Raw genomic sequence first — 206,609 nt, 5'->3', positions numbered from 1 at the left:
AGCTGAACGAGCGGATGTCCCAGTTGTTGCAGGTGCTGCCGGACAAGCAGCGGGAGATCGTGGTGCTGCGCGTGGTCGTCGGCCTGTCGGCGGAGGAGACCGCGGATGCGGTCGGCTCCACCCCCGGGGACGAACCGGGACTCCCGGGCGTGCCAGGCGGTTCACCGGACGATCGTGGCCGTCGACGTCGCCGGGTACGGGGACTGCCGCAGGACCAGCCCCCATCGGCTGGTCTTGCGACAGGCGCTCTACCAGGCCCTGCAGCAGGCTTTCGACGGCGCGCGAGTGCCGTGGCGGGCCTGCGGGCAGATCGGCTGCGGCGACGCGTGCTGGTGCTCGTTCCGCCCGCGATCCCCGAGAGTGCCGTCGCGGACTCACTCCCTCGCGCGCCGGCGGACCGCCTGCGGCGCCACAACGACCTGCACGCGCCCGAGGAGCGGCTCGGTCCGCGGATGGCTCTGCACGCCGGAGAGATCGTCCGCGACGAGTACGGAGTTACGGCACCGTCGATCGATCACGCGTTCCGGCTTCTCGCCGCGCCGCCGGTCAAGGCCGCGCCGGCCTCGAGCGGGCCGCTGGTCGTGGTCACGTCCGCTTGGTTCCACGACGAAGTGGTGCGCCGGTGCCCCACGATCGGCTCCACGGCGTTCCGTCCGGCCGAGGTTGCGGTGAAGGAGACCTACGCGGTCGGCCGGCCGGCTGTCCCGGGGACCGCCGCCAGGCCCCCGGCGACACCCTGCCGCCCCTGACTCGGGACGCACCGGGCGGGCCGCGATCCCCCGGCGGCAGCGCGGGATCGGGCCGGGGGCGGCCCCGGCGACCCGCCGGGACCCCCGCTCCGGCGTGTCGCGCGAAAAGTTCTCCCAACGGGCCTTGGGTCCTATATGGACGACCACTGTGGACGGCTCACCGACCGCATTTTGCCTGTTCAGGGGCATGGCGGGAGTTCGGCCCGCGTTCCGGTCGGCGTGCGAAGGGGGTCGCCGGAGGGCCGGAACCCGCCCCCGTACAAGGAAATATTTCGACCCCCGGTTGGATTTTGTGCGGTATTGGTAATACCGTGTGCAGTGTCGGCCGAGATGGGCCGTGACTAGTAGTTCCACTATGGAGGACTGGAATGACGAACAAGGCCCAGCTGATCGAGGCGCTGTCGGAGCGTCTGGGCGACAAGAAGGTGGCTTCGCAGGCCGTGGACGGTCTGGTGGACATCATCATCCGGACGGTCAACAAGGGCGAAAAGGTCAACATCACCGGCTTCGGGGTGTTCGAGAAGCGCGCCCGCGCCGCTCGCACCGCCCGCAACCCGCGCACCGGTGAGGCCGTCCGCGTCAAGAAGACCAACGTGCCCGCCTTCCGCGCCGGCACCACCTTCAAGGACGTCATCTCCGGCACCAAGAAGCTCCCGAAGGCGACCCCGGTCAAGCGCGCCACCACCGCGGCGACGAGCACGCGGTCGACCGCCACCAAGACGGCGGCGACGGCGGGGTCCTCGTCGTCTTCGGCCCCGGCCAAGGCCACCACCTCGCGCACCACGCGGGCGGCGGCGGCCAAGCCGGCCACGACACGTTCGACCACCACGCGGACCCGCACGGCGGCCGCGAAGCCGGCCGCGAAGGCCACCGCCACCAAGGCGGCCCCGAAGACCACGGCGGCCAAGACCACCGCGGCCAAGGCCACCACGGCGAAGGCGACCACCTCGCGGGCCAAGACCGCCGCCGCCAAGCCGGCCGCGACCAAGACCGCCGCCGCCAAGAAGCCGGCCGCCGCCAAGGCCCCGGCCAAGCGCACCTCCGCCGCCAAGAAGAAGTAACACCGGCGACGATCGGAAGGGCCCCGCACCTGCCTGGTGCGGGGCCCTTCCGGCGTCCGGGGCCAGGGAAGTCACCCGACGCGCCGCCGGCGGCGAGGGGCTGCGGCCCCCGGGCGCCCGCACAGACCGGGCTGAGATCGCCGCTCCCGGCTCCCGGGCCGGAACGGACCTTCCCGGACCCCGACCGGCTCCCAACCCCGCTCCGGGCGCTTGAACGACATCCAGTCGCCCGCTCCGCCCGCTCGGTGCCGGGCGATGGCCCGGCGGCCGCCTCACCCGGCACCGGCAGTCTCGTGCCTCCTCCGGCGCCCACCGTGCGCGCCATCGGTCAAAGCCACAGCCCGACACCGGCAGACCCCGCGCTCCCGCCGCGGCCCGCGGCATCGGCGAAGTTCCCGCCGACCTGCCATCCGCCATCGGCAAAGCCCCGCGCCCGCCATCGACAAATCCCGCGCTCCCGCCGCGGCCGACGACATCGGCAAAGTTCCCGCCCTCCGGCCCGCCGTGCGCGACATCGGCGAAGCCCCGCGCCCACCGGCTGCCATCGGCAAACCCCGCGCCCTCACCGCCGCCTCACGCGACATCGGCGACAGAACCGATCCGCCGCCCTTTCCCGGCGCGGATTACCCGCCTCCCCTCACCCCCGGAACCGGTCCCGGTCACCGCTCACCCGATCGCCCCGCCGAACGTCGAAGAATTCACCGCCGCCACTCGTTGGGGTGACACCCCGGCCTTTCCGCCCGTGGCCCCTGACGGTTGCGTTCGCGGCTTCGCGGGTAGCCGTGGCGGTACGGAACGCAATCCGACCGCAAGGAGTGGCGATGACGGCGAACGAAAACAACCCCGAACCGGACCTCGCGCACAGCCGGCAGCTCATCAAAGAGGCAAAAGAAGCGGCCGAAGAGGCAAAGCTGGCCGATCCCGCCGAAGGGGCCGCCGACGAGGCGCTCGCCACGGATCCGCCCTACCACCACGGCGCGGGCTCCACGCCGTCCGGGACGTAGATTCCCGGCGGCATTTCCGCCGGTATTGCCGCTCCGCCGCGGCCGCCGGGGGAAAGCCGCGTCCCGCCCGCCACGGCGGCGGCCCCGTCCTATCAGGACCACCGGGGGCCGCCGCCGTTCTGCGGAAGAAGGAGGAAATTGCCGTACGTCTCCCCGGGTGGATACACTCCACCGAAGAACGCCGACCATTGTGCAACTTGTCACACGTCGCGTTCCCCCGGACGCACATCCAGCTGAGGAGCATTCACGTGGCCCAGAAAGTCCTCGTCGAGATCCTGGACGACATCGACGGCAGCACCGCCGCCCAGACCGTTCAGTTCGGCCTCGACGGCGTCACCTACGAAATCGACCTTTCGGACGAGAACGCCACCGCCCTGCGCGACGAACTGGCCCGCTACATCGCGGCCGGCCGGCGCATCGGCGGCCGCAAGGTCCGCGTCGCCACCGGGCAGTCGACCACGACCAGCACGACCGACCGCGAGCGCAACCAGCAGATCCGTGCCTGGGCCAACGCGAACGGCTACGAGGTTTCCGAGCGGGGACGCCTGTCCTCCGAGGTGATCGCCGCCTACGAGCAGGCCCAGGTCGAAGAGACCGAAACGCCCGCCGCGCCGCCGCGCAAGCGCGCTCCGCGCAAGAAGGTCGCCGCCGCCAAGAAGTAACGCGGTGGCCGTCGGATCACTGGGGGAGAGATCTCGGCAACGCCCGCGGCGAAGGAAGCCGGCCTTCGCCGCGGGCATTCCCCACCGGACGTGGGAGGCATCACACTTCTCCCGTTGTCAGGAATTGTCATCGCATTCGGCGCCGCGTTTCCCGGAACTCACCCGCGCAGCGCCGGGCCGATCCAGCGGCGGACCAGGACGCGCAGTTCGCCGTCGGTGAGCGGCGGTGTCGACGGGTACTGCAGGAACGACAGGAACAGCCGCATCAGGACTTCGGCGAGACCCCGGAGGTCCTCGTCGGTCGCGACCCCGGCGGCGGCCCAGTCCACCGGCAGGTTGCGGAGGATCCGCGCCCCGTACGAGAAGGCCAGCGGCGAGATGACGCCGTCGGTGAAGAAGTCCGCTTCGCCCGCCTGCAGCAGCAGGCCCATGCGCGGTTCGCCCGGAAGCGTCCGGACGGCGAACACCACCGATTCCACCGCGGCCTCGGCGGCCGTGCCGAACGCGGCCAGGTGCCGCTCCATCCGCCCGGCGAACTCTTCGACGCCGGCCAGCGCGACCGCGCGCAGGATCTCCTTGAGGCCCGGGAAGTACCGGTAGACCGTCTGCCGCGTGACGCCCGCCTCCGCGGCGACGTCGGAGAGGCTCGTCTTGGCCAGGCCGGCCCGGTCGAGGCACGCCGTCGCCGCTTCGACGATCCGGCGCCGTGCCTCGTCTTCCGTGCCGGGCGGGTTGCCCTGCCATCCGTGGTGCCCCATGCCGCCCATCTTCCCCGAGAGGGCGGTCAACCCGGGGCAGGGGCGCGGTCGCGCCGGTACAGCGCCAGCACCAGCAGGCCGGCCGCGGCGAAGCAGGCGAGCGCGTACGGCCCGCTGCCGACCGGGGTGCCGTCCGCGGTGACACCGTCCTTCGCGGCCAGGTAGGACGGCAGGGCGCCGAGCCAGAACACCGCCATCGCACCCAGGTAAACAGCCGGGTAGCTCCGGGTGAAGGCCGACAGTGGCTCCCCGGGCTCCCCCGATCGCAGGTGCACCACGACGATCCAGGCGCCCGCCACCCACAGCAGGCCGAGTTCGACGCCGAGGATCCAGGCCCGCGCGGTGGTGTTCTCCCCCGCGAAGCCCGACGGGATCCCGGCGATGGCCATGGCCGGCGGCGTCAGGACGCCGGCCAGCAGGATGCGCAGGGGCAGCCCGCGCCGCGGCGGACCACCCGCCAGCTTCACGACGAGCCAGGTCATGGCGGCCATCGACACGGAAGCGAAGAGCAGCATGCTGTTCAGCGGGACCGACGCCAGCGCCGGCCGGTCGACGAGCGTGTTGCCCGGGTTCCAGGCCCACCACTTCAGCTGCGGGCCGAGGTGGTCGAAGACTTCGTAGAACACCTGGCAGGCGAAGGCCACCGCGACCGACCCCCGCAGCGCGCCCCGCCGGAAGAGCCCGAGCGTGCGCACGACCTCGTAGGCGAGCTGGCTGATCACCGGGTAGAACGCCACGATGTAGAGCGGCAACCGGTCCGCCATGAACTGCACGGTGAACCGGTTGTGGGCGAAGACGAAGCCGTAGAGCCGGTCGAGGCCGAACCACTCCGGGAAGTACAGCGGCGGCTCGGTGACGAAGAGGTAGACCAGCGAAGCCCACCACAACGCCAGGTTCACCGGATCGCCCTCGCGGCGGCGGCGCAGCGCGTGCACCAAGGCGAACACCGCACCGCCGACGATCAGCACCTCCAGCAGCGGCATCGTCCAGTGGGCGAGTGCCCACGGCGGCCGGACCGAACCCACCGGCGAGACGTCGTGGCAGTCGAAGCCGAGCCCGCGGGTGACGGCTTCGGCGTCCGGCCCGCACGCCGCGGTCATCGCGCGTTCGCCGCGTGCGGGCCGGACGCCGAGTAGTCCGTGGCCGGCGGCTCGGCCCGCGGGTCGAAGCCGGACGGGACCCGGTGCCACCCCAGCGCCGCGCGGACGCGGTAGCGCGCCAAACCCGCGAGCACACGCGGGTTGCGCAGCATCCGCCCGAGCGACTCGTCCAGGTTGAACACCTTGGCGAAGTGCTCGTCGACCACCGGGTCTTCGCGGGCGGCCCCGACCACGAGACTGAACGCCGGAGCCGACACGGCCGCCACGAGACGCCGCCGCCACTCCGGCAGCTGCTCGGTGCCCACCGCGCACGCGTAACCCTGGTCCCGCGCCATCGCCAGGCGCCACGGCACCCGCAGCAGACGGCGTTGCGCGGCGAAGAAGCGTGCGGAGAACTTCGCGTCCAGCCGTCCGGCGCGGGCCAGGTGCTCGCGCAGCAACAGGGCCGAAGCCGACGCGGAACTGATCCCCTGGGCGTAGAAGGGGTTGAAGGCGCAGATCGAGTCGCCGACGAAGACCAGCCGCCGCGGCGGGGTGCGCAGGCGGTCGTAGCGCCGCCACTTGTTGCCGGTCGACCGGGTGAGGTGCACCGGCGAGGCGGGCGCGCAGCGGTCCATGGCTTCGGCGAACAACGGCGTCCGCACCCGGCGCGCCGTCTCGACGAAAGCGGCGGTGGTGCTGGGCATTTCGAGTCCCCACGACCCCATGCACGCGATGACGCGGTTGCCCTCGATCGGGAAGAAGTTGACGAGGAACTCGTGCTCGGCGGGGTGGTCGCCCTTGTCCGGCGTCGGCATGATCACCAGGTGCCGCCACCACCAGGAGGCGGGCCGTTCGGCGGGCAGGTCGTACCAGCGCGAGGTGTAGGTGACCTTGGCGTCGAGCGTCCGCACCGGCGGCTCGGGCCAGCCGGCCGCCGTCAGCCAGCCGGCGACGGGGGAACCGCGGCCCAGCGCGTCGACGACGAAGTCGGCGTCGACGTGCTCCTCGCCGCCGGCCGCGGTGAAGTCCACGCCGGTGATTTCCCCGCCCGCCGTCGTCAGGCCGCGCACCGAGACGCCTTCGCAGACGACTACGTCCGGCAGCTCGCGCACCTTGTCCCGCAGCACGCGCTCGATGAGGATCCGGGAGCCGTAGACCATCGTCATCGCGCTGCGCTTGCGCGCCGACCAGCCCGGCCCGTCGAGGTAGGCGGCGTCCATGGACGGCATCAGCAGCAGCCCGCCCGCCGCGATGAGGTCGTCCTCGAAGCCGGGGAACAGCGCGCCGATCGCGCGCCGCCCCGAGTTGAGGAGGAAGTGCGGGTGCTTGCTCTGCGGCACCCCGCGGCGGTGCTCGGCGCCGTCGGGCAGCTCGTCGCGTTCCAGCACCAGCACGCGGTCGAAGTGCGGGGCCAGCGCGCCGGCCGCGCACAGACCGGCGGCACTGCCGCCGAGGACGACGGCGGTCTTGCCGAGCCGCATGCGGATCACCCTCCTCGTCATTCATACAAAGAGACGTCGAATGTATGAATGACGGGTGCGGGTGTCAAGCCCCCGACCGGTCCACTGTGGACGTTTCCCGCGCCGCCTGCCCGGGTAATCCCGCTGCGACGGGAGGCGGGCCATGACCGACGACGAGCCGTCCACAGCCGCGAACTTGCAGGCGGTGGCCGCGGAGCTGGGGCTGCAGCCGGAGGACACCCGGGCGCACCCCGGCGACTTCACGGGCGGGCAGATCCGCTTCGCCGGCGAGGCGGGCGAGCGCGAGCCGAGCGACTACCTGCTGCGCTGGACACCCGGGGAGGGCTGGGAGCTGGCCGCGGAGGCGGGCGACCCGGCGTTGCGGGTCGTCGCCGGGCTGCCGGGCACGCCGTCCCCCGAGGCGGTGGCCGACTTCGTCCTGACCACGTTGTCCGAACGCGGCGAACGCCCGGTCCGCCGGTCGGACGAGCCGGGCCCGGAAACGCTTCCGCGCGCCGGGAACCCGCCGCTCGGCTGACCCACCGGTGGCGCCGGATCAGCTGCTGAGCCCGGGCAGGCTCCTCACGAACTCGGCAGACTGGTTCACGGACGTTGTCAGGAGGGATGCCGTGGGCGCGATCGCGTCGAGTCCCGTCGCTCTGGTGCTCTACCTCGTGCTGCTGGTGGGCCTGGTGGTGTTCCTGGGGTACGCGTGGTTCACCCGGTACCGGGAGAACTGGGACGAGCTGCTCCGCAGGTGGTCGGCCAAGCGGGACGAGAAGCGCAACGGCGAGGATCCGCCGGAGGAGTGAGCAGCTTCGGCGGCTCGCGCGGAAACCTCACCGCGCCAGGTGTTTGCGGACGTCTTCGGCCACGGCGGCGCGGCCGTTCATCCGGTACTTGGCCAGGATGCTGCGCACGTGGGTCTTGACGGTGTGCAGGCTGACGCCCAGCTCGCGGGCGATCTCGTCGTTCGGCATGTTGCTGCCGAGGAGAACCGCCACGCCCTGTTCGGCGGCCGTGAGGGACATGAAGCGTTCCTCCGGGCCGTTGTCGATGTCGAGGGTCAGTTCCACCAGGTCGGACTGGAGCTGCTGGCAGCCGGTGACGATGCGGTGCAGGGCTTCGCGCATCGAGGCGTCCGGCGTTTCCAGCGCGTCCTGGGCGCGCTGCCGGATGTCGGCCACGCGCGAGGACAGCAGCTCCACGATGTGGTCGGCGGTGATCACCGGCGGCGCGTCGCCGACGCCGGCCGGGAGGCGGCGGAGGGCGTCGACGTCTTCGGCCTCCTTCGTCAGCACCCGGGCGACCAGGTCGGCCAGCCACTCGAAGGCCCGCACCGAGTTGTCGTCGAAGGTGTGCGGCCGGTAGTTCTGCATGGACATCATGCCGAACACAACGGGCTCGCCGTCGCGGCCGCGGCGGAACAGCGGGGTGGTGACGGCGTCGGCGGACGTCCGGCTGGTGTCGCCCGACGCGACGCCGGCGTGGAGCGCGGCCCCGTTGTCGTACTGCATCCGGTAGGTCTGGCGGTGCTTCAGGAGCCACGCGGCCTGCCCGTGCGGCCCGTAGATGTGGGACTCCGGATCGGTGGACATGCCGCTGTCGTAGCCGTAGGGGTAGCGGACGCGGTTGGCGCCGTGGAAGAAGCCGATGTAGAAGTGGTCCAGGGCCACGATCTTGCTCATGACGGCGCGGGCGTAGTCGTACAGGCCGTAGTGGTCGTTGCGGTAGTGGGCGTCGATCTTGTGGAACGCCTCCCGCAGGACCAGCGTCGTCTCCGCGTTCACCCGAAGCCGGGCGTTCCGCCCCGGCTCGCCAGAAGGCACCGTTCCTCCTCCGAAGCTCCCGCACCGGTTCTGACGGACGGCGGGGCCGCCCGGGGATGAGGCCGCGGGCGGATCCGGTCACTCCGCGAGCGATGGAGTCCCGGCCGCGCCACTGCCACGGTGGACGGGCCGGGCTGCGGGGAGAGACGGAGGGGTTCCCATGGAGACGCACTGACGTCGCACAGGCGGTGCCGGGGCCGCCTCCCGGCGGTGTCCTCAGAGGACGGAACTCCGGCACACACGCTGGTCGCCACCACGAAACAAGCCCCGCCGACCGTGGTCGACGAGGCTTGTTCGCTGGTACCCCCGATGGGATTCGAACCCACGCTACCGGCGTGAGAGGCCGGCGTCCTAGGCCGCTAGACGACGGGGGCTTAGGATCTTCCCTGGTTTCCCAGGGGCTTTTCGGTTTTTCTTGCTGGAGAGAACCTACCAGAAGCGATTTCCCGCTCCGCAGGGGGGTCACTCTCCGCAGCTGGGGTACCAGGACTCGAACCTAGACTAACTGGACCAGAACCAGTCGTGCTGCCAATTACACCATACCCCAGTGAGGTACTGCTCCGGCTGGCCGGTTCAGCACCGCACGAGGAGAAATACTAGAGCACGCCGTTCCGGACCGTGAAGGCGGGGGTGCCACTGCGGCGCTGGGCCGGGACGCCGATCGTCGCGTACTCCGAAACGAGCAGCTCAGGCAGCTCCGCGAGGCCCGCCACCGTGTGGACGCCCTCCGGGGCGCGCTCGCCGATGCCGTCGCGGTCGAGCCAGACCGCGCCCAGGCCCGCGTCGCGGGCGCCGATCGCGTCCGTGTCCAGTTTGTCGCCGACGTGGACCGCCTGCGCCGGGGCGCAGCCCAGGCCCAGGCACACCGTGTGGAACATCACCGGATCGGGCTTGGCCACGCCGAGCTCGCCCGCGATGGCGACGTGGTCGAAGAACGGGGCCAGGCCGAGGTCGGCGATCTTCTTCCGCTGGTGGACGCCGGAGGCGTTCGTCACCGCGGCCAGCAGCAGGCCCGCGGCGCGCAGCCACTCCAGGCAGTCGAGGACGTCGTCGAACAGCTGCCAGGAGTGGTCGAGCAGTTCCCGGCGGCGACGCTCGAAGGAGCACACCTGCTCGGCGTCGGCTTGGATGCCGATTTCGGCGAGGAAGCAGTCGGTGCGGCGCTGGTGCATCGTCGCGTAGTCGAGTTCGCCGGCGACGACGAGGGCGACGTGCTCCTCGGTGATCAGGTCCCACAGCGGCCACAGGTCGCCCCGGCCGGTGAGGATGTGGAGGCTGCGGCGGATCGCGGCGGTGCAGTCGATGAGCGTGTCGTCGATGTCCAGGCACACCAGCCGGAGCTCGGGCGGCGCCCAGGGCTCGGACGCCGCCGCGGCGGGCGGGGCGGTTCGCGAAGGGGTCCGGGGTGCCGCGGCGAAATCCACCCAGTGAGGCTAGGGCAACCGCCGCGTTCGCGACGCTGCCAAAGAGGTGATTGCCGCTCCGCTGTTCCGGCGCACCGGCTCTACTCCCAGTTGGCGGACCGTCCCCGTTCGGTTATCCGGGCGCACGCTCCACGTCGGCCGGTCGCGGCCGTGCGGTCGTCGATTCCGCCGCAAACCCTTGTCCGATCAGGGAACCGACTCCGTCCACAAGGGCGGTTCCGCATTCCGCGGCGGGTGCGGCGCCCGGCTCCGGTCAGGTTCGACCAACTGTCGCGTTTGGACGGTTTCCGGTCACCGCGGCCCGGGCGCGTGGCCCGTCGCCCGATCAGCGTATCTCCGGTCATACCCCTTGACGCCGGCGCCGGGCGGGTGCATCCTCAACTTATTCAACAAGTGATGAATAAGGGAGATGGTCGAGATGACCGAGCGCACGACCTGCGTCGTCATCGGAGGCGGCCCGGCCGGGATGGTCACCGGGCTGCTGCTGGCCCGGGCCGGCGTCGAGGTGACGGTGCTGGAGAAGCACGCCGACTTCCTGCGCGACTTCCGCGGGGACACGGTGCACCCGTCGACGCTGACGCTGCTGGACGAACTGGGGCTCGGCGAGAAGTTCCACGCACTGCCGCACAGCGAGCTGAGCTCGGCCGGGTTCCCGCAGGAAAACGGCGAAATGATGAAGCTGGCCGACTTCACCCGGCTCAAGGTGGCGCACCCCTACATCGCGATGGTGCCGCAGTGGGACTTCCTCGATCTGCTCGCCGAAAGCGCGCGCAAGGAGCCGACGTTCGTCCAGCGCATGGAGACCGAGTGCACCGGCCTGGTCCGCGAGCACGGCCGGGTCGGGGGCGTCACCTACCGCACCAGCACGGGCGAGACCGGCGAAATCCGCGCCGACCTGGTCATCGCCGCCGACGGACGCTGGTCAGTGGCCCGCCGGGAAGCCGGCCTGGTGCCGCGGGAGTACGACTGCCCGTTCGACGTCTGGTGGTTCCGGCTGTCGCGCCGCGAGGGCGACGAGGGCGGCATGCTGCTGCCGAAGATGCGGGACCGCCGGTTCGCCGTGCCGCTGCCCCGTCCCGGGTTCTTCCAGATCGCCTACCTCGGCCCGAAGGGTGCCGACCTGCGCGCCGCGGGCATCGAGGCGTTCCGCGACAACGTCACGCGGATCCTGCCCGAGTTCGCCGACCGCGTGCACGAGCTCGAGTCGATGGACGACGTCAAGATGCTCGACGTGCGGCTCAACCTGCTGCGCAAGTGGCACGTCGACGGCCTGCTGTGCCTCGGCGACGCGGCGCACGCGATGTCGCCGATCGGCGGGGTCGGGATCAACCTGGCGGTGCAGGACGCGGTCGCGGCGGCGACGCTGCTGGCCGAGCCGCTGCGGCGAGGCCGCCCGTCGGAAGCGGACCTGGCGAAGGTGCGTGCGCGCCGGCTGGCGCCGACGGTGCTGGTGCAGGGGCTGCAGCGGCTGCTGCACCGGACCGTGATGCGGGCGGTGATGGCCGGCAGGCGCAACGGCCCGCCGGCGCCGATGATCAAGCTGTTCGCGCGGTTCCCGCGGCTGTCCTACGTGCCGGCGCGGCTGCTCGGGCTGGGCCTGCGGCCCGAGCACGCCCCGGCGTTCGCGCGGCGGCCGATGGAGCCGGCGCCGCGCTGAAGCCGGGGCCCGCGGCGTGAGCTCAGACGTCCTCGACCGGGTTGGTCAGGGTGCCGATGCCCTCGATGGTGATCGAGACGCTCTGGCCGCCCTCGATCGGCCCCACGCCCTCGGGGGTGCCGGTGAGGATGACGTCGCCGGGCAGGAGCGTCATGATGCCGGAGACGAACTCGACAAGCTCGGGGATCTTGTGGACGAGGTCCGACGTACGCCCGTCCTGCTTGAGCTCGCCGTCGACCTCGGACTTCAGCGCGAGGTCGGCCGGGTCGATCGCGGTCTCGATCCACGGGCCGATCGGGCAGAACGTGTCGAAACCCTTGGCGCGGCCCCACTGGCCGTCGGCCTTCTGGAGGTCGCGGGCGCTGACGTCGTTGGCGACCGTGTAGCCGAGGATCGCGCTCGCGGCGCGGGCGGCCGGCACGTTCTTCACCGGCTGCCCGATGACGATGGCCAGCTCGCCCTCGAAGTCGACGCGGCCGATGCCCGACGGGCGGCGGATGGCCGCGTTCGGGCCGACGACCGTCGTCGACGGCTTGAGGAACAGCATGGGGGCGCTGGGCACCTCGTTGCCGAACTCGGCCGCGTGCTTGGCGTAGTTGCGGCCGACGGCGATCACCTTCGAGGGCAGGATCGGCGCGAGCAGCCGGACGTCGGCCAGCGGCCACCGCTTGCCGGTGAAGTTCGGCTGGCCGAAGGGGTGTTCGGCGATTTCCAGGACCTGGGCGTCGTCGCCGTCGCCTTCGATCGAGGCGAACGCGACACCACCGGGATGAGCAATTCGGGCTAGGCGCACGCAGCCATTCTACGTGCGCCCGGCCCATCGCTTCCGGGGGTTCCGGGTGGCGGAGCCCCCGGCCCGGGCCGAGGGCCCGGATGTCACTGCCCCTCAGGCCACGGTCGTGCTCTTGTGCACCAGCGCGTCGCACAGCGCCAGCCAGCTGGCCTCGACGATGTTGCCGTGCACCCCGACCGTGGTCCACTCGCGTTCGCCGTCGGTGCTCTCGACCAGCACGCGCGTCACCGCGTCGGTGCCGGGCTTGCCCTGGAGGATGCGCACCTTGTAGTCGGCCAGCTCCACACTGTCCAACCAGGACAGGTGCGGGGACAGCGCCTTCCGCAGGGCGGCGTCGAGGGCGTGCACCGGCCCGATGCCCTCGGCGGTGGCGATGACGCGCTGGCCGCCGACGTGCACCTTGACCGTCGCCTCGGCCACCACCTCGCCGTCGGAGCGGTGGTCGAGCACCACCCGGTAGGACTCCAGCGCGAACGGTGATTCCGCCGGGACGTCGGCCTCCTGGCGCAGCAGGAGCTCCAGGGAGGCGTCGGCGGCTTCGAAGGACCACCCTTCCGCCTCGAGCCGCTTGACCTTCGTGATGGCGCTCGTCAGTGCTTCGGGCCGGCCGGCAAGGTCGACCCCGAGCTCACGTCCCTTGAGCTCGAGGCTGGCCCTGCCGGCCATCTCGGTGACCAGAACCCGCATGTCGTTGCCGACGGAAGCTGGATCGATGTGGTTGTACAGCAACGGATCCACCTTGATCGCGCTCGCGTGCAGTCCCGCCTTGTGGGCGAAGGCCGACGCCCCTACGTAGGCCTGGTGGGTGTAGGGGGCGATGTTCGCGATTTCGGCAAGGGCATGGGAGACCCGGGTGAGCTCGGCGGCGCCTCCGGTCGGGAGGACGTCGAGGCCGAGCTTGGTCACCAGGTTTCCCGTCACGGCGAAGAGGTCGGCGTTGCCGGCCCGCTCCCCGTAACCGTTGGCGGTGCACTGGACGTGCGTCACGCCGGCCTGCACCGCGGCGACGGAGTTCGCCACGGCGCAGGAAGTGTCGTCTTGGCAGTGGATCCCGAGGCGGAACCCGGTCTTGTCCTTGATGGTGCGGACGGTTTCGGCCAGGCCGAGGGGCAGCTGGCCGCCGTTGGTGTCGCAGAGCACGAGGACGTCGGCGCCCGCGTGGGCGGCGGCGTCGAGGATCCGGAGCGAGGTCTCGGGGGAATGCGCGTGGCCGTCGAAGAAGTGCTCGGCGTCGAGGAAGACGCGCCGGCCTTCCCCGGTCAGGAATTCGACGGTGTCCTTCACCATCGCGCAGGCCTCGTCGACGTCGACGCGCAGCGCGCGTTCGATGTGCCGGAGGTCGGACTTGGCGACGAGCGTGACCACCGGTGCTTCGCTGTCGAGCAGGGCCCGGACCTGCGGATCGGCGTCGGCGGTGGTGCCGGCCTTCCGCGTGGCCCCGAAGGCCACGAGGGCGGCGTGCTTCAGCTTCAGCTCGCCCTTCGCGGCGCGGGCGAAGAATTCGGTGTCCTTGGGGAGGGCCCCCGGCCACCCGCCTTCGATGAACCCGACCCCGAGCTCGTCCAGCAGCCGCGCGACGGCGAGCTTGTCCTGGACGGAGTAGGAGATGCCCTCCCGCTGGGCACCGTCCCGCAGGGTGGTGTCGTAGAGGTGGAAGGCGTCGCCCAGCGGCGTATCGGCGGGCTCCTGGCGGGTCACGGGCTTCTCCTAAGCGTTTCAAGGCAACAAAAAAACCTCCCGCAAGGGTGCGAGAGGTTGCGCGCCGGGTGCTCTTGTGGAGCTATCGTCCGGCGCGCTCGTCGATAATGATCGCGAAGCTGGTCACCGTCGCATCATGCCACAGCCGACGCGGGCCGGTCCAGGAACTGGGCGAAGCTCCCACGATCCGGGAACACCGCGGACAGAAAAAGCCCCGCACCCGACCAGGGTGCGGGGCTTCTCCGGAAACCTCAGCCGGCCGCCCGGGCGTTCGACGACACGAGAGCCGCCAGCCGGTCGCCGATGGCCTGCGTGGCCCCCGGCGAAGACTGGTCCCGCGTCGCCAGGTCGAACGCCACCGACGCTTCGATCCGCCGGGCCGATTCCTTCTGGCCCAGGTGGTCCAGCAGCAGCGCCACCGACAGCACCGCCGCCGTCGGGTCGGCCAGGCCCTGGCCCGCGATGTCCGGCGCCGAACCGTGCACCGGCTCGAACATGCTCGGGTTGCGGCGGGTGATGTCCAGGTTGCCGCTCGCCGCCAGGCCGATGCCGCCGGTCACCGCGGCCGCCAGGTCGGTGATGATGTCGCCGAACAGGTTGTCCGTCACGATCACGTCGAACCGGGACGGGTCCGTCACCAGGTGGATCGTCGCCGCGTCGACGTGCGAGTAGGCGACCGTCACCTCCGGGTGCTCCAGCGAGACCTCTTCGACGATCCGCGACCACAGCGAACCCGCGTACTCGAGCACGTTGGTCTTGTGCACCAGCGTCAGGTGCTTGCGCGGGCGGCCCTCGGCGCGGTTGAACGCGTCGGCGACCACGCGGCGGATGCCGAACGCCGTGTTGACGCTGACCTCCGTCGCGATCTCGTGCTCGGTGTCCTTGCGCAGCAGGCCGCCCGTGCCCGCGTACGGGCCTTCGGTGCCTTCGCGCACGACGACCATGTCGACGTCACCCGCGTCGGCCAGCGGTCCCCGGACACCCGGGTACAGCCGCGCCGGGCGCAGGTTGACGTGGTGGTCCATCTCGAACCGCAGGCGCAGCAGCAGGCCGCGCTCCAGGATCCCGCTCGGCACCGTCGGGTCGCCGACCGCGCCCAGCAGGATCGCGTCGTGCTGGCGGAGCTCGCCGAGGACCGACTCCGGGAGCAGCTCCCCCGTCGAGTGCCACCGGGCGGCGCCGAGGTCGTAGTTCGTGATCTCCGCCGTCGGTACTACCTCGCCGAGCACCTTCAGCGCCTCGGAGACCACCTCGGGCCCGATCCCGTCTCCTGGGATCACCGCGAGCCGCATCCACACACCTCCGTCGACCGGGCCACCGGCGCACCGATGGCCCACCGCAACAAAACGCCAGCAGCCGGAAGGTTACCGGCCGTAGACAAACCGCCGTAGCCGCACCACCCTTATGCCGCATCCTCCCACGGGGTGAGACACCCAATCGGGTGAACAACAGAGGGGCGTCCCCGGCGGAAATCCACCGGAGACGCCCCTGGTCCTGCGGAAATCGATCTTGTCCGACCCTAGCGGCGACCAGCCCCGATCGGCTGACGCTCGTTCCCCGGCCGGGCGCCCTGCGCCGCGTCCACCTTGACCACGTTCGCGCGGTTGCCCGCGGCGTTGTGGTGTTCGACGGCCAGCAGCCCGAGGGCGTTGTCGGCCGCGGCCGAGGCCGCGTTCCGGGTGACGACCAGGGCCGTTCCCGGCTTCGCGACGTAGCCCAGCGCGGCGTCGCCGCCGCCCTGCACCGCATAACCCGGCGCGAGCGCGTCGAACGACAGCGGCGTGCCCACGTAGTCGACCAGCCCGTTCGTGGTGCCCGGCGCGACGTAGAAGCCGCTGACGCCGACCGTGTAGGAGATCCGGTGGCTGTCGGCGCTCGCGTCGATGCCCAGCGCGGCCAGCGAAACCGGCAGCGTGAGCACGTTCGTGTCGAACACGTTGGTGTCGACGTCGCCGAGCTGGCCGTTGACCGCCTGGACGTCCACGGTCGGGAAGCCCGGCTTCAGCGCGACCGTGTTCGCCAGCAGCACGTCGGTCGCCGTCGCCTTGGTCACGTAGGTCTCGAAGTCCGGCTGCCCGTCCCCGGTCGTGTCGATGTCGACGAACGGCGAGGTGTTGCTGCCGATGTTCGCCCAGTCGCCCCACGTCGACAGGCCGAACGCGAGGATCGCGTTCTCCGGTTCGCCCTGGGCCTTCGCCAGCGGAGCGGTCGACGCCGCGCCGATGTAGCGGAGGTCGCCGCCCGTGGCCGTCTTGTTCAGCGTGCAGTCGGAGACCACGTCCGCGTCGCACTCGGGCAGCTGCGGGGACTCCGCCTGCAGCTCGAAGACGCTGATCAGCGAGCGGTAGCGCTGCGCGCCCGCCCCCTGGTCGACGCCCTTGCCGCCGAGGTTCAGCACGGCCTGGGTGGCGTCCGGGGCGAACTTCACCGACGGCGGCGTCGAAATCGTCGACACCGGCTTCGGCGCGGAGTAGACCGAGACCCGCAGCGGCACCTTGGCCCCGCTGACCGGCGTGAAGGCGACGCGCCCGGAGGCGTCCGCGACGAACTGCCGGGCCAGGCCGGCCTGGGTGGCCGCCATGGTCGGGTCCATCACCTTGCGCAGCGCCTTCGGGTCGGCGATCCGCAGCGTGACGCGCACCTTCGCGGTGCCGCGCGGGGTGAGCTTCACCGACTGCTTGTCCACTGTGTACTCGACACCCGGCAGCGCGTTGACCGCCTGGTAGGCCACGGTGAACTCGGCGGGCGTGACGCCCTTGTTGACCAGCTTGACCGTCTTCGACAGCGTGACCGGGCCGGACGCCTCGACCGTGCCGAAGCTGACGCTCACCGCGCCCGGGTCGTCCTGCACGTAGGCGAGCACCTGGTTGTCCAGCGCCGCCTTGGCGTCGATCCGGCCGCTGCCGACGCGCTGCGGCGCGTAGGTGTGGCCGGCGCCGTCGGAGACGTCGTGGCCGGCGGTGCCGACGACCGAGGCCTTGACCTCCTCGACCGACCAGTCCGGGTGGGCCTGGCGGACGAGCGCGGTGATGCCCGTGGTGTGCGGGGCGGCCATCGACGTGCCGCTCAGCACGGTGCGGCCGTTGCCGCTGCCGCGGAACGCCGAGGTGATCGTGTCACCGGAGGCGGCGAGGTCCGGCTTGACGGCCGGGCCGCGGGTGCCGCGCGAGGTGAACGAGCTCGGGGTGTCCACGATCGTCCTGTCGTAGGTCTGGATCGAGGCGCGGCCGGCGCCGTAGAGCCGGACCTGCAGCGTGCCCGCGGTCAGCGCCGCGCGCAGCGTCTTCGTGGCGGACCCGGTGAACTGGAACATCGGGATGGCCGCGTTGCCCGCGATGCCGGCGCTGAAGTGCTCCAAAGTGGACGACAGGAGCGCGCCCTTGGCCCCGGCGGCCTGGGCGTTGTTGGCCCGGGCGGCCGACCCGCAGGCGCGGGTCGAGTCGTTGTCGTCCCACTCCAGCCAGACGAACCTGCCGGCGGCCTTCGCCTTGTCCTCGGCGGAGTACGGCGCGCAGCCGGCGCTGTTCGACGCGGACAGCGTGACGACCGGCGCGGTCACGTCCAGGGTGTCGTAGCCGGTGAAGTTCTGGCTGTACTGGCCGGTCTTCTGCCCCGCGGCCGGGGCGGGGGCCTTGACCTCGGCGGCGTCGCGCAGGACGCCCGCGTCGCGCGTGCTGGCGACGGTGAGCGCCTCGGGGGTGTTGCCCGGGGAGCCCGCGATGTCGTTGACGTCGCCGCCGTTGCCGGCGGAGATCACCGGGAGCACGTTGTTCGCGGCGAGCTTGCGCACGAACAGCGAGTCCGGGTCGTCCGGGGCGCCGAAGTCGGAGCCGAGCGAGAGGTTGACGATGTCGAGGTGGTCGGTGAAGTCGCCGTCGCCGTCGGGGTCGAGCGCCCAGTCCAGGGCCTGCGAGGTGACGTTCGTCGAGCCGGTGCAGCCGAACACCTTGATCGCGTACAGCAGCGACTTGGGCGCGGTGCCCGGGCCGATCCGCATCGCGTCGACCTTCTTGGCGTCGAGCTTCTTGTAGTCGCCCTTGAAAGTCTTGCCGTCGGCGGTGACGCCGAAGCCGCCGATGGTGCCGGCGACGTGCGTGCCGTGCTCCCCGCAGGCGAGCGGGTTCGGGTCCGGCTTCGGGGTGGCCTTGGCGGCCGTCGCGGCGTCGTAGTCGTCGCCGACGAGGTCGGTGCCGCCGACGACCTTGGCGCTCGGGAAGAGCGGGGTCGGCTGGGTGCTGTCCACGCTCTTGTAGGCGGCCTGCGTGCCGGGGCCGCCGAAGTCGGCGTGGGTGTAGTCGATGCCGTCGTCGATGACGCCGACGCGCACGCCGTCGCCGAACTTGCCGGTCTGCTGCCAGGCGGCGAGCGTGTTGGTCAGCTGCTCGGCGCTGGCGTTGGTGCGGGTCTTCGGCACGACCGTGCGCACCGCGACGACGTCCGCCCGCTTCGCGACTTCGCGCAGCTTCGCGGCGTCGGCGGTGACGACCACGCCGGGAACGGCGTTGGCCGTCTCGGTGACGACCTGCGGCTTGGCGTCGGCCGCGCGCAGCTGCCCGACGACGGCGTCCACCGCGGCGGCGGTGTCGGCCTTGGCGGCCCTGGCGGCCCGCTTGGCCTGTTCCTTGCCTTGGGGCTGTGCGGCGGTGAACGCGTCGACGGCCGGCTTCTCGGCCAGTTCGACGAACGCGGTGACCCGGCCCTGCGCGGCGCCCAGACGCGGCGACAGCTTCCCCGGCAGCTTCGCGTCGTCGATCTTGGCGGGTGCGACGCCGTCGGCGAGCTGCGAGCCCTGTGCCGGATCAGGACTGGCGTTCGCGACCGGCGCCCCGAGCGCGGCGGCCAGAACGACGGCGAAGGCCGCCGTCGTGGCGCGCGCGGGGAGGCGGGATCTGTTCATGAGTCGGCCCCTTACCCGAGGTCTGGACCCGAACCTGCCTGCCGCTCCGGACACCCCCGACGGTGAAGCGCGGCACAGCGTCGTGCCCTCGACGACGCGTGGTTCGACCTCGCGCAGCGAACCTAATGCCCCAAAACACCTACTTAGGTAGGCAAAGGACTCCGTTACGTGAATGTGATTGCGCACGAAGGCCCCCTGCCGGGTGACAGGGGGCCCTCGAAAGCGTTACGTCAGTTGAAGTCCACCGCACGGATCGTGTGCGCCCCGACGGCGGCGCCGATCGGCTCCAGCAGGTGCGTGTCGATGTGGCGGTCGACGCGCAGCAGCATCACCGCGTCCGAGCCGTCCGTCGTCTGGCTGATCTGGGCGGCCTCGATGTTGATGCCCGCCTCGCCGAGCAGCGTGCCGACCCGGCCCATCACGCCCGGGCGGTCCGGGTACTCGACCAGCAGCACGGTGCCCTCGGCGCGCAGGTCGAAGCCGCGGCCGTTGACCTCGACCAGCTTCTCGACCTCGTCCTTGCCGGTCACCGAACCCGACACGCTCAGCACCGCGCCGTCGGCGTGCACCGCGCGCACGGTGACCAGGCTGCGGAACTTGGGGCTCTCCGCTTCGGTCTCCAGCTCGACCTGCACGCCGAGCTTCTCCGCCAGCTGCGGCGCGTTGACGAACGTGACCTGGTCCTCGACCACGCCGGTGAACACCCCGCGCAGCGCCGCCAGCTGCAGCACGCCGGTGTCCTCGCTGGTGAGCTCGCCCTTGACCTGCACGGTCACCGACGTCGGCGACGTCGGGTTGAGCGCCGTCAGCAGCTGCCCCAGCTTCTGGACCAGGGACAGGTACGGGCGGACGTGCTCGCCGACCGCGCCGCCGCCGGTGACGTTCACCGCGTCCGGCACGAAGTCGCCGCGCAGGGCCAGCAGCACCGACTTCGCGACGTCGGTGCCCGCACGGTCCTGGGCCTCGGCGGTCGAGGCGCCCAGGTGCGGCGTCACGACGACGTTCTCCAGCTCGAACAGCGGGCTGGACGTGGTCGGCTCGGACTCGAACACGTCGATGCCGGCGCCGCCGACGTGGCCCGAGCGCAGCGCGTCGGCCAGGTCCTGCTCGACGATCAGGCCGCCACGGGCCGCGTTCACGATGATGACGCCCGGCTTGGTCTTCTTCAGCGCCTCGGCGTCGATGAGGCCCTTGGTCTCGGGCGTCTTCGGCAGGTGGATGGAGATCGCGTCGGCGCGGCCGAGCAGCTCGTCGAGGGTGACGAGCTCGATGCCCAGCTGTGCGGCGCGGGCGGCCGAGACGTAGGGGTCGTAGGCGATGAGCTTCGTGTCGAACGCGGCGAGGCGCTGGGCGAACAGCTGGCCGATCTTGCCGAGGCCGACCACACCGATCGTCTTGCCCTGCAGCTCGACGCCGGAGAACGAGCTGCGCTTCCACTCGCCGCCGCGCAGGCTCTGGTCGGCGGCCGGCACCCGGCGCGCGACCGACAGCAGCAGGGCGACGGCGTGCTCGGCGGCGGAGACGATGTTCGACGTCGGCGCGTTGACGACCAGGACACCGCGCGCGGTCGCGGCGGGCACCTCGACGTTGTCGAGGCCGACGCCGGCGCGGGCGACGACCTTGAGCTGCGTGGTGGCCGCGAAGACTTCGGCGTTCACCTGGGTGGCGGAGCGGACCAGGAGCGCGTCGGCGCTCTTCACCGCCTCGAGCAGCGCGGACCGGTCCGTGCCGTCGACGTGCCGGACCTCCACCTCGTCACCGAAGACACTCAGCACGGAGGGGGCGAGCTTCTCCGCGATGAGGACGACGGGTTTGCTGGGCTTGCTCACGATGCGGCTCCCACTATCTGGTCATTTCCAGGACGCTCTGTGTCGACAAACGGTCTCAGCACGTCGTTGTGCCCCGGTCAGGGCGGAGTTTAACGCGCGGGCCTGACCCGTGGCGTCTTCTGGTGTTAACTCGCCCGCAATCCCTCGAAAACAAGAGCCAGCAGCCGCTGCATGCCTTCTTCGCCCGGCAGGTGCCGGCCCGCCCAGGATGCCGCGTGCAGCAACAGAAGCAGCTCTTGCGCGGTGACGTCGGCGCGCAGCTGGCCCGCCTGCTTCGCGCGTTCCACCAGCTGGGAACCGACGGCACGCATCGCGTGGCACGACTCGTACAAACGGGATGATTCGTCGTTCAGTGCGTCGGCGGTGAGTTCGACGAGGCCGCGGAAGGTGCCGGTGGCGTCGCCGAGCCCGGCGAGCCACGCCTGCAGGGCGTCCAGCGGCTCGGGGTGGCCGAGCAGCTCGCGCCCCCGCTCGGCCTGCGCGTCGAAGCGGGCCCGCAGCAGCGTCTCGAGCAGCGCGTCCCGGGTCGGGAAGTGCCGGTAGAGCGTGCCGATGCCAACGCCGGCGCGGCGCGCGATGTCCTCCAGGGACGCCTCGACGCCGTGCTCGGCGAAGGCGCGTTGCGCCTCTTCGAGGAGGCGCTCGTAGTTGCGGCGGGCGTCCGCGCGCATCGGTTTCACGTCGGTCATCGCGGTCCCGAGCTTACCGGGTAGCCAATCGGAGGCTACCTCCGTATATTAACCGGAGGCAGCCTCAGCTTACTGGAGGGAACTCGAGGATGACCCTGATCGAAGACACCCGGGCCCGGCTCGGCGCCGTCGGCGCCTGGTTGCCGAGCGCGCCCCTGCAGCCACCCCCGGACGTCGAACGCGCAGCGACGCGGCGGCTCGCCGACGCCGGCTACCGCTCGGTCTGGAGCGGCGAAGGACCCGGCTCACGAGAGGTGTTCGCCCACTTCGGCGACCTCCTCGCCGCGGTGCCGGACGTCGTGCTCGGCACCGGCATCGCCAACGTCTGGGCCCGGCGCGGCGTGACCGCGTACAAGGGCGGGGCGACGCTCGCCCGGGCGCACCCCGGCCGGCTCGTGCTCGGCGTCGGCGTCGGGCACGCGTTCCAGGCGGCGAAGCTCGGCGAGGACTACCGGCCGATCGACCGGATGCGGGCCTATCTGTCCGAAATGGACACGGCCGCGGACGAAAGCCCTTCGCCGGTCGCGTTTACCCGGGTGCTGGCCGCCGTCGGGCCGCGGATGCTCGAACTGGCCCGCGACCACGCCGACGGCGCGCACCCGTTCGCCCAGCCCGTCTCGCACACGCCGTACGCCCGCGGGATCCTCGGGCCGGACATGCTGCTGATCCCCCAGCAGACCGTGCTGCTCGGCAGCCGCGAGGACGCCCGCGAGAGCGTCCGGCGCCGGATCGCGCAGTTGCGGGAGTACGCCGTCACCGCCTACCTCGCGGGCTGGAAGCGGCTCGGCTACACCGACGCCGACATCGCCGGGCCGAGCGACGAGTTCGTCGACGACCTCGTGCTCTGGGGTGACGCCCCGACCATCGCGAAACGCGTCGGCGAGGTCCTGGACGCGGGGGCGGACCACGTGCTGCTGACGCCGTCCGCGACGACGTTCGAGTCTACTGTGGACGAACTGCTCGAGCTGGCCCCGGCGGTGGTCCGATGAGCGTGGGGATCTGGCGGTTCTTCGACGGCACCCCGATCGGCGAGCTCCGCGACACGGGCGCCGAGCTGGAGGAGCTGGGCTTCGACGCGATCTGGTTCGGCGAATACGCCGGCCGGGAGGCGTTCACCCAGGCGGCGCTGCTGCTCGCGGCGACGTCGAAGCTGACCGTCGCCACCGGGGTCGCCCGGTTCGACCAGCGTTCCCCGCTCGCGGCGGAAGGCGCGATCCGCGCCTTGGGCGAGGCGTACCCGGGCCGGTTCGTCGCCGGGCTGGGCGGGCACCGGCCGGGCGCGCGGCCACTGACGGCGTTGCGCGAGTACCTCGACGGCATGGACGCGGCCGACCTGCCGGGTCTGCCCCCGCCGTCGCCCCGGCCGAAGCGGGTGCTCGCCGCGCTGGGCCCGAGGCTGCTCGACCTGGCGGCCGAACGCGCCGACGGCGCCCACCCGTACTTCGTCCCGCCGGAGCACACCGCGATGGCGCGCGAGCGGCTCGGGCCGGGCAAGTACCTCGCGGTCGAGCAGGCGGTGGTGCTGGACGCGGCACCCGAAGCGGCCCGCGAGCACGTGGACCTCTACGTCCGGCGGGCCCCGCACCACCGGGCGAACCTGCGACGGCTCGGCTTCACCGACGCCGACCTGGCCGACGGCGGCAGCGACCGGCTGGTCGACGCCATCGTCGCAAGCGGCGAACAGGCCGTGGCGGACCGGATCCGCGCCCACCTCGACGCGGGCGCCGACCACGTCTGCGTCCAGGTCCTGGCCCGCACGGAGAACTCCTACCGCCGCCTGGCCGACCTCCTCCCGTGACGGAAGGGTCATCACGCGTGTCCCGCGGGGTCATCACCCGTGATGACCCCCCAATCACGCGTGATGACCCTCCAATCACGCGTGATGCCTCGGGGATCACGCGAGAATCCCGGAACGGGGTAGGGTGGCGGGGCGCGGTGCGGGCCGCGTCCCGTCCGCGGAAAGGGCCGAGCCCACCCCCGCTTCACCGCACCACCAGCTCCGCACCTTCTTTCCTGCCCGGTGCCGGCGGACCACGGGCGACGAGGAAAGGAGGCACTGTGCTGCCCGCCCGACCCGACCTGGACCAGCTGCGCAAGCGCGCGAAAGACCTCGCGCGCGCCGAAGGGGTCAAACTCGCCGAAGCGCAGTTCCGCATCGCCCGCGACCACGGGTTCCCGAGCTGGCCGAAGCTGCAGGCCTACGTCCGGCGCGTCACCGGGCACGGCGAAACCCTGCAGCACCCGTACCACCAGGACCTCGGGTACTACGCCGGACGCGCGCTCGGCCTGCTCGCTTCGGCCGAGGACGGCACGCCCGGCGCGACAGAGCCGTTCGACCGCTGGGGACAACCCCGCACGCGCGACGGCGCCCGCGCGGTCGTCGCCCGGGAACACGGTTTCGTTTCCTGGCAGGCACTCCGGCAGCACGTCAAGTCCCTTGTGGACAGCGGTGAGCCGTTCGCCCGTGCGTACCGGGCGATCGAGGCGCGAGACGCCGCCGGGCTCGAGAAGCTGCTCGGCGAGTTCCCGGGACTTGTCACCGCCCGCGGCACCAACGGCAACGACCTGCTCGGCATGGCCGGCGCGACGGGCGACGAGCGGCTCAGCCGGCTCCTCCTCGACCACGGCGCCGACCCCGCGCGCGGCAACGTCCACGGCTGGACGCCGCTGCACCAGGCCGCCTACAGCAACCGGCCGCTGCTGCTCGACATGCTGCTCGAAGCGGGCGCCCCGGCCGACGTGTCCGCGCGCGGCGACGGCGGCACTCCCCTGGTCGTCGCGCTGTTCTGGGGCCACCGCGAAGCCGCCGAGAAGCTGGCGGAACACAGCCGCGCGCCCGCCAACCTGCGTGTCGCGGCCGGGCTCGGGGACATCGACGCCCTCGACGACCTCCTGACGTCGGGCCGCGGCGGCGCCCACCGCGGGTTCTACCGCCCGCACAGCGGTTTCCCCGCCTGGCGACCGACCGACGACCCCGCCGAAGTCGAGAACGAGGCCCTCTCCTGGGCCGCGCGCAACGACCGCACCGACGCGCTCCGGCGCCTCGTCGAGCACGGCGCCGCGGTGGACGCCGACGTCTACCGCGGCACCGCGCTGGCGTGGGCCGCCGCGCAGGGCAGGCTCGCCGCCGTCCGGACGCTGCTCGACCTCGGCGCCGAGGTGAACCACCGCGGCACCTTCGGCGGCCCGGACCACGGCGAAGGCGTCACGGCCCTGCACCTGGCCGCGCAGTCCGGGCACCTCGACGTCATCCGCACCCTCCTCGACCACGGCGCCGACCCCACCGCCCGGGACGATCGCTACGGCGGCACCCCGGAGGCCTGGGCCGAGGTCGGCGACCAGCCGGCCGCACGGGACCTCCTCCGCTCCCGGTAGACAAACGGAGTCTGTAGTCCGTATCTTGCCCCATGCGGACTACGGACTCCGCTTTGCCCACTGGGAGGAACTCATGACCACACCCCGCGACGTCTTCACCGCGTTGTCCGACGGCATCAGCGAAGGCCGCTTCGCCGATCTTTCCACGCTCTACGCCGAAAACACGGTCGTCGAGCACCCGCAGGCCGTCCCCCGGCCCACCCGGCTGATCGGCCGCGACGCGGTCCACGAGCGGTTCGTCGGCGCCCTCGCCGGTGCGCTGCGGCTCAAGCGCAAGAACGTCGTCGTCCACGAAACGACCGACCCCGAGGTGATCGTCGCCGAATACGACTACGACGCCGAGTCGCTCGAAACCGGCAAGACCACGACGACGGCCAACATCCAGGTGCTGCGGGTGCGCGACGGCCTCATCGTGCACTCCCGCGACTACCACGACTACCTGCGGCTCGCCGCGCTCCGCGACGGCGTCGACCAGCTTGTCCAGGCGTACGCGCAGGCGCCGCCGCGGGAACTGTCTCCGGTCGCGCCGGAGAGTGCGGACACGGTGTTCGAGCGGCTCGTGCACGGCGTCGCCGGCGGCCGCTGGGACGAACTGCCGGAGCTGTACGCGGAAGAAACGCACGTCACGCACCCGTTCCTGCCGGGCTCCCCAGTGGTGCGCACCCGAGACGAGCTGCGAGCGCACTTCGCGGCGGGCAAGGCGATGAACCACGGGTTCGCCGTCGCGGACGTGGTCACCCACCGGGGCGCCGATCCGGAAGTGCTGATCGGCGAGTTCGCCTACCAGGGCGAGTACGGCGGCAAGCCGGTCCGGATCGCCAACATCTTCGCGATGCGGGTCTCGGGCGGCCTGGTCGTCGAATCGCGCGACTACGGCGACCACCTGGGCATCGCCGGCGACCTCGGCCGGATCCCCGAGCTGGCCGCGAAGCTCTAAGCCTCGGCGAGGTCCTCGGGCAGGTCGAACTCGCCGTCGCGGACGCCCTTGACGAACGCGTCCCACTCCCCCGGCGTGAAGACGAGGATGACGCCGTCCGGCTTCGCCGACTGCCGCATCGCCGTGTAGGTGACGCCGTCGGTGTGCTCGATGAAGGCGTACTCGACGCAGTCGTCGAGGGTGACGCCTTCGGGCTCGGCCCGGATCCACTCGGCCTTGGTGAAGTCGAGGTGGTGCCGGATGTGCGCCTTGTCGTCGACCGGCTGCTCACTCATGTCACCAGCGTAGCGATCCGGGCACCGAACGCACCGAAGGGGACGCCCGGCACCGGGCGTCCCCTTCGGGGTCAGGCGGAAAACACTCAGGCGGTCTCGGTGATCGGCCGGTCCACCCACGACATCAGGTCGCGCAGCTTCTTGCCGGTCGCCTCGATCGGGTGCTGGTTGCCCTGCTCCTCGAGCTTGGTGAAGTTCGGCCGGCCGGCCTCGTCCTCGGCGACCCATTCGCGGGCGAACGTGCCGTCCTGGATCTCGCCGAGGATCTTCTTCATCTCCTCCTTGACCGCCGGCGAGATGACGCGCGGGCCGCGGGTCAGGTCGCCGTACTCGGCGGTGTCGGAGATCGAGTAGCGCTGGCGCGCGATGCCGCCCTCGTACATGAGGTCGACGATCAGCTTGAGCTCGTGCAGCACCTCGAAGTAGGCGATCTCCGGGGCGTAGCCGGCCTCGGTGAGCACCTCGAACCCGGTCTGCACCAGCGCGGACGCGCCACCGCAGAGCACGGCCTGCTCGCCGAAGAGGTCGGTCTCGGTCTCCTCGGTGAACGTCGTCTTGATGACGCCGGCGCGGGCACCACCGATGGCGGCCGCGTAGGAGAGGGCGAGCGCCTGGGCGTTGCCGGTGGCGTCCTGCTCCACGGCGATGAGCGCCGGGACGCCCTTGCCGTCGACGAACTGGCGGCGGACCAGGTGGCCCGGGCCCTTCGGGGCGACCATCGCGACGTCGACGTTCGCCGGCGGCTTGATCAGGTCGTAGCGGATGTTGAAGCCGTGCCCGAAGAACAGCGCGTCGCCGTCCTTGAGGTTGGGGGCGATGTCCTGCTCGTAGATGAAGCGCTGCTTGGTGTCCGGCGCCAGGATCATGATCAGGTCGGCCTCGGCCGACGCCTCGGCCGGGGTGAGCACGCGCAGGCCCTGCTCCTCGGCCTTCGCCCGCGACTTGGACCCCTCGGGCAGGCCGATGCGGACGTCGACGCCGGAGTCGCGCAGGCTCAGCGAGTGGGCGTGGCCCTGGCTGCCGTAGCCGATGACAGCGACCTTGCGCCCCTGGATGATCGAGAGGTCGGCGTCGTCGTCGTAGAAGATTTCCACTGCCATGGGGGTTACTGCTTCCTTTCCTGACTTACGAAGTTTTATCGCGGCGAAGTTGCGGTGATCGAGCGGGCGCCGCGCCCGACCGCGACCATGCCGGACTGCACGAGCTCGCGGATGCCATAGGGCTCCAGCATCCGCAGCAGCGCACCGATCTTGTCCGACGTCCCGGTCGCCTCGACGGTGAGCGCCTCCGGGGACACGTCCACCACCTTCGCACGGAAGAGCTGGACGGTTTCGAGGACCTGGCTGCGCACGGTGTTGTCGGCGCGCACCTTGACCAGCAGCAGTTCGCGCTGCACGGCGGTCGACTGCTCCAGCTCGACGATCTTGATCACGTTGACCAGCTTGTTGAGCTGCTTGGTCACCTGTTCGAGCGGTAGCTCTTCCACGGCGACCACGATCGTCATGCGGGACACCTCGGGGTTTTCCGTGGGCCCGACGGCGAGGGACTCGATGTTGAACCCGCGGCGGGAGAACAGGCCCGAGACGCGCGCGAGCACACCGGGCTTGTTCTCGACCAGGACACTCAGCGTGTGGACGCTCATCTCAGCGCTCACCCTCCCCAGCGGCTTCCGCGGCAGCTTCGGTCGTCTCCACCGACACCTCGTCGTCGTCGAACAGCGGCCGGATGCCCCGGACCGCCATGATCTCGTCGTTGCCGGTGCCGGCCGCGACCATCGGCCACACCTGGGCATCCTTCCCCACGACGAAGTCGATCACGACGGGACGGTCGTTGATCTCCATCGCGCGGCGGATGGTGGCGTCGACGTCTTCCTTGGTTTCGCACCGCAGCCCGGCGCAGCCGAGCGCCTCGGCCAGCAGCACGAAGTCCGGGATGCGGTGCTTGTGCGTACCGAGGTCGGTGTTGGAGTACCGCTCCGAGTAGAAGAGGTTCTGCCACTGCCGGACCATGCCCAGGTTGCCGTTGTTGATGACGGCGACCTTGATCGGCGCGCCCTCGATGGCGCAGGTGGCCAGCTCCTGGTTGGTCATCTGGAAGCAGCCGTCGCCGTCGATCGCCCACACCTGGGTGCCCGGGACGCCGAACTGCGCGCCCATCGCGGCCGGCACGGCGTACCCCATGGTGCCGAGGCCGCCGGAGTTGATCCAGGTGCGCGGGTTCTCGTACTTGACGAACTGCGCGGCCCACATCTGGTGCTGGCCGACCCCGGCGGCGTAGACGGCGTCCGGGCCGACGATCTGCCCGATCCGCTCGATGACGTACTGCGGCGACAGCGAACCGTCGTCGGGCCACTCGTAGCCGGCCGGGTAGGTCTTGCGCCAGTCGTCGGCCTGGGTCCACCAGTCGGCGAGGTCCGGCTTGCCGCTGTGGTCGAACTCGGTCTGCACGGCGGTGATCAGCTCGCCGATGATCTCCTTGCAGTCGCCCACGATCGGGACGTCGGCCTTGCGGTTCTTGGAGATCTCGGCCGGGTCGATGTCGGCGTGCACGATCGCGGCGTCCGGCGCGAACGACGACAGCTGGCCGGTGACGCGGTCGTCGAACCGGGCGCCGAGCGCGATCAGCAGGTCGGCGCGCTGCATCGCGGCGACCGCGGCGACCGTGCCGTGCATGCCCGGCATGCCCAGGTGCTGCGGGTGCGAGTCGGGGAACGCGCCGCGCGCCATCAGCGTGGTGACGACGGGGATGTTCGTCAGCTCGGCGAGCTGCTTCAGCTGCTCGTGCGCCTCGGCCTTGATGACGCCACCGCCGACGTAGAGCACCGGGCGCCGCGACTTCGCGATCAGCTTCGCGGCTTCGCGGACCTGCTTGCCGTGCGGGCGCAGCGTCGGGCGGTAACCCGGGAGCCGCAGCTCGGTCGGCCAGGAGAACGAGGTCATCTCCTGCAGCACGTCCTTGGGGATGTCCACCAGGACCGGGCCGGGGCGGCCGGTCGCGGCCAGGTGGAACGCCTCGGCGATGGTCCGCGGGATGTCCGCGGGGTCGGTGACGAGGAAGTTGTGCTTGGTGATCGGCATGGTGATGCCGCAGATGTCGGCTTCCTGGAACGCGTCGGTGCCGATCAGCGCGCGCGACTGCTGGCCGGTGATGGCCACGACCGGGACCGAGTCCATGTTCGCGTCGGCGAGCGGGGTGACCAGGTTGGTCGCGCCCGGGCCGGAAGTGGCCATGCAGACGCCGACCTTGCCGGTGGCCTGCGCGTACCCGGTGGCCGCGTGGCCGGCGCCCTGCTCGTGGCGGACGAGGACGTGGCGAACCTTCGTCGAGTCCAGCAGCGGGTCGTAGGCGGGCAGGATGGTGCCGCCCGGAATCCCGAAGACCACCTCGGCGCCGACGGCCTCGAGCGAGCGCACGAGGGACTGGGCGCCGGTGACGCGCACCGGCGTGCCCGCCGGTGGGGCCGGCTTCGGACGTGCTCCGGGCGTTCCGGGCGTCGGCCCGGGCTTCGCGTCGCTGCGCGACGTCGCACTGGTCATCGGTTCTGCCTCGTGGGTCTCGGTGTCACTCGTTCGGGTCTTTTTTGAGCTCGATTGGTGCGGTGGGGCCAGGAATCTCTTCCCTTGGGCAACAAAAAACCCTCGCCGACCGTAAGGTCGCACGAGGGTTCGCGCGTCGACGCAGCGGAAAGTCTTCCCTAAGCGTCGACGCGCTTGGGAAGTACGAGGCCGGTCAGCGGTGTCACGGCGATGACGCTAGACCGAACGCCGGGCAGGTGTCAACTCTGCGGGACGACGTGTCCGCATCGTGGACGTGGGTCACACCGGCCCGACCCGGGTCCGGGCCCGGCGTGCGCGCGGTGCACCATTTCCGGGTGGCCGAAAAACAGCAGGACGAAGGCCGGAAGGCCGTCTTCCGCGTCCCCCGCACGTCCTTCATGGCGATCGCCCTCCTGACCGTCTGCGTGACGCCGATCGCGCTCGGGGAGATCCCGTACCTGCAGTGGCTCTACATCTTCCCGATCGCGCTGGCGGTGTTCGTCATCCGCCACCGCACCGTCGCGACGCGCGCGGGGCTGGCCGTCCGCACGGTGTTCGGCCACCGCGACATCCCGTGGTCGGCGCTGAAGGGGCTCGCGATCACGAAGAAGTCGCGGGTGCAGGCGGTGCTGCAGGACGACACGAAGGTGCCGCTGCCGACCGTGCGGACCCGGCACCTGCCGGTGCTGTCGCTGGTGAGCGAGGGCTTGGTCGCCGACCCGAGCGGGCTGCTCGACGCCGAGGACATCCAGCCCGGGACGTCGGAGACTTCCGCGCCGGAGTAAACCCGGTCCCCGCCCGCCACCACCCTCAACGGACAGGCTGCGCCCGGCAGCGTAAATTGGTCCTACCAGTTTGCCCGGCCACCCTTTGACCTGGGAGTTCCCGTGCCGCCTCTCCGTTCCCGGACCACCACCCACGGCCGCAACGCGGCGGGCGCGCGCTCGCTCTGGCGTGCCACGGGCATGACCGACAGCGACTTCGGCAAGCCGATCGTCGCGATCGCCAACTCCTACACCCAGTTCGTGCCGGGCCACGTGCACCTCAAGGACCTCGGCGAGATCGTCGCCGAAGCGGTGAAGGAAGCGGGCGGCGTCGCGCGCGAGTTCCACACGATCGCCGTCGACGACGGCATCGCGATGGGCCACTCCGGGATGCTCTACTCGCTGCCGTCGCGCGAGATCATCGCCGACTCGGTGGAGTACATGGTGAACGCGCACCAGGCCGACGCGCTGGTGTGCATCTCCAACTGCGACAAGATCACCCCGGGCATGCTCAACGCGGCGATGCGCCTGAACATCCCGGTGGTGTTCGTCTCCGGCGGCCCGATGGAGGCCGGCAAGGCCGTGGTGGTGGGCGGCGTCGCGCAGGCCCCGACCGACCTGATCACGGCGATCGCGGCGTCGGCGAGCCCCGAGGTCGACGAGGACGGCCTGGCCGTCGTCGAGCGCTCGGCCTGCCCGACCTGCGGTTCGTGTTCCGGCATGTTCACCGCGAACTCGATGAACTGCCTCACCGAGGCGCTCGGGCTTTCGTTGCCGGGCAACGGCTCGACGCTGGCCACGCACGCCGCGCGCCGCGCGCTGTTCGAGGAGGCCGGGCGGACCGTCGTCGAGCTGTGCCGCCGCTGGTACGAGCAGGACGACGAGTCCGTGCTGCCGCGGTCGATCGCGTCGAAGGCGGCGTTCGAGAACGCGATGGCCCTCGACATGGCGATGGGCGGTTCGACGAACACGGTGCTGCACATCCTCGCCGCCGCGCAGGAGGGCGAGGTCGACTTCACGATCGCCGACATCGACGCGATCGGCCGCCGCGTGCCGTGCCTGTCCAAGGTCGCGCCGAACTCCGACTACCACATGGAGGACGTCCACCGGGCCGGCGGAATCCCCGCGATCCTGGGTGAGCTGTACCGCGGCGGGCTGCTGAACACCGACGTCTGGTCGGTGCACTCGCGCGACCTCGATTCCTGGCTTTCGACCTGGGACATCCGGGCTTCGTCGCCGTCCGAGGCCGCTCTGGAGCTGTTCCACGCGGCGCCGGGCGGGGTCCGCACCACGCAGGCGTTCTCGACGTCGAACCGCTGGTCGTCCCTGGACACCGACGCGGCCGAGGGCTGCATCCGCGACGTCGGGCACGCGTACACGAAGGACGGCGGCCTGGCGATCCTGCGCGGCAACCTGGCGGAGAACGGCGCGGTCATCAAGTCCGCGGGCATCGACGAAGACCTGTGGCACTTCGAGGGCCCGGCGCGGGTCCTGGAGAGCCAGGAGGAAGCGGTGTCGGCGATCCTGAAGAAGGAGATCCAGCCGGGCGAGGTCCTGGTGATCCGCTACGAGGGCCCGGCGGGCGGCCCGGGCATGCAGGAGATGCTGCACCCGACGGCGTTCCTCAAGGGTTCGGGCCTGGGCAAGAAGTGCGCGCTGATCACGGACGGCCGGTTTTCGGGCGGCTCGTCGGGCATCTCGGTGGGCCACATCTCCCCCGAGGCGGCGGCGGGCGGCCTGATCGGCCTGGTGGAGAACGGCGACCGGATCCTCCTGGACGTCCACGAGCGCCGGCTGGAGCTGCTGGTGGAGGAGTCGGTGCTGGCCGAGCGGCGGGCGAAGATGGAGGCGTCGGAGCGGCCCTGGCAGCCGAAGGACCGCCAGCGCCCGGTGACGGCGGCCCTGCGCGCGTACGCCCGGATGGCGACGTCGGCGGACACTGGTGCGGTGCGGGACGTGAACAAGTAGGCCCCGGGCTTTCGAGGAGGCCGTCCCGGGTTCCCCGGGGCGGCTTTTCCTTGCCCACACAACACCCGGCCGCTCGGGGGACCCCCGGTTTCAACGTTCCTCGCGCCCACCGACAATTCCGGGCCCGCGAACCCCAGTTGTCCACAACCGCGACCGAAGCCGCCGACTTGTCCCCACCCCTACCGCGTCAGAACAATGACCACCACAGCCGCCGCGGCCGCCAGCAGCAGCGACACCAGTCCCAGCGGCAACGGCCGCTTCCGCCAAGGCGTGTTCCGTTCCAGCGAAATCGTCCCGGCCCCGGTGAACAGCAACCCCAACGCCACCGCCCCCAGCAGCAGCTCCAGCTCGAACCCCTGCCCCGCGCCCTCGAAGAATCCCCCGTGGAACTTCGCGTACACCGCATTGGCCGCCACCCCGAGCAGCCCGGCCGCCGCCAGCGGGGTGAACAGCCCGACGATCACCAGCACCCCGCCGCCGACCTCGGTGACGCCCGTGATCCACGACAGCAGCGTCGGCTGCTTGTGGTAGCCGAACGTCTCCAGCACCCGCGCGAACCCGCCGACACCCGGCCCGCCGAACAGGCCGAACAGGTGCTGCAGCCCGTGCGCGCCCATGGTCGCGCCGAGCGCCAGCCGCAGGACCAGCAGGCCCAGCCCGAGCCCGCCCTGGCGCGGCGCGTCGTCCGGCCGATCGTCCTCGACGCCCGACAGGAGGCTGGTGGGCTGCTGCGAAAAGTCGTCTCCACTGCTCACCCGCGCAGGTTAGGGGAATCCCGCGGGCATCGCGAACCCGGTGACGGGTGGTCGGCCGTCCGCCGCCACCCGGCGGCCTGACCGGAACAAGCCTCAGTATTCGCCGTGGACGAGGTTGTCCGGCAGCTCGCCACCGGCGTACCGCGCGATCTCGGCCGCGGCGACGGCGTACGACCGCCCCCGGACCCCGCGCACGGCGCCGCCGACGTGCGGGGTCAGCAGCAGCCCCGGCGCCGTCCACAGCGGGTGCCCGGCGGGCAGCGGCTCGGGATCCGTCACGTCCAGCGCGGCCCGCAGCCGGCCCGTGGTCAATTCGGCGACCAAGGCGTCGGTGTCCACGACGGCGCCGCGCGAGACGTTCACCAGCACGGCGCCGTCGCGCATCCGGGCCAGGAATCCTGCGTCGGCCATTCCGCGCGTGCGGGAGGTCAGCGGCACCATCAGCACGACGACGTCGTGCAGTTCCAAGAGCCCGGGCAGCTCCCGCACGCCGTGCACGCCCTCCCGCGCGGTCATCCCGACCATCGTGCAGCGCGCGTCGAACGGCTCCAGCCGTCGCCGCAGGTGCCGCCCGAGGTCGCCCGCGCCGATGACGAGCACGCGCTTGCCCTGCAGCGTGTCCGCCGTGTGCCGCTCCCACCGGCCTTCGCGCTGGGCCGCGGCGAAGACGTCCAGCCTGCGGTACATCGACAGCAGCGCGGCGACGACCCACTCGGCGGTGCTCCCGCCGTGCGCGCCGCGGCAGGTGGAGAGCAGGACGCCGTCGGGCACCTTGCCGACCCAGTCCTCGGCGCCGGCGGACAGCAGCTGGATCAGCTTCAGGTTCGGCAGCGTGCGCCACAGCTGCTCCCCCGGCGGGTGCTTGCCGGGGATGAGCACCTCGGCCTTCGCGGCCTCGGGCGGCACCGGCTCGCCCCACTGGTAGCGCACGGGCAGGACCCGCGGGACCTCGGCGAGCACGGTCATGCCCTCGTCGTCGGGCACCAGCACGGTCAGCGTCATGATCCCCAACGTAATCGAGGAGTGCTCACCCGTGGTTCACGCACCGGCCCCTAGGCTGGGGGATCATGCGCACCCGCTACCGCTCGGCCCTGCTGGCGATCTTGGCCTGCGGCGTCCTGCTGCCCGCCGGGTGCGCGCGGTTCGACGACACGGCGGCCGGCCAGACGTTCAGCCCCGCGCCCGTGCCGAGCCCCGAGTCGCCGCCCGAGGTCCAGGGCCCCGGCGCGGACTCCGGGAGCGACCCCAAGCAGGCGCGGCCCGGCCAGTCGGCCACGCCGGTGCCGCCGCCGCAGGGCTGCAAGGACTTCGACCCGGCGGTCATCGCGACCTGCCTGGACACCGTCGCCGCGGTGGCCGGCCTCCCCGGCGACGGCTCCACGCCGAGCGCGCTGGCCGGCGAGCGCAAGAGCGGCCGCGTCCTGCTGGCCACCAGCGGCAAGGACGCCACGGACTTCGCGAAGCTCGACGTCCAGGCCGACGGCGACGGAGGCCTGACCGGGCTCGCGCTTTCGCCGTCGTACGTCGAAGACCAGCTGGTGTTCGCCTACGTCACGACGGGGACCGACAACCGCGTCGTGCGCTTCGCCAAGGGCCAGGCGCCGAAGCCGGTGCTCACCGGGATCCCGAAGGGCGCGTCCGGCAACCGCGGCACGATCGGCACCGACAACCGCGGCGCGCTGCTGGTCGCGACCGGCGACGCGGGCAACCCCGGCGCCGCGGCCGACCCGAACTCCCTCGCCGGGAAGCTGCTGCGGATCGACACCTCCGGCAAGGCCGCGGCGGGCAACCCGAACGGCTCGCTCGCCGTGGCGGCCGGCCTGCACGCGCCCGGCGGGGTGTGCGCGTCGGCCGACGGCGGCCGCGTCTGGGTCACCGACCGCCTCGCCGACAAGGACGCCCTGTACCGGATCCAGGCCGGGCAGCCGCTGCCGACGCCGGCGTGGACGTGGCCGGAGAAACCGGGTGTCGCGGGCTGCGCCGACTTCGTCGACGCCAACGGTTCGCTGTCGGTGGGCACCTCGCTGGCCGGCACCCTGCAGAACCTGCCGGTGACCCCGGACGGCGCGATCAGCGGAAGGCCGACGGTGAGCCTCGACGGCAAGAGCGGCAAGCCGCCGGTGACGTACGGGCGGCTGGCCGGCATGAGCATGATCAACCCGCAGCTGGCGGTGGCGGGCACGGTCAACAAGGACGGCGGCGCCCCGGTCTCGAGCGACGACCGCGTAGTGCTGATCACCTCGGCGACGTCCGGCGGCGGCAACGGCAAGGACTGACCCGTCCGGCGCAGCCGGGCGCACTCTTCGTCGCCCTGGGTGACGGCGATCCTCCCCTTCTGGCGCACGATTCGGCGATCTTCGTCCTGTTAAGGTCACGTCCGGGCGGATTCTCACAGTGGTCCGCCGAGGGGGATTTCCGGATGTTCACGTCTTTTCGTGCTGCCCGAACGACGGCTGACGTTCCGTCGCCGGCGGGCTGACGCCTTTTTCCGGTTCTTTCCCACGCCCGAGCACCGGACGGTGTGGCGCCGGTGCGCGTCCACGAAAAGAGAGCCATGAGATCGGTGAAAAGACTCCAGCGGCTCCGGCGCGGCGGCCTGGTCGTCGCGCTCGTCGCCGCATTGACCGCACAAACCGTGCAGCAGGCCACCGCGGCGCCCGCCGCGGCACTCCGCGCGGCCGCCACCACGGCGACCGGTGAACTCTCGCCGCGCGCCAAGGTCCTCACGATCTGGCGCAGCGCGGGCTCGCAGGTCAAGGCCGAGGCCGAGCGGGCCTTGCTCGGCTCGGACGCCGACGTCACGGCGTTCCTGAACGACAAGCTGGACCGGCTCGACGCGCTGGACCAGCGCCTGTCGGTGAACCAGATCCTCAACGCCGGGGGCCCGGCGGTGAAAACCGCGGCGCAGCAAGCCCTCGACGCCGCCGACAGCGACCCGAACGCGCTGCGCACGTTCTTGACCAGCGGGTGGATCCCGGCTTCCGACACGGACCTGCGCGTCCGCGTCAACCAGATCATGGCCGCCGGCGGCCCGCAGGTGCAGAAGGCCGCCCAGGCCGCGCTGGACGCGGGGACTTCGGCCGCGCTGCACGACTTCCTGAACACGACCGCCGCCCGGGCGGAAGCGACCGACCTCCGCCTGCGCGTCAACCAGATCCTGGCGATCAGCGGGCCGGAGGCGAAGGCCGCGGCGCAGGACGCGCTGGACGACGGAACGCCGAACCGGCTGCGGCTGTTCATCGACCGGGACTGGGAAGTCGCCGCGGCCCGTGACCAGGAGACCGCGAGCATCCAGCAGCTGGTCGACGCCGCGAAGATCGCCGGCGCCCAGGCCGCGCAGGAAACGCAGGAGGCGAAGGACGCCGCCGAGCGCGCGAAGAAGGAAGCCGACCTCGCGCGGCAGTCGAGCGAGCTCGCCGCACAGGCTGCCGAAGCGGCGAAGAACAACGCCGCCGGCGCGGCCGAAGCGGCGAACCGCGCCGCCACCGCGGCCGACCGGGCGGCGAGCGCCGCCGTCACGGCGATCGGTGCGGCCAACGCCGCGACGTCCGCCGCGCGGGTCGCCGCCAATGCCGCGGCGCGGGCCGCGGCCGCTGCCTCGAAGGCCGGCAATGCTTCGAGCGCCGCGTGGAGCGCGGCGGCGGCCGCCCGGATCGACCGCGGAAAGGCCGGTGACGCCTCGAAGGCGGCCATCGACGCGGCCGCCGCGTCGACCAGCGCGCAGCAGGCCGTCGACGCCATCGACCAGGCGAAGGTCGCCCTCGGCCACGCTCGCGAAGCGATCGACGCCGCGAACTCGGCCGGCACGAACGCCTCGAATTCGGCCGCCGCCGCCCGCGAAGCCGTCAAGTGGGCGAAGGCGGCCGGTGCGGACGCGCGGCAGGCCGAGGCCGCGGCGGCGACCGCCCAGCGGCAGGCCGACCGGGCGAACCGGGCCGCGGCCTCGGCCCGGACCTACGCGGTCGAAGCGGCCGACGCGGCGGCGCAGGCACGGGAGCTGGCGGCGAAAGCCGCCGTGGACGCCGCCATCGCCGCCGCGGCCGCTCAAGACGCGGCGGATCACGCGGTCAACGCCGACCAAGCGGCCCAGCTCGCCACCGACCACGCGAACGCGGCGAGCACCGCGGCGCAGACCGCGGTCGACTCGGCGAACCAGGCGGGCCGGATCTACACGGCCGCCCGCAAGGTGAACGAGGACCGGCTCGCGCTGCAGGCGGACCAGGCCACCGAAGCCGCCCAGCAGGCGCTCACCGTCCAGGATCAGCTCGGCCTGACCCGCAAGTGGAACGCGGCGCAGGAGGTCCAGCGCGACGCGGAAGCCAACCGGCTGCTGGCGGAGGCGAACGCGCCGGGCGCCGACCCGGCACTGGTCACGCTCGACGGCCGGAAGGTCGCGCTGCGGCTGCTCACCACCGGTGGCCCGTGGACGAAGTCGGCCGCCGAGGGCGCGCTGACCGGGGCGGATCGCGAGGTCCGAGAGTTCGTCCACACCGGCGTCGCCCGCGCCGCCGCGCTGGACGACCGGGAGACGCTGCAGGAGCTGATCGACAACGCGAACCCGGCGAAGAAGGCGGCCGGCCAGCAGGCGCTCGCGGGCAGCGACGCCGACGTCAAGCGGTTCCTCGCCTCGCCGGACTACCCCACCGAGGGCAGCGACCTGCGGCTGCAGGTCAACCAGGTCCAGGCCACCGCGCGGGCGGAAGGCAACGCCGTCGTCGTGGCCGAGGCGCAGAAGGCCCTCGACGCCGGCACCGTGGCCGCGTACCGGCAGTTCCTCGACACGGGACAGAACATCGCCCGGGAGAAGGACGACCGCCTGGCGCTCAACCAGCTGATCGCCAACACGGCCACCGGGCCCGAGGCCCGGATGCTGGCCCAGGCGGCGCTGGCGGGGCCGCCCGACATGGTCCGGATGTACCGGCTCAACGGCCAGTACGTCGCCGCGCGGCACGACCGGGAATCGGCCGCGCACAACGCGGTCGTCGCCGGCTTGGTCGCCGAAGCGACATCGGTGGCGGCGACGGCGTCCCAGAACGCGGCGCTGGCGCAGTCCGTCGCGGCCGACGCCCGGCACGACGCGGCGAAGGCGCACGAATACGCGGACCAGGCCGGCTTCCAGGCCACCGCTGCCGTCAACGCGGCGAAGGACGCGGCGCAGTCCGCGCAGGACGCCCGGACGTCGGCGGAGAAGGCGTATCAATCGGCTGTCACCGCCCAGGAAGCGGCGACGCGCGCCTCGCAGGCCGCTGTCCGGGCTTCGCAGTCGGCGATGTCGGCGGGCTTCCTCGCGGAAGCGGCGGGCGCGGGCATCGAGCTGACGATCGGCGCGGAGTTCGTCACCGGCATCGCCAGCGACTCGTTCCTCGCGTCCAGGCTGAGCGCGCTCAGCACCGAGGAATTCCTGTCCGGCATCGCCGTGCGCAACGGGCTCACCGACATCGCGAAGAACCTCGGCAAGCAGCTCACCGGGATCTGCACCCCCCGTTTCGCGGCGGCGGCGGACCCGTTGCCGTGCTTCACGCCGGTGGGAATCGATTACGGCCGGTGGGGCAACGAGCTCGCCGACGTCTCGTACCGGTTCCGGCAGGCTCGGGAGTTGCTCGGCAAACCGGGGATCAACGTCGGCGTCGGCAAAATGCCGGGTTACCCCGACGAAGGTTTCGGTCCCGGCTACGTCGTCGCTCGCAGCAACAGGGACGCCGACCTCCATTCCGAACAAATCATCATCCAGAAGATCCGGGACGCCGGCCTGGATCCGAAGGATCTCGTCGCGATGTTCACCGAACGGTCGCCGTGCACGAAGAAGTGCATCACCACCCTCAACGAGGCACTGACTCCGGGCACTCCGGTGTATTACGGAGTGACCCACCTCAATGACTGGGATATGGAAACCGAAATGGTCGAACGGCTGCTGCTGGACCGCGCGACGGGCCGGTGAAGCACCGCTGACCGCTACCGGCTCACGGGTGGTGACGACCTTCGGTCGTCACCACCCGTGCTAGTCTTGCGGCGTGACCGATCCATTCCAGTTCCTCGAGAAATCCCGGGCGGAAAACGATCCGGACTACCGCGCACCCGCCGAAGCGGTTGATTCTTGGCTCGAACTCGCCCAGGCGGTCGAAACCGAATTGACCCGAATGGGCTTCGCCGCATCAGTCCTGCGGGAGAGTGCGTTCCACCCCTACCCATCCGGGGCGCACATCCGGGTACACGAGTCGTATCCGTTCGGCGTGGAACTGAGCTGGCGGGCCCCGGTGACGGAAACGGAAAGCTATCGCGGAAAACTGCGCGCCCAGGACGCGAGCAGCCCGCTGCTCAGATACGTTCTCGACGCGCGGAAGGTCATCGTCGAGGCATTGCTCGACGTGCTGACGAAGGCCGGCTTCCGTACGCAGATCGACCACGAGGGCAGTACCTCCTACGTCCACCGCGTTCTCGAGGCCCCGGCGTCGCCGGTGGAATGACCGGCCCTGTGCCCTACGGCTTCAGCTCCACCCGCCGTCCCTCGGCCGACGACGTCAGCCCGGCCTCCGCCACCTGCAGCCCGCGGGCGGCGGAGAAGAAGTCGTACCGGTGCTGGCGTCCGGCGGCGACGTCCCGCACGAATTCCTCCCACTGCGCCTTGAAGCCGTTGTCGAACTCGGCGTTGTCCGGCACCTCCTGCCACTGGTCGCGGAAGCGCTCCGTCGCCGGGAGGTCCGGGTTCCACACCGGCTTCGGCGTCGCCGAGCGGTGCTGGACGCGGCAGCGCCGCAAGCCGGCGACCGCGCTGCCTTCGGTGCCGTCGACCTGGAATTCGACCAGTTCGTCGCGGAAGACCCGCGTCGACCAGGACGAGTTGATCTGCGCGATGACTCCGGACTCCAATTCGAAGATCCCGTACGCGGCGTCGTCCGCCGTCGCCGCGTACGCCTCGCCCTGCTCGTCCCAACGGCGGGGGATGTGCGTCACCGCCTTCGCCGTCACCGCCGAAACGCGGCCGAAGAGGTTCTCGAGCACGTAGTTCCAGTGGCAGAACATGTCGAGCACGATCCCGCCGCCGTCTTCGGCGCGGTAGTTCCAGCTCGGGCGCTGCGCCTCCTGCCAGTCGCCCTCGAAGACCCAGTAGCCGAATTCCCCGCGCACCGACAGAATGCGCCCGAAGAAGCCGCCGTCGACCAGCCGCCGCAGTTTGCGCAGGCCGGGCAGGAACAGCTTGTCGTGCACGACGCCGTGGCAGATCCCGGCGTCCCGCGCGAGCCCGGCCAGCTCCAGCGCCGATGTCAGGTTTTCGGCAAGGGGCTTTTCGGCGTAGACGTGCTTGCCCGCGGTGATTGCCGCCCGCACCGACGGCTCGCGCGCGGACGTCAGCTGCGCGTCGAAGTAGATGTCGACGTCCTGCAGCGCGGAGCCGGCGTCGGTGGTCCACGCGGTCAGGCCGTGCCGGTCGGCGAGGTCCTTGAGCTTCGCGGCGCTGCGGCCAGCGAGGATCGGCTCGAGCTGCACGCGGCTGCCGTCCGGCAGGGCGACGCCACCCTGTTCGCGGATCGCCAGGACCGACCGGAGCAGGTGCTGCCGGTAGCCCATCCGGCCCGTCACCCCGTTGAGCAGCACTCCGATGCTGGACTGGTTCATCACGAGCCTTCCTGGTCGAGCGGGATGTCGTATTCGGTGCGGCGGCCGCACATGCCGTAGCCGTCGGGGTTCGACGGCGTCGCGACCCGCAGGCCGGACCGGTCGAGGTGGCTCCCGTCGCCGTCGGCGAGCGCCTTCAGGTGGGCGCCGGTCAGTTCGGCGGCCCGCAACGCCCCGGCCTGCCAGCGCGGTATCCACTCTGCGACTTTCGGCGCGACGAGCGCGACGGCCGCACGGTGGAACGCCCGCAGTGGTTCCGGATCGCCGTCCCGCAGGGCGTCACGCAGCGGCAGATACCCGCGAATCGCCAGGTCGCGGCGGTGTCGCGCAGTGTGGTCGGTTTTCGGCAACGCCGCGGCCTCGGCGTAGGCGGCCGCGTCGGCGAGCACGTCGGGCGGGAAGGTGAAGACGGCGTCCCCGGCCTCGGGCAGCCCGCTGTTCTGCATGAGGACCGTGACGCGCAGGCCGTCCTCCTGCACCATCCGGTGTACGGTGCCGGGCGAGAACCACGCGATCACCCCGGCTTCCAAGGGCGTCTCCGCGTAGCCGCCGGCACTCAGCGTTTGGACGGCGCCCCGCCCGCCGGTGACGACGTAGGCCTCGGTGCAGGCGAGGTGGACGTGCGGACTGCCGCCGCAGACGCCGTCCTCGGCCGCCCAGTCGTAGGCGCGCAGGTGCGAGACGCCGATGGCGCCCGGGAGCGGAAAACCGGTCATGACCACCCGTGCCCGTCGAGGTAGCGGGTCACCCGGTCGCGGTCCCAGGCCCCGTCGGCGACGACGATCCGGTAGCGGTAGGCGAAGCTCTCGCCCGGCGGCAGGTCGAACTCGTCGAAAAACGCCCACGAGAAGGCGACCATGGGCGCTTCCCGGGCGCGGACGAACCAGTGCGACTCGTGGATCGCCTTGTCGTTCTCGGGTGCGTGGGCGAAGACGAGCGTCGAGTGCGCGTCGACGCCGTCGTGTTCGCCGACGAACGCGAGCCACGGCGCCTGCGTGCCCATCATCGCCTCGCCCTCGAGGTCGCCGGGGCCCAGCACCTGGCCGCCGCCGAAGTCGCGGGGCCCCCGCCAGTGCAGGCCGGTGTACCCGGCGAGCTCGCGGCCGGCGGTGGTCGGGCTGCCGAACACGAGCGGGACGTCCCGGACGTTGGTCAGCTCGATCGCCCAGTCGAGCGCCCAGGCCCCTTCGTCCGGCTCGACCGAGTGGACGACGATGTCCCGCCGCTCCCGCGCCCACTCGTCGCCACCGTTGGCGACCCAGGTGAGGTCTTCGGTCAGGCGCAGCCGATCGCGCTCGACGCCGAAGCCGGCGAATCCGTCGTGCCGCATGGAGCCGATGCGGTCGGGCAGCTCCTGGTACCCGTCGCCGGGGACGTAGGTGTGGCCGCCCCAGAAGTTCTGCCCGGAGAGGTGACTCGCCGTCATCTGCAGGCCCTTGTGCCACCGGTGGTCGGCGGGCCGGTAGCCGCTGACGTGCCGTCCGCCGAGCGTCCGCAGCGGGTGGGCGTAGGGCTTGCGGGACTCGAAGGCCACGGGGTCGGGCTGGTACACGTAGGACATCAGCCGGACACCGCCCGCTTCGACGGCCACGTGCTCGCCGTGCCGGTGCGTGACGGTGATCGTCGCGCTCATCCGCGCTCTCCTGTCCGTTTTCCGGCCATCGAGAGGTGGAAGGGGTCACCCGGCCCGATTTCCCCGCGGCGCACACCGGCCCCGGTGGCGGCGGACTTGTACAGCGCGGCGACGAATTCGAGCACCCGCCGCCCGTCATCCCCGCTGCACGGCGGCCGCCGCCCGGCCCGGTAGGCGGCGAGGAGGGGCGTCAACGCGGCGGCGTGCGAGCTGCCGACGTCGTCGGCCGGGGTGCGCCACCGTTCGACGACGTCCTCGTCGACGTGGGGCGCCGGCGTGTAGCGCCAGTCTTTGGCGCCGTACCCGTAGAGGTGGGTGAGCTCCGCGGTGGCGAGTTCGCAGTCGATCCGGATCCGGCTCACCTCGTCGGGCGAGAGGACGCTGTTGACGACGGTCGCCAGCGCCCCCGACTCGAACCGGACGAGCGCGGTGGAGACGTCTTCGGTCTCGACGTCGTGCACCAGCCGCGCGGTCATCGCCCGCACCTCGGCCCAGTCGCCGAGCAGGTGGAGCAGCAGATCCATCTGGTGGATGCCGTGGCCCATGGCCGGGCCGCCGCCCTCGGTCTCCCAGTGTCCCCGCCACGGCACCGCGTAGTAGGCGGCATCGCGGTACCAGGTGGTCTGGCAGTGCGCGACGAGCGGCCGCCCCAGCTCCCCACCGGCGAGCAGCTCCCGAAAGTGCGCGGCGGCCGAGCCGGACCGCTGCTGGTAGACGAAGGCGGCGTACGGCCCGCCCTCCCGCTCGGCAACGGTCATCTCGTCGTATTCGGCGAGCGACCGGCACGGCGGCTTTTCGCACCAGACCCAGGCGCCGCTCTCGAGCGCCTGCTTCGTCTGCTCGACGTGCAGGCTGGGCGGCGTGCAGATCGAGACGAGGTCGGGTTCCTGCTCGGCGAGGAGAGTGCCCAGGTCGTGGTAGGGCTGGGCGTCCCCGGCCCCGGCACAGAAGGCGGCAACGCGCACCTCGTCGAGGTCCGCGGCGGCCACGATCTCGACGTCCTCGCGGTGGGCCTCGAAGGCGATCCGGTGGCTTTCCGCAATGGCCCCGGTCCCGACGACGGCCACCCGTAAGCGCTTTCCCTCACCCACCCCGGGTCTCCTCCTCCGGCTCCGCGCCCCACAGCGTCGATCTCGCACCGCGCGCCCACTTCCAGGACGGCGACCTCCGTGGCCGGGCTTCGCCACTCCGACCGTTCCAGAAAGCGCTTTCTCATGCAACGGCCGCCTACGATGACAACGTTGTCGACGCCCACGATCCACCGGTCGGACGACTCCGCCAACCCGACGGAAATTCTCCAGCGGCAGGATTCTTACCGAAGTGACTGCCCGGCGCCCGCGAATGTCAGCGGGTCTTGCTACGCGCCTTCCGCGGCTGCCGACTCTCGGCCCGCATGGCCCGCACGTCCAGGAAAGCGACAACGCAGGACACGAGCGCCGCGAACAATCCGAGGAAGCGACCCACCCCCGGCCCGATGGCGACCCCGGCCGCCTCGAAGATGCCTCGCTGGTCGGCGTCGAACTCCCAGTCCAGGGTGAACCAGCCCAGCGCCATCAGCAGCAGCGACGCCGCGGCGACCACCAGCCACAGGTGCGGCAGCCCGCTGATCCGCAGGTTCCGGATTCGCCCGAAAACGACCACGACCAGTCCGGCCAGCAACAGCGGCAACGGCGGGCACCAGGCGAAGAAGCTCGAGTGCCACGCATCGCGCACGACGTCACCGTGGGGCAGCTGCGTCAGGATGTCTTCGATGTCCGGCCGGGTCGCGGTTAGCGTGGTCCACGGCAGGAACGTCGAGCCCAGCGCGAGCAGCCCGGCCGCCAGGCCGAGCCACTCGCGCCAGGTGACGCTTTTGACGAAAACCGGCAACGTCAGGAACCGACGCGTTCGATGATGAGCTCACGCACCCGCTTGGCGTCGGCCTGCCCCTTGGTCGCGTTCATGACCGCACCGACGATGGCCCCCGCGGCGGCGACCTTCCCGCCGCGGATCTTCTCCGCGACGTCCGGCTGCGCCGCCAGCGCCTCGTCGATCGCCGCGAGAAGGGCCGAGTCGTCCGAGACGACCTTCAGCCCTCGCTTCTCGACCACCTCGCGCGGCTCGCCCTCCCCGGCGAGCACGCCCTGGACGACCTTCTTGGCGAGCTTGTTCGTCAGCTCACCGGAAGACACCAGCCCGATGACCTCGGCCACCTGCTTCGGCGTGATCGCCAGGTCGGCGAGCTCGACCTCACGGGTGTTGGCCTCCTGCGCCAGGGTATTGACCCACCAGCCGCGCGCCTCATCCGGCGTGGCGCCGGCCTCGACCGTGGCCGCGACGAGGTCGACGGCACCGACGTTCAGCAGGTCACGCAGGGCTTCGTCGGAAAGCGACCATTCCTGCTGGATCCGCTTCCGCCGCTCCGACGGCATCTCCGGCAGGGTCCCGCGCAGCTCCTCGACCCACTCCCGCGACGGCGCGATCGGGACCAGGTCGGGCTCCGGGAAGTACCGGTAGTCCTCCGCGGTCTCCTTCGTCCGCCCGGACGACGTGGTGCCGTCGGCTTCCTGGAAGTGCCGTGTCTCCTGCTTGATCGAGCCGCCCTCGGCGAGGATCGCCGCCTGCCGCGTCATCTCGTAGCGGACAGCGCGCTCGACGCTGCGCAGCGAGTTCACGTTCTTCGTCTCGGTGCGCGTCCCGAACTCGGTCGCGTCCTTCGCCATCAGCGAGACGTTCGCGTCGCACCGCAACGAGCCCTGATCCATCCGGACATCGGAGACGTCGAGCGCGCGCAGCAGGTCACGCAGCGCGCTCACGTAGGCCCGCGCGACCTCGGGCGCCCGCGCGCCGGTGCCGGTGATCGGCTTTGTCACGATTTCGATCAACGGCACGCCGGCCCGGTTGTAGTCGAGCAGTGAGTGCTCGGCGCCGTGGATCCGCCCGGTCGCGCCGCCGACGTGCAGCGACTTGCCGGTGTCCTCCTCCATGTGCGCGCGCTCGATCTCCACGCGCACGACCTCGCCGTCGTCGAGCGTGACGTCGAGGTAGCCGTTGAAAGCGATCGGCTCGTCGTACTGCGACGTCTGGAAGTTCTTCGGCATGTCCGGGTAGAAGTAGTTCTTCCGCGCGAACCGGCACCACTCGGCGATCTCGCAGTTCAGCGCGAGACCGATCCGGACGGCGCCCTCGACGGCCTTGCCGTTGACGGCCGGCAGCGCCCCGGGCAGGCCGAGGCAGGTCGGGCAGACCTTCGTGTTCGGCTCGCCGCCGAACTCGTTCGGGCACCCGCAGAACATCTTCGTGTTCGTGTTGAGCTCGACATGCACTTCGAGCCCGAGCACCGGGTCGAACCGCTCGACGACGTCGGCGTAGTCCATCAACTCGGCCACGGCAGTCACTTCGTTCCTCCGAGCTCCGGGACCTTGTGGATGAGCGCCCCGCCGGCGGCGGCGTCACGGGCGGCCTCGTAGGCGGCGCCGACCCGGTAGAGCCGGTCGTCGGCGAGCGCCGGGGCCATGATCTGCAGGCCGACGGGCAGCCCGTCCTCGTCGGAAAGCCCGCTGGGCACGCTCATGGCGGCGTTTCCGGCGAGGTTCGACGGGATCGTGCACAAGTCGGCGAGGTACATCGCCATCGGGTCGTCGACGCGCTCGCCGATCTTGAACGCCGTGGTCGGCGTCGTGGGCGAAACGAGGACATCGACCTGCTCGAAGGCGGCCTCGAAGTCCCGCGTGATCAGCGTGCGCACCTTCTGCGCCGAGCCGTAGTAGGCGTCGTAGTAGCCGGACGACAACGCGTAGGTGCCCAGCATGATCCGCCGCTTGACCTCGGCACCGAAGCCCTTTTCCCGCGTCAGCGACATGACCTCTTCGGCGCTGTGCGTGCCGTCGTCGGCGACGCGCATGCCGTAGCGCATGGCGTCGAACCGCGCGAGGTTCGACGAGCACTCGCTCGGTGCGATCAGGTAGTAGGCAGGCAGCGCGTAGACGAAGTTCGGACAAGACACCTCGACGACGTCGGCGCCGAGCGCCCGCAGCTGCTCGACCGCGGCCTGGAACGACCGCAGCACGCCCGCCTGGTAGCCGTCGCCGCCGAACTCCTTGACGACCCCGACCTTGACGCCCTTCAGGTCACCGTTCGCGCCCTGGCGCGCAGCGGCGACGACCGGCGGCACCGGCGCGTCGATGGACGTCGAGTCCCGCGGGTCGTACCCGGCGATGACCTCGTGCAGCAGGGCGGCGTCGAGCACCGTCCGCGCGCAGGGGCCGGCCTGGTCGAGCGAGGACGAAAAAGCGACAAGGCCGTAGCGCGACACCCCGCCGTAGGTCGGCTTGACCCCGACGGTCCCGGTGACGGCCCCCGGCTGCCGGATCGACCCGCCGGTGTCGGTACCGATGGCGATGGCAGCCTCGAACGCCGCGATCGACGCCGACGAGCCACCGCCCGACCCGCCTGGGATGCGGGCGTGGTCCCACGGGTTGTGCGTCGGGCCGTACGCGGAGTTCTCGGTCGACGAGCCCATGGCGAACTCGTCCATGTTCGTCTTGCCGAGAATCACGACACCGGCTTCGCGCAGCTTGCGCGTCACCGTCGCGTCGTACGGCGGGATCCAGCCTTCGAGCGTTTTCGAACCACAGGTGGTCGGCACGCCCTCGGTGGTCAGGACGTCCTTGAGCGCGAGCGGCACGCCGGCCAGCGGCGACGCGGGCGCGTTGCCCTCGGCGATCCCCTCGTCGACCTTCTTGGCCGCGGCGAGCGCACCTTCGGTGTCGACGTGCAGGAACGCGTGGATGTGGTCGTCGACCTCGGCGATCCGGTCCAGGTGGGCCTGCGTGACCTCGACCGCGGACACCTCGCGCGCGTGGATCTTCTCCGCCAGCTCGGCGGCGGTCAGCTTGATGAGCTCGGTCACTGCTCTTCCCCCAGGATCCGCGGCACCCGGAAACGGCCCTCTTCGGCGGCCGGCGCACCGGCCAGTGCCTGCTGCTGCGTGAGCCCGGGGACGACGACGTCCTGTCGGAAGACGTTCGTCAGCGGCACGGCGTGCGACGTGGGCGGCACGTCGGTGGCGGCGACCTCGCTCACCTTGGCCACCGAGTCCAGGATCTGGTCGAGCTGGCCGGCGAAGACGTCGATCTCGTCGTCGGTCACGGCCAGCCTGGCCAGCTTCGCGAGGTGCGCGACCTCGTCTCGGGAAATGTTGGGCACGCGGGTGACTCCCGGGTTGTGCTGTGCGGGTTGTCTCGGAAGCTGCAAGTCTATGGTGACGGCGCGGGCGGACTCGACTGGGTTACGCCCGGCGCAGGCCGGCTGCCGTCCGGCGACGCTCACATCCCGCCCGGCGGACAGCTGGTCCCGCGAGCCGGGTGGGTCTGTCACAATCGGCGACCGGCATCGAGCGTCCCACGGCAAGGCTGGGACGCCAGAGGTGAGAGGGGCGCGTGGTGTCGTTCCTGATCCGGGTCCTCCTTCCGGACAGCCCGGGGACCCTCGGCGCGGTCGCCACGGCGCTCGGCACAGTAGGCGCCGACATCCTCAGCGTGGACGTCGTCGAGCGCGGCAGCGGAGTCGCCGTCGACGACCTGGTGGTCGAGCTCCCGTCGGGCCGCCTGCCCGACGCGCTGATCACGGCGGCGGAGAGCGTCGACGGCGTCGAAGTGGACGCGGTCCGTCCCTATGCGGGCGTCCTGGACACGCACCGTGAGCTCGAGCTCGTCGAAGAAATCGCCGCGCAGCCGAAGTCGGGCCTCGACATCCTCGCCGAGGGTGTCCCCCGCATCGTGCGCGCCGGCTGGGCTATGATCGTCGAGCATTCGGAGACCGGCGCGGTCCGCCTGGCCTCGTCCAGCGCGGCCCCGGAAACCCCAATCACCGACCTGCCGTGGCTGCCGCTCGAACGCGCGACGGTCCTCGACAGCGAAGAAGCCTGGATCCCGGAGACGTGGAAAGAGCTCGGCACCGAGCTCGCCGCGACCCCGCTCGGCAAGCCGGGCAAGGCGCTGCTCGTCGCCCGCCCCGGCGGCCCGAACTTCCGCGCCGCCGAAGTCGCCCGGCTCGCCCACCTCGCCGGCATCGTCGCGGTGGTCCTCGACGGCTAGCGTGAGGACGTCGAAAAGGGACGAGCCCACCCGGGTTCGTCCCTTTTCGGACGACGCCCAGGTCAGACGTCGATCTGATAGGCGATCAACGTGACGTGCGGGAAGGGTCGCCAGTCTCGCTCGGCCAGGCGCGCGAACCCGAGACGCTCGTAGAGCCGGTGCGCGCCGTGCATCCGGTCCACGCTGCTCAGCACGACCTTCCGGAGCCCCAGACTGCGCGCGCGGTCGAACACGGCTCTGGTCAGGGCCTCGCCGACACCGCGGCCACGCGCCGACGGCGCCACCGCCAGCATCCGGAACTCGAGCTCACCCGGCCGCGAGATCTCGGCGTATTCCGACCCCGGCCGCACGATGGTCACGGTCCCGACCACCTCCCCCGCCCCGTCCACGGCGACGAGGACCTCGGCCTCCTCGACTCTCCTCGCGACGTCACGCAGCACGGCGTCGTAGCCGACATCGGCGGCCAGATGGCCGTCGGCTTTGTACGCCTGCACCGTGACTTCGCCCGCCGCGGCGTACTCCTCCGGCCTCGGCGGCCGGATTTCGACATCACCCATCCGTTCCCCCGGTCTCGTCCTCGGCGGTCTCGTCGCCGGCCGGCAGCGCCACCTCCCGCGCCGCATCGGGGCCCTGCTCGAGCAGGACGCGGAAGCCGGCTTCGTCGAGCACCGGCACCTTGAGCTGAACCGCCTTGTCGTATTTCGAACCAGGCGAATCCCCGACGACCACGAAGGCTGTCTTCTTCGAGACCGACCCGGCGGCCTTGCCGCCGCGCGCCATGATGACTTCCTTGGCCTCGTCGCGGGAGAAGCCGTCGAGTGAGCCCGTCACCACGATCGACAGGCCTTCGAGGTTGCGCGGGATCGAGTCGTCGCGTTCCTCTTCCATCCGCACGCCGGCGCGTCGCCACTTTTCGACGATCTCCCGGTGCCAGCCGACCTCGAACCACTCCCGCGTCGCGCGGGCGATGGTCGGGCCGACACCGTCGACGTCCGCGAGCTCTTCCTCGGTCGCCTGCTCGATGCGCTCGACCGAGCCGAACTCACGCGCCAGAGCCTGCGCCGCGGTCGGCCCGACGTGCCGGATCGACAAAGCGACCAGCACCTTCCACAACGGCCGGTCCTTCGCCACCTCGAGGTTGGCGAGCAGCTTTCGCGCGTTCGCCGACAATTCGCCGGCCTTGGTCCGGAACAGCTCGACCTCGGTGAGACTGTCCTCGTCGAGGTCGAAGACGTCGCCCTCGTCGGCGATCACCCGCGCGTCGAGCAGCGCGGCCGCCGCCTCGTACCCGAGGACCTCGATGTCGAAGGCACCGCGCCCGGCCAAGCTGAACAGGCGCTCCCGCAGCTGCGCGGGGCAGAAGCGGCTGTTCGGGCAGCGGATGTCCTTGTCGCCTTCCTTCTGGTAGGCGAGTTCGGTACCGCAGGCCGGGCAGTGGGTAGGCATGACGAACTCGCGCTCGTCACCGGTGCGCGCGTCCACCACCGGCCCGAGGACCTCGGGGATGACGTCGCCGGCCTTCCGGATGACGATCCGGTCGCCGATGAGCACGCCCTTGCGCTTGACCTCTTCCTGGTTGTGGAGGGTGGCCCGCGCGACGGTCGACCCCGCGACCTTGACCGGCTCGGTGACGGCGAACGGAGTCACGCGCCCCGTCCGGCCGACGTTGACCTGGATGTCGAGCAGGGTCGTGATGGCTTCTTCCGGCGGGTACTTGTACGCGATCGCCCACCGCGGCGCGCGCGACGTCGTGCCCAGCCGCCGCTGCAGCGCCACACGATCGACTTTGATCACCACGCCGTCGATCTCGTGCTCGGCGTCGTGCCGGTGTTCACCCCAGTAGGTGATGTGCGTGGTGAGTTCGTCGGCCGACGTCAGGACCTTGCTGTGCGGCGACACCGGAAGCCCCCACGCCGCCAGTGCTTCGTACGCCTCCGACTGACGCTGTGGCTCGAAGCCCTCGCGCTTGCCCAATCCGTGGCAGATCAGCCGCAGCCGCCGCTCGCGGGTGATCTTCGGGTCCTTCTGCCTCAGCGAGCCGGCCGCGGTGTTGCGCGGGTTCGCGTACGGCGGCTTGCCGGCTTCGACCATCTTGGCGTTCAGCTCGAGGAAGTCCTCGACGCGGAAGTAGACCTCTCCCCGCACCTCGACTAGAGCGGGCACGGGGAACTGGTCGTTACCGGTCAGCGCCTCCGGGACCTGATCGAGCGTGCGGACGTTGAGCGTGACGTCCTCGCCGGTCCGGCCGTCGCCGCGGGTGAGCGCCCGGGTGAGGTGGCCGTTTTCGTACAGGAGGTTGATCGCCAGGCCGTCGATCTTCAGCTCGGCCAGGAACTCGGTCTGCCCGACCTCTTTCTCGACGCGCTCCACCCAGGCGAGGAACTCCTCGGTGTCGAACACGTTGTCCAGGCTCAGCATGCGTTCGAGGTGGTCGTACGCGGTGAACTCGGTCGAGAACGTCCCCCCGACCCGTTGAGTCGGCGATTCGGGCGTCACCAAGCCCGGGTACTCGTCCTCGATCTGCTGCAGTTCGCCCAGCAGCTCGTCGAACTGCCCGTCCGAGATGATCGGCGAGTCCAGGACGTAGTACCGGAACTGGTGGTTGCGCAGTTCTTCGGCGAGGGCGCCGTGCCGCTCGCGCACGTCGGCCGGGACGTCGGTCACGTCCTCCGCGGCCGCCGCAACCTGGTCCTGGGGAAGTTCGGTGCTGCTCACGGGTGGTAACCCTAGTCGGCGGTACCGACATTTTCGTCCGGTCCGGCGCCCAGTCCACGGACCAGTTCACGGAACTCCAGAAGGGTGATGGCGCCGGCCGGCTCGGCCTCCGCGGTCTCGACGCGCCGTAACCGTTCGGCGGCGAGCCGTTCACCCAATGTCGCATCGAGCGGCAAGAAGGTCATCGTCCGCCGGGTCGCGTCGTCGAGTTCGCCGAAGTGCGGGTGGAAGACGGCGACGTCGACCACGCGCTCGTCGTCGTCCACCTGAGCTACGACCCGGACATCGGCCAGCGCGATCCGGCGCTCGCCGAGGTTCACCGTCACCTCGGTCGGATCGGGCACCGGCGGCACCGAGTCGTGGTACTCCCAGATCGCGTCGTCGGGCGGCGCGGCAGCACGCCACGCGTCCGTGAACGGGCGCACGTCGGGATCTTCCTGGCCGGTCACGACCAGGGCGTAGATCGCTTGGCGACCACGCTCGAGCGAAAAGTGCAGCCGGGGGTGCAAAGCCTCCACCAGCTGGCAGAGTTCGTGCTCCACCCGATGAGGCTCACCCTCGCCCAATGCCGCGCTGACCATCGGGAGCAGCTCGAACCAGCCTTGCCAGAAAGCGTCCGCAGCAGCCGCCGGATCGTCCGGCACAGTCTGCTCGGGCCACGCCGTGCGCGGATCGGGCGGGTCGGCGGCGGTGCTCTTGCGGCGGAACAGGCGCATGGTCTCGGGTGGTCCTCGTTCGGTCGGCTACCCCGCCAACGCTACTTGCCGGCCGCAGGCAACGTCGGCGAGTCGCCGGATTCCGTCACCAGCCTTCCGGCGGCTCGACGAAGGCTTTGCCGAGGTCCCGCGTCAAGGCCAGGGCCCGGCGCATCCATTCGGGCGTCGCGCCGGCAAGGCCGCAGGCAGGTGTCGGCACCGCCCGTTCGGCGAGGACGCTCCGGTTGAAGCCGAGCCGATCGGCCAACCGGAACGCCGGCTCGCCGACGTCCTTCAAACTCGGCGAAGCGCCGGACGCCGTGGCCGGGACCGCACCCAGGAACAGCGTGGCTCCGCCGTCCCACACTTCCCCGATCTCGTCGAGGAACGCGGCGGAGGCACCGTCGAGCGCTGCAAGGTCGAAGGCCAGGGCGTCCGCACCCGCATCACGCAGCAGGCCCAGGGGCGGTTTCGCCGCGCAGCAGTGCAGGATCACCGGGCGGCCGGTGATCCGCCGGGCACCGTCGATCACGGTGTCGAGCAGCTGGCGGGCCTCGGGTTCGGGCACCGCCGGAACGCTCCCGTAGCCCGACGGCGTCGAGAGATCCCCGGCGAGCACGGCGGGCAACGACGGTTCGTCGAACTGGACCACCACCGGCGCACCGGTCCTGGCCTGCACTTCCGCGACGTGTGTGGTGAGGCCGTCCAGCAGTGACGACGTGAAGTCCCGCAGGGCCCCGCGATCGGTCAGTATCCGGTGTCCGCGGGGTAGTTCGATCCCCGCGCCGAGCGTCCAGGGCCCCGCCAGCTGGACTTTGAAGACCGGCGGGGTGGCTCCCGCCTTCTCCCGCGCCTCCTGCACGGCGTCAAGGTCCCACCGAAGCAGGTCGACGGCGCGGCGGTGCTCGTGCCCGGGCCGAGACGCGACTCGATAGCCGCTCGGCACGACGTCGACGGCCAGGTCGACGAGCAGCGCGGCCGTCCGGCCGAGCATGTCCGCCCCCACGCCGCGGGCCGGCAGTTCGGGCAGGTGCGGGAAGTCGGGCAACTCGCCGAACACGACCGCGGCCGCTTCGGCAGGATCGGTGCCCGGCATCGAGCCGATCGCCGTCGCGGCTCCGTTGGGCCAGATTCGCTCACTCACGAACACCGATTCTGGTGGACATCCCCGTGAAGGCACCGACCGGGGCGCCGGGATGCGGACATTCACCGCATATCCCGTGATCGACGCCATCAGCGGGTCCGGCGGCTATAGGCTGACCGGCCATGACGAGTTCGCCACCGCAGCCGGGCTGGTACCCGGACGCGCGGGATCCCCGTCTGCACCGATGGTGGGACGGCCAGGCCTGGACCGCCGACACCCGGCCGGCGCACCAACCCCCGCCGCCGAGCGATTCCGAGCCGATCGAGCTGGACATCGAACGCCCCCACGACCCGACCCGAGTCCAGGACCAGGTCAATCGCGCGACACGCGGCCGGGGCGGCGCACGTGCCGGGGGCGGCACTCTGTTCACGGAGCCGGTGCTCGTGGTCAACCAGCGCGCCAAGCTGATCGAGATGGCGAACGAGTTCGGCGTGTTCGACCAGCACGGCAACCAGCTCGGCGGCGTCGTCGAGGTGGGCCAGAGCACGCTGAAGAAGGCGATCCGGCTGCTGACCAACTACGACCAGTTCCTCACCCACAAGTTCGAGGTCCGCGACGCCAACCACAGCACCGTGCTCAAGGTGACCCGGCCGGCGAAGGTGTTCAAGTCCCGGTTCCTCGTCACCAGGGCGGACGAGACGCCGATCGGCGAGATCGTCCAGGAGAACGTCTTCGGCAAGATCCGGTTCGGCTTCATCGTCGACGGCCGGTCGGTCGGCGGGATCTTCGCCGAGAACTGGCGCGCCTGGAACTTCTCGATCCGTGATCACGCCGGCACCGAGGTCGCCCGGGTGACCAAGACATGGGGCGGCTTCCTCAAAGCCGCCTTCACCACGGCCGACAACTACGTCGTGGAGATCCCGCACCCACTCCCGGATCCGCTCGCCAGCATGGTCGTCGCCGCGGCCCTGACGATCGACACGGCCCTGAAGCAGGACACCGACTGAGCGAGTGACCGGCGTCTCATCTCCTCCTGGTGGACAGCGGGCCCGGCACCGCTCAGGGTGAAGAAAGGCCGGGACGCCGCAGTCTCGCCGGGACGGAGGTCACCGTGGAACCGTTGCCGGAAAGCAGCGACAGGAACTGGACCGAGCCCGGGATTTACGAGGTCTCGACCGGCGTCTACCGGATCCCGTTGCCGCTGCCCAACGACGCTTTGCGCGCGGTCAACGTCTACGCGGTCACCGACGGCGAGAAGCTGGTTCTGGTCGACGCGGGATGGGCGCTGACCGTGGCCCGGCAACAGCTGGCGGACGCCCTGGGCGGGATCGGCGCCGAACTCGCCGACGTCAGCGAGTTCCTCGTCACCCACGTGCACCGCGACCACTATTCGCAGGCGGTGGTCCTCCGCCGTGACTTCGGTTCGAAGATCGCCCTCGGCCAGGACGAAGAGCCGTCGCTCAAGGCGTCGAACAATCCCGACCGGCTGCCGATGGAGGCCCAGGTCGACCTGTTGTTCCAGGCCGGAGCCGGCGAAGTCGTGGAAGAGCTGGCCCGCCAGTTCGGCACCGACCGGCGGCACACGGAAGCCGACCTCTGGGAAGCGCCCGACGAATGGCTGACGCCGGGACCACGGCCGATCCTGCCCGGGCGCGAATTCGAAGTCGTCGCCACTCCGGGACACACATCCGGGCATGTCGTTTTCGTCGACGACACTGCCGATCTGCTGTTCTCCGGCGACCACGTGCTGCCCCACATCACGCCGTCCATCGGGTTCCAGCCGGTGCCGGCCGAGTTGCCGCTCAACGACTTCATCGACTCACTTTGCCTGGTGCGCGCCATGCCGGACCGCCGCATGCTTCCCGCGCACGGTCCGGTGTCGGAAAGCGTGCACACTCGGATCGACGAACTGCTGGAACACCACCGTCAGCGCCTCGAGACGATCGCCGCGCAAATCGCGGCCGGAGCGACCTGCGCGTACGAGGCCGCACATCGGATCGGGTGGACCCGACGCAACCGCAAACTGTCCGAAATGGACGCGTTCAACCAGATGCTCGCGGTGCTCGAAACCGCGGCGCACCTGGACCTCCTGGTGTCGCAAGGCAAACTGAGCGCTCAAACTGTCGACGGAGTTCGTCGTTACGCGGTGACCTGAGGCCGACGCGGCCGACACTGCCGGTAGCCACCTCGTTGCAGCCAGGTCTGCCGTGCAGCCTGCTGCATACTGGATGAAATGGAGGTCATCAGACGTGCCCGCGCGACGGACATCGAGGCGCTCGTGCGCCTGTTCGGCGCGCCGGGCGAACAGTTGGCAGCCGCCCTCCGGGAACTCACGAACACCCCGCACGTCACACTGGTCGTCGCCGAGGACGACAACGGCGTCGCCGGCACCGCACAGCTGACGGTGCTCCGAGGCCTCGCGTGGGACGGCGCGCCCCGCGGACTGCTCGAGGGCATCCGCGCCGCGCGCCGCGGCGTGACGAGCGCTCTCCTGACCTGGGGCATCGACGAAGCCCGCCGGCGCGGCTGCACGCGCATTCACCTCGATGCGGGCCTCAACCGCGGCGACCTGCGGGACTTCTACGCCCGCTTCGGGTTCGAGTACGGCTACCAGGGGTTCACCCGCATCCTGTGAGACTGACGTCGTGACTGATTACGCGATCCGCCGGGCACAGCGTGAAGACATCGATGCGATCGTGCGCATGCTGGCGGACGACCAACTCGGCGCCACGCGGGACGACCCCGGCGACCTCGAGCCATACCTGCGCGCCTTCGATGAGATCGACGCCGATCCCCACCAGCTTCTGGTGGTCGTCACTGTCGGGGACAAGCCGGTCGGCACCCTGCAGCTGACGATCATTCCGGGACTGGCCAGGCGCGGCGCACTTCGTGGCCAGATCGAGGCCGTGCGGATCCACGCCGACCATCGGGGCGCCGGATTGGGTGCCGATCTCGTGCGCTGGGCGATCGACGAGTCACGGCGGCGCGAGTGCGCCCTCGTGCAACTCACGTCGGACACCTCCAGGACGGAGGCACACCGATTCTACCAACGCCTCGGGTTCATCCCGAGTCACACGGGCTTCAAACTGAAGATTTGAGTGACAAAGCCCTGCAAAAGCACCAGTTCTGAAGTCCATTAAGGACAATCCCTTCCGGGGTCGGTCGCGGATGCACAATGGCACCGTCCCGAAATATTTGCGCCAAGTCAAGCGAGCGTCACGAACGGCCCGTTCGTGACGTTTTTGCTGACTTTCACCGTCAGTCGAAGTACGGTCGGTCTCATGACGCATTCACAACCGGTCCGCCAGCTCGTTCCTGCGACTTCCCGAGGCATCGACGACTTCCCGCCCAGCGTGCGGTCTTTCCGAGCCGATCCGAACTCGTTGCAGTACATGAAAGATGATCAGGTCATCGACCTGATCCGCGATACCGACGGCGAGATTTCGAAGCTGCAAGCGTTGCAGCTTCGGGCGATCGCAGATCTGAGCGTGCGCCGGAGACGGGCGCTCAGCGCGTCCTCGGAAGTCGCGTTGGCTCTGTCCATAACGGAACACCGCGCCAGCGCCATCGTTTCCGCGGCCAACGCGCTGATCGCCCGCCTCCCGCGCATGCTCAACCTGATGGACGCCGGCCGGCTCGACCTGCATCGCGCCATGAAGGTCACCGATGCGACAGCATGGCTGTCGGGAGATGACGTCCGTGTCGTCGATGCGACACTCGAGGACCGGGTTCCGGGGAAGAACGCCACCCAGATCCGCCGGGCCGCCACCTATGCGGCCGCCCAGGTCGATCCGGAGGGCGCAGCGCTCCGCACCGAACGAAAGCTCGTCGAGCGACGCCTCACCCTGCACCACCAAGATACCGGGGTGACTCACCTGTCGGTGAACAACGCAGCCACCGAGAAGGCAGCGGCCGCCTACGCCCGCGTCGACCAGGCCGCCCGGGCGTTGAAGACGCCGGAGGAACCGCGCACGCTCGATCAGCTCCGGGCGGATGTGGCCATCGACCTGCTGCTCAGCGGCACCGGCGGCCCGAGCGAACGCGCCGAAGTGTTCCTGCACATCGACCTGGCCACCTACATCGGCCTCAACCAGACCCCGGTGGCGCTGGCCGGCCGCGGGCCCATCGGGGCCAAGCTGGCTCGTCACATCATCGGCGGGGCCAACACGACGCTGCGCCGGGTTCTCACCGACCCGCGAACGGGTCACGCCGTCGAACTGTCTCCGACACGCTATCCGCTCGATCAGGACGAGTTCGTCCGGGTTCGCGACCAGGAGTGCCGACAGCCCGGCTGCACCCGTCCCGCCCAGAGTTGCCAGGTCAAGGCGATTCGCACGAAAGGTGAAGGTGACACGGACGAGGCTGCCACGTTCTGCTCACGGCACAGCAAGCTCGAGGGGCAGCCTGGCTGGAACTACGAAGTCACGCCGGACGGCACTGTCAACGTCACAACGCCATCAGGACAGGTGCAGTCGACGACGCCACCGTCGGTGCACCCCGGCCGCCGACGGACGAACCGGCTCCGGAAGAAGCCGCGAAAGTGACGGATGATCAGCGGGTGCCCGAGATCTTCGCGCTGCCGAGGACGACGTCCCCGCCTTCGGCATCAGGGCGGTAAAGCACGACGACCTGACCCGGAGCGACTCCGCGCAGCGGCTCGCGCAAGTGCACTGTCATCGTGTCGGAGTCCACGTCGGCAACCGCGTCGACGATGCCTCCGTGGGCCCGGACCTGGACCACGCATTCGGTCGGCTCGGTCAGCGGGCGGCCGCTGGGCCAGATCGCCCGGTCGGCCTCGATGACCTTGACGCCGAGACCGGCCACGGAGCCGACCTTGACGGATCCCGACACCGGTTCGAGCGACAGCACGTACCGAGGACGGCCATCCGGCGCCGGAGCGTCGATCCCCAGCCCCTTGCGCTGGCCGACCGTGAACCCGTGCACCCCGGTGTGACGGCCGAGGACTGCACCCGTTTCCGCGTCGACGAGCTCGCCGGGACGCTGGCCCAGCCGGTTCTCCAGGAACTTCCTGGTGTCGCCGTCGGGGATGAAGCAGATGTCGTGGCTGTCCGGCTTGTTGGCGACGGACAGACCTCGTCGCTCCGCCTCGGCTCGCACGTCGCTCTTCCACGAATCCCCGAGGGGGAACATGGCGTGGCTGAGCTGTTCCGACGTCAGGGACGCGAGCACGTACGACTGGTCCTTGCCCGTGTCCGCGCTACGACGCAACTCGGGCACACCATCTTCCACGGAGAGGCGTGCGTAGTGACCTGTGGCGACCGCATCGAATCCGAGTGCCATCGCCTTCTCGAGAAGTGCTTCGAACTTGATCTTCTCGTTGCAGGTGACACACGGATTGGGGGTACGTCCGGCAGCGTATTCGCCCACGAAGGTCTCAACGACTTCTTCAGTGAAGCGCTCGGCGAAGTCCCAGATGTAGAAGGGAATCCCGAGGATGTCGGCGGCCCGCCGGGCGTCGTGCGAGTCCTCGATCGTGCAGCACCCGCGCGAGCCGGTCCGCAGCGTTCCCGGCTTGGCGGACAGAGCCAGGTGCACGCCGACAACATCGTGCCCGGCGTCGACCGCACGCGCTGCGGCGACCGCCGAGTCCACTCCTCCGCTCATCGCGGCCAGAACCCGCATTGTCCTACACCTCTTGCTTCTGAGTCTGCTTGCGCATTCCGGCGAGGCCGGCCTGCCGGGCGCGCAGGACGACACCACCGATTTCCGCAGCCACGGCCTCGACATCGGCGGCGGTGGACGTGTGGCCGAGGGAGAAACGGAGGGAACCGCGAGCCGCCGCCGGATCGGCCCCCATGGCGAGCAGGACGTGACTCGGTTGAGCGACGCCTGCTGTGCACGCGGACCCAGTCGAGCATTCGATGCCCTTGGCGTCCAGCAGCATCAGAAGACTGTCGCCGGCGCAACCCGGGAAAGTGAAGTGGGCATGGCTGGGGAGCCGCTCGCCAACCCCACCGTTGAGGACAGCGTCGGGTACCTCCCGTCGGACGGCCTCGACCAGTCCGTCCCGGAGTTCCTCCACTCGCTTCGCGTACTCGGGCCGACTCGCGACGCTGCTTCGGACAGCAGTCGCGAAACCAACGATCGCCGGGACGTCCAGGGTGCCAGAGCGGACATTGCGCTCCTGACCTCCGCCGTGCAGCAGGGGCGTGCAAGGAACGTCGCGACCGAGCAGAAGCGCTCCCACTCCGAAGGGGCCACCGAGCTTGTGACCGGTGAGGGTGAGCGCAGCGGCTCCACTGGCCCCGAAATCGACGGGAGTGGCCCCGACCGCCTGGACCGCGTCGGTGTGGAGCGGGATCTCGAACTCGGCGCACACCGCCGCCAGCTCGGCGATCGGATTGATCGTGCCGACCTCATTGTTCGCCCACATCACGGTGGCGAGCGCCACGGTCTTCGGATTCGCGGCGATGGCGGTCCGGAGGACTTCAGGCGACACCCGTCCCTGGCTGTCCACATCCAGCAAGGTGACCTCGGCGTCGCTGTGGGCTTCGAGCCACTCGACCGTGTCCAGGACGGCGTGGTGTTCCGCGGCTCCGCACAGGATGCGACGACGCTGCTCCTGCTCGCCACGGCGGGCCCAGTAGATGCCCTTGATCGCCAGGTTGTCGCTCTCGGTGCCGCCGCCGGTGAAGATGACCTCGGAGGGACGGGCGCCCAGCGCCTCGGCGATGGTTTCGCGGGCTTCCTCGACCATCCGGCGCGCTCGACGGCCGGAAGAGTGCAGCGCCGAGGCGTTGCCCACGGTGGACAGCGCCTCGGTCATCGCCGCTATGGCTTCGGGCAACATCGGAGTGGTCGCCGCGTGGTCGAGATAGGTCATCGCTCGTCCAGGGTAGTCCGCTCCAGCGCGTGACGAAGCCCACCCTGGCCCTCGGAGTGGGCTGTCACACCTTTGACGGCCACCGCCCGGTCAGCCGGACGCCCACCATCGCGAGGGTCACCAAGGCGACGGTGAGCAGGGCCATCGCCGGCGAAGGGTCGAACACCGAGCCGATCGCGCCGAGCAGGACACCACCCAGACCGATGAGCAGGGCGGACCCGACCCAGTCCGCGAGCTGCATCGCGGAGGTGTTGAAGCCGCGCTCGCCTTCTGGCGAGTAGCGCAACAGGAGGACTGAGATAGCGGGTATGGCGATCCCCATGCCCGCCCCGCCGACCGCACAGGCCAGGAACGCGACCCAGCCGGGGACCCACGGCTGCGAAACCAAGCCGAAGCCGACCAAGCCCGCCGCGACCAGCCAGAACCCGGTGCGCAGTGAAGTCTCCCGCGACCAGCCGAGGTACCGCCCTTGCGCTGCCGACGCCGCGGACCAACCCAAGGCGGTGATCGTCAACGGCAGGCCCGCGAGGGCGGGGCTGTAGCCGTGGACCGCACTCATCGTCAGCGGGAGGTACGCCTCCATTCCCGCGTACGCGCCGGCGATCAGGGCGCGAGAAGCGACGACCGTCGGCAGGCCGGGGCGGGAAGTCAACGTGCCGGCCGGCAGCAGCCTGCGCAGCGCATAGCCCAGGGCGATGAGTCCGACCGCGCCGTAAGCGAGCGCGAGGAGCGACTGGTGCTGGGCCGCCCACGTCAACGCCGCGACGCCGAGTGCGGCGATGACCGCTTGGGGCACGCTCGCCTGCCGGGCGTCCGTGGCCGGTTCGTGTGCGGGCAAGCGCTGGACGACCACGACGAGCATCGCGACCCCGGCGGCCACGAACGGGAGCAAGCCGAGGAAGACCCAGCGCCAGCCGACGCTCACCGTCACGACTCCGGCCACCGAAGGCCCGATGACCGCGGGCAAGACCCAGGCGGCGGCGTTCGCGGCGTAGATGACCGGGCGTTCGTGGTCGGTGAACGTCAGCGCGATCAGGAGGGAAATCGAGACCAGGAGCAGCCCCGCGCCGAAGCCCTGCAGCGCTCGACCGAGGAGGAACACCGGCATTCCGGTCGCCGTCCCCGCGACCACAAGGCCCGCCGCGAACAGCAAGGGGCCGGCCAGCAGGGCCGGCGCCGGGCCGCGGCGGTCGCCGATCCGGCCCGAGAGCACCGTCGCGACCACGCTGGAAATGAGGAAGATCGTGAACGGCCACGAATAGAGCGACAACCCGTGCAGGTCGGCGACCAGGGTGGGCATCGCCGTCGCCACGCCCATGCTCTCGAACGCGACCAACGTGACCACCAGCAGCAGCGCAATCGTGGTCAGCCGATGTTCCGCGCTCCAGAGCACACTTCGGCGACGCGGTGCGGAGTCGATCGGGGAGGCCATGATCAGCAGCGTGCACCCTCCAGCACGCTGGAGGTCAAGGCGGTTCAGGCGGAACGATGTGCCACCGGTTCCAGCGGCAGATCGCGAGCCAGCGCGGCCGCCTCGCCCCGGGAGCTCACGCCCAGCTTCTCCAGGATGTTGCGGACGTGGAACTTCACCGTGTGCTCGCTGAGCTGCAGTTGTCCGGCGATCTGCCGGTTGCGCAGGCCTTGGGAGATGCCGGACAGGACCTCCAGTTCGCGCGGGTTGAGGCGGTCGAGCGGACGCAGTTCCGGCGGTTCGGCCACGCCGAGTGGGAGGGCCGCGGTGACCGTCGTGCCCCAGCCCGGTACCGCGTCGACCTCCCAGTGGCCGCCGAGGGCCGTGAGCCGCTCGGTCAGGCCCCGGGGCGGGATCGCGTCGGCGGCTTCCGGACAGTCGTCGCGGACCGTGATCCGCAGCCGCGATCCCTCGACGCGCCAGGACGCCCGCAGGCGCGTGGTCGCCGGGCGGTCCAAAGCGGTGAGCACCAGGCCGCGGGTCAGGGTGCGAGCCGTGTGGGCGATGTCCTGCGGGAGAGACGCGTCGCCGACCGGATCGGCGAGATCGACGTCCACCTCCGTGTGCCGCACCAGGTCGGCCAGCTGGGTCCTGAGGACGGCGAACGCCGCGTCCGTCTGCTCCGCGGACATGACCTGGTCGCGGTCGACGACGCCTTTGAGGTCGAGCAGTGCGTCGGCGGCGAGGTCGACCGCGGTGCGGCGGGCGACGGCGTCGGAGAGCCGGCCGGAGCGGAGCACCGACAAGAGTGTCACCAGGGTTGTCGCGTGCGACTGGCCGAGGTCCGTGATCGCCTGGGCACGTGCGGACGCCGCGGCGAGACTGCTGGCCAGGACGCCCGGGCCCGGGTCCGTCGCCCGCTGGCCCGCGTCGGTGCTGACGATGTGCCACAGCCGGGCCGCCAGCTCCAGTTCCGCGGCCGGCGGCTCCGCGGCCTCCGGCACCACGGCGATCACCGCGCCCTGGCCGACCGCCGGCGTCGAAGCGAGCAGGACCAGACGGCGCTCGACGCCGCCGAGCACGCCGTCGATCACCAGGGCTTTGCCCGGCTCACTGCGGTCGACCAGCCGCTGCAGCTCGACGCTCGTCACGGCGTGGGTGATCGTTTCGTCGCCGATCGTCTTGAGCGGGCTGCGGGGACAGTCGCCCGTTTGCATCGCGGCCGCGCGGAGCGGGATGAGCTTGCCCAGCTCGGCCGCGACTCGGCTGAGGAACTGGGGCCGCGGTGCCGACAGGAGGCGCTCGACGACGTCCAGCACGTGCCGCGGATCCGACCAGGAAGCGTCCATGCGACCAAGGTAAGCGCGTCCAGGGGCAGGCGGCCTGCTCGTCCGGCTAGTGAACACTGCTCGTCCGGGCGGTTCGGCTGCTCCGCCGGGCGAGTTGACTTCCGGAGGAGGACATTCGAATGTCACGAACCAAGGAGTGAGAACCACCATGCGAGCGATCACCTTCTCCGCATACGGCGGACCGGAAGTCCTGCAGCTGTCCGACGTCCCGCTGCCGGAGCCGGGCCCCGGACAGGTGCGGCTCGCCGTGCGGGCTGCCGGGGTCAACCCGATCGACTGGAAGATCCGCAACGGCGCCATGCAGCAGAACTTCCAGGTCTCGTTCCCCCACATCCCGGGCCTGGAGGTCGCCGGAGTCGTCGACGCCGTCGGAGAGGGCGCGGACTTCGCGGTGGGCGACGAGGTTTTCGGCTGGTCGGAAACCGGCGCCTACGCCGAGTACGTCCTGGCGAAGGCGATCGCGCCGAAGCCCGCGAGCCTTTCGTGGGCGGACGCCGCCGCGCTGCCGGTCGCCGGCGAGACCGCGCTCCGCGTCCTCGGGCTGCTCGGGGTCCGTGAGGGCGAGACGCTGCTGCTCCTCGGGGCCAGCGGCACGGTCGGGCGGTTCGCCGCTCAGGTCGCCGTCGCGCAGGGCGTGACCGTCATCGGGACCGGGGGAAGCCGGAGCATCGAAGACCTCAAGTCGCTGGGTGTCGTGCCCGTGCTCTACGGCGACGGCTGGGTGCAGCGGGTCCGCGAGGCCGCGCCCGGACCGGTGGACGCCGTGTTCGACGCCGCCGGGCACGGGGTGCTGCCGGGGGCCGTCGAGCTGCGGGGCACCAAGGACCGGATCGTCACCATCGCCGACGCGGCCGCGTTCGAGCTGGGGATCACGTTCTCCAGCGGGGGCGAGCAGAGCCGTGAGGTCCTCACCGGGATCGCCGGCTGGGTGACCGATCGCGGCGTCGGCATCGCGCAGGGCAAGAGCTACCCGCTGGCCGAGGCGGCCGCGGCGCAGGTCGAGAGCGAGGGCGGGCACCCTGGCGGAAAATTGACCATCACGGTCGGCTGACCGACAGCGGGACCAATCCGGGCCTGTCGCCGGATCGCGGCGACAGGGCCCGGATCACTTCGCGGGAGGCGAAGCCAGTGGGGCCGCCTGGCGGCGCGGGGTCCGGCGGCGCTGCTGGGCCGGGATCTGGACCGTGCCCAGCGCGGAATGGACCGCCGACTCGGCGAGGGCGGCCAGTTCGCGGCGGGTTTCCGCGCGACCAGGGGCGATCTCCGGGCAGACGTGGATCTCGAGCACCAAGCCGCGCAGGGCCGCGACCCGGCGCAGGGACGCGATCAGCGACTCCGGTCCGATGAACGCCGGGCGGCTGGTCTCGCGGCCGTCGGCGAGGCGGTACCGCAGCGCGATCGGGCGCACCGGGACACCGCCGTCGATGGCCGCCTGGAACGTCGCCGTCGTGAACCGGCCCGAGGCCAGGCCGCACCACGTCGTGCCTTCCGGGGTGACGCTCACCAGCGAGCCCGTCCGCAAAGCGTCGGCCAGGGCCGCCATCGTGGCGGGCAACGTCGTCAGCCGCTCGCGGTCGAGGAAGATGCTGCCGCCGCGGCGGACCAGGCCGCCCAGCACCGGCCAGCCCGCGATCTCCTTCTTGGCCAGCGCGCGCATCGGCCGCAGGGCGTTGATCGCGACGATGTCCAGCCACGAGATGTGGTTGTTGACCACCAGCGCGCCACGGCCGGCGGGCGCGGTCAGGAAGTCGGCGCCGCCGCGGATGTCCAGGCGCACGCCGAACGCTCGCAGGACGCCGCGGAAGATCAGCCTGAGCAGGCGCTCGCGGCCCGGGGCGACCAGGAGCAAGGGCGCGGACACCAGCGCCGCGAGGACGACCGAGGCCGCCGCCGCGAAGCGCAGCGCTCGTCGCCAAAAACCGACCACCGGGTCGTCGGCGGTGAGGCAACCGTCGCCGCAGGGCGACGACGGCATCCACGCGTGGCTCATCCCCGGCCCCCGAGGAAGAACTTCAGGTACCGCTCGTCGACGTTCTGCAGGTCCAGGAGGACGAAGAAGTCCGCGACGCCGAAGTCGGCGTCCAGCGCCGGCGGCCCGCAGACCTTCGCGCCGAGCCGGACGTAGCCCTTGATCAGCGGCGGCAGCGTGGGCCGCGCCGGGCGCTCGATGCCCGAGGCGTCCCAGGGGATCAGCGGCGTGACGCGAGTGGCCTCGTCGGAGTAGTGCTTGGTGCGCAGGACGTCCCGCACGCCGGCGGCGAAGGAGCCGTCGTCCACCAGCGGGACGGACGCGCAGCCGGCGAGGTAGCGGTGACCGGAAAGCAGCATGTAGCGGGCGATCCCGGCCCAGACCAGGCTGACGACGGCGCCGCTGCGGTGGTCCGGGTGCACGCACGACCGGCCCGTTTCGACCAGCGACGGGCGCAGGCCCGCGATCGCCGTCAGGTCGAATTCGCTGTCGGCGTAGAGCTTCCCCGCCTGGACGGCGCGCTCGGGCGGCAGCATGCGGTAGCAGCCGACGATGTCGCCCGTGTTGTCGTCGCGGACCACGAGGTGGTCGCAGAACTCGTCGAACTCGTCGACGTCGAGACCGGGCCGCGGGGAGTGGAGGCGCGCACCCATTTCCTCGGCGAAAACCCGGTGCCGCAGTTTCTGGGCCGCGACCACTTCGTCGTTCGCGTGCGCGACGAGAAGCGAGTACCGGGGAGCGTCGGCGGGGAGCTCCGCACCCGCCTGATCAGTGCTGACGAGGAGCTGTGACGTCGTCATGGTCAAGGTTTACCTGCGCGGAGGAAGCCGCGGAGAGTGCCATCCGATGACCGATAAATGCACGTTCAGTTAATGGCGGGTTCTCTGTCCCGAAAACGCGCGAAGGGCCTTCCGGGTCGCCCCCGGAAGGCCCTTCGCGGGCGAAGATCAGCCCTTGCGCTTCTCGACCGCCTCGGTCAGCTGCGGCGCGACGTTGAACAGGTCGCCGACGATGCCGAAGTCGGCGATCTCGAAGATCGGCGCCTCCGGGTCCTTGTTGACGGCGATGATCGTCTTCGACGTCTGCATGCCGGCGCGGTGCTGGATCGCGCCGGAGATGCCGAGCGCGATGTACAGCTGCGGCGACACCGTCTTGCCGGTCTGGCCGACCTGGAACTGCGCCGGGTAGTAGCCGGAGTCGACGGCGGCACGCGACGCGCCGACGGCCGCGCCGAGCGAGTCGGCCAGCTTCTCGACGACGTCGAACTTGTCCGCCGAGCCGACGCCGCGGCCACCGGAGACCACGATCGAGGCCTCGGTCAGCTCCGGCCGGTCGCCGCCCGTGACCGGCTCGACGCCGGTGATCTTGGTGGCCTTGGCCGCGTCGACCGCGGGGACCTCGACGGTCTCCTCGGCCGCGGCACCCTCGGCCGGCTCGGCCTCGACCGCACCCGGGCGGATGGAGACGACCGGCGCGCCCTTCGCGGACTTGGACTTGACCGAGAACGCACCACCGAAGATTGACTGGTCGATGACGCCGTCGCCGTTGACGCCCACGGCGTCGTAGATCAGGCCGGAGCCCAGGCGCACGGCCAGGCGGGCGGCGACCTCCTTGCCCTCACCGCTGGCGGTGACGAGCACGGCGGCCGGGGACGCCTGCTGCGCGAGCGCGGCGAGCACGTCTACCTTGGGCGTGACCAGGTAGTTCGCGGCGTCGTCGCCTTCTGCGACATACACCTTGGCGGCGCCGTGCGACGCCAGCGCCTGCTTCGCCTTCGCGGCGGTCCCCGTCGGGCCGACGACGACGGCCGACGGCTCACCGAGTGCGCGGGCGGCGGTCAGCAGCTCGAGCGTGACCTTCTTGACCTCACCGTCGACGTGGTCGACGAGGACGAGTACTTCAGCCATGGTTCTACTTCCTCCTCGAAGAGCCGTTGTCAGATGAGCTTCTGGCCGACCAGGTACTCGGCGACCTTGGCGCCGCCGTCGCCCTCGTCTTCGACCTTCTCGCCGGCGGTGCGCGGCGGCTTCGGCGCGGATTCGGTCACGGTGGACCACGCGTTGCCGAGGCCGACCTCGCCCGCGTCGACGCCCAGGTCGGCGATGGTGAACGTCTCGACCGGCTTCTTCTTCGCGGCCATGATGCCCTTGAAGGACGGGTAGCGCGGCTCGTTGATCTTCTCGCCGACGCTCACGATCGCGGGCAGGCTCGCCTCGAGGTGGGTCAGGCCGTCTTCGGTCTCGCGGGTGGCCTTGATCGTCGAGCCGTCGACGGTCAGCTCACGCACGTAGGTGACCTGCGGCAGGCCGAGCAGCTCGGCGAGGATCGCCGGGACGGCGCCACCGCGGCCGTCGGACGACTCGTTGCCGGCGATGACCAGGTCGAAGCCCTCGACCTTGCCGATCGCGGCGGCCAGCACCTTCGCGGTGGCGATCGCGTCGGAGCCGTGCAGCGCCTCGTCGGAGACGTGGATGGCCTTGTCGGCGCCCATGGACAGCGCCTTGCGGATGGCGTCGGTCGCGCGGTCCGGGCCCACCGAGATCACGGTGACCTCGCCCTCGCCGGCTTCCTTGATCTTCAGCGCTTCTTCGACGGCCTTCTCGTTGATCTCGTCGAGCACGGCGTCGGCGGATTCGCGGTCAAGGGTGTGGTCGGACCCGTTGAGCTTCCGCTCCGAGTAGGTGTCCGGTACCTGCTTGACCAGGACGACGATGTTGGTCATGGGTCTGCTTCGACCTCCCGGTTCGTGGCCCGCGGTCGACCACGGGACAGTGCTCTACTGGCCGGTAGATTAGGGCCATTCCGCCGCCAGGACCCGTCGAGGTGACGCCATTCACCTGGATGCGCAATCTAGTGGGACGATCGTCCCGGTAGTCGACCGGTTACCTCGCCTGAACTGCCGTTCGTCCGATCGGACCAACCACGGCCTACTCGCAGTGGGTCTCAGGCATTAATCTCCCCCACCATGCCCGCGCGCATCGCCGTCATCACCGACTCGAGCTCCTGCCTTCCCGACCTCGTCGCCTCCCGCTGGTCGATCGGGGTCGTCCAGATCCAGCTGAGCCTCGGCAGCCACTTCGACGACGAAAACCGCTTCGACCGCGGCGAAGTGATCGACGCCATGAGAGCCGGGCACGTGATCACGACCGCGCCCCCGGACCCGGGGGCGTTCTTCTGGGCTTACCAGGAGGCGGCCGCTTCCGGCGCGACCGCCATCGTGAGCATCCATCTCTCCGGCCGCATGTCCGACACCCTCCGCGCGGCTCGGGAGGCCGCCCAGCAGGTCCGCATCCCCGTGCACGTCCTCGACAGCCGGACCACCGGCATGAGCCTCGGCTTCGCCGCCGTGTCCGCCGCCCGGGCGGCCGCGGCCGGCGCGGACGCCACCCGGGTCATCGAAGCGGCCGAACGCCGGTGCAGCACGAGCACGGAGTTCATCTACGTCGACACCCTCGAGTACCTCCGCCGTGGGGGCCGCATCGGCGCCGCGCAGGCCATGCTCGGTAGCGCGTTTTCGATCAAACCGCTGCTCACGGTCAAGGACGGCGAGGTCGCACCGCTCGCCCGCGTCCCCGGCACGCGCCGCGCGCTGGCCAAGATGGTCGACCTCGCGGTGAAGAAGTCCGGCGGGTTCCGCGCCGACATCGCCGTGACGCGCTTCGGCGCCAGCGACCACGAACTGGAGATCGGCAGGCAGATCGAACGCCGGGTGCCGGCGATGGTCGAGAGCATGGTCGTCGAGGCGAGCACGGTCATCGGCGCCCACCTCGGCCCCGGCGCGCTCGGCATCACGGTGTCGCCGGTCGGCTGACCCGCCGCCCGGGGACCAGCAGGACCACGAGCGGGAAAACGACGCCGAGCCCGGTCGTCACGAGGATCAGCACCTGGTCGATCCGCTCGAAGTGCGACACGTGGCCGAGGTGGTAGAGGAAGTGCGGGACGCCGAAGAGCAGGGCGGCGACCGCCGCGAGCCGCGCGACGGCTGTGGTACCGATCACGGCGGCTCCGATCAGCAGCGCGGCGAGCGCGAGGTTGAGGCCGCCGAAGTCGCGCAGGAGGTGCTCGTTGAACGGCCCGTCCATCGCCACCCAGCCGACGCGGAACCCGGGAAAGTCCTGGTAGAAGCCGGCGGGTGAGACCAGTGGCCAGATTCCGACCACGGCTTCGACGAGGCCGAAGACGGCGAGCAGTACGCGGGTGATGGTCCGTTGCATGACCACGGAACGAGACGGCGGCGCCGGACGTGACACCGCTAGGGTCGCGGAGGTGACCACCCCAGCCACCCGGGCCGAGGCGCTGCACCTGACCGGCGAGCGGACCGTCCCCGGCATCGCCGAGGAGAACTACTGGTTCCGGCGCCACGAAGCCGCATACGCCGCCCTGCTCCCCCACTGCGCGGACGCGACGGTGCTCGAAGCCGGCTGCGGCGAGGGCTACGGCGCGAGCCTCCTCGCGACGACGGCCCGCCGGGTGCTCGCGCTCGACTACGACGTCCCGACGACCGAGCACGTCGCCCGCCGCTACCCCGAGGTCGCCGTCGCGCGGGCGAACCTGGCCTTCCTCCCCGTCCGCCACGGCGCGGTCGACGTCGTGGCCAATTTCCAGGTCATCGAGCACCTGTGGGACCAGGCCGGGTTTCTCGCCGAGTGCCGGCGGGTGTTGCCGCGAAACGGCAAACTGCTGGTCACGACCCCGAACCGGCTCACCTTCACCCCGGACAGCGACACGCCGCTGAACCCGTTCCACACCCGCGAGCTGGCGCCGTCCGAGCTGGCCGGGCTGCTCACCGACGCCGGCTTCGAGGTCGAAACCCTGCACGGGCTGCACCACGGCGAGGCCGTGCGCGCGCTCGACGAGCGGTACGGCGGTTCGATCATCGACGCCCAGCTCGACGTGGTCATGGGCAAGCTCCCGGGGCAGGCCGTGTGGCCGGAGGCGCTGCTCGCCGACGTCGCCGCGATCGAGGCCACCGGCTTCGACATCCACGGCGAGGACCTCGACGCGAGCCTCGACCTGATCGCCGTGGCGGTGCGGCGATGAGCGAGGGCACCTTCTGCCTCGTCCTGCACAGCCACCTGCCCTGGCTGCCGCACCACGGGAGCTGGCCGGTCGGCGAGGAGTGGCTCTACCAGGCGTGGGCGCACTCCTACCTGCCGATGGTCGAGCTCCTGGAGCGCTTCGCCGACGAAGGCCGCCGTGACGTGCTGACGCTGGGCGTGACGCCGGTGCTGGCCGCCCAGCTCGACGACCCGTACAGCATCCGCGCCTTCCACGACTGGCTCGGCCACTGGCAGCTGCGTGCCCAGCACGCGGCGACCCTGTGGCGCGGCGATCCACTGCTGCGCGAGCTCGCCGCGGCTGAGTACCGGACCGCCGTCCGCGCGGCGGAAGAGCTCGGGACGCGGTGGCGGCACGGGTTCTCGCCGGTCCTTCGTCCGCTGGTCGACAATTCGACGATCGAGCTCCTCGGCGGGCCGCTGGCCCACCCGTTCCAGCCGCTGCTGGACCCCCGGGTGCGGGAGTTCGCGCTCAACGCCGGCCTCGCCGACACCGCGCTGCGGCTCGGGACGCGACCGGAGGGGATCTGGGCGCCCGAGTGCGGTTACGCCCCTGGTCTGGAAAACGGCTACGCGGCCGCGGGCGTGCGGCGGTTCATGGTCGACGGCCCGTCGCTGCGCGGCGAAACCTGGGCCGCGCGGCCGGTCGGCGACACCGGCGTCCTCGCCTTCGGCCGGGACCTCGAGGTCACCTACCGCGTCTGGTCGCCGAAGGCCGGCTACCCCGGCCACGCCGCCTACCGCGACTTCCACACCTGGCAGCACGAGGTGGGCCTCAAGGCCGCGCGGGTCACCGGCAAGACGGTCGAGCCGCAGGACAAGGCGCCCTACGACCCGGCGCTCGCCGCCGACGTGCTGGGAACGCACGTCAAGGACTTCGTCGAGACCGTCGTGACGCGGCTGCGGTCGTTGAAGCAGCAGCACGGGCGTGAGGCGCTCGTGGTCGCCGCGTACGACACGGAGCTGTTCGGACACTGGTGGCACGAAGGACCGGCGTGGCTGGAGGGCGTGCTGCGCGCGCTGCCCGAGGCCGGAGTGCGGGTGACGACGCTGAAGGGCGCGATGGAGGCCGGCCACGTCGGCGAACCGGTCGACCTGCCGTCGTCGTCGTGGGGGTCGGGCAAGGACTGGCGCGTCTGGGACGGCGAGCAGGTCCAGGACATGGTCGCCGCCAACACCGCGTTGCAGGACCGGCTGCTCACCCTGGTCTGGGGGCTGGACCGGACGGCGCGGGACACCGTCGCCGACCAAGCCGTCGCCGAGGCCATGCTCGCGCTGGAAAGCGACTGGGCGTTCATGGTCACCAAGGACTCGGCCGCGGACTACGCCCGTCGTCGCGCGGCGGTCCACACCGACCGCTTCGACGCGCTGGCCGGCTTGCTCCGGCGCGGCGACCGCGCGCGGGCCGAGGAGCTCGCCGCGGCCTACCGCGCCGACGACGGACCGTTCGGGCACCTCGACGCCCGGGCGCTGAAGCACGACTGAAAGGGACCCACCGGATGGGAATCGACGAAATTCCGCTCAAGACCCTCGACGGCCGGGACAGCTCGCTGGGCGAGTTCGCCGGGAAAGCGCTGCTCGTGGTCAACGTCGCGTCGAAGTGCGGCCTGACCCCGCAGTACTCCGGCCTCGAGCGCCTGCAGGAACGCTTCGGCACGCAGGGCTTCTCCGTCGTCGGGTTCCCGTGCAACCAGTTCGCCGGCCAGGAGCCGGGCAGCGCGGAGGAAATCCAGACGTTCTGCTCGACGACCTACGGCGTCACGTTCCCGCTGTTCGAGAAGATCGACGTCAACGGCGAAAGCCGGCACCCGCTCTACGCCGAGCTGACCGAGACCGCCGACGCCGAGGGCGCGGCCGGCGACGTCCAGTGGAACTTCGAGAAGTTCCTGGTCGGCGCCGACGGCGAGGTCCTGGCGCGGTTCCGGCCGCGCACCGAGCCCGAGGACGAAGCGGTCCTCAAGGCCATCGAAGCGGCGCTGCCGGCCTGAGAATCACGGCGGGGGACGCCGGTCCCCCGCCGTCGACGGCGGTTGCCGGAAATCGACCAGGCCCCCCGACCAGCGGAGATGGACGGTCAGGACGAGCCTGCCTCGATCACCGCTCGCACGCACTTGGCGACCACCGCCGGGTCCACCTTGACCACTTGACGGTCGTACGTCAGCAGCCCGTTGACCTCGTTTTCGACATCCGTGGTCTGGGTATAGACGGCGCCGGACAGGCCGCGCTCCGCCACGATTCGCTCGAGGGCCACGCTCACCTCGGCGTAGCGCTCGGTGAGGCGCTCCGACGTCGGCGTCATCTCGTACGCGTTCGGTGGACCGGGCCAGCAGTGGTCGTCCACCACCAGACCGAGACCGCCGTACTCGCCATCGACGATCGCGCGGTCGTCGTGCACCGAAGGCGACCCCGGACCCACGTAGGTGTGATCGTCGTAGACGTCGCCCGCGCCGCTGTCCGGCCGCGAGAAACAGCAGTTGACGCCGCTGTTCGCGATCACCAGCCGCGTCGGGTCCAGGGCTTTGACCGATTCCGCGACACGCGCCGTGTCGAACTCGCCCCAGCCCTCGTTGAACGGGACCCAGCCGACGATCGACGGGACCGCTCGCAGCTGCGTCACCATTTCGGCGAGCTCCGCCTCGAACCGCTCCCGCGCCCGCGGCACCGGGTCCGGCGCGATCCCGGGCGGGCCGTCGAACGAAACGGTCAGCGACGGCATGTCCTGCCAGACGACCAAGCCCAGCTTGTCGGCCCAGAAGTACCAGCGGGCCGGCTCGACCTTGACGTGCTTGCGGACGAAGTTGAAGCCCAGCTCCTTCGTCTTCTCGAGGTCGAACCGCAGGGCTTCGTCGGTGGGCGCGGTCGAGATGCCGTCCGGCCAGTAGCCCTGGTCGAGCGGTCCGTGCAGAAAAGTGACACGGCCGTTCAGCGCGATCCGCGGGCGTCCTTGCGGGTCCGGGAGCACGCCGATCGTCCGCAGACCGGCGTAGCTGCCGACTTCGTCAGAAACCGAACCACGCTCGTCGAGCAGCTGGACACGGAGCTCGTAGAGGTGCGGGTCGTCGGGACTCCAGAGCCGCGGCGAAGGAACGTCCACGCGCACCGCCGTCCCGGCCTCGCCGGACGCCCGCGCCACCTCGGTGCCGTTTGCCGAAACGACGACAACGACCTCGGCGCCGCCGGTGACGTGCGGGAAGACCGTCACGCCGGTCAGGTCCGGAGTCAGGTCCAGCCGCTCGACCCGGACCTCGGGGACCGGCTCCAGCCACACCGTTTGCCAGATTCCGGACGACGGCGTGTAGCAGATCCCGCCGGGCGCGTTGCGCTGCTTGCCAACCGGGAAGGGCTCGATGTCGGTGCGGTCCTCGGCCCGGACGGTGAGCTCCTGCGGGCCGGAGGCGCGCAGGACGTCGGTGATGTCCGCGCTGAACGCCGTGTAGCCGCCTTCGTGGGTGGCGACGAGCTGGTTGTTGACCCAGACCTTCGCCGTCTGGTCCACCGCGCCGAAGTGCAGGAGCACCCGTGAGCCGCGCCAGTCGTCGGGGACTTCGAAAAGACGCCGGTACCAGAGGACTTCGTCGCGTCGTCGAATTCCCGACAACGCCGATTCGGGCGGGAACGGCACCAGGATGCGCTCGGCGTAGCCCGACGGCCGTGGTTCGTCCGGCGACGACGGCCAGCCCGCGTACTCCCAGACACCGTTGAGGTTCAGCCAGCGAGGCCGGGTCAGCTGGGGCCGCGGGTACTCGGGCAGCGCGTTGTCGGGAGCGACGTCGGCGCTCCACGGGGTCGGCAGGGGCGGGTCGAGCCGGCGCCAGCCGGAGTCCTCGGGAGAAGTCATCCCGGTCGATGGTGGCAGAGATCGTCCGACCAGCCAGTGACCGGGATCACATGTGAACAGTTCGCGAGCACGGCGCGTCGAGGTTTCCCGACTCGCGAGTAACCTCAGCCCATGCGAGTGCTGATGCTGTCCTGGGAGTACCCGCCCGTGGCCATCGGGGGCCTGGCCCGGCACGTCCACGCGCTCGCGACCCACCTCGCCCGCCAGGGCCACGGAGTCGTGGTGCTCTGCCGGCACGCCGCGGGCACCGACGCCGGAACGCATCCGCGGACCGACCGCGTCGTCGAGGGCGTGCGGGTCATCCGGGTCGCCGAAGACCCGATGCACGTGACGTTCGAACGGGACCTCGTCGCCTGGACGCTGGCCATGGGCCACGCCATGATCCGCGCCGCGCAGGACCTGCTGCGGACCTGGCAGCCCGACGTCGTCCACGCGCACGACTGGCTGGTCGCCCACCCGGCCATCGCGATCGCCGAGGCCGCGCGGGTGCCGCTGGTCGGCACGATCCACGCGACCGAGGCCGGTCGGCACTCCGGCTGGCTTTCGCACCCGCTGAACCAGCAGGTCCACTCCGTCGAGTGGTGGCTGGCGAACCGCGCCGACGCGCTGATCACCTGCTCGCAGGCGATGCGCCGTGAGGTCGCGCACCTCTTCGAGGTCGAAGCGGCCGACGTCACGGTGATCCACAACGGCATCGAAGAACGCGGCTGGCAGGTGCCCGCGGACGAGATCGCGCGCGCCCGCGAGGTCTACAGCCCGGCCGGTGCGCCGCTGTTGCTCTTTTTCGGACGACTCGAGTGGGAGAAGGGCGTGCAGGACCTGCTGGCCGCGCTCCCCCGCATCCGGCGCCGCCACCCGGGCACCCGCGTGGTCGTTGCCGGAAAAGGACGACACTTCGACGAACTGGTCGAACAGGCGCGGAAGCTGCGCGTGCGGCGCGCGGTCGACTTCGTCGGGCACCTCTCCGACCGCGACCTCCGCGCGGCGCTCGCCGCCGCCGACGCCGTCGTGCTGCCCAGCCGGTACGAGCCGTTCGGCATCGTCGCGCTGGAGGCCGCGGCCGCGAAGGCGCCTCTGGTGGCGTCGACCGCCGGCGGGCTCGGCGAGGTCGTCGTCCACGGCGAGACCGGGCTGGCGTTCAGCCCCGGGGACGTCACCGCGCTGACCGCGGCCGTGAACGCGGTCCTCTCCGACGCCGAGGCCGCGGCCGAGCGCGCGCAGGCCGCGCAGTCCCGGCTCGCCGCCGACTTCGACTGGGGCCGGATCGCCGAAGCGACCGCCGCGGTCTACCGGCGGGCGAAGCCGGGTGAGCCGGTCGAGCTGCCGCGCCCGAAGATCGCGACCGGCAACGCGTTCGAACCGGTCCCGGCCGAGATCCCCGAAGTCTAGGTCGCCGCCCGGTCAGAACCGGCAGGGCCGGAAGCAGTCCGGAGCGGCCGAGACGGTCGTGGTCACCAATCCGTCCGCGGCGAACGCGAGCGAAAAGACGACGAAGAACGCTGCGACGGCAGCGCTGAACCTGCTCGGCATGGGGACTCCTCGGGAACGGCGGCGCGATCGGCGCCTCGCAGCGAGCATCCGCGCCGCCTCCCGGGAAAACAATCAGCGGAACAGCAGGGGCCGGTACGTATTCGCCTTCCGTGATCGGTTCGTCCGGTTCACCGCGTCCCGGTCAGCAAGCGGACCCGGACGCGTTCCCGCAGCGGGCCGTGCGAGGCGACCGCCGCCCGGATGCGCTCGGTGAACGCCGGGCGCGCGTCGGGGCCGGGCAGCTGCTCGGGGCTCATGGCCGAAAAAACGTCACCGGCCAATTCGTCGACGCTCAGCGGCGCGGAGTACTCGACGTCCGCCGAGCTCACGGTGTACCCGGCGGCCGCGAGAGCCTGCGCGTACCGCTCCTGGCTCGCGTCGTCCGTGCCGCAAGTCCGGTGCACGGGAGTGCCGAGGTAGGCGGACAGGAGCTCCCGCAACGCGCCCGACCATGCCGTGTCCTGGAGCCACAGCGGCTCGCCGTTGGTCACCACCGCGACCCCGCCGCCGGGACGCAGCAGCGGACGGACCGCCGCGAACAGCCGCTCGTGGTCCATCCAGTGCAGTGCCTGCGCCACCGTCACGGCGGCCAGGCGTCCCGCCCCCAGGACGGCGGTCAGCGCGCCGACGTCGGAGTCCGCGCCGAGCAGCCAGCTGACATTCGGCTCCGTCGTCGCCAGCCGCGCCTGCGTGAGCATCGCCGGCTCCGGGTCCATGCCCAGCACCGCCCCGACGCGCGGCGCCAGCGCCCGGGTGAGCTGGCCGGTGCCGCAGCCGAGGTCGAGGACGACGTCCTCTCGGGTCAGCGAGAACGCCGCCGTCAGCCCGTCCGTCGCCTCGGGCGGGTAGCCCCGGCGGAACCGCTGGTAGAACTCGCTCACTTCGCCGCCGAACCCCGAGGTCGTCATGTCGTGAGCATGCCCACGACCCCGGCCGTCCGGGTGTCGTTCCGCGGAGAGCGGACCTCAGAACACCGGCAGCAGGACGCCGTGTTCGGACTGCGGCCGCGGACCGAAGATGCGGCGGTCGGCTTCGGCGATCGGCACGTCGTTGATGCTCGCTTCGCGCCGGCGCATCAGGCCTTCGTCGCTGAACTCCCAGAGCTCGTTGCCGTAGCTGCGGAACCACTGACTCTCGGCGGTCCGGGACTCGTACTGGAAGCGCACGCCGATGCGGTTGCCGCGAAAGCCCCACAGCTCCTTGCGCAGCGCGTAGTCCAGCTCGCGCGCCCATTTGGCGGTGAGGAATTCGACGATCCGGGCGCGCCCGACGAGGTGCTGGTCGCGATTGCGCCAGACCGAGTCCTCCGTGTACGCGAGCGAGACGCGCTCCGGGTCGCGGGTGTTCCACGCGTCTTCGGCGGCCTGGACCTTCTGGCGGGCGGTGTCCTCGTCGAACGGCGGGAACGGCGGGCGCGGGGTCATGACAGCTCCTTCCGAAGCGGAGAACGTGCGTTCTCCACGGCTCCCGCTAGACTAGAGAACGATCATTCTCGGCGCCAGAGGCAGGTGACATGGATTCCGCGGAGGCGACCGACCGGCTGCTCGAGGCCGCCGAGGACCTCTTCTACGCCCACGGCGTGCAGGCCGTCGGGATGGACGCCGTCCGCGAACGCTCCGGCGTCTCGCTCAAGCGGCTCTACCAGTGCTTCCCGGCGAAGAACGACCTCGTGGAGGCGTACCTCCTCCGCCGCGACGAACGCTGGCGCGGCTCGTTGCGCGAATTCGTCCACGCCCGCGGCGACGACCCCTTGGCGGTCTTCGCCTGGCTCAAGAACTGGTTCGCGGAGCCGGGCTTCCGCGGCTGCGCGTTCATCAACTCCTTCGGCGAGTTCGGCGAGCCCGCCCCCGGCATCGCCGCCGCGATCCGCACGCACAAGGACGAGGTGCGCGCCTACCTGCGCGGCCTCGTGCCGGACCAGGGCCTCGCCGACCAGCTGTTCGCGCTCGTGGAGGGCGCGACCGTGCTCGCCGCGATCACCGGCAACCCCGGCGAAGCCGACACGGCGCGCGAAGCCGCAAAAGTCCTGCTCAAAGCACCCGGATGAGGGACGACTCTGCGTAACGAGCTGCCGCCGGCCGCCGACTACCGGCCACCAGCAGCGAAGACGCAGAGGAGCCGGTCCCATGGAGATCTTCGTCGCGGCGGCCACGGACCAGGTCGCCGCCGATTGGCGCGTTTTCGGCCACGGGCTGCTCACCGGGCTCATCGCGGCCGTGGTCGTGACCGCTGCCCTTGCCCTCCTGACGTTCCGGAGGAGGGGTGTCGAGCTGCCCGGCGGCGCCCAGTGGAAGTTCACCGACAGCTGGGCCAGCAACCTGACGGCGTTGACCGCCGCTTTCGCCGCTTTGCTCGCGGCCTTTTCCGGCAAGCTCGACACCGCGATCGCACCCGGAGCGTCGGCGGCCTTCGCGGTCGCGTCGGCGCTCTACGTCGCCATCGCCGCCTGCGCCCCGATCGCCTACACCGTCGGGCAGCGCACCACGCGGGACAAGACCGGAGCGACCGGGCTGACCGGCAGTCCGGGCGGCCTCCTCGCCGCCGCGTTCCTGACGCTGTGGTCGGTGTTTTCGTCGCTCGCGTCGGTCTTCTTCGTCCTGCAGTACGGCGGGATCGGCGGCATCCGGACCCACCGGTGGCTCGCCGCGGTCCTGCTCGGGGCGATGGCGCTGCTGGTCGCGGCCTACGCGGTCCGGACGATCCGGTGGCTGCTCACCGTGCCGGCCACCGCCGCCGCGCTCCCGGGCATCACCGGGTTCACCTGCTGCGAACCACCTGCCGACCTCGTCACGCGGCGGATCTTCCTGCTGTGAAAAGACGTGAACCGGTCCGGTGACGGGGAGCCGCCGTCACCGGACCGGTCCGGACCCACACCATCCCAACAGTGTGGAATCCGGTCGCCCCTCGTCAGGTAGGGGCGACCGGATGCTCGAAGCACTCCCCTACCGCTGAGAGCGCATCGAACAGAGCCCTGCTACCGGGCGTCCGTGAGGTACCGCGCGTAGGCACCCGTGGTGAGGAAGCTCGGCAGCTTCTCGCCCAGCGCGGTTTCGGTGAAGATCTCGCGGGCGTCGTCGAGGCGGTTGCCCTCGCCGAGGTCCGCGCGGACCTTCGTCAGTTCGTCGTCCAGGAATTCGACCGCCAGCTCGCGGGTCAGGGCCGTGCCGTCTTCGAGCTTCGTGCCGTTGCGGATCCACTGCCAGACCTGGCAACGCGCGATCTCCGCGGTGGCCGCGTCCTCCATGAGGTTGTGGATCGCCGCCGCACCGGTGCCGCGCAGCCAAGCGTCGACGTACCGCAGCGCGACGTTGATGTTCGCGCGCACGCCCGCCTCGGTGACTTCGCCGCCGGCGCTGGCCACGTCGAGCAGGTCCTCGGCGGTGACGTGGACGTCCTCACGCAGCTTGCCGAGCTGGTTGGGCCAGCCGCCGAGCACGCCGTCGAAGACCTCGCGGCAGACCGGGACCAGGCCCGGGTGTGCCACCCAGGAGCCGTCGAACCCGTCGCCGGCCTCGCGTTCCTTGTCCGCGCGGACCTTCTCGATCGCCGTCGCGTTGATCTCCGGGTCCTTGCTCGGGATGAACGCGGCCATGCCGCCGATGGCGTGGGCGTGGCGCCGGTGGCAGGTGCGCACGAGCAGTTCGGTGTAGGCACGCATGAACGGCACGGTCATGGTGACCTGCGCGCGGTCCGGCAGCACGAAGTCGGCGCCGTGCGCGGCGAAGTTCTTGATGAGGCTGAAGATGTAGTCCCAGCGGCCGGCGTTGAGACCCGCGGCGTGCTCGCGCAGCTCGTAGAGGATTTCGTCCATCTCGAACGCGGCAGTGATCGTCTCGATCAGCACGGTGGCGCGGATGGTGCCGCGCGGGATGCCGAGCTCGCGCTGCGCCAGGAGGAAGACGTCGTTCCACAGGCGCGCTTCGAGGTGGTTTTCCAGCTTCGGCAGGTAGAAGTACGGGCCGACGCCGCGAGCGAGCAGCTGGCGCGCGTTGTGGAAGAAGTACAGGCCGAAGTCGACCAGGCTCGCCGACACCGGGCGGCCGTCGATGCGGATGTGCTTCTCCACCAGGTGCCAGCCGCGGGGCCGCGCGACGATCGTCGCCGGGTCGTCGCCGATCGAGTACCGCTTGCCCCCTTCTGTCGTGAAGTCGATGTTGCGGCGGATGGCGTCGTAGAGGTTGAGCTGGCCGTCGATGACGTTGTGCCACGTCGGCGACGTCGCGTCCTCGAAGTCCGCCAGCCACACCTTGGCGCCGGAGTTCAGCGCGTTGACCGTCATCTTCCGGTCGGTCGGCCCGGTGATCTCGACGCGGCGGTCCTCCAGACCCGGCGCGGTCGGGGCGACCTGCCACGACTCGTCGTCGCGGACCCAGCGGGTTTCGGGCAGGAAGCCGAGCGGCTTCTCCCCGGACTGCAGTTCCTCGCGCCGCACGCGGCGGGCGTCGAGCAGCTCGCGCCGGCGTCCGGCGAACGTGTTGTCCAGCTTGGCCAGGAAGTCGAGCGCCGCCGGGGTCAGGATCTCCGCGAACCGGCCCTCGACCGGGCCGGTGACCTCGATGCGGTAGTTCAGCCGATCAACCATGGGGTGCCTCCACGAGCTGCGCAGGGAAGAAGGGGAAGGACGCGGCCTGACGACGATGGGGGGTTGCCGTCGTCAGGCCGCGGCCGGGATCAGTGGAACTGGGCTTCTTCGGTGGAGCCCTTGAGCGCGGTGGTCGAGCTCTCCGGGTTCAGCGCGGTGGCGACGTTGTCGAAGTAGCCGGTGCCGACCTCGCGCTGGTGCTTGGTGGCGGTGTAACCGCGGCTCTCCGAAGCGAACTCGCGCTCCTGCAGGTCGACGTAGGCGGTCATGCCCTCGCGGGCGTAGCCGTGCGCCAGGTCGAACATCGAGTAGTTCAGCGCGTGGAAGCCGGCCAGGGTGATGAACTGGAACTTGTAGCCCATGTGGCCGAGCTCGCGCTGGAACTTCGCGATCGTGGCGTCGTCCAGGTGCTTCTTCCAGTTGAACGACGGCGAGCAGTTGTAGGCCAGCATCTGGTCCGGGAACTTCGCCTTGATCGCCTCGGCGTACTTGCGCGCCACCTCGAGGTCCGGCTCGGAGGTCTCCATCCAGAGCAGGTCGGCGTACTGGGCGTAGGCCAGGCCGCGCTCGATGCACGGCTCGATGCCGTTGCGGACCTCGTAGAAGCCCTCGGCGGTGCGGCCGCCGGTGAGGAACTGCTGGTCGCGCTCGTCGACGTCACTGGTCAGCAGCGTCGCGGCCTGGGCGTCGGTGCGGGCGACGATCAGCGACGGCACGTTGAGCACGTCCGCGGCGAGGCGGGCGGCGTTCAGCGTGCGCTCGTGCTGCTTGGTCGGGATGAGGACCTTGCCGCCGAGGTGACCGCACTTCTTCTCGGACGCGAGCTGGTCCTCCCAGTGCACGCCCGCGGCGCCGGCCGCGATCATGCCCTTCATCAGCTCGAACGCGTTGAGCGGGCCACCGAAGCCGGCCTCGGCGTCGGCGACGATCGGCGCGTACCAGTCGATGTCGGTGTTGCCCTCGGCCCAGCTGATCTGGTCGGCGCGGCCCAGCGCGTTGTTGATGCGGCGGACCACGGCCGGCACCGAGTTGGCCGGGTAGAGGCTCTGGTCCGGGTAGGTCTGGCCCGCCAGGTTGGCGTCGGCCGCGACCTGCCAGCCGGACAGGTAGATGGCCTGCAGGCCCGCGCGGACCTGCTGGACCGCCTGGTTGCCGGTGAGCGCGCCGAGCGCGTGGATGTAGTCCTCGGTGTGCAGCAGGTCCCACAGCTTTTCCGCGCCGCGGCGGGCCAGGGTGTGCTCCTCGACGACGCTGCCGCGCAGCTTGATCACGTCTTCGGCCGAGTAGGAGCGCTGCACGCCCGCCCAGCGGGGGTCGTTCGCCCACTGCGCCGCCAGCTCCGCGGCCGCCTGCTTGGCCTGTTCCGTCATCGGTACTCCCGGTGTTGCGAAGTTTGCGATTGCTCGCCTTGCATGCCCTGACCCTGACACGCCAGCGAAAACGAGGTCCAGTCGTCCAATTTGCCAATTTGTGCGAAGGGTACGTAGGCTCTTTGCAAAGCTTGCGAATCGCCGATTCACAAGTGATCGAAAATCCGCGTTCTTGACCGTTCACGTAACCGTTCAGGACCGGAAACCTTCCGGGAAGGAGGGCACGGATGGAGAAGACTTTCGCCGGCGCGCGGTTGCGGCACCTTCGCGAAAGCCGCTCGATGAGCCAGGCCGACCTCGCTCGTGTGCTGGAGATCTCACCGAGTTACCTCAACCAGATCGAGCACAACTCGCGTCCGCTGACCGTGCCGGTGCTGCTGCGGATCACGCAGGCGTTCGGGGTCGACACGGAGTTCTTCGCCAACAACGACACGTCCCGGCTGGTCGCCGACGTCAAGGAAGCCCTGCTCGACGAGGTCCTCGGCATCGACGTCACGACCAGCGAGCTCAACGACCTGGCCACCAACCTCCCGGCGATCGCGCAGGCGCTGGTCAAGCTGCACCGCAGCTACCGCAACGCCGTCGAGAGCACCGCCGCGCTGACCACGGAAAACGGCCTCGGCCTGCACGGCAGCGCCGCCGCCCCGCTGCCGCACGAAGAGGTCCGCGACTTCTTCTACGAGCGCGAGAACTACGTCGCCGAACTGGACGAACGCGCCGAGAAGATGGCCGCGGACATCCCGCTGCTGCGCGGGCAGGTGCTGGGCGCGCTGAAGGAACGCCTTTCCCAGCGCTACGGCGTCGAGGTGACCAGCGAAGGCATCGACGAAGCCGCCGGCCAGCAGCACAGGTACGAGCCGGTGACGCGAGTGCTGCGACTGGCGCCGAGCCTGCGGGTCGGGCAGCAGGCGTTCCGGATGGCTTCGCAGATCGCGCTGCTCGAGTACGACGACCTCATCACCGAGCTCGCCGACTCGTGGGCGTTCTCCGGACCGGCCGCCCGGTCACTCGCCCGCGTCGGCCTGGCGAACTACTTCGCCGGGGCGCTGATCCTCCCGTACGGACCGTTCCTGGCCACGGCCGAGCGGTTCCGCTACGACATCGAGCGGCTGTGCGACCACTACGGCGTCGGCTTCGAGACCGTGTGCCACCGGCTGTCCACTTTGCAACGTCCGAAGCAGCGCGGGGTGCCGTTCTCGTTCGTGCGGGTGGACCGCGCGGGGAACATGTCGAAGCGGCAGTCCGCGGCCGGGTTCCACTTCTCCCGCGTCGGCGGGGCCTGCCCGCTGTGGAACATCTACGAGGCGTTCGCCCAGCCGGGCAAGATCCTCACCCAGATCGCCACGCTGCCCGACGGCAAGAGCTACTTCTGGATCGCGCGCACGGTCTCGCGCAACATCGGCGGCTACGGCAGCCCGGGCAAGACGTTCACGGTCGGGCTGGGGTGCGAACTGCGGCACGCCGGGCGGCTGGTCTACTCGACCGGCCTCGACCTGGACGAGCCGGCCGCCGCGACGCCGATCGGGATGGGCTGCAAAGTCTGCGAACGCCCGAGGTGCTCCCAGCGCGCGTTCCCGACGATCGGCAAGCAGCTCACCGTCGACGAGAACACCAGCACCTTCGTCCCCTACCCGGCGGTGCCGAAGGGCTGATCACCCGATCACGTGCGTGATCCACTTCGTCTCGTCCGGGCCGAGCAGCGTGATCCGGCTGAGCAGTTCCTTCGCCGTGATGCCGCCGATCTCCGGCTGGTTGAACGACACGCAGGCCTGCAGCCCGTTCTTCGTCACGCACTGCGGTTCGCCGAGGCCGTCCGTGGGACCGCCGGGGGGCGAGACGTTGATCGTCGCCAGCCCGCCCTCCGACGTGTACTGCAGCACCAGCCGCCACGGGACACCGTCCTGGTCGGGGCGGCGCCGCAGGTAACCGTCGTTGAGGAAGGACAACTTCGGCAGGCTCGCGATGTGCAGCGGCAGCGGGACCTGCCGGATCCCGAACCTGGCGTCGCCGGCGACCCGCGTCAGCACCTGCTGCAGGTCCGGGCCCGCCAGGTAGTACGCGTGAAGCGCGGCCCAGCGGCCTTCGCGGGTCCGCCAGCGCAGGTAGCTGTCCCCGCGGTTCAGGGGGTCCTTCGCGTCGGTCGTGAGCCAGTAGCCGTCCCGGTCGCCGATCCGGGCCGGGACCCGCGACGGCTGTCCGCCCAGCTCACGGGGTACGGACGGCTCCTGGTCGGAAATCGACAACCAGATAATCGGCGGCAGTTCGCCGCGGCCGACGGCCACGGTGGCGTCGCCGTGGGAACCGATGGTGTACTCGATCCCCTTGATCTGCTCCGGCAGCCAGCCGAAGCTCGCCGTCGCCTCCATCGGGTTGGTGGATGGCACCGTAACGGCCGGGGTCACGGGACCCGCCACGGACCAGGACGGCGGGGCCGCCGGCGCGATCGCCAGGGGCGGGACCGGCCCGAACAGCGAGACCGCCGTCAAGCCGCCCGCTGTCACGGCCGCGGCACAGCCGAGGACCAGGGCGGTGGTCCGCACGCGACGACGGCGTCCCCCTACACGGCGCGCGCGGTCGAGGTCGATCCGCGGCGGCGGGGCGGGTACCTCGGTCAGCTGCTTCAGCTTGGCGGCCAGCTCGTGGTCGGTCATGCTCGTCCCTCCTGGACAGGTTCGCGCAGCAGCTCGCGAAGCGCTTCCACGGCCTTCGCGGTCTGGCTCTTGACGGTGCCTTCGGAGCAGCCCAGCGCCCGCGCGGTCTCCGCGACCGGGAGGTCGCAGAAGTAGCGCAGGACGACGGTCGCGCGCTGGCGGGCCGGCAGCCGCTTCAGCGCCGACCGCAGGTCCAAAGCCGATTCGAGGTCCGCGCGGGGCGTGGGCGGGTCCTGGTCGTTTTCGCGCAAATCCACCCGCCGCCACCACGACGTGCGCTGTTCGGCCAGGAAGGTGTTGACCAGCGTGCGACGCACGTAGCCGTCCACGTTGTCGGCGCGGGAGGCCCGCGGCCAGTTCGTGTAGAGCCGGGTGATCGCCGACTGGACCAGGTCGTCGGCCCGGTGCCAGTCGCCGCAGAGCAAGTACGCGACCTTGCGCAGCCAACCCGCCCGCGTGGTCACGTACTCGGTGAATCCGGCGTCCATCGGCGGCCCCCATCTCGTTCGGCACCCCTTTGATGCGCCCGGAGGCCCGCGCGGTTGCCCGGCACGCGCGAGTCGTAGATTCACCGGGGTGCACGACATCGACACGGTGACCGCGGCGACGATCGAAGAGGCCGCCGAGCGGCTGGCCGGGGTGGTGACCCGGACGCCGCTGGAGCCGAGCGCCCGGCTGTCGTCCCGGGTGGACGCGCAGGTCTGGGTGAAGCGCGAGGACCTCCAGACCGTCCGGTCGTACAAGATCCGCGGCGCCTACAACTTCATCGTCCAGCTCGACGAGGACGTCCGCGCGCGCGGCGTCGTCTGCGCCAGCGCCGGCAACCACGCCCAAGGCGTCGCGTACGCGTGCCGCCGGCTCGGCGCCACCGGCCGCGTGTTCGTTCCCGGGACCACGCCGCGGCAGAAGCGCGAACGGATCGCGGCGCTCGGCGGCGCGCACATCGAGGTCGTCGTGGTCGGTGAAACGTACGAAGACGCCTTCGCCGCGGCCAACGAGGACGCCCACCGGACCGGCGCGACCCTGGTGCCCGCGTTCGACGACGTCCGGACCGTCGCCGGCCAGGGCACGGTCGCGTGCGAGGTGGTCGAGCAGCTCGGCTTCGTGCCCGACGTCGTGGTCGTGCCCGTCGGCGGCGGCGGGCTGCTCGCCGGGGTCGGCAGCTGGCTGCGCGAGCGGCACCCGGACGTCCGGATCGTCGGCGTCGAACCCGCGGGCGCGGCCTGCATGGCCGCGGCCCTCGAGGCCGGACACCCGGTGCGGCTGCCCGCTCTCGACTCGTTCGTCGACGGTGCCGCCGTGCGCGAAGCCGGCGCGGTCACCTACCCGCTGATCCGCGAAAGCGGCGCCGAGCTCACCGCGGTCGCCGAGGGCGCGGTGTGCACCGAGATGCTCGCGATGTACCAGTCCGACGGCATCATCGCCGAACCGGCGGGCGCGCTCGCCGCGGCGTCGCTCGGCACGGTCGTCGACGTCGAACCCGGCCAGACCGTCGTCTGCCTGGTCTCCGGCGGCAACAACGACGTCAGCCGCTACAGCGAGATCCTCGAACGCTCGCTGATGCACGAAGGGCTGAAGCACTACTTCCTGGTCGGATTTCCGCAGGAGCCGGGCGCGCTGCGGCGGTTCCTCGAGCACGTGCTCGGGCCGGAGGACGACATCACCCGCTTCGAGTACGTCAAGCGCACCAACCGCGAGCTGGGGCCGGCGCTGGTCGGCATCGAGATCGCCCGCTCGTCCGACCTGCCGGGGCTCCTGGCCCGGATGGACGCGAGCCCCCTGCAGGTGGAGCGGATCGAGCCGGGCAGCCCCCTGTTCCACTTCCTGCTCTGAGCGCGTGGTCCACTAGGCGGATGGTGAAGGTCGACGGTGTCCGCAGTGTCGAGGCGTTGCGCGAAAAAGTCCACGAGGGTGCGGAGCCCGAGTACCTGCTGTTCTACGGGCACACGCCCTCGAAGTCCGGGCGGGTGACGGCGAGCTGCCTGAGCCAGTGGTGGGTCGACCCGTTCGAGGCCGACGGCCTCGTCTACCCGACCGCCGAGCACTACATGATGGCCGGCAAGGCCGAGCTCTTCGGCGACCACGAGAAGGCCGAGCTGATCCGGACCACGCCCGACCCGAAGACGGCGAAGGTGCTCGGCCGCGAGGTCGCCGGGTTCGACCCCGCCGTCTGGGAGCGGCACCGGTTCGACATCGTCGTCGACGGCAACCTGGCCAAGTTCCGCGCCCACCGCGACCTGCGCCGCTTCCTGCTCGGGACCGGGGACAAGGTGCTCGTCGAGGCGTCCAAGAAGGACCTCGTCTGGGGCACCGGCCTCGCGCGCGAGGAGAAGAACGCGACGAAACCGGACTACTGGCGCGGGCTGAACCTGCTCGGCTTCGCGCTGATGGAGGTCCGCGACCAGCTGCGGCCGCGCGACTGACTCACGGCGCCGGGACCGGTGCTCCCGCGCACGACGCCGACGTCGTCCGGCCCGTGTCGAAGAAAGCGACCACGGCGTCGGCGCAGGGCAATGACGACAGCGAGCCGTGGACGTCGTCCTCGATGGTCAGCAGCGCGCCACCGAGCCGCTGCTGCATCGCGATCGCCCAGCCGATGGGCCAGCCGACGCGTCTGCTGGAAGTGGTTGAACGCGTGCGGCTCGCCGTCTCGAGCCAGGTCGGCCGTCGTCGCGGATGGCGGCGAGCTGCTTGGCCAGGCCGGCCCATTCGCGGCGGGGTTGGCGAGCATGCCGTTGACGGTCGCGCCGTACTTCTCGCGCAGGCCGAGCAGAGCTTTCGCGACCGCGGGCTCTGTGGTCCCGAACCGGTAAATGGCGTCTTACCCGGCGATCCAGGACGCGAAGTTGTGGAAGGTGTTCTCGCCCGCGATCGCCTCGCCGTCGTCCATCGCGGTGACGCTGAGGTCCGGCGGCATGACCGAACCGAGGAGCATCTTGTCGACGTGGTCGTCGAAGAGCGAGCGGTACTGCGCGCCGAGCGCCGTCCCCCACGAGACGCCGTAGTAGCCGATCTTGTCGTCGCCGAGGGCGACGCGGATGCGGTCGAGGTCGCGGGCGATCGTCGGCGGGGTCAGACTCCGGAAGAAGGCCGGATGGGCGTCGACGCACTGGCGGTTCGCCTCGGCGGCGCGTTCGGCGGCTGCCGCCGGCGGACGTGGCCGAGATCGGCCGATCACCCGGTGAGCACCGCCGAACGGCCGGGAAACGACCGTGGCCGATTTTCGATCACAAGGAGAAACCGCAGGTCAATCCCCGGGGCACTCGTTGCCGCCGCCGCTGTGCTCGACGCAGTGCCGCGGTCCCGGCGGAGGCGGCGGCGCGTGCCGGAGGTCGTCCGTCCACTTCAGGCCCGCGACGACGGCCGCCAGGGCGAGGGCGAGCCCGAAGAACCACGTCCAGCCGCGCCGCCGGGTGGTCGCCGAAACGACCACGCCCGCCAGTGGCAGGCCGGCGCCGAGCCAGGCCGCCCAGGTCAGGGCGGCGTCGCCCTCGTGGGTGCTCGTGCCGAAGAACGGCGAGTTCGCGAGGAGGCCCTGCAGCACCAGGAACGGGACGACGACCAGCCACCCCACCGCCATCAGGGCCAGCAGGGCGGACACGGCGACCGCGCGGAACTCCCCCATGCGGCCACTATGTCGCGGAAGACGACCACGCCGCCTGAGTAGTCCTACTGCTCTCCGAGAGTCTTCTGCAGGGCCTTGTTCGCCTTCCTGGCCATGTCCGCGATGGCTTCGCGACGGGCAGCGTCGGCCGCGTAGTCGTCCTTGCGGTTGCGGACGACGCGGGCCGGCGCACCGACCGCGATCGAGTAGTCCGGGATGTCACCACGGACCACCGCGTGCGCGCCCAGCACGCTGCCGCGGCCGATGCGGGTGCCCTTCAGCACGCTGACCTTGGTGCCGAGCCAGGTGTCGGGACCGATCCGGACCGGGGACTTCACGATGCCCTGGTCCTTGATCGGGACGTGGATGTCCGAAATGACGTGATCGAAGTCACAGATGTACACCCAGTCAGCGACCAGCGTCGCCGCGCCGAGCTCGATGTCGAGGTAGCAGTTGATCACGTTCTGGCGGCCGAACACGGACTTGTCGCCGATCCGCAGCGAACCTTCGTGGCAGCGAATGGCGTTGCCGTCGCCGATGTGGACCCAGCGGCCGATCTCCAGGCGCCCGTAGCCGGGGCGGCAGTGGATCTCGACGTCCTTCCCGAGGAAGAGCATCCCCCGCAGGATGATGTGCGGGTTGGCGAGCCGGAACTTCAGCAGCCGGTAGTACCGGACCAGGTACCAGGGCGTGTACGCGCGGTTGCGCAGAACCCAGCGCAGCGAGTCGGCGGTCAGGAACTTCGCCTGCCGCGGGTCGCGGCGGGCGCGGCGCCAGGCCCGCACCCGCGACAGCGCGGGCGCACCCCACATCGACGTCATGCGAGTGACCGTAACCTGTGTGCGGGACGGGTTCGCAGGCAAGGGGAGCTGGATGGGCACGAAGCTGATCATCGACACCGACCCGGGCGTCGACGACGCGCTGGCGATCGCGCTGGCGGCGCTGTCCCCGGACGTCGACCTGCTCGGGGTGACGTCGGTTTTCGGCAACGTCCCGCTCGACCGCACGACGTCGAACGCCCGCCGCCTGCTGGAGCTCTTCGGCCGCACCGACGTGCCGGTGGCCGCCGGGGCGGCGCGGCCGCTGGTCTACTCCAAGCCGCGTGACGCGAAAGAGGTCCACGGCGGCGACGGCCTGTCGGGCCACTCCTACACGCTGCCCGAGGCGAGCCGGCCGCTGGAGGACCGGGACGCCGTCCGGCTGATGCTCGACCTGCTCGAGGCGTCCGACGAGCCGGTGACCATCGCCCCGATCGGCCCGTTGACGAACATCGCGGCACTGCTCGCGGCCCACCCGGGCGCGGCGGCGAAGATCGCGCGGCTGGTGATCATGGGCGGTGGCGTGACGTTCGGCAACAGCACGACCGCCGCCGAATTCAACGTCTGGAGCGACCCGGAGGCGGCCCGGCGGGTGCTGGTCGAGGAGGACGTCCCGGTCGTGCTCGTGCCGCTGGACCTCACGCACCGCTGCGCCGTCGACGCCGAGTGGCTGGCGAAGCTCGCGGCGTCGGGCCCGATCGGCGCCACCCTCGAAGGACTGACGTCGACCTACCGGCAGCACTACACCCGCGTGTTCGGCGAGGACCGGATGGTCATGCACGACGCCGTCGCGGTCGCCGAAGCGATCTCGCCGGGCATCCTGCACACCGAGACCTACCGGGTCGACGTCGACTGCGGCCTCGGCCCGGCGCGCGGCCAGACCCTGGTCGACCGGCGGCGGCTCGGCGAGGACGATCCGCAGTTCACCCCCGGCCGCCCGATCGAGGTCGCGCTCGACACCGACCTCGACGGCCTGCGCGGGTTCGTCCTCGACCGGCTCACCGGAGCCGCCCGGTGAGCGAGGAGCCCGAGGTCGTCCCGACCGAGACGCCCGCACCCCGCCGCCGGAAGCCCGTGGTGGTGATCGCGGCGGTGGTCGTCGTCGCGGGCGCCCTGGTGGCCGGCATCCTGCTCGCGCCGAAGCAGCAGGAGACCCAGAACGCCGCGGCCACGTCGTCGACCACGGTCCAGCCGACGGCGTCCCGGCCGCCGGCCACGACACCGCCGCAGACCTCGGCGCCGCCGAAGCTGCCCGAGGCGAGCGAGTTCGACGCCTGGGCGTCCAAGACCAGCCAGTGGCTCGACGTCCCGCTGCGGGCGATGGTCGGCTACGCGAAGGCGACGACGAAACTGACCAAGGACCTCCCCGGGTGCCACCTTTCCTGGGTCACGCTGGCCGCGGTCGGAAAAGTGACCACGGACCACGGCCGCGCGCGGGGCGGGCAACTCGGCACCACCGGCGTCCTGGACAAGCCGCTCGGCACGATCGAGGTCCGCGACTTCTACAACAAGGTCGTCTCGACGCCGAACGCCGCCGGGCCGATGCAGCTGTCGCCGGCGATCTGGGGCAAGTACCAGGCGAGCGCGTCCGGCGGGAAGCCCGATGTCCAGAACATCGACGACGCCGCGTTGACCACGGGCCGTGCGCTGTGCGCCGACGGCCACGACCTGTCACAGGGCCAGGTCTGGTGGAACGCGGTCGCCACGCTGCAGCCGGCGCCACTGTTCCTGCACCGGACGCTGGCCACGGTCAACGTCTACGGGACGGTCGGCCAGGGCTCCGCGGCGCCGAACCCGGCGGTGCTGAGCGCGGTGAACTTCGCGATCGACAAGATCGGCCTCCCGTACATCTGGGGCGGCAACGGCACCGGCGGCAACGACCCGGGCTTCGACTGCTCGGGCCTGACGACGGCGGCGTACGGAAGCGCGGGGATCAAGCTGATGCGCACGGCCGACACGCAGTTCCGCAGCGTGCCGCACGTGACCGACCCACAGCTGGGCGACCTGATCTTCTACGGAGAGCCGGCGACGAAGATCCACCACGTCGGTCTCTACATCGGCAACCAGCAGATGATCGACGCACCCCAGACCGGCCAGGCGGTCCAGGTCCACTCCTACCGCCGCGAGGGCGACGACTACGCCGGAGCCGGCCGCCCGACCGCCTGAGCGGCTTCGGCCTCGACCGTCCAGGGGCCCGGCGGTCAGCTCTTGCCGGCGGGCTCGCCGATGGTGGGCTCGCCGATGGTGGGCGCCGTCCAGTCCCAGAGCCGGGCGGCCTTGCGCGCGGCCACGCCGCCGCCGGCGAGGTGGGTCAGGCGGGTCATCAGGCCGTACGTGACCGGGCTGGTGGACAGGCTGATCTTCGGGTCCTGCCTGGCCATCCGGGCCACCATCCGGCCGCGGGGCCGCCGGATGTGGTCGTAGCGCGCCAGAGCGGCCGGGACGTCGGTGGCGTCGGCGAGTCCGGCGGCCAGGACGGTCGCGTCTTCGAGGGCCTGGCACGCGCCCTGGGCGAGGAACGGCGTCATCGCGTGGGCGGCGTCGCCGAGCAGCGCCACCCGACCGTCCACGTAGGACGGCAGCGGATCGAGGTCGAAGATGTCGTGGCGCAGCACGGACGCCGCCGGCGTCCCGGCCAGCAGGTCCGGGATCGGGTCGTGCCAGCCACCGACGCGGGCGCGGACCTCGGCGAGGTCGTCGGCGTAGCGCAGGCCGGGCTCGCCCTGGCGGACGGTCAGGAACCAGAACACCCGCTGCCGGGTGAGCGGGTGCGCGCCGAACCGGGCGCCGCGTCCCCAGGTCTGGAACCCGGTGAACCCGTCGGCCGGCCACCCCGCACCCGGTTCGGTGACCCCGCGCCAGCAGAGGATCCGCTGGAAGACCGGAGCGGGAGCGTCCGGCCACACCGCCCGGCGGACCGCGCTGCGGATCCCGTCCGCCCCGACGAGCAGGTCGGCCTGTGCCGTCGCCGGCCCGCCCGGGGTCCGGTAGCCGACGGTCACACCGTGACCGGACTGCTCGACCACGGCCACCTCGGCGGCCGGCTGCACCACGCCGTCCGGCAACTGGGCGGCCAGCACCCGGTGCAGGTCGGCGCGGTGGTTGGCCAGCAGCGGCGTGTCCCGCCCCGGCCGGAACCGCATCAGGTAGCGGCCGTCCGGGGTGCGGAGCGTGGCTCCGGCCTCGGTCGGCACCGAGACCGCGCGGAACTGTTCGCCCACGCCCAGCGCGTCCGCCGCGCGGACCGCGTTCGGGGCGAACGACCAGCCCGCGCCGACCTCGCCGGGTTCGGCCGACCGTTCCAGGACGGTGACGGTCCACCCGGCCCGCCGCAGGCCGATTGCCGCGGCGAGGCCGCCGATCCCGCCACCGGCGATCACCGCTGTCCGGGTCCCCATGGTCATTCCGCCTTCCGCGTCGCAGGTCGTGGTGTGTTCGTCAGGAGTTCGGCCATCCAGGCGTAGACGTCGTGCGCCACGCGCAGCCGCTCGGCGCGGCCGCTGCCGGTCCCGGCCAGGCCGATGCCGTCGGCGGCGAGGTCGCGGAACTCGGTCAGGCCGGCGACGCGTCGCCGGATCACCGTTTCCCACGCGTCGTCGTCCACGCGGTAGTAGCTCGTCCGCGCACCCGGCCGGGTGCGCCGCCGCACGAATCGCGCGTCCGTCAGCACCCGCATGTTCGTGGCCAGCGACGCCTTGCTCGCCCCGATCGCCGCCGCGATCTGCCCCGCCGACTGCTCGGGCGGGTCGCAGATCATCAGCCAGCCGAGGATGCGGCCGGCGATCGGCGGCACCCCGTATTCGTCGGCGCAGAACATCGCCATTCGCTCGACCCAGTCGAGCACCTGCTCACGGTCCGCCACGCGAGCCACCTCCTCGGACTAGTTAGTTCAGTATGTTCTGAACTAACTAGTCGTCGCAACCCCGTGGTCGCGTTCGCGGCAAAAGCGGTGGACGCCGGCCCGGGCGGGCTTGTAGCTTGCGGGGGTCCGTGACACCACCCGAGGAGGTGAGACCCATGACCGCTGGATCGATGTGGGTGCTCCCCCGCCAGTCACGGCCGGGCGATTGACGTAGGTGTCGCCGGGAGCGCCGAGGTACTCCCGAAAGGCACCACCATGGACTCTTCGCCCTACGACGTCATCATCGCCGGGTGCGGCCCGACCGGCGCGACCCTGGCCGCCGAACTGCGGCGGCACGACGTGCGGGTCCTCGTCCTGGAACAGGACACCGAGCCCGCGTCCTTCGTCCGGATAGTCGGGCTGCACATCCGCAGCCTCGAGCTGATGGCCATGCGCGGGCTGCTGGACCGCCTGCTCCGGCACGGACGGCAGCGTCCGGCCGGCGGGTTCTTCGCCGCCATCCCCAAGCCCCCGCCCCCGGGCCTGGATTCCGCGCACGCCTACCTGCTGGGCATCCCGCAGCCGGTCATCGTGCGGCTCCTCGAGGAACACGCGACCGACCTGGGTGCCGAAGTCCGGCACGGGTGCGCCGTGGTCGATTTCGAGCAAGACCACGAGGGCGTGACCGTCGGGCTGGCCGACGGCGAACGACTGCGGACGCGCTATCTCGTCGGCTGCGACGGCGGGCGCAGCGCGGTGCGCAAACTGAGCGGCATCGGCTTCCCCGGCGAGCCCTCGCGAACCGACACGCTGATGGGCGAGATGGAATTCGCGGCGCCGCCCGCGGAGATCGCCGCCCGGGTGGCCGAAGTCGGGGAAACCCCCACGCGGTTCTGGCTGAGGCCCTTCGGCGAGGGCGTCTACAGCGTCGTCGTCCCCGCTGCCAACGTCGGCGATCGTGCGGTAGCGCCGACCCTGGACGATTTCCGGCAACAGCTCCGGGCGATCGCCGGGACCGACTTCGGCGCGCACTCCCCGCGCCGGCTGTCCCGCTTCGGGGACGCCACCCGGCTGGCCGAGCGGTACCGGTCCGGACGGGTGCTGCTGGCCGGCGACGCGGCGCACATCCACCCGCCCACCGGCGGGCAGGGCCTGAACCTCGGCGTCCAGGACGCCTTCAACCTCGGCTGGAAGCTGGCCGCTCAGGTCCGCGGCTGGGCGCCGGAGGGCCTGCTGGACACCTACCAGGCCGAACGCCGTCCGGTCGCCGACGCCGTATTGGACAACACGCGGGCCCAGATGGCGTTGTCGTCGAACGAACCAGGCGCGCAGGCCCTCCGGCGGCTGCTCGCCGAACTGATGGACTTCGACGAGGTCAACCGCCACCTGATCGGCAAGATCACGGCGATCGACCTCCGCTACGACTTCGGCGAGGGCCCCGACCTGCTCGGCCGCCGCCTGCGCGACATCGACGTCGAGCACGGCCGCCTCTACGACCGGCTGCACCGCGGCCGCGGCCTGCTGCTGGACCGCACCGGAAGCCTGACAGCCGGGGGCTGGTCCGACCGGGTCGACGTTCTCGCGGATCCCACCGCGGCCCTCGACGTCCCCGCCCTCTTGCTGCGCCCGGACGGTCACGTCGCCTGGGTCGGCGACGCCCAACGGGACCTCGACGAGCAGCTCGCCCGCTGGTTCGGCTCACCTCTCCGGTGAGGCCTCCGGCACGGCGGGCGTAGGCGATGCCGAGGCGCCGATCACCCCGGCATCGCCCAGCCCGGCCGACACCCCGAAGTACTCGCCGATCGAATCGAGCGCTGCGGCACAGCGTCGGCGGCGAACGTCTGGCCGATTTGCGGCAACCGCATCGCGTCGAAGCCGATGCGGTTGCCGGTCAGGTCTCCAAGCGTCCGATGCACGCGTTGAACGCCGTCGAGCTGTCCGTCACGAACGCCTTCCCGCCGGTTCCCGGACCCGCAGCGACGGCGCGAGAAAGACGATCCCGAAGGTGACCACGACCGCCGACGACAGCGCCCAGTGCAGGCCGACGCGGGTGGCGAGCGCACCCACGAGCACCGGTTCCACCAGGAACCCCAGGTACCCGCAGGCCGCGACGGCGGCGACCGCGCGGCCCGGTGCGTCCGCCTGCTTCCGGCTCGCCACGCTCCACGCGACCGGCACGATCCCGGCCACGCCGAGCCCGACGACCGCGAAGCCGACGACCCCGGCGACCGGCCACGGCGCCACGAGGACCACGGCGAAGCCGAGCACCGCGACCGCGGCCGCCACGCGGACGAACCGGACCGCGCCCGTCCGCGCCACCACGCGGTCGGCGACCAGGCGGACCGCGATCATCGTCCCGGAGAAGGCGAAGTAGCCGAGCGAGGCGAGCGCGGGCGTCGCGCCGGTGACGTCGGCGAGGTACACCGCGCTCCAGCTGTTGACCGCGCCTTCGGCGACGAACCCGCAGAAGGCGAGCACGCCCAGCGGCACCAGCACCCGGCTCGGCCAGGCGAAGGCCGCGTCGCCCTGCCCGCGGTCGGCACCGCCGAGGAACCGGGTGCCGGCCGCCCACATTGCCAGCGCGAGCAGCACCGCGCCGGCCACCGGGAAGTGAACGGACACGGGAACGTGCATGGCCTCCATCAGCGCGTCGACGCCCGAGCCCGCGAGGCCGCCGATGTTCCAGAACGCGTGGAAACCGGCGAAGATCGGGCGCCCGTAGCCGTCCTCGACGCGGGCCGCGTGGGCGTTCATGGCGACGTCGAGCAGACTGTTCCCGACGCCGAGCACGACGAGCGCGGCGAAGAACACCGGCGCGGACCACGCGAGCGCGACCAACGGCAGCCCCGCGCACAGCACGACCGCCCCGAGCACGACGGCTGCGCGGCTGCCGATCCTCGTGAGCAGGGCGCCCGCGGCGAGCAACGCGAGCACCGATCCGGCGGCGAGGCCGAAGAGCCCGGTCGCCAGCTCGCCGGTGCTCAACCCGAGCCGCTCCTGCACCGCGGGGACGCGGGCCAGCCAGGTCGCGAACGCGGCGCCGCACACCGCGAAAACGACGGAAACCCCCAGTCGAGCGCGTTTCAGTTCCCCAGTCATCCCGTCACCTTACGGATCATGGGCTCGGGCGCGGCAACCGTTCGAGTCCAGGCAAATCGTCTTCCGGACAGCCGCACAAGGCCCGCTCGCTCGCCTACGGTGGCCGGTGAGGTCTTCGCGCCACGACCGGTTCGCGGGCGCCGACCAGGACTTGCGTGTCCCGACGTGTCCGAAGTGGACACCGCGAGGCCTGACCTGCCATGTCGACCTCACCTACGTCCAGTGGACGAACGCGACACTGTTCCGCCACTGACGGGAGAACACGCCTCCTATCACCTTTCGGGGCGGATCAGTTGCGTAAGGTTCCTGTCATGAGTTCCGCCCCGACCGGCGATCGGCCCGGCTACCTGATCAAACGCGCCCAGCAGGCCCTGAACCAGGTCTGCACCGAGCGGCTGCGCCCCCTCGGACTGTCGATGTCGCAGTACGCCGTGCTGCGCGCGCTCGACGACCACCCCGGGGCGTCGTCGGCGGAACTCGCGCGGATCACGTTCGTCACGAGGCAGTCGCTGCGGGACGTCCTGGGCGGCCTGCAGTCGGCCGGGCTGGTCGCCGTCGCCGAGCAGGCGCCGTCCGGCCGCGCCCGGCCCGTCACGCTGACGCCGTCCGGCCGTGCCCGGCTGGACGCCGCCGAAGACCTGGTCACGCAGGTCGAAGAGCAGATGCTCGGCACTTTGCCGGCCGACCAGCGGCGCTCCCTGACGGAACTGCTGCGCAACTGTGTCGGCAACTTGGCTTGACGAGTGTCGTATAGTCGCTTCCGACTAATAGGGAGCGACTAGTGCCGCCTCGCAAGATCCGCAACACCCTCGCGCTCGCCCTGCTCGGCCTGCTGCTGGAACGCCCGATGCACCCGTACGAAATGGCGTCCACGCTGCGCGAGCGCCACAAGGGCTCGACGTTCAAGATCAATCCCGGTTCGCTCTACGACACGGTGGAGGCCCTGGCCAAGCACCGCTGGATCGAGCCCGTCGAGACGGTCCGCGAGGGCAACCGGCCGGAGCGGACCGTCTACGCGCACACCGAACTCGGCCGTCAGGAGTTCGTCGCCTGGCTCGACGAACTGGTGCGCGAGCCGGTCGCGGAGTACCCGAAGTTCGTCGCCGCGGTGAGCTACCTCGGCGCGCTCGGCCCGGAACGCGCCGCCGACGCCCTGGAGGAACGCGCGCGCCACCTCGCCGAACGCATCGGCGGCGCGGACACCGCGCTGGCCGAAACCGTCGGTCAGGGCGCGCCGCGGCTGTTCATGATCGAGGTCGAGTTCGTCCGGCACGCCTGGCAGGCGGAGCTCGACTGGGCGCGCCGCACCGTCGCCGAAATCCGCTCCGGGTCGCTGCCGTGGCCCGAAAACTTCTGAGGGGAACCGTGTCCGATCCCGATGTCCTCGTCGCCGGCGCCGGTCCGGCCGGCCTGCTGCTCGCCGCGGAACTCGCGCTGGCCGGCGTCCGCACCACGGTCGTCGAACGCCTGCCGGAGCGCCCGCCGTACTGCCGCGGCTTCAACCTGAACGCGCGGGCGCTGGACCTGCTGGCCCGCCGTGGCCTGGCCGAGGGGCTGGTGGCCGAAGGGCACCGGGTGCCGCACGCGCCGGTGACCGGCCTCCCCGGCCCGCTGCTGCTCGACGGCGCGGCGACGGACCACCCGTTCTCGCTGGGCATCCCGCAGACCCGCGTCGAAGAAGTCCTGGAGGCGCGGGCGCTCGAACTCGGCGCCGAAATCCTGCGCGGTCACGACCTGCGCTCGTTCACCCAGTCCGCGGACGACGTCACCGCGGTGGTCCACAATGGACGCTTCGGCCGGACGATCCGGGCACGCTTCCTCGTCGGCTGCGACGGCGGCCGCAGCACGGTCCGCAAGCAGGCGGGCATCGACTTCCCTGGCGTCGACGCGCGCTGGTACGCGCTGCTCGGCGACGTCGAATGCGACCTGCCGTACGGTCCTTCGGCGGGTCCGGACGGCCGGAGCCTGTTCGTGATCCCGCGGCCGGGGTACGTCCGGATCGTGGTCCGGGAGGACGACCCGCCGAAGGACAAGGACACACCGGTCACGCTCGAACGGTTGCAGGCGCAGGTGGACGCGGTGCTCGGCCGCCACGTCGAGCTGCGCGCGCCCCGCTGGCTGAGCCGCTTCGGCGACGCGGCGCGCTTGGCCTCGCGCTACCGCGAAGGCCGGGTCTTGCTGGCGGGCGACGCGGCCCACATCCACCCGCCGGCGGGGGCGATCGGCGTGAACGTCGCCCTCGACGACGCGTTCAACCTGGGCTGGAAACTCGCGGCAACGGTACGGGGAACGGCCCCGGAAAGCCTCCTGGACACCTACCACGACGAGCGGCACGCGGCGGGTGCGCGCATCCTGGCGAACACGCGGGCCCAGGTGGCCCTGGAGGAGCAAGCGGCGGAGCCATGGGCGGACCTGATGCGGCGCGTGGCGGCCCACCCGGCGGGGAAGCGGGCGCTGGCGGAAATCATCACGGGCTTGGACGCGTGCTACGAGCCGGGCGGTCACCCCTGGCTGGGACGGCTGGTTCCGGATGTGCCGCTGCGGGTTGCGGGGGCGGAGACGCACCTGGCGGCCCTGCTGCACGCCGGTCGGCCGGTGCTGGTGGATCTGACGGGCTCGTTCGCCGCCTGGTCGCCCGGGGTGGCGGTGGTCGCGGCTTCGAGTCCGTCCATTTCGGACGTCGAGGCGGTGTTGCTGCGACCGGACGGGCACGCGGCTTGGGTGGGCACGATGGGCTCGGGCGATGCGGGACTGGCGGAGGCGGTGCATCGGTGGGTGGGCGATGTCCCGGTGCCGGTGTCCGCGTGATCGCCGGGGGCGGGGAGGCCGGGAGCTTCCCCGCCCCGGGCGTGGTTGCGACGAGGTGCTGCGCCGTCGGGCCGACGAGTTCTCCACAGGCCGGGCGCCCTGTGGACAATCCTCAGCGAGGGCGTTCCAGGACCGCCCGTTGCTCCACCCGGCCGTCCAGGATGAACTTGCTGTGCACCGTGAATCCGAGTTTCGCCACCACCCGGGCCGACGGCTTGTTCGCCGGTTCGAACACCGCCAGCAAGCGGTCCGTCCAGCCCGACTCGAATGCCCGGTCGCGGATCGCCGTCGTGGCTTCCGTTGCGTAACCGTGGCCCCAGGACGATGGGGCTATCCACCAGCCCATTTCCACCGCCGGGCGGCCCAGGCCCGACTCCGTTGCGCTGCGGCTGACCAGGGACACCACTCCGTCGAACGAACCCGGCGCCACCGATATCGCGAACCAGCCGAAACCGTGCTCCGCCCAATGGGACAGCGTCGCGCGGTGCTTGGCCAGTGTGTACTCGGGGCTCCACGGCTCCCCCGTTCCCACGTAGCGAACCGTTTGGGGGAGCTGGGCCAACGCGAACAAGCCGTCGTAGCAGTCTTCCGACCACGCGTGCAGCGTGAGCCGTTCCGTGGTGATCAGCACCGGTGCCACTCTAGTGGCGGGCCACCAGGGCGGCGATGCCGTCGAGCTGGCGCTGCAGCCCGAACTCGAACGCCTCGTCGAGGTCGACGTTCTCGACGCCGGTCATCACCTCGGTCAGCGTGGGGAACCGGCCCGATTCGAGGAACCGGGTCAGCAGCGCCATGTCCGCCTGCAGGCGCTGGTCGCCCGTGATGCCCGTGTCCTGCTCCGCCTGGACCTCGAACGCGTTGCTCACCGCGAGGCCGCCGACCCAGCCGTTCAGTGTCATGATCACTTGCAGCTTCGCCCGCCGCTTCAAGCCGGTGCCGGCCAGCGCGCGCAACGACCAGTCGACCAGCCGCAGGCCCGCCGCCACTATCGGCGGGCGGACCAGCGAATTGAGCAGGATCGGCGCCAGCCACGGGTGACGGCGGTACGCCCGCCACTGCGCGCGGGCGGCGAGCTCGAGGCGTCGCCGCCACGGCTCCGGGCCCGGTTCCGGCAGCTCCGCCTCCCCGAGTGCCACGTCGGCCATCAGCCGCAGCAGCTCGTCCTTGTCCGGGACGTGCCGGTACAACGCCATCGGGCCCACGCCGAGCTCCGCCGCCAGCCGCCGCATCGACAGCGCCGCGAGGCCCTCGGCGTCGGCCAGCGCGATGGCCGCGCGTACCAGGGTGTCCCGGCCGAGGGGCGGCTTGGCGGGCGTCCGGTCGGCCACGACCGTGCCGCTGCCCGGCACCGCGCGCACCCAGCCCTGCTCGCCCAGCGCGGACAGGGCCTTCGCCGCGGTCGCCATCGCGACACCCCACTCGCGGACCAGCGCGCGGGTCGACGGGACGCGATCGCCCGGCCGCAGCTCGCCCGCGGTGATCCGGCGACGCAGGTCCGCCGCGATCCGCAAGTAGGGCGCCTCGGCCACGAAATCCCCGATCCGTACTAGAACAGTTGCCGATCAGTGGTAGAACAGTTTCAGGGTACTCCCCTATTAGTTCCCGTCATTGTTGTCGTTCAGCTCCCCCGGTCCATACGGTCCGGATACACCGTATGGAACTAGGGGGCAACATGACGGCAACTGAACAGGCGACTTCGGCAGTCCGCGTCGCGACACCGTGGTGGCGACGCCCGTGGGTCTTACCGCTGGGCCTGCTCGTCACGGCCTTCCTGGTGTTCTCGCTTCCGCCGTACCTCGGGCTCGACCCGGCCCGGTCGCGGATCCCGGCGCCCACCGGCTGGTACTACCCGGTGCTGGTCACGCACATCGGCTTCGCGACCGTCGCCATGGTGACCTGCGCGCTGCAGATCTGGCCGTGGCTGCGGCAGAAGCACCCGGCGGTGCACCGCCGCACCGGCCGGGTGTACGTCTTCGCCGGCGCGATCCCCGCGTCGATCGCCGGCTTCGTCATCGCGCTCGCGGCGCCGTTCGGGCCGGTCGGCGCCGTGTCGAACGTCCTGCTGGCGCTCCTGTGGTTCGGCTGCACCGTGCAGGGCTACCGGATGGCGCGGGCGCGCCGGTTCGGCGACCACCGCCGCTGGATGGTCCGCAGCTTCGCGCTGTGCATGTCGATCATCAGCAACCGGATCTGGGGCGTCGTCTGGGCCATCGTGCTGACACCGCAGCTGGGCACGACGTTCGGCGGCAGCGAAGTCGCGCTGGGCCAGGCGATCGCCGGGATCACGACGTGGACCGGGTGGGTGCTCCCGCTGCTGGTCGCCGAGTGGTGGCTCGGTCGCCGCCCGCGCCGCCGCAACGCACCGTCGCCGGCGTAGCCCGGCCGGCCTGTGGCCGGGCACCGGGCGCGGCCGCACAACGATGAGCGGAACGCCACGGGGGTACGGCTCGGCTACCGCGTCGGACGTGTCACGGAGTGCGCGGCAACGCGAGCCACTCCTGCCAGCTGATGTCGCGACCCAGGAAGCGGGGCTCGCGGAACGGCCAGTCGGCGGCGATCCACTGCGGCACCAGCGCGTCGAGCGCACGCTCCACGTCGCTGCCGACGAGGTCGTCCACCACCCACCAGGACACTTCGCCGTCGGAACCCGTGCGCTCGGGCGGGTCGATGTACACACAGCCCAGGATCGCGGTCTCCGCCTCGTCCAGCAGCGCGTAGTTGAACGACTGGTGCGCGGCTATCTCCTTCTCGTGCCGCAGCAGGTCGAGGCGGTCCTCTTCGTAGGTCATCGTCTCCTTGGGCCAGGACCAGGCCGGACCGAAGATGCTCCACAAGCGCTCCCGGGAACCCATCACGGCGGGGTAATCGAGAGCAGTGTCGGCCTCCCGGATCGGCCGCAGGTGAAGTGCGGTGCCGGGCACGGGCGTGTGGACGGGGTGGACGAAGTCCTCGGGCAGCCAACTCATAGCCGCCGAGGCTACACAGCCGGTCTCCGTGGCCCGCGAAGATCATCGCGGACTGAGTCACCACCGGCCGGCGTCCGCGAGCAGGGCGTCCCGCACCGCCGCGGGCCCCGGGCGGCACGGTTCGGTCCGGCTGACGACGTACAGCGTGTTGATCGGTGGCTCTTCCGGCTCCAGCAGCGCCACCACCTCCCCCGAGGCCAGCTCGGCCGCGCAGAGGTACCGCGGCAGCACGCTCACGCCGAAACCCGCCCGTACGCATGCCAGCACTGCGCGCAGGTCCGGGACGACCACCGCGGGCGCCGCGGGCGGGCGCGTGCCCAGTACCGACCGCCAGTAGCGGCGGATGATCGGCAGGTCCTCCGCGTACGCCACCAGCGGCGCGGTCCGCGGGTCGCCGGAAAACGCGCGCGGACCGACCAGGACGAACTCCTCGTCGGTCAGCGGGGTGGCCGTGAAGCCGCGGCCGCGGGGGCGGATCGTCGAGACCACCAGGTCGAAGCGCCGCTGCGTCAGGCCCGCCAGCAGGTCGTCGGCCAGGCCGAACGTCACCCGCAGGCGGAGTCCGCGGGCCACCAGGCCGGCCAGTGCGGGCAGGACGCGAGCCGTGGTCAGTTCCGTGGGCCCGGCCAGGTGCACCGGTGTCGCGAACGGGTCGGGCCGCCCGGGCGTGACGTCCGCCAGCGCGTCGATGTGCGGGGCGATCCGGGCCGCCAGCTCGTCGGCGGCTGAAGTCGGGGTCACGCCGCGGGCGCGGCGGACGAACAGTTGCCGGCCCAGTTGCTCCTCCAGGGCCCTGACCTGCGCGGTCACCGTCGGCTGGGACAGGCCCAGTGACGGTGCCGCGCCGGTCAGTGAACCGGCCCGGTGGACGGCCAGGAACGTCCGCAGCAGGTCGAGGTCCAGCTCAGTCCTCGACCAGCTCGATCGAGTCCACCACGTTCGGGTAGAACGCGACGTGGTCCTTGATCGGCGCGACCGCGTCGTACGGCTTCTCGTACGTCCAGACCGCGTTCTCGCCCTTCACGTCACCGGCGTTCAGCGTGTAGTAGCCGGCCTCGCCCTTGTACGGGCAGTACGTCTCGTGGTCGGTCCGCTCCAGCACGCTCGCGTCCACGTCCGCCAGCGGGATGTACTGGACCGCCGGGTAGGACGCTTCCTGCAGCGTGAGCGCCTTGCGGCTGTCGGCGACGACGCGCCCGCCCGCCTTGACGACCACACGGGCCTTCGTGGGCTCGACGGTGATCGGGTGGTCCGGGCCCGGCTGAAGAACCTGCTTCGCCATGTCAGCTCCCTAAGAGTCCTGTGTACAGAGAGCAGCACGCCGGGCCCGGCCGATATTCCGCGATCGGGCCAGGTAGTACATCGGGTTCGGCAATTTGACCGGACGCAGGGCGTAGCCGCCTTCGAGGTCGCTGACCTGGTCACCGAGGTTCAGCACGATTTTGGCACCCGTGGCCTCGATGGGCGCCCACGTGCCCGACCGGGAGTTCCACCCCTCGAAGGTTCCCGTTCACTTCTCCGCGCGACACAGGAAAGCCACCGGAGAGCGCCCGATGCGCGTGAGGACCACCGACGCTTCGGCACCACCGCGGGGCTTCAGCCGCCGGCGCAGCGCGTCCGGGTCGACGTCCAGGCCCCGCACCAGGATTTCCAGCCGCCCGACGTCGTGCCGCTTGAGGAGGGCCTTCAGTGCCTTTTCACTGTACGGTCCCCGCTCCAGGACGCGGAAAGCCCGCACGCCGGGCGGCGGAACGTCACCGGTCAGGTACGCGATGCGTTCGTCCAGTTGCCACAGCCCGTGCCGCGCCGCATAGTGCCGGACCAGTCCCGCGCGCACGACGGCGCCGTCGGGGTCGACGATCCACTCCCCCGGCTCCCGCACCGGCAGTTCGTCCGGTTCCGCGTCCGTGACCGTCCACCGTGTTCCGTCCGAGCGCAGCACGGTGGCCCGGCGGGTCACGCCGGTGCCGAGGCCGCGCCAGAGGCACGACTCCCGGACCTGACCGTCCAGGGACACCAGCTCGACCTCCTCGGCCCACGGCGTGAGCGCGAAGTCGAGGCCGGGCGCGCACTTCACGGACAACGCTCGTCCCGGGTACGCCTCGACCAGCCCGTCCAGCGGTGGAGCGAAGTCGGCGGGTTTCCACGCCCGGCGTCCCGCGGAATCACGCCGGGCGGGATCGGCGACGACGACCCCGGACCGGCTCACCGGCCGCAGCGCGTCGGCCCGTGCCAGCCCGAAGCCGACCCCCGCGGCCAGACCGTTGTGCCGCGCCATCTCCAGCCGCACCGGGTCCACATCGGACCCCAGGGCCGACCGCGCCACCCGCGCGATCTCGACCAGGTCGGCGCCCACCGAACACGTGACGTCGTGGACGTCGAGCCCGGCCAGCCGCAGCGCCCGGTGCCGCGCCACGATCGACGCGCTCGCCTGCTGGAGCGCGTCGGAGGTGAACAACCAGTCCACCCCGGACAGCTTGCCGACGGCTTTCCGGCGCAGCAGCACGGTTTCCAGCACCGCGGCCGCGCGCTCCTCGCCCACGAGACGGCGGACGGCCGCGACGGACGTGATCCGGTCGGTCAGCGACAGGGCCGAAACCTCGGCGAGCGCCGCCCCACCCGCGGCGGACCGCAGGTAGGCGACGTCGCCGAGACTGAACGAATAACCCAACTCAGGACGGCCGCTTGGTCCCGGTGATCATGACGTTGTAGAACAGCTCGCGCGGCAGGACCTTCGCCAGCACCTTCTTGTCCACGGCGGACAGCCGCAGCCACAGGTGGTAGGCGAACATCCGCCAGCGCACGGTGAGCTTTTCCGGCGGCACGGCGGCCTCGAACGTCCGGATCGGCCAGCCGGCCAGCGCGGCGGCGAACTCCTCGGTCACCGCGCGGACGTCCTGGGCCCCCGCGCCGCGGGCCCACGACTCCAGCTCGGACGGGTCGAACGTGTGGATGTCGACCACGGCTTCCAGAGCGGCCGCGCGCGACGATTCGTCCAGTTCGGACTGCGGACGCCGCCAGCCGCGCAGCGCGGGCAGCTTCGTCACGCGGGTGGTCAGGAACCAGGTGAACTGGCCGAGCTTGCGGGCGTAGAAGTCGCCGATCTTGGTCGGCTCGCCGGCGAAGACGAACCGGCCGCCCGGCTTGAGCACGCGCAGCACCTCGCGGAACGCCGCCTGGACGTCCGGGATGTGGTGCAGCACCGCGTGCCCGACCACCAGGTCGAACGTGTTGTCGTCGTAGGGGATGCGCTCGGCGTCGGCGACCCGGCCGTCGACGTCGAGGCCGAGCTTCTCGGCGTTGCGCAGCGCGACCTGCACCATGCCGGGCGAAAGGTCGGTGACCGACCCCTTCTTGGCGACGCCGCCCTGCATCAGGTTCAGCAGGAAGAAGCCGGTGCCGCTGCCCAGCTCCATCGCGTGCTGGTAGGGCTGGCCGTCCTCGCCCGCGACGGCGTTGAACACGTCGGTGGCGTAGGAGATGCAGCGCTCGTCGTACGAGATCGACCACTTCTCGTCGTAGGTGCCGGCTTCCCAGTCGTGGTAGAGCACGTTCGCCAGCTTGGGGTCGGCGTAGGCCGCCTGGACCTCTTCGGCGGTGGCGTGCGGGTTCGGCGCCGGGTCGTTCACGTCGGTCAAGGCGTCATTTCCCTTCGAAAGTGGCCTTGCCGGGCCCGTTTTCGATGAACGACTTCATGCCGTTCTGCTGGTCTTGGGTCGCCCAGAGCGCGGCGAACAGGTGCGATTCGAGCTTGAGCGCGTTCGGCAGGTCCATGTCGAGACCGCCGTCGATGGCCGCCTTCGCCGCGCGCAGCGCCACGGCGGGGCCGTTCGCGAACTGCGACGCCCACTTGTGCGCGGCCGCGTAGACGTCGTCCGGGGCGACGACCTCGTCGACGATCCCGAGGGCCAGCGCCTCTTCGGCCTTGACGAACCGTCCGGTGTAGACGATGTCCTTGGTCCTGCTCGGCCCGATCAGCCGGGCCAGGCGCTGGGTGCCGCCCGCGCCGGGGATGACGCCGAGCTGGATCTCGGGCTGGCCGACCTTGACGTTGTCGCCGGCGACCCGGCGGTCCGCGGTCAGCGCCAGCTCGAGACCGCCGCCGAGGGCGTAGCCGGTGATGGCCGCGACGACCGGCTTCGGGATGTTCGCGATGGCGGCCAGGGTGCCGGTGAGGGTCGCGCCGAACTTCGCGATTTCCGGGTAGGTGCGGGTGGCCATCTCCTTGATGTCCGCGCCGCCCGCGAAGGTCTTCTCGCCGCCGTAGAGGATCACCGCGCGGACGTCGTCACGCTCGGTCGCCTCCTTCGCCAGCTCCGCGAGCTCGGCGGTGACCTGGGCGTTCAGGGCGTTGACCGGCGGCCGGTCGAGCCGGATGGTGCCGACCCCGTCCTTGACCTCCAGGGTTACGAACTCTCCCACGCCCATCCTCCTCGTTGACGAGTTGACGATCTGCCAGCACGCTACCGGTCGGTAGGGACAGCCTAGCGACGGCGGGCGAAGAAGCGATCCCCGGAACGCTCGAGCACGAGGTCCTGGTCGAACGTCTTCGACAGGTTTTCGCTGGTGATGACGTCGTCGACCAGCCCGGCGACCACGGCGTGGCCGTCACGGAGAAGCAGCGCGTGGGTGAACCCCGGCGGGATCTCCTCGACGTGGTGGGTGACCAGGACCAGGGCCGGCGCGTCCGGGTCGAGGGCCAGGGCCGACAGCCGCGCGACCAGGTCCTCGCGGCCGCCGAGGTCGAGACCGGCCGCGGGCTCGTCGAGCAGCAGCATCTCCGGGTCGGTCATCAGCGACCGGGCGATCAGGGCCCGCTTGCGCTCGCCCTCGGACAGCGTGCCGAAGGTGCGCTCGGCCAGGTGCCCGATGCCCATCGCGTCGAGCAGCTCGGTCGCGCGGGCGGTGTCGAGGGTGTCGTATTCCTCACGCCAGCGGCCGAGCACCGCGTAGCCGGCGCTGACCACGACGTCCTTGACCAGCTCGTCGCCCGGCACGCGCTGGGCGATGGCCGCCGAGGTGAAGCCGATGCGCGGGCGCAGGTCGAAGATGTTGACCCGGCCGATCCGCTCGCCGAGGAGGTCGACCTCGCCGGTGGTCGGGTGCAGCTCGGCCGCGGCGAGGCGCAGCAGGGTGGTCTTGCCCGCGCCGTTCGGGCCGAGCACCACCCAGCGCTCGTCCAGTTCCACGGTCCAGTCGAGGCCGGCGAGGAGGTCGTTGGTCCCCCGGCGGACGCCGACACCGGCCATCCGGACCACGAGGTCGTCAAGTTCGCTGGGCTGGATCGGCTCGCTCACGAGGCCCATTCTGTCTGCCGTCGCGCGCGCGTGCGCACCCGCCCGGGTGAGAGCGTGAACACGCAGGTCGGGAAGTGTCCACGACGTGGAACACCGCACCGCGGAAGAGCCGCCGGGGCCGTCGTTGTGGCAGGATCGCGGGCATGTCAGCCGACGCGCCCACCACCGGGATCACCCGGGGTTCGTTCTGGCGCCGTCGCACCATCGACCTGCTCCTCGTCGCTTCGGCCGGGTGTACGCGGGCGCGGCTTCGCTGATCCCTCGCGTCTTCTCGACGCGTGCGGTGCCGCGCTGCCCCCGCGTCCCGATCACCCCGCGTCCCGATCACCCCGCGTCCGAGGAGCACCCGCGTTGACCACTTCCCTGGTTCGCCCGCCCGTCGAAATCCACCCGCAGCTGACCGACCCGCTGCTGCCCGAGCTGCTGCACCCGTCGCGGCTGCTCTGGACACCGCGTGAGCTGGCCGACCTGACCGCCACCGTCACGACCGAGCTGGCTGCGGGCCTGCACGGCATCCTCCGGTTCGACGAGGACCGCCGCTGGTGGGCCCGGCTGGCGCTGACCGACGGCGTCGAGCTGTGGCTGCTGTCGTGGCTGCCCGGCCAGCGGACGAAGCCGCACGACCACGGCGGCGCGTCCGGCTCGTTCACCGTCCTGCAGGGTGAACTCGGCGAGGAGTACCGCTACCCCGGCGGGCCGATCCGGCGCCGCACGCACGTCACCGGCCAGGGCCTCGGCTTCGGCGCCGGCCGCGCCCACCAGGTCACGGGCATCGGTGACCGGCCCGCGGCCAGCGTCCACGCGTACTCGCCGCCGCTGGTGCCGACGCGGGAGTACGACACGCTCGCCGACGTCCCCGCAGAAATCCCGCCGCTGCCCGCTATCGTCCGGTCATGAGCGCTGTCGACTCGCTGCTGGCCTCCGCGCGAGCGGGCCTGGACCGGGTGACTCCCGTCCGGGCCCGCGAACTGCAGGAGGCGGGCGCGCTGCTGGTCGACATCCGGCCGCTGGCGAACCGCTCGGCGGAGGGCGAGATCCCGGGCGCGGTGATCGTCGAACGGATCCACCTGGAGTGGCGGCTGGCCCCGGACAGCGAATGGCGGCTGCCCGCGGTGACGCCGGACACGCGGGTGGTCGTGGTGTGCAACGAGGGCTACTCGTCGAGCCTCGCGGCGGCCGACCTGCAGCGGCTGGGGCTGCGCGGCGCGACCGACCTCGAGGGCGGGTTCCGCGCGTGGGCCGCCGCCGGCCTGCCCGTGCAGGACGGCGGCAGCCCGGCGGTGCCTTAGGCCGCTTGAGCCGCAGGGCGCCGACCCGGCTGGGCAGCCCCTGTTTTCCACGCCACCGAAGGGGACCGACGGTTTCCGGGTCGGCGCTGCTCAGCCCGCCAGCGCCGGGGCGACCTGCTGGGTGAACAGGTCGATGCCGGACCGGTCGTACGCGGCTTCCGGGAAGTTCAGGATCGCGTACGACATCCCGCGCTTGCCGAGCGCGGCGAGGTGCTCGGCCACCTGCTCCGGCGTGCCGACCGCCGGGCCGCTCGCGAAGGTGGCGACCGCCCGGGCGGCGTCCTCCGCTGGGACGTACTTCTCGTAGTGCGCCTTCAGCCAGGCCACCTTCTCCTGGACGGCCTGCTCCGTCTCGCCCAGGACGACGCTGAGGTTGCCCGAGCGCACGATCGCGTCGAAGTCGGTGCCGACGTCCTTGCAGTGCGCCGCGAGGATCTCCGACTTGCGCGTGAACGTCTCCGGCTCGGGGTAGAAGTTCGTGTACCGCGCGTACTTCGCCGCGATCCGGAGCGTCTTCTTCTCGCCGCCGCCGGCGATCCACAGCGGGATGCCGCCCTCCTGCGGCGGGAGCGGGCGGAGGATCGCACCGTCGGTCCGGTAGTGCTTCCCGTCCAATGTGGACGTTCCGGTGGTCCAGAGGTCCCGCATGATCTGCACGCCCTCGTCGAGCTGGCCCAGCCGCTCGCCGGCGGACGGGAACCCGTAGCCGTAGGCCCGCCATTCGTGCTCGTACCAGCCCGCGCCGATGCCCATTTCGACCCGGCCGCCCGAGATCAGGTCGGCCGTCGCGGCGACTTTGGCCAGGTAGGCGGGGTTGCGGTAACCCATGCAGGTGCACATCTGCCCGAGCCGGACGGTCTCCGTCGCGGCGGCGAACGCCGAGATCAGCGACCAGGCCTCGTGCGTGGCCTCCTCGGTCGGCACCGGCACGGTGTGGAAGTGGTCGTAGACCCAGATCGATTCGAAGGGGCCCGCCTCCGCGTGTTTCGCGAGGCCGAGCATGGTCTGCCAGTGGTCCGCGGGGTCGATGCCGGCCAGGTCGAGCCGCCAGCCCTGCGGGACGAACATTCCGAAGCGCATGCCACAACCTAACCCGGCCCCCGCGCCGGTGCGGCGTGATTTCTCCCTGGAGCCGCTCCAGGTCAGGCCAGCACGACCCGCGCCAGCTCCGCCGGGGTGGCCAGCAGCCCGTGCCTCGGCAGCACCCGGACCGTGTAGCCGATCGCCCCCGGCCGCGGCAGCTTCACGCGGGCGGCGAACGCGCCGATCCCGTCGCCGGTCATCGGGACCGTCACCGCGTCGTGCAGCTCGTCGTCGTCGCCCACCCGGCCGACCACCGCCTGGATGTCCACTTCGGACGGATCGAGGCCCGCCAGGTCGATGCGGGCCCTGATCGTCACCTCGGTGCCCACCACCAGCGGCTCGGTCGCCTCCACCAGCAGTTCCGAGTCGAAGATCCGCAGCCGCGGCCACGCCACGTCGAGCTTCGTGCGGTAGTCCGCCAGCGACAGGGCGCCGCGGTAGCCGTCGCCGGTCGCCGCCGCCACCATCCTCGACGCCGGGAGGTAGCCGTTGTCGACGTATTCGCGGACCATCCGGGACGCCTGGACCCGCGGCCCGAGCGTCTCCAGCGTGTGCCACACCATCGACAGCCAGCCCGTCGGGACGCCGTCGGGCGAGCGGTCGTAGAACAGCGGCGCGATCTGCTGGCCGAGCAGCTCGTACAGCGCCGCCGCCTCGAGGTCGTCGCGGCGCAGCGGGTCGGCGACGCCGTCGGCGGTCGGGATCGCCCAGCCGTTGCTGCCGTCGTAGCACTCGTCCCACCAGCCGTCGCGGATCGACAGGTTGAGCCCGCCGTTCAGCGCCGACTTCATCCCCGACGTCCCGCACGCCTCCAGCGGCCGCACCGGGTTGTTCAGCCAGACGTCGCAGCCGCGGTACAGGTAGCGCGCCATCGACATGTCGTAGTCGGGCAGGAAGACGATCCGGTGCCGCACGTCCGCGCCGTCGACGAACCGGACGATCTGCTGGATCAGCTGCTTGCCGTTCTCGTCGGCCGGGTGCGACTTGCCCGCGACGACGACCTGGATCGGCCGCTCCTCGTGCAGCAGCAGCGTGCGCAGCCGTTCGGGGTCGCGCAGCATCAACGTCAGCCGCTTGTACGTCGGGACGCGGCGGGCGAACCCGACGGTCAGCACGTCCGGGTCGAAGACCGAGTCGACCCAGCCCAGCTCCAGCGGGGACGCGCCGCGCTGCAGCCACGCGGCACGCACCCGGCGCCGCACCTCGTGCACCAGCTTCTCGCGCAGCTCCCGCCGCAGCTCCCACAGCTGGGCGTCGGACACGCCGTCGCGCAGCGGCCCTTCGCCGGTGTCGAGGCCCCACTCGCGGCCGAGCAGCGTGCTGAGCTCGCGCGCCACCCACGTCGGGCCGTGGACGCCGTTGGTCACCGACGAGATCGGCACCTCGTCGTGGTCGAACCCGGGCCACAGCCGCGAGAACATCTTGCGCGTGACGCGTCCGTGCAGCTGCGAGACGCCGTTCGCGCGCTGCGCCAGCCGCAGGCCCATGTGCGCCATGTTGAACAGGCCGGGGTTGTCCTCGGCGCCGAGCGCGAGGACGCGGCGCGGGTCGATGTCGGGCACCAGGCGTCCGTCGGCGAAGTACCGCTGGACCAGGTCCACCGGGAACCGGTCGATGCCCGCGCTGACCGGCGTGTGCGTGGTGAACACCGTCCCGGCGCGGACCGCCGGCATGGCCTCGTCGAACGCGAGGCCGTCGGCCTGGACGATCTCGCGGGCGCGTTCCAGGCCGAGGAAGCCCGCGTGTCCCTCGTTCGTGTGAAACACCATGGGCTGCGGGTGCCCGGTCAGCTCGCAGTACTTCCGCACCGCGCGGAACCCGCCGATGCCGGCCAGGATCTCCTGCCGCAGCCGGTGGTCGGCGTCGCCGCCGTAGAGCCGGTCGGTGACACCGCGCAGGTCTTCGTCGTTGGCCTCGGTGTCGGTGTCGAGCAGCAGCAGCGGCACGCGGCCGACGCGCGCCTGCCAGATCTGGGCGCACAGCTCGCGCCCGCCCGGCATCGCCACGCCGATCAGCACCGGACGGCCGCCCGCCGTGAGCAGCTCCAGGGGGAAGGCGTTGGGGTCGATCACCGGGTAGTGCTCGACCTGCCAGCCGTCCAGCGACAGCGACTGCCGGAAGTAGCCGTTGCGGTAGAGCAGCCCGACGCCGACCATCGGCACGCCCAGGTCGGACGCGGCCTTGAGGTGGTCGCCGGCCAGCACGCCGAGGCCACCGGAGTAGTTCGGCAGGGCTTCGGTGACGCCGAACTCCATCGAGAAGTAGGCGACCGCGGACGGCAGGCCGTCGGTGCCTTCCGCGTCACGGCGCTGGTACCAGCGCGGCTCGGTCAGGTACCGCTCCAGGTCCGCGGCCGCCGCGCGAGCGCGTTCGAGGAAGTCGTCGTCGACGGCGAGCTCGTCCAGGCGGGCCGGCGGCAGCGCGGTGAGCATGCGCAGCGGGTCGCGCACGGCGTTGAAGAGCTCGGCGTCCATCGACGCGAACAGGTCGCGGGTCGGCGGGTGCCACGTCCAGCGCAGGTTGGTGGCCAGCGCGCCCAGGCCGGACAGGGAATCCGGGAGGCTGGCGCGGACGGTGAACCGGCGGACTGCACGCATGGGAAGCGACGATATCGGGCCGCGGCCCGCGATGCGCAGGAGGAGTTCGGGGATTACGTGCACGCTGCGCGAATGTGCTGGGTAGGGTCCTGCGCATCCGTACCGGGTGGGCACGAGAGCGAGTGGAAAAGATGATCCCAGGGGGAGGACGGCGGGCGCTCGTCGCGCTGGTGGCCGTCGCGGCGGTGGCCGTGAGCGGGTGCACCGGCAAGGGCGGCGGCGGGCCGGTCGCGGACACCGGTGCCGGGTCGGTCGCCGGGCTGCCGGTGACGCACTTCGAGAGCGGCCTCAAGCCGGACGCGCCGACGCCGAGCCTGAACGTCCGCAACGCCGAAGGCGGCGAAGACGACAAGCTCGCCACCGCCGCGATCGACGACGTCCAGACGTACTGGGGCGAGCGGCTGCCTGCCGACTTCGGCCAGCAGTTCGAGCCGGTGAAGTCGCTGCTGTCCTACGACTCGCAGACCGACACCGAGAAGACCGGCTGCGGCAGCGTGAAGAAGCTCGTGAACGCGTTCTACTGCCCGGTCGACGACTCGGTGGCGTGGGACCGCGGCGTGCTGCTGCCGATGCTGCGCCAGCGGTTCGGCCCGATGTCGGTGGTCGTGGTGCTCGCGCACGAGTTCGGCCACGCCGTCCAGTACCGGCTCGGCGACAAGGCCGGCGTCACCAAGAGCACCCCGACCGTGGTCAAGGAGCAGCAGGCCGACTGCTTCGCCGGCGGCTACTTCCGCTGGGTCGCCGAGGAGAAGAGCAAGTACTACCGCGTGTCGACGTCCGAAGGCCTGAACCAGGTCATGGCGGCGATGTTCCTGATCCGCGACCAGGCGGGCACCAGCGCCGCCGACAAGGGCGCGCACGGCACGGCGTTCGACCGCACCTACGCGTTCCAGGCCGGGTTCGAGAAGGGCCCCAAGGAGTGCGCGGGGATGACGGCCGAGAACGTCAAGGCCCGGCTCACCGAGCGGCCGTTCGACCGGGGCGACAAGGGCAAGGGCGACGCGAAGTTCGACGAGCGGACGGTCGCGCTGCTGAAGAAGAGCCTCGACGAGGCCTTCAAGGGCGCCCAGGTGGCCGCGCCGGAGATCACCGACGGCGGCAGCTGCCAGACCACGCCGCCGGCGTCGTACTGCCCGGGCGACAACACCGTCAGCATCGACCTGGCCAAGCTCGCCCGGCTCGCCCAGCCGATCGACCGCGACGCCGAGATGAAGGGCGAGGACCCGGGCGGCATGGGTGACTTCGCGGCGTTCGCGGAGGTCGCGGCGCGGTACGCGCTGGGCATCCAGAAGGGCGCCGGCGCGTCGATCGACAACGCCAACGCGGGCCTGCGCACGGCCTGCCTGGTGGGCGCCTGGGCGGCGTTCACGAACCGGCCGGGTGACCTGCGCCTGTCGGCGGGCGACCTCGACGAGGCCATCGCGGACCTGCTGCAGCCGGAGAGCCTCGTTTCGGCGGACGTCAACGGGAAGCGCCCGGACAGCGGTTTCGACCGGGTCGAGGCGCTGCGGCGCGGGTACCTCGAGGGTTCGTCGGTCTGCTCGAAGCAGTACGCCTAGGTTCGCGAAAGGGCCCCCACCGCGTGGTGGGGGCCCTTTCGGTCAGAAGAGGGCGCTCGCGAGGTCGCGGCGGGCCTTCATGACCCGGTCGTCGGCCGGGTCGAACAGGTCGAACAGCGCCACCAGGTGCTCGCGGACCTTGTTGCGGTCCTCCCCCGCCGTGCGGCGGACCGTGTCGATCAGGCGCTTGAAGCCGGCCTCGACCTCGTTCGCCGCGATCTCCAGGTCGGCCGCGTCGAGCTGGGCCGCCAGGTCGGCCGGGTCGGCGTCCGCCTTGGCGATGGCGTCCGGGTCGGCGCTCTCGGCGCGGGCGGTGAACTTGACCTGGGCCAGGGCGTTCTTGGCCAGCTCGTTCGCCGGTTCGACGTCGAGAATGCGTTCGTAGGCGGCCTGCGCGGCGGCGAAGTCGCCCCGCTCGAAGGCCTCTTCCGCCTCGGTGAAGCGCGGGTCCTCGGGCTCCTCGACCGGGCCGCCGGCCGCCTCGGCGTCGCGGATGCCCGGCAGCTTGTCGCGCAGGGCGTCCAGGAGCGCATTGATCCACTTGCGGATCTCGGCCTCGGGCAGCGCGCCGGAGAAGGCGTCGACCGGCTGGCCGCCGGCGATGGCGACGATCGTCGGGATGGACTGCGCGCCGAACAGCTGCGCGATCCGCGGGTTCGCGTCGACGTCGACCTTCGCGACGACCCACGCGCCACCGGACTCGGCGGCCAGCCGCTCCAGGACCGGGGACAGCTGCTTGCACGGGCCGCACCACTCGGCCCACAGGTCGACGACCACGAGCTGGCGCAGGGACCGCTCCACGACCTCGGCCTGGAAGGTGGCCTCGGTGACATCGATCACGGCGCCGCCCGCGGCGGGCCGCGGCGGGCCATCGCCCCCGGCCGGGCCGGCGGGCGGGGCCGGCTGCCGCTGCGCCGCTTCGGCACGGGCTTTGAGCGCGGACAGGTCGACCGCGCCGGAAAGGGCGGCCGACAGGGCCGCTGACTTCGCTGCAGATCCGCGTGGTTGTGTCACGGTTCCATCCTGGCACGCGCGCCCGGGGAGTTTCACCGGGAGCCCGGCCGGTCCACGCTCTGACACTGTTCCGCGGTCGACGCCCCGCCGCGCGCCACCCCGAACGCCCCCGCGTTCCCTGAGGAGACCGTTCCGGGGGTATCGGCCCGTCCGCTTGGCAGGACGGCACCGCTGGGGCAGGCTCACCCGGGTGCACATCCGGCGTGACGTGAAGGTGGGCCTGTCGATCGCGGCCGCCGCCGTCTGGGTCGGGGCCGTGACGCTGCTCATCGTGCACGAACCCGACCCCGGTGCCGCTTCGCCCGCCGAACTGGACGACCGGCTCACCGCCGCCCTCGCCCGCCACGACGCGGACGCCTTCGCCGACCTGCTCGACTACCCCGGCTCGGGCGGCGGCGACTTCGCGAAGGACTACGTCTCGGTGCTCGCCGACCGCGGGGTCCACGACGTGCGCGTCGAGCTGGGCCCGGACGCCGGCGCGCCGACCCGCGCGACGGTCTCCGGCGTCCTCGGCGACGGCACGCCGTTCAGCTACCCGCTGACGGTGACGAGCGAAGACGGCCGCTGGACGATCGCCTTCACCCCGCCCCTGCCCTGACCGGCCGTCAGGACTCGCGCAACCGCGCTTCCACCCGGTCCACCTTGGCCTCGAGCTGGCCGGAGAAGCCCGGCCGGATGTCCGCCTTCAGCACCAGGCTCACCCGGGACGACCCCTCGCCCGCGGCCTCGACCGCCCGCTTGACGACGTCCATGACCTCGTCCCAGGACTCGCCCTCGACGTTCGTGAACATCGCGTTGGTCGAGTTGGGCAGGCCCGACTCGCGGACCACCTTCACCGCGCGGGCCACGGCCTCGCTCACCCCGCCGTCGGGCTCCCCGCCGGACGGGCTCACGCTGAACGCGACGATCATGCTCGGAAGTCCCTTCTTCGGTGGCCATTTCCGCCAGTCGTGCGACACGCCCCGGTACCCGCTGGTAACTTCGCGTGTCATGAACCGTCCGCTGCCGTTCGACCCGATCGCCCGTGCGGCCCGGATCTGGGAGGACCGGATCGGGCCCTCCGGGACCATGGCCGCGGTGACCGGGGTGATGCGGGTCCAGCAGATCATCCAGTCCGCGGTGGACGGCGCGCTCAAGCCGCACGGCCTGACCTTCGCCCGGTACGAAGCGCTGGTGCTGCTCACCTTCGCCCGCACCGCCAGCCTGCCGATGCGGGTGATGGGCGAGCGGCTCCAGCTGCACCCCACCAGTGTCACCAACATAGTGGACCGCCTGGAGCGCGACGGGCTCGTCAAGCGGGTCCCGCACCCGACCGACCGCCGCACGACGCTGGTGGAGATCACCGACGAGGGCCGGGCGCGCCGCGAGGCCGCGACCGAAGCCGTCACCGCCATCGACTTCGGGCTGAGCGGGCTGACCGAACGGCAGACCGAGCAGCTGACGGACCTGCTGACCAAGGTGCGCCGCGCCGCCGGGGACTTCAGCGAGTAGGCGTTCCGCCGCGCACTGTCCACAAGAGAAAAGGCCCGCGCCGGAAGCGCGGGCCTTTCTCACGTGCTGGGAATCAGGCGGCGACGGGTTCCTTCGCCTGGAACAGGCCGACCCCGCCGTGGGACAGCCGCTGCGGGCCGTCGAGCTTGCCGTTGCGCAGCGCCCACTTCTCGAACAGCCACGTGAACAGCGGCGGGATGCTCGCCAGCAGGGCCAGGACCAGCGTCTTCGGGCGCCAGCCGAGCGGCTTCGCGACGGACAGGGAGACGACCACGTAGAGGACGAAGATCACGCCGTGCACCATGCCGATGACGGGCACGCCGCCCTCGCCGGAAGAGTGGACGACGTACTTGAGGAACATCCCGACCAGCAGCGCGGCCCAGGACAGGGCTTCGGCTACTGCGGCCACGCGGAATACGAGAGCGGCCTTGCTGGACACTGCTTCCTCCTGTGGGGTCTCACCACGTTGGTTCAACACATCAAAAAACGCCCGACACACCGTCCAAGGCGGACTTGCCCCGGACGTCAACGGCGCTGTCGGACGTGCTGATACCCAGTGTGAGGCGTGATGGCCCTCACGGGAACACCGGGTCCCGTGAGCCTGCTCACGACCGTGGTCCACTGTGGTCTGAACCACGGTCGTGAGCGAGCCCCGGCTACTCCGCGCAGGGCGAAACCGGGGCCGACGAGGGTGATGTCCCCCACGTCGTCGCGGCCGCGTCCGCGGTCAGCCGGAAGTCGAGCGTCGCGCCGCGCTCCAGCTGGTCCACGTTGACGTACACGCGGTCACTGGCGCGTGAATCCACCCGCAGGCCCGAGACGTACTGCAGCTTCGAGCCGTCGGCGCCCGGCGCCTGGATCGTGATGGCCCGTCCGTTCTCCAGGTGCAGGACGGACTTCGCGAACCGCGGCGCGTTGAGGACGAAGTTCCCAGTCCCTGGGACGGCGGGGTAGAGGCCGAGCGCGCTGAAGACGTACCAGGCCGACATGGTGCCGAGGTCGTCGTTCCCGGTGACGCCGTTGGGCGCGTCGGTGAACAGCGTGTGCGCCGCCCGCACGACCGTCGACGTCTTCGCCGGCTGCCCGGTGAGCGCGTACATCCACGGCGAGTGCAGGTCGGGCTCGTTGTTCGGGTTGTAGCGGAACTGGTCGTAGTAGTCGTACGGGCCGACGACCCAGTTCTCGCGCACCCCCGTCGCCGGGTTCTTCACCAGCTCGTCGTAGGCGAAGAAGTCGTCGAGGCGCTTCCCGGTGGCCGCCGGGCCGCCCATCCGCTGCACCAGGCCGGGCACGTCCTGCTGGACGAGCCACTGGTACTGCCAGGCCGTGCCCTCGTGGAAGCCGTCCTGGCTCTGCGGGCTGTACGGCTTGTCCGCGGGGCTGAACCACGCGCCGCCGAGGACCTTCGGCCGGAAGAAGCCGGTGAAGCCGCGGTCGGCCTGGGTGGCGTCCCACAGCGTCCGGTAGGTCCGGCCCTTCGCGGCCAGCGCCGCCGCGTCGGCCTTCTTGCCGAGGGCCGCCGCCATGACCGACAGCGAACAGTCACCGAGCGCGTACTCCAGGGTGGCCGACGCGCCGTGGTTCGGGTCGGTGTCCTGGCCCTTCTTCGGGAAGTCCGGGTCGTACTGGACGAACCCGTCGGCCTGGTAGCTCGCGTTGCCCGAGCGGCCCTGGAACGGCGACGCGGCGGGCGGGATCTCGCGCGAGTTCTGCAGCAGCGCCTGGTAGGCGTGCACCTCCTCGCCGGAGAGCGCACCGAAGCGCCAGAGGTCGACCAGGAACGGCGTGACCGGGTCACCGGTCATCGTGTTCGTCTCCTGGCTCGCGTAGGCCCACCGCGGCAGCCAGCCGCCCTGGTCGTGGATGGCCAGGATGCTCTTCGCGATGTCCCTCGCACGGCTCGGCCGCAGCAGCGCCAAGAGCTGGTTCTGGGAGCGGTAGGTGTCCCACAGCGAGAAGAAGTCGTAGTACGTCCAGCCGACCGCGCGGTGGATCTTCTTGTCGAAGCCGTAGTAGCGGCCGTCGGCGTCGTTCGCCGTCAGCGGCTGCAGCAGCGCGTGGTAGAGCGAGGTATAGAAGACCGTGCGGTCGTCGGGTGTGCCGCCCTTGATGTCCACACCGGACAGCTCGCGCCGCCACGTCCTCTGCACCTCGGCCTTGGCCGCGTCGAACGACCGGATGCGCTCCGCCGCCAGGTTCACCCGGGCCCCGGCCGCGTCGACCTGCGAGATCGCGGTGGTCGCGGTGACCTGGCCGCCGCCGAACGTCAGCCACGCGCCACGCAGGCCCGCGCCGCCTTCGGCCGAGCGGGAGCCGGGCGTGCCGCCGGTCGGCGACCAGGTGCCGAACGCCTTGAACGGCTTGTCGAACTTCGTCGTGAAGTACGTCGTGTAGGCCTTGCCGCCGCAGAACGCCTGGGATTCCACGGTTCCTTCGACGGTCCGGTCGTCGACGACCCGGATGCTGCTGCCGGTCACCGGTTCCTTGTCGTTCGCCTGGCCGACGTTGACGAAGACGTTGGCGTCACCGGACTTGGCGAACGTGTACCGCTCGACACCCGCCCGGGTCGCCGCCGTCGTCTCGACGTCGACACCGCCGTAGCCGGTGAGGTGAACCTTGTAGTAGCCGGGCTTCCCCACTTCGCCGTCGTGGGTGAACGGCGAGGCGTACTGCCGCTGGTCGAAAGTGGCCGCTTTCGCCGTGTCGAACGCCTTGCCGGGCCCCACTTCCCCCGTCGTCGGCAGCGTCGAGACCAGGCCGCCCTGCTCCCAGCAGCCCGCGCCGGAGAGGAAGAAGTGCCCGAAGCCGCGGATCGCGGTGTCGGTGTAGCGGTAGCCGGCGTAGTGCGAGGTGATCGGGCTGACCTGCGTCATCCCGAACGGCGCCGAGGCGCCGGGGAAGGTGTTCCCCTCGTCCTGCGTGCCGATGAACGTGTTGACGGCTTCGAGGGCGTCGCCGCTCGAAGCCGAAGCGACGGCGGGGCTCACCCCCGTCGCCACCACGGCGAGCGTCAGCGCGCCCGCCAGGATCCTGCTCTTCACAACAGCCCTCCGGAAACCGGGAAAGGCCGCCCGCGCGGAACGCGGGCGGCCTTTCAGAGGTGGATCATCACGCGCCGACGGCGATCGCGAAGACGTGCAGCGCACCGCCGCTGACGTTGGCCGGCAGCGTCACGCTCGCCACGGTCTTGCCCGCGTCGAGGGTGATCGGGTTGGTGCCGAACACCATCGTGCGGATCTGCTGCGGGTCGCCGCCCGAAGCGTTGCGGTACGGCGTCGACAGCACGATCCGGTTGCCGAACGCCGGCTGCGCACCGCCGCCGCCGAGGGTCCAGTCGGAGAACCCGATGGTGGCGGTGGACGTGCTGCCGTCGGTGTAGGTGACGGTCAGCGTGCCGGACGCGTTGCCGTTGGACGCCGAGCCGAGCAGCGCCAGCCGGCCGGAACCGGTGACGTTCACCGTCTGACCGGCGGCGATCACGTTGTCCGGGTCCCCGGCCGGGAACGACGGCCAGGTGAACTTGAGCCCGTCACTGGTGATCGTCGCCCCCGGAGCGGCACCGGCCGCGGCGAGGGCGTCGGCCGAGTAGCTCCAGCCGCCGCCGTCGAAGTTCGCCGCGCCCGGGTTCGAATCCGGCGAGATGCCGGCGTTGTTCACCGTGGCCAGCCAGCTGTTCGGCTGGGCCACCAGCACCGTCAGGACGGCCTGCGAGGACGCCACGCCCGGCGCGGAGAACGTCACCGGGATGCGGCGGGCGCCGTCGGCCAGGCCGGCCGGGACGCTGACCGTGAGCTCGGCCTGGGCCTTGCCCGCGGCGGGCACCGCGATGCTGCCCGTCGCCGGGGTCAGCGTGATCCCGTCGACGCTGCCCGCGCTGTAGGTCCAGGTCCGGGCCACGCCGGAAAGGTCCTGGACACCGACCGACGCCTTGGACGTCGACCCGGCGGGCGTCACCGCGCGGGCCGGGTCCACGAAGGACAGGCTCGGCTTCTCCTGCTCGCGGAACGACGGCGGCGCGTCGGCCACTGCGCTGCCCCACGAGGTCGCCGTGGCGGAGCGGGTGTAGTCGAGCGTGCCACCGCTGGAGATCAGCCCTTCCGGCAGCCACGCCTTCGAAGCCGCGCCGCCGTTGACCTTCAGGCTGCCCACGTAGTCGCCGGTGCCCGGCGCGTTGATGGTGATCTTCTTGCCCGCGCCCGTGGTGAGCACGGCGTGCTCGAAGCGCGGGGTGACGAGCAGCGTCTCGGCGCGGCCCGGGATCTCCGGGTAGATGCCGAGCGCCGACCAGACGTACCAGGCCGACATCTGGCCGAGGTCGTCGTTGCCGATCAGGCCTTCGGGACGCGGGTTGTACAGCTCGTCCATCGAGCGGTGCACGATCGCCTGGGTCTTGGCCGGCGCGCCCGCGTACGAGTACACGTACGGCGCGTTGGAGTTCGGCTCGTTGCCCATGAAGGCGTACGGCTCCTGCGTGCCCGCGTTGAGCTTGGTGAAGAAGGTGTCCAGCCGGGACTGGGTCGCGGTGTTCCCGCCGAACGCCGTCACGACGCCGCCGAGGTCGTAGGGCACCATCCACTCGTACTGCGCGCCGTTGCCCTCGACCCAGCCCTGCGAGCTGGCGGGGTCGTAGGTACCGGAGAACGAGCCGTCCGCGTTGCGCGGCTGCAGGTGGCCGGTACCCGGGTTGTAGAGGTTCTGCCAGTTCTGCGCGCGCTTCATGAACGTCGTGTACGTCGCGCTGTCGCCGAGCCGCTTCGCGAACTGGGCGATGGAGAAGTCGGCGCTGGTGTACTCGAGCGTGTCCGCGCCGGCGCCGGGCACGTAACCCAGCTTCTGGTAGTCCTCGAGCCCCGGGCGCTCGGTGTAGCCCTGGGTCGGCTGGGTGGCGCCCTTGATCATGAGCAGCAACGCCTTCTGGGCGTCGAAGTCACGCGCGCCGAAGGCGTACGCGCTGGAGACGATGATGTGGTACGGGTCGCCGTTCATGACGCCGGTGTAGTCGTTCGCGACCGTCCAGCGGTCCCACGAGCCGCCCTGCTCGGCGTAGGCCATCATCGACCGGACGATGTCCGAGGTCTCCTTCGGCGCGATCGTCGCCAGCAGCGGCGCCTCGGAGCGGTAGATGTCCCAGCCGGAGAAGTTGGTGTACATGGCGTGGCCGGATTTGGCACCGTCGGCCGTGTGGATCCGGCCGTCGAAGCCGACGTACTGGCCGTTGGCGTCCGAGAACACGTTCGGCTGGATCAGCGAGTGGTACAGCGAGGTGTAGAACGTCGTCAGGTCGGCGTCCGAGCCGCCGGTGACGGCGATCTTGCCCAGCTGCGCGTTCCACGCCTTGCGCGCGCCCGCCGCGACGGTGTCGAAGGACTTGCCGGTGTTCTCGGCCTTGAGGTTGGCTTTCGCGCCGTCGACGGACACGAAGGACAGGCCGACCTGGACGTTCACCTGGGCGCCGTTGAGGTTGGCGAAGGTGACGTACCCGCCGCTGCCCGGGCCGCTGACGGTGGTGTCCTGCGTCTTGGCCTTGGCCGGCCGCGCGATCGAGGCGTTCACGCCGTTGGGCTGCGCGACCTTCGCCTTGGCGCCACCGGTTTCGGCGGCCTTGTTCGGCGTCACGGCGCCGTTCTTCCACGTGCCGATCGACGCGAACGGCGTGTCGAACTTGGCCGAGAAGTAGACGCGGTAGCTGTTGCGCGCGCCGCAGAAGCGGCCGCTGGTGGCCCAGCCGCTGATGGTGTCCTTGCCGATGGTGATCGACGCGTCGTCGGTGCCGTTGACCGAGCCGGAGGTGTTGACCAGCAGCGTCGAGGACGCGCCGGCCGGGTAGGTCAGCCGCGCCGAGCCGGTGCGCTGGGTCGCGCTCAGCTCGACCTTCGCGCCGCTGTCGAGGGTGACGTCGTAGGCGCCCGCGGTCGCGTGTTCGTTGGTGTGCGAGAACTTCGACGTGTAGTGCGCCGGGTCGGTGGCCGGGGAAGTCGTCACTTCGCCGACGTACGGGATGAACGGGATGTCCTGGTAGGTCGAACAACCCGCGCCGGACAGGTGCGTCAGGCTGAACCCGGTCAGGGCGTCGTCGTCGTAGAAGTAGCCGCCGGGCTGGGATTTCACCGTGTCCGGGCTCCACTGGACCATGCCGAACGGCACGACCGCGCCCGGGAACGTGTTGCCGGCCCCGCCCCCGGTGCCGTGGTCGGCCCCGCCGGGCCGGGTGCCCACGAAGGGGTTGACCCACTTCGCGTAATCGGTGCTGGTAGCGGCAGCGGCGGGAACAGCGGGAGCCACCGCTGCGGTCACCGCCAATGTCAGGAAAGCTAAACCGGCTCTGAAGCGCGCTCGCGCCATGGCCATCGCCTCTCCACCTCGTCAGCGCGACCGGAAAACCCGTCATGACAACCTTGTCGCGCAGTCGGTCGAACCGGGCCACCTTGGGCAGCGGCTCACGAGACAGTCAAGGGACACGTCAAGACCTGTCCACTTCCGGACAGGGTGATCAGCCGTCTGTCCTACGCCGTCGGTAGCCGAATCGGCACAATCCCCGCCCGGGGCGTTGACAAGCACCGGGCGGGTGGCGTTCAATCCCCGTCACTATGACAACGTTGTCTCCTCTGGGCCGGGACCGGGACGGCAGCACGCGCACCGCGAGCAGGCGGGCCACGATGAGCGACGTGGCCCGGCTGGCGGGCGTGAGCATCAAAACCGTCTCGCGCGTGGTCAACGACGAACCGGCCGTGCACCCGGACACCGCCGAGCGGGTCATGGCGGCCATCGAGCAGCTGGGGTTCCGGCGCAACCTGGGCGCGCGGAACCTGCGGCGCGGGTCGACCACCGGCACCATCGGGCTGATCGTCGAAGACGTCGGCAACCCTTTCTACTCCGAGCTGAACCGCGCGGTCGAGCGGATCGCGACGTCGTTCGGCCGCCAAGTGCTCACCGGCTCGTCCGAGGAGAACTCCGACCGCGAACGCGAGCTCGTCCTGGAGTTCTGCGCGCGGCGGGTGGACGGCATCCTCGTCGTCCCGGCCGGTCTCCAGCACGGCTACCTGGTGCCGGAGATGCGCGCGGGGACGCCGGTGGTGTTCATCGACCGCCCGGCCGGCGACATCGTGGCCGACACCGTGCTGGTGGACAACCTGGGCGGCACCATCGAGGCCGTCACGCACCTGGCGCAGCACGGGCACCGGCGGATCGCGTTCCTGGGCGACAGCCCGGACATCTTCACCGCGGCCGAGCGCCTGCGCGGCTTCCGGGAAGGCTGCGTGCGCAACGGGATCTCCTACGACGAGTCGCTGGTCTCGATGGGGACACCGACGCCGGATTCGGTCGGCGACGCCGTCAAGCGGCTGCTCGACGGCCCGGACGCGGCCACCGCGGTGATCGCCGGCAACAACCGGGTCGCCGTGCACCTCCTGCGTGCCCTCGCGCACGCCGAGCGCCGCCCGGCGATGGTCGGGTTCGACGACTTCGAGCTGGCGGACCTGCTGAACCCACCGGTCACGGTGGTCGCGCACGACGTCAGCGCGCTGGGCCACGCCGCGGCCGAGCTGCTCTTCGCCCGCGTCCAAGGAGATCAGTCCCCGCCGAGAAAGGTAGTCCTGCCCGTGCATCTCGTCGCCCGTGGTTCCGGTGAGGTCGCCCCGTGACCCTCGAACCGATCCGGCTCCCCGCCAACCAGCCGCCGCAGTTCTACCGCGGGGGCGACGCCATCGCGGCGCTGCGCGGGGCCCCCTCCGAGTCGAAGTTCGGCCCGGAGGACTGGGTCGCCTCGGCGACCACGATGTTCGGCCAGGAGACCACCGGCCTCACCCGGCTCCCGGACGGCGCCTGGCTGCGGGACGCCGTCGTGGCGAACCCGAACGGCTGGCTCGGCGCGAAGCACGTCGAAGCGCTCGGGACGTCGACGGGCCTGCTGGTCAAGCTCCTCGACGCCGGCCAGCGGCTGCCCGTGCACTTCCACCCGGACGACACGTTCGCGAAGCGGCACTTCGACTCCCACTTCGGCAAGACGGAGGCGTGGATCGTCGTCGGCACCTACGGCGACGACCCGCGGGTCTACCCCGGCTTCAAGGAGACGCTGTCGAAGGCGACGGTGTCCGAGTGGACGCGGGAGCAGGACGTGCCGTCGATGCTGGGCGCGCTCAACAGCATCCCGGTGTCCGCGGGCGACACGGTCTACATCCCGGCCGGGCTGCCGCACGCGATCGGCGAGGGCGTGTTCGTCGTCGAACTGCAGCAGCCGACGGACTTCTCGCTCACCATCGAGTGGCGGGACTTCCTCGCGTCGCCGGAGAAGGGCCACCTCGGCCTGGGCTTCGACACCGCCATCGAGGCGCTCGACACCTCCGGCTGGGACACCGAACGGCTCGGCACGATCATCAGGCGCACGGCGGGCGACCACGCGTCCACTGTGGACCTGCTGGCCGGCGGATCGGAGCGGTTCTTCCGAGCCGAGCAGCTTCGCACGAACACTGCGACAACGTTGTCACTCGACCCGTCGTTCGCGGTGCTGGTCGTGCTCGACGGCGAAGGCACCCTGCGCACCGAGCACGGGGGCGAGCACGCGCTGGCGAAGGGCGACACCTACGTCGTCCCGTTCGACGCCGGCCAGACCGAGCTGTCCGGCACGGCGACGGTGATCCGCTGCCGGCCGCCGGCGCCGGAAGAGAGGCACGGATGAGCGAAATCCTCCTGGAGGCGGTCGACCTCACCAAGCGCTACGGGTCGGTCGAAGCCCTGCGCGGTGCGTCGTTCCAGGCGCGCGCGGGTGAGGTGACGGCCCTGATCGGCGACAACGGCGCCGGCAAGTCGACGCTGGTCAAGTGCCTCTCCGGCGCCGAGCAGCCGACGTCGGGGAAGATCCTCCTGGACGGCCGGGACGTCCGCTTCGACTCGCCGACCACCGCCCGGCGGCTGGGCATCGAGACCGTCTACCAGGACCTGGCCGTCGCCCCCGAACTGGACCCGGCGGCCAACCTCTTCCTCGGCCGCGAAATCCACCGCAAGGGCATCCTCGGCAAGCTCGGGATGCTCGACAAGGCGGAGATGCGGCGGCAGGCCGTCGAGGAGTTCCAGCGCCTCGGCGTGACGCTGCAGAGCACCGACGTCCCGATCGGCTCGCTGTCCGGCGGCCAGCGCCAGAGCGTCGCCGTGGCGCGCTCGGTCGTGTGGGCGTCGAAGGTCGTGTTCATGGACGAGCCGACGGCGGCGCTGGGTGTCGTGCAGCGCGAGCGGGTGCTCGACGTCATCAAGAAGGTGCGCGACAAGGGCATCGCCGTCGTGCTCATCAGCCACAACATGCCCGAGGTGCTGTCGGTCGCCGACCGCGTCGAGGTGCTGCGGCTCGGCAAGCGCGTCGCCCGGTTCACCGGCTCGGACACGAAGCTCGAAGACCTCGTCGCCGCGATGACCGGCGCCCTCGTGCAGGAGGAGGCGGCATGAGCGTGTCCAGTCCCCCGAAGGACATCCAGGAGGCCCCGGACGCGGGCTTCGGCAAGCGGCCGCTGGGCAAGCGCCTGGTCGGCGCGAACACGTTCTGGATCGCCCTGGTCCTCGTGGCGCTGATCGCCGTGTTCAGCGCGATCGCCCCCGGCGAGTTCCCGACGCTGTTCACCTTCCAGACGCTGCTCATCGAGACGGCCGTGCTGCTGGTGCTGTCGGTCGGGATGACGTTCGTCATCATCACCTCCGGCATCGACCTGTCGGTCGGCTCGGTGCTGATCTTCGCCGGCATGGTCGCCGGCAAGGTGATGGAGGCGATGTCCGGCGGCAACGCCTCGAACGCCGGCTGGGGCGTCATCACGGTCGGCCTGATCGCCGCGGTCGTCGCCGGGACGGTCTGGGGCCTGGTCAACGGGTTCCTCATCGCGGTGGCCGGGATCCCGCCGCTGATCGTCACCCTCGGCACCATGGGCGCGGCGCTCGGCGCGGCCTACCTGCTCAACAACGGTTCGGACGTGCGCAGCGTGCCGGTGGTGCTCAACCAGACCCTCGGCTACGGCACGTCGTTCGGCGTCGTGCCGAACCTGGTCATCGTCGCCGTGGTGATCACCCTCATCGGCGCGTGGCTGCTGCACACGACGAAGTTCGGCCGGTACACCTTCGCGGTCGGCTCCAACGCCGAGGGCGCGCGGCGCGCGGGCATCGGCGTCACCCGGCACCTGCTCAAGGTGTACACGCTGACGGGTTTCCTGGCGGGGATCGCCGGGTTCCTCTCGCTGGCGTACTACGCGTCGACCACGATTTCGGCGCACACCACCGACAACCTCAACGCCATCGCCGCGGTCGTGATGGGTGGCACGAGCCTCTTCGGCGGCGTCGGCACGGTGCTGGGCACGGTGATCGGCGTGTTCATCCCGGCGGTGCTGAAGAAGGGCTTCAACATCACCCACGTCCAGGACTTCTGGCAGATGATCGCCGTCGGCGCGGTCCTCATCGCCGCCGTCTGGTTCGACCAGCGACGCCGCCGCCGTCGCAACTCCCGCTGAGTTTCCCGAGTACGGTTCCCCAAGTACAACGAGGTGCTTATGAAGCTGACCAAGACTCTCACCGCCATGGGTGCCGTGGTCTCCGCGGCGGCACTGCTGTCCGCCTGTGGGTCCGGCACGGTCGGGCAGACCGGGTCCGGCGGCAGCCAGGCCGATTCGGCCGGCTCGAAGAAGCTCGCGCTCATCCCGGGCGTGCAGGCCGAGCCGTTCTACATCTCGCTGCAGTGCGGCGCGCAGGCCGAGGCGAAGAAGCTCGGCTACGAGCTCACCACGCAGGCGCCGCAGAAGTTCGACGCGGCGATGCAGACCCAGCTGGTAAACGCGCTGGGGTCGAACCCGCCGGCCGCGCTGCTCATCGCCCCGACCGACGACACCGCGATGCTCGCGCCGATCCAGCAGGTCAAGAACCGCGGCGCGAAGATCGTCGAGGTCGACACGTCGCTGAAGGACACGAGCGTCGCCGCGTCGTCCGTGTCCTCCGACAACGCGGAGGGCGGCAAGCTCGCCGCCCAGACGATGGCGAAGCTCGCGAACGGCAAGAGCGGCTCGGTCCTGGTGCTCGACACGATCGCGGGCACGTCGACGACCGCGGCCCGCGCGAAGGGCTTCGAGGACGAACTGAAGAACACCCCGAACCTGAAGTCGATCGGCGTCCAGTTCACCCAGAACGAGCCCGACCAGGCGGCGTCCAAGGTGACGGCGGCGCTGTCGTCGACCCCGGACCTCATCGGCGTCTTCGCGACCAACCTCAACACCGGTGAGGGCGCGGCGACCGGCCTGCGCAACGCCGGCAAGGTCGGCGCGGTCAACCTGATCGGCTTCGACGCGAGCCCGTCCGAGGTCGAGGGCCTGAAGAACGGCCAGTACCAGGCCCTGATCGCCCAGGACCCGGCCTCGATCGGCACCCAGGGCGTCCAGCAGGCGGTCGCGGCCGTCGAGGGCAAGCCGGTGACGCGGAACCTCACCGCGCAGCTGCACTCGATCACCAAGGCCGACATGGACGCCAATTCGCAGTACTTCTACAAGCAGAGCTGCTGAGCCGTCCGTCAGGGTCCTGCGGGGGGCACGTGTCCGTCCGCAGGGCCTTGACCAGCGCGTTCGACGGCAGTGAACAGCTCCTGCCGGTCACCGCGGTGGGATAACCGCTCACCGCACCGCCCGTTTACCCGGACGGGTGGCCTGCGTCACACTCATCTGCACATGCATCTGCACCCGCCGGATGCATGTTCGCAGGGAGGGTGCGATGAAGTACGAGCGGCCGGCTTTGCACCGGACGATCTTCGCCGTGGACGTCGAAGGCTACGGCGACCAGCACAGGACCACCCCACACCGGCTGGCATTGCGCGACGGGCTGTACCGCGCGCTCCGCCGGGCGTTCGACGACGCCGGCGTTCCGTGGGCGGACTGCCGGCGCGAAGACTGCGGCGACGGTGTCTTCGTCCTCGTCCCGCCGGAGGTCCCGAAGGGGCTCTTCGTCGAATTCCTGCCCGCGGCGCTCGCCGTGGCGCTGCACCGGCACAACCGGACGCACGACCCCGGCGCCCGGATCCGGCTGCGGATGGCGCTGCACGCGGGCGAAGTCGCCTACGACGAGCACGGCGTCACCGCGCCGGCGATCAACCAGACGTTCCGGCTGCTGGCGGCCAGGCCGCTGAAGGAGGCGCTCAGGGCCTCCCGCGGCGTGCTGGCGCTGATCACGTCGGCGTGGTTCTTCGACGAGGTCGTCCGGCACAGCGACGGGCTCGACCCGACGACGTTCCGGCCGGTGCCGGTGGCGGTCAAGGAGACCCGCACGACCGGGTGGATCTCGCTGCCGGACCGGCCGTACCCGGCGAACTCGAGCCTGCTGGGCAACGTCACCGCGCTCGACCACTACCGGACCTGGCGCCGCTTCCGCCGCCACGCCCAGGTGCTGGCCGACCGCGACGGGCCCGCGTAGCCGTAGGATCTTTGCCCTGGACACCGCCGCCGAGGGGAGGCCCGATGACCGTGCACCTGCGCCCGGCGTCCCGCGCCGACCCGGTCGCGGTGCTCGCCGCCGCCCGCCGCATCACCGACGACCTGCGCGACGGCCTGTCCGGGATGCCCGCCCGGCGCGCCGCGCACCGCCTGCGCCGGCTCTTCGGCTTCCCGGGCCTCGGCCTCACCGACCTGTCCGGGTCCCTGCTGTGGTCGGGGCGGCCGGGGCCGGACGCGGTCGTCGCGACGGTGCTCGACGGCGTCCTCCACAGCGAAGAACCCGGCTCCGCGCCGGACGTGCTGGTGCTGCCGCTGCACGTCCGCGACGAGCTGGCCGGGGCGCTGCTGGTCGTCGGGGACGTCCGCGACGCGGTCGCGGCCCAGGCCGCCGACCTCGTGGTGCAGGCCCTCGAGCGCGGGCGGCTCGAGGCGTCGGCGGAACAGGCGGCGCAGGCCGAACTGCGGGCGCTGCGGGCGGAGATGTCGCCGCACTTCGTCTACAACGCGCTCACCGTGATCGCGTCGCTGGTGCGTTCGGACCCCGATCGCGCCCGCGACCTGATGCTCGACTTCGCCGACTACACCCGCTACAGCCTCGCCCGCCACGGCGAGTACACCGTCGTCGCCGAGGAGTTCCGCGCGATCGAGACGTACCTGGCGCTGCAGAAGGCGGTGCTCGGCGAACGGCTGCGCGTCCAGGTGCGGGTCGCGCCGGAGATCCTCGCCGTCGCGGTCCCGTACCTCGTGCTGGAACCGCTGGTGGAGAACGCGATCCGGCACGGCATCGAGCCGCGGTCGGGCACCGGGCTGGTCCAGGTGCACGGCCAGGCGGAAGGGAACGACTGCGTGATCTTCGTCGAGGACGACGGGGTCGGCATGGACCCGCACCGGGCCGCGGACATCCTGGCCGGCCGCATCGGCGAGGACGACGCCGCGGGCATGGGATTGGCCAATGTGGACAGACGACTGCGGGACGTCTACGGCGCCTGGTACGGCCTCACCGTGGAAACCGAGGTCGGCGCGGGCACCCGGGTGATCGTGCGGGTGCCGCGGTTCCAGCCGGGGGTGCTGCCGTGACCGGGCTGCGGGTGCTCGCCGTCGACGACCTGCCGCCCGCGCTGGACGAGCTGTGCCGGATGCTTCGCGAAGCGCCCGAAGTAGGCGAAGTCGTCGGGGCCGGTGATGCGCTGAAGGCGTTGAAGCTGCTTCAGGCGGATCGCTTCGACGCGGTGTTCCTCGACATCTCGATGCCGGGCCTCGACGGCCTCGAACTGGCGTCCCTGCTGGCGAAGCTCAGCGAGCCGCCGGTGATCGTGTTCGTCACCGCGCACGACGGGCACGCGGTGACCGCGTACGGCATCGGCGCGGTCGACTACCTGCTCAAGCCGGTGCGCACCGAACGGCTGGCCGCGGCGCTGGCGAAGGTGCTGCGGATGGCGACCCCGGCGTCCCGGCCGACCCCGGACGCGATGGCGGCGCTGCCGGTCGAGTCCGGCGGCCGGACGCGGTACGTCCGCCGCGACGACGTCCTGTTCGCCGAGGCCCACGGCGACTACGTCCGCCTGCACACCCGCGGCGGGGTCCACCTGGTGCGGATGCCGATCTCGCGGCTCGAGGAGTACTGGGAGGGCACGGGGTTCAGCCGGGTGCACCGGGGTTTCCTGCTCGCGGTGAGCGCGGTGCTCGAGCTGCGCAGCGACACGGCGGGCGGGTTGCTGGCCCACACGGAGGCGGGCGACGTCCCGGTGAGCCGCCGGCACGCCCGCGACCTGCGCGACCGGCTGCTGGAAGCCGCCCAGCGCGGCCAGCTGGGCTCGGACCCGCGATGAGCAGGATCCGCCGGGTCGCCGTCACCAGCCCGCAGACCCGGCTCGCCCACGCGCGCCGCCGGTCGCGTGGCCGCTGGCGCCAGCCGCGGCTGCCCGCGGGCGACACCCAGCGCGCCACGGCCCTCTACACCGCCCAACGCCGTCACGGCATCCCCGCGCTGGTCCTCATGTTCGCGCTCCTGCTCGGCCTGCCGGGGATCTTCGCGATCTTCCCGGCGCTGGACACCGTGCGCCTGCTGGGAATTCCGCTGTCCTGGCTGATGCTCGCGGTCCTCCCCTACCCCGCGATGGCCCTGCTGGCCCGCTGGCAGCTCCGCCGCGCCGAGCGCCTCGAGGACGACCAGTGACCCCAGCGCCCCAATGTGGCCTTCGGTGCGTCACACGCACCCAAGGCGGCCTTCGGTGCGTCACACGCACCCAAGGCCGCCTTGGGGCGCTTGAGTGCGGCAGGGGGCGGTAGTGGGCGTCGCGCTCGCCGTCGCGCCGGTCGTGCTCGTGACGCTGCTGATCGGCGTCCGCGGGGTCGCCGCCATGCGCACGACGTCGGACTTCCTCGTCGCCTCACGCCGGATCTCGCCGCTGGTCAACTCCGCGGCGGTCTCCGGCGAGTACCTGAGCGCCGCCTCCTTCCTCGGCATCGCCGGGCTCGTCGTCAAGGACGGCATCGGCGCCCTCTGGTACCCGGTCGGCTTCACCGCCGGCTACATCGCGATGCTCGTGCTCGTCGCCGCCCCCATGCGCCGCTCCGGCGCGCTGACCGTCCCCGACTTCGCCGAAGCCCGGCTCAACTCCCCCGCGCTGCGCCGCCTCGCCGCCGTCGTGGTGCTGGTGATCGGCACGATCTACGTCGTGCCGCAGTTCCGCACCGCCGGGCTGGTGCTCGCCGCGGTCGGCGGCACGCAGTACTGGGTCGGCGTGGTGCTGGCCGGCGCCGCGGTCAGCGTCACCCTCGCCCTCGGGGGCATGCGCGCGGCGACGTACGTGCAGGCGTTCCAGTTCGTGCTGAAGCTGCTGCTGTTCCTCGTCCCGGCGATCTGGCTGGTGCTGCAGGCCGGTGCGGTCAACCGGACCGACGCGCTCAACCCCGTCGAGTTCACCCACTTCGCCCGCGAGACGCCGGTGCGGTTCGAGGTCGACGTCACCATGGAGATCCGCGAACCGACACCGGTGCGGCGCAACGGCGTCGTCGAGACCCTGCCGCCGGGCGAGTTCACCGCGCACAGCCAGGACGAGGTCGTGTTCGGCACGGGTGCGGCCGTCCCGGCGGTCCGCGGGGGTGCCGCCCTGGGCGGCCCCGACTGGCGGCGGCCACTGCTCGACCTCGGCGACCAGGGCCACCCGCTGCTCGGCACCTGGGCGGTGCTCATCGCGACCATGCTGGGCACCATGGGCCTGCCGCACGTCCTGATGCGCTTCCACACCAGCCCGGACGGCCGGGCCGCCCGCCGCACGGCCGCGATCACGGTCGCGCTGCTCGGCGTCTTCTACCTCTTCCCCGGCGTCTACGGCGTGCTCGGCCGGGTGCTGGTCCCCGGGCTCTACCTCTCCGGCGCGACGGACACCGTGGTCGTCGCGCTGCCGTACCAAGTGGACAGTGGCTGGGCGGGCGGCCTGTTCACGGCGTTGCTGACCGCGGGCGCGTTCGCCGCGTTCCTGGCGACGTCGCTCGGCCTGCTCCTGGTCATGTCGGGCGCGCTCGCGCACGACCTCGTCCCCGGCGGGCTGCGGCGGCTGCGGATCGCCGTGTTCGGCGTCGCCGCGATCATGGTGCTGCTGGCGCTGCGCTCGGCCGAGCTCGACGCCGGGGTGCTGGTGACGTGGGGGTTCACCGTGGCGGCGTCGACGTTCTGCCCGCTGCTGGTGCTCGGCATCTGGTGGCCGCGGCTGACCGCGACCGGCGGGATCGCCGGCGTGCTGACCGGGCTGGTGGCCTCGTCCGGCTCGATCCTGTTCGCCCTCGCCGGCCCGCCGCTGCACGGCTGGGTGGCGATCCTGGTCCAGCAACCGGCACCCTGGTCGGTACCGCTGGCGTTCGGCGTAATGGCACTGGTCTCCCTGCGGGGCAGGCCCCCCGGCTGGTCGACGGCGGCCATGTTGCGCCTGCACCTGGACGAACCCCGTTCGACGGGACCCCGCGACCGTTCGTCGACCGTTCGTCGTCTGGCCCGGCTGTTGAACCGCTAGTCCTTCACGCGCGCCTCACGCGTCCCTACGGTGTCGCACGTCACTTTCCGCAGCGTCGCAGGGAGCAGCGATGAGCACGACGGACACCGGCGGGCCCCCGGACACGTCAGACACCATCTGGGAGCGAGCGCACGAGAGCACGGAGTTCCGGGAGCTGCGCAGCCGCCTGCGCCGGTTCGTCTTCCCCATGACGGCGGTGTTCCTCCTCTGGTACCTGCTGTACGTGCTGCTGGCGGACTACGCGCACGGCTTCATGAGCACGAAGGTGTGGGGCAACATCAACGTCGGCCTGATCTTCGGCCTGCTGCAGTTCGTCTCGACGTTCGTGATCACCGGGCTCTACGTCCGGTACGCCAACCGGAAGCTCGACCCGGTCGCGGAGAAGATCCGCGAGGACATCGAGGGTGACTCTGCGAGGGAGCAGGCATGACGAACATCGCCGCGGGTGTGGAAGGCAGCAACCCGCTCCTCAACATCATCATCTTCGCCGCCTTCGTGGTCATCACCCTGGTGATCGTGTTCCGGGCCAGCCGCAACACGAAGACGGCGTCGGACTACTACGCCGCCGGCCGCGCGTTCACCGGCCCGCAGAACGGCATCGCCATCTCGGGTGACTACCTGTCGGCGGCGTCGTTCCTCGGCATCGCCGGCGCGATCGCCATCAACGGCTACGACGGCTTCCTCTACTCCATCGGCTTCCTGGTGGCGTGGCTCGTCGCGCTGCTGCTGGTCGCGGAACTGCTGCGCAACACCGGCAAGTTCACGATGGGCGACGTGCTGGCGTTCCGGATGAAGCAGCGCCCGGTGCGGGCGGCGGCCGCGACGTCGACGCTGATCGTGTCGTTCTTCTACCTGCTGGCGCAGATGGCGGGCGCGGGCGGTCTCGTCGCGCTGCTGCTGGGTGTCGAAGGCAAGGGCGCGCAGGCACTGGTGATCGCCGTGGTCGGCGTCATCATGATCGCCTACGTGCTGATCGGCGGCATGAAGGGCACCACCTGGGTGCAGATCATCAAGGCCGCGCTGCTGATCGTCGGCGCGCTCGTGATCACGCTCTGGGTGCTCGGCAAGTACGGCTTCAACTTCTCCCAGCTGCTGCAGGCCGCGGTCGACAAGGCGGGCAAGGCCGGGCAGACGCTGCTCGGCCCGGGCAAGCAGTACGGCACCAACGGGACCTCGAAGCTGGACTTCCTCTCCCTCGGCATCGCGCTGGTGCTCGGCACGGCGGGCCTGCCGCACGTCCTGATGCGCTTCTACACGGTCCCGACGGCCCGCGACGCGCGTCGCTCGGTGGTCTGGGCGATCGTCCTGATCGGCGTGTTCTACCTGTTCACGCTGGTGCTCGGCTACGGCGCCGGTGCGCTGGTCGGGCCGGACACGATCAAGAAGGCGCCGGGCGGGGTCAACTCCGCGGCTCCGCTGCTCGCCCTCGAACTGGGCGGGCCGGTGCTGCTGGGCCTGATCTCCGCGGTCGCGTTCGCGACGATCCTCGCGGTGGTCGCCGGCCTGACGATCACGGCGTCGGCGTCCTTCGCCCACGACGTCTACGCGAACGTCGTCAAGCGCGGCAAGACGTCGCCGGACTCGGAGGTCAAGGTCGCCCGGATCACCGCGGTGGTCATCGGCGCCCTCGCCATCGGCGGCGGCATCCTGGCCAACGGGCAGAACGTGGCGTTCCTGGTCGCGCTGGCCTTCGCGGTCGCGGCGTCGGCGAACCTGCCGACGATCCTTTACTCGCTGTTCTGGAAGCGGTTCAACACCCAGGGCGCGCTGTGGTCGATCTACGGCGGTCTGGCCATCACCATCGTGCTGATCGTCTTCTCGCCCGCGGTGTCGGGCAAGAGCACGTCGATGATCAAGTCCGCGGACTTCGCCTGGTTCCCGCTGAGCAACCCGGGACTCGTCTCGATCCCGGCGGCGTTCGTCCTGGGCTGGCTGGGCACGATCCTGTCCAAGGAGCACGACGAGAAGAAGTACGCCGAGATGGAGGTCCGCTCCCTCACCGGCGCGGGCGCCGAGAAGGCCGTCGTCCACTGACCCACCGAATCCACTGACTCCACCGACTCCACCGACCCCGGAGGCCGTCGCGAGGGTGTTCCCGATCCCCTCGCGGCGGCCTTCGGCCATCAGTACGGCAGCTTGCCCTCGGCCACGCCCGCGAGCGTTGTTTCCAGGTGCTTGCGGACGTACTGCCACAGCCCGCCGCCCAGCGAAATCCTCGCCACCCCCAGCTCGGCGAGGCCATCGAGGCCCGGGCCGCCCGGCCACACCGGCGCGTTGACCGCCCCGCCGGTCCCCCGCACGAACTCCGCGATCAGCTCCGGCGCCCGCAGGTGGATCGGGTAGACGCAGTCGGCGCCCGCTTCGAGGTACGCCTTCGCCCGCGCGACGCCGTCGGCGAGGGCTTCTTTCGCGTCCACCCCGCGGAAGGAGTCGACCCGGGCGTTGATCACCAGGCCGTCACCCGCCGCCTCGCGCAGCGCGGCGATCCGCTCCGCCTGCTCGGCAACGGGCCGGACGCCACCGGTCGCGTGGTCGGTGTCCTCGAAGTTGCAGCCGACGGCACCCGCGTCGAGCAGCCGGCCCGCCAGTTCGGCGCCGGACAGGCCGTACCCCGACTCGGCGTCGACGCTCACCGGGACGCTGACCGCCTTCGCGATCCGCGCGGCGGCGGCGAACATCTCGTCCGCGGGCGCCTTTTCGCCGTCGGGGAACCCGAGGGCGGCCGCGACGGCGACCGAACTGGTCGCCACGGCGGGGAAGCCGGCGGCCTCGACGAGCTTCGCGGTGTCGGCGTCCCAGACGTTCGCCAGGACCACGGGCTTGCCGGGCACGTGCAGCGCCCGGAGTGCGGCGGCGGTCACGCGTCCCGCTTCGGCAGGGGCGTGTGGCTGGTGATCGTCATCCGGTTCCAGCTGTTGATGGCGATGATCTCCCACGCCACCGCGCGGTACTGGTCTTCGGTGAACACCTTCACGGCCTGCTCGTAGACGTCGTCGGGCACGGTCTGCGTCGCGGAGAGCTTCGTCATCGCTTCGGTGAGGGCGAGGGCGGCCTGCTCCTGCTCGGTGAACAGGTCGGTCTCGCGCCAGCCGTCGAGCACGAACAGCCGCCGCGGCGACTCGCCCAGCTCGAGCGCGTCGCGGGAGTGCATGTCGAGGCAGTACGCGCAGCCGTTGATCTGCGACGCGCGGGTCTTCACCAGTTCCAGCAGCTTGGGGTCGAGCCCCGCGTTGGCGCCGGCCTTGTTCACCTCGGCCTGCAGGTTAGCCATCGCCTGGTAGAGCTCGGGCGCCTGCCCGAGTCCGATTCGCTTCGTCATGCCGTCCACGCTAGTGCGAACTGGTCCACGGGTATGGTCCAGTGACATGACGGATTCGTGGTCCAGTTCCGGGCTCGACGTCCACCTCGGCTGGCAGCCTTCGTCCGGCCGGACCGGGCTCGCGGCGGCGATCCGCGCGGCGATCCGGGACGGCCGGTGGCAGCCGGGCGCGGCGGTGCCCTCGACCCGCGCGCTGGCCCACGACCTCGGGGTCGCCCGCGGCACGGTCACGCGCGTGTACGCCGACCTGGCGGCCGAGGGGTACCTGCGCACGGCCCAGGGCGCGCCGACCCGAGTGGCGACGGCGGGTTCGCTGCCCCAGTCCGCACCCCGGCAGGCGCCCCGCGACCCGGCACCCCGCTGGGACCTGCGGCCGGGCCGGCCGGACCTGACGGCGTTCCCGCGGCAGGCCTGGCTCACCGCCACCCGCCGGGCCCTGCTGCGGACGCCGGCGGCGGCGTTCGGCTACGAGTCGGAGCTGGGCGCGCCGGAGCTGCGGGACACCCTCGCCGGCTACCTGGCCCGGGCCCGCGGGGTGGTCGCCGACCCGGCGCGGATCGTGATCTGCCACGGGTTCTCGCACGCCATCGCGGTGCTGTCCCGGGCGCTGTCCGGGCTGGGGGTCGGCGAAATGGCGTTCGAGAACCCTTCGTTGGACTTGTACCGGTCGATCGCGGCCGCGCAGGGCCCGCGGATCGTCGGCGTGGACGTCGACGCCCACGGCATCGATGTGTCCGCTTTGGACAGTCCGGCGGTGGTCGTCACCCCGGCGCACCAGTACCCCACCGGCGTCACGCTGGCCCCGCCGCGCCGGGCCGCACTGGCCCGCTGGGCGGGTGATTCGGGGGCGTTCGTGCTGGAGGACGACTACGACGGCGAGTTCCGCTTCGACCGCCAGCAGGTCGGCGCACTGCAGGCCCTGGCGCCCGAGCGGGTGGTGTACGCGGGCACGGCGAGCAAGACGCTCGCCCCGGCTCTGCGGCTGGCGTGGCTGGTGCTGCCGCGCTCGCTGGTGGAGCCGGTCCGCGCGGCGATGGCGGACAGCGGCTCGCGCCCGGCGGTGCTGAACCAGCTGGCCCTGGCCGAGCTGATCGACTCGGGCGCGTACGACCGGCACGTCCGCCGCAGCCGCGCGGAGTACCGCTCGCGCCGCACGCGCCTGCTGGCCGCCCTGCCGGATTCGGTGCGCCCGCACGGCATCGCAGCGGGCCTGCACCTCCTGGTGATGCTCCCCCCGGACGGCCCCTCCGAGGCAACGGCCCTGGCCGCCTGCCGCCGCCGGTCGATCGGCATCGAGGGCCTGTCCGGCCACTGGATGACCCCCAACGCCCCCGGCGGCCTCATCGTCGGCTACGCCGCAACCCCCAAGCACGCCTTCACAGGCGCAACCCGAAACCTGGTCGAAGCCCTAGCCGAAATCACCCCTTGACCCCTCCAGCCCGGCCCCCAATCACGCAACTCACGCCCCAATCCCGCAAGTCCCGTCCCGCGTCACGCATTCCGACCCGCCAGCTACGGCGAGTCGACCCTCCAATCACGCGAGTCGACCCTCCAATCACGCGAGTCGACCTCCCAATCACGCGAGTCGGCCCTCCAATCACGCGAGTCGAGCTCCCAATCACGTGTGATGACCCTCCAATCACACGTGATGACACTCCAATCACGCATGAAGTCCGCCCCAACACCCGTGATGCCCCAGAAAGCACGCGAGATGCCCGCGGGCCGCCCCACCGGAGCGGCCCGCGACCACCGTCAGAACCAGCAGTCCGGCCGGACGCGGAGCAGTTCCGTCCGCAGCACCGGCGTGCCGTCGACCGGCGCCGGGTCGTCCGCGGTGGGCTGGATCCCGCCCGCCGCCACCTTGTCGAGGGTCTTCAGCCCTTCCGGACCGACCGTGCCGAACACCGTGTAGTTCGGCCGCAGCGCGGAATCGCCGTACACGACGAAGAACTGCGAGCCGTTCGTGTCCGGCCCCGCGTTGGCCATCGCGAGCAGCCCGCGCGCGTAGACGCGCCGGGCGCCGGTCGGGTCGGTCGGCGCCGGCGGCAGGTCCACGGGCAGCTCGTCCTTGTACTTGTAGCCCGGGCCGCCTTCGCCGGTCGCCGTCGGGTCGCCGCACTGCAGCACCTTCAACGTCGGGTACGCGGTCAGCCGGTGGCACACCGTGTGGTCGTAGAACCGGTGCCGGGCCAGGTGCAGGAAGCTCTGCACGGTGCACGGCGCCTTCGCGCGGTCCAGCCGCAGCGGCAGCGCACCCTGGCTGGTCGGGACCGCGACGTCGACCTTGCCGTGGTTCGGCGTGTGCCGCGGGTCGGGCGGCAGCGGCACCGGCCGCGCGGGCGGCTCGTCCGGGGTTTCGGTGTACTGGCAGGGCCCGTGGGTCGTCTTCGGCGGCGGGGTGTCGGCCGCCGCGGCAACGCCGTTCCCGGCCACGAACAACGCGCCTGCCGCCAGCGCGGTGAGCAGTGTCTTCTTCATCCTGCACGCCCTCCCAGTGATCGCCCGGTTCCGGAGCGCCCCGCAGTCTAGGGCCCGGCACCGACAGCCAGAACCCGCGAAAGTCGCCCCCGTCAGCCGGTCGGGTGAACCTCGGCGCCCGCAGCCCGGAAATTGTCGGACCCCGCGCGCAAGATGATCGGCACGCGGCAAACCCGCCGCCCCGAGGGGAGGATCCATGGATTTCCGACGAAGATCCGTTGCCGTCGCACGGTTCCTGCTCACCCGGCTCGCCGCCGCGCTACCCCCGAAGGTCCGCGATCAGCTCTTCGGCCGCGGCGAACGGATCGAGTTCGCGCGCCACGACGCGCTCGGCGACGCCGGCGAGCCGTCCGCCGCCACGCAGGTCCACCAGCTCGGCCCGCAGCCGCCGGAGCGCGATGGCCTCGACCTCGTCGCGCGCCCGGGCCACCCGGCGCCGGGCCAGCTCGTCGTGCGCCACGAGCCAGTCGTGGTGCGCGGCCAGCGCCCGCACGACCTCGTCGACGCCTTCGCCCTTGGCCGCGACGGTCCGCACGATCGGCTGGCGCCAGCTCGGCCCCCGGACCTCCCGCCGGGCCAGGGAGATCATCTGCTTGATGTCGTGCACCGTGGCGTCGGCGCCGTCGCGGTCCGCCTTGTTGACGACGAAGACGTCGGCGATTTCGAGCACGCCGGCCTTCGCGGCCTGGATGCCGTCGCCCATCCCCGGCGCGAGCAGCACCACCGTCGTGTCGGCCAGCTTCACGACGTCCACTTCGGACTGTCCGACGCCGACGGTCTCGATCAGGACGACGTCGAACCCGGCCGCGTCCAGCACGCGCACCGCCTGCGGGGTCGCCCAGGAAAGGCCGCCGAGGTGCCCGCGGGTGGCCATCGAGCGGATGAAGACACCGGGGTCGGTGGCGTGCTCGGTCATCCGGATCCGGTCGCCGAGCAGCGCCCCGCCCGAAAACGGCGAAGACGGGTCGATGGCGAGCACCCCGACCCGCTTGCCCTCCGCGCGCAACGCGGTGAGCAGCGCCGAGGTCGAGGTCGACTTGCCGACGCCGGGCGGTCCGGTGAGCCCGACGACCCGGGCCCGCCCGGTGTGCGGGGTCAGCGCCCGCGCGATCTCCGCGACGCGGGGGTGGGCGTCCTCGACGAGCGACAGCAGCCGCGCGACGGCACGGGGCTGACCGTCCCGCGCGCGGCCGACGAGGTCGTCGAGGTCGAGTGGTCCGGGCACTTACGCGGACGGCACCCGCAGCAGGAGGGCGTCGCCCTGGCCGCCGCCACCGCACAGCGCGGCCGCGCCGAGCCCGCCACCGCGGCGGCGCAGCTCGTGGATCAGGTGCACGGCCAGCCGGGCCCCGGAGGCGCCGATCGGGTGGCCGAGGGCGATGGCCCCGCCGTTGACGTTGACCTTCTCCGGGTCGAGGCCGAGCTTCTCGGTCGAGACGAGCCCAACCGCGGCGAAGGCCTCGTTGATCTCGACGAGGTCCAGCGCATCGGCGGTCAGGTTCGCCTTCGCCAGCGCGGCGAGGATGGCGTTCGACGGCTGCTCGTGCAGGCTGGCGTCGGGCCCGGCGACGACACCGTGCGCGCCGATCTCGGCGAGCGGCGTGATCCCGAGTTCCTCGGCCTTGGCCTTGCTGGCCACGACCACAGCGGCGGCGCCGTCGGAGATCTGCGAGGCCGAGCCCGCGGTGATGGTGCCGTCGGAAGCGAAGGCGGGGCGCAGCTTGGCGAGGCCTTCGGCGGTGGTGTCGGCCCGGACGCCTTCGTCGGTGTCGAAGACGACGGGGTCGCCCTTGCGCTGCGGGATGGAGACCGGCGCGATCTCGTCGGCGAAGTAGCCGTTCTTGATGGCCTCGGCGGCGCGCTGGTGGGAGCGGGCGGAGAACGCGTCCTGCTGCTCGCGGGTGACGCCGTAGCGGGAGTTGTACTTCTCCGTCGAGGCGCCCATGGCCACCTGGTCGAAGGCGCAGAAGAGACCGTCGTAGGCCATGTGGTCGACGAGGGCGGTGTCGCCGTACTTGAAGCCGGAGCGGGACTTGGGCAGCAGGTGCGGCGCCTGGGTCATCGACTCCTGGCCGCCGGCGACGACGAGGTCGAACTCGCCGGCGCGGATGAGCTGGTCGGCGAGCGCGATGGCGTCGAGGCCGGAGAGGCAGACCTTGTTGATCGTCAGGGCGGGCACACTCATCGGGATACCCGCGGCGACAGCGGCCTGGCGCGCCGGGATCTGGCCGGCGCCGGCGGTCAGCACCTGGCCCATGATCGTGTACTGAACCGCGTCCGGGGAGACCCCGGCGCGTTCGAGGGCCGCCTTGATCGCGACCCCGCCCAGCTGAGCCCCCGTGAAGTCCTTGAGGGAGCCCAGCAGGCGCCCGATCGGCGTACGGGCGGCACCCAGGATCACGGAACCGGACACGGCGTCCTCCAAGCATCGGCGCATGGGCAGTTTTCCCGACCATACCCGGGAGCAGGGCTTCTTGATGGAGCCAGTGTGAGGCGGGGCACGCGACGATTCCGCCTCACCGCGGTGCGCGGGCCCCCTATCCTGCCTCCATGAATGACGCCCTGCGGCCGTTCGTGACGGCCATCGACCACGTCGGCATCGCGGTCCCGGACCTGGACGCGGCCATCGAGTTCCACCGGGCGCACTTCGGCCTGGAGGTCGCGCACGAGGAGGTGAACGAGGAGCAGGGCGTACGCGAGGCGATGCTGCGCGCCCCGGGCACGGCGGGCACGGAGACGCAGATCCAGCTCCTGGCCCCGCTGCGCGACGACTCGGCGATCGGCAAGTTCCTGTCCAAGAGCGGCCCGGGACTCCAGCAGCTGGCGTACCGCGTGTCCGATGTGGACGCGGCGGCGGCAGCCCTGCGCGAAAAGGGCCTGCGCATGCTGTATGAGGAGGCGAAGAGGGGCACGTCGAACAGCAGGGTGAACTTCGTCCACCCGAAGGACGCAGGCGGCGTCCTGGTGGAGCTGGTGGAGCCGGCGAAGGACGCGGCAGCGCACTGAGCCGACCGGTTCGGGCGCAACAACTGCGGCCCGGGCAAGGCACCCGGCGGGCGCGCAACTACCGGCACGCCTTCGCTGCACTCACGCCCCGCCTGCACCCGCGGACAGAAACCCTCGCCCGCACACCGTAGCCGCTCTCACCCACCGGGTAACGCGCCGCCCGGCAGCCGCTCACACGCGCCGGGATGCGCCCGCGCCGAGCCGCGCTCCACAGGCGCGGGCGCGCCCTACGCGGGCGCGGCCTTGGACGCCAGGGCGTCGGCGATGAACGTCAGCTCGCCGTCGAATTCGGCCGGCAGATCGTCCTCCGAATGCCGGGCCGTCGCGTGCCGGTGGCTGACCGCGCGGGCCAGCAACCCCGACGCCCGGTCCACGTCGGCCGCCGGGAGGCCGCCGCCCGTTGCCGCCTGGATCACCGCTCGGACCTGGCGGACCAGGACCTGGAAGCGGTCGTGGAGGGCGTCGCGGACCACGTGGTGCGTGTCGGCCTCGCGCCACAGCAGGTGCGACAACCCCAGCGAGCGGCTGAACCGGTGGTCGAGCTCGCCGACCAGCCGGCGCAGGCTGCCCGCCAGGTCGCCCGGGACCACCACCACCGCCGGCTCGATGCGCTCGTCTGGCAGGCGCGCAACGAGCGCCGTGAGCAGGTCGGACTTGTGGCGGAAGTAGTAGTGCACCAGGCCCTTCGGCACCCCGGCCCGCTCCGCGATGCGCGAGGTCGGGGTGGCGTCGAAGCCGGACTCGGCGAAGAGCGCCTCGGCGGCGCAGAGGATGCGCTCCTTCGCCGAATCCTCGGTCATTCCCGTGCCTCCTGCGTCGTCAGTGCTGGCCTGCCGTGCGGTGCGCGGCGTTCGCGACCGGCATCGCCGCCGCGCCGGCGATGATCGTCAGCACCCCGGCGATCCAGGACGTCCAGGACGCGCCGTTGAACTCCGTGTACGACATCACCCACGGCGCGATGAACAGCAGCACGCCGAGCGCGATCTGGATGCCTTCGCCGTAGACCATGCCCGGCATCGCCAGCGAAACCAGGCCGTCGAGTGCGATCAAGGCGCCCAGGACGACCATCGTCCACATCGCGGTCGTGTCCGTGCTCAGCCAAAGGGGTGAAAGAGCGGCGACCACCCCGATGACGACCTCGGCCCAGTCGTGGGGCCGGGTCCACGCGCGCGTCGAGACTTCACTCATCCGTGCTCACCTCCGTCGAGGAAAAGTGCTGGTCGGGTGGATACCCCGACATCGATCTTCCGCTTGACTGGCCGGCCGGTCAAGGCGAGGCGAGCACAGTTCGGCGGGTAATCGTGCTGTCCGTCTCGTACAGTTGTGGACGCGTGTTACCCGCGAGTAATTTCTGCCGCCAACGCACCCCCATCTCCGCGGAGGAACCGATGATGCAGCTCGGCGAGATCCAGCAGGCCATCCTGACCGGCGAGTCGGCCGCGGTCGGCTCGTTGCCCGTGCCCGAGAGCTACCGCGGGGTGACCGTGCGCGCCGACGAGGTCGACATGTTCGAAGGCCTCGAAAGCCGGGACAAGGACCCCCGCAAGTCGCTGCACGTCGACGACGTGCCCGTCCCCGAGCTGGGCCCGGGCGAGGCGCTGGTCGCGGTGATGGCGAGCGCCATCAACTACAACACCGTGTGGACGTCGATCTTCGAGCCGATCCCCACCTTCAAGTTCCTCAAGAAGTACGGGAAGCTCTCGCCGCTGGCCAAGCGGCACGACCTGCCGTACCACGTCGTCGGCTCGGACCTGTCCGGCGTCGTGCTGCGGACCGGCGTCGGCGTGCACAACTGGAAGCCGGGCGACGAGGTGGTCGCGCACTGCCTGAACGTCGAGCTCGAGGGCCCGGACGGGCACAACGACACGATGCTCGACACCGAGCAGCGGATCTGGGGCTTCGAGACGAACTTCGGCGGCCTCGCCGAGCTCGCCCTGGTCAAGGCCAACCAGCTGATGCCGAAGCCGGACCACCTGACCTGGGAAGAGGCCGCCTCCCCCGGCCTGGTCAACTCGACCGCCTACCGCCAGCTCGTCTCGCGCAACGGCGCCGACATGAAGCAGGGTGACGTCGTCCTGATCTGGGGCGCCTCGGGCGGCCTCGGCTCCTACGCGACGCAGTACGCGCTCAACGGCGGCGCCATCCCCGTCTGCGTCGTGTCCAGCCCCGAGAAGGCGGCGATCTGCCGCAAGCTCGGCGCCGAGCTGATCATCGACCGCAGCGCCGAGGGCTACAAGTTCTGGAAGAACGACGACGAGCAGGACCCGAAGGAGTGGCAGCGCTTCGGGGCGAGGATTCGCGAGCTGACCGGCGGCGAGGACCCGGACATCGTCTTCGAGCACCCCGGCCGGGAGACCTTCGGCGCGTCCGTCTACGCCGCGCGCAAGGGCGGCACGATCGTCACGTGCGCCTCGACGTCGGGGTACATGCACCAGTACGACAACCGCTACCTGTGGATGAACCTCAAGCGGATCATCGGCTCCCACTTCGCCAACTACCGCGAGTCCTGGGAGGCGAACCGGCTGATCGCGAAGGGGCTGATCCACCCGACGCTGTCGAAGACGTACGCGCTCGAGGAGACCGGGCAGGCCGCGCTGGACGTCCACCGCAACGCCCACCAGGGCAAGGTCGGCGTGCTCGCGCTCGCGCCGCAGGAAGGCCTCGGCGTCCGCGACGAGGAGAAGCGCGCGAAGCACCTCGACGCGATCAACGCGTTCCGCGGCGCCTGAGCCGGGCCGCGACGACGCCGGGAGCCCGCGGGATCCCGGCGTCGGGAATGCCCGGAGAACCACCGGTTTCCGGTGGTTCCTTTCGCCGCGGCAGGCGGCGCGTTCGGCGCACGCCCCGGGTGCTCACCCTTCCGTGACCGGACTGCGACTACGGTAGGCCCCATGAGCCTTGGCGATGAACGGGAGCTTGTGCCGCTGGGAGCCGGCTTCGACGTGGCGAAGCGCGGGTACAGCCGAGCGCAGGTCGACGAGCACCTCGAACGGCTGGACGCCGACCTGAAGATGCTCACCGCGGATCGGGACGCCGCCATCGCGCAGGCGGGCGACCTCGCCCGCCAGCTGGAGATCGCGCGCGGCGAGATCGCGGACCTGCGCGGGCAGGTCGATCGGCTCGCGCAGCCGCCGACGAGCGTCGAGGGCCTCTCCGAACGACTGCAGCGGATGCTGCGCCTCGCGCAGGACGAGTCGGCCGACACGCGCGCCCGCGCCGAAGCCGAGGCCGGGCACATCCGCGCCAAGGCCGAGACGGACGCGAGCGCCATGCGCGCCCGCTACGAGCAGCTGCTCACCGAGCTCGACCTGCGGCGCAAGGAGATGGAGGCCGAGCACCGCAAGGTTCTCGAAGACGCCCGCGCGGAGGCCAAGAAGATCACCGACGAGGCCGAGGCGGAGCGCAAGCGGCTCGACACCGAGTCGCAGGAGCGCCGCACCAAGGTCGAAGAGGACTTCGAGATCGCGATGGCCTCGCGCCGCACCGAGGCGATGCGGGTGCTGGCCGAGCAGGAGGCGGCGAGCAAGGCCGAGGCCGCGCGGCGCGTCCAGGAGGCCACGCAGGACGCCGCCGACATCCGCGCGAAGGTCCTTGAAGAGGAGAAGGCCGCGAAGGCCGACATCGACCGCCGTCAGCGGGAGTCGGTCGCGGAGGCGAACAAGCGCCGCCAGGATTCGATCACCGAGGCCAACGCCCGGCTCGCGGAAGCCGCCGACGAGGCGCGGCGCCGCGTGACGGCGGCCACGGAGGAGTCGAACCGGCGGATCACCCAGGCCAACGAGCGCGTCGACGCGCTGCGGAAGGTGCGCGGCGGGCTCGCCGAGCAGGTGCGCGCGGCGCGGGCGGTGCTGGCCGAGGCGCACACCGTCCTCGGCGACGAGGTCAAGGTGCCCGCCGACGTCAAGGCCGACCTGGTGCCGGACGAAAAGCCCGCCGGGACCGAGGAGACGATCCGGGTCCCCGGCGTCGAAGAGACGATCCGGATCCGCGCCTCCGACGTGCCGAAGCCGAAGCCCGGGGTCAAGCCGGCCGCGATCAAGGCCGCCCCCACGGCGTCCCCCGCTGCGTCCCCTAAAGCAGCGCCGAAGCCGGCCCCGCGGGCGAGCGGAGCGCAGAAAGCGACTGGCGAGTAACCTTCCACCCGACAGGGCGCGGACGAGCCTGCGCGGTCGGTACCGACCGGCTATCGTCCCTGCTCACGCGGGATCACCTGGAGGTTTTGCGCATGGGTGCGGCATATCGGACCGTGGTGGTGGGCACGGACGGCTCGGAGTCCTCGTTCGCGGCGGTGGACCGCGCGGCGGCGGTGGCCGGCGACGCGGGCGCCACGCTCGTCATCGCGTGTGCGTTCTACCCGGCGAGCCAGTCCGACGTCGACAAGGCCCAGGACGTCCTCGGGGAAGAGGCGTACCAGGTCGTCGGCTCGGCGCCGGCCGAAGACACCCTGCAGTCGGCGCGGGACCGGGCGGCACGCGCGGGTGCGGAGAAGATCGACACGGTCGCGGTGAAGGGCGACCCGGTCGACTCGCTGCGCAAGGTGGTCAAGGAGCGCGAGGCCGACCTGCTGGTGGTCGGCAACCGCGGGCTGAACACGATCGCCGGCCGGATCCTGGGCTCGGTGCCGTCCGAGGTGGCCCGCAAGTCCGGCGTGGACGTGCTGATCGTCCACACGACCTGACGTGACCGATCCGAGCGAGGAACTGCAGCAGCGGCTCGAACGCGTCCTGCTCGGCGGCCGGCGCAAGTACACCCGGCTCGAAGTGGCGGAGAAGGCCGGCGTGCCCGACGAGCGGTCACGCCGGCTCTGGCGCGCCCTGGGGTTCGCGACCGTGCGCGACGACGAGGTGGTCTTCACCGACGCCGACGTCGAGGCGATGCGGACGGCCGACCAGCTGGTCCAGTCCGGACTGATCGACCCGAGCATCGAGGTGTCGGTGACGCGCGCGCTCGGCCAGCACCTGTCGCGGCTGGCCGAGTGGCAGGTCGACATGCTGTGGCAGCTGATCAAGGAGCAGCCAGAACTCGGCCGCGGCGAGCGCCAGGTGACCCGCCTGGTCGACCGGCTGCTGCCGGAGCTGGAGCGCGTGCAGAACTTCGTCTGGCGCCGTCACCTGGCGGCGTACGCGGGGCGGGCGTTCACGGCCTCGGACGAGCACTTGGAAACCCGCACCGAGGTGGTCGGGTTCGTCGACATGGTCGGCTACACGCGGCTGACGCGCCAGATCGGCGAGGACGAGCTGAGCCGGGTGCTCGACGCGTTCGAGACGCTGGCGACGGAGGTGATCGCCGAGCACCACGGCCGGGTGGTCAAGATGATCGGCGACGAGGTCCTGTTCGTGGCGGACGCCCCGGTCGACGCGGCGGAGATCGCCCTGACGCTGACCGAGCGCACGTCGGCGGACGAGACGCTGCCGGCGGTCCGCGCGGGCATGGCCTCGGGCCGCATCCTGTCCCGGTTCGGCGACGTGTACGGCTCGGTGGTCAACCTGGCGGCCCGCCTGACGTCGGTGGCCCGCCCGGGAACGATCCTGGTCGACCGCGAGCTGGCGGCCGAGCTGGCCGAGGAGAAGGCGTACGAGCTACGCGCCCGCCGACCGGTGACGGTCCGCGGCTACAACCGCCTCCGCCCCTCAGCACTGCGGCGGGCGGCGGAGGCCCCGACGGGCATGTTCGCGAGTTCCCAGCAACTGGCGGCGGAGATGCTGGGCCTCACCCCGGCTACCGAGGCGGAGGAGCCCCGCCGCCGGCGACGCCGAGGCCGCTGACGGCCGGCACAGCCCCCGCCAGCACAGCCCCCGCCAGCACAGCCCCCGCCAGCACAGCCCCCGCCAGCACAGCCCCCGCCAGCACAGCCCCCGCCAGCACAGCCCCCGCCACTCCCAGGGGGGCGTCCCCAGGTCCATTCTATCGGCGGCCACCGACGGGAGCCGTCGAAAAGCCTTCGGCGGGCTTGGTTGTCCACAAGCCGACCGCTCTGTGGACAACCGAACGCCTCAGGCGTCGAAGTCCACTGTCAGCGTCTCCGAGACCGGGTACGACTGGCACGTCAGCACGAATCCCGCCTCGACCTCCGCCTGCTCCAGTGCGAAGTTGCGCCGCAGATCGACCTTTCCCTCCGTCACCTTCGCTCGGCACGTTCCGCACACCCCGCCCTTGCACGCGAACGGCAGGTCCGGCCGGAACTTCTGCGCCCCGTCCAGCACCGACGACGAGCGGGGCAGTGTCATCGGCGTCGATCGGCCGTCCAGGACCACCGAGACCTCCGAGGACTCGCCCGCCACCGCCGGGTCGAGGTGCTCCAGGGGGGCCGGTGGGGTGTCCACGTAGAACAGCTCCTGGTGCACCTTCGAAGAAGGCACGCCCAGTGAGGTCAGCAGCTCCTGCGCGCCCGACACCATCTCGAACGGGCCGCACAGCCACCAATGATCCACCGCTTCCACCGGCACCAACGTGTCGAACAGCGTGCGCAGCTTCGGGACGTCCAAGCGGCCCGTGAACAGCTCCGCCTCGCGCGGCTCGCGCGAGAGCACGTGGATCAGCTCCAGCCGCGACGGGGCGCTGTCCTTGAGATCCGCCAGCTCGTCCGCGAACATCACCGTGTCCGTGCGGCGGTTGCCGTACAGCACCGTCACCGTCGCCGTGGACGACTTCAGCAGCGATGACACGATCGACAGCACCGGTGTGATGCCCGAGCCCGCCGCGATCAGGACGTGGTGGCCGCCTTCGGTGAGGTCCGGGGTGAACGAACCCGTGGGCGGGGCCACCTCGATCGTGTCGCCCGGGCGCACCTCGTTCACCAGCCAGGACGAGAAGAACCCGTCCGGGACCAGGCGGACGCCCACTCGCGGGGCCGCGCCCGCCGGGGCGCAGATCGAGTACGACCGGCGCTCGTCGCGGCCGTCGATCGAGCGCCGCAGCGTCAGCGACTGGCCCGGTTTGAACGCGTACTCCGAAGCCAGCGACGCCGGCACGTCGAACGTCACCGCGACCGCGTCGTCGCACAGCCGCTCGACCCCGGACACCGTCAGCGAGTTGAACCGCGCCACCTAGATCTCCTTGACGTGTTCGAACGGCTCCAGACACGATCGGCAGCGCCGCAGCGCCTTGCACGCCGTCGCGCCGAACCGGGACTGCTCCTCGGTGTCCGCGGAACCGCAGTGCGGGCAGAGCACCCGCGAAACCGGCGCCGACAGCGTCAGCGGGATCGGGCCCGAGCGCCGCGGTGCCGCGCCCGGCGGGGCGATCCCGGCCTCCGCGAGCTTGCGGCGCCCCGACGGCGAAATCCAGTCCGACGTCCACGCCGGCGACAGCTGCGTCCGGATTTCGACGTCCGCGAAACCCGCCGAAACCAGAGCGTGCTCCAGGTCGTCGCGCATGGTGTCCATCGCCGGGCAGCCCGTGTACGTCGGCGTGATCGCGACGACCACGCGTCCCTCGGACTCGGACACCGAGCGCAGGACGCCGAGGTCCGCCAAGGTCAGCATCGGCAGCTCGGGGTCGGTGACCGTGGCCGCCACGGCCTCGGCGGTCACCATTTCGCGTCCGGCATCGCCCGGGCCACGCTCTGCAGCTCCGCCAGCAGGAACCCCATCTGCTCGGTGTGGACGCCGTCGCGGCCCGTCCGGCCCGAGACACCGGCCAGTTCCCCCGAAGCAGGACGGGAAAGCGTGGCCGCGGCCAGCACCGGGTCCAGCACCGCATCGAACTCCGGCCGCAGCGAAGCCGCGTCCACGAGCTCCACCGGGTGCGTGCGGAACAGCTCCCCCACGTACGGCCAGACCTCGTCGAGGCCCTCCTGCATCCGCTCGTGCGACAACGGCGTCCCGTCGCCGAGGCGGACCAGCCACTGCGCCGCGTAGTCGCGGTGGTAGGTCAGTTCCTTGACGCCCTTGTCCGCGATGGCCGCCAGCACCGGGTCCACGACCGACGTACCATTCCCCGCGGAGGCGGCACCGGACTCGAGCCGCTGGAACAGCGCCAGCCGCCACGTCGAGAACACGAACAGGCGCGCGATCAGGTGCCCGAAGTGACCGCCGCCCAGCTCCGCGAGCCGGACGTTGCGGAACTCGTTCTCCCCGCGGAGAAACGCGAAGGAGTCCTCCGTGCGCGAAGAGCCGTCCGCCTTGCCGGCGCGGGCGAGCAGCAGCCGCGCCTGCCCCAGCAGGTCCAGGGCGATGTTCGCGATCGCGACCTCGTCCTCCAGCTCGGGCGCGTTCGTGCACCACTCCTGCAGCCGGTGGGAGAAGATCAGCGCGTCGTCGCCCAGCATCAGGCAGTACGCCGCGAGCCGGGAACCGTCCACACCGGACGGTACCGAAGTGTCCACTCCGGACAGCGGGTCCTCGAAGCCGGTGCCGAACGCCCAGCGCGCGTCGTTCTCTTCGGTCAGCGACTCGTACACGTTGTCGAAACTCATATGTGCGGCACCTCCTCGGGGATGTCGTAGAACGTCGGGTGCCGGTAGACCTTGTCGCCGCTGGGCGCGAAGAACGGGTCCTTCTCGTCCGGCGACGACGCCGTGATGTCCGCCGCGCGCACGACCCAGATCGACACGCCTTCGTTGCGGCGCGTGTAGAGGTCACGGGCGTGGTGCAGGGCCATCCGGTCGTCCGCCGCGTGCAGCGAGCCGACGTGCACGTGGTTCAGCCCGCGCTTGCCGCGGACGAACACCTCGTACAGCGGCCAGTCGTGCTTGACCGGTCCCGGGGCGGCGGGAACGCCCTCCAGCGGGACGGCGCCGTGGCCACCTTCGGCCGTCAGGTCGGTCACTTGCGCTCCTTCTTCCCGGCGTGCGCGACGGCGGCTTCCCGCACCCACGCGCCGTCTTCGTGCGCCCGGCGCCGGTGGGCGATCCGCTGCGCGTTGCACGGTCCGTTGCCCTTCAGCACGTTCTTGAACTCGTCCCAGTCGACCGGGCCGAAGTCGTAGTGCCCGCGTTCGGCGTTCCACTTCAGCAACGGGTCCGGGAACGTGACGCCGAGGGCCTCGGCCTGCGGCACCGACATGTCCACGAACCGCTGCCGCAGTTCGTCGTTGGTGTGGCGCTTGATCTTCCACGCCATCGACTGCGCGGTGTTCGGCGAGTCGGCGTCCGGCGGGCCGAACATCATCAGCGACGGCCACCACCAGCGGTTCACGGCCTCCTGGACCATCTCGCGCTGCTGCGGCGTCCCGCGCATCATCGTCATCAGCAGTTCGTAGCCCTGCCGCTGGTGGAAGGACTCCTCCTTGCAGATCCGGATCATCGCCCGCGCGTACGGCCCGTACGACGAGCGGCACAGCGGCACCTGGTTGCAGATCGCCGCGCCGTCGACCAGCCAGCCGATCACGCCGACGTCGGCGAAGGTCAGCGTCGGGTAGTTGAAGATCGACGAGTACTTCTGCTTGCCGGTGACCAGCTTGTCGGTCAGGTCCGCCCGGTCCGCGCCCAGCGTCGCCGCCGCGGAGTAGAGGTAGAGGCCGTGGCCGGCCTCGTCCTGGACCTTGGCCAGCAGGATCGCCTTGCGCCGCAGCGACGGCGCCCGCGTGATCCAGTTGCCTTCCGGCTGCATGCCGATGATCTCCGAATGCGCGTGCTGCGCGATCTGCCGGATCATCGTCTTGCGGTAGCCCTCGGGCACCCAGTCGCGCGGCTCGATCCGCTGGTCGCGCTCGATGGTGTGCTCGAAGTGCTCCTCCAGGGAGACGGTGGCGGTCACGGCTGCTCCTTCGCGACGAGCGTCAGGACGTCGTACTTGGCCACGGACTCGCCCTCGGCGTTGGTGACGTCGGCGTCCCAGCGGACCTCGCCGTAGTCCTGGTCGATCCGCGGGGTGATCTGCTTCGCGGTCAGCGTCACCGTCAGCGAGTCGCCGACCTTGACCGGGGTCAGGAAGCGCAGGTTCTCCAGGCCGTAGTTGGCCAGCACCGGGCCCGGCTCGGGCGAGACGAACAACCCGGCCGCGAACGAGACGACCAGGTAGCCGTGCGCGACGATCCCGCCGAACAGCGGGTTGGCGGCCGCCGCCTCGGGGTCGGTGTGCGCGTAGAACGTGTCGCCGGTGAATTCGGCGAAGTGGTCGACGTCTTCCTGCGTGACCGTCCGCGGCCCGGCGACGACCGAGTCACCGATGCGCAGCTCGGCCAGGGACTTGCGGAACGGGTGGACGTCGCCTTCGGCACGCGGTGCGCCGGTGACCCAGCGGCCGGTGACCGCGGAGAGGACCGCGGGCGAGCCCTGCACGGCGGTGCGCTGCATGTGGTGCAGGACGCCCCGGATGCCGCCCATCTCCTCGCCGCCGCCCGCCCGGCCGGGGCCGCCGTGGACCAGCTGCGGCATCGGCGAACCGTGCCCGGTGGACTCCTTCGCGTCCTCGGCGTCGAGCACCAGCAGGCGGCCGTGGTACGGCGCCGCGCCGAGGACGACCTCGCGCACGAACTCCTGGTCCGCCGACACCACGGACCCGGCCAGGCTGCCGCCGCCGCGCGCGGCGAAGTCGACGACCTGCTCGGTGGACGTGTACGGCATCAGCGTCGAAACCGGGCCGAACGCCTCGACCTCGTGCGGCTCGGTGCGCTCGGGGTCGGCCTTGAGCAGCACCGGCGAGATGAAGGCGCCGCGCTCGGCGTCGGCGTCGACGACGTCGACCCGCTCCGGGTCGCCGAACACGACGCTCCCGGCGTCCAGCAGCGCCTTCAGCGACCGCCGGACCTCCTCGCGCTGCTCCAGGCTGGCCAGCGCGCCCATCCGGACGCCTTCGGACGCCGGGTGGCCGACGGTCACCTTCGCCAGCCGTGCCGAAGCCGCCTCGGCGACGTCGTCCAGCAGCTCCGCCGGCACGAACGCGCGGCGGATCGCGGTGCACTTCTGGCCCGCCTTGACCGTCATCTCCGTGGTCAGCTGCTTGACGAACAGGTCGAACTCGGTCGTGCCCTTGACCGCGTCCGGGCCGAGGATCGAGCAGTTCAGCGAGTCGGCTTCGGCGTTGAAGCGGACGGCGTGGCGCACGACGGCCGGGTGGGTCCGCAGCTTCTGCGCGGTCGACGCCGAACCGGTGAACGACACCAGGTCCTGCGCGGTGACGTGGTCGAGCAGGTCGCCGACGCTGCCGGCGACGAACTGCAGCGAGCCTTCCGGGAGGATCCCCGACTCGATGATCAGCTCGACCAGCCGCGCGGTCAGGTACGCCGTCGAGCTGGCCGGCTTGACCAGGCTCGGCACCCCGGCGAGGAACGCGGGCGCGAACTTCTCCAGCGGACCCCACACCGGGAAGTTGAACGCGTTGATCTGGACGGCGACCCCGCGCAGCGGCGTCGCGATGTGCTGCGCGACGAACGTGCCTCCGCGCGAGAGCGGCTCGACGTTGCCCTCGACGTAGACGGTGTCGTTCGGCAGCTCGCGCTTGCCCTTGGAGCCGTAGCTGAACAGGACGCCGATGCCGCCGTCGATGTCGAACTTCGAGTCACCGAGGGTGGCGCCCGTGCGAGCCGAGAGGGCGTAGAGCTCCTCACGGTGCTCGCGCAGGTGGGAGGCCAGCGCCTTGAGCAGGGCCGCACGCTGGTGGAACGTCAGCTCGCGCAGCGCCGGGCCGCCCACGGTCCGGCCGTACGCCAGCGCGGCCCCGAAGTCGACACCCGCCGACGAAATCCGGGCGACCTCCTCGCCGGTGGCCGCGTCGTGCAGCGGGACGCCCTCGTCCGCCGCCGTGTGCCAGCTCCCGGAGACGTAGCTGCGCAGCAGTGCCATCAGGTCCCTCTCGCCGAATTACCTACCGGACGTTCAGTTAATCGCATGGTAGCCGCCGGACCCGAAGATCGGAAGGCCCCGACGCTTGACACCGGCCCGGAGCACTGCCTTTACTGAGCGGCACCGCCAGGTGACCGTCCATTCGGTCGGTGGAACGGAGAGTGCATGACCAACGCCGCGCACACCATGTTCGCCGCCGACGAGGCCTCGCGCGCACTGGGCATCGAACTCGTCGAAGCGGGCGACGGCCGGGCCGTGGCGACCATGACGATCACCGCCGCGATGGTCAACGGGCACGACATCGCCCACGGCGGGTACGTCTTCCTGCTCGCCGACACCGCGTTCGCCTGCGCGTGCAACACCCACGGCCCGGTGACCGTCGCCGCGGGCGCCGAAATCTCCTTCGTCGCGGCCGGCCGGCTGGGCGACCGCCTCGTCGCGACGGCCACCGAGCGCACGCGCTACGGCCGCAACGGCATCTACGACGTCACGGTGCACCGGGAGACCCCCGCGGGGCCCGAGGTCGTCGCCGAATTCCGCGGCCGCAGCCGCGTCCTCTCCGCGAAACGGGACTGACCATGATCGAGACGGACATCGGCGCGGACGAGCTGGCCGCCCTCCAGCTGGAACGTCTGCAGTGGACACTCCGGCACGCGTACGCGAACGTTCCGGCGTACACGCGGAAGTTCGACGAGGCCGGCGTCCACCCGGACGACTGCAAGGAACTGGCCGACCTGGCCAAGTTCCCGTTCACCACCAAGCATGACCTGCGCGAGAACTACCCGTTCGGGATGTTCGCCGTGCCGCAGGAGCAGGTCCGGCGCATCCACGCCTCCAGCGGCACCACCGGCAAGGCCACCGTCGTCGGGTACACCGAGCAGGACATCGACACGTGGGCGACGGTGATGGCCCGCTCGATCCACGCCGCGGGCGGCCGTCCCGGGCACAAGGTGCACGTCGCGTACGGTTACGGGCTGTTCACCGGCGGGCTCGGCGCGCACTACGGCGCCGAGAAGCTGGGCTGCACGGTGATCCCGGCGTCCGGCGGGATGACCGCGCGGCAGGTGCAGCTGATCACCGACTTCCGGCCCGAGGTCATCATGGTCACGCCGTCGTACATGCTCACGCTGCTCGACGAGTTCGAGCGCCAGGGTGTGGACCCGCGTTCGTCCTCCCTGAAGGTCGGCATCTTCGGCGCCGAGCCGTGGACCGAGCAGATGCGTGCCGAGATCGAAGAGCGGTTCGCGCTCGACGCCGTCGACATCTACGGGCTGTCGGAGGTGATGGGCCCGGGCGTCGCGCAGGAGTGCGTCGAGACGAAGGACGGCCTGCACATCTGGGAGGACCACTTCTACCCCGAGGTGATCGACCCGTACTCCGAAGAGGTCCTGGGCGACGGCGAGACCGGTGAGCTGGTGTTCACGTCGCTGACCAAGCAGGCGCTGCCGATCATCCGCTACCGCACCCGGGACCTGACCGAGCTCAACCCGGGCACCGCGCGGCCGGCGTTCCGGCGGATGGCCAAGGTGACCGGCCGCACCGACGACCTGATCATCCTGCGCGGGGTCAACGTCTTCCCGACGCAGATCGAGGAGATCGTGCTGCGCACGCCCGCGCTGAGCCCGCACTTCCAGCTCGTCCGGTCCACGCGCGGGCGGCTCGACCACCTGACCGTGCGGGTGGAGGCCCGGCACGACGCTTCTGCCGCGGCCCGCGAGGAAGCGGCCGCGTCGCTGGTTTCGCAGGTCAAGGACGGCGTCGGCGTGACGGTGTCGGTGGACGTCGTCGACCCGGACACCCTGGAGCGGTCCATGGGCAAGATGCGGCGGATCGCCGACCAGCGGGAGAAGCCGTGACCACCCCGCGCCGCGGCCGGCCCGGCTACGACCTCGAATCGCTGCTGCAGGTGGCGGTGAAGCTGTTCAACGAGCGCGGTTACGACGGCACGAGCATGGAGGACCTCTCCCGCAAGCTCGGCATCACGAAGTCGGCGATCTACCACCACGTGCCCAGCAAGGAGGAACTGCTGCGGCTCGCGGTCGACCGGGCCCTGGACGGCCTGTTCGAGGTGGCGGACGCGACGGCCCAGCTCGACGGCCGCGCGATCGACCGGCTGGAGCACCTGGTGCGCGGCAGCGTGCTGGTGCTGGCCGACCGGCTGCCGTTCGTGACGCTGTTGCTGCGGGTCCGCGGCAACACGAAGGTGGAGCGGGCCGCGCTGACCCGCCGCCGCGAGTTCGACCGGCTGGTGACGGACCTGGTGAAGCAGGCCGAAGCGGAGGGCGACATCCGGCCGGACGTCGACCCGTCGGTGACCGCCCGGCTGATCTTCGGCATGGTGAACTCGCTGATCGAGTGGTACCGCCCCCGCCGTGGCTCCTCGGCGGCGGAGGTCGCGGACGCGGTGTGCAAGGTGGCCTTCGAGGGCCTGCGCACGTGAGCCACTACTCGGAGATCGCCTCGAGGGTGTGCGCCTCCGAGCGGCATGGCGGGCACCACGCGCGCCACAGATCGCGCAGGACGACATTGCCCAGGACGACGTAGTCGCTCAAGGCGATCCGCCCGGCCGGGTCGGGGCCGGCCGGGCTCGACACCTCAAGCCGTCCTGGCGAGCGGTCACTCCTCCGCGATCTGCGGTGGCCGGCCCGCCTGCCACAGCAACGCCTCCCGCAGCTGGCCGATCAATCGCTCGTCGTCCGCTTCGGACGGGTCCGTGCCGAGCGGGATCCAGTGCTCGGACACCTTCTCGCCCCGGTCGTAACCGGAAATCACGATGCCCGAGTAGGACACCGACCCTTCGTCCGCGCAGTCGCCGTCCGGAAGGGGTTCGTCCGCTTCGAAACCCTCGTCGAAGCTGACGTGACGATGCTGCAGGCGGACGCTCACCCAGCGTCCGGCCGGCCGGATCGGCGCGCCGTCTTCGTTCATCTGCTCCTACCCCGGTCCGGTCCCCTGCCGTCTCGTCGCATCCGGGTCCCGGGGAGTTACCGGCGGGTTGTTCCGGTTGCGTAACGACGAAGTGTGGAGCGAAACACCGCTTGCCCGCCACCGGAGGCACTCTTTTGACACCGGGTCAACTGCTTGTTGACAGCGTGCCGGTCCCCCGCGAGGCTGGGCGGATGACCAGTGGGACGCGGCCCCGGCGCCGCCGGCTGGAACCGGCCGAGCGGCGCGCGGAGATCCTCGCCGCCGCCCGCCGCCTGTTCGGCGCGGGCAGCTACGCCTCGGTGTCCACTTCGGACATCGCCGAGGCCGCCGGGGTGGCGCGTCCGCTGATCAACCACTACTTCGGCGGCAAGCGCGAGCTGTACCTGGAAGTGGTGCGGCAGATGATGATCGTGCCCGCGCCGGTCACCGAAGCCCTGCCGGACACCACGATGGAGCAGCGGCTGGCGATCGGCGTCGAACGCTGGATCGAGGTCGTGGACCGCAACCGCGACGCGTGGCTGACCGTCATCGGCCCGGAGGCGGCCGGGCGCGACCCCGAGATCGAGCGGATCATGCTCGAAGCCGACGAGATCGCCGCCGACCGGGTGCTGGAGGCCGCGCTGATGACCGGGGTGACCGAGGGCCGCGAAGAGCTGCGCGCGATGATCCGCTCGTTCGGCGGGATGCTGCGGGCGGCGTCGCGGGAGTGGCTGATCCGCGGCACGCTCGACCGCGCGGCCCTGCGCACCTTCCTCACCGATGCGCTCCTCAACCTGCTGAAGATCACCTACCCGGCGGTCCTCGCCGGGCGGAGCGGAACCGGCGGGCGAACGCGGCCGGCGTCATCCCGGTCCAGCGCTTGAACGCGTGGATGAAGCTCGACGCCTCGGCGTACCCGAGCCGGTAGGCGACGTCCTCGACCGACAGCACGCCGGTGTCGAGCAGTTCCTCGGCGAGCGTCTGGCGGACCTCGTCGACCAGTGCCCGGTAGCTCGTGCCGGCTTCGGTCAGGCGGCGGCGCAGGGTGCGCGTGCTGAGGGTGAGCTGGCGGGCGATCTCGTCCATCCCGGCGTCCACCCCGCCGAGCCGGACCAGGCGTTCCCGCACCTGCTGGGAGATGCCCGACCGCTGACGGCGGCGCGTGACCAGCGCTTCGCACTGCGCGGCGCAGAGGGCGACGGTCTGGTCGTTGGCCTGCGGCAGCGGGCGGCTCAGCAGGGCCGGGTCGAGCGTCGCCCGGCAGGCGTCGGCGCCGAAGCGCGGCCGGATACCGAACGCGGCCCGGTAGTCCTCCGGCGTGGCCGTCTCGTGCCGGAAGGTCAGCTCGTCCGGCGCGATCCCGGGCAGGAGGTCGCGCATGACGGCGAAGATGGCGGCCAGGTCGCGCAGCACGAGGAAGCGGGCGACGTCGGCGGGCACGCGGCTGTCGTCCAGCTCCAGCGTCAGCCGGTCGGCGGTGAGGACGACGTGCGGGATGCAGAAGGCGAAGCTCAGGTCGAAGTAGCGGAGCGCGAACAGCATCGCGTCGCGCAAGGTCGGGCTGCTGATGCAGGCGAACCCGAAGATGCCGAACGTGGTGACGCGGTAGCGGCGCCCCAGCTCCAGTGCCGTCGCGTCGGCCCCGTCCAGCTGGGCCAGCGCCCGGACGACGGCCAGCTCCTGGCGTGCGTCGACCTGCACGGACGGGTCCGCCAGCAGCTCCGGTGTCAGTGCCGTGCCGGCCAGCAGCCGGGCCGCGGCCAGGCCGCGTTCGGCGGCGAACCGGGTCATCAGCTCGATGCTCGCGGTGCCACGCGGGAAGTCCCAGTCCCCGACGGCGGGCGCGGCGAGCTCGGCCATGGCCGGAATTCTGGATCACGCCGGAAGAACGTGTCCAATCGAGGACCGGATCTGTCCGCGGTGATCGTTAGGGTGACGGCGTGGAGACGTTGAGCCGCCGAGCCGTGAACCGCGCCACCCTGGAGCGTCAGCTCCTGCTGCGCCGGGCCGAAATGTCGGCCTACGACGCCGTGGAGCACCTCGCCGGGCTGCAGGCCCAGGCGCCGTTCCCGCCGTACTTCGGGCTGTGGACACGGCTGGCGGGGTTCCGGCCGGCGGAGCTCGTGGCGCTGCTCGAGAACCGCCGCGTGGTGCGGATCGCGCTGATGCGGGGCACGGTCCACCTGGTGACGGCAGCGGACGCGCTGGCCTGGCGGCCGGTGGTCCAGGGCATCTACGACCGCGATCTGAAGCAGAACACGCTGCACGCGCGCGAACTGGCCGCGCTCGACCACGACGAGGTCACCGAGGCCGCGCGGAAGCTGCTCCTCCGCGGCCCGATGCCGGGGAACGCGCTGGGTGCCGAGCTGGCCCGCACCTGGGACGCCCCGCCGTCCTCCCTGACGCACCTGGCCCGGGGCCGGCTGCCGCTGGTGCAGACCCCGCCGCGGGCGGTCTGGGGCAAGGCCGGGCAGACGACGTACGCGTGCCTAAACGAGTGGGTCGGCGCTCCCCTGTCGCCGCCTTCGCCCGCTGCGCTGATTTCCCGGTACCTGCGCGCGTTCGGCCCGGCCACGGTGGCGGACGTGCAGACGTGGGCGGGCATCACGCGCCTGGGCGAGGTGGCCGCCGGGATGGACCTGCGGCGCTACCGCGACCCGGACGGCCGCGAGCTGCTGGACCTGCCGGAGCTGACGGTGCCCGACGAGGACGTCCCGGCACCGCCGCGGCTGCTGGGGCCGTTCGACCAGATGATCCTGTCGTACGCGGACCGGACGCGGGTGATCTCGGACGCCTACCGCAAGCGCGTGATCTCGCACAACGGCCTGGTGAAGGGCACGTTGCTGGTCGACGGCCAGGTGCGCGGGTTCTGGGACATCGAAGCGACGCGGAAGGCGGCGGTCATCGGGCTGTCGCCGTTCGAGAAGCTGCCGAAGCGAACCCTGTCGGCGTTGGAGAAGTCGGCGGGCGAGCTGGTGAAGTGGGCGGAAGCGGGCGCGGAGACGCACGAGGTGCGCGTCCTCCCGCCGGAGTGAGGCTGGCCGGAAATCTCGATTGAGTGACCGTTCGTGGCCTGTTGTCACAGGCCGCCGGTGCGTAGCTTTTCCGGCATGAGCAGTGCGGCGAAGGGGCCATCGGTGCTGATCGTCGGCACCGGATTCGGCGGCATCGGAACGGCCATCGAGCTGAAGCGCGCGGGGTTCACCGGCTTCACGATCCTGGAGAGCGCCGCCGAACCCGGCGGCGTCTGGCGGGACAACACCTACCCGGGTGCCGCGTGCGACATCCCGTCGCCGCTGTACTCCTTCTCCTTCGAGCCCAACCCGCGGTGGCCGAAGCGGTTCTCCCACCAGCCCGACATCCTCGCCTACCTGCGGCGCGTCATCGCGAAGTACAGCCTCGAGCCGCACATCCGGTACCGCACCGAGGTCACCGGGGCCGCCTTCGACGAAGAGCGCGGCGTCTGGCGCGTCGAGACGCGGGGCGGGGAGACGTTCGAGGCGAACGTCTTCGTGCCCGCCGTCGGCCAGCTGTCGCGGCCGGTGCTGCCGGACATCCCGAACCGCGAGAGCTTCGCCGGCGACGCCTTCCACTCCGCCCGGTGGGACCACGACGTCGACCTGGCCGGCAAGCGCGTCGCCGTCATCGGGACCGGGGCCAGCGCCGTCCAGTTCGTGCCCGAGCTGCGGAAACGCGCCCAGCACGTCACCGTCTTCCAGCGCACGCCGCCGTACGTCATGGCGAAGTCCGATCCGCACTACCGGCGGTGGCAGCACTGGCTGTTCGAGCACCTGCCGCCGACCCAGCTGCTCGGCCGGTTGCGGATCTTCCTGCTCGCCGAGTACGCCACCTACGCGATGACGCGCCACCCGCTGCTGGCGAAGATGTTCGAGCTGCGGACCGCGCAGCTCCGCCGTCGTCACATCAAGGACCGGGAGCTGCGCGCGAAGCTGACGCCGTCCTACCCGCTGGGCTGCAAGCGGATCCTGTTCACCAACGACTACCTGCCCGCCTTGGCGCAGCCGGACGTCGACGTCGAGACGCGGCGGATCCGCGAGATCACCGAGAAGGGCGTGCGGGTCGAAGACGGGACCGAGCTCGAAGCCGACGTCCTGATCTACGGGACCGGGTTCGCGGCGACGGAGTTCCTGCACCGGATGGAGGTGCGCGGCCTGGGCGGGCGGTCACTGCAGGAGGAGTGGTCCGGCGGCGCGCGGGCGTACCTCGGCATGACCGTGCCCGGCTTCCCGAACCTGTTCTGCGTCTACGGGCCCAACACGAACCTCGGCGCCGGGTCCATCATCTACATGATCGAGCGGCAGGCGCGGTACATCCGGCAGGCGGTGGAGCGGCTCGCGCGGCCCGGTACGTCCTATGTGGACGTGCGGCCGGAGGTCGAGGACGCCTACGACCGGGAGGTGCAGGGGCGGCTCGGCCACAGCGTCTGGACGGCCTGCACGAGCTGGTACCGCCAGGCCGACGGCCGGGTGACGACCAACTGGCCGGGCCTGGTCACCGAGTACGACCGCCGGACCCGGCGCTTCGACCTCGCGGACTACCGGGTGGTCGCCTGATGGACTACGACGTCCTGGTGATCGGGTCGGGGTTCGGCGGCAGCGTCACGGCGTTGCGGCTGACCGAGAAGGGCTACCGCGTCGGCGTGCTGGAGACCGGGCGGCGGTTCGCCGACGACGAGTTCGCGAAGACGTCGTGGCGGCTGCGGAAGTACCTGTGGGCACCCGCGCTGGGCTGCTTCGGGATCCAGCGGCTGACGCTGCTGAAGAACACGTTCGTGATGAGCGGCTCCGGCGTCGGCGGGGGCTCGCTGGTGTACGCGAACACGCTGTACGAACCGCCGGACGGCTTCTACGCCGATCCGCAGTGGGCGCACATCACGGACTGGAAGGACGAGCTCGCGCCGTACTACGACCAGGCGAAGCGGATGCTCGGCGTGGTCGAGAACCCGGCGACGACCCCCGCGGACCGGGTGCTGCGCTCGGTCGCCGACGACATGGGCATCGGCCACACGTACCGCCGCACCCCGGTCGGCGTCTACTTCGGACAGTCCGGGGTGGACCCGTTCTTCGGCGGCGCGGGGCCGGCGCGGACCTCCTGCACGCAGTGCGGCGAGTGCATGACCGGGTGCCGGGTCGGGGCGAAGAACACGACGGTCAAGAACTACCTGTACCTGGCCGAGCGGGCGGGTGCCGTGGTGCACCCCATGACGACGGCGCTGTCGGTGCGGCCGATCGACGGCGGGTACGCGGTCGGCACGCGGCGGACGGGCGGCCGTTCCCGCCGGACGTTCACGGCCTCGCAGGTGGTGTTCTCGGCGGCGGCGCTGGGGACGCAGCGGTTGCTGCACCGGATGCGGGACACCGGGACGCTGCCCTCGCTGTCCCCTCGGCTCGGCCTGCTGGCCCGCACGAACTCCGAGGCGGTGCTGGCGGCGCGGTCACTGCGCCCGGACGCGGACTACACGCGCGGGGTGGCGATCACCTCGTCGATCCACCCGGACGCGGTGACGCACGTGGAGCCGGTGCGCTACGGGCGCGGCAGCAACCTGCTGGGACTGCTGGCGACCGTGCTGGTGGACGCGGCCCCGGGCCGCCGTCGCTGGGTGCTCGGGCTGCGGGAACTGTGGCGTTCGCGCCGCGACCTGCTGCGGATCCACAACCCGCGGCACTGGTCGGAGCGGATGATCGGGCTGCTGGTGATGCAGTCACTGGACAACTCGGTGACGACGTACACGAAACGCGGGCTGTTCGGTCGCCGGATGACCACGCGCCAGGGTGCGGGCGCCCCGTCGCCGGACTGGATCCCGGCGGGCCACGAGGTGACCCGCCGGGTGGCGGCGAAGATCGGCGGCCTCCCCCAGGGCGCGTGGACGGACCTGGCGAACATCCCGATCACCGGCCACTTCATCGGCGGCTGCGCGATCGGGGATTCGCCGGCCACCGGCGTGGTGGACCCGTACCAGCGGCTGTACGGGTATCCGGGACTGCACGTGGTGGACGGCTCGACGATCTCGGCGAACCTGGGCGTGAACCCGTCGTTGACGATCACGGCCCAGGCGGAACGCGCGATGGCGTTCTGGCCGAACCACGGGGAGCCGGACCCGAGGCCGGCGCCGGGTTCGCCGTACCGCCGGGTGGCGCCGGTGCCGCCGAAGAACCCGGTGGTCCCGTCGGAGGCGCCGGGAGCCCTGCGGCTGCCGTTGACGCCCCGCTGAAGAGGCCCTCCCGGACCGCGCCGCCGGGAGGGCCACTCAGCTCGCGGTTACGGCAGGCCCGCGAGGCCCGCCGAGACCGTGTTGGCGAACGCGTAGCCGTTCGAGGCGTCCCAGTTGATCGACCACGTCATCGCGCCGCGGATCGACGGGTACGTCGCCGACGGCTTGAAGCTGCCGCACGACGTGCCGCGGGCCAGGCAGTTCAGGGCCGACACCGTGTTGGCCGGGGCCTGGTAGCCGCCGCCCGCCGCCTGGGGCGAAGCCGGGAGGCCGAGGCCGACCTGGTCCGCGCGCAGGCCGCCCTGCAGCTGGATGCAGGCCAGCGCCGTCAGGAAGTCGACCGTGCCCTGGGAGTAGACGTTGCCGTTGCAGCCGTTCATCGAGCCGGAGTTGTAGTACTGCATGTTGACGATCGTCAGGATGTCCTTGATGTTCAGCGCGAGCTGGAAGTAGCCGCCCTGCGTGGACTGCATGTCGATCGTCTGCGGCGCCATCGTGATGACCTTGCCACCGCCGTTGTAGATGCTCCGCAGCGCTTGGCCCATGTACGTGGCGTTGATGCCGTTCTCCAGGTCGATGTCGACGCCGTCGAAGCCGTAGTTGGCGATCAGTGTCTTGACGCTGTTCGCGAAGTTGTTCGCCGACGTCGAGTCCGCGACGCTGATCGTGCCGTTCTGGCCGCCGACCGAGATGATCACCTTCTGGCCGCGCGCCTGCACCGTCTTGATGTCGGCCTTGAACTGGGCGTCCGTGTAGCCGCCGAGCTGCGAAGACAGGCCCGAGTCGAGCGTGAAGCTCACCGCGCCGGGCGCGCCGGTGGCGTCCGCGAAGGACACCGCGATGATGTTGTACTTCGTCGGGACATCGGCCAGCTTCAGTGCCTTGGCGCCGTTGTAGAAGTTCTGCCAGTAGCCCGTCAGGACGTGCTTCGGCAGGTCACCCTGCGTGGGCGGCGTCGTGGTCGTCGTCGGCGGCGTGGTGGTCGTCGTCGGCGGCGTGGTCGAGGTGGTGGGCGTGGTCGGCGTCGTGGGCGTGGTCGGGGTGGTGGTCGTGGGCGGGGTGCCGGGACCGTCGAGGCTGACGTCGTCGGCGTAGTACACCGGCTGGCCGTACCAGCCGTGCAAGTAGACCGTCAGCGACGTGCTCGAGCCGGTCGTGAAGCTCAGCGACAGCTGCTGGTAGCCGCCGGCGCCGGGCGTCCACGTGCTGGCCGTCGCGGAGCCGGAAACACCCAGGTAGACGTAGCTGCCCTGGACCCAGCCGGACAGCTTGTACGCGGTGTTCGCCGAGACGGTCAGCGTCTGGGAGCACTGGGCGTTGTCCGAGGACGACGGCGTCGCGCTGAGGGCGCGGCTGCCGCTGTGCACCGGCGAGCTCACCGCGGACGCCGTGCCGGTGCACGTCCAGCCCGTCGTCCCGGCCTCGAAACCGGGGTTGGCCAGGATGTTCGCCGCCGAAGCGCTGCCGGCGAGGACGAAGGTCACGCCGAGACACAGCGTCACCACGGAAAGTAAGGAAAGCAGAGCGAAGCGGACCTTGGGGACCACGGGCGACCTCCGTGACACTGGTGAGGCAGGTCACCACAAAGTGGACTAGACCAATCTGATTGTCAAGGAGCCCCATCCGAAAGTCGGGGCGGCGGAAACGGCAGAATGTGACGATCGGATCCAGGTCAGTCGGGAGCGTGTTGCAGTGAGCGTGTCGGTCGAGCAGAAGATCGCCGAAGAACTGGGCGTGCGCGAAGGGCAGGTCAAGGCCGCTGTCGAGCTGCTCGACGGCGGGTCGACCGTGCCGTTCATCGCGCGCTACCGCAAGGAAGTCACCGGCATGCTCGACGACGCGCAGCTGCGCACGCTCGAGGAGCGGCTGCGCTACCTGCGGGAACTCGACGAGCGCCGGCTCGCCGTGCTCGAGTCCGTCCGCAGCCAGGGCAAGCTCGACGAGGCCCTGGAAGCCCAGATCCTGGCGGCGGACACGAAGTCGCGCCTCGAGGACATCTACCTCCCGTACAAGCCGAAGCGGCGGACGAAGGCGCAGATCGCGCGCGAAGCGGGTCTGGAGCCGTTGGCCGAGGGCCTGCTGACCGACCCGTCGACCGATCCGCAGGCCGCCGCGGCGGTGTTCGTCGATGCGGACAAGGGTGTCGCGGACACGCAGGCGGCCCTCGACGGCGCCCGCGCGATCCTCGTCGAGCGGTTCGCCGAGGACGCCGACCTCATCGGTGAGCTGCGCGAGAAGATGTGGGGCCAGGGGCACCTGGTGGCCAAGGTCCGCGCCGGCAAGGAGGAGGAAGGCGCGAAGTTCTCCGACTACTTCGACTTCTCCGAGCCGTACACCAAGCTTCCCTCGCACCGCATCCTGGCGATGCTGCGCGGCGAGAAGGAGGAGGTCCTCGACCTCACGATGGCGCCCGCGGAGCCCACGGACGAGCCGCAGGTCGGGCCGACCGACTACGAGCACCGCATCGCCGCGAAGTTCGGCATCACCCAGCAGGGGCGGCCGGGCGACAAGTGGCTCGGCGACACCGTCCGCTGGGCGTGGCGCACCAAGATCCTCCTCCACCTGGGCATCGACCTGCGGATGCGGCTGCGCCAGGCGGCCGAGGACGACGCCGTGCGCGTGTTCGCGGCCAACCTGCGCGACCTGCTGCTGGCCGCGCCGGCCGGCACCCGCGCCACCATGGGCCTGGACCCGGGCTTCCGGACCGGCGTCAAGGTGGCGGTCGTGGACGCGACCGGCAAGGTCGTCGACACCCACGTCATCTACCCGCACCAGCCGGCGAACAAGTGGGACCAGTCGATCGCGGAACTCGCGGCACTGTGCGCCCGGCACCAGGTCGAGCTGATCTCGATCGGCAACGGCACGGCGTCGCGCGAGACCGACAAGCTGGCCCAGGAACTGATCAAGAAACACCCGGAACTGAAGCTGACGAAGGCCGTGGTCTCGGAGGCGGGCGCTTCGGTGTACTCGGCGTCGGCGTTCGCTTCCCAGGAACTGCCGAACATGGACGTCTCGCTGCGCGGCGCGGTCTCGATCGCCCGCCGGCTGCAGGACCCGCTGGCCGAGCTGGTGAAGATCGACCCGAAGTCGATCGGCGTCGGGCAGTACCAGCACGACCTGTCCGAGGTTTCGCTGTCGCGCTCGCTGGACGCGGTGGTCGAGGACTGCGTGAACGCGGTCGGCGTGGACGTCAACACGGCGTCGGCGCCGCTGCTGACCCGGGTCTCGGGCATCACGACGGGCCTGGCGGAGAACATCGTCGCCCACCGCGACACGAACGGGCCGTTCCGGTCCCGGATGGCGCTGAAGGAGGTCGCGCGGCTCGGCCCGAAGGCGTTCGAGCAGTGCGCGGGCTTCCTCCGCATCCCGGACGGCGACGACCCGCTCGACTCCTCCGCGGTGCACCCGGAGGCGTACCCGGTGGTCCGCCGGATCCTGTCGAAGACCGGCACGGACATCCGGGCACTGATCGGCAACACGCGCACGCTGTCTTCGCTGCGGCCGGCCGAGTTCGTCGACGAGCAGTTCGGTCTCCCGACGGTGACGGACATCCTGTCGGAGCTCGACAAGCCGGGCCGCGACCCCCGACCGGCCTTCAAGACGGCGACGTTCGCCGAGGGCGTGGACAAGATCGGCGACCTGAAGCCGGGCATGCGCCTGGAAGGTGTCGTGACGAACGTGGCGGCGTTCGGCGCGTTCATCGACGTGGGCGTGCACCAGGACGGCCTGGCCCACGTTTCGGCGCTGTCGAAGAACTTCGTGAAGGATCCGCGGGAGGTCGTGAAGCCCGGGGACATCGTGAAGGTGAAGGTCCTCGACGTGGACGTGCCGCGCAAGCGGATCTCGCTGACGCTGCGCCTGGACGACGAGCCGGGCGCACCCTCGGCCAACCGCGGCGGCGACCGCCGAGACCGCGGCCAGGGCGGCGGTCAAGGTGGCGGCCAGGGTGGCGGCCAGGGTGGCGGCCAGCGCCGCGGCGGCAGCGGCGGCGGTGACCGGCGTGGCGGCGGTGGCGGCGGCGGCGGCCGGGACCGCGGCGGCAACGCGAGCGGATCGATGGCCGACGCACTGCGCCGAGCCGGGTTCGGCAAGTAGGCCTTGCTGCCGGCCGAGGCGGGTCACCTCCGGGTGGCCCGCCTTTGTGGTGCGACAGTGCCGCCGGTTCCGGCGGCCTACGCCGAACGGCGGTCGTCGCGCGCCGCTCGCCCGGCGTCCGGAACCTGCGCCAGGCACCGGATGCAGGGCATGCCCGCGATGTGGTCGAGCAACTCCGTCGCCTCGCGGGCCAGCGGGTCGCCGCACAGGGTTTCCAGCACCGGCGGAGCCGGCCGGTCGTCGGGCAGGAGGACCAGGTGCACCTGCCGGTCACGTTCACCCGCCCGCCGCCCGTCCGCGCGCGGAACCCCGAGCCGGATGCGGGCAGCGACGAAAGTGCAGCTCCTGTTGTGGCGTTCGGAAGGCATCACGTGGTCCATTCGTCGTTGTGGGCCACCCCATAGGGGCGCAACTGTTCTCAGGTTGCAGCGGAGATGCGATACTGAGCGGCGCGGGACCGGCCGGTGTTCCGGCCCCGCGCCACGGTTCTTCCAGGAGAGGGGCCGGATTCAGCCGATCAGGTGCGGAGCCTGATCAGCGAGGGCGGTCAGCAGGATGAGCAGGGGCATCGTGAACACCACGATCACGACACACCCGGCCCTGCTGGCCTCCCTTTTCCGATGTTTTCCACACATTCGTTCTCCTCGATTCTTTCGGCCGCGTTCGCAGCCTTCCGGCTCCTCCTCGCGGAGGAGCCCCGGCGCATGGGTGCGCGCCGAGGTCATCGATACCCGGCTCCACCAGGGTTTTTCGTGCTCCCCCATCGAGCCCCGCGCGACGCGCCATACGTCGGCGACCGGCGCCACGCGACGGTCGCCGACCGGAAACCGGCCGATTCTGCGGGCACAGCAGACCTCCAGGGACGTTCCGATTTTTTGCTGAGCAGGCGACGCTTTCGAGCCTAACCGGCAATCAATGCGCCGGGAAACCATTTCGCGGCCAACGGTCGATGCTCGCGACGACCGGTATCCGGCTCGACAAGTGGAACTTATGTGGCCGACGAGTTCTCTTTCAGTTCCGGGAAACGGAACTGACCCGGCACTGTTCTTCAACTGATCGGCAACTGAACGAATTCCGCCACCCTGCCGGATTCTTCAGTTCCCGTTCAGTTCCCCCGCCGCGGTCGCCCGGGGTCACCCGAGCGACGGACGGGATTCGGGTGGGTCAGCGGTGATGATCGTGCGCAACTGCTCGGCGATCAGTTGCCGGATCGTGTCGGTGGTCGCTCCCGGGTACTTCTCGCGCAGCAGCTGTTCGAGCAGGCTGCGCTGCCGCTGGTTCTCCGACCGCAGCTTCCAGTTCGCGAGCTGGTGCGCGTTGAGCGACACCCTCAGCGTCTCGACTTGCCCGTCGAGGCGGTGGGCCGCTCCGGCGACCGCCAGCATGACTTCCCGCAGCGCCACCGGGTCGTCGATCGGGTGAACGGCCGCGCGAGGCGATCTCGGCACCACGGGCCGCGGCGATCCACCTTCGGCGGGTCCCGGCGGGACGCGCCGAACGGGGACCACCGGCCCGGGCTCGGGCCGCCGCCCGTCCCGGCCGGGTGCCGCGGCCGGGTCCGCCCAGCCGTCGACGATCATCTCGATGGTGACGACCGGTTCCTCGATCCACTCCGGCACCGAGAACGGCCCGTCGTAGCCGGGGGTCGGCCGCTCCCAGCCGACGCTCCGCGCGAAGAGCGCCGCCGCCTGGCCCAGCACCACGTCCTGACGAGCAGGCGGCACCGCGACACCCACGATCTCGACGATCCGCTCCCACGGCGGCGGAGTGGTCGCGCTCCGGCCGACGGACTTGGCCAGCAGGTGCAGGAGCGCGTCTTCGGTCTTGCCGGCACACCAATGCCGATCCCGGTCCCCGAAGGCTTCGACGAGGCGCTGCCGCGTCCGGGTGAGCGTCCCCCGCTCGTCGGCCAGGGCGACGAGCAGGAACAGCACCAGCTTGCGCTCGTCGAGGGTCAGCGGCGACTTCTTCGTCGCGGTGTCGAAGGCGTCGGTCGAGGGAACCTGCCCCAGTGCCGTGCGCCCCCTGATCCGCGGTCCTCGCCGCGCTTCGTGGCGGCTCATCGCTTCCTCCCGGGCTCCCGGCGCACCGGCGCCCCCAGCCGGCGCACGCACGAGGCGCCGCCGTTCTGGTGCGAGCCCGCGGAGATCGTCGCGGACGGGCCGCTCCGGAAAGGGGGCCCGCCGGCCGGCCGCGCCGTCACCCGGTCGCCGCCTCGGGTCGCGCCGGCGCCGGTCGCGGCGGCGGAACGGTGAATCGCATGTCGTGCACTCCGGTGGAAAGGGGATGAAGCCCGGTACGGGAATCAAGCTAGCCGGACCGCCACAACGGTGCGCAGGTCCGGTGCCGGCGTCCGTCGCACGCATTCCGGACCGTTCCGATCACCCGGATGACGCAGAGTGTCCCGCCTTCGCGACAGTTGCCTGCGCAACCCACCGGCGATCATTCACTCTGCGTACTACCGTCGTACGGCCGCACTCAGCCCAACGGCCTAGCGGAAATTGCGCCATCGCCGGGGACGGGAACCACCGACGGATATTCCAGATTCCGGCCGGAATATGCAGCGGACGCGCGACGCCCCGGCCCGGCGCCCGCACGCGAGCGCGCCACTCGTCCGTCAACAGTCCACCCGGGCGAGCAAATCGGGCAAACCCGCGACACCCGGCGAACGCCGGGGCCGGAAGAGCACGCCGGCGCCGGGCACCTGCAGGCGCACGTGCACCACCACCAGCGCTGATCGAGTGAAAAAGTCACCCACGGCGGCGAAGTCTCCCCACCGCTCTTGCCATCTGAATATTCAAGATCTAAGTCTGAATACGTTGCATATTCAGCCCGAGACGGGTGCTTGACACGGGGGAGCCGGAAAAATGAACAGCTACGACCCGATGACCGTCCAGGACGCGTTCAGTGCGGACGCCTGGCAGCGGAGCCCGTTGTGCGGCCCGGATCAGGGGGACTGCGTCGAAATCAACCTGGACCGGCCCGGCCTGGTCGCGATCCGGGACTCCAAACTGGCCGACAGTCCGATCCTCGTGTTTTCGGACTCGGAGTGGGAAGCGTTCACCCGCGGACTGCACCGGGCAGCCTTCCGGTCCGGCGGGCCGCGCGGCACCGCACCGGACGGCACCACACGGCCGTGAACACCGGGAACTGAGGGCCGGCCGCCCGGGCCACTGAGCGTGTGCGTCCAAGCCCGCACGGCTACTATGATCGGGGCCTCAAGCCTCCCGATTGGACGACCTGACGTGCCGCGGCCGCCCTCCTCCTCATCGCCGGACGACTCCGAGCTGCGCCGGCAGCTCGGTCTCAAGGTCCGCGCTCTGCGCAAGCGCGCCGGGCTGAAGCAGGAACAGCTGGCCGAGCGGGTTCGCTACCACCAGAGCATGATCAGCCGCTTGGAAATGGGCTACCCGCTCAGCGCCGGAGTCCTGGTCAAGATCCTGCCGAGCCTCGGCGCCACCGAGGACGAGCGAGCCGAACTCCTGCGGCTGAACCGGGCCAACGAACGCGGCCGGGAGGCCCGGGACCGCGACCTGCCCGGCTCCGGCGCGCCGTGGTTCCGCCGGATCCTGGCCGCCGAACCATCCGCGACCAGGATCCGGAGCTGGACCGGCGAACGGTTCAAGGGACTGATGCAAGCCGAGAGCTACATGATCGCGCAATTCCACGAACACGACCTGGACGACATCGCCGAGGCGGTCGCCGGCCGCGCCGCGCGCACGATCAAGGCCTTCACCGAAAACCCCGGCTGCCACTACGAGTTCCTCATCAGCGAAAGCGCGGTCGAACGCGTCGTCCAGTGCGTGACCGTCAACGAATACGTCGCGGTCGACCAGCTGAAACACCTGCTCGAACTCACGGACCGGAATCCCAACATCGACATCCGGGTGGTTCCCTTCGCCGAGCGCCTGCACGTCGATCCCGACTTCACGATCATGGAATTCGCGGAACCGGAACCCGCGCTCGGTTACAGCGACCTGCTGGGCACCCTGGTCACCACCGATCCGGGCGGACTCGACCTCGGCCGCCTGTACGAGCACTGGAACCGGTTGAGCAGCTCCGCCCTCGGCCCCGAGCAGACACACGCCGTTCTCGAAAAAGCCCTCGAACGGCACCGGAGGTCACCCTGATGCCACGGGTGACCGGCGAAGGCACCGAATACGATGTTCCCGTCACGAACGCCACCGGGGAGCGAACAATGACAACATCGGGAAACGAACCGTTCCCGCCGGCCGGAGTCGATCTGAGCCGGCCGAGCATCGCCCGGATCTACGATTACTACCTCGGTGGCGACGCCAACTGGGAAATAGATCGGCAATTCGCGGACAAACTGCTGAACGAGTTCTCGATCCTGCGCCCGATCGCTCGGTCGAACCGGCTGTTCCTCCACCGGCTCGTCCGGTACCTCACCAAGCAGGGCATCCGGCAGTTCATCGACCTGGGCTCCGGGGTGCCGACCATGGGGCACGCCCACGAAGTCGCCGAGCAGGTCGCGCCCGGGCAGGTGCGGGTCGCCTACGTCGACCACGAGCCGGTGGCCGTCGCGCACTCCCGGAGCCTGCTGCGCCAGTACGGTGACGAAGACCGGCACACGGCCATCCAGGGCGACCTGCGCGATCCCACCGGGCTGTGGGAGAAGATCGCCGAGACCGGCGTGATCGACCTGGCCGAACCGGTCGGGCTGCTGATGATCGCCGTCCTGCACATCCAGCAGCTGCCCGCCGCCGGGAGCGCCGCGTCCGAGGACCTCGGACCGCACCTCGTCAGCACCTACCGCGACCTGATCGCGCCCGGGTCCTACCTCGGCATCTCCCACGTCACCAACGAAGGCGTGCCGGAGGACTCCGCCGCGATGCTGACCAGGATCAAGCAGCGGTACGACGAGTCGGGCAGTCCGGTCATCTGGCGGACGGCGCAGGAGATCCGGGACCTGTTCGGCGACTTCCGGATCATCGAGCCCGGCCTCGTGTGGACGCCGCAGTGGCACCCCGAGGAGGCGATGGTCACCGACGACACCCCGGACCTGGAGGACGTCACGAAATCCATCGTCCTGGCCGGCGCGGCACTGAAGGAGTGAGTGAACGCCGCCTCAGCGGAGCAGGAGCAGGCCGGCCGCGAAGAGGACGGCCGGCACCACCGCGGCCGCCGAGCTGATCAGGCCCGTTCCGCCGCGCCAGCCGGCCGGGGACGCGCTGAGGACCAGCCGGCGGACCAGCGCCGCCTCCACCACCGCCGCCAGCAGGAACCCGAGGCCGACGCTGAAGATCGCGGCCGCGCCGACGACGAACAGGCCCGAGGTCGACGCCGCCGCCAGCGGTGCCGCGACCTCCCAGCGCACGAGCCCCGCGACTGCCGCCAGCAGGGCCAGGAGCAGCACGAAACCCGCGACGAAACCGATTCGCGCCGTCGTCTGGTGGGGGCTGCGGGTCAACCACCAGAACCCCGCGTCGAGTCCCGCCACGACCAGCGCCAGCACGACGAAACCCGCACGGAACGTCAGCACGTCGTCACCCTAGCCGGGACGGCCGGAACCGCGCCTCCACACTGCCCAGCTCGCCGAAGTCCGCGACCACGTGGCCGCCGGCCCGGATCGGGCACGGCGGGGTCGCCGTTCCGGTCGTCACGATGTCGCCCGGGCGCAACGCGCGGCCGTGGCGGGGCAGCTCCATCGCCAGCCAGTGCAGCGCCAGGCGCGGGTCGCCCAGCACCAGGCTGCCGCTGCCGCGGGAGAACTCCTCGCCGTCGGCGTGGAGGACCACCGGGCGGCGGGGCAGGTCGAGGTCGCGCCACCCCGGTACGGGGCGGCCTTCGACGAACCGGCCCGCGCACGCCGCGTCGGCCAGCAGCTGCGGGCCGCCCGCGTGGCGGTGGTCGGTGTAGCGGCTGTCCGGCAGCTCGATCGCCAGGAACATCGTGTCGACCGCGTCGAGCACCCCGGCCAGCGACGGCGACAACCCCGGGTCGGCCTTGAGCCGGAAGGCGAACTCGGGTTCGGCGACGCCCATGGTCATCGTGTCGGCCGGCACCGGTTCGCCTTCGACGTGGTGGAACCGCTCGAACATCGCGCCCGGCAGCGGGCCGGGGACGTCGAGGTACTGGCGCGCGTACACGGTGGTCGCGGCGATCTTCCAGCCGGACACCGGCCCGGCCAGCTCGGCGAGGGCCGCCTGCGCCGCCATGCCTTCGGCGAGGTCGCCCGGGCGGGCGTCGTCGGGGAGCCCTTCCAGCCGCTTGCCGGTCAGCCACGCGTCCCAGATCAGCTCCGCCGCCCGCTCTCGCTTCACGCTCGCGATCTTGCCAACCGGAACACCGGGTGTCGATCGGCTTCTGCGGCGAACGTCTCGGCCGGGTCGCCCGGCTTGGCGTCGAAGAAGGGCGCTGTCACCGGAATCTTGCGGACGTAGGCGCGCAGCACCGGGCCGGCGGTCGCGGCGTCGGCCTCCTCGACCGCCCACGTCTCGCGACGGCGGCCGCGCCACAGCCGGGCGGTGGGCTCGGCGCGCAGGTTGTGCACCCAGCCGACCCGCCCGTACGGCGACACGAGCCACCGCTCGCCGTCGACCTCGACGACGTTGACCGGCGTGGTCCGGTCGGCGCCGCTCTTGCGTCCCCGCGTGGTCAGCAGGAACCCGGTGCTGCCCGCGGCCGGGATCCCGCGCGCCAGCAACGCCTTCACGAGCACGTTCACTGTCCTGCGGGCCACGCCCAGCCGGTACTTCCGCGCCATCACGGGTGCATAGCGTAGACCCCGGAGAGCTCCCGCACGCGCGCCCAGACGTTCTCGAAGCGGGCGGCGTCCACCACCGGCTTGCGCAGCGCGGCCAGTGCGATCGCCTGCTGGGCCTCGGTCGAGCTCGCCTTGCCGTGGAGGTCCACCGCCGCGGCGCTGAAGTCCTGGACCAGCACCGCGAAGAGCTGGTCGACGACCTCGTCGGCCAGGCCGGTGATGCGGGCCTGCTCCAGGATGAGCTGGCCGTACACGATCAGCGTGAACAGTTCGGTGAGCGCGAGCCCGAAGTCGAGGTCGGCCTGCTGCGCCTCGTCCGGCGCCGCCTCGGTGAGCAGCTTGACCAGGTAACCGGCCTGCTCGGTGAACAGCGCGACGTTCGGGATGTGCGCGGCCTCGGCGTAGGCGGTCTTCCAGTCGTGGAACCGGACCTTCGACAGGCCGCGCGCCGGGCCCTGGCGGAAGAGGAACTCGTCGTCCGCGGCGTCGGTGCGGGTCGGCACCGGCGCGTACTCCTGCGGCGCGAACAGGTAGTTCGGCATGAACTTCGCGATCAGCGCCAAGTTGACGGCCACGGTGCCTTCCAGCTTCGGCAGGCCGTCGATGTCGTTCTTGGACATCGCCAGGTAGGTGTCGGCCTCGAAGCCCTTGGCCGCCACGACGTCGGCGACCAGGCCGATCACTTTCTGCGCCTCCGTCGTCACCTTCATCTTGGTGATCGGGTTGAAGAGCAGGTAGCGGCGGTCTTCGGCGTGCGCGCTGCGGAAGTAGTCGACGGCGCGGTCGGAGAACAGTTTCATCCCGACCAGCCGCGCGTACGCCTCGACGAACTCCCGGCGGACGTGCGGGAAGTCGGTGACCGGCTTGCCGTAGAGGACGCGGTTGTGCGCGTGCGTGACGGCCTCGTACAGCGAGTGCGTCGCCATGCCGATGCCGCCGAAGCAGAGGTTGAACTTGCCGATGTTGACCGTGTTCAGCGCGGCGCTGAACGCCTCGGCGCCGACGTGCAGGATGTCCTCGGCGTGCACGGGGTAGTCCTCGAGCCGGAACTCGGCGACGTACATCTGCGACGGCACGACGTTCTTCACCACGTGGTAGTTCGGGTGTTCGGAGTCGGCGTAGAAGAAGACGTACTGGCCGGGGCCGTCGACGCCGTCGATGCGTCCGAAGACCGAGACAGTGCGCGCACAGTTGCCGTTGCCGATGTAGTACTTGGAGCCGGTGGCGCGGTAGCCGTCCCCGTCCTTCGTCAGCACCATGTCGGAGGAGTAGATGTCGGCGCCGTGGTCCTTTTCGGACAGCCCGAACGCGCCGACTCCCCCGGCGTCGAGGGCCTCCGCGGCGCGCCGGCGGGCGACGTCGTTGCCGCTCTGCCACACCGGGCCGAGGCCGAGGATGGTCACCTGCCAGGGGTACCAGTAGTTGAGGCCGTAGAACCCGAGGATTTCCGACAGCGCGGCGACGCGGCTGGTGTCCCAGCGCTTGTCCGGGTGGCCACCTCCGTTCGCCGCCGGGGTCAGGAACGTCGAGAACAGGCCTTCCTTGCCCGCGAACTCGAGGAAGTCCGCGTAGAAGGTGCGGTTGTGGTAGTCCTCGGTCAGCTTCGCCTTGCCGCGCTGTTCGAACCAGTCGATGGTGGCGCGCAGCAGGCGCCGCGTCTCGGCGTCGAAGTGCGCCGGGTCGTACTCGCGCGGGTTCAGCAGCATGGTCGTCCTCCTCGATTACCGACCGGTAACTTAGCAAGCTCGCGCGAGTGCGGGCAATCTCACTGGGGGTACGTCACCCTCACCCGCTATACTGATCATGCGGGCCGCTCAGTTCTGCCTCGGCCCGCTGCTGTTGTCGACTACCACGCGCCGCGGCCGTTGACCGGTCTGCGCCGGGCAGGACAACCCTTCTCAGGTTACGGAGACCAGGGCATTCACGTGCCCGCACGCACTTATGAGCACTTTCGCTGAACTCGGCCTGCCGACTCCCCTCGTGGCCGCACTGGCCGGCCAGGGCGTCACCGAGCCGTTCCCGATCCAGGCGGCGACCCTGCCGCACACCCTCGCCGGACGCGACGTGCTGGGGCGCGGCCGCACCGGCTCCGGCAAGACGTACGGCTTCGTGCTGCCCGTGCTGGCCCGCCTCGCCGCGGGCCCGACGCGGCGCAAGCCCGGCCGTCCCCGCGCGCTCATCCTGGCGCCGACGCGGGAGCTGGCGACGCAGATCGAGGCGTCGATCCTGCCCCTGGCCAAGCCGCTGGGCCTTCGCGTGACGACCATCTTCGGTGGCGTTTCGGCGAACCCGCAGATCACGCGCCTGCGTGACGGCGTGGACATCGTCGTCGCCTGCCCCGGCCGGCTCGCCGACCACATGCGCTCGGGCCACGTGAAGCTCGACGCCATCGAGATCACCGTGCTGGACGAGGCCGACCACATGGCCGACCTGGGCTTCCTGCCCGAGGTCCGGCGGATCATGGACGCGACGCCGTCGCGCGGGCAGCGGATGCTGTTCTCCGCGACCTTGGACAACGGCGTCGACGTGCTGGTCAAGCGCTTCATGAACGACCCGATCACGCACAGCGTCGATTCCGCGCAGTCGCCGGTGGCGACGATGGAGCACCACGTGCTGCACCTGGAGGAGACCCACCGGCTGCCGGTGCTGGTCGACCTGACGGCGGCGCCGGGCCGCACGCTGGTGTTCACGCGGACGAAGAGCCGCGCGAAGGCACTGACGCGCAAGCTGGTGGCCTCGGGCGTCCCGGCGGTGGAACTGCACGGCAACTTGGGCCAGAACGCCCGGACGCGCAACCTCGAGGCGTTCTCGTCGGGAACTGCGCGCACCTTGGTGGCCACCGACATCGCGGCGCGCGGCATCCACGTCGACGACGTGCGGCTGGTCATCCACGCGGACCCGCCGGTGGAGCACAAGGCGTACCTGCACCGTTCGGGCCGCACGGCTCGCGCGGGGGCGTCGGGCACGGTGGTGACACTGATGACGGACGCGCAGGTCCGCGACGTCCGCGACCTGACGCGCAAGGCGGGCATCAAGCCGACGACGACCCAGCTGGGCCCGGGTCACCCGCTGCTGGCGGAGCTGGCCCCGGGCGAGCGGACGTTCTCGAAGGCCCCGGCGGTGGACAACCGCCCGAAGAAGATTTCCGCCACGGGTGCGGCACCGGCCGGCGGCCGCGGCCGCCGGAGTGGCGCGCCGAAGGAGAACCGCGGCGGCCAGCGTGCGCGGGCGGGCTCGAAGGAGCAGCAGCCGCGTTCGTCCGACGCGGGGCGCGGAGGTGCCCCCGGGGCCAAGCGCCGATCGGGCAGCGCGGCGAAGACAGGTCATGCGGGAGCATCGGCGACGGGCGGTCGCCGCAGCGGCGGCGCGGCGGCGTTTTCGGCCGGGACTCGGGCCGGGGCACGTCGGCCTCGTTGATCAGGAGTGGAAGGACGACGCGGCCGTCATGACTCGGCCGCGTCGTCCGTTCCGGCCAGCATGCTCGAAACAGTCGGATGCCCGGGTCAGGAAGCTGTGGCGTCCCGGGATTGACCACCACACCGCGAAACCGGTGGACAGCCACTGCCCCGGCAGCCGCCGAGGCCGGACCGGTGATGTCCGCGGTGCTCGGCTTGCCTGAGCGAGCCCGGAATTCCGCTGCGGGCCATCGCCACCGGGTGGGACCCGCGGACCTCGCCAGCTGAGAGCGGGTCCAGCCCGAGGTGGGCAGGCTCGGACGTAACAGCCTGAGCGGTGTGGCAATGCCACCAGAAACGAAGCCAGGGCAGCCCCCGCCCTGTCCCGGGGGGCGTCCCCTGGTCCAGTCTACCGCCGCTGACCTGCAAAAACGGGTGCTCGCGAAATCTGTGGACAACCAAACCCATTGTGGATAACTAGGCGCGCCCCACCGGCACCGGATGGGCCAGGATCTGTCCCGTCCGCTCCGCCGCCGCACCCACTCCGTCGAGGCCGCGCCACTCCTGGACCACCACGTACAACGTGTCCTCGCTCAGCGCGCACGCGAAGCACCCGCGGTCGAACGTCAGCGTCTCCAGCACCTCGCCCCCTTCGCGGACCCGTGTGCACGACCGATGCGGTACGTCCGACACCCACACCGCACCCGACGCGTCGAGCGCGATGCCGTCCGGTACTCCGTCGCCGAGGTCTGCCCAGGTGCGACGGTCCGTCAACCCGCCGTCCCGGCCGATCGAGAACGCCGTCAGGCGGTTCGCGTACGACTCGGCCACGATCAGCGTCGACCCGTCCGGGGTCAGGGCCATGCCGTTGCCGAACGCGATGTCCTCCGCCACCCGGCGGACCGAGCCGTCCGGGTCCGCGTACCGGATCGATCCCGGCCGGTAGGGCTCTCCCGCCATCAGGTCGAAGCCGCCGCCGTTGACGTAGCAGCCGCCGGCCGCGGTCACCACCAGCTCGTTGAAGCCGGTGCCGCCCAGGTCGGCGTGGGTCGTCAAGCCGGACTCGGCCAGGTGCAGCAGGAGACCGTCCGACGAAGACACGATCAGGGGCCGGCCGTCGAGGAAGTCGAAACACATCGGCATCGTCGGGAAGTCCGCGCGGAACACCACCTCGCGCTCACCCGCCGGGGTGACCGCCACGATCTCGTGGGCCAGCCAGTCGGCGAACCAGAGCCGGCCGTCGTGCCAGCGCGGGGATTCGCCGAACGCCACTCCCTCGAGCAACACCGCCGCCATCACCGCCACGCTCCCAGCACGACCGCCACCACCGCGATCTTCACCAGCCAGTCGCCTGCGTGCAACGCCGCCAACGGAACCGGGACCCGTTCGTGCAGCACCGAGCCCGCCAGGATCACCACCGGGAACCCCGCCCACACCACCAGCGCCAGGCCGAGGGCGCCGGCCACTCCGGCCACGCCGACGGCCCTCGCCAGCAGCGCGAACGCCGCCACCAGCACGACCGTCCGCGCGAACTCCGCGCCCATCCGCCACGGTGACGGCCGGGCCGCCGCGCCCGCCGGGCTGAGCCGGGCCCAGACCGGCCCGAAGCCCGTGTACCAGGCCGCGCTCACCGCGAACGCCACCACTGACGTCACCAGTACCGCGATCACCATCGCTCGCTCCTCCGTTCGGTGCAACTGAACGAGACGTCGAGGCCGGGACAACGGCTTCGACATCCGGAGCGGAAAACTTCCTAGAGCGACGACGTCAGCCCGCGGGCCCGCAGCACCGCGCGCTCCAGCGGGCGGAACACCAGCAGTTCGATCCCCACGCCGACCAGCAGGATCAGGAAGATCGCCGCGATCACCGTCTCCATACTGTTGAACGACGATCCCTGGTTCAGGTACGCGCCCAGGCCGGTGCCCAGCTGCGGGGACAGTGCGATCAGTTCCGCCGCCATGAGCGAGCGCCACGAGAACGCCCAGCCCTGCTTCAGCCCGGCGAGGAACCCGGGCAACGCCGCCGGCAGCAGGATGTGGCGGGCCGACGACAGCCGGTTCGCCCCCATCACCTGGCCGACCCGCGGGAGGATCGGCGGGATCTGGTCGATCCCCGACACGAGGCCGTTCGCGATCGACGGGACCGAGCCGAGCAGCACGACGAAGTAGATGGCCGCGTCGTTGATCCCGAACCACAGGATCGCCGCCGGCACCCACGCCACCGACGGGAGGCTCTGCAGGCCGGTCAGCAGCGGGCCGATCGCCGCCCGCACCACGCGGACCTTCGCCACGACCAGACCGAGCGGGGTGCCGATGAGCACGCCGGCGAAGAAGCCGAGGGCGGCGCGGTGCACCGACGTCCAGACGAAGCCGAACACCTGGCCGTCGACGACGATGCCCCAGAACTCGCCCCACACCGCGGCCGGTGAAGGGAGCTGCGACTCCGGCCAGAACGCGGCGGCCCAGAGGACCTGCCAGATGACGACCAGCAGGACCAGCGCCCCCACCGGGGGGAGGAAACCCCAGGCGAACCGCTTCCAGAAGCCGGGACGGCGTTCGCCGACCGGGGCGTCGAGCGAATCCAGTCCGGCGCCGACCGCATCCAGTTCGGCCTCGGCGGACCGGTCAAGCTGCGGCATGGGTGCTGATCACCTCGCGCAGGTGTCCGGTGATTTCCTCGGTCAGTTCCTCGGCGTCGGCCAGCGGCACGTCCGCCCATTCGCGCACGACCCGGCCGGGCCGCGACGACAGCAGCACCACGCGCTGACCGAGCCGGACCGCCTCGCGCACGTCGTGCGTCACGAACAGCACCGACGTGCCCGTGCTGCGGTAGACGCGCAGCAGCTCACCCTGGAGGACGTCGCGGGTGATGGCGTCGAGCGCGGCGAACGGCTCGTCCATCAGCAGCAGCGCCTGCTCCGGGTCACCGCCGACGCGCAGTGTCGCGGCCAGTGCCCGCGCCAGTGCCACGCGCTGCCGCATGCCGCCGGACAACTCGTGTGGGCGCTTGCCGCCCGCGCCGTTCAACCGGACCAGTTCCAGCAGCTCGGCGGCCTTTTCCCGACGCTCGGCCCGGCCGAACCCGGCCAGCCGCAGCGGCAGCTCGACGTTGCGCGCCGCGGTCAGCCACGGCATCAGCGCGGCCTCCTGGAACATGACCGCCGGCCGGGACGTGTTCAGCGTGATCTCCCCCGCCGACGGCGCGTCCAGCCCGGCGACCAGGTTCAGCAGCGTGCTCTTGCCGCAGCCGGACGCGCCGAGCAGGCAGACGAACTCGCCGGGCGCGACCGTCAGGTTCACGCCGTCGAGGGCGACGACCGCGCGGCCGGCCGTGCCGAACGTCTTGCGCACGCCGTCGAGACGGACCGCCGTGGCGCCGGTGAAACTGGTGCGGCCGGTCGGGAGGGTCGTGGTCATCGCTGGCTGCCTCTCCGGATCACTCACTTTTTTCGGGGGTTCCGGGTCGCGGACCCCCGGTTTCACTTGGTCAGTTCGGGAGCGTCGACGGCGGGCAGGTTCTTGGCCTTCAGCACCTCGTTCAGCGGGCCGAAGTCGGCGAAGCCCTTCAGCGCCACGGCCGACTTCACCACGCCTGCCGTCACCGAGTCCTGCGCGAGCTGCGGGAATTCGGCGGCGACGGGGTCGGTGGTCAGCTCGATGCCGGAGAAGGCGCGGTCCAGGACCGCTGCGCTGAGGGTACTGCCGGCCAGTTCCTTGAGCGCGCCGTTGACCACGGTCTTCGCGTCCGCCGGGTTGCCCTTGGCCCAGTCGATCGCGGCCAGCTCGCCCTTGAGGATCGCGCGGACGGTGTCCGGGTGCTGCTGCAGGAACTCACTGCGCACGATGACGACAGTGGTCGGGAACCGGCCGCCCGGCCACAGTGTCTTCTCGTCGACCAGGACCTTCGCGCCGGCGTCGAGGACCAGCCTGGACGCCCACGGCTCGGGCAGCCAGCCGCCGTCGACCTCACCCTTCTTGAAGGCGTCGAGCGTCTTCGGGTTGTCGAGGTTGGTGATCTTGACCTGGCCGGTCAGTTGCTTGCCGGCGAGGAACTTCTTGAGCGCGACGTCCTGGGTGTTGGCCAGCTGCGGCGTGGCGATGTTCTTGCCCTTGAGCCCCTCGATGCTCGTGATGTCCGGTTTGACGACCAGTTGCGCACCACCCGAGACGGCGCCGGAGATCAGCTGGATCGCGCCCTTCGACTTGGTGAAGGCGTTGATCGCCGGGCCGGAGCCGAGGAAGGCGACGTCGAGGGAGCCGCCGAGCAGGGCGTTGACCTCTTCGGGGCCGGCGTTGAAGGTCTGGGTGGTGAGCTTGGTCGAGCCGAGCTCGTTCTTGAAGAAGTCCTTCTTGACACCGATCAGCGCGGGGGCGTGGGTGACGTTCGGGAAGAACCCGACCCGGACCTCGCCGGCGGCACCTTGGTTCGCGGCGGGGGCGGTGGTGCTGTCGGCGCGCGAACAGCCGGCGAGCGCGCCCACGACGGTCAGGGCGGCCAGCGCCGAGGCCAGGAGTCTTCGAGGGGTGCGCACGTCAGCATCGCCTTTCGTCGGTGTCGGGGGCGAGGTTCGCACGGTCACCCACTCAGGCGCATAGCCATCCGCATCCCGGGAATCCCGGTGAGATTTCTTGACATCGGCCGCCGCGGCCCTTAGAGCCCCGCGCAGAAAGTCGCCGGCGCGGGCAACCGCTCGCGTCACCCGGACGTGGTACAGGATGACCACGGATTCGGGAGGAAGACATGACGAGCAGGGGCCAGGGAGCCGTCGGCGTCCGCGTGGCGCTGGTCGTGCTGTTCATCGGGCTGGGCCAGGCGTCGTTCGAGTGGCTCCGGTCACTGGGCATGGACGCGCTGACGAGCGCGGTGGTGTGGGCGATCCCGGTGGTGACCGCCGCGACGGTGACGCTGGTGCTGTGGGTGGCGTCGGATCGGGCGTTCACGCTGCGCAACTGGCTGCCGGTGGCGATCTCCATCCCGGTGTACATCGGCGGGGTGTTCGGCTTGGCGACGGCTACGGCGAGTCTGGTGGCGTCGATCGTGAGCGGGGTCGGGCTCGGGATCGCGGTCGTGGTGGTTTTGGGAATGGTGCGGTCGCGGCGGCGGGTCGAGGTACAGCGGTAGACGGTTGTCCACAGGCGGTCGGGTGATGGGGAGAGCTCGGCCGTGGGGAGGGCGTTTTCGGGGTTTCGTCGGGGGCGGCCGGTAGGCTGGACTTGGGGACGCCCCCCTGGGAGTGGCGGGGGCTGCTTGAGGGCGGGGGCTGCTTGAGGGCGGGGGCTGCACCGCCCCCCAACCCCCGCCGGGCACCCCCAACGGAGGGTGATCTCACCGCAGGTCAGTGGCGCAGTAGGAGCGACACGTCGCCGAACTCGTGCCACAAATACCTCTCCGCCACCGCCGCCTCGTACGCCTGCTGGACCACCTCCGCGCCCGCCACCGCCTCCAGCAACAGCAGGTGCGATGCCTCCGGTGCGTGCAGGCCCGTGACGATCCCGTCCACCACCCGGGCCGGGCGCTCGGGCCCCAGCACCAGCTCCGTCCAGCCCTCGGCCGCTCGCACCGACCCGTCCGGAGCCGCCGACTCCAGTGCACGGGCCGCCGTTGTGCCCACCGCTATCACGCGTCCTCCGCGGGCGCGGACCCACGCCGCCAGTGCCGCCGTTGTCGGGGGTACCCGGTACCTCTCCGCCTGGGGTGGCTCGGCCGCCTCCGGTGAGGACACTCCCGTGTGCAGCACCAGCGGGGCGAACAACACCCCCTCCGTCACCAAGCGCGTCACCAGTTCCGCGGTGAACGGCCGGGCCGCCGAGGGCATCTCCGCGCTTCCCGGCTCGCGGGCGAACACCGTCTGGTAGTCCGCCAGCGGCCACGCCCGCGGGACGTACCCGTACCGGATCGGGCGGCCCGCCTCGGTCAGGAGCGCACGGACCTCCACCGACACCGCCGCCCGCCACAGCCGGGGCTCGCCCGGGGCCATCGGGGCCATCGGGGCCAACAGCGTCAACGACGCCTCCCCGGCCAGTGAAACGCGCTCGCCCGGGTAGCCGTCGAGCAACGGGCCACCCGGTGCGCGCAGTTCCACGACCCACGAGCCGTCGTCGAGTTCCGTGGCGAAGTGGACGACGATCGGGCGCCCCGATCGCCGGCCGTCGACCGCCGCCGGGAGCGTGCCCGAGGTGTTCACCACCAGCAGGTCTCCGGGGCGCAGGTGCTCGGCCAGGCTCGTGAACCGCGTGTGGTGGACGCCCTCGGGCGACGCGACCAGCAGGCGGACCTGGTCCCGCGCCAGGCCGCGGGCCTCCGGTGGGGCCGACGCCGACAGGTCGGCGGGCAGGTCGAACCGCACGTTCATGCCGGCACCAGCAGGTCGGCCGCGCGGTAGCGGCCACTCGGCGGGCGTTCGTCGAGCAGCCGCAGGAACGCCGGGACGGCCGTCTCCGGCAGCGGCCGGTCCGAGATGTCCTCGCCCGGGAACGCGCGCTGGTGCATCGCCGTGCGCAGGTCCCCCGGGTCGATCGCGTACACGGACAGGTCGGGGTGTTCCACGCCCAGGACGGCGGTCAGCTGATCGAGGGCCGCCTTCGCGGAGCCGTAGCCGCCCCAGCCTTCGTACGCCTCGACGGCGGCGTCAGAACTGATGTTCATCACGACGCCCCGCGAGGCGGTCAGGGCGGGCACCAAAAGCTGTGTCAGGGCAAGGGGGGCGAAGACGTTGACCCGGTAGACGTCCTGCAAATCCGCCAAGGGATACCGCGCGAGCGGCGGCAGCGGGCTGACGCCCAGGGAACTCGCGTTGTTGACGAGCAGGTCGAGCGAGGGACGCGCCAGTGCGGCGCGGTGCGCCGGGTCGGTGACGTCGCCGGGGACGGCCGTGAAGCCGGCCTCGCGCGCCGCGGCTGCCAGCGCGGCCGCGTCACGGCCGGTGCCGATGACCGTCCACTTGCGACGCACGAGGGCCGTCGCCAGCGCGCGGCCCAGTCCGGCGGAGGCGCCGGTGATGAGTGCGGTGGGCATGGTTCCTCCTTCGAGGGGTACCACACCATCGTGAAACCTCTACATTACTTGAGGTCAACGCGCCCGCGCAGCAACGAATACGCTGCCAGCGAAACGACGAGGCCGACGTAGTACGCGAGGTCCGCACCGTGCAGCGCCGCCGCGACCGGTCCGGTGTAGAGGGTCGTGTTCATGAACGGCACCGCGGCCGCGAACCCCACGACGAACGCCACCACCGCCGCCCACGGACGCACGGAAACCGACGTCAGGACGTCCACGCTCCGGCCGCGGCGGGTGCGCGCGAGCCAGTCCGGGACGACCACGCCGAGGAACGGCGGGATCCAGTACGAGACGAACAGCAGCACGTTCTGGAACTTCGCCGAGAGGTCGCCGCTGTGCATCCAGAGGATCAGCGCGAACGCGAGCACCGTGACCAGAACCGCCGACACCGGGCGCCGCAGCCGGACGCCGACCGTCTGCAGGGCGAGCGAGCCGCTGTAGTCGTTCATCGCGTTCGACGACACCGCCGCCAACGCGATCACGGCCAGCGCCAGCGCGCCCAGGATCCCGCCGCCGAGCAGGGCCGCGACGCCCTTCGCCGTCTGGTCGCCCAGCGAGGACCCCAGCGCGAGCCCGAGCCCTTCGCCGATCGCGTACGACGCGACGAGGCCGAGCAACGTCGCCCGGAAGATGCTGCGGGACGACGTCGAAGCGGGCAGGTAGCGGCTGAAGTCCGACGCGTAGGGCGCCCACGAGATCGCCAGCGACAGGGTCACCGTCGTGAACAGGACGACGCCGCCGGCCAGATCGGCCCCCGAGGCCGTGTCGGCCGTGGCGATCGGGTGTCCGGAAAGGACCTTCACGGCCAGCGCGGCGAACGCGAGCACCAGCAGCACGCTCATCACCGCCTGCACGCGGTGGATCAGCGCGTAGCCGAACACGCCGAGCGTGCACTGCAGCACCAGCACGATCAGCACCGCGGCCCAGAACGGCAGCCCGGTCAGCTCCGCGAGGGCGTCGCCGCCGAACAGGCCGACCAGCGCGTCCCAGGCGATCGAGCCGAGCCACTGCACCAGGCCGGGCAGCACGACGCCGCCGCCGAACGGCAGCCGGGCCAGTGGCAGCTGGCCGGTGCCGGTGCGCGGGCCCCACGTCGACAGGTACGCCACCGGCAGCGAGCCGAGCACCGTGCCGACGAGCATCGCCACCAGGCCGGTCCAGAACCCGAGGCCGTACGACGCCGCGAGGGTGCCGGTGAACACCGCCGTCATGGTCAGGTTCGGGGCGAACCACACGCTGAACAGCCGCCACGGGCGCCCGAACCGGTTGCCCGGCGGCACCGGCGCGATGCCGTGCGTTTCGATCGCCAGGTCCCCGCCGCCGGCGGGCATCCGGCCGCCAAAGACCTCGGCGTCCAGGCCGTTTCCGCTCATGTCCTGCCTCTCGTCGCCCATCACCCTAAAGCGCGGCCGCGTGGGGTAACGAGACGACCCGAACGGACTAATCACGACGACGAGGTGTGGCAGGACAGCCGCTCGGTCGACGCGCTCGCCGCGGCCTGGTGGCGGCGATCCGGCCGCCGGCCGACCGCGTCCCGATGGCGGTGGCGCTGACGGCCGCCTCGACGCGGCGGTTCAGGCGACGCCTGCTTCGTGACGACGAACGCACCGAAGCACGGTGCCCGCCGTCATCCCCTGGATGCCGAAAAAGCAGTGACGGGCACCCGCGCGACCCGGAACGGCCGTGCGGGTGCCCGTCACTGAACGGGAACTAGACGAGCAGCAGGAACAGCAGCCCGTTCGGGGTGCCGAGGCCGGTCACGTCGTCGTAGCCCGGGGTGGTGTGGATGGTCAGGCCCTGGTAGTCCAGCGTCCGGACCGAGTGGAGCAGGCCGTCCGAGGCGTCGACCGAGTTGGCGTAGTCGACGCGGGCCACCGCGGCGTCCACGTGCTTCACGTCGGAGATCGCCGGCGTGCGGGACGTCAGCTTGTAGATCACCGGGTTGATGAAGCCGTGGTGGAAGTGGTCGAAGCTGTCGGCCACCGCCATGATGCCGGCGAACACCGGCGACGCGAGGCTCGTGCCGCCGATCCGGTACTGGTCGTAGTAGACGCCGTCCGGGAAGGTCTGCGTCTGGCCGACCAGGAAGCCGGTGTTCGGGTCGCCGACCGCGGAGATGTCCGGGACCACGCGGCCCTTGTTGTCGCCGGTCTGGTTCTTCTTCGCCAGCGCGTCCGGCACGACACCCTTCTGGTAGAAGGGCTGCGGGAACAGCCGGCTCGTGCCGCCACCGGAACCGCTGGTGTACTTGGCCGGGCCCCAGACGCCGTCGGTCAGCGTCGACTTGCTGGTCTCCCAGCCGGTCTCGAAGATCTTCTTGCCGTCCTTGCCGATGGCGATGGACGTGCCGCCGACCGCGGTGATCCACGGCGCCGAGGCGGAGAAGTCCGGCGACGGCGTGCCGAGGCGCGCGACCTCGTCACCGTTGTCGCCCGAGGAGAAGTAGACGCCGATGCCCTCGAGGACCGCCTGCAGCGAGATCTGGTTGAACACCTTGACCTCGTCGGCCGGGATGTCCTCGCCGGTGTCGCCGTAGGAGTTCGAGACGATGTCGGCCTTGTGGCCGGCGACCACGTAGTTCAGGGCCACGTCGAGGGCGTTGTCCTCGCAGGACTCGCCGCCGACGTACAGGATGTCGGCACCCGGCGCGAGACCGTGGGCGGCCTCGACGTCGAGGGTCTCCTCGCCGTACCAGCCCGCCGCGTCGCACTGGTCCGGCGGCTCGAGGACCGGGTTCGCCGGGAAGACGTGCTGCTTGAACTGGCTCGGCTTCAGCGGGTGCTGCGGGTCGTTCTTCTTCGCGTAGGTGCTCGCGTCGGAGTAGATGGTCGGCGAGGCGAACGCGTCCACGATGGCGATCGTGGTGCCCTTGCCGTCGGCGCCGACCTTGTCGATGCCGTAGGCCGAGCGCAGCTGCGCCGGGGTGTAGCCGCACGGGGCGTACGGCAGCTGCTTGCCGTTGTAGGCGGGATCGGTGGTGTCGATCTTCTCGCCGTAGTAGGCGCTGCACGGCCGGGCGTTGCGGAAGCCGGGGCCGGGCGCGACGTCGGACGGCGTGCCCGAGCCGGTCGCGTGGTCCGGCTTGAACAGGTTGGTGGCCTGGTCGACGCCGACGACGCCGAGCACGTCACCGGCCAGGTTCGCCGGCACCGACAGGTTCTTGTCGGCGGCGCGCAGCGTCTGGCCCTTGACCCGGTACTTGGCGAGGTCGACGGCGAACGCCTGCTCCGTCTGGGCGGCGGTGCCGGTGGCTTCGACGTAGGCGCGGTTCGACGGGATCTCGCCGATGCTGAAGCCGTTGCCGGTCAGCCACGCCTTGACCGCGTTCACCGTGGCGTCACTGGCGGCGAAGCGGTCGCGCACCTGGTCGGGGCTGAGGTACTGCCGGTAGGTCTTGCTGTCCGGGTCGGACACGGCCTGGGCCAGCGCCTCGGCACCGGCGTTGTCGCGCTGGTTCAGGTAGACCCGGAAGCTCAGCTTCGCGGCGGGAGCCGTGTCGGCGACCTTCGCCTGCGCGTTCGCCCACAAGGGGTGCGACTGCGGGATGTCCTGACGCCCCTGCGCGGACGCCGTCGCCGGCAGGGCGCCGGTCAGGCCACCCACCACCGCGAGCGAAAGGAGCAGGGTGGAGCTTCTTCGCACAGAAATCTCCCTCTTCGAAACGGCCCTGGAAACGGGCCTGAGAACACCGGCTGAGACTAGATCGGTGTTCCGCTCGCGGGGAAGTGCTTGCGGAACCGTTATCTCGCCGGGAATTCCCGGCGCGTGAAGCGTGGTACGGAAATCCGATTTGTCGCGACTAAGATGCGAGGAATGGCATTCTATGCGCGGTTGGTCCGGTTCGTGGCGGTATCACGGACCACGCGCCACGGGCGCGCGCCACCTACTAAAGTCGGTTGCTCCGTCCACTCGGGACAGTCGGGCGGTGACGGTACTTCGGCCGTCACCCCCGGGTCGCCAGCCGCCGGTCCACCTCCGCCGGGGCGAACACCGCGTCCACCACCATCGCCACCGCTCCGCCCAGCGCCATTCCCTCGCCGCGGCCGCCGATTTCCACCCGCAGGTTCTGCGTCGCCCTCGGCAGGGCGCCGCGGTAGAGCACCTCGCGGACGCCCGCCACGAAGTGCGGCTCGGCCAGGTCGCCGGCGATCACCACCACCCCGGGGTTGACCACGCACACCAGGGTGGCGAGCACCGCCCCCACCTGGCGGCCGGCCACCTCGGCGAGCCGGACCGCGGCCGGCTCGCCTGCGGTGATGCGGTCGCGCACGCCCGAACCCGACGCCGTCGGCAGGCCCAGTTCCGTCAGCTTCGCCGCCAGCGCGCCACCGCCCGCGACGGCCGCCAGGCAGCCGTGCGAACCGCACAGGCAGCGCGCCTCCGGGTGTTCCGGCAGGCGGATGTGGCCGATGTCGCCCGCGCCGCCGTCGATGCCGCGGTACACCTCGCCGCCGAGGACCAGGCCGGCGCCGATCCCGGTGGACACCTTCACCACCACCAGCGCGGCCGAGTCCGGGTACCGCGCGCGGTGCTCGCCCAGCGCCATCAGGTTCGCGTCGTTGTCGACCAGCACCGGCGCACCGAAGCGCGCGCCGAGGTGGGCGTCGATCGGGTAGCCGTCCCAGCCGGGCATGATCGGCGGCTGCGTCACGCGGGCGCGGCCGGGTTCCACCGGGCCCGGCACCGAAACCCCCACGCCGCACACCGGCCGGCCGGCCTCGGCCCGCAGCGCCTCGAACCACTCCGCGATCCGGTCGAGCACGGGTTCCGGGCCGTCGGCGACCCGCAGGGCACCGGCTCGGCGCGCGAGCACCCGCCCCGCCAGGTCGGTGACGACCGCCTCGGCGTGCGTCGTGTCGATGCTCGCGGCGAGGACGACGGCGTGCTCGTCGTCGAAGCGCAGCTGCCGTGCCGGACGGCCGCCGGTGGAGTCCTCCTGGCCGCCCTCGGCGAGCAGGCCCGCCTTCTGGAGCTGATCCAAGCGAGCGGTCAGCGTCGAGCGCGACAGCCCGCTGCGCACCTGGAGCGCCTTCCGCGTGCTCGCCTCACCCGTCCGGACCAGCTGCAACAGCTCTCCGGCGCTGGCCATCCCACAGCCCCCTTCGGACTTTTGTCCATTGACAAGACACAAGTCGGAGATAGATTGGACATATGAACGTAACACGGGAGCGGGCTGCGGCTGTCCTGGCGGGCAACTGGCTCGGCGCGTCCACCGTGCCCTCGCGGGGGCTTTACCCGCACCAGTGGAGCTGGGACTCCGCGTTCATCGCCTTCGGCCTGCGCCACCTCTCGCCCGGGCGCGCCCGGCGCGAGTTGCGGACACTGTTCGCCGCGCAGTGGCCCGACGGGCGCGTCCCGCACATCGTGTTCGACCCCGCGACACCGCCCGAGGCGTACTTCCCGGGGCCGTCCTTCTGGCACGCCGGGCGCACGTCGGGCCTGGTCCAGCCGCCGGTGCACGCCCGCGCCGCGCTCGCGGTGCACAAGGCCGACCCCGATCGGGAGTTCCTCGCCACGCTGTACCCCAAGCTCGTGGCCTGGCACGACTACCTGCGCACTTGCCGCGACGCGGGCGGTCGGGGGCTGGTGGCGATCGTGCACCCGTGGGAGTCGGGCATGGACAACAGCCCGGCCTGGGACGAGGCGCTGGCCCACGTCCCGCTCGCCACCGGGTTCGTCCGCCGCGACCTGCAGCACGGCGAAGCCGGCGACCGGCCGAGCGACGACGACTACGGCCGGTACGTCCGGCTCGCCGCCGCGTACCGCGACAGTGGTTACACCGCCGCCGGGGACTTCGTCGTGGAAGACCCCGGCTTCAACGCCCTGCTGGCCGACGCCGAACTGGCCATGGCCGAGATCGCGGAGGAACTCGGGCTGCCGGCGGCCGGCCACCGCGAGGCCGCGGCACGCGTCGAGAAGGCATTGGAGGAGACGCTGTGGGACAGCGCCGCCGGCTTCTTCTTCGCCCGCGACGTCCGCACCGGCTCGCTGATCCGCGAGCACACGTGCGCGGGCCTGCTGCCGCTGGTGCTGCCGGACCTGGCGGTCGCCCCTGCCCTGCTGGCGACCGCGACCGGCCCGCGCTTCCGGCTCGGCCGGGTGCACGGCGTGCCGAGCTACGACCTGACCGCGCCGGGCTTCGACGCGGGCCGCTACTGGCGCGGGCCGTCGTGGTCCAACGTCGGCTGGCTGGTGCGTCAGGGCCTGCTGCGCCACGGCGAGCACGCGCTCGCCGCGAGCTTGGGCGAAGACCTCGTCGAAACGGCCGTGCGGACCGGTTTCGCCGAGTACGCCGATCCGCTGACCGGAGCCGGGCACGGCACCCGCTCGTTCAGCTGGACCGCGGCCCTGACCCTGGATCTGCTGTCCGAGGGGAACTGTGACAACCGGGGCTTCGCCCCGGAGCCCCCGAGCGGCAGCTGACGGGTCGCCCGGCCGCATCGGGGGCGGCCGGGCGACCCCGCTCAGCCCGCCGCGGTCGCGTAGTCCGAGCCGACCCAGGTTTCGTCGATCCGCAGCCGCTTGTAGCGCGCGCTGTCGCTCGACGCCGCATACGTGCTCGTCACCTGGAGGCGCACGTACCGGGCCGTCACCGCGGAAAGGTCGACGAACTGGACGCCGCGGTGGCTCGGCAGTGTCCCGGACTTCACCGCAGTGCCCCAATTGTTCCCGTCACTCGACACGAACACCTTGTACGCCTTGATCCGCGCCGACTGCTCGGTGTCCGACCGGGCGTAACCGACGGAGTCCTCGCGCTGGTTGATCCCGAGGTACTGCACCTTCTTCGCCGTCCCGAGGTCGTAGTCGAGGTCGACCGGCAGTGTCCTGTTGTTGTCGAAGTAGGTGAGGTAGTCGCCGTCGCCCGCGAGCTGTCCACTGTGGCCCTCGGCCGACGCGCTCGCCTCGAGCGTCACGGTCTTCGGGTCGTAGGTTCCGGTGCGGCCCGCCGTCTCGACCTTGAACACCGTGTCGTAGGGGTCCCAGCCGGAGAGCCCGCTCAGGGTCAGGCTGCCGCCACCCTGGGCGAACGCGATCGCGGCGCCGGTGCGCAGGTTCGTGACGCGGCGGACGCGGTAGCCGTTGTCGCGGATCTTCAGCGTCGACGTCGACGGCTTGGTCAGGACGTGCACGTACTGCGTGTCACCCTTGATGGTGAGGACGCCGTGGGCGCCGTCGTTCCAGAAGCCCGGTTGCATACCGCCGTACATGTACCCGGCGCCCTGGGTGCCGCTGAGGGACTCCCGGATCGCGTCCAGGTAGCCGTCCGCGAAGTTGTTGAACGCCTCCTGGTTGGCCGGGAACTTGCCGTTCACCATCGCCGTCTCGGCCATCAGGGACTTGATCGACGAGCCGGAGTTCGCGATGAGCCGCCCGAGGTTGAGCATCCTGTTCACCGGCGGGTTCGAGCCGCCGTACCACCACGCTCCGGTGTCCGGCAGCTTGAAGCAGGCTTCGGTGAGCCGGGGCATTGCCGTGTACGTCGCCTGCGGGTAGTCGTACGACGGTGTCATGCCGGTCTTCTGCTCGTTGCTGATCGTGTCCATGATCGGCGTGTCTTCGTTGTTGTTGCTCAGCAGGTAGTCCGGCCGCTGCCGGTAGATCTGCCTGTACAGGTCGTGGGACTCCCAGTAGGCGTTGTCGTTGTCGATCCAGAAGCCACCGAGGTCGGGGTAGTTCTTCATGACCTCGAAGAAGTTGTCGTAGCTGAACTGGCCGAAGCCGTCCTGGGTGTCGAGGTCGACGGTCTTGCCCTTGTACTTCGAGTAGCCGGCCGAGTCGAGCCATTCGTGGCCGCCCTCGTCGTGCCACTGGGCGTCGTTGGTCATGTAGAGGATGACCTTGAGCCCGCGGGCTTTCGCCGCGGCGACCAGCTCGCCGAGGAAGTCCCGCTTGGTGGCGCAGCTGCCCGGGATCTTCGACGGCCAGGCCCGCGAGTAGCCCAGGCGGCTGTGGAAGGACGCGAGCACGAGGTAGGACGCGTGGAGCTTCTCGGCTTCGGTGACCCAGTAGCCGGGACTCCACCCGCCGTCGGTGATCGCCTTTTCCCAGGCGCTACAACTGGTGTAGCCGGGTGACGTGCGCATGCCCCAGTGCAGGAACAGTCCCGCCTGGCTGTCGCGCAGCCACTGCTGCGAGGGTTTCTGCAGATCGGCCGAAGCCGGCGCGGCGATGAGCCCGGACACCGCCAGGGCCGCCGCGCACGCGACGAGCAGCCGGCGGAGGAACCTGTCTGCCATGAACGACCTCCAGTGGTCTGGCCCACTGGGTGGTGTACTCCTGCCGGCGACGAGCGGTCAAGGCTTCAGATCCGACCTTTTCGCGGAGTTTCGCTGGCCGGTACATTTCCACGTCGGCCGATCGGATTAAATATCTGACATATGACACGAGAGATCCGATCTCTCTTGACTCGGCGTCCCGGAGGCGAGTAGATGTTTCCCCGGAAGCGCTTTCGCTTCGAGACCACCGCTCCGGCGACACGGGCAGCACGCCGCGCCCCCCAGAGCTGGTCGGGATGCCGACGGACGGCGGATCGGCATCCCGGCCACCCTTCCACCGCGTCGCGGGGCCAGCGCACGAAAGGGACGACTGATGTCCGAACACCCCCTTCGCCCGACCCGGCGCGCGGTCCTGGCCGGCACGCTCGGCGCCCTGGGCGCACTCGCCGCGGCGGGGCCCCTCGCCCGGGCGGCGGACCGGCTGCCCCCCATCGGCGGCGCGGCGCCGCCGGCGGACTGGTCCCGCGCGGTGATCGACTCGACGATGCGGCGCTACCCGCCCGACAAGATCGGCGGCTGGGGCTACACCCTGGGCCTGTACCTCTACGGGCAGTACCTGTTCTACAGGCGCACCGGCGAAAAGAAGTACCTCGACTACATCATCGCGTGGTACGACCGCTTCGTCACCGACAGCGGCATTTCGAACAGCTTCGGCAATCTGGACTCGATGCGCTCGTGCCAGATGCTGCCGCTGCTGTACGCCGAGACGGGCCGCAAGAAGTACAGGACGGCCGCCGACCAGTTGCGCAGAAGGTTTCCCTCCTACCCCCGGACGTCCGACGGCGGCATGTTCCACGCCACCGGCAAGGTCGGTCAGTTGTGGGGCGACGGCGTCTACATGGCCCAGCCGTTCCTCGCGCTGTACGGCGCCACGTTCGGCGACGGGGACTACTGCCTCGACGAGGCGGCGAAGAACATCGCCGTGTACTTCGGCCACTTGCGCGAACCGGCGAAGGGCCTGCTGTACCACGCCTACGACGAGGACGGCTCCGAGTCGTGGGCGTCCGGGGCCGGGCACCACTCGAAGTACCACTGGGCGCGCGCGATCGGCTGGTTCGGCATGGCGACCGTCGACATCCTCGAGGTGCTGCCGGCGAACCACCCGCGGCGGCCCGCGCTGGTCGACGTCGTCAAGTTCCTGGCCGCGGGTTACCAGCGCTACCAGGACGCGCCGACGGGCCGCTGGTACCAGGTGGTCGACCGCGGCGGCGACGCGAAGAACTGGCTCGAGACGTCGGCGTCGTCGATGTACACGTTCACGCTGGCCCGCGGCGTCCAGCGCGGTTACCTGCCGGCCTCCTACCAGGCGGTGGCCGACCGCGGGTACGCCGGTGTTCTGAAGAAGGTGTCGGTCGGTTCGGACGGCCTGACGAACATCACCGACATCTGCGAAGGCACCAACGTCGGCGACCTGTCCTACTACTACGGCCGATCCCGCAGGACCAACGACTTCCACGGCCTCGGCGCGTTCCTGATCATGAACGAGCAGTACGCGCACTGACCTCGAGGCGCGCCGCAGAAGGGGCCCCGGCCGACCGGCCGGGGCCCCCTTCGTGTCAGCAGTTCGAGGTGGAGCTCGAGGTGTTCACCCGCAGGGCGGAGCCCGAGGTCGTGGCCGAGTCCTTGACGCAGTAACCCGTCACCGACTGGAAACCGACGTCGAACGGGCTCTTCGCCCCCTTCTCCGCCGTGAAGTGGTCGAACGTGATGTCCGAGCTGTTGTTGACGATGCTCGCCGGGCGGCCGTCGTCCTCGGCGAACCCGACCGAGCTGTCCACGAACCGGATGCCGGCCGCGTGGTGCACGTACCAGCCGTACGACGGGCGGGTGCCGATGCTCTTCGGGTTGTAGTCCGTCGCCGTGTTGCTCGGCACGCCCGTGCCCATCGTGCCGTTGCCGCCGGGCACCGTCAGCTTGACGCCGGTGAACGTGACGTCGGAGACGCGGTGGCCGCTGTCCGCGCCCCAGATCGTCGGGCTGAAGCTGGTGCCCGTGTGTGTGCCGGTGACGTTGTCGAACGTGATGCCGCTGATCGACCCGACACCGGGGTTGTTCCCGCAGCGCTTGCGCGTGCCGATCTTCATCATGATCGGCGAATACGTCCCGGACATCGTGATGTCGCGGTAGTGGACGTCGGAAATCTTCGCGCCGTCCATCGAAACGATGCCGATGCCGGACTTGTGCGCGCCGGTGATCGTGATGCCCGAAAAGTGGTACCCGGTGAAGTCGCCGCACGTCTCGGACCCGAACATCAGCGCGTTGCAGCAGACCGCCGACAGTTTCGCGCCCGTCACCGTCACGTTCCCGTTCGGCAGTTTCGCGCCGAGCGCGTAGTCGCTCTTGAACACGAGCGCGTCGTCGTTCGCCGCGATCGACGCGTTCGTGATCCTGATGTTGGTGGTGCTGATGATGTTCCAGCCGTCGCGGTCGCTCGCCGTGTCGATGGTCAGGTGGTCGGAAACGACGTTCGTGCAGCCGTTGACCAGGGCCGCGAAATGCCCGCCCCGGCGCAGTTTGACGCCGGACAGGGTCAGCCCGTCACACCGGGTGAGCGACAGGATCTTGTCGGCCTCGCCGGACTTCGGGTTGCCGGTGATGAGGTTGCCGCCGCCGTCGATCGTGCCCGCGCCGGTGAAGCCGATGTTCGTCAGCTTGTCGCCGTAGAACATCGCGTTGTGGAAGTGGCTGTGGCCGTAGTCCTGGTATTCGTCCCACTGGTTCGGCTCGGGCTTGTCGTAGGTGTCCGCGCTCGACCCGGTGATCGTGGCCCCCGCGTCCAACTGGATCGTCACGTTGCTCTTCAGGTGGACGGTGTTCGCCGACTTGTAGGTGCCGGACGTGAACCGGACGGTGCCGCCACCCGCCGCGTGGGCCGCCGTGATCGCCTTGTCGATGGCCGCGGAATCGTTGGCGGACCCGTTTCCCTTGGCGCCGTAGTCCTTGACGTCGTATACGCCGCCGGGTGCGGCGGTGGAGACGCCGGCGCCGGCCACCACCAGGCCCGCCACCGCGAAGGTGATCAGCAAATGTTTTTTCACCGTGGAACCGCCTTGTCATGGAATCGAAAACATCGGCATGACGGCGGAGACTTCAGATTACGAGCGGCGCGATCGCGGTGTCAAGATCGCGGTGTCAGGATCGCGGTGTCAGGATCGCGCCGCGGCGGGGGACCCGCGCCACCCCCAGTCGGGCGCGGGTCCCCCGGTGTTCGGTGCGGGACGCCGGCTCGGCGCGTCCTTTCTGGATCACCGCAGTCTACCCCGGTCCCGCCCGCGGACTCCGTGCGTTTTTCATGGTCCACACGTGAATGCGGCACCCGGTTCGTGAAGACGCAAGCGTCCGATCCGTATCCGCCGAGGGCGGGTCGAGCGGGTCACCGGCGTACGCCGGAGGTTCGAACGCCTCATGGCGGCAGCGTGACTTTCCGCCGTACACGTTCCGTACAAAGGGCGCACGTGTGCGCACAGACACTCCGAATGGATCTATCCCCTGCGGCCGGACGGGTCTTAGAGTCCGGATATGGGGGAACTCATCGGGCAGGTTGAGGCCACCTCGCTTACCATCCGCGTCCTCGGTCCGCTGGAGGTCACCGCCGCCGGGCGGGTGATCGCCCTCGGCGGCCCGAAGCCCCGGCTGCTGCTGGCCGCGCTGGCCCTGCAGCCGAACGTCGTCGTCTCGACCGACGTGCTGGTGGAAGTGTTGTGGCCGGAATCGGCGCCGCGGTCGGCCGCGGCGAACATCCGCACGTACGTGCATTCTCTGCGCCGGCGCTTCGCCGAAATCGATCCCGCTTTGGGTGAGCGGATCAGCAGCCGGGCCTCGGGTTACCTGCTGACCGCTTCGCCGGACGAACTCGACCACCTCGCCTTCGCCGCATTGGCCGGCGAAGCGCAGGAAGCGCTCGACAGCGGTGAAGCCGAGAGTGCGCTCAAACTCCTCGACAAGGCCGACGCGCTGTGGCGCGGCGAGGTCCTCGAAGGCCTGCCGCACGACCACAGCTGGGGCGCGACCGTCGCCCGGCTCGCCGAACTGCGGCTGTCGGTGCAGGAACAGCGCCTCCGGGCGCGCATCGGCCTCGGCCGCTCCGGCGAGGCCATCGCCGAGTTGCGCGGGCTGGTCACCGAGCACCCGCTGCGCGAGGAACTGTGGGCGCAACTGATCGCCGCCCTGCGCACCGCGGGCCGGACCGGCGACGCGATCGAGGCGTACGAATCGGCCGAGCGGGTGCTGCGCGAGGAACTCGACGCGCCACCGGGCGCCCGGTTGCGCGAGCTGCGGGCGACCCTCGTGCCGGAAAGTGCCGCCGTCCCGCGCCCCGCCGACGTGGCCCCGGTCTGCCAGCTGCCCCTCGACCTGCCGGACTTCACCGGCCGCGACGCGCTGATCCACGACGTCGTCACCCTGCTGCAGAAGCGGGCGGACGCCGGCACGCCCGCGGTGATCGTGCTGTCGGGCGCGCCCGGCGTCGGCAAGTCCGCGGTCGCCGTCCGGGTCGCGCACGCGGTCCGCGAGGAGTTCCCCGACGGGCAGCTGCACGTCGACCTGGCCGGCACGTCGTCGTCGCCGCGGGCGCCGATGAGCGTGCTCGCCGAACTGCTGCGCACCCTGGGCATCCCCGACGCCGGTCTGCCGCGCGAGCTGGCCGAACGCTCGGCCCTGCTGCGCTCGCGGCTGGCCGGGCGGCGGATGTGCGTCGTGCTCGACGACGCCGGCAGCGAGGGACAGGTGCGGCCGCTGCTGCCCGGGGCCGGGGCCTGCGCGGTGCTGGTGACCAGCCGGATCCGGCTGCCCGGGCTCGCCGGCGCGAAGCCGGTGGACGTCGACCTGCTGCCCGAAGGCGAGGCCGCGCGGCTGCTGGAGGGCATCGTGGGCGCGGAGCGGGTGGCCGCCGAGCCGGAGAGCGCCGCGGCGATCCTGCGCCAGTGCGGGCACCTGCCGCTGGCGATCCGGGTGGCCGGCGCGAAGCTGACGCACCGGCCGGGCTGGACGCTGCGGCTGCTGGCCGATCGGCTGGGCGACGAGCGCCGCCGGCTCGACGAGCTGCGCGTCGGCGACCTCGCCGTCCGGGCGAGCGTGACACTGTCCTACGACTTGCTGCCGATGTCGGCGGCGACGGCGTTCCGCGGGCTGGGCCTGCTCGGGCCGGTCCAGTTCCCGGCGTGGGCGGTCGCGGCCGTGCTGGGCCGCCGCGACGCCGACGAGGTGCTCGACGTGCTGGTCGACGGCCACCTCGTCGAGCTCGTCGGCTCCGATCCGGCCGGGCAGCCGCGCTACCGGTTGCACGACCTGTTGCGCGTGTACGCCGTCGAACTGGCCGAGCGGAGTGACGCGGCGAAGACCCGGGCCGGTCTGCGGCGGGTACTGGACGGCTACCTGGGGCTCGCGCTCGAGGCGGCCCGCCGGATGCCGCTGCACTTCTTCGGCGCGTACTGCGACGACGAGCTGCCGCGTCCCGCGGTGCCCGAAGGCGTGCTGCCCGAGGACCCGGCCACGTGGTTCGCGGCCGAGCGGCACACGACGGTCGCGGCGGTTTCGCTGGCCGTCCAGCACGGTTTCGACGATCTGGCGTGGCAACTGGCCTCGGCACTGACGCCCTACTTCGACCTGCGCGGGCCGCAGGACGACTGGCACAGCACGCACCTGGTCGCCCTGGCGGCGGCCCGCCGGACGGGCTCGGCGCGCGCGGAGGCGATCGTGCAGCGCAACCTCGGGCAGTACCTGCTCTACCAGGACGAGTACGCCGAGGCGCGGGTGGCGTTCGAGGAGTCGAGGAAACTGTTCGACGCCGTCGACGACGCCCAGGGGGTCGCCGTCGCGCTGACGGGGCTCTCGACGATCCTACGCATCGAGGGCGAGGACGACCTGGCGCTCGACCGCTGCCACGAAGCACTGGAACTGTTCGCGGAGGCGGACGACCCGAACGGCGAAGCGGTGGCCCGCCTCGGCGCCGGCGCGGTGTGGATGTCCCGCGGGTGTTACGCGGCGGCGAAGCGCTGGATCACCGATGCCCTGGAGCTGTCGGCCGCGATCGGCGACCGCCACCGCGAGGCCCACGCCCTCAAGCGGCTCGGCCTGTTGTTCCAGCACCAGGGCAACCTGGCGGCGGCCCGCGAGCACGTCGACCGCGCGATCGCGATCTTCACCGACCTCGGCGACGACCACTGCGTGGGGTACGCGAACCAGAACCTGGGCGAGTTGTGCCTCCACAGCGGCGACTTCGCGCACGCGCAACTGCTGCTGGTCAACTCGCTGGCGGTGCACCGCCGCAACGGCGACCGGCGGTCGGAGGCGGAGGTTTCGCAGCTGCTCGGCGAGCTGCACCGGGCGCTTTCGCAGCCGGAGCGGTCGCGGGACTACTCGGACCGGGCGCTGGCCATCTGGCGCGAGTTGTCCACACGGCCCCAGGAGCCGCCGGCCGTGGTCGAGGCGCGGGCGCACGTGGCTTCCGCCTGACTTCGCGGCCTCGTCACGGCTGCGGTGCGGGAGTTGCCCGGTACGCGTCGGCCATCGCGTGGAAGGACCGCTTGGGGGCGAGGCCGCCGTCGGGCATCAGCTTGCAGACCCCGTAGGAAGCCAGGTCGAGATCCAAGCGCGGATCGGCGTGGTGCGGGTACTCGTAGCCGGCGAAGGTGAACCAGAACGCGGTGTCCACCCCTTCGTCGTCGAAGAGCGCGAGCATGTCACGCAGGTAGCGGGCTTGTTCTTCCTCGTCGCGGACGGGCTCGCCGACGACGTGGGGCGGATCGGCGTCGTGGTCGACCACACCCAGCCAGCCCATGCCGCCGCGCTCGGCGGCGCCCCGGTAGGTACAGCAGCCGAACTCGGTCGCCGCGAGCGGCTTCCCGTGCCGGAGGTATTCCCGCAGGCCCTGGCGGAAGGCGTCCCCGGGATCGCCGTAGGCGTCGGCGCTCACGATGTCGAAGGGCGTCCAGTCCACCTGCTCCCACGTCCCGGAGGCGTAGGTGAGCCGGCCGCGGAACCGGAGGCGCACCGCGGCCGCGATGCCGGCCAGCAACGGGTCCAGCTTCGCGGGCACCTCGGCCATCCGGGCCACCGCCTCGGGAACGCCGCCCACCAAGGCGTCGATCCTGGCGAAACTGTCGTGCCCCGGGAAGAAACCGGCGGTGAACAGGCTCAGCTCGCAGCCGGTGACGAACACGTCCGCGCCCGCCTCGGCGGCGTGGTCCGCGCAGTCGGCGAAGTACGGCACCAGCTCGGCCGCGGACAGTTCGCAGGGGAACGGGGAGAACCAGACTTCCAGCCCGGCGTCGGCCGCGTACCGGGCCGCGACGGCCAGCCGCCCGGGGTCGCCGCCGGTGATGCGCACCGCGTCACAGTGCAGGTCCTCGGCGATCACGCGGATCTCGCGGCGCACCGCCTCGGCGTCGAAGACGGGCCGAGAACACCGGCCACCGGACGTGAAGCCGGTGTCGTACGTGATGCCCCGAGCTCTCATCGGATACCCCCTCTGGTTGGTGGACGACCGGCCCGGAACGTTAGGCAGCAAGCGAAACCATGGTCAACGGCAGCAGCGGGCACGGCCACTGATCGCGCAGCTCAGCCCGGCCGTGGCCATTGCAATGACAGTGCCGGGTAATGCACGCGAATTGCGGCCCGTTGCAAAGTTCCGGAAAAGCTGCCCATACTGGCGGCACCACCAGCGGACCCCAGGAGCCGGCCGGATGCCAGGACGCAGGCTGACCAGCGCCGACCGTCACCGGATCGCCGACGGGCTGGCGCAGGACCGGGACTACGCCGAGATCGCGCGCAGCCTCGGCCGTCCGACGTCGACCGTGAGCCGCGAGGTCGCGCGCAACGGCGGGCCGGGCCGCTACCGCGCGGAACTGGCGCAACTGGCGACCACCCACCGCGCCCGCCGCCGGCCGAACCCGGGAACCGGCAACCGGGCGAGCCCGGAGCCCGGCGCGGCCACGGCTTTCCTCACCGAACTCACCGGGGCTCTCGTCGACACCGGCATGCCGCGCACCGCCGCCGGGGTACTGGCCTGCCTGTTCACCTCCGAGAGCGGCAGCCAGACCGCCGCCGAGCTGGCCCGGCGCCTGCGGGTCAGCGCCGCCACCGTCTCGCACGCGGTCACCTTGCTGCACACGCACGGACTGATCGTCCGCGGCCGGGACGGCCACAGCCGGCGCCACCGGTACTCCCTCGACGAGAACGCGGGCGTCCGGTCCGCGGTGGCCGGCGTCCGCGCCAACCAGCGGCTCGCCACGACCGCACTGCGTGGCGCCGGCATCTTCGGCGAGGGCACCGCCGTCGGCACCCGGCTCGCCGCCGCCGGTCAGTTCCTCGAACGGCTCGGCGACGACGTCCTCCGCGCCGCGGAAAAGCACGCACGCGCCGCGGAAGCCGGGCGCACGCGGGTGTCCGTGCCGCACATCCCGTCCGCCTGAGGCACAAATCTGCTTGTACGGATCATGTACGCCGTCCGGTCAGTCTTTCGCCACCTTCGAACGAACAGGTGCGAGAGGAGAACCGGGGATGATCCGGATCATGAAGGCCGGCCGCGTGACCGCGGCGGTTCTGGCCGCCGGGGCGGTGACGGCGCTGGCCGGAGCCCCCGCGCAGGCCGCCACCGCGCCGGCCGGCGCCGGCTGGACCGCCGACTTGTCCACTGTGGACGACAACGACGTCAACGTCACCGGCGCGGGGGGCACGCTCACCCTTGCCGACGCCGCCTGGCACGGAACCGCTCGGGTGTTCGCCGGCAGCGAGGGCAGCCTGACCACCGCCGGGCACCGGCTGGGCTCGCCGGCGAACCGCGTCAGCGCGGAACTCACGGCCGACACCCCCAAGGGCACGTCGGTCGACGTCGACGTCCGCGGCCGGACCGGCGTGAACGACTGGACCGAGTGGACACCCGCCGGCACCGCGCTGAAGAGCGCCGTCAGCGAGGTGCAGGTGCGGATCAGCCTGCACAGCGGCACCGACGGCGTGCGGCCCTCCGTCACGGGCGTCGCGCTCAGCGCAGACAGCGTCCCGCAGGTCAACGCGCTGACCGCGGCGACCGCGCTCACCTACAAGGTCTACGCCACCCGCGAGGGCCTGGCCGGCCGGACGACCGCCAACGGTCACGTCATCGCCGCCCGCGACCACTTCGTCGCCCTGCCGTCCGGGCGCGCCCTGTCCGGCAAGGGTTCCGGCACCTACACCGTGCGGGTCTGCAAGACCGACGGCAGCCGGTGCGAGTACGCGCCGGTGTGGGACGTCGGCCCGTGGAACACCAAGGACGACTACTGGAACCCGGCTTCGGTGCGCGCCGAGTACAAGGACCTCCCGCAGGGCCAGCCCGAGGCGTACGCCGCCTACCACAACGGCTACAACGGCGGTAAGGACGACCTCGGCTACAAGGTCGAGAACCCGGCCGGCATCGACCTCGCCGACGGCGTCTTCTACGACGGCCTCGGCATGTCCGACAACGGGAACGTCAACGTCACCTACCTGTGGACCGGCTCCGGGCCGACCGGGGTCGTCAGCACGGCCGGTGACCCGATGAACGTCCGGGCGAGCGCCAGCACCTCGGCGACCGTCAAGGGCCTCGCGGCGAACTACGCCAAGGTGGCCATCGAGTGCTACGTCGAGGGTGACACGGTCGCCGGCAAGTTCGGCACCACCAACATCTGGGACCGGATCGGCCCGAACAACTACGTCTCGGACACCTACCTCCAGACCGGTTCGGACGGCCCCGTCGCCCCGCACTGCTGAGTTACGGGCATCGCGGGGATGACTGCCCTCACCCCCGCGATAACGGCGAAGGCCCGGTGTCCCCCGCCGGGCCTTCGCCCATTCATTCGGCATTCCACTCACCGGCACACTATTCACAACCTTGAACAGGCTTCCGCCGGGTGTACAACGGCCCGTCCAGCGTGCAAAAATTCCGGGCACTTTCCTCCCACGGATTTCACGGAATGGCGGGTACCTGTGAGCGTTTCCCGGAGAACCCTGCTGACCACCGCGGCCGGTGCCGCGGGCGCGGTGGGTGCCAGCACCTCCTCGGCCGCTTCGGCGGCCACCGCCGACCACCTCGACCTGGCCTCGGCCACCCGGACGCTCCGCCAAGCGGCCGATTACGCGGTGGCGAAGCTCCGCGCCGTGGCCCCCGGCGTCACCGCGTTTCCGGTCGGCACGAAGTTCGAAAAATGGACCTATTCGCAGAACGGCGACTGGGTCGGCGGATTCTGGCCCGGCCAGTTGTGGCTCGCCTGGCTGCACAGCGGCGAGGAACAATTCAAGACCCTCGCCCTGGCGTCCGCCGAGAAACTCGCCCCGCGCCAGAACGACACGAGCACGCACGACCTCGGGTTCCTCTTCTACCCCTCGTGGGTGACCGCGTGGCGGCTCACCGGTGACGAGAAGTGGCGGGCCGGCGCGGTGCAGGCCGCGTCGTCGCTGATCAAGCGCTACAACCCGGCGGGCCGGTTCATCCGCGCCTGGGGTTCGCTGACCGACCCGAACAACGCCGGCCGCGCCATCATGGACACGATCATGAACCTCGACCTGCTGGCTTTCGCGAGCCGGCAGACCCAGGACCCGAAGTACCTCGAGATCGCGGTCGCGCACGCGAAGACGGCGCAGCGCAACTTCGTCCGCCCGGACGGGTCGACGCCGCACGTGTTCGACTTCGACCCGGTCACCGGCGCGCCGATCGGGCCCGGCACGGTGCAGGGCTACAGCCCGGCGTCGTGCTGGTCGCGCGGGCAGGCCTGGGGCGTCTACGGGTTCACGACCATCCACCGGCGCACCGGCGACCCGGAGTTCCTGGCCACGGCCCGCCGGCTCGCGGACTTCGCGCTGGCGCAGCTGACGGCCGACCACGTGCCCGTGTGGGACTACCTGGCCCCGCAGGCACCGGACGACGTCAAGGACGCCTCCGCGGGCGTCATCATGGCGTGCGGCCTGCTGGATCTCGCGGAACTGACGCACCGCCCGCACTACCGGGAAAGTGCCCTGCGGATCCTCACCGCGGTGTCGCGGACGTGCCTGACCACGAGGTCCGCTCGCGCCGAGGCGAGCGTCGCCCGCTGTACGCGCAACCGGCCGGCCGAGGACGGGATCGAGGTGTCGCTCCCCTACGCCGACTACTACCTGCTGGAAGGCATCCTGCGGGTGCTCGACCGGCGCAAGGTGGACCGCGCGATCGACCTCTCGAGCGTGTAGCGGCGTCCGGGGAGGCCGCCACCTCCCCGGACGCAGTCGCCGATCAGTTGCCCGCCAGTGGCCGGTCAGTTGTGGTCCAGTTGCCGCCCAGTGGCTGATCGATTCCGGTCCAGTTGGCGTCCGGTGGTTGATCAGTTCCGGTCCAGTTGCCGTCCGGTGGTTGATCAGTTCCGGTCCAGTTGCCGTCCGGTGGTTGATCAGTTCCGGTCCAGTTGCCAGTTGCGGACCAGTGGTCGACCAGTGGCGATTCAGTTGCCCGTGGCCTTGAGTTGGCGGTCGGTTGCCGTTCAGTGGTGGTGGTGCGCGTGGACCTTGGCGTGGCCGAGGCCGCGCCCGATCATCCACCGGTTGACCGGCACCGTGACCACGAACGCGATCGCCAGTGACAGCGCCAGTGACAGCCAGAACAGGAAACTGGCCAGCCCGGCGTCCATCGCGCCGGGGATCGCCACGACCACCGTGTTGTCGATCAGTTCCATCACGGCGATCGACACGGTGTCCGCGGCCAGCGCGACCTTGAACGCCGCCGCCGCGCTCAGCCCCGACTTCAGCACACCCCGCATGGTCAGGCCGTAGCCGAAGACGAAGGCCAGCACGATCGACAGCACCACCGTCGCCGCGTTGTGCAGGCCGAACGCCGTGCCCAGCACCATGCCGAGCACCTCACCGATGGCACAGCCGGTCAGGCAGTGCAGAGTCGCCTGGATCGCCGTCGCCCACGAAGCCCCGTGCTGTTCGCTCATGAGTTCACTATATACCCCCTAGGGGTACCAAGCGCACGTTCCGCCCGTCACAGCGGCACACAGCCCGGACACCGAAACGCCACCTGGATATCACGCAAAGTAGCGGTACGCGTCTCACCAGCGGATCTCTGCCGAAGCAGAACTCACTTCCGTAACCCTTTGCGCACATCCCGTTGACCACAGTTACCCGGGGCCCTACGTTCGCCCTTGGTCTCCACCGTGCGCAGACCGATCGAACCGATCGAATTTCCCGAGGAATGGGTGGGGATGCGAGGGCCGAAGAAGACCTTCCGGCTGGCCGCGACGCTGCCGCTGGTGGCGGCGCTCGCGCTCGGAGGCTGCTCGGACCAGCTGGGCAGCTCGCCCGCGCCGTCGCCGACCCGGATCGAGTTCGTGCCCAAGGTCCGCGGCATCCCGTACTTCGAGGCGATGGACCGCGGCGGCCTCGACGCGGCCAGGCAGCTGGGCGTCGTGTGGCACTCGACCGGCCCGGCGACCGTCGACCCGGCCGCGCAGGTGACGATCCTGCGCGACCTGATCGCGAAGAAGGTCGACGTCATCGTCGTCGCTCCCAACGACCCCGCCTCGCTCGCGGGCGTGATCGCCGAGGCCCGGGCGAAGGGCATCCACGTGCTCACCTCGGACGCCGACGCGCCGGGCACGCAGCGCGAGGTGTTCGTCAACCAGGCCAGCGCGCAGGGCATCGGCACCGCGCTCGTCGACGCCCTGATGGCGAAGACCGGCGGCGCCGGCCAGTACGCGATCGTCTCCTGCGGGCCGGCCGCGGCGAACCTCAACGCGTGGATCGCGGTCCAGAAGGAGTACGCGGCCCGGCACTACCCCAAGGCCGAGCTCGTCGGAACCGTGTACGCGGGGGAGGACGAAAAAGCCGCGACCGCGCTGGCCAAGCAGCTCATGACCAGCCACCCCGGCCTGACCGGGCTGATCGGCGAGTGCACGACGTCCGCGCCCGGCGTCGCGAAGGCCGTGGGCGACGCACAGAAGATCGGCCAGGTGTTCACCGTCGGCGTCGGGACGCCGCAGGCCGTCAAGCCGTTCCTGCTCGACGGCTCGTGCTCGCAGTCGGTGCTGTGGAACGTCGAGTCGCTGGGCTACCTCACCGCGTGGACGGCGAAGCAGGTCGCCGACGGCAAGCCCCTGCGCCCGGTGAACAAGGTGAGCCTGGAGCTGCCGTCGGTGAAGTACGACGCCGCGACGAAGACCGTCCTGCTGGGTGATCCCCTGCTCATCACCGCCGACAACGTCGACCAGTTCAAGTACTGACCCCGCTCACCGGTGCCGGCGCCCGTGCCCGACCGCGGCGCCGCCGCCCAGCACGAGGATCAGCGCCGTCAGGCCCCAGCGACGTTTCTCCGCGGTTCGCTTGCCGGAGTCCGAGGCCACGAACTGGGCCTTCTGCGTCGGCCGCACGTGGGGTGACGACGGTGGCGGTGGCGTTGGCGGCGGCGGGGCCGAGGCGGACGGCGTGGGCGTGACCACCGGCGCCGGTGGGGGCGCCGCCACCGGGGCCGGCGGCACGGCGACGGGCTGCTCCACCGGCGGCCCCTGCGACGGCGGCGGCGGTTCGGCTGACGGCGCCGGCGGCTGCGTGACCGGCGGCTGCCGGGTCGGGGACGACGGCGGGGTGGTCGACGGCGGCGGCTGGGGTGACTGGGTGGTCGACGGCGGCGGCTGGGTGGTCGACGGCGGCGCCGCTTCGGCGAGGCACCCGGCCGCGTCGCTGCTCACCAGCGGCGGACCGGAGGCGACCTCGACGGCGGGACCCGAACCGTCGCGCGGCAGGCGGTAGGTGACGCTGCGCCGGCCGGCCTGGTTGGCCGTGGCGTAGATCGTGCCGGGCGCGAGCACCACCGCGCCGTACGCGCCGCCGGCCGGGAACCGGAGGCCGGGCACCACCGCGACCCGCCCGCTCACCGGGTCGATCGCCACCACCGAGCTGTCCCCGCGGGAAGTCGTCGAAACGCCGTAGAGCAGCCCGTCCGCCGGGTCGACGGCGAAGTCGTCCACGCCGACGGCGAGCGACACCGGCCGCAGCGGCGTCCTATGCACCACCCGCAGGTAGTCCTGCCCGGCCGGGTCGATGTCCACTGTGTACAGGTCGCTGCCCTGCCGCACGTACCAGCGGCCGCCGTCGATCGCGCCCGCGGTGGCCCCGGTGACCAGGCTCCACACGGGGTGGTGCGCACCCGCGCGCCCGATCACGCCGAGGTCGGTCACCACCCCCGCGGCGTCGATCCGGACCGCGTGCGCGCCGTGGCCGTACCGGCCGGCGCGGGTGCCGTCGGCGACGCCGTAGACGACGTCCTGGGCGGCGGAGTAGCCCATCGCGTTGATCCAGTACCCGGCCTGGGTGACCCGGCGGGTGGTTCCCGCGGGCAGGGCCAGCAGCCGCAAGGTCGTCGGCGCGCCTTCGCGGACGTTCTCCGCCTGCAGGATCGTGCAGGTGCGCGGCGCCTGGGTCGGCTGCTTCGCGGCCGGTGGGGCGAGCCAGCCCGTCGCCGCCAGCAGGGCCGAAACCGCCACGGCCACGCCGAGCATCGCCGCCCAGCGGGCCCGCGTGCCGGTCAAACCAGCCTTTCCAGTGCCGAGGTGAACGCTTCCGGCGTCACTTTCGCGCCTCCGTTGAACGGGTTCTGCAGCTGGTAGATGGCGAACAGGAGCAACGTGATCGTGCCGGCCAGGGTGGACACGATGATGATGTGCGCGGCGAGCCGGGTCCCGCCGAACAGGTTGGGCAGCAGGATGGCCGTGATCAGGCTGCCCAGGACGAGGACGAACCAGACGACGGCGCCGACCCCGCCCGCGCCCGAGTGCGCCAGCCGCTGCTCGCGGGCCTGGTAGACCGACCAGAGCTGGTTGGTCGCCTCGGTCTTGCGGTCCAGGAGCCAGTCGTCGTCGGCCGGGGCGGCCGCCACGGCCTGGCGCATCTGGTCGAGCTGCGCCGCGCCCGTGGCGGGCACCGGGCCGCCGTCGGCCAGGCGCGGCCACTCCTCCTCTTGGACAGTCCGCGCGTACGCGGCGGCGAGCTGGTGCACGCGGTCCTTCGTCTCGGCCGGCAGCGCGTCAGCCGCCCAGGTGGCCGCCACGAGGCTGTCGGCTTCGGTCTGCGCGTTCTGACTGGTGTCGCTCACCGAGTCGTACAGCGAGATCAACACGAAGGCGACCAGCACCGCGTGCAGCCCGCCGACGATCGTGAACACCTGGCCGGCCGCGTCGTTGTTGTCGGGCCGGCCCTCGTCCCAGCCGAACCGGCGCACCAGGTACGCGACCACGCCCGCCACCACGGCCGCGCCGGCCACCCACAGAGTGCCGGCCACGAAGATGTTCATCCGGGTCCTTTCGCCCGCGCAGCGCGGGAAGCACGGCCGGCGCATTCCCCCGCCGGGACAGCTCAAGTTAGCCACCCATTTCCGGCCGGACAACAGCGGGGGTCGAATTCATCCTCGTGGCCGCACATCGGCGGCGAAATTCGCCGATTCGGCCCAGCTGACGTGCGTCACCGACGGCTGCGGCGTACCGTTCGGCAACCACGGACCCTGCTGCCGAGCAGGGATTTCCACTACGGAGTGATGCTTGAGAACAGGCTGTGACGACGACGTCGTTCGAGCATCGTCGGGAAATGACCAAGTACCCCCGCGGCCGCCTTCGCGGTGACCCGATCGTGTCATTGTGCGGTCCGGCGCGATTGCTATGTTGATTTCGCGGCGTAACGAAACCGCACATATCAGCAATTAGCTCAGGACCGGCGTGCCCGCTGGGGCAGGCACGTGCCGGACGCGAACGATTGGGTGGTTTTCGCTGTGACTGTCACCGACCCGGTGGAATCCGAGCAGGCACCGTCGAGCCTGGGGCGGGCGGCGGCCCGGACGCTGGCCACGACGACCAAGTCGGTCCCGCAGATGCAGGGCATCTCCTCC

Annotated in this window: 192 protein-coding genes, 2 tRNA genes and 2 pseudogenes; 83 read left to right on the top strand and 113 right to left on the bottom strand. The window is 71.2% G+C overall.

The genetic code is table 11. From position 1 onward, the window contains the following. The 4 genes and pseudogenes from ACLJOU_RS38105 to ACLJOU_RS38090 form a co-directional block, all read left to right on the top strand. A pseudogene (locus ACLJOU_RS38105) lies at positions 1-128 on the top strand (sigma factor-like helix-turn-helix DNA-binding protein); the annotation flags it as partial. Between the two features lie 989 nt (positions 129-1,117). Next, on the top strand, positions 1,118-1,810 hold the full coding sequence (locus ACLJOU_RS38100; RefSeq protein ID WP_410574133.1) for an HU family DNA-binding protein: 693 nt from the start codon (positions 1,118-1,120) through the stop codon (positions 1,808-1,810). Between the two features lie 821 nt (positions 1,811-2,631). After that, the gene (locus tag ACLJOU_RS38095; protein WP_410574132.1) at positions 2,632-2,814 is read left to right on the top strand and encodes a hypothetical protein; all 183 of its coding nucleotides are present in this window, start codon (positions 2,632-2,634) and stop codon (positions 2,812-2,814) included. Between the two features lie 248 nt (positions 2,815-3,062). Further along, positions 3,063-3,476 carry a histone-like nucleoid-structuring protein Lsr2 gene (locus tag ACLJOU_RS38090; RefSeq protein WP_410574131.1) on the top strand — a complete coding sequence of 138 codons (414 nt, stop codon included), beginning with the start codon at positions 3,063-3,065 and terminating at the stop codon, positions 3,474-3,476. 158 nt (positions 3,477-3,634) lie between these two features. Here the strand turns inward: ACLJOU_RS38090 and ACLJOU_RS38085 are convergent, their stop codons facing one another. From ACLJOU_RS38085 to ACLJOU_RS38075, 3 genes are read right to left on the bottom strand one after another with little or no spacing between them, the layout of a single operon-like run. After that, entirely contained in the window at positions 3,635-4,234 is a 600-nt protein-coding gene (locus tag ACLJOU_RS38085) for a TetR/AcrR family transcriptional regulator (RefSeq protein WP_410574130.1), read from the bottom strand. Between the two features lie 26 nt (positions 4,235-4,260). Then, entirely contained in the window at positions 4,261-5,334 is a 1,074-nt protein-coding gene (locus tag ACLJOU_RS38080) for a hypothetical protein (protein WP_410574129.1), read from the bottom strand. After that, on the bottom strand, positions 5,331-6,797 hold the full coding sequence (locus tag ACLJOU_RS38075) for an NAD(P)/FAD-dependent oxidoreductase (RefSeq protein WP_410574146.1): 1,467 nt from the start codon (positions 6,795-6,797) through the stop codon (positions 5,331-5,333). The genes ACLJOU_RS38080 and ACLJOU_RS38075 overlap by 4 nt, the downstream gene beginning before the upstream one ends. 142 nt (positions 6,798-6,939) lie before the next feature. Here ACLJOU_RS38075 and ACLJOU_RS38070 point away from each other — a divergent pair, with 142 nt between their 5' ends. Together ACLJOU_RS38070 and ACLJOU_RS38065 are read left to right on the top strand one after the other, a co-directional pair. Next, positions 6,940-7,314, top strand: a complete 375-nt coding sequence (locus tag ACLJOU_RS38070; protein ID WP_410574128.1) for a DUF6292 family protein — start codon at positions 6,940-6,942, stop codon at positions 7,312-7,314. Positions 7,315-7,405: 91 nt separating this feature from the next. Next, positions 7,406-7,588, top strand: coding sequence for a hypothetical protein (locus ACLJOU_RS38065; protein WP_410574127.1), 183 nt, complete (start codon positions 7,406-7,408; stop codon positions 7,586-7,588). Between the two features lie 27 nt (positions 7,589-7,615). Here ACLJOU_RS38065 and ACLJOU_RS38060 read toward each other — a convergent pair whose 3' ends face one another. The 4 genes from ACLJOU_RS38060 to ACLJOU_RS38045 all read right to left on the bottom strand — a co-directional run bounded on the left by ACLJOU_RS38060 (position 7,616) and on the right by ACLJOU_RS38045 (position 9,936). After that, complete coding sequence (locus ACLJOU_RS38060) at positions 7,616-8,605, bottom strand: LuxR C-terminal-related transcriptional regulator (protein ID WP_410574126.1); 990 nt, start codon at positions 8,603-8,605, stop codon at positions 7,616-7,618. A gap of 298 nt (positions 8,606-8,903) precedes the next feature. Then, positions 8,904-8,979, bottom strand: a tRNA-Glu gene (locus ACLJOU_RS38055). Positions 8,980-9,080: 101 nt separating this feature from the next. Then, a tRNA-Gln gene (locus tag ACLJOU_RS38050) sits at positions 9,081-9,152 on the bottom strand. Between the two features lie 49 nt (positions 9,153-9,201). Next, a complete protein-coding gene (locus tag ACLJOU_RS38045) occupies positions 9,202-9,936 on the bottom strand; it encodes an HAD family hydrolase (RefSeq protein ID WP_410574145.1) in 735 nt (244 codons plus the stop codon). Positions 9,937-10,438: 502 nt separating this feature from the next. Here ACLJOU_RS38045 and ACLJOU_RS38040 point away from each other — a divergent pair. Beyond that, the gene (locus ACLJOU_RS38040) at positions 10,439-11,686 is read left to right on the top strand and encodes an FAD-dependent oxidoreductase (protein WP_410574125.1); all 1,248 of its coding nucleotides are present in this window, start codon (positions 10,439-10,441) and stop codon (positions 11,684-11,686) included. Positions 11,687-11,708: 22 nt separating this feature from the next. Here the strand turns inward: ACLJOU_RS38040 and ACLJOU_RS38035 are convergent, their stop codons facing one another. From ACLJOU_RS38035 to ACLJOU_RS38010, 6 genes are all read right to left on the bottom strand, one after another. Further along, entirely contained in the window at positions 11,709-12,479 is a 771-nt protein-coding gene (locus ACLJOU_RS38035) for a fumarylacetoacetate hydrolase family protein (protein ID WP_410574124.1), read from the bottom strand. Between the two features lie 93 nt (positions 12,480-12,572). After that, complete coding sequence (gene cimA / locus ACLJOU_RS38030) at positions 12,573-14,177, bottom strand: citramalate synthase (RefSeq protein WP_410574123.1); 1,605 nt, start codon at positions 14,175-14,177, stop codon at positions 12,573-12,575. 251 nt (positions 14,178-14,428) lie between these two features. Beyond that, positions 14,429-15,469 carry a 3-isopropylmalate dehydrogenase gene (locus tag ACLJOU_RS38025; protein ID WP_410574122.1) on the bottom strand — a complete coding sequence of 347 codons (1,041 nt, stop codon included), beginning with the start codon at positions 15,467-15,469 and terminating at the stop codon, positions 14,429-14,431. Between the two features lie 227 nt (positions 15,470-15,696). Further along, complete coding sequence (locus ACLJOU_RS38020) at positions 15,697-19,074, bottom strand: S8 family serine peptidase (protein WP_410574121.1); 3,378 nt, start codon at positions 19,072-19,074, stop codon at positions 15,697-15,699. A 230-nt stretch (positions 19,075-19,304) separates the two neighbouring features. After that, complete coding sequence (serA, locus tag ACLJOU_RS38015) at positions 19,305-20,903, bottom strand: phosphoglycerate dehydrogenase (RefSeq protein ID WP_410574120.1); 1,599 nt, start codon at positions 20,901-20,903, stop codon at positions 19,305-19,307. A 125-nt stretch (positions 20,904-21,028) separates the two neighbouring features. Beyond that, complete coding sequence (locus tag ACLJOU_RS38010; protein WP_410574119.1) at positions 21,029-21,592, bottom strand: TetR/AcrR family transcriptional regulator; 564 nt, start codon at positions 21,590-21,592, stop codon at positions 21,029-21,031. Positions 21,593-21,681: 89 nt separating this feature from the next. Between ACLJOU_RS38010 and ACLJOU_RS38005 the strand changes: the two genes are divergently transcribed. The 4 genes from ACLJOU_RS38005 (at position 21,682) to ACLJOU_RS37990 (ending at position 25,904) form a co-directional block, all read left to right on the top strand. After that, positions 21,682-22,581 carry a TIGR03620 family F420-dependent LLM class oxidoreductase gene (locus ACLJOU_RS38005; RefSeq protein WP_410574118.1) on the top strand — a complete coding sequence of 300 codons (900 nt, stop codon included), beginning with the start codon at positions 21,682-21,684 and terminating at the stop codon, positions 22,579-22,581. Beyond that, positions 22,578-23,390, top strand: a complete 813-nt coding sequence (locus ACLJOU_RS38000; RefSeq protein ID WP_410574117.1) for a TIGR03620 family F420-dependent LLM class oxidoreductase — start codon at positions 22,578-22,580, stop codon at positions 23,388-23,390. Before ACLJOU_RS38005 ends, ACLJOU_RS38000 begins: the two co-directional genes overlap by 4 nt. Positions 23,391-23,650: 260 nt before the next feature. Then, a complete protein-coding gene (locus ACLJOU_RS37995) occupies positions 23,651-24,967 on the top strand; it encodes an ankyrin repeat domain-containing protein (protein ID WP_410574116.1) in 1,317 nt (438 codons plus the stop codon). Between the two features lie 73 nt (positions 24,968-25,040). Then, on the top strand, positions 25,041-25,904 hold the full coding sequence (locus tag ACLJOU_RS37990) for a nuclear transport factor 2 family protein (RefSeq protein ID WP_410574115.1): 864 nt from the start codon (positions 25,041-25,043) through the stop codon (positions 25,902-25,904). Here ACLJOU_RS37990 and ACLJOU_RS37985 read toward each other — a convergent pair. The 4 genes from ACLJOU_RS37985 to ACLJOU_RS37970 form a co-directional block, all read right to left on the bottom strand. Next, complete coding sequence (locus tag ACLJOU_RS37985) at positions 25,901-26,179, bottom strand: DUF397 domain-containing protein (RefSeq protein ID WP_257925890.1); 279 nt, start codon at positions 26,177-26,179, stop codon at positions 25,901-25,903. The genes ACLJOU_RS37990 and ACLJOU_RS37985 overlap by 4 nt on opposite strands. Before the next feature lie 86 nt (positions 26,180-26,265). After that, on the bottom strand, positions 26,266-27,279 hold the full coding sequence (gene ilvC, locus ACLJOU_RS37980) for a ketol-acid reductoisomerase (protein ID WP_364258842.1): 1,014 nt from the start codon (positions 27,277-27,279) through the stop codon (positions 26,266-26,268). A 35-nt stretch (positions 27,280-27,314) separates the two neighbouring features. Further along, the gene (ilvN, locus tag ACLJOU_RS37975; RefSeq protein ID WP_003080760.1) at positions 27,315-27,821 is read right to left on the bottom strand and encodes an acetolactate synthase small subunit; all 507 of its coding nucleotides are present in this window, start codon (positions 27,819-27,821) and stop codon (positions 27,315-27,317) included. Between the two features lies 1 nt (position 27,822). After that, positions 27,823-29,715, bottom strand: a complete 1,893-nt coding sequence (locus ACLJOU_RS37970) for an acetolactate synthase large subunit (protein ID WP_410574114.1) — start codon at positions 29,713-29,715, stop codon at positions 27,823-27,825. Between the two features lie 335 nt (positions 29,716-30,050). Between ACLJOU_RS37970 and ACLJOU_RS37965 the strand changes: the two genes are divergently transcribed. Both ACLJOU_RS37965 and ilvD read left to right on the top strand, forming a co-directional pair. Beyond that, on the top strand, positions 30,051-30,500 hold the full coding sequence (locus ACLJOU_RS37965) for a PH domain-containing protein (RefSeq protein WP_410574113.1): 450 nt from the start codon (positions 30,051-30,053) through the stop codon (positions 30,498-30,500). Positions 30,501-30,602: 102 nt separating this feature from the next. Continuing rightward, entirely contained in the window at positions 30,603-32,447 is a 1,845-nt protein-coding gene (gene ilvD, locus ACLJOU_RS37960; RefSeq protein ID WP_410574112.1) for a dihydroxy-acid dehydratase, read from the top strand. Positions 32,448-32,626: 179 nt separating this feature from the next. On the opposite strand, the gene ACLJOU_RS37955 is transcribed toward ilvD, so the two are convergent. Continuing rightward, positions 32,627-33,202 (bottom strand): DoxX family membrane protein, encoded by a 576-nt coding sequence (locus tag ACLJOU_RS37955; protein WP_410574111.1) that lies wholly within the window; start codon positions 33,200-33,202, stop codon positions 32,627-32,629. Between the two features lie 93 nt (positions 33,203-33,295). After that, the gene (locus ACLJOU_RS37950; RefSeq protein ID WP_410574110.1) at positions 33,296-34,204 is read right to left on the bottom strand and encodes a 2-hydroxyacid dehydrogenase; all 909 of its coding nucleotides are present in this window, start codon (positions 34,202-34,204) and stop codon (positions 33,296-33,298) included. 65 nt (positions 34,205-34,269) lie between these two features. On the opposite strand from ACLJOU_RS37950, the gene ACLJOU_RS37945 reads away from it, so the two are divergent. The 3 genes from ACLJOU_RS37945 (at position 34,270) to ACLJOU_RS37935 (ending at position 39,666) form a co-directional block, all read left to right on the top strand. Further along, positions 34,270-35,478, top strand: a complete 1,209-nt coding sequence (locus ACLJOU_RS37945; protein WP_410574109.1) for a PQQ-dependent sugar dehydrogenase — start codon at positions 34,270-34,272, stop codon at positions 35,476-35,478. 287 nt (positions 35,479-35,765) lie between these two features. Then, the gene (locus ACLJOU_RS37940) at positions 35,766-39,140 is read left to right on the top strand and encodes a nucleic acid/nucleotide deaminase domain-containing protein (RefSeq protein ID WP_410574108.1); all 3,375 of its coding nucleotides are present in this window, start codon (positions 35,766-35,768) and stop codon (positions 39,138-39,140) included. Between the two features lie 73 nt (positions 39,141-39,213). Then, positions 39,214-39,666, top strand: a complete 453-nt coding sequence (locus ACLJOU_RS37935) for a hypothetical protein (RefSeq protein WP_410574107.1) — start codon at positions 39,214-39,216, stop codon at positions 39,664-39,666. A gap of 13 nt (positions 39,667-39,679) precedes the next feature. Here ACLJOU_RS37935 and ACLJOU_RS37930 read toward each other — a convergent pair whose 3' ends face one another. The 8 genes from ACLJOU_RS37930 to gatC form a co-directional block, all read right to left on the bottom strand. Then, complete coding sequence (locus tag ACLJOU_RS37930) at positions 39,680-40,816, bottom strand: Gfo/Idh/MocA family protein (RefSeq protein ID WP_410574106.1); 1,137 nt, start codon at positions 40,814-40,816, stop codon at positions 39,680-39,682. Then, entirely contained in the window at positions 40,816-41,532 is a 717-nt protein-coding gene (locus ACLJOU_RS37925) for a cupin (RefSeq protein WP_410574105.1), read from the bottom strand. The genes ACLJOU_RS37930 and ACLJOU_RS37925 overlap by 1 nt, the downstream gene beginning before the upstream one ends. Beyond that, positions 41,529-42,449, bottom strand: a complete 921-nt coding sequence (locus tag ACLJOU_RS37920; protein ID WP_410574104.1) for a PmoA family protein — start codon at positions 42,447-42,449, stop codon at positions 41,529-41,531. The genes ACLJOU_RS37925 and ACLJOU_RS37920 overlap by 4 nt, the downstream gene beginning before the upstream one ends. Continuing rightward, the gene (locus ACLJOU_RS37915; protein ID WP_410574103.1) at positions 42,446-43,540 is read right to left on the bottom strand and encodes a Gfo/Idh/MocA family protein; all 1,095 of its coding nucleotides are present in this window, start codon (positions 43,538-43,540) and stop codon (positions 42,446-42,448) included. Before ACLJOU_RS37915 ends, ACLJOU_RS37920 begins: the two co-directional genes overlap by 4 nt. Positions 43,541-43,793: 253 nt before the next feature. Further along, positions 43,794-44,324 (bottom strand): hypothetical protein, encoded by a 531-nt coding sequence (locus tag ACLJOU_RS37910; protein ID WP_410574144.1) that lies wholly within the window; start codon positions 44,322-44,324, stop codon positions 43,794-43,796. Next, positions 44,321-45,826 (bottom strand): Asp-tRNA(Asn)/Glu-tRNA(Gln) amidotransferase subunit GatB, encoded by a 1,506-nt coding sequence (gene gatB, locus ACLJOU_RS37905; protein WP_410574102.1) that lies wholly within the window; start codon positions 45,824-45,826, stop codon positions 44,321-44,323. Before gatB ends, ACLJOU_RS37910 begins: the two co-directional genes overlap by 4 nt. Beyond that, positions 45,823-47,340: an Asp-tRNA(Asn)/Glu-tRNA(Gln) amidotransferase subunit GatA gene (gene gatA, locus ACLJOU_RS37900; protein WP_410574101.1), complete on the bottom strand. Its 1,518-nt coding sequence runs from the start codon at positions 47,338-47,340 to the stop codon at positions 45,823-45,825. The genes gatB and gatA overlap by 4 nt, the downstream gene beginning before the upstream one ends. Further along, on the bottom strand, positions 47,337-47,636 hold the full coding sequence (gene gatC, locus ACLJOU_RS37895; protein ID WP_410574100.1) for an Asp-tRNA(Asn)/Glu-tRNA(Gln) amidotransferase subunit GatC: 300 nt from the start codon (positions 47,634-47,636) through the stop codon (positions 47,337-47,339). The genes gatA and gatC overlap by 4 nt, the downstream gene beginning before the upstream one ends. A gap of 236 nt (positions 47,637-47,872) precedes the next feature. Between gatC and ACLJOU_RS37890 the strand changes: the two genes are divergently transcribed. Continuing rightward, positions 47,873-48,526: an amino acid-binding protein gene (locus ACLJOU_RS37890; RefSeq protein WP_410574143.1), complete on the top strand. Its 654-nt coding sequence runs from the start codon at positions 47,873-47,875 to the stop codon at positions 48,524-48,526. 62 nt (positions 48,527-48,588) lie between these two features. Here the strand turns inward: ACLJOU_RS37890 and ACLJOU_RS37885 are convergent, their stop codons facing one another. The 4 genes from ACLJOU_RS37885 to ACLJOU_RS37870 form a co-directional block, all read right to left on the bottom strand. After that, positions 48,589-49,083 (bottom strand): GNAT family N-acetyltransferase, encoded by a 495-nt coding sequence (locus tag ACLJOU_RS37885; protein WP_410574099.1) that lies wholly within the window; start codon positions 49,081-49,083, stop codon positions 48,589-48,591. Next, entirely contained in the window at positions 49,076-51,241 is a 2,166-nt protein-coding gene (gene ligA, locus ACLJOU_RS37880; RefSeq protein ID WP_410574098.1) for an NAD-dependent DNA ligase LigA, read from the bottom strand. The genes ACLJOU_RS37885 and ligA overlap by 8 nt, the downstream gene beginning before the upstream one ends. 11 nt (positions 51,242-51,252) lie before the next feature. Further along, complete coding sequence (locus tag ACLJOU_RS37875) at positions 51,253-51,957, bottom strand: hypothetical protein (protein ID WP_410574097.1); 705 nt, start codon at positions 51,955-51,957, stop codon at positions 51,253-51,255. Between the two features lie 85 nt (positions 51,958-52,042). Next, entirely contained in the window at positions 52,043-53,080 is a 1,038-nt protein-coding gene (locus tag ACLJOU_RS37870; protein ID WP_410574096.1) for a methionine synthase, read from the bottom strand. Positions 53,081-53,202: 122 nt separating this feature from the next. Between ACLJOU_RS37870 and ACLJOU_RS37865 the strand changes: the two genes are divergently transcribed. The 5 genes from ACLJOU_RS37865 (at position 53,203) to ACLJOU_RS37845 (ending at position 57,564) form a co-directional block, all read left to right on the top strand. Further along, positions 53,203-54,027 (top strand): phospholipid scramblase-related protein, encoded by an 825-nt coding sequence (locus ACLJOU_RS37865; protein WP_410574095.1) that lies wholly within the window; start codon positions 53,203-53,205, stop codon positions 54,025-54,027. A 104-nt stretch (positions 54,028-54,131) separates the two neighbouring features. Further along, positions 54,132-55,175, top strand: a complete 1,044-nt coding sequence (locus tag ACLJOU_RS37860; protein ID WP_410574094.1) for an MBL fold metallo-hydrolase — start codon at positions 54,132-54,134, stop codon at positions 55,173-55,175. A 78-nt stretch (positions 55,176-55,253) separates the two neighbouring features. Continuing rightward, positions 55,254-55,655, top strand: coding sequence for a GNAT family N-acetyltransferase (locus ACLJOU_RS37855; RefSeq protein ID WP_410574093.1), 402 nt, complete (start codon positions 55,254-55,256; stop codon positions 55,653-55,655). A 10-nt stretch (positions 55,656-55,665) separates the two neighbouring features. Beyond that, complete coding sequence (locus ACLJOU_RS37850) at positions 55,666-56,118, top strand: GNAT family N-acetyltransferase (RefSeq protein ID WP_410574092.1); 453 nt, start codon at positions 55,666-55,668, stop codon at positions 56,116-56,118. 183 nt (positions 56,119-56,301) lie between these two features. Next, positions 56,302-57,564, top strand: a complete 1,263-nt coding sequence (locus ACLJOU_RS37845; protein ID WP_410574091.1) for a DUF222 domain-containing protein — start codon at positions 56,302-56,304, stop codon at positions 57,562-57,564. A 7-nt stretch (positions 57,565-57,571) separates the two neighbouring features. Here the strand turns inward: ACLJOU_RS37845 and mnmA are convergent, their stop codons facing one another. From mnmA to ACLJOU_RS37825, 4 genes are all read right to left on the bottom strand, one after another. Continuing rightward, positions 57,572-58,663, bottom strand: coding sequence for a tRNA 2-thiouridine(34) synthase MnmA (gene mnmA, locus ACLJOU_RS37840; protein ID WP_410574142.1), 1,092 nt, complete (start codon positions 58,661-58,663; stop codon positions 57,572-57,574). A gap of 4 nt (positions 58,664-58,667) precedes the next feature. Continuing rightward, on the bottom strand, positions 58,668-59,864 hold the full coding sequence (locus ACLJOU_RS37835) for a cysteine desulfurase family protein (protein ID WP_410574090.1): 1,197 nt from the start codon (positions 59,862-59,864) through the stop codon (positions 58,668-58,670). Positions 59,865-59,928: 64 nt separating this feature from the next. Continuing rightward, on the bottom strand, positions 59,929-61,296 hold the full coding sequence (locus ACLJOU_RS37830) for an MFS transporter (RefSeq protein WP_410574089.1): 1,368 nt from the start codon (positions 61,294-61,296) through the stop codon (positions 59,929-59,931). Between the two features lie 44 nt (positions 61,297-61,340). After that, positions 61,341-62,624 (bottom strand): helix-turn-helix transcriptional regulator, encoded by a 1,284-nt coding sequence (locus tag ACLJOU_RS37825; RefSeq protein ID WP_410574088.1) that lies wholly within the window; start codon positions 62,622-62,624, stop codon positions 61,341-61,343. A 148-nt stretch (positions 62,625-62,772) separates the two neighbouring features. Here ACLJOU_RS37825 and ACLJOU_RS37820 point away from each other — a divergent pair, with 148 nt between their 5' ends. Continuing rightward, positions 62,773-63,675: an NADP-dependent oxidoreductase gene (locus ACLJOU_RS37820; protein ID WP_410574087.1), complete on the top strand. Its 903-nt coding sequence runs from the start codon at positions 62,773-62,775 to the stop codon at positions 63,673-63,675. Between the two features lie 54 nt (positions 63,676-63,729). On the opposite strand, the gene ACLJOU_RS37815 is transcribed toward ACLJOU_RS37820, so the two are convergent. From ACLJOU_RS37815 to ACLJOU_RS37800, 4 genes are all read right to left on the bottom strand, one after another. Further along, positions 63,730-64,614 carry a lysophospholipid acyltransferase family protein gene (locus ACLJOU_RS37815; protein ID WP_410574086.1) on the bottom strand — a complete coding sequence of 295 codons (885 nt, stop codon included), beginning with the start codon at positions 64,612-64,614 and terminating at the stop codon, positions 63,730-63,732. Further along, on the bottom strand, positions 64,611-65,393 hold the full coding sequence (locus ACLJOU_RS37810) for a GNAT family N-acetyltransferase (protein ID WP_410574085.1): 783 nt from the start codon (positions 65,391-65,393) through the stop codon (positions 64,611-64,613). Before ACLJOU_RS37810 ends, ACLJOU_RS37815 begins: the two co-directional genes overlap by 4 nt. 147 nt (positions 65,394-65,540) lie before the next feature. Beyond that, complete coding sequence (locus ACLJOU_RS37805; RefSeq protein ID WP_410574084.1) at positions 65,541-66,500, bottom strand: electron transfer flavoprotein subunit alpha/FixB family protein; 960 nt, start codon at positions 66,498-66,500, stop codon at positions 65,541-65,543. 29 nt (positions 66,501-66,529) lie between these two features. Beyond that, on the bottom strand, positions 66,530-67,315 hold the full coding sequence (locus tag ACLJOU_RS37800) for an electron transfer flavoprotein subunit beta/FixA family protein (RefSeq protein WP_410574083.1): 786 nt from the start codon (positions 67,313-67,315) through the stop codon (positions 66,530-66,532). Positions 67,316-67,558: 243 nt separating this feature from the next. Here ACLJOU_RS37800 and ACLJOU_RS37795 point away from each other — a divergent pair, with 243 nt between their 5' ends. Beyond that, positions 67,559-68,404 carry a DegV family protein gene (locus ACLJOU_RS37795; protein ID WP_410574082.1) on the top strand — a complete coding sequence of 282 codons (846 nt, stop codon included), beginning with the start codon at positions 67,559-67,561 and terminating at the stop codon, positions 68,402-68,404. On the opposite strand, the gene ACLJOU_RS37790 is transcribed toward ACLJOU_RS37795, so the two are convergent. After that, complete coding sequence (locus ACLJOU_RS37790) at positions 68,382-68,807, bottom strand: hypothetical protein (protein WP_410574081.1); 426 nt, start codon at positions 68,805-68,807, stop codon at positions 68,382-68,384. The genes ACLJOU_RS37795 and ACLJOU_RS37790 overlap by 23 nt on opposite strands. 52 nt (positions 68,808-68,859) lie before the next feature. Between ACLJOU_RS37790 and ACLJOU_RS37785 the strand changes: the two genes are divergently transcribed. From ACLJOU_RS37785 to ACLJOU_RS37775, 3 genes are read left to right on the top strand one after another with little or no spacing between them, the layout of a single operon-like run. Next, a complete protein-coding gene (locus ACLJOU_RS37785) occupies positions 68,860-69,633 on the top strand; it encodes a methyltransferase domain-containing protein (RefSeq protein ID WP_410574141.1) in 774 nt (257 codons plus the stop codon). Further along, positions 69,630-71,135, top strand: a complete 1,506-nt coding sequence (locus ACLJOU_RS37780) for a 1,4-alpha-glucan branching protein domain-containing protein (protein WP_410574080.1) — start codon at positions 69,630-69,632, stop codon at positions 71,133-71,135. Before ACLJOU_RS37785 ends, ACLJOU_RS37780 begins: the two co-directional genes overlap by 4 nt. Before the next feature lie 14 nt (positions 71,136-71,149). Then, entirely contained in the window at positions 71,150-71,638 is a 489-nt protein-coding gene (locus tag ACLJOU_RS37775) for a glutathione peroxidase (RefSeq protein WP_410574079.1), read from the top strand. 86 nt (positions 71,639-71,724) lie between these two features. Here ACLJOU_RS37775 and ACLJOU_RS37770 read toward each other — a convergent pair whose 3' ends face one another. Next, positions 71,725-73,488 (bottom strand): glycoside hydrolase family 2 protein, encoded by a 1,764-nt coding sequence (locus tag ACLJOU_RS37770; protein WP_410574078.1) that lies wholly within the window; start codon positions 73,486-73,488, stop codon positions 71,725-71,727. Positions 73,489-73,599: 111 nt separating this feature from the next. On the opposite strand from ACLJOU_RS37770, the gene ACLJOU_RS37765 reads away from it, so the two are divergent. After that, positions 73,600-74,877 carry a glycosyltransferase family 4 protein gene (locus ACLJOU_RS37765; protein ID WP_410574077.1) on the top strand — a complete coding sequence of 426 codons (1,278 nt, stop codon included), beginning with the start codon at positions 73,600-73,602 and terminating at the stop codon, positions 74,875-74,877. 12 nt (positions 74,878-74,889) lie between these two features. Here the strand turns inward: ACLJOU_RS37765 and ACLJOU_RS37760 are convergent, their stop codons facing one another. From ACLJOU_RS37760 to ACLJOU_RS37750, 3 genes are all read right to left on the bottom strand, one after another. After that, a complete protein-coding gene (locus ACLJOU_RS37760) occupies positions 74,890-75,018 on the bottom strand; it encodes a hypothetical protein (RefSeq protein ID WP_410574076.1) in 129 nt (42 codons plus the stop codon). A gap of 128 nt (positions 75,019-75,146) precedes the next feature. Beyond that, the gene (locus ACLJOU_RS37755; protein ID WP_410574075.1) at positions 75,147-75,926 is read right to left on the bottom strand and encodes a class I SAM-dependent methyltransferase; all 780 of its coding nucleotides are present in this window, start codon (positions 75,924-75,926) and stop codon (positions 75,147-75,149) included. 57 nt (positions 75,927-75,983) lie between these two features. Beyond that, positions 75,984-76,442, bottom strand: a complete 459-nt coding sequence (locus ACLJOU_RS37750; RefSeq protein WP_410574074.1) for a nuclear transport factor 2 family protein — start codon at positions 76,440-76,442, stop codon at positions 75,984-75,986. Between the two features lie 89 nt (positions 76,443-76,531). Here ACLJOU_RS37750 and ACLJOU_RS37745 point away from each other — a divergent pair, with 89 nt between their 5' ends. Together ACLJOU_RS37745 and ACLJOU_RS37740 are read left to right on the top strand one after the other, a co-directional pair. Then, positions 76,532-77,065 (top strand): TetR/AcrR family transcriptional regulator, encoded by a 534-nt coding sequence (locus tag ACLJOU_RS37745; RefSeq protein WP_410574073.1) that lies wholly within the window; start codon positions 76,532-76,534, stop codon positions 77,063-77,065. Positions 77,066-77,144: 79 nt separating this feature from the next. Continuing rightward, entirely contained in the window at positions 77,145-77,831 is a 687-nt protein-coding gene (locus ACLJOU_RS37740; protein WP_410574072.1) for a hypothetical protein, read from the top strand. A gap of 161 nt (positions 77,832-77,992) precedes the next feature. On the opposite strand, the gene aceB is transcribed toward ACLJOU_RS37740, so the two are convergent. Both aceB and aceA read right to left on the bottom strand, forming a co-directional pair. After that, positions 77,993-79,600, bottom strand: a complete 1,608-nt coding sequence (gene aceB, locus ACLJOU_RS37735; RefSeq protein ID WP_410574071.1) for a malate synthase A — start codon at positions 79,598-79,600, stop codon at positions 77,993-77,995. An 89-nt stretch (positions 79,601-79,689) separates the two neighbouring features. Next, positions 79,690-80,970, bottom strand: coding sequence for an isocitrate lyase (gene aceA, locus ACLJOU_RS37730; RefSeq protein ID WP_410574070.1), 1,281 nt, complete (start codon positions 80,968-80,970; stop codon positions 79,690-79,692). Positions 80,971-81,197: 227 nt separating this feature from the next. Here aceA and ACLJOU_RS37725 point away from each other — a divergent pair, with 227 nt between their 5' ends. Next, positions 81,198-82,622: a short-chain fatty acyl-CoA regulator family protein gene (locus ACLJOU_RS37725; RefSeq protein WP_410574069.1), complete on the top strand. Its 1,425-nt coding sequence runs from the start codon at positions 81,198-81,200 to the stop codon at positions 82,620-82,622. Here ACLJOU_RS37725 and ACLJOU_RS37720 read toward each other — a convergent pair whose 3' ends face one another. Beyond that, positions 82,623-83,621, bottom strand: a complete 999-nt coding sequence (locus ACLJOU_RS37720) for a hypothetical protein (protein WP_410574068.1) — start codon at positions 83,619-83,621, stop codon at positions 82,623-82,625. Beyond that, positions 83,618-84,109, bottom strand: coding sequence for a SigE family RNA polymerase sigma factor (locus ACLJOU_RS37715; protein ID WP_410574067.1), 492 nt, complete (start codon positions 84,107-84,109; stop codon positions 83,618-83,620). The genes ACLJOU_RS37720 and ACLJOU_RS37715 overlap by 4 nt, the downstream gene beginning before the upstream one ends. 88 nt (positions 84,110-84,197) lie before the next feature. Here ACLJOU_RS37715 and ilvA point away from each other — a divergent pair, with 88 nt between their 5' ends. Both ilvA and ACLJOU_RS37705 read left to right on the top strand, forming a co-directional pair. Beyond that, positions 84,198-85,454 (top strand): threonine ammonia-lyase IlvA, encoded by a 1,257-nt coding sequence (ilvA, locus tag ACLJOU_RS37710; protein WP_410574066.1) that lies wholly within the window; start codon positions 84,198-84,200, stop codon positions 85,452-85,454. Positions 85,455-85,474: 20 nt separating this feature from the next. Beyond that, entirely contained in the window at positions 85,475-86,044 is a 570-nt protein-coding gene (locus ACLJOU_RS37705; RefSeq protein WP_410574065.1) for an NADAR family protein, read from the top strand. Position 86,045: 1 nt separating this feature from the next. Here the strand turns inward: ACLJOU_RS37705 and ACLJOU_RS37700 are convergent, their stop codons facing one another. From ACLJOU_RS37700 to ACLJOU_RS37685, 4 genes are all read right to left on the bottom strand, one after another. After that, the gene (locus ACLJOU_RS37700) at positions 86,046-86,201 is read right to left on the bottom strand and encodes a hypothetical protein (RefSeq protein WP_410574064.1); all 156 of its coding nucleotides are present in this window, start codon (positions 86,199-86,201) and stop codon (positions 86,046-86,048) included. 241 nt (positions 86,202-86,442) lie between these two features. Beyond that, positions 86,443-86,799, bottom strand: coding sequence for an alpha/beta fold hydrolase (locus tag ACLJOU_RS37695; protein WP_410574063.1), 357 nt, complete (start codon positions 86,797-86,799; stop codon positions 86,443-86,445). Between the two features lie 69 nt (positions 86,800-86,868). Then, positions 86,869-87,246: a hypothetical protein gene (locus ACLJOU_RS37690; protein WP_410574062.1), complete on the bottom strand. Its 378-nt coding sequence runs from the start codon at positions 87,244-87,246 to the stop codon at positions 86,869-86,871. A 44-nt stretch (positions 87,247-87,290) separates the two neighbouring features. Then, positions 87,291-88,046: an acyltransferase gene (locus tag ACLJOU_RS37685; RefSeq protein ID WP_410574061.1), complete on the bottom strand. Its 756-nt coding sequence runs from the start codon at positions 88,044-88,046 to the stop codon at positions 87,291-87,293. A 52-nt stretch (positions 88,047-88,098) separates the two neighbouring features. On the opposite strand from ACLJOU_RS37685, the gene ACLJOU_RS37680 reads away from it, so the two are divergent. Together ACLJOU_RS37680 and ACLJOU_RS37675 are read left to right on the top strand one after the other, a co-directional pair. Next, positions 88,099-89,061, top strand: coding sequence for a nucleoside hydrolase (locus tag ACLJOU_RS37680; RefSeq protein ID WP_410574060.1), 963 nt, complete (start codon positions 88,099-88,101; stop codon positions 89,059-89,061). Between the two features lie 56 nt (positions 89,062-89,117). Further along, complete coding sequence (locus ACLJOU_RS37675) at positions 89,118-90,209, top strand: NlpC/P60 family protein (RefSeq protein WP_410574140.1); 1,092 nt, start codon at positions 89,118-89,120, stop codon at positions 90,207-90,209. A gap of 35 nt (positions 90,210-90,244) precedes the next feature. On the opposite strand, the gene ACLJOU_RS37670 is transcribed toward ACLJOU_RS37675, so the two are convergent. Together ACLJOU_RS37670 and ACLJOU_RS37665 are read right to left on the bottom strand one after the other, a co-directional pair. Continuing rightward, positions 90,245-91,441, bottom strand: a complete 1,197-nt coding sequence (locus ACLJOU_RS37670) for an FAD-dependent monooxygenase (RefSeq protein WP_410574059.1) — start codon at positions 91,439-91,441, stop codon at positions 90,245-90,247. Between the two features lie 2 nt (positions 91,442-91,443). Further along, a complete protein-coding gene (locus ACLJOU_RS37665; protein WP_410574058.1) occupies positions 91,444-91,905 on the bottom strand; it encodes a GbsR/MarR family transcriptional regulator in 462 nt (153 codons plus the stop codon). 255 nt (positions 91,906-92,160) lie between these two features. On the opposite strand from ACLJOU_RS37665, the gene ACLJOU_RS37660 reads away from it, so the two are divergent. After that, the gene (locus tag ACLJOU_RS37660; RefSeq protein ID WP_410574057.1) at positions 92,161-93,597 is read left to right on the top strand and encodes an FAD-dependent monooxygenase; all 1,437 of its coding nucleotides are present in this window, start codon (positions 92,161-92,163) and stop codon (positions 93,595-93,597) included. Between the two features lie 228 nt (positions 93,598-93,825). Here ACLJOU_RS37660 and ACLJOU_RS37655 read toward each other — a convergent pair whose 3' ends face one another. Next, a complete protein-coding gene (locus ACLJOU_RS37655; protein ID WP_410574056.1) occupies positions 93,826-94,983 on the bottom strand; it encodes an MFS transporter in 1,158 nt (385 codons plus the stop codon). 311 nt (positions 94,984-95,294) lie between these two features. On the opposite strand from ACLJOU_RS37655, the gene ACLJOU_RS37650 reads away from it, so the two are divergent. From ACLJOU_RS37650 to ACLJOU_RS37640, 3 genes are read left to right on the top strand one after another with little or no spacing between them, the layout of a single operon-like run. Beyond that, the gene (locus ACLJOU_RS37650) at positions 95,295-95,723 is read left to right on the top strand and encodes a MarR family winged helix-turn-helix transcriptional regulator (RefSeq protein WP_410574055.1); all 429 of its coding nucleotides are present in this window, start codon (positions 95,295-95,297) and stop codon (positions 95,721-95,723) included. Between the two features lie 41 nt (positions 95,724-95,764). Continuing rightward, positions 95,765-96,340 carry a PadR family transcriptional regulator gene (locus ACLJOU_RS37645; protein WP_410574054.1) on the top strand — a complete coding sequence of 192 codons (576 nt, stop codon included), beginning with the start codon at positions 95,765-95,767 and terminating at the stop codon, positions 96,338-96,340. A gap of 8 nt (positions 96,341-96,348) precedes the next feature. After that, positions 96,349-97,791, top strand: coding sequence for an FAD-dependent monooxygenase (locus tag ACLJOU_RS37640; RefSeq protein WP_410574053.1), 1,443 nt, complete (start codon positions 96,349-96,351; stop codon positions 97,789-97,791). 112 nt (positions 97,792-97,903) lie between these two features. Here ACLJOU_RS37640 and ACLJOU_RS37635 read toward each other — a convergent pair whose 3' ends face one another. Together ACLJOU_RS37635 and ACLJOU_RS37630 are read right to left on the bottom strand one after the other, a co-directional pair. After that, positions 97,904-98,422 carry a GNAT family N-acetyltransferase gene (locus ACLJOU_RS37635; protein ID WP_410574052.1) on the bottom strand — a complete coding sequence of 173 codons (519 nt, stop codon included), beginning with the start codon at positions 98,420-98,422 and terminating at the stop codon, positions 97,904-97,906. 10 nt (positions 98,423-98,432) lie between these two features. Continuing rightward, on the bottom strand, positions 98,433-99,320 hold the full coding sequence (locus tag ACLJOU_RS37630) for a TetR/AcrR family transcriptional regulator C-terminal domain-containing protein (protein WP_410574051.1): 888 nt from the start codon (positions 99,318-99,320) through the stop codon (positions 98,433-98,435). 143 nt (positions 99,321-99,463) lie between these two features. Here ACLJOU_RS37630 and ACLJOU_RS37625 point away from each other — a divergent pair, with 143 nt between their 5' ends. Beyond that, complete coding sequence (locus ACLJOU_RS37625) at positions 99,464-100,168, top strand: DUF2306 domain-containing protein (protein WP_410574050.1); 705 nt, start codon at positions 99,464-99,466, stop codon at positions 100,166-100,168. Positions 100,169-100,259: 91 nt separating this feature from the next. Here ACLJOU_RS37625 and ACLJOU_RS37620 read toward each other — a convergent pair whose 3' ends face one another. The 8 genes and pseudogenes from ACLJOU_RS37620 to ACLJOU_RS37585 all read right to left on the bottom strand — a co-directional run bounded on the left by ACLJOU_RS37620 (position 100,260) and on the right by ACLJOU_RS37585 (position 106,063). Further along, positions 100,260-100,757, bottom strand: a complete 498-nt coding sequence (locus ACLJOU_RS37620) for an N-acetyltransferase (RefSeq protein ID WP_410574049.1) — start codon at positions 100,755-100,757, stop codon at positions 100,260-100,262. A gap of 57 nt (positions 100,758-100,814) precedes the next feature. Then, a complete protein-coding gene (locus ACLJOU_RS37615) occupies positions 100,815-101,645 on the bottom strand; it encodes a LysR family transcriptional regulator (protein WP_410574139.1) in 831 nt (276 codons plus the stop codon). 16 nt (positions 101,646-101,661) lie between these two features. Then, a complete protein-coding gene (locus ACLJOU_RS37610; protein ID WP_410574048.1) occupies positions 101,662-102,039 on the bottom strand; it encodes a DUF427 domain-containing protein in 378 nt (125 codons plus the stop codon). Positions 102,040-102,048: 9 nt separating this feature from the next. Next, positions 102,049-102,240: pseudogene (locus ACLJOU_RS37605) on the bottom strand (HAD family acid phosphatase); the annotation flags it as partial. A 27-nt stretch (positions 102,241-102,267) separates the two neighbouring features. Further along, complete coding sequence (locus ACLJOU_RS37600) at positions 102,268-103,428, bottom strand: THUMP-like domain-containing protein (RefSeq protein WP_410574047.1); 1,161 nt, start codon at positions 103,426-103,428, stop codon at positions 102,268-102,270. A gap of 1 nt (position 103,429) precedes the next feature. After that, positions 103,430-104,395 carry a class I SAM-dependent methyltransferase gene (locus ACLJOU_RS37595; RefSeq protein ID WP_410574046.1) on the bottom strand — a complete coding sequence of 322 codons (966 nt, stop codon included), beginning with the start codon at positions 104,393-104,395 and terminating at the stop codon, positions 103,430-103,432. A gap of 4 nt (positions 104,396-104,399) precedes the next feature. Continuing rightward, a complete protein-coding gene (locus ACLJOU_RS37590) occupies positions 104,400-105,179 on the bottom strand; it encodes an enoyl-CoA hydratase/isomerase family protein (protein WP_410574045.1) in 780 nt (259 codons plus the stop codon). Between the two features lie 62 nt (positions 105,180-105,241). Next, the gene (locus ACLJOU_RS37585; RefSeq protein WP_410574044.1) at positions 105,242-106,063 is read right to left on the bottom strand and encodes an ABC transporter ATP-binding protein; all 822 of its coding nucleotides are present in this window, start codon (positions 106,061-106,063) and stop codon (positions 105,242-105,244) included. A gap of 342 nt (positions 106,064-106,405) precedes the next feature. On the opposite strand from ACLJOU_RS37585, the gene ACLJOU_RS37580 reads away from it, so the two are divergent. Both ACLJOU_RS37580 and ACLJOU_RS37575 read left to right on the top strand, forming a co-directional pair. Next, the gene (locus ACLJOU_RS37580; protein ID WP_410574043.1) at positions 106,406-106,951 is read left to right on the top strand and encodes a cysteine dioxygenase; all 546 of its coding nucleotides are present in this window, start codon (positions 106,406-106,408) and stop codon (positions 106,949-106,951) included. Then, positions 106,948-107,343, top strand: coding sequence for a rhodanese-like domain-containing protein (locus ACLJOU_RS37575; protein WP_410574042.1), 396 nt, complete (start codon positions 106,948-106,950; stop codon positions 107,341-107,343). Before ACLJOU_RS37580 ends, ACLJOU_RS37575 begins: the two co-directional genes overlap by 4 nt. Positions 107,344-107,433: 90 nt before the next feature. Here the strand turns inward: ACLJOU_RS37575 and ACLJOU_RS37570 are convergent, their stop codons facing one another. Continuing rightward, positions 107,434-108,423: an LLM class F420-dependent oxidoreductase gene (locus ACLJOU_RS37570; protein WP_410574041.1), complete on the bottom strand. Its 990-nt coding sequence runs from the start codon at positions 108,421-108,423 to the stop codon at positions 107,434-107,436. A gap of 62 nt (positions 108,424-108,485) precedes the next feature. Then, positions 108,486-111,023: an alpha-glucan family phosphorylase gene (gene glgP / locus ACLJOU_RS37565; protein ID WP_410574040.1), complete on the bottom strand. Its 2,538-nt coding sequence runs from the start codon at positions 111,021-111,023 to the stop codon at positions 108,486-108,488. A 131-nt stretch (positions 111,024-111,154) separates the two neighbouring features. On the opposite strand from glgP, the gene ACLJOU_RS37560 reads away from it, so the two are divergent. After that, the gene (locus tag ACLJOU_RS37560; protein ID WP_410574039.1) at positions 111,155-112,582 is read left to right on the top strand and encodes a neutral zinc metallopeptidase; all 1,428 of its coding nucleotides are present in this window, start codon (positions 111,155-111,157) and stop codon (positions 112,580-112,582) included. 42 nt (positions 112,583-112,624) lie between these two features. Here the strand turns inward: ACLJOU_RS37560 and ACLJOU_RS37555 are convergent, their stop codons facing one another. Then, complete coding sequence (locus tag ACLJOU_RS37555) at positions 112,625-113,596, bottom strand: tetratricopeptide repeat protein (protein WP_410574038.1); 972 nt, start codon at positions 113,594-113,596, stop codon at positions 112,625-112,627. A 190-nt stretch (positions 113,597-113,786) separates the two neighbouring features. Here ACLJOU_RS37555 and ACLJOU_RS37550 point away from each other — a divergent pair, with 190 nt between their 5' ends. After that, positions 113,787-114,194: a hypothetical protein gene (locus ACLJOU_RS37550; protein WP_410574037.1), complete on the top strand. Its 408-nt coding sequence runs from the start codon at positions 113,787-113,789 to the stop codon at positions 114,192-114,194. Between the two features lie 7 nt (positions 114,195-114,201). Here ACLJOU_RS37550 and ACLJOU_RS37545 read toward each other — a convergent pair whose 3' ends face one another. Further along, positions 114,202-114,507, bottom strand: a complete 306-nt coding sequence (locus tag ACLJOU_RS37545; RefSeq protein WP_410574138.1) for an MTH1187 family thiamine-binding protein — start codon at positions 114,505-114,507, stop codon at positions 114,202-114,204. A gap of 79 nt (positions 114,508-114,586) precedes the next feature. Between ACLJOU_RS37545 and ACLJOU_RS37540 the strand changes: the two genes are divergently transcribed. Then, entirely contained in the window at positions 114,587-115,087 is a 501-nt protein-coding gene (locus ACLJOU_RS37540) for a MarR family winged helix-turn-helix transcriptional regulator (protein WP_410574036.1), read from the top strand. Positions 115,088-115,160: 73 nt separating this feature from the next. Here ACLJOU_RS37540 and ACLJOU_RS37535 read toward each other — a convergent pair whose 3' ends face one another. The 3 genes from ACLJOU_RS37535 to ACLJOU_RS37525 all read right to left on the bottom strand — a co-directional run bounded on the left by ACLJOU_RS37535 (position 115,161) and on the right by ACLJOU_RS37525 (position 121,429). Further along, positions 115,161-115,526, bottom strand: a complete 366-nt coding sequence (locus ACLJOU_RS37535) for a DUF3817 domain-containing protein (protein WP_004562934.1) — start codon at positions 115,524-115,526, stop codon at positions 115,161-115,163. A gap of 217 nt (positions 115,527-115,743) precedes the next feature. Next, positions 115,744-118,128 carry a GH92 family glycosyl hydrolase gene (locus tag ACLJOU_RS37530; RefSeq protein WP_410574035.1) on the bottom strand — a complete coding sequence of 795 codons (2,385 nt, stop codon included), beginning with the start codon at positions 118,126-118,128 and terminating at the stop codon, positions 115,744-115,746. Positions 118,129-118,195: 67 nt separating this feature from the next. Beyond that, positions 118,196-121,429 carry a GH92 family glycosyl hydrolase gene (locus ACLJOU_RS37525; RefSeq protein WP_410574137.1) on the bottom strand — a complete coding sequence of 1,078 codons (3,234 nt, stop codon included), beginning with the start codon at positions 121,427-121,429 and terminating at the stop codon, positions 118,196-118,198. Between the two features lie 314 nt (positions 121,430-121,743). On the opposite strand from ACLJOU_RS37525, the gene ACLJOU_RS37520 reads away from it, so the two are divergent. The 12 genes from ACLJOU_RS37520 to ACLJOU_RS37465 all read left to right on the top strand — a co-directional run bounded on the left by ACLJOU_RS37520 (position 121,744) and on the right by ACLJOU_RS37465 (position 133,574). Next, on the top strand, positions 121,744-122,727 hold the full coding sequence (locus ACLJOU_RS37520; RefSeq protein WP_103350431.1) for a LacI family DNA-binding transcriptional regulator: 984 nt from the start codon (positions 121,744-121,746) through the stop codon (positions 122,725-122,727). Next, positions 122,724-123,761 (top strand): class I mannose-6-phosphate isomerase, encoded by a 1,038-nt coding sequence (locus ACLJOU_RS37515; protein ID WP_410574034.1) that lies wholly within the window; start codon positions 122,724-122,726, stop codon positions 123,759-123,761. The genes ACLJOU_RS37520 and ACLJOU_RS37515 overlap by 4 nt, the downstream gene beginning before the upstream one ends. After that, complete coding sequence (locus ACLJOU_RS37510) at positions 123,758-124,522, top strand: ATP-binding cassette domain-containing protein (protein WP_410574033.1); 765 nt, start codon at positions 123,758-123,760, stop codon at positions 124,520-124,522. The genes ACLJOU_RS37515 and ACLJOU_RS37510 overlap by 4 nt, the downstream gene beginning before the upstream one ends. After that, a complete protein-coding gene (locus ACLJOU_RS37505) occupies positions 124,519-125,568 on the top strand; it encodes an ABC transporter permease (RefSeq protein WP_410574032.1) in 1,050 nt (349 codons plus the stop codon). Before ACLJOU_RS37510 ends, ACLJOU_RS37505 begins: the two co-directional genes overlap by 4 nt. A 39-nt stretch (positions 125,569-125,607) precedes the next feature. Continuing rightward, positions 125,608-126,606, top strand: coding sequence for an ABC transporter substrate-binding protein (locus ACLJOU_RS37500; protein WP_410574031.1), 999 nt, complete (start codon positions 125,608-125,610; stop codon positions 126,604-126,606). Positions 126,607-126,811: 205 nt separating this feature from the next. Then, on the top strand, positions 126,812-127,507 hold the full coding sequence (locus tag ACLJOU_RS37495) for a hypothetical protein (protein WP_410574030.1): 696 nt from the start codon (positions 126,812-126,814) through the stop codon (positions 127,505-127,507). A gap of 44 nt (positions 127,508-127,551) precedes the next feature. Further along, positions 127,552-128,604, top strand: a complete 1,053-nt coding sequence (locus tag ACLJOU_RS37490) for a sensor histidine kinase (RefSeq protein WP_410574029.1) — start codon at positions 127,552-127,554, stop codon at positions 128,602-128,604. Then, positions 128,601-129,356 (top strand): LytR/AlgR family response regulator transcription factor, encoded by a 756-nt coding sequence (locus tag ACLJOU_RS37485; protein WP_410574028.1) that lies wholly within the window; start codon positions 128,601-128,603, stop codon positions 129,354-129,356. Before ACLJOU_RS37490 ends, ACLJOU_RS37485 begins: the two co-directional genes overlap by 4 nt. After that, the gene (locus tag ACLJOU_RS37480; protein ID WP_410574027.1) at positions 129,353-129,703 is read left to right on the top strand and encodes a hypothetical protein; all 351 of its coding nucleotides are present in this window, start codon (positions 129,353-129,355) and stop codon (positions 129,701-129,703) included. Before ACLJOU_RS37485 ends, ACLJOU_RS37480 begins: the two co-directional genes overlap by 4 nt. Before the next feature lie 112 nt (positions 129,704-129,815). Beyond that, complete coding sequence (locus ACLJOU_RS37475) at positions 129,816-131,540, top strand: cation acetate symporter (protein WP_410574026.1); 1,725 nt, start codon at positions 129,816-129,818, stop codon at positions 131,538-131,540. Positions 131,541-131,610: 70 nt separating this feature from the next. Beyond that, positions 131,611-131,970: a DUF485 domain-containing protein gene (locus ACLJOU_RS37470; RefSeq protein WP_410574025.1), complete on the top strand. Its 360-nt coding sequence runs from the start codon at positions 131,611-131,613 to the stop codon at positions 131,968-131,970. Beyond that, positions 131,967-133,574: a cation acetate symporter gene (locus ACLJOU_RS37465; RefSeq protein ID WP_410574024.1), complete on the top strand. Its 1,608-nt coding sequence runs from the start codon at positions 131,967-131,969 to the stop codon at positions 133,572-133,574. The genes ACLJOU_RS37470 and ACLJOU_RS37465 overlap by 4 nt, the downstream gene beginning before the upstream one ends. An 89-nt stretch (positions 133,575-133,663) precedes the next feature. Here ACLJOU_RS37465 and ACLJOU_RS37460 read toward each other — a convergent pair whose 3' ends face one another. Together ACLJOU_RS37460 and ACLJOU_RS37455 are read right to left on the bottom strand one after the other, a co-directional pair. Then, complete coding sequence (locus tag ACLJOU_RS37460; protein ID WP_410574023.1) at positions 133,664-134,401, bottom strand: isocitrate lyase/phosphoenolpyruvate mutase family protein; 738 nt, start codon at positions 134,399-134,401, stop codon at positions 133,664-133,666. Beyond that, complete coding sequence (locus ACLJOU_RS37455) at positions 134,398-134,859, bottom strand: carboxymuconolactone decarboxylase family protein (protein ID WP_410574022.1); 462 nt, start codon at positions 134,857-134,859, stop codon at positions 134,398-134,400. Before ACLJOU_RS37455 ends, ACLJOU_RS37460 begins: the two co-directional genes overlap by 4 nt. 46 nt (positions 134,860-134,905) lie before the next feature. Here ACLJOU_RS37455 and ACLJOU_RS37450 point away from each other — a divergent pair, with 46 nt between their 5' ends. Next, entirely contained in the window at positions 134,906-136,288 is a 1,383-nt protein-coding gene (locus tag ACLJOU_RS37450) for a PLP-dependent aminotransferase family protein (protein ID WP_410574021.1), read from the top strand. 323 nt (positions 136,289-136,611) lie between these two features. On the opposite strand, the gene ACLJOU_RS37445 is transcribed toward ACLJOU_RS37450, so the two are convergent. From ACLJOU_RS37445 to ACLJOU_RS37435, 3 genes are all read right to left on the bottom strand, one after another. Next, positions 136,612-137,337, bottom strand: a complete 726-nt coding sequence (locus tag ACLJOU_RS37445) for a peptidylprolyl isomerase (protein WP_410574020.1) — start codon at positions 137,335-137,337, stop codon at positions 136,612-136,614. Positions 137,338-137,596: 259 nt separating this feature from the next. Continuing rightward, positions 137,597-138,562 carry a methylmalonyl Co-A mutase-associated GTPase MeaB gene (meaB, locus tag ACLJOU_RS37440; protein ID WP_410574019.1) on the bottom strand — a complete coding sequence of 322 codons (966 nt, stop codon included), beginning with the start codon at positions 138,560-138,562 and terminating at the stop codon, positions 137,597-137,599. Further along, positions 138,563-139,750, bottom strand: a complete 1,188-nt coding sequence (locus ACLJOU_RS37435) for an acetyl-CoA C-acetyltransferase (RefSeq protein ID WP_410574018.1) — start codon at positions 139,748-139,750, stop codon at positions 138,563-138,565. It lies immediately after the preceding gene. Between the two features lie 137 nt (positions 139,751-139,887). Between ACLJOU_RS37435 and mce the strand changes: the two genes are divergently transcribed. Beyond that, positions 139,888-140,343 carry a methylmalonyl-CoA epimerase gene (mce, locus tag ACLJOU_RS37430; RefSeq protein ID WP_410574017.1) on the top strand — a complete coding sequence of 152 codons (456 nt, stop codon included), beginning with the start codon at positions 139,888-139,890 and terminating at the stop codon, positions 140,341-140,343. A gap of 227 nt (positions 140,344-140,570) precedes the next feature. Here the strand turns inward: mce and ACLJOU_RS37425 are convergent, their stop codons facing one another. After that, positions 140,571-141,143, bottom strand: coding sequence for a TetR/AcrR family transcriptional regulator (locus tag ACLJOU_RS37425; protein WP_410574016.1), 573 nt, complete (start codon positions 141,141-141,143; stop codon positions 140,571-140,573). Between the two features lie 19 nt (positions 141,144-141,162). Then, entirely contained in the window at positions 141,163-141,531 is a 369-nt protein-coding gene (locus ACLJOU_RS37420; RefSeq protein WP_410574015.1) for an SPW repeat protein, read from the bottom strand. A gap of 200 nt (positions 141,532-141,731) precedes the next feature. Here ACLJOU_RS37420 and ccrA point away from each other — a divergent pair, with 200 nt between their 5' ends. The 4 genes from ccrA (at position 141,732) to ACLJOU_RS37400 (ending at position 146,108) form a co-directional block, all read left to right on the top strand. Next, positions 141,732-143,072 carry a crotonyl-CoA carboxylase/reductase gene (gene ccrA, locus ACLJOU_RS37415; protein WP_410574014.1) on the top strand — a complete coding sequence of 447 codons (1,341 nt, stop codon included), beginning with the start codon at positions 141,732-141,734 and terminating at the stop codon, positions 143,070-143,072. Between the two features lie 189 nt (positions 143,073-143,261). Continuing rightward, positions 143,262-144,476, top strand: coding sequence for a chromosome segregation protein (locus ACLJOU_RS37410; protein WP_410574136.1), 1,215 nt, complete (start codon positions 143,262-143,264; stop codon positions 144,474-144,476). Between the two features lie 92 nt (positions 144,477-144,568). Continuing rightward, positions 144,569-145,021, top strand: a complete 453-nt coding sequence (locus ACLJOU_RS37405; protein ID WP_086838234.1) for a universal stress protein — start codon at positions 144,569-144,571, stop codon at positions 145,019-145,021. 1 nt (position 145,022) lies between these two features. Then, positions 145,023-146,108, top strand: coding sequence for an adenylate/guanylate cyclase domain-containing protein (locus tag ACLJOU_RS37400; RefSeq protein WP_410574013.1), 1,086 nt, complete (start codon positions 145,023-145,025; stop codon positions 146,106-146,108). On the opposite strand, the gene ACLJOU_RS37395 is transcribed toward ACLJOU_RS37400, so the two are convergent. The 7 genes from ACLJOU_RS37395 to paaZ form a co-directional block, all read right to left on the bottom strand. After that, positions 146,062-146,208, bottom strand: a complete 147-nt coding sequence (locus ACLJOU_RS37395; RefSeq protein WP_410574012.1) for a pentapeptide repeat-containing protein — start codon at positions 146,206-146,208, stop codon at positions 146,062-146,064. The two genes, ACLJOU_RS37400 and ACLJOU_RS37395, sit on opposite strands and share 47 nt — an antisense overlap. A 128-nt stretch (positions 146,209-146,336) precedes the next feature. Then, positions 146,337-147,389, bottom strand: coding sequence for a 1,2-phenylacetyl-CoA epoxidase subunit PaaE (gene paaE, locus ACLJOU_RS37390; RefSeq protein ID WP_410574011.1), 1,053 nt, complete (start codon positions 147,387-147,389; stop codon positions 146,337-146,339). Then, positions 147,390-147,878 (bottom strand): 1,2-phenylacetyl-CoA epoxidase subunit PaaD, encoded by a 489-nt coding sequence (paaD, locus tag ACLJOU_RS37385; protein WP_410574010.1) that lies wholly within the window; start codon positions 147,876-147,878, stop codon positions 147,390-147,392. Next, a complete protein-coding gene (gene paaC / locus ACLJOU_RS37380) occupies positions 147,872-148,759 on the bottom strand; it encodes a 1,2-phenylacetyl-CoA epoxidase subunit PaaC (protein WP_410574009.1) in 888 nt (295 codons plus the stop codon). Before paaC ends, paaD begins: the two co-directional genes overlap by 7 nt. Then, on the bottom strand, positions 148,756-149,070 hold the full coding sequence (gene paaB, locus ACLJOU_RS37375) for a 1,2-phenylacetyl-CoA epoxidase subunit PaaB (protein WP_410574135.1): 315 nt from the start codon (positions 149,068-149,070) through the stop codon (positions 148,756-148,758). Before paaB ends, paaC begins: the two co-directional genes overlap by 4 nt. A 38-nt stretch (positions 149,071-149,108) precedes the next feature. Then, entirely contained in the window at positions 149,109-150,041 is a 933-nt protein-coding gene (paaA, locus tag ACLJOU_RS37370; protein ID WP_410574008.1) for a 1,2-phenylacetyl-CoA epoxidase subunit PaaA, read from the bottom strand. After that, complete coding sequence (gene paaZ, locus ACLJOU_RS37365; RefSeq protein WP_410574007.1) at positions 150,038-152,068, bottom strand: phenylacetic acid degradation bifunctional protein PaaZ; 2,031 nt, start codon at positions 152,066-152,068, stop codon at positions 150,038-150,040. The genes paaA and paaZ overlap by 4 nt, the downstream gene beginning before the upstream one ends. A 165-nt stretch (positions 152,069-152,233) precedes the next feature. On the opposite strand from paaZ, the gene paaI reads away from it, so the two are divergent. From paaI to ACLJOU_RS37350, 3 genes are read left to right on the top strand one after another with little or no spacing between them, the layout of a single operon-like run. Then, positions 152,234-152,644 (top strand): hydroxyphenylacetyl-CoA thioesterase PaaI, encoded by a 411-nt coding sequence (gene paaI / locus ACLJOU_RS37360; protein WP_410574006.1) that lies wholly within the window; start codon positions 152,234-152,236, stop codon positions 152,642-152,644. A gap of 2 nt (positions 152,645-152,646) precedes the next feature. Continuing rightward, positions 152,647-153,924 (top strand): phenylacetate--CoA ligase PaaK, encoded by a 1,278-nt coding sequence (gene paaK, locus ACLJOU_RS37355; protein WP_410574005.1) that lies wholly within the window; start codon positions 152,647-152,649, stop codon positions 153,922-153,924. Further along, complete coding sequence (locus ACLJOU_RS37350; protein ID WP_410574004.1) at positions 153,921-154,508, top strand: TetR/AcrR family transcriptional regulator; 588 nt, start codon at positions 153,921-153,923, stop codon at positions 154,506-154,508. The genes paaK and ACLJOU_RS37350 overlap by 4 nt, the downstream gene beginning before the upstream one ends. Before the next feature lie 4 nt (positions 154,509-154,512). On the opposite strand, the gene ACLJOU_RS37345 is transcribed toward ACLJOU_RS37350, so the two are convergent. Further along, positions 154,513-154,662 carry a peroxiredoxin family protein gene (locus tag ACLJOU_RS37345; RefSeq protein ID WP_410574003.1) on the bottom strand — a complete coding sequence of 50 codons (150 nt, stop codon included), beginning with the start codon at positions 154,660-154,662 and terminating at the stop codon, positions 154,513-154,515. Positions 154,663-154,684: 22 nt separating this feature from the next. Beyond that, a complete protein-coding gene (locus ACLJOU_RS37340) occupies positions 154,685-154,996 on the bottom strand; it encodes a hypothetical protein (protein ID WP_410574002.1) in 312 nt (103 codons plus the stop codon). A gap of 191 nt (positions 154,997-155,187) precedes the next feature. On the opposite strand from ACLJOU_RS37340, the gene ACLJOU_RS37335 reads away from it, so the two are divergent. After that, positions 155,188-155,859: a TetR/AcrR family transcriptional regulator gene (locus ACLJOU_RS37335; protein WP_410574001.1), complete on the top strand. Its 672-nt coding sequence runs from the start codon at positions 155,188-155,190 to the stop codon at positions 155,857-155,859. Here the strand turns inward: ACLJOU_RS37335 and ACLJOU_RS37330 are convergent. Then, positions 155,780-156,835, bottom strand: coding sequence for an AraC family transcriptional regulator (locus tag ACLJOU_RS37330; RefSeq protein ID WP_410574000.1), 1,056 nt, complete (start codon positions 156,833-156,835; stop codon positions 155,780-155,782). The two genes, ACLJOU_RS37335 and ACLJOU_RS37330, sit on opposite strands and share 80 nt — an antisense overlap. Positions 156,836-156,915: 80 nt before the next feature. Here ACLJOU_RS37330 and ACLJOU_RS37325 point away from each other — a divergent pair, with 80 nt between their 5' ends. From ACLJOU_RS37325 to ACLJOU_RS37315, 3 genes are all read left to right on the top strand, one after another. Further along, complete coding sequence (locus ACLJOU_RS37325; RefSeq protein WP_410573999.1) at positions 156,916-158,010, top strand: winged helix DNA-binding domain-containing protein; 1,095 nt, start codon at positions 156,916-156,918, stop codon at positions 158,008-158,010. 75 nt (positions 158,011-158,085) lie between these two features. Continuing rightward, entirely contained in the window at positions 158,086-159,549 is a 1,464-nt protein-coding gene (locus tag ACLJOU_RS37320) for a flavin-containing monooxygenase (protein WP_410573998.1), read from the top strand. Further along, a complete protein-coding gene (locus ACLJOU_RS37315) occupies positions 159,549-161,207 on the top strand; it encodes a GMC oxidoreductase (RefSeq protein WP_410573997.1) in 1,659 nt (552 codons plus the stop codon). The genes ACLJOU_RS37320 and ACLJOU_RS37315 overlap by 1 nt, the downstream gene beginning before the upstream one ends. 47 nt (positions 161,208-161,254) lie before the next feature. On the opposite strand, the gene ACLJOU_RS37310 is transcribed toward ACLJOU_RS37315, so the two are convergent. Beyond that, complete coding sequence (locus tag ACLJOU_RS37310; protein ID WP_410573996.1) at positions 161,255-162,754, bottom strand: chitinase; 1,500 nt, start codon at positions 162,752-162,754, stop codon at positions 161,255-161,257. 145 nt (positions 162,755-162,899) lie between these two features. On the opposite strand from ACLJOU_RS37310, the gene ACLJOU_RS37305 reads away from it, so the two are divergent. Beyond that, positions 162,900-165,302, top strand: a complete 2,403-nt coding sequence (locus ACLJOU_RS37305) for a Tex family protein (protein WP_410573995.1) — start codon at positions 162,900-162,902, stop codon at positions 165,300-165,302. 77 nt (positions 165,303-165,379) lie between these two features. Here ACLJOU_RS37305 and ACLJOU_RS37300 read toward each other — a convergent pair whose 3' ends face one another. The 3 genes from ACLJOU_RS37300 to ACLJOU_RS37290 form a co-directional block, all read right to left on the bottom strand. Beyond that, the gene (locus ACLJOU_RS37300; protein WP_410573994.1) at positions 165,380-165,670 is read right to left on the bottom strand and encodes a hypothetical protein; all 291 of its coding nucleotides are present in this window, start codon (positions 165,668-165,670) and stop codon (positions 165,380-165,382) included. A gap of 141 nt (positions 165,671-165,811) precedes the next feature. Next, the gene (locus ACLJOU_RS37295) at positions 165,812-166,234 is read right to left on the bottom strand and encodes a hypothetical protein (protein WP_410573993.1); all 423 of its coding nucleotides are present in this window, start codon (positions 166,232-166,234) and stop codon (positions 165,812-165,814) included. A 201-nt stretch (positions 166,235-166,435) separates the two neighbouring features. Then, the gene (locus tag ACLJOU_RS37290; RefSeq protein ID WP_410573992.1) at positions 166,436-167,365 is read right to left on the bottom strand and encodes a hypothetical protein; all 930 of its coding nucleotides are present in this window, start codon (positions 167,363-167,365) and stop codon (positions 166,436-166,438) included. A gap of 804 nt (positions 167,366-168,169) precedes the next feature. On the opposite strand from ACLJOU_RS37290, the gene ACLJOU_RS37285 reads away from it, so the two are divergent. The 3 genes from ACLJOU_RS37285 to ACLJOU_RS37275 all read left to right on the top strand — a co-directional run bounded on the left by ACLJOU_RS37285 (position 168,170) and on the right by ACLJOU_RS37275 (position 170,379). Beyond that, positions 168,170-168,442, top strand: a complete 273-nt coding sequence (locus tag ACLJOU_RS37285; RefSeq protein WP_410573991.1) for a DUF397 domain-containing protein — start codon at positions 168,170-168,172, stop codon at positions 168,440-168,442. A gap of 105 nt (positions 168,443-168,547) precedes the next feature. After that, complete coding sequence (locus tag ACLJOU_RS37280) at positions 168,548-169,432, top strand: helix-turn-helix domain-containing protein (RefSeq protein WP_410573990.1); 885 nt, start codon at positions 168,548-168,550, stop codon at positions 169,430-169,432. A gap of 68 nt (positions 169,433-169,500) precedes the next feature. Further along, positions 169,501-170,379, top strand: a complete 879-nt coding sequence (locus tag ACLJOU_RS37275; protein WP_410573989.1) for an SAM-dependent methyltransferase — start codon at positions 169,501-169,503, stop codon at positions 170,377-170,379. A gap of 12 nt (positions 170,380-170,391) precedes the next feature. On the opposite strand, the gene ACLJOU_RS37270 is transcribed toward ACLJOU_RS37275, so the two are convergent. From ACLJOU_RS37270 to ACLJOU_RS37255, 4 genes are read right to left on the bottom strand one after another with little or no spacing between them, the layout of a single operon-like run. Further along, positions 170,392-170,805 carry a hypothetical protein gene (locus ACLJOU_RS37270; RefSeq protein WP_410573988.1) on the bottom strand — a complete coding sequence of 138 codons (414 nt, stop codon included), beginning with the start codon at positions 170,803-170,805 and terminating at the stop codon, positions 170,392-170,394. Positions 170,806-170,809: 4 nt separating this feature from the next. Beyond that, positions 170,810-171,586, bottom strand: a complete 777-nt coding sequence (locus tag ACLJOU_RS37265) for a 2-keto-4-pentenoate hydratase (RefSeq protein WP_410573987.1) — start codon at positions 171,584-171,586, stop codon at positions 170,810-170,812. Continuing rightward, complete coding sequence (locus tag ACLJOU_RS37260) at positions 171,583-172,029, bottom strand: nitroreductase family deazaflavin-dependent oxidoreductase (RefSeq protein ID WP_410573986.1); 447 nt, start codon at positions 172,027-172,029, stop codon at positions 171,583-171,585. Before ACLJOU_RS37260 ends, ACLJOU_RS37265 begins: the two co-directional genes overlap by 4 nt. Beyond that, positions 172,029-173,735, bottom strand: a complete 1,707-nt coding sequence (locus ACLJOU_RS37255) for an acyl-CoA dehydrogenase (RefSeq protein ID WP_410573985.1) — start codon at positions 173,733-173,735, stop codon at positions 172,029-172,031. Before ACLJOU_RS37255 ends, ACLJOU_RS37260 begins: the two co-directional genes overlap by 1 nt. A 235-nt stretch (positions 173,736-173,970) precedes the next feature. Between ACLJOU_RS37255 and ACLJOU_RS37250 the strand changes: the two genes are divergently transcribed. Continuing rightward, positions 173,971-175,446 carry a DEAD/DEAH box helicase gene (locus tag ACLJOU_RS37250; protein WP_410573984.1) on the top strand — a complete coding sequence of 492 codons (1,476 nt, stop codon included), beginning with the start codon at positions 173,971-173,973 and terminating at the stop codon, positions 175,444-175,446. 455 nt (positions 175,447-175,901) lie between these two features. On the opposite strand, the gene ACLJOU_RS37245 is transcribed toward ACLJOU_RS37250, so the two are convergent. From ACLJOU_RS37245 to ACLJOU_RS37225, 5 genes are all read right to left on the bottom strand, one after another. After that, positions 175,902-176,720, bottom strand: a complete 819-nt coding sequence (locus ACLJOU_RS37245; protein WP_410573983.1) for an SMP-30/gluconolactonase/LRE family protein — start codon at positions 176,718-176,720, stop codon at positions 175,902-175,904. After that, complete coding sequence (locus ACLJOU_RS37240; protein ID WP_410573982.1) at positions 176,720-177,097, bottom strand: DUF1761 domain-containing protein; 378 nt, start codon at positions 177,095-177,097, stop codon at positions 176,720-176,722. The genes ACLJOU_RS37245 and ACLJOU_RS37240 overlap by 1 nt, the downstream gene beginning before the upstream one ends. An 80-nt stretch (positions 177,098-177,177) precedes the next feature. Beyond that, entirely contained in the window at positions 177,178-178,062 is an 885-nt protein-coding gene (locus ACLJOU_RS37235; RefSeq protein WP_410573981.1) for an ABC transporter permease, read from the bottom strand. Continuing rightward, positions 178,049-178,840 (bottom strand): ABC transporter ATP-binding protein, encoded by a 792-nt coding sequence (locus ACLJOU_RS37230; RefSeq protein WP_410573980.1) that lies wholly within the window; start codon positions 178,838-178,840, stop codon positions 178,049-178,051. The genes ACLJOU_RS37235 and ACLJOU_RS37230 overlap by 14 nt, the downstream gene beginning before the upstream one ends. A 62-nt stretch (positions 178,841-178,902) precedes the next feature. After that, complete coding sequence (locus tag ACLJOU_RS37225; protein ID WP_410573979.1) at positions 178,903-179,955, bottom strand: ABC transporter substrate-binding protein; 1,053 nt, start codon at positions 179,953-179,955, stop codon at positions 178,903-178,905. Positions 179,956-180,164: 209 nt separating this feature from the next. Here ACLJOU_RS37225 and ACLJOU_RS37220 point away from each other — a divergent pair, with 209 nt between their 5' ends. Then, complete coding sequence (locus tag ACLJOU_RS37220) at positions 180,165-180,545, top strand: hypothetical protein (RefSeq protein ID WP_410573978.1); 381 nt, start codon at positions 180,165-180,167, stop codon at positions 180,543-180,545. A 214-nt stretch (positions 180,546-180,759) separates the two neighbouring features. Here the strand turns inward: ACLJOU_RS37220 and ACLJOU_RS37215 are convergent, their stop codons facing one another. From ACLJOU_RS37215 to ACLJOU_RS37195, 5 genes are all read right to left on the bottom strand, one after another. Then, a complete protein-coding gene (locus ACLJOU_RS37215; protein WP_410573977.1) occupies positions 180,760-181,776 on the bottom strand; it encodes an S-adenosylmethionine:tRNA ribosyltransferase-isomerase in 1,017 nt (338 codons plus the stop codon). After that, positions 181,773-182,438 carry an SDR family NAD(P)-dependent oxidoreductase gene (locus ACLJOU_RS37210; RefSeq protein ID WP_410573976.1) on the bottom strand — a complete coding sequence of 222 codons (666 nt, stop codon included), beginning with the start codon at positions 182,436-182,438 and terminating at the stop codon, positions 181,773-181,775. Before ACLJOU_RS37210 ends, ACLJOU_RS37215 begins: the two co-directional genes overlap by 4 nt. A gap of 44 nt (positions 182,439-182,482) precedes the next feature. Next, positions 182,483-183,850: a purine-cytosine permease family protein gene (locus ACLJOU_RS37205; RefSeq protein WP_410574134.1), complete on the bottom strand. Its 1,368-nt coding sequence runs from the start codon at positions 183,848-183,850 to the stop codon at positions 182,483-182,485. Positions 183,851-184,187: 337 nt separating this feature from the next. Beyond that, positions 184,188-186,119, bottom strand: a complete 1,932-nt coding sequence (locus ACLJOU_RS37200; protein WP_410573975.1) for a protease pro-enzyme activation domain-containing protein — start codon at positions 186,117-186,119, stop codon at positions 184,188-184,190. A gap of 301 nt (positions 186,120-186,420) precedes the next feature. Then, positions 186,421-187,566 carry an ROK family protein gene (locus ACLJOU_RS37195; RefSeq protein ID WP_410573974.1) on the bottom strand — a complete coding sequence of 382 codons (1,146 nt, stop codon included), beginning with the start codon at positions 187,564-187,566 and terminating at the stop codon, positions 186,421-186,423. Positions 187,567-187,628: 62 nt separating this feature from the next. On the opposite strand from ACLJOU_RS37195, the gene ACLJOU_RS37190 reads away from it, so the two are divergent. Continuing rightward, positions 187,629-188,900 carry an amylo-alpha-1,6-glucosidase gene (locus tag ACLJOU_RS37190; protein WP_410573973.1) on the top strand — a complete coding sequence of 424 codons (1,272 nt, stop codon included), beginning with the start codon at positions 187,629-187,631 and terminating at the stop codon, positions 188,898-188,900. Between the two features lie 41 nt (positions 188,901-188,941). Here ACLJOU_RS37190 and ACLJOU_RS37185 read toward each other — a convergent pair whose 3' ends face one another. Further along, complete coding sequence (locus tag ACLJOU_RS37185; protein WP_410573972.1) at positions 188,942-190,714, bottom strand: alpha-L-fucosidase; 1,773 nt, start codon at positions 190,712-190,714, stop codon at positions 188,942-188,944. Positions 190,715-191,066: 352 nt separating this feature from the next. Between ACLJOU_RS37185 and ACLJOU_RS37180 the strand changes: the two genes are divergently transcribed. Next, positions 191,067-192,254, top strand: coding sequence for a glycoside hydrolase family 105 protein (locus ACLJOU_RS37180; RefSeq protein ID WP_410573971.1), 1,188 nt, complete (start codon positions 191,067-191,069; stop codon positions 192,252-192,254). 55 nt (positions 192,255-192,309) lie between these two features. Here ACLJOU_RS37180 and ACLJOU_RS37175 read toward each other — a convergent pair whose 3' ends face one another. Next, positions 192,310-193,791, bottom strand: a complete 1,482-nt coding sequence (locus tag ACLJOU_RS37175; protein ID WP_410573970.1) for a glycoside hydrolase family 28 protein — start codon at positions 193,789-193,791, stop codon at positions 192,310-192,312. Positions 193,792-194,272: 481 nt separating this feature from the next. Between ACLJOU_RS37175 and ACLJOU_RS37170 the strand changes: the two genes are divergently transcribed. Continuing rightward, a complete protein-coding gene (locus ACLJOU_RS37170; RefSeq protein ID WP_410573969.1) occupies positions 194,273-197,206 on the top strand; it encodes an AfsR/SARP family transcriptional regulator in 2,934 nt (977 codons plus the stop codon). 13 nt (positions 197,207-197,219) lie between these two features. Here ACLJOU_RS37170 and ACLJOU_RS37165 read toward each other — a convergent pair whose 3' ends face one another. Continuing rightward, complete coding sequence (locus tag ACLJOU_RS37165) at positions 197,220-198,209, bottom strand: hypothetical protein (RefSeq protein WP_410573968.1); 990 nt, start codon at positions 198,207-198,209, stop codon at positions 197,220-197,222. Positions 198,210-198,435: 226 nt separating this feature from the next. Between ACLJOU_RS37165 and ACLJOU_RS37160 the strand changes: the two genes are divergently transcribed. The 3 genes from ACLJOU_RS37160 (at position 198,436) to ACLJOU_RS37150 (ending at position 201,928) form a co-directional block, all read left to right on the top strand. Next, positions 198,436-199,164 carry a helix-turn-helix domain-containing protein gene (locus ACLJOU_RS37160; RefSeq protein ID WP_410573967.1) on the top strand — a complete coding sequence of 243 codons (729 nt, stop codon included), beginning with the start codon at positions 198,436-198,438 and terminating at the stop codon, positions 199,162-199,164. Between the two features lie 88 nt (positions 199,165-199,252). Further along, complete coding sequence (locus ACLJOU_RS37155; protein WP_410573966.1) at positions 199,253-200,476, top strand: hypothetical protein; 1,224 nt, start codon at positions 199,253-199,255, stop codon at positions 200,474-200,476. Between the two features lie 216 nt (positions 200,477-200,692). Then, positions 200,693-201,928, top strand: a complete 1,236-nt coding sequence (locus ACLJOU_RS37150; protein ID WP_410573965.1) for a glucuronyl hydrolase — start codon at positions 200,693-200,695, stop codon at positions 201,926-201,928. A gap of 287 nt (positions 201,929-202,215) precedes the next feature. Here ACLJOU_RS37150 and ACLJOU_RS37145 read toward each other — a convergent pair whose 3' ends face one another. Then, positions 202,216-202,671, bottom strand: coding sequence for a DUF4396 domain-containing protein (locus ACLJOU_RS37145; protein WP_410573964.1), 456 nt, complete (start codon positions 202,669-202,671; stop codon positions 202,216-202,218). Positions 202,672-202,938: 267 nt separating this feature from the next. Here ACLJOU_RS37145 and ACLJOU_RS37140 point away from each other — a divergent pair, with 267 nt between their 5' ends. After that, a complete protein-coding gene (locus ACLJOU_RS37140) occupies positions 202,939-203,955 on the top strand; it encodes an autoinducer 2 ABC transporter substrate-binding protein (protein ID WP_410573963.1) in 1,017 nt (338 codons plus the stop codon). A 6-nt stretch (positions 203,956-203,961) separates the two neighbouring features. On the opposite strand, the gene ACLJOU_RS37135 is transcribed toward ACLJOU_RS37140, so the two are convergent. Together ACLJOU_RS37135 and ACLJOU_RS37130 are read right to left on the bottom strand one after the other, a co-directional pair. Next, positions 203,962-205,260: a DUF6923 family protein gene (locus ACLJOU_RS37135; protein WP_410573962.1), complete on the bottom strand. Its 1,299-nt coding sequence runs from the start codon at positions 205,258-205,260 to the stop codon at positions 203,962-203,964. Continuing rightward, positions 205,257-206,021: a hypothetical protein gene (locus ACLJOU_RS37130; protein ID WP_410573961.1), complete on the bottom strand. Its 765-nt coding sequence runs from the start codon at positions 206,019-206,021 to the stop codon at positions 205,257-205,259. The genes ACLJOU_RS37135 and ACLJOU_RS37130 overlap by 4 nt, the downstream gene beginning before the upstream one ends. Between the last annotated feature and the right edge of the window lie 588 nt (positions 206,022-206,609).

The organism is Amycolatopsis sp. cmx-4-61 (genome assembly GCF_046548775.1).
Lineage (GTDB): Bacteria > Actinomycetota > Actinomycetes > Mycobacteriales > Pseudonocardiaceae > Amycolatopsis.
This window is presented reverse-complemented; position numbering and strand designations above follow the sequence as displayed.

What these genes read in the sequence shown, in the direction of transcription:
- ACLJOU_RS37180 (WP_410573971.1), top strand. Translation starts at nt 191,067, where the DNA reads ATGTCCGAACACCCCCTTCGCCCGACCCGGCGCGCGGTCCTGGCCGGC.
- ACLJOU_RS37160 (WP_410573967.1), top strand. Translation starts at nt 198,436, where the DNA reads ATGCCAGGACGCAGGCTGACCAGCGCCGACCGTCACCGGATCGCCGAC.
- ACLJOU_RS37885 (WP_410574099.1), bottom strand. Translation starts at nt 49,083, where the DNA reads ATGGGTGATGTCGAAATCCGGCCGCCGAGGCCGGAGGAGTACGCCGCG.
- ACLJOU_RS37930 (WP_410574106.1), bottom strand. Translation starts at nt 40,816, where the DNA reads ATGAACCAGTCCAGCATCGGAGTGCTGCTCAACGGGGTGACGGGCCGG.
- ACLJOU_RS37545 (WP_410574138.1), bottom strand. Translation starts at nt 114,507, where the DNA reads ATGATCGTCGCGTTCAGCGTGAGCCCGTCCGGCGGGGAGCCCGACGGC.
- ACLJOU_RS37560 (WP_410574039.1), top strand. Translation starts at nt 111,155, where the DNA reads ATGATCCCAGGGGGAGGACGGCGGGCGCTCGTCGCGCTGGTGGCCGTC.
- ACLJOU_RS37140 (WP_410573963.1), top strand. Translation starts at nt 202,939, where the DNA reads ATGCGAGGGCCGAAGAAGACCTTCCGGCTGGCCGCGACGCTGCCGCTG.
- ACLJOU_RS37720 (WP_410574068.1), bottom strand. Translation starts at nt 83,621, where the DNA reads ATGACCGACCACGAGCTGGCCGCCAAGCTGAAGCAGCTGACCGAGGTA.
- ACLJOU_RS37705 (WP_410574065.1), top strand. Translation starts at nt 85,475, where the DNA reads ATGGTGAAGGTCGACGGTGTCCGCAGTGTCGAGGCGTTGCGCGAAAAA.
- paaZ (WP_410574007.1), bottom strand. Translation starts at nt 152,068, where the DNA reads ATGGCACTGCTGCGCAGCTACGTCTCCGGGAGCTGGCACACGGCGGCG.
- ACLJOU_RS37260 (WP_410573986.1), bottom strand. Translation starts at nt 172,029, where the DNA reads ATGGCGCGGAAGTACCGGCTGGGCGTGGCCCGCAGGACAGTGAACGTG.
- ACLJOU_RS38100 (WP_410574133.1), top strand. Translation starts at nt 1,118, where the DNA reads ATGACGAACAAGGCCCAGCTGATCGAGGCGCTGTCGGAGCGTCTGGGC.
- ACLJOU_RS37780 (WP_410574080.1), top strand. Translation starts at nt 69,630, where the DNA reads ATGAGCGAGGGCACCTTCTGCCTCGTCCTGCACAGCCACCTGCCCTGG.
- ACLJOU_RS37145 (WP_410573964.1), bottom strand. Translation starts at nt 202,671, where the DNA reads ATGAGCGAACAGCACGGGGCTTCGTGGGCGACGGCGATCCAGGCGACT.
- paaK (WP_410574005.1), top strand. Translation starts at nt 152,647, where the DNA reads ATGATCGAGACGGACATCGGCGCGGACGAGCTGGCCGCCCTCCAGCTG.
- ACLJOU_RS37920 (WP_410574104.1), bottom strand. Translation starts at nt 42,449, where the DNA reads ATGAGCGCGACGATCACCGTCACGCACCGGCACGGCGAGCACGTGGCC.
- ACLJOU_RS37610 (WP_410574048.1), bottom strand. Translation starts at nt 102,039, where the DNA reads ATGGCGAAGCAGGTTCTTCAGCCGGGCCCGGACCACCCGATCACCGTC.
- ACLJOU_RS37760 (WP_410574076.1), bottom strand. Translation starts at nt 75,018, where the DNA reads ATGCCGAGCAGGTTCAGCGCTGCCGTCGCAGCGTTCTTCGTCGTCTTT.
- ACLJOU_RS38010 (WP_410574119.1), bottom strand. Translation starts at nt 21,592, where the DNA reads ATGACCGACGTGAAACCGATGCGCGCGGACGCCCGCCGCAACTACGAG.
- ACLJOU_RS37740 (WP_410574072.1), top strand. Translation starts at nt 77,145, where the DNA reads ATGGAGATCTTCGTCGCGGCGGCCACGGACCAGGTCGCCGCCGATTGG.
- paaI (WP_410574006.1), top strand. Translation starts at nt 152,234, where the DNA reads ATGACCAACGCCGCGCACACCATGTTCGCCGCCGACGAGGCCTCGCGC.
- ACLJOU_RS37210 (WP_410573976.1), bottom strand. Translation starts at nt 182,438, where the DNA reads ATGCCCACCGCACTCATCACCGGCGCCTCCGCCGGACTGGGCCGCGCG.
- ACLJOU_RS38075 (WP_410574146.1), bottom strand. Translation starts at nt 6,797, where the DNA reads ATGCGGCTCGGCAAGACCGCCGTCGTCCTCGGCGGCAGTGCCGCCGGT.
- paaD (WP_410574010.1), bottom strand. Translation starts at nt 147,878, where the DNA reads ATGGTGACCGCCGAGGCCGTGGCGGCCACGGTCACCGACCCCGAGCTG.
- mnmA (WP_410574142.1), bottom strand. Translation starts at nt 58,663, where the DNA reads ATGCGGGTTCTGGCCGCGATGAGCGGAGGAGTGGACTCGGCGGTCGCC.
- ACLJOU_RS37505 (WP_410574032.1), top strand. Translation starts at nt 124,519, where the DNA reads ATGAGCGTGTCCAGTCCCCCGAAGGACATCCAGGAGGCCCCGGACGCG.
- ACLJOU_RS37215 (WP_410573977.1), bottom strand. Translation starts at nt 181,776, where the DNA reads ATGAACGTGCGGTTCGACCTGCCCGCCGACCTGTCGGCGTCGGCCCCA.
- ACLJOU_RS37865 (WP_410574095.1), top strand. Translation starts at nt 53,203, where the DNA reads ATGACGAGTTCGCCACCGCAGCCGGGCTGGTACCCGGACGCGCGGGAT.
- ACLJOU_RS37620 (WP_410574049.1), bottom strand. Translation starts at nt 100,757, where the DNA reads ATGAGTTGGCTGCCCGAGGACTTCGTCCACCCCGTCCACACGCCCGTG.
- ACLJOU_RS37925 (WP_410574105.1), bottom strand. Translation starts at nt 41,532, where the DNA reads ATGACCGGTTTTCCGCTCCCGGGCGCCATCGGCGTCTCGCACCTGCGC.
- ACLJOU_RS37480 (WP_410574027.1), top strand. Translation starts at nt 129,353, where the DNA reads ATGAGCAGGATCCGCCGGGTCGCCGTCACCAGCCCGCAGACCCGGCTC.
- ACLJOU_RS37300 (WP_410573994.1), bottom strand. Translation starts at nt 165,670, where the DNA reads ATGCCTTCCGAACGCCACAACAGGAGCTGCACTTTCGTCGCTGCCCGC.
- ACLJOU_RS37660 (WP_410574057.1), top strand. Translation starts at nt 92,161, where the DNA reads ATGGACTCTTCGCCCTACGACGTCATCATCGCCGGGTGCGGCCCGACC.
- ACLJOU_RS37725 (WP_410574069.1), top strand. Translation starts at nt 81,198, where the DNA reads ATGGAGAAGACTTTCGCCGGCGCGCGGTTGCGGCACCTTCGCGAAAGC.
- ACLJOU_RS37450 (WP_410574021.1), top strand. Translation starts at nt 134,906, where the DNA reads ATGACGGATTCGTGGTCCAGTTCCGGGCTCGACGTCCACCTCGGCTGG.
- ACLJOU_RS38005 (WP_410574118.1), top strand. Translation starts at nt 21,682, where the DNA reads ATGACCCTGATCGAAGACACCCGGGCCCGGCTCGGCGCCGTCGGCGCC.
- ACLJOU_RS37820 (WP_410574087.1), top strand. Translation starts at nt 62,773, where the DNA reads ATGCGAGCGATCACCTTCTCCGCATACGGCGGACCGGAAGTCCTGCAG.
- ACLJOU_RS37185 (WP_410573972.1), bottom strand. Translation starts at nt 190,714, where the DNA reads ATGGCAGACAGGTTCCTCCGCCGGCTGCTCGTCGCGTGCGCGGCGGCC.
- ACLJOU_RS38080 (WP_410574129.1), bottom strand. Translation starts at nt 5,334, where the DNA reads ATGACCGCGGCGTGCGGGCCGGACGCCGAAGCCGTCACCCGCGGGCTC.
- ACLJOU_RS37835 (WP_410574090.1), bottom strand. Translation starts at nt 59,864, where the DNA reads ATGACCTATCTCGACCACGCGGCGACCACTCCGATGTTGCCCGAAGCC.
- ACLJOU_RS37295 (WP_410573993.1), bottom strand. Translation starts at nt 166,234, where the DNA reads ATGGTTTCCCGGCGCATTGATTGCCGGTTAGGCTCGAAAGCGTCGCCT.
- ACLJOU_RS37625 (WP_410574050.1), top strand. Translation starts at nt 99,464, where the DNA reads ATGACGGCAACTGAACAGGCGACTTCGGCAGTCCGCGTCGCGACACCG.
- ACLJOU_RS38095 (WP_410574132.1), top strand. Translation starts at nt 2,632, where the DNA reads ATGACGGCGAACGAAAACAACCCCGAACCGGACCTCGCGCACAGCCGG.
- ACLJOU_RS37770 (WP_410574078.1), bottom strand. Translation starts at nt 73,488, where the DNA reads ATGACTTCTCCCGAGGACTCCGGCTGGCGCCGGCTCGACCCGCCCCTG.
- ACLJOU_RS37830 (WP_410574089.1), bottom strand. Translation starts at nt 61,296, where the DNA reads ATGGCCTCCCCGATCGACTCCGCACCGCGTCGCCGAAGTGTGCTCTGG.
- ACLJOU_RS37685 (WP_410574061.1), bottom strand. Translation starts at nt 88,046, where the DNA reads ATGACGTCGATGTGGGGTGCGCCCGCGCTGTCGCGGGTGCGGGCCTGG.
- ACLJOU_RS38000 (WP_410574117.1), top strand. Translation starts at nt 22,578, where the DNA reads ATGAGCGTGGGGATCTGGCGGTTCTTCGACGGCACCCCGATCGGCGAG.
- ACLJOU_RS38020 (WP_410574121.1), bottom strand. Translation starts at nt 19,074, where the DNA reads ATGAACAGATCCCGCCTCCCCGCGCGCGCCACGACGGCGGCCTTCGCC.
- ACLJOU_RS37575 (WP_410574042.1), top strand. Translation starts at nt 106,948, where the DNA reads ATGAGCGCTGTCGACTCGCTGCTGGCCTCCGCGCGAGCGGGCCTGGAC.
- ACLJOU_RS37520 (WP_103350431.1), top strand. Translation starts at nt 121,744, where the DNA reads ATGAGCGACGTGGCCCGGCTGGCGGGCGTGAGCATCAAAACCGTCTCG.
- ACLJOU_RS37495 (WP_410574030.1), top strand. Translation starts at nt 126,812, where the DNA reads ATGAAGTACGAGCGGCCGGCTTTGCACCGGACGATCTTCGCCGTGGAC.
- ACLJOU_RS37945 (WP_410574109.1), top strand. Translation starts at nt 34,270, where the DNA reads ATGCGCACCCGCTACCGCTCGGCCCTGCTGGCGATCTTGGCCTGCGGC.
- paaC (WP_410574009.1), bottom strand. Translation starts at nt 148,759, where the DNA reads ATGAGTTTCGACAACGTGTACGAGTCGCTGACCGAAGAGAACGACGCG.
- ACLJOU_RS37165 (WP_410573968.1), bottom strand. Translation starts at nt 198,209, where the DNA reads ATGAGAGCTCGGGGCATCACGTACGACACCGGCTTCACGTCCGGTGGC.
- ACLJOU_RS37340 (WP_410574002.1), bottom strand. Translation starts at nt 154,996, where the DNA reads ATGAACGAAGACGGCGCGCCGATCCGGCCGGCCGGACGCTGGGTGAGC.
- ACLJOU_RS37775 (WP_410574079.1), top strand. Translation starts at nt 71,150, where the DNA reads ATGGGAATCGACGAAATTCCGCTCAAGACCCTCGACGGCCGGGACAGC.
- ACLJOU_RS37700 (WP_410574064.1), bottom strand. Translation starts at nt 86,201, where the DNA reads ATGCAGCAGCGGCTCGGTGGCGCGCTGCTGACCATCGAGGACGACGTC.
- ACLJOU_RS37745 (WP_410574073.1), top strand. Translation starts at nt 76,532, where the DNA reads ATGGATTCCGCGGAGGCGACCGACCGGCTGCTCGAGGCCGCCGAGGAC.
- ACLJOU_RS37250 (WP_410573984.1), top strand. Translation starts at nt 173,971, where the DNA reads ATGAGCACTTTCGCTGAACTCGGCCTGCCGACTCCCCTCGTGGCCGCA.
- ACLJOU_RS37445 (WP_410574020.1), bottom strand. Translation starts at nt 137,337, where the DNA reads ATGAAGAAGACACTGCTCACCGCGCTGGCGGCAGGCGCGTTGTTCGTG.
- aceA (WP_410574070.1), bottom strand. Translation starts at nt 80,970, where the DNA reads ATGACGGAACAGGCCAAGCAGGCGGCCGCGGAGCTGGCGGCGCAGTGG.
- ACLJOU_RS37970 (WP_410574114.1), bottom strand. Translation starts at nt 29,715, where the DNA reads ATGACCAGTGCGACGTCGCGCAGCGACGCGAAGCCCGGGCCGACGCCC.
- ACLJOU_RS37765 (WP_410574077.1), top strand. Translation starts at nt 73,600, where the DNA reads ATGCGAGTGCTGATGCTGTCCTGGGAGTACCCGCCCGTGGCCATCGGG.
- ACLJOU_RS37855 (WP_410574093.1), top strand. Translation starts at nt 55,254, where the DNA reads ATGGAGGTCATCAGACGTGCCCGCGCGACGGACATCGAGGCGCTCGTG.
- ACLJOU_RS37335 (WP_410574001.1), top strand. Translation starts at nt 155,188, where the DNA reads ATGACCAGTGGGACGCGGCCCCGGCGCCGCCGGCTGGAACCGGCCGAG.
- ACLJOU_RS37750 (WP_410574074.1), bottom strand. Translation starts at nt 76,442, where the DNA reads ATGACCCCGCGCCCGCCGTTCCCGCCGTTCGACGAGGACACCGCCCGC.
- ACLJOU_RS37650 (WP_410574055.1), top strand. Translation starts at nt 95,295, where the DNA reads ATGAGTTCCGCCCCGACCGGCGATCGGCCCGGCTACCTGATCAAACGC.
- ACLJOU_RS37525 (WP_410574137.1), bottom strand. Translation starts at nt 121,429, where the DNA reads ATGGCGCGAGCGCGCTTCAGAGCCGGTTTAGCTTTCCTGACATTGGCG.
- ACLJOU_RS37540 (WP_410574036.1), top strand. Translation starts at nt 114,587, where the DNA reads ATGAACCGTCCGCTGCCGTTCGACCCGATCGCCCGTGCGGCCCGGATC.
- ACLJOU_RS37205 (WP_410574134.1), bottom strand. Translation starts at nt 183,850, where the DNA reads ATGAGCGGAAACGGCCTGGACGCCGAGGTCTTTGGCGGCCGGATGCCC.
- ACLJOU_RS37845 (WP_410574091.1), top strand. Translation starts at nt 56,302, where the DNA reads ATGACGCATTCACAACCGGTCCGCCAGCTCGTTCCTGCGACTTCCCGA.
- ACLJOU_RS37190 (WP_410573973.1), top strand. Translation starts at nt 187,629, where the DNA reads ATGAACGTAACACGGGAGCGGGCTGCGGCTGTCCTGGCGGGCAACTGG.
- ACLJOU_RS37275 (WP_410573989.1), top strand. Translation starts at nt 169,501, where the DNA reads ATGACAACATCGGGAAACGAACCGTTCCCGCCGGCCGGAGTCGATCTG.
- aceB (WP_410574071.1), bottom strand. Translation starts at nt 79,600, where the DNA reads ATGGTTGATCGGCTGAACTACCGCATCGAGGTCACCGGCCCGGTCGAG.
- ACLJOU_RS37680 (WP_410574060.1), top strand. Translation starts at nt 88,099, where the DNA reads ATGGGCACGAAGCTGATCATCGACACCGACCCGGGCGTCGACGACGCG.
- ACLJOU_RS37425 (WP_410574016.1), bottom strand. Translation starts at nt 141,143, where the DNA reads ATGACCGAGGATTCGGCGAAGGAGCGCATCCTCTGCGCCGCCGAGGCG.
- ACLJOU_RS37805 (WP_410574084.1), bottom strand. Translation starts at nt 66,500, where the DNA reads ATGGCTGAAGTACTCGTCCTCGTCGACCACGTCGACGGTGAGGTCAAG.
- ACLJOU_RS37235 (WP_410573981.1), bottom strand. Translation starts at nt 178,062, where the DNA reads ATGCCGCAGCTTGACCGGTCCGCCGAGGCCGAACTGGATGCGGTCGGC.
- mce (WP_410574017.1), top strand. Translation starts at nt 139,888, where the DNA reads ATGAATGACGCCCTGCGGCCGTTCGTGACGGCCATCGACCACGTCGGC.
- glgP (WP_410574040.1), bottom strand. Translation starts at nt 111,023, where the DNA reads ATGCGTGCAGTCCGCCGGTTCACCGTCCGCGCCAGCCTCCCGGATTCC.
- ACLJOU_RS38025 (WP_410574122.1), bottom strand. Translation starts at nt 15,469, where the DNA reads ATGCGGCTCGCGGTGATCCCAGGAGACGGGATCGGGCCCGAGGTGGTC.
- ilvC (WP_364258842.1), bottom strand. Translation starts at nt 27,279, where the DNA reads ATGGCAGTGGAAATCTTCTACGACGACGACGCCGACCTCTCGATCATC.
- ACLJOU_RS37500 (WP_410574031.1), top strand. Translation starts at nt 125,608, where the DNA reads ATGAAGCTGACCAAGACTCTCACCGCCATGGGTGCCGTGGTCTCCGCG.
- ACLJOU_RS37245 (WP_410573983.1), bottom strand. Translation starts at nt 176,720, where the DNA reads ATGGCGGCGGTGTTGCTCGAGGGAGTGGCGTTCGGCGAATCCCCGCGC.
- ACLJOU_RS37405 (WP_086838234.1), top strand. Translation starts at nt 144,569, where the DNA reads ATGGGTGCGGCATATCGGACCGTGGTGGTGGGCACGGACGGCTCGGAG.
- ACLJOU_RS38085 (WP_410574130.1), bottom strand. Translation starts at nt 4,234, where the DNA reads ATGGGGCACCACGGATGGCAGGGCAACCCGCCCGGCACGGAAGACGAG.
- ACLJOU_RS37800 (WP_410574083.1), bottom strand. Translation starts at nt 67,315, where the DNA reads ATGACCAACATCGTCGTCCTGGTCAAGCAGGTACCGGACACCTACTCG.
- ACLJOU_RS37130 (WP_410573961.1), bottom strand. Translation starts at nt 206,021, where the DNA reads ATGAACATCTTCGTGGCCGGCACTCTGTGGGTGGCCGGCGCGGCCGTG.
- ACLJOU_RS37255 (WP_410573985.1), bottom strand. Translation starts at nt 173,735, where the DNA reads ATGCTGCTGAACCCGCGCGAGTACGACCCGGCGCACTTCGACGCCGAG.
- ACLJOU_RS37715 (WP_410574067.1), bottom strand. Translation starts at nt 84,109, where the DNA reads ATGGACGCCGGATTCACCGAGTACGTGACCACGCGGGCGGGTTGGCTG.
- ACLJOU_RS37240 (WP_410573982.1), bottom strand. Translation starts at nt 177,097, where the DNA reads ATGGTGATCGCGGTACTGGTGACGTCAGTGGTGGCGTTCGCGGTGAGC.
- ACLJOU_RS37285 (WP_410573991.1), top strand. Translation starts at nt 168,170, where the DNA reads ATGAACAGCTACGACCCGATGACCGTCCAGGACGCGTTCAGTGCGGAC.
- ACLJOU_RS37170 (WP_410573969.1), top strand. Translation starts at nt 194,273, where the DNA reads ATGGGGGAACTCATCGGGCAGGTTGAGGCCACCTCGCTTACCATCCGC.
- ACLJOU_RS37230 (WP_410573980.1), bottom strand. Translation starts at nt 178,840, where the DNA reads ATGACCACGACCCTCCCGACCGGCCGCACCAGTTTCACCGGCGCCACG.
- ACLJOU_RS37655 (WP_410574056.1), bottom strand. Translation starts at nt 94,983, where the DNA reads ATGACTGGGGAACTGAAACGCGCTCGACTGGGGGTTTCCGTCGTTTTC.
- ACLJOU_RS37875 (WP_410574097.1), bottom strand. Translation starts at nt 51,957, where the DNA reads ATGCGCCTGTTCCGCCGCAAGAGCACCGCCGCCGACCCGCCCGATCCG.
- ACLJOU_RS37755 (WP_410574075.1), bottom strand. Translation starts at nt 75,926, where the DNA reads ATGACGACCTCGGGGTTCGGCGGCGAAGTGAGCGAGTTCTACCAGCGG.
- ACLJOU_RS37815 (WP_410574086.1), bottom strand. Translation starts at nt 64,614, where the DNA reads ATGAGCCACGCGTGGATGCCGTCGTCGCCCTGCGGCGACGGTTGCCTC.
- ACLJOU_RS37470 (WP_410574025.1), top strand. Translation starts at nt 131,611, where the DNA reads ATGAGCACGACGGACACCGGCGGGCCCCCGGACACGTCAGACACCATC.
- ACLJOU_RS37690 (WP_410574062.1), bottom strand. Translation starts at nt 87,246, where the DNA reads ATGGGGGAGTTCCGCGCGGTCGCCGTGTCCGCCCTGCTGGCCCTGATG.
- ACLJOU_RS38070 (WP_410574128.1), top strand. Translation starts at nt 6,940, where the DNA reads ATGACCGACGACGAGCCGTCCACAGCCGCGAACTTGCAGGCGGTGGCC.
- ACLJOU_RS37195 (WP_410573974.1), bottom strand. Translation starts at nt 187,566, where the DNA reads ATGGCCAGCGCCGGAGAGCTGTTGCAGCTGGTCCGGACGGGTGAGGCG.
- ilvN (WP_003080760.1), bottom strand. Translation starts at nt 27,821, where the DNA reads ATGAGCGTCCACACGCTGAGTGTCCTGGTCGAGAACAAGCCCGGTGTG.
- ACLJOU_RS37155 (WP_410573966.1), top strand. Translation starts at nt 199,253, where the DNA reads ATGATCCGGATCATGAAGGCCGGCCGCGTGACCGCGGCGGTTCTGGCC.
- ACLJOU_RS37570 (WP_410574041.1), bottom strand. Translation starts at nt 108,423, where the DNA reads ATGCGCTTCGGAATGTTCGTCCCGCAGGGCTGGCGGCTCGACCTGGCC.
- ACLJOU_RS37585 (WP_410574044.1), bottom strand. Translation starts at nt 106,063, where the DNA reads ATGGGCCTCGTGAGCGAGCCGATCCAGCCCAGCGAACTTGACGACCTC.
- ACLJOU_RS37490 (WP_410574029.1), top strand. Translation starts at nt 127,552, where the DNA reads ATGACCGTGCACCTGCGCCCGGCGTCCCGCGCCGACCCGGTCGCGGTG.
- ACLJOU_RS37330 (WP_410574000.1), bottom strand. Translation starts at nt 156,835, where the DNA reads ATGGCCGAGCTCGCCGCGCCCGCCGTCGGGGACTGGGACTTCCCGCGT.
- ACLJOU_RS37510 (WP_410574033.1), top strand. Translation starts at nt 123,758, where the DNA reads ATGAGCGAAATCCTCCTGGAGGCGGTCGACCTCACCAAGCGCTACGGG.
- ccrA (WP_410574014.1), top strand. Translation starts at nt 141,732, where the DNA reads ATGATGCAGCTCGGCGAGATCCAGCAGGCCATCCTGACCGGCGAGTCG.
- ACLJOU_RS38040 (WP_410574125.1), top strand. Translation starts at nt 10,439, where the DNA reads ATGGTCGAGATGACCGAGCGCACGACCTGCGTCGTCATCGGAGGCGGC.
- ACLJOU_RS37825 (WP_410574088.1), bottom strand. Translation starts at nt 62,624, where the DNA reads ATGGACGCTTCCTGGTCGGATCCGCGGCACGTGCTGGACGTCGTCGAG.
- ACLJOU_RS37990 (WP_410574115.1), top strand. Translation starts at nt 25,041, where the DNA reads ATGACCACACCCCGCGACGTCTTCACCGCGTTGTCCGACGGCATCAGC.
- ACLJOU_RS37290 (WP_410573992.1), bottom strand. Translation starts at nt 167,365, where the DNA reads ATGAGCCGCCACGAAGCGCGGCGAGGACCGCGGATCAGGGGGCGCACG.
- ACLJOU_RS37985 (WP_257925890.1), bottom strand. Translation starts at nt 26,179, where the DNA reads ATGAGTGAGCAGCCGGTCGACGACAAGGCGCACATCCGGCACCACCTC.
- ACLJOU_RS37315 (WP_410573997.1), top strand. Translation starts at nt 159,549, where the DNA reads ATGGACTACGACGTCCTGGTGATCGGGTCGGGGTTCGGCGGCAGCGTC.
- ACLJOU_RS37795 (WP_410574082.1), top strand. Translation starts at nt 67,559, where the DNA reads ATGCCCGCGCGCATCGCCGTCATCACCGACTCGAGCTCCTGCCTTCCC.
- ACLJOU_RS37810 (WP_410574085.1), bottom strand. Translation starts at nt 65,393, where the DNA reads ATGACGACGTCACAGCTCCTCGTCAGCACTGATCAGGCGGGTGCGGAG.
- ACLJOU_RS37670 (WP_410574059.1), bottom strand. Translation starts at nt 91,441, where the DNA reads ATGGGGACCCGGACAGCGGTGATCGCCGGTGGCGGGATCGGCGGCCTC.
- ACLJOU_RS37790 (WP_410574081.1), bottom strand. Translation starts at nt 68,807, where the DNA reads ATGCAACGGACCATCACCCGCGTACTGCTCGCCGTCTTCGGCCTCGTC.
- ACLJOU_RS37420 (WP_410574015.1), bottom strand. Translation starts at nt 141,531, where the DNA reads ATGAGTGAAGTCTCGACGCGCGCGTGGACCCGGCCCCACGACTGGGCC.
- ACLJOU_RS37950 (WP_410574110.1), bottom strand. Translation starts at nt 34,204, where the DNA reads ATGACGCTGACCGTGCTGGTGCCCGACGACGAGGGCATGACCGTGCTC.
- ACLJOU_RS37320 (WP_410573998.1), top strand. Translation starts at nt 158,086, where the DNA reads ATGAGCAGTGCGGCGAAGGGGCCATCGGTGCTGATCGTCGGCACCGGA.
- ACLJOU_RS37220 (WP_410573978.1), top strand. Translation starts at nt 180,165, where the DNA reads ATGACGAGCAGGGGCCAGGGAGCCGTCGGCGTCCGCGTGGCGCTGGTC.
- ACLJOU_RS37455 (WP_410574022.1), bottom strand. Translation starts at nt 134,859, where the DNA reads ATGACGAAGCGAATCGGACTCGGGCAGGCGCCCGAGCTCTACCAGGCG.
- ACLJOU_RS37465 (WP_410574024.1), top strand. Translation starts at nt 131,967, where the DNA reads ATGACGAACATCGCCGCGGGTGTGGAAGGCAGCAACCCGCTCCTCAAC.